General features: G+C 61.9%; 211 protein-coding genes, 1 tRNA gene and 1 pseudogene (1 of these 213 only partly in view). 95 read left to right on the forward strand and 118 right to left on the reverse strand.

The annotated features are described in order from the left end of the window. The coding region (locus tag AC1D13_RS16645) for a beta strand repeat-containing protein (protein ID WP_477689946.1) at positions 1 to 3,684 on the reverse strand (3,684 nt) is incomplete at its 3' end. A gap of 304 nt (positions 3,685 to 3,988) precedes the next feature. Next, entirely contained in the window at positions 3,989 to 4,915 is a 927-nt protein-coding gene (locus AC1D13_RS16650; protein WP_477689947.1) for an SDR family oxidoreductase, read from the reverse strand. Positions 4,916 to 4,976: 61 nt separating this feature from the next. On the opposite strand from AC1D13_RS16650, the gene AC1D13_RS16655 reads away from it, so the two are divergent. Both AC1D13_RS16655 and AC1D13_RS16660 read left to right on the forward strand, forming a co-directional pair. Beyond that, positions 4,977 to 6,029, forward strand: coding sequence for a CDP-6-deoxy-delta-3,4-glucoseen reductase (locus AC1D13_RS16655; RefSeq protein WP_477666181.1), 1,053 nt, complete (start codon positions 4,977 to 4,979; stop codon positions 6,027 to 6,029). A gap of 163 nt (positions 6,030 to 6,192) precedes the next feature. After that, positions 6,193 to 7,194 (forward strand): Bug family tripartite tricarboxylate transporter substrate binding protein, encoded by a 1,002-nt coding sequence (locus tag AC1D13_RS16660; RefSeq protein WP_457279482.1) that lies wholly within the window; start codon positions 6,193 to 6,195, stop codon positions 7,192 to 7,194. Between the two features lie 336 nt (positions 7,195 to 7,530). Here the strand turns inward: AC1D13_RS16660 and AC1D13_RS16665 are convergent, their stop codons facing one another. The 6 genes from AC1D13_RS16665 to AC1D13_RS16690 form a co-directional block, all read right to left on the reverse strand. Further along, positions 7,531 to 7,920, reverse strand: coding sequence for a DUF2845 domain-containing protein (locus tag AC1D13_RS16665; RefSeq protein WP_457279483.1), 390 nt, complete (start codon positions 7,918 to 7,920; stop codon positions 7,531 to 7,533). Between the two features lie 160 nt (positions 7,921 to 8,080). Beyond that, entirely contained in the window at positions 8,081 to 8,797 is a 717-nt protein-coding gene (locus AC1D13_RS16670; protein WP_457279484.1) for an ABC transporter ATP-binding protein, read from the reverse strand. Between the two features lie 14 nt (positions 8,798 to 8,811). After that, complete coding sequence (locus tag AC1D13_RS16675; protein ID WP_457279485.1) at positions 8,812 to 9,579, reverse strand: ABC transporter ATP-binding protein; 768 nt, start codon at positions 9,577 to 9,579, stop codon at positions 8,812 to 8,814. Positions 9,580 to 9,590: 11 nt separating this feature from the next. After that, entirely contained in the window at positions 9,591 to 10,709 is a 1,119-nt protein-coding gene (locus tag AC1D13_RS16680) for an ABC transporter permease subunit (protein WP_457279486.1), read from the reverse strand. 34 nt (positions 10,710 to 10,743) lie between these two features. Next, positions 10,744 to 11,673: a branched-chain amino acid ABC transporter permease gene (locus AC1D13_RS16685; RefSeq protein WP_457279487.1), complete on the reverse strand. Its 930-nt coding sequence runs from the start codon at positions 11,671 to 11,673 to the stop codon at positions 10,744 to 10,746. A 263-nt stretch (positions 11,674 to 11,936) separates the two neighbouring features. After that, complete coding sequence (locus AC1D13_RS16690; protein ID WP_457279488.1) at positions 11,937 to 13,229, reverse strand: replication-associated recombination protein A; 1,293 nt, start codon at positions 13,227 to 13,229, stop codon at positions 11,937 to 11,939. Between the two features lie 146 nt (positions 13,230 to 13,375). Here AC1D13_RS16690 and AC1D13_RS16695 point away from each other — a divergent pair, with 146 nt between their 5' ends. Then, complete coding sequence (locus AC1D13_RS16695) at positions 13,376 to 13,948, forward strand: class I SAM-dependent methyltransferase (RefSeq protein WP_457279489.1); 573 nt, start codon at positions 13,376 to 13,378, stop codon at positions 13,946 to 13,948. A 54-nt stretch (positions 13,949 to 14,002) separates the two neighbouring features. Here AC1D13_RS16695 and lolA read toward each other — a convergent pair whose 3' ends face one another. From lolA to AC1D13_RS16710, 3 genes are all read right to left on the reverse strand, one after another. Then, positions 14,003 to 14,647: an outer membrane lipoprotein periplasmic chaperone LolA gene (gene lolA, locus AC1D13_RS16700; protein WP_477689948.1), complete on the reverse strand. Its 645-nt coding sequence runs from the start codon at positions 14,645 to 14,647 to the stop codon at positions 14,003 to 14,005. 5 nt (positions 14,648 to 14,652) lie between these two features. Beyond that, on the reverse strand, positions 14,653 to 17,007 hold the full coding sequence (locus tag AC1D13_RS16705) for a DNA translocase FtsK (protein ID WP_477689949.1): 2,355 nt from the start codon (positions 17,005 to 17,007) through the stop codon (positions 14,653 to 14,655). 248 nt (positions 17,008 to 17,255) lie between these two features. After that, positions 17,256 to 17,933, reverse strand: coding sequence for a Crp/Fnr family transcriptional regulator (locus tag AC1D13_RS16710; RefSeq protein ID WP_431097946.1), 678 nt, complete (start codon positions 17,931 to 17,933; stop codon positions 17,256 to 17,258). A 176-nt stretch (positions 17,934 to 18,109) separates the two neighbouring features. On the opposite strand from AC1D13_RS16710, the gene trxB reads away from it, so the two are divergent. The 3 genes from trxB to rpmG all read left to right on the forward strand — a co-directional run bounded on the left by trxB (position 18,110) and on the right by rpmG (position 19,669). Then, a complete protein-coding gene (trxB, locus tag AC1D13_RS16715) occupies positions 18,110 to 19,054 on the forward strand; it encodes a thioredoxin-disulfide reductase (protein ID WP_457279492.1) in 945 nt (314 codons plus the stop codon). Positions 19,055 to 19,256: 202 nt separating this feature from the next. Then, positions 19,257 to 19,490 (forward strand): 50S ribosomal protein L28, encoded by a 234-nt coding sequence (rpmB, locus tag AC1D13_RS16720; RefSeq protein WP_293403299.1) that lies wholly within the window; start codon positions 19,257 to 19,259, stop codon positions 19,488 to 19,490. An 11-nt stretch (positions 19,491 to 19,501) separates the two neighbouring features. Continuing rightward, the gene (gene rpmG / locus AC1D13_RS16725; protein ID WP_007863188.1) at positions 19,502 to 19,669 is read left to right on the forward strand and encodes a 50S ribosomal protein L33; all 168 of its coding nucleotides are present in this window, start codon (positions 19,502 to 19,504) and stop codon (positions 19,667 to 19,669) included. A 296-nt stretch (positions 19,670 to 19,965) separates the two neighbouring features. On the opposite strand, the gene AC1D13_RS16730 is transcribed toward rpmG, so the two are convergent. The 4 genes from AC1D13_RS16730 to AC1D13_RS16745 form a co-directional block, all read right to left on the reverse strand. After that, positions 19,966 to 20,364, reverse strand: a complete 399-nt coding sequence (locus AC1D13_RS16730; protein ID WP_457279493.1) for a diacylglycerol kinase family protein — start codon at positions 20,362 to 20,364, stop codon at positions 19,966 to 19,968. Between the two features lie 127 nt (positions 20,365 to 20,491). Next, entirely contained in the window at positions 20,492 to 22,417 is a 1,926-nt protein-coding gene (locus tag AC1D13_RS16735) for a linalool dehydratase/isomerase domain-containing protein (RefSeq protein WP_477689950.1), read from the reverse strand. A 585-nt stretch (positions 22,418 to 23,002) separates the two neighbouring features. Continuing rightward, the gene (locus AC1D13_RS16740; protein WP_457279495.1) at positions 23,003 to 24,202 is read right to left on the reverse strand and encodes a DesA family fatty acid desaturase; all 1,200 of its coding nucleotides are present in this window, start codon (positions 24,200 to 24,202) and stop codon (positions 23,003 to 23,005) included. Between the two features lie 199 nt (positions 24,203 to 24,401). After that, positions 24,402 to 25,658: an RsmB/NOP family class I SAM-dependent RNA methyltransferase gene (locus tag AC1D13_RS16745; RefSeq protein WP_477666176.1), complete on the reverse strand. Its 1,257-nt coding sequence runs from the start codon at positions 25,656 to 25,658 to the stop codon at positions 24,402 to 24,404. Positions 25,659 to 25,712: 54 nt separating this feature from the next. On the opposite strand from AC1D13_RS16745, the gene AC1D13_RS16750 reads away from it, so the two are divergent. After that, on the forward strand, positions 25,713 to 25,961 hold the full coding sequence (locus tag AC1D13_RS16750) for a DUF1653 domain-containing protein (protein ID WP_457279497.1): 249 nt from the start codon (positions 25,713 to 25,715) through the stop codon (positions 25,959 to 25,961). A gap of 147 nt (positions 25,962 to 26,108) precedes the next feature. Next, positions 26,109 to 27,734, forward strand: a complete 1,626-nt coding sequence (locus AC1D13_RS16755) for a peptide chain release factor 3 (protein WP_457279498.1) — start codon at positions 26,109 to 26,111, stop codon at positions 27,732 to 27,734. A gap of 85 nt (positions 27,735 to 27,819) precedes the next feature. On the opposite strand, the gene AC1D13_RS16760 is transcribed toward AC1D13_RS16755, so the two are convergent. Beyond that, a complete protein-coding gene (locus tag AC1D13_RS16760; protein WP_477689951.1) occupies positions 27,820 to 29,211 on the reverse strand; it encodes an esterase-like activity of phytase family protein in 1,392 nt (463 codons plus the stop codon). A gap of 146 nt (positions 29,212 to 29,357) precedes the next feature. Between AC1D13_RS16760 and AC1D13_RS16765 the strand changes: the two genes are divergently transcribed. Next, positions 29,358 to 31,205 carry a 7TM diverse intracellular signaling domain-containing protein gene (locus AC1D13_RS16765; protein ID WP_477666174.1) on the forward strand — a complete coding sequence of 616 codons (1,848 nt, stop codon included), beginning with the start codon at positions 29,358 to 29,360 and terminating at the stop codon, positions 31,203 to 31,205. Here AC1D13_RS16765 and AC1D13_RS16770 read toward each other — a convergent pair. After that, entirely contained in the window at positions 31,188 to 31,697 is a 510-nt protein-coding gene (locus AC1D13_RS16770; RefSeq protein ID WP_457279501.1) for an Lrp/AsnC family transcriptional regulator, read from the reverse strand. The genes AC1D13_RS16765 and AC1D13_RS16770 overlap by 18 nt on opposite strands. A 106-nt stretch (positions 31,698 to 31,803) precedes the next feature. On the opposite strand from AC1D13_RS16770, the gene mdeB reads away from it, so the two are divergent. Next, entirely contained in the window at positions 31,804 to 34,512 is a 2,709-nt protein-coding gene (gene mdeB / locus AC1D13_RS16775) for an alpha-ketoglutarate dehydrogenase (protein WP_477689952.1), read from the forward strand. 61 nt (positions 34,513 to 34,573) lie between these two features. Here the strand turns inward: mdeB and AC1D13_RS16780 are convergent, their stop codons facing one another. Continuing rightward, a complete protein-coding gene (locus AC1D13_RS16780) occupies positions 34,574 to 35,128 on the reverse strand; it encodes a fasciclin domain-containing protein (RefSeq protein ID WP_477689953.1) in 555 nt (184 codons plus the stop codon). A gap of 193 nt (positions 35,129 to 35,321) precedes the next feature. Continuing rightward, positions 35,322 to 35,918, reverse strand: a complete 597-nt coding sequence (purN, locus tag AC1D13_RS16785) for a phosphoribosylglycinamide formyltransferase (RefSeq protein ID WP_457279504.1) — start codon at positions 35,916 to 35,918, stop codon at positions 35,322 to 35,324. Positions 35,919 to 36,076: 158 nt separating this feature from the next. Between purN and AC1D13_RS16790 the strand changes: the two genes are divergently transcribed. Next, entirely contained in the window at positions 36,077 to 37,258 is a 1,182-nt protein-coding gene (locus AC1D13_RS16790; RefSeq protein WP_457279505.1) for an acyl-CoA dehydrogenase family protein, read from the forward strand. 22 nt (positions 37,259 to 37,280) lie between these two features. Continuing rightward, positions 37,281 to 38,396 carry an acyl-CoA dehydrogenase family protein gene (locus AC1D13_RS16795; RefSeq protein ID WP_477666173.1) on the forward strand — a complete coding sequence of 372 codons (1,116 nt, stop codon included), beginning with the start codon at positions 37,281 to 37,283 and terminating at the stop codon, positions 38,394 to 38,396. A 122-nt stretch (positions 38,397 to 38,518) separates the two neighbouring features. Here AC1D13_RS16795 and AC1D13_RS16800 read toward each other — a convergent pair whose 3' ends face one another. Then, positions 38,519 to 39,076 carry an HNH endonuclease gene (locus tag AC1D13_RS16800; protein ID WP_092128654.1) on the reverse strand — a complete coding sequence of 186 codons (558 nt, stop codon included), beginning with the start codon at positions 39,074 to 39,076 and terminating at the stop codon, positions 38,519 to 38,521. 161 nt (positions 39,077 to 39,237) lie between these two features. Here AC1D13_RS16800 and AC1D13_RS16805 point away from each other — a divergent pair, with 161 nt between their 5' ends. From AC1D13_RS16805 to AC1D13_RS16820, 4 genes are all read left to right on the forward strand, one after another. Further along, complete coding sequence (locus AC1D13_RS16805) at positions 39,238 to 40,272, forward strand: bifunctional riboflavin kinase/FAD synthetase (protein ID WP_477666172.1); 1,035 nt, start codon at positions 39,238 to 39,240, stop codon at positions 40,270 to 40,272. 117 nt (positions 40,273 to 40,389) lie between these two features. Continuing rightward, positions 40,390 to 43,209: an isoleucine--tRNA ligase gene (gene ileS, locus AC1D13_RS16810; RefSeq protein ID WP_477689954.1), complete on the forward strand. Its 2,820-nt coding sequence runs from the start codon at positions 40,390 to 40,392 to the stop codon at positions 43,207 to 43,209. Continuing rightward, positions 43,209 to 43,709: a signal peptidase II gene (lspA, locus tag AC1D13_RS16815; protein ID WP_477685899.1), complete on the forward strand. Its 501-nt coding sequence runs from the start codon at positions 43,209 to 43,211 to the stop codon at positions 43,707 to 43,709. The genes ileS and lspA overlap by 1 nt, the downstream gene beginning before the upstream one ends. Before the next feature lie 56 nt (positions 43,710 to 43,765). Next, positions 43,766 to 45,424: a Na/Pi cotransporter family protein gene (locus AC1D13_RS16820; RefSeq protein ID WP_457279510.1), complete on the forward strand. Its 1,659-nt coding sequence runs from the start codon at positions 43,766 to 43,768 to the stop codon at positions 45,422 to 45,424. Here AC1D13_RS16820 and AC1D13_RS16825 read toward each other — a convergent pair. From AC1D13_RS16825 to AC1D13_RS16840, 4 genes are all read right to left on the reverse strand, one after another. Further along, positions 45,421 to 46,242 carry an NUDIX hydrolase gene (locus tag AC1D13_RS16825; protein ID WP_477689955.1) on the reverse strand — a complete coding sequence of 274 codons (822 nt, stop codon included), beginning with the start codon at positions 46,240 to 46,242 and terminating at the stop codon, positions 45,421 to 45,423. The two genes, AC1D13_RS16820 and AC1D13_RS16825, sit on opposite strands and share 4 nt — an antisense overlap. 239 nt (positions 46,243 to 46,481) lie before the next feature. Then, positions 46,482 to 47,849, reverse strand: a complete 1,368-nt coding sequence (locus tag AC1D13_RS16830; RefSeq protein ID WP_477689956.1) for a DUF1501 domain-containing protein — start codon at positions 47,847 to 47,849, stop codon at positions 46,482 to 46,484. 122 nt (positions 47,850 to 47,971) lie between these two features. After that, complete coding sequence (locus AC1D13_RS16835; protein ID WP_477666167.1) at positions 47,972 to 49,405, reverse strand: DUF1800 domain-containing protein; 1,434 nt, start codon at positions 49,403 to 49,405, stop codon at positions 47,972 to 47,974. 113 nt (positions 49,406 to 49,518) lie between these two features. Then, positions 49,519 to 50,514, reverse strand: coding sequence for a quinone oxidoreductase family protein (locus tag AC1D13_RS16840; protein WP_477689957.1), 996 nt, complete (start codon positions 50,512 to 50,514; stop codon positions 49,519 to 49,521). 140 nt (positions 50,515 to 50,654) lie between these two features. Here AC1D13_RS16840 and AC1D13_RS16845 point away from each other — a divergent pair, with 140 nt between their 5' ends. From AC1D13_RS16845 to AC1D13_RS16855, 3 genes are all read left to right on the forward strand, one after another. After that, complete coding sequence (locus AC1D13_RS16845; protein WP_457279515.1) at positions 50,655 to 51,554, forward strand: DMT family transporter; 900 nt, start codon at positions 50,655 to 50,657, stop codon at positions 51,552 to 51,554. Between the two features lie 337 nt (positions 51,555 to 51,891). Continuing rightward, complete coding sequence (locus AC1D13_RS16850; protein WP_457279516.1) at positions 51,892 to 52,128, forward strand: hypothetical protein; 237 nt, start codon at positions 51,892 to 51,894, stop codon at positions 52,126 to 52,128. 13 nt (positions 52,129 to 52,141) lie between these two features. Next, positions 52,142 to 54,133: an AAA family ATPase gene (locus tag AC1D13_RS16855; RefSeq protein ID WP_477689958.1), complete on the forward strand. Its 1,992-nt coding sequence runs from the start codon at positions 52,142 to 52,144 to the stop codon at positions 54,131 to 54,133. Between the two features lie 38 nt (positions 54,134 to 54,171). On the opposite strand, the gene AC1D13_RS16860 is transcribed toward AC1D13_RS16855, so the two are convergent. Next, the gene (locus AC1D13_RS16860; protein ID WP_477666164.1) at positions 54,172 to 54,546 is read right to left on the reverse strand and encodes a hypothetical protein; all 375 of its coding nucleotides are present in this window, start codon (positions 54,544 to 54,546) and stop codon (positions 54,172 to 54,174) included. Positions 54,547 to 54,562: 16 nt separating this feature from the next. After that, a complete protein-coding gene (locus AC1D13_RS16865; RefSeq protein WP_477689959.1) occupies positions 54,563 to 55,357 on the reverse strand; it encodes an SDR family oxidoreductase in 795 nt (264 codons plus the stop codon). A gap of 70 nt (positions 55,358 to 55,427) precedes the next feature. Between AC1D13_RS16865 and AC1D13_RS16870 the strand changes: the two genes are divergently transcribed. Both AC1D13_RS16870 and AC1D13_RS16875 read left to right on the forward strand, forming a co-directional pair. Beyond that, a complete protein-coding gene (locus AC1D13_RS16870; protein ID WP_457279521.1) occupies positions 55,428 to 55,997 on the forward strand; it encodes an SH3 domain-containing protein in 570 nt (189 codons plus the stop codon). Between the two features lie 22 nt (positions 55,998 to 56,019). Next, positions 56,020 to 57,075, forward strand: a complete 1,056-nt coding sequence (locus AC1D13_RS16875; protein ID WP_477689960.1) for a M48 family metalloprotease — start codon at positions 56,020 to 56,022, stop codon at positions 57,073 to 57,075. 228 nt (positions 57,076 to 57,303) lie between these two features. Here AC1D13_RS16875 and AC1D13_RS16880 read toward each other — a convergent pair whose 3' ends face one another. From AC1D13_RS16880 to AC1D13_RS16920, 9 genes are all read right to left on the reverse strand, one after another. Further along, on the reverse strand, positions 57,304 to 58,173 hold the full coding sequence (locus tag AC1D13_RS16880) for a DMT family transporter (RefSeq protein ID WP_477666388.1): 870 nt from the start codon (positions 58,171 to 58,173) through the stop codon (positions 57,304 to 57,306). A 78-nt stretch (positions 58,174 to 58,251) separates the two neighbouring features. Then, positions 58,252 to 59,862, reverse strand: coding sequence for a gamma-glutamyltransferase family protein (locus AC1D13_RS16885; RefSeq protein ID WP_457279523.1), 1,611 nt, complete (start codon positions 59,860 to 59,862; stop codon positions 58,252 to 58,254). A 123-nt stretch (positions 59,863 to 59,985) separates the two neighbouring features. Further along, complete coding sequence (locus AC1D13_RS16890) at positions 59,986 to 60,954, reverse strand: Bug family tripartite tricarboxylate transporter substrate binding protein (RefSeq protein ID WP_457279524.1); 969 nt, start codon at positions 60,952 to 60,954, stop codon at positions 59,986 to 59,988. Between the two features lie 97 nt (positions 60,955 to 61,051). Next, positions 61,052 to 62,566 carry a tripartite tricarboxylate transporter permease gene (locus tag AC1D13_RS16895; RefSeq protein ID WP_457279525.1) on the reverse strand — a complete coding sequence of 505 codons (1,515 nt, stop codon included), beginning with the start codon at positions 62,564 to 62,566 and terminating at the stop codon, positions 61,052 to 61,054. Between the two features lie 12 nt (positions 62,567 to 62,578). Further along, positions 62,579 to 63,064, reverse strand: coding sequence for a tripartite tricarboxylate transporter TctB family protein (locus AC1D13_RS16900; RefSeq protein ID WP_457279526.1), 486 nt, complete (start codon positions 63,062 to 63,064; stop codon positions 62,579 to 62,581). Positions 63,065 to 63,215: 151 nt separating this feature from the next. Next, on the reverse strand, positions 63,216 to 65,018 hold the full coding sequence (gene tfpB / locus AC1D13_RS16905) for a type IV pilus assembly ATPase TfpB (RefSeq protein ID WP_457279527.1): 1,803 nt from the start codon (positions 65,016 to 65,018) through the stop codon (positions 63,216 to 63,218). 54 nt (positions 65,019 to 65,072) lie between these two features. Continuing rightward, entirely contained in the window at positions 65,073 to 65,840 is a 768-nt protein-coding gene (locus AC1D13_RS16910) for a class I SAM-dependent methyltransferase (RefSeq protein WP_457279528.1), read from the reverse strand. Continuing rightward, positions 65,840 to 66,445 (reverse strand): DNA-deoxyinosine glycosylase, encoded by a 606-nt coding sequence (locus AC1D13_RS16915; protein WP_457279529.1) that lies wholly within the window; start codon positions 66,443 to 66,445, stop codon positions 65,840 to 65,842. The genes AC1D13_RS16910 and AC1D13_RS16915 overlap by 1 nt, the downstream gene beginning before the upstream one ends. Continuing rightward, positions 66,442 to 67,287 carry a TatD family hydrolase gene (locus AC1D13_RS16920; protein WP_457279530.1) on the reverse strand — a complete coding sequence of 282 codons (846 nt, stop codon included), beginning with the start codon at positions 67,285 to 67,287 and terminating at the stop codon, positions 66,442 to 66,444. The genes AC1D13_RS16915 and AC1D13_RS16920 overlap by 4 nt, the downstream gene beginning before the upstream one ends. A 231-nt stretch (positions 67,288 to 67,518) precedes the next feature. On the opposite strand from AC1D13_RS16920, the gene AC1D13_RS16925 reads away from it, so the two are divergent. The 8 genes from AC1D13_RS16925 to AC1D13_RS16960 all read left to right on the forward strand — a co-directional run bounded on the left by AC1D13_RS16925 (position 67,519) and on the right by AC1D13_RS16960 (position 76,046). Next, a complete protein-coding gene (locus AC1D13_RS16925) occupies positions 67,519 to 68,595 on the forward strand; it encodes an extracellular solute-binding protein (protein WP_457279531.1) in 1,077 nt (358 codons plus the stop codon). Positions 68,596 to 68,616: 21 nt separating this feature from the next. Continuing rightward, complete coding sequence (locus AC1D13_RS16930) at positions 68,617 to 69,720, forward strand: ABC transporter ATP-binding protein (RefSeq protein ID WP_457279532.1); 1,104 nt, start codon at positions 68,617 to 68,619, stop codon at positions 69,718 to 69,720. A gap of 30 nt (positions 69,721 to 69,750) precedes the next feature. Beyond that, positions 69,751 to 70,638 carry an ABC transporter permease gene (locus AC1D13_RS16935; protein ID WP_457306408.1) on the forward strand — a complete coding sequence of 296 codons (888 nt, stop codon included), beginning with the start codon at positions 69,751 to 69,753 and terminating at the stop codon, positions 70,636 to 70,638. A 118-nt stretch (positions 70,639 to 70,756) separates the two neighbouring features. After that, positions 70,757 to 71,617: an ABC transporter permease gene (locus AC1D13_RS16940; protein ID WP_477689961.1), complete on the forward strand. Its 861-nt coding sequence runs from the start codon at positions 70,757 to 70,759 to the stop codon at positions 71,615 to 71,617. Between the two features lie 209 nt (positions 71,618 to 71,826). Beyond that, complete coding sequence (locus tag AC1D13_RS16945; protein ID WP_477666156.1) at positions 71,827 to 72,771, forward strand: S1C family serine protease; 945 nt, start codon at positions 71,827 to 71,829, stop codon at positions 72,769 to 72,771. A 21-nt stretch (positions 72,772 to 72,792) separates the two neighbouring features. Continuing rightward, positions 72,793 to 73,815, forward strand: coding sequence for an AAA family ATPase (locus AC1D13_RS16950; protein ID WP_457279536.1), 1,023 nt, complete (start codon positions 72,793 to 72,795; stop codon positions 73,813 to 73,815). A 131-nt stretch (positions 73,816 to 73,946) separates the two neighbouring features. Next, a complete protein-coding gene (locus tag AC1D13_RS16955) occupies positions 73,947 to 74,927 on the forward strand; it encodes a DUF58 domain-containing protein (protein WP_477689962.1) in 981 nt (326 codons plus the stop codon). Between the two features lie 21 nt (positions 74,928 to 74,948). Further along, positions 74,949 to 76,046 carry a VWA domain-containing protein gene (locus AC1D13_RS16960; RefSeq protein ID WP_477666154.1) on the forward strand — a complete coding sequence of 366 codons (1,098 nt, stop codon included), beginning with the start codon at positions 74,949 to 74,951 and terminating at the stop codon, positions 76,044 to 76,046. Positions 76,047 to 76,091: 45 nt separating this feature from the next. Here the strand turns inward: AC1D13_RS16960 and AC1D13_RS16965 are convergent, their stop codons facing one another. The 6 genes from AC1D13_RS16965 to AC1D13_RS16990 all read right to left on the reverse strand — a co-directional run bounded on the left by AC1D13_RS16965 (position 76,092) and on the right by AC1D13_RS16990 (position 79,135). Continuing rightward, on the reverse strand, positions 76,092 to 76,448 hold the full coding sequence (locus AC1D13_RS16965) for a nuclear transport factor 2 family protein (RefSeq protein WP_477689963.1): 357 nt from the start codon (positions 76,446 to 76,448) through the stop codon (positions 76,092 to 76,094). A 41-nt stretch (positions 76,449 to 76,489) separates the two neighbouring features. After that, positions 76,490 to 77,341 carry an alpha/beta fold hydrolase gene (locus AC1D13_RS16970; protein WP_477689964.1) on the reverse strand — a complete coding sequence of 284 codons (852 nt, stop codon included), beginning with the start codon at positions 77,339 to 77,341 and terminating at the stop codon, positions 76,490 to 76,492. Positions 77,342 to 77,424: 83 nt separating this feature from the next. Continuing rightward, positions 77,425 to 77,640 (reverse strand): glycine zipper 2TM domain-containing protein, encoded by a 216-nt coding sequence (locus AC1D13_RS16975; RefSeq protein ID WP_477666151.1) that lies wholly within the window; start codon positions 77,638 to 77,640, stop codon positions 77,425 to 77,427. 310 nt (positions 77,641 to 77,950) lie between these two features. Continuing rightward, a complete protein-coding gene (locus tag AC1D13_RS16980; RefSeq protein WP_477666150.1) occupies positions 77,951 to 78,442 on the reverse strand; it encodes a VOC family protein in 492 nt (163 codons plus the stop codon). Positions 78,443 to 78,556: 114 nt separating this feature from the next. Then, positions 78,557 to 78,781, reverse strand: coding sequence for a DUF2188 domain-containing protein (locus AC1D13_RS16985; RefSeq protein WP_477648033.1), 225 nt, complete (start codon positions 78,779 to 78,781; stop codon positions 78,557 to 78,559). 60 nt (positions 78,782 to 78,841) lie between these two features. Continuing rightward, entirely contained in the window at positions 78,842 to 79,135 is a 294-nt protein-coding gene (locus AC1D13_RS16990) for a hypothetical protein (protein ID WP_477689965.1), read from the reverse strand. A gap of 318 nt (positions 79,136 to 79,453) precedes the next feature. Between AC1D13_RS16990 and AC1D13_RS16995 the strand changes: the two genes are divergently transcribed. From AC1D13_RS16995 to AC1D13_RS17020, 6 genes are all read left to right on the forward strand, one after another. Beyond that, the gene (locus tag AC1D13_RS16995; RefSeq protein ID WP_477689966.1) at positions 79,454 to 79,801 is read left to right on the forward strand and encodes a hypothetical protein; all 348 of its coding nucleotides are present in this window, start codon (positions 79,454 to 79,456) and stop codon (positions 79,799 to 79,801) included. Between the two features lie 78 nt (positions 79,802 to 79,879). After that, positions 79,880 to 80,407, forward strand: coding sequence for a hypothetical protein (locus AC1D13_RS17000; RefSeq protein ID WP_477689967.1), 528 nt, complete (start codon positions 79,880 to 79,882; stop codon positions 80,405 to 80,407). A gap of 67 nt (positions 80,408 to 80,474) precedes the next feature. Beyond that, entirely contained in the window at positions 80,475 to 80,864 is a 390-nt protein-coding gene (locus AC1D13_RS17005) for a hypothetical protein (RefSeq protein ID WP_477689968.1), read from the forward strand. Between the two features lie 130 nt (positions 80,865 to 80,994). Continuing rightward, positions 80,995 to 81,462 carry a DUF3592 domain-containing protein gene (locus tag AC1D13_RS17010; protein ID WP_477689969.1) on the forward strand — a complete coding sequence of 156 codons (468 nt, stop codon included), beginning with the start codon at positions 80,995 to 80,997 and terminating at the stop codon, positions 81,460 to 81,462. Between the two features lie 144 nt (positions 81,463 to 81,606). Further along, positions 81,607 to 82,059, forward strand: coding sequence for a hypothetical protein (locus AC1D13_RS17015; protein ID WP_477689970.1), 453 nt, complete (start codon positions 81,607 to 81,609; stop codon positions 82,057 to 82,059). A 2-nt stretch (positions 82,060 to 82,061) separates the two neighbouring features. Then, the gene (locus tag AC1D13_RS17020; RefSeq protein WP_477689971.1) at positions 82,062 to 82,460 is read left to right on the forward strand and encodes a hypothetical protein; all 399 of its coding nucleotides are present in this window, start codon (positions 82,062 to 82,064) and stop codon (positions 82,458 to 82,460) included. Between the two features lie 61 nt (positions 82,461 to 82,521). Here the strand turns inward: AC1D13_RS17020 and AC1D13_RS17025 are convergent, their stop codons facing one another. From AC1D13_RS17025 to AC1D13_RS17040, 4 genes are read right to left on the reverse strand one after another with little or no spacing between them, the layout of a single operon-like run. After that, a complete protein-coding gene (locus AC1D13_RS17025; RefSeq protein WP_477689972.1) occupies positions 82,522 to 83,745 on the reverse strand; it encodes a hypothetical protein in 1,224 nt (407 codons plus the stop codon). A 14-nt stretch (positions 83,746 to 83,759) separates the two neighbouring features. Further along, positions 83,760 to 84,527, reverse strand: coding sequence for a hypothetical protein (locus AC1D13_RS17030; protein WP_477689973.1), 768 nt, complete (start codon positions 84,525 to 84,527; stop codon positions 83,760 to 83,762). Positions 84,528 to 84,573: 46 nt separating this feature from the next. Next, positions 84,574 to 85,161, reverse strand: a complete 588-nt coding sequence (locus tag AC1D13_RS17035) for a hypothetical protein (RefSeq protein WP_477689974.1) — start codon at positions 85,159 to 85,161, stop codon at positions 84,574 to 84,576. A gap of 45 nt (positions 85,162 to 85,206) precedes the next feature. Further along, complete coding sequence (locus AC1D13_RS17040; RefSeq protein ID WP_477689975.1) at positions 85,207 to 85,482, reverse strand: DnaJ domain-containing protein; 276 nt, start codon at positions 85,480 to 85,482, stop codon at positions 85,207 to 85,209. A gap of 398 nt (positions 85,483 to 85,880) precedes the next feature. Between AC1D13_RS17040 and AC1D13_RS17045 the strand changes: the two genes are divergently transcribed. After that, positions 85,881 to 88,391, forward strand: a complete 2,511-nt coding sequence (locus tag AC1D13_RS17045) for a hypothetical protein (protein WP_477689976.1) — start codon at positions 85,881 to 85,883, stop codon at positions 88,389 to 88,391. Positions 88,392 to 88,499: 108 nt separating this feature from the next. Here the strand turns inward: AC1D13_RS17045 and lolD are convergent, their stop codons facing one another. Next, positions 88,500 to 89,306, reverse strand: coding sequence for a lipoprotein-releasing ABC transporter ATP-binding protein LolD (gene lolD / locus AC1D13_RS17050; RefSeq protein ID WP_477689977.1), 807 nt, complete (start codon positions 89,304 to 89,306; stop codon positions 88,500 to 88,502). Further along, on the reverse strand, positions 89,299 to 90,552 hold the full coding sequence (locus AC1D13_RS17055) for a lipoprotein-releasing ABC transporter permease subunit (protein ID WP_477689978.1): 1,254 nt from the start codon (positions 90,550 to 90,552) through the stop codon (positions 89,299 to 89,301). The genes lolD and AC1D13_RS17055 overlap by 8 nt, the downstream gene beginning before the upstream one ends. A 128-nt stretch (positions 90,553 to 90,680) precedes the next feature. On the opposite strand from AC1D13_RS17055, the gene AC1D13_RS17060 reads away from it, so the two are divergent. From AC1D13_RS17060 to AC1D13_RS17070, 3 genes are all read left to right on the forward strand, one after another. Next, positions 90,681 to 91,697, forward strand: a complete 1,017-nt coding sequence (locus AC1D13_RS17060; protein ID WP_477666136.1) for a hypothetical protein — start codon at positions 90,681 to 90,683, stop codon at positions 91,695 to 91,697. A gap of 18 nt (positions 91,698 to 91,715) precedes the next feature. After that, a complete protein-coding gene (gene recJ, locus AC1D13_RS17065) occupies positions 91,716 to 93,521 on the forward strand; it encodes a single-stranded-DNA-specific exonuclease RecJ (protein WP_477666135.1) in 1,806 nt (601 codons plus the stop codon). Between the two features lie 446 nt (positions 93,522 to 93,967). Continuing rightward, entirely contained in the window at positions 93,968 to 94,711 is a 744-nt protein-coding gene (locus tag AC1D13_RS17070) for a DUF2325 domain-containing protein (RefSeq protein ID WP_477689979.1), read from the forward strand. A 54-nt stretch (positions 94,712 to 94,765) separates the two neighbouring features. On the opposite strand, the gene AC1D13_RS17075 is transcribed toward AC1D13_RS17070, so the two are convergent. After that, entirely contained in the window at positions 94,766 to 95,434 is a 669-nt protein-coding gene (locus AC1D13_RS17075) for a glutathione S-transferase (protein ID WP_477666133.1), read from the reverse strand. A gap of 51 nt (positions 95,435 to 95,485) precedes the next feature. After that, on the reverse strand, positions 95,486 to 95,710 hold the full coding sequence (locus AC1D13_RS17080; RefSeq protein WP_477689980.1) for a hypothetical protein: 225 nt from the start codon (positions 95,708 to 95,710) through the stop codon (positions 95,486 to 95,488). On the opposite strand from AC1D13_RS17080, the gene AC1D13_RS17085 reads away from it, so the two are divergent. The 12 genes from AC1D13_RS17085 to AC1D13_RS17140 all read left to right on the forward strand — a co-directional run bounded on the left by AC1D13_RS17085 (position 95,709) and on the right by AC1D13_RS17140 (position 107,476). Then, complete coding sequence (locus tag AC1D13_RS17085) at positions 95,709 to 96,764, forward strand: ABC transporter ATP-binding protein (RefSeq protein WP_477689981.1); 1,056 nt, start codon at positions 95,709 to 95,711, stop codon at positions 96,762 to 96,764. The genes AC1D13_RS17080 and AC1D13_RS17085 overlap by 2 nt on opposite strands. Before the next feature lie 77 nt (positions 96,765 to 96,841). Next, on the forward strand, positions 96,842 to 98,137 hold the full coding sequence (locus tag AC1D13_RS17090; RefSeq protein WP_477685950.1) for an ABC transporter substrate-binding protein: 1,296 nt from the start codon (positions 96,842 to 96,844) through the stop codon (positions 98,135 to 98,137). A 156-nt stretch (positions 98,138 to 98,293) separates the two neighbouring features. Beyond that, the gene (locus AC1D13_RS17095) at positions 98,294 to 99,208 is read left to right on the forward strand and encodes an ABC transporter permease (RefSeq protein WP_477689982.1); all 915 of its coding nucleotides are present in this window, start codon (positions 98,294 to 98,296) and stop codon (positions 99,206 to 99,208) included. A 101-nt stretch (positions 99,209 to 99,309) separates the two neighbouring features. Beyond that, positions 99,310 to 100,191: an ABC transporter permease gene (locus AC1D13_RS17100; RefSeq protein WP_477689983.1), complete on the forward strand. Its 882-nt coding sequence runs from the start codon at positions 99,310 to 99,312 to the stop codon at positions 100,189 to 100,191. Next, positions 100,188 to 100,901 (forward strand): GntR family transcriptional regulator, encoded by a 714-nt coding sequence (locus tag AC1D13_RS17105; protein ID WP_457279557.1) that lies wholly within the window; start codon positions 100,188 to 100,190, stop codon positions 100,899 to 100,901. Before AC1D13_RS17100 ends, AC1D13_RS17105 begins: the two co-directional genes overlap by 4 nt. Before the next feature lie 270 nt (positions 100,902 to 101,171). Then, the gene (locus AC1D13_RS17110; protein ID WP_457279558.1) at positions 101,172 to 101,924 is read left to right on the forward strand and encodes an aspartate/glutamate racemase family protein; all 753 of its coding nucleotides are present in this window, start codon (positions 101,172 to 101,174) and stop codon (positions 101,922 to 101,924) included. Positions 101,925 to 102,191: 267 nt separating this feature from the next. After that, positions 102,192 to 103,052 carry a 3',5'-nucleoside bisphosphate phosphatase gene (locus AC1D13_RS17115; protein WP_457279559.1) on the forward strand — a complete coding sequence of 287 codons (861 nt, stop codon included), beginning with the start codon at positions 102,192 to 102,194 and terminating at the stop codon, positions 103,050 to 103,052. Continuing rightward, the gene (locus AC1D13_RS17120) at positions 103,052 to 103,957 is read left to right on the forward strand and encodes a DMT family transporter (protein ID WP_457279560.1); all 906 of its coding nucleotides are present in this window, start codon (positions 103,052 to 103,054) and stop codon (positions 103,955 to 103,957) included. The genes AC1D13_RS17115 and AC1D13_RS17120 overlap by 1 nt, the downstream gene beginning before the upstream one ends. A gap of 24 nt (positions 103,958 to 103,981) precedes the next feature. Beyond that, complete coding sequence (locus tag AC1D13_RS17125; RefSeq protein ID WP_457279561.1) at positions 103,982 to 104,617, forward strand: L-threonylcarbamoyladenylate synthase; 636 nt, start codon at positions 103,982 to 103,984, stop codon at positions 104,615 to 104,617. A gap of 46 nt (positions 104,618 to 104,663) precedes the next feature. Beyond that, entirely contained in the window at positions 104,664 to 105,344 is a 681-nt protein-coding gene (locus AC1D13_RS17130; protein WP_457279562.1) for a site-2 protease family protein, read from the forward strand. A 25-nt stretch (positions 105,345 to 105,369) separates the two neighbouring features. After that, on the forward strand, positions 105,370 to 106,680 hold the full coding sequence (locus AC1D13_RS17135; RefSeq protein WP_477666127.1) for a tryptophan--tRNA ligase: 1,311 nt from the start codon (positions 105,370 to 105,372) through the stop codon (positions 106,678 to 106,680). Positions 106,681 to 106,891: 211 nt separating this feature from the next. Then, positions 106,892 to 107,476, forward strand: coding sequence for a response regulator transcription factor (locus AC1D13_RS17140; protein ID WP_457279564.1), 585 nt, complete (start codon positions 106,892 to 106,894; stop codon positions 107,474 to 107,476). A 25-nt stretch (positions 107,477 to 107,501) separates the two neighbouring features. Here the strand turns inward: AC1D13_RS17140 and AC1D13_RS17145 are convergent, their stop codons facing one another. Both AC1D13_RS17145 and AC1D13_RS17150 read right to left on the reverse strand, forming a co-directional pair. Beyond that, a complete protein-coding gene (locus AC1D13_RS17145) occupies positions 107,502 to 108,872 on the reverse strand; it encodes a sensor histidine kinase (protein WP_457279565.1) in 1,371 nt (456 codons plus the stop codon). A gap of 82 nt (positions 108,873 to 108,954) precedes the next feature. Further along, positions 108,955 to 109,824: an XRE family transcriptional regulator gene (locus AC1D13_RS17150; RefSeq protein ID WP_477689984.1), complete on the reverse strand. Its 870-nt coding sequence runs from the start codon at positions 109,822 to 109,824 to the stop codon at positions 108,955 to 108,957. Between the two features lie 143 nt (positions 109,825 to 109,967). On the opposite strand from AC1D13_RS17150, the gene AC1D13_RS17155 reads away from it, so the two are divergent. The 3 genes from AC1D13_RS17155 (at position 109,968) to AC1D13_RS17165 (ending at position 111,604) form a co-directional block, all read left to right on the forward strand. Next, complete coding sequence (locus tag AC1D13_RS17155; protein ID WP_457279567.1) at positions 109,968 to 110,336, forward strand: helix-turn-helix domain-containing protein; 369 nt, start codon at positions 109,968 to 109,970, stop codon at positions 110,334 to 110,336. Between the two features lie 169 nt (positions 110,337 to 110,505). Next, the gene (locus AC1D13_RS17160; RefSeq protein ID WP_477689985.1) at positions 110,506 to 111,009 is read left to right on the forward strand and encodes a hypothetical protein; all 504 of its coding nucleotides are present in this window, start codon (positions 110,506 to 110,508) and stop codon (positions 111,007 to 111,009) included. A gap of 400 nt (positions 111,010 to 111,409) precedes the next feature. Further along, complete coding sequence (locus tag AC1D13_RS17165; protein ID WP_457279569.1) at positions 111,410 to 111,604, forward strand: DUF3606 domain-containing protein; 195 nt, start codon at positions 111,410 to 111,412, stop codon at positions 111,602 to 111,604. A gap of 461 nt (positions 111,605 to 112,065) precedes the next feature. On the opposite strand, the gene AC1D13_RS17170 is transcribed toward AC1D13_RS17165, so the two are convergent. The 7 genes and pseudogenes from AC1D13_RS17170 to AC1D13_RS17200 all read right to left on the reverse strand — a co-directional run bounded on the left by AC1D13_RS17170 (position 112,066) and on the right by AC1D13_RS17200 (position 117,226). Beyond that, positions 112,066 to 112,473 (reverse strand): BLUF domain-containing protein, encoded by a 408-nt coding sequence (locus tag AC1D13_RS17170; protein WP_477666125.1) that lies wholly within the window; start codon positions 112,471 to 112,473, stop codon positions 112,066 to 112,068. Positions 112,474 to 112,712: 239 nt separating this feature from the next. Continuing rightward, positions 112,713 to 112,970, reverse strand: a pseudogene (locus AC1D13_RS17175) (IS21 family transposase); the annotation flags it as partial. A 297-nt stretch (positions 112,971 to 113,267) separates the two neighbouring features. Next, positions 113,268 to 113,355 (reverse strand) — tRNA-Ser (locus AC1D13_RS17180). 35 nt (positions 113,356 to 113,390) lie between these two features. Further along, the gene (gene serS / locus AC1D13_RS17185) at positions 113,391 to 114,731 is read right to left on the reverse strand and encodes a serine--tRNA ligase (RefSeq protein WP_477689986.1); all 1,341 of its coding nucleotides are present in this window, start codon (positions 114,729 to 114,731) and stop codon (positions 113,391 to 113,393) included. 47 nt (positions 114,732 to 114,778) lie between these two features. After that, positions 114,779 to 115,720 carry a threonine/serine dehydratase gene (locus tag AC1D13_RS17190; RefSeq protein WP_477689987.1) on the reverse strand — a complete coding sequence of 314 codons (942 nt, stop codon included), beginning with the start codon at positions 115,718 to 115,720 and terminating at the stop codon, positions 114,779 to 114,781. Between the two features lie 22 nt (positions 115,721 to 115,742). Beyond that, the gene (gene ispH / locus AC1D13_RS17195; protein ID WP_477666122.1) at positions 115,743 to 116,741 is read right to left on the reverse strand and encodes a 4-hydroxy-3-methylbut-2-enyl diphosphate reductase; all 999 of its coding nucleotides are present in this window, start codon (positions 116,739 to 116,741) and stop codon (positions 115,743 to 115,745) included. Continuing rightward, positions 116,738 to 117,226, reverse strand: a complete 489-nt coding sequence (locus AC1D13_RS17200; protein WP_477689988.1) for an FKBP-type peptidyl-prolyl cis-trans isomerase — start codon at positions 117,224 to 117,226, stop codon at positions 116,738 to 116,740. Before AC1D13_RS17200 ends, ispH begins: the two co-directional genes overlap by 4 nt. Positions 117,227 to 117,469: 243 nt before the next feature. Between AC1D13_RS17200 and AC1D13_RS17205 the strand changes: the two genes are divergently transcribed. From AC1D13_RS17205 to AC1D13_RS17215, 3 genes are read left to right on the forward strand one after another with little or no spacing between them, the layout of a single operon-like run. Beyond that, the gene (locus AC1D13_RS17205; protein WP_457279575.1) at positions 117,470 to 118,774 is read left to right on the forward strand and encodes a Zn-dependent hydrolase; all 1,305 of its coding nucleotides are present in this window, start codon (positions 117,470 to 117,472) and stop codon (positions 118,772 to 118,774) included. After that, the gene (locus AC1D13_RS17210) at positions 118,771 to 119,268 is read left to right on the forward strand and encodes an ureidoglycolate lyase (RefSeq protein ID WP_457279576.1); all 498 of its coding nucleotides are present in this window, start codon (positions 118,771 to 118,773) and stop codon (positions 119,266 to 119,268) included. The genes AC1D13_RS17205 and AC1D13_RS17210 overlap by 4 nt, the downstream gene beginning before the upstream one ends. 57 nt (positions 119,269 to 119,325) lie before the next feature. Beyond that, positions 119,326 to 119,811, forward strand: a complete 486-nt coding sequence (locus AC1D13_RS17215) for a metallophosphoesterase family protein (protein ID WP_457279577.1) — start codon at positions 119,326 to 119,328, stop codon at positions 119,809 to 119,811. A gap of 94 nt (positions 119,812 to 119,905) precedes the next feature. On the opposite strand, the gene AC1D13_RS17220 is transcribed toward AC1D13_RS17215, so the two are convergent. From AC1D13_RS17220 to AC1D13_RS17245, 6 genes are all read right to left on the reverse strand, one after another. Continuing rightward, positions 119,906 to 121,084, reverse strand: coding sequence for an amidase (locus tag AC1D13_RS17220; RefSeq protein ID WP_477689989.1), 1,179 nt, complete (start codon positions 121,082 to 121,084; stop codon positions 119,906 to 119,908). A gap of 16 nt (positions 121,085 to 121,100) precedes the next feature. Next, positions 121,101 to 122,090 carry an ABC transporter ATP-binding protein gene (locus AC1D13_RS17225; RefSeq protein ID WP_477666386.1) on the reverse strand — a complete coding sequence of 330 codons (990 nt, stop codon included), beginning with the start codon at positions 122,088 to 122,090 and terminating at the stop codon, positions 121,101 to 121,103. Between the two features lie 58 nt (positions 122,091 to 122,148). Continuing rightward, positions 122,149 to 123,186: an ABC transporter ATP-binding protein gene (locus AC1D13_RS17230; protein WP_477689990.1), complete on the reverse strand. Its 1,038-nt coding sequence runs from the start codon at positions 123,184 to 123,186 to the stop codon at positions 122,149 to 122,151. A 4-nt stretch (positions 123,187 to 123,190) separates the two neighbouring features. Continuing rightward, positions 123,191 to 124,111, reverse strand: coding sequence for an ABC transporter permease (locus tag AC1D13_RS17235; RefSeq protein WP_457279580.1), 921 nt, complete (start codon positions 124,109 to 124,111; stop codon positions 123,191 to 123,193). Positions 124,112 to 124,113: 2 nt separating this feature from the next. Further along, positions 124,114 to 125,067, reverse strand: coding sequence for an ABC transporter permease (locus tag AC1D13_RS17240; protein WP_457279581.1), 954 nt, complete (start codon positions 125,065 to 125,067; stop codon positions 124,114 to 124,116). Between the two features lie 119 nt (positions 125,068 to 125,186). After that, positions 125,187 to 126,809 (reverse strand): ABC transporter substrate-binding protein, encoded by a 1,623-nt coding sequence (locus AC1D13_RS17245; protein WP_457279808.1) that lies wholly within the window; start codon positions 126,807 to 126,809, stop codon positions 125,187 to 125,189. A gap of 323 nt (positions 126,810 to 127,132) precedes the next feature. Between AC1D13_RS17245 and radC the strand changes: the two genes are divergently transcribed. After that, the gene (gene radC, locus AC1D13_RS17250; RefSeq protein WP_477666118.1) at positions 127,133 to 127,807 is read left to right on the forward strand and encodes a RadC family protein; all 675 of its coding nucleotides are present in this window, start codon (positions 127,133 to 127,135) and stop codon (positions 127,805 to 127,807) included. A gap of 15 nt (positions 127,808 to 127,822) precedes the next feature. Here the strand turns inward: radC and AC1D13_RS17255 are convergent, their stop codons facing one another. Then, positions 127,823 to 131,350 (reverse strand): tetratricopeptide repeat protein, encoded by a 3,528-nt coding sequence (locus tag AC1D13_RS17255; protein WP_477689991.1) that lies wholly within the window; start codon positions 131,348 to 131,350, stop codon positions 127,823 to 127,825. Between the two features lie 177 nt (positions 131,351 to 131,527). Between AC1D13_RS17255 and AC1D13_RS17260 the strand changes: the two genes are divergently transcribed. Next, positions 131,528 to 132,184, forward strand: a complete 657-nt coding sequence (locus AC1D13_RS17260; protein ID WP_457279584.1) for a Smr/MutS family protein — start codon at positions 131,528 to 131,530, stop codon at positions 132,182 to 132,184. 429 nt (positions 132,185 to 132,613) lie between these two features. Here AC1D13_RS17260 and AC1D13_RS17265 read toward each other — a convergent pair whose 3' ends face one another. From AC1D13_RS17265 to AC1D13_RS17280, 4 genes are all read right to left on the reverse strand, one after another. Continuing rightward, positions 132,614 to 133,708 (reverse strand): patatin-like phospholipase family protein, encoded by a 1,095-nt coding sequence (locus AC1D13_RS17265; RefSeq protein WP_457279585.1) that lies wholly within the window; start codon positions 133,706 to 133,708, stop codon positions 132,614 to 132,616. 195 nt (positions 133,709 to 133,903) lie between these two features. After that, positions 133,904 to 134,572, reverse strand: a complete 669-nt coding sequence (locus tag AC1D13_RS17270; protein ID WP_477689992.1) for an NAD(P)-dependent oxidoreductase — start codon at positions 134,570 to 134,572, stop codon at positions 133,904 to 133,906. 10 nt (positions 134,573 to 134,582) lie between these two features. Continuing rightward, positions 134,583 to 135,056 (reverse strand): AtaL-like protein, encoded by a 474-nt coding sequence (locus tag AC1D13_RS17275; RefSeq protein WP_457279587.1) that lies wholly within the window; start codon positions 135,054 to 135,056, stop codon positions 134,583 to 134,585. Between the two features lie 40 nt (positions 135,057 to 135,096). Further along, entirely contained in the window at positions 135,097 to 135,972 is an 876-nt protein-coding gene (locus AC1D13_RS17280) for an SDR family oxidoreductase (protein ID WP_457279588.1), read from the reverse strand. A 101-nt stretch (positions 135,973 to 136,073) separates the two neighbouring features. Between AC1D13_RS17280 and AC1D13_RS17285 the strand changes: the two genes are divergently transcribed. After that, positions 136,074 to 136,973 (forward strand): LysR family transcriptional regulator, encoded by a 900-nt coding sequence (locus AC1D13_RS17285; protein WP_477689993.1) that lies wholly within the window; start codon positions 136,074 to 136,076, stop codon positions 136,971 to 136,973. 202 nt (positions 136,974 to 137,175) lie between these two features. Then, positions 137,176 to 137,514 carry a hypothetical protein gene (locus AC1D13_RS17290; protein ID WP_477689994.1) on the forward strand — a complete coding sequence of 113 codons (339 nt, stop codon included), beginning with the start codon at positions 137,176 to 137,178 and terminating at the stop codon, positions 137,512 to 137,514. A 99-nt stretch (positions 137,515 to 137,613) separates the two neighbouring features. On the opposite strand, the gene AC1D13_RS17295 is transcribed toward AC1D13_RS17290, so the two are convergent. From AC1D13_RS17295 to apbC, 21 genes are all read right to left on the reverse strand, one after another. Beyond that, positions 137,614 to 138,045: a group II truncated hemoglobin gene (locus AC1D13_RS17295; RefSeq protein ID WP_477666112.1), complete on the reverse strand. Its 432-nt coding sequence runs from the start codon at positions 138,043 to 138,045 to the stop codon at positions 137,614 to 137,616. Positions 138,046 to 138,775: 730 nt separating this feature from the next. Further along, entirely contained in the window at positions 138,776 to 141,337 is a 2,562-nt protein-coding gene (locus AC1D13_RS17300; RefSeq protein ID WP_477689995.1) for an ABC transporter permease, read from the reverse strand. 69 nt (positions 141,338 to 141,406) lie between these two features. After that, positions 141,407 to 142,993, reverse strand: coding sequence for a C13 family peptidase (locus tag AC1D13_RS17305; RefSeq protein ID WP_477689996.1), 1,587 nt, complete (start codon positions 142,991 to 142,993; stop codon positions 141,407 to 141,409). 23 nt (positions 142,994 to 143,016) lie between these two features. Then, positions 143,017 to 144,039 (reverse strand): formate dehydrogenase accessory sulfurtransferase FdhD, encoded by a 1,023-nt coding sequence (locus tag AC1D13_RS17310; RefSeq protein WP_477689997.1) that lies wholly within the window; start codon positions 144,037 to 144,039, stop codon positions 143,017 to 143,019. A 76-nt stretch (positions 144,040 to 144,115) separates the two neighbouring features. Further along, positions 144,116 to 144,502: a hypothetical protein gene (locus tag AC1D13_RS17315; protein ID WP_457279595.1), complete on the reverse strand. Its 387-nt coding sequence runs from the start codon at positions 144,500 to 144,502 to the stop codon at positions 144,116 to 144,118. A gap of 28 nt (positions 144,503 to 144,530) precedes the next feature. Beyond that, positions 144,531 to 145,709, reverse strand: coding sequence for a formate dehydrogenase subunit gamma (locus tag AC1D13_RS17320; protein WP_457279596.1), 1,179 nt, complete (start codon positions 145,707 to 145,709; stop codon positions 144,531 to 144,533). 14 nt (positions 145,710 to 145,723) lie between these two features. Continuing rightward, positions 145,724 to 145,957 carry a hypothetical protein gene (locus AC1D13_RS17325; RefSeq protein WP_457279597.1) on the reverse strand — a complete coding sequence of 78 codons (234 nt, stop codon included), beginning with the start codon at positions 145,955 to 145,957 and terminating at the stop codon, positions 145,724 to 145,726. Further along, a complete protein-coding gene (gene fdh3B / locus AC1D13_RS17330) occupies positions 145,954 to 146,574 on the reverse strand; it encodes a formate dehydrogenase FDH3 subunit beta (protein ID WP_457279598.1) in 621 nt (206 codons plus the stop codon). The genes AC1D13_RS17325 and fdh3B overlap by 4 nt, the downstream gene beginning before the upstream one ends. A gap of 148 nt (positions 146,575 to 146,722) precedes the next feature. Next, positions 146,723 to 149,692, reverse strand: coding sequence for a formate dehydrogenase subunit alpha (locus tag AC1D13_RS17335; RefSeq protein ID WP_457279599.1), 2,970 nt, complete (start codon positions 149,690 to 149,692; stop codon positions 146,723 to 146,725). A gap of 61 nt (positions 149,693 to 149,753) precedes the next feature. After that, entirely contained in the window at positions 149,754 to 149,960 is a 207-nt protein-coding gene (locus tag AC1D13_RS17340) for a formate dehydrogenase (RefSeq protein ID WP_477689998.1), read from the reverse strand. Positions 149,961 to 150,164: 204 nt separating this feature from the next. Then, a complete protein-coding gene (locus AC1D13_RS17345; protein WP_457279809.1) occupies positions 150,165 to 150,782 on the reverse strand; it encodes a TorD/DmsD family molecular chaperone in 618 nt (205 codons plus the stop codon). Positions 150,783 to 150,811: 29 nt separating this feature from the next. Next, positions 150,812 to 152,947 (reverse strand): 4Fe-4S dicluster domain-containing protein, encoded by a 2,136-nt coding sequence (locus AC1D13_RS17350; protein WP_457279601.1) that lies wholly within the window; start codon positions 152,945 to 152,947, stop codon positions 150,812 to 150,814. After that, the gene (locus AC1D13_RS17355; RefSeq protein ID WP_457279602.1) at positions 152,877 to 153,617 is read right to left on the reverse strand and encodes a DUF3306 domain-containing protein; all 741 of its coding nucleotides are present in this window, start codon (positions 153,615 to 153,617) and stop codon (positions 152,877 to 152,879) included. The genes AC1D13_RS17350 and AC1D13_RS17355 overlap by 71 nt, the downstream gene beginning before the upstream one ends. Continuing rightward, positions 153,610 to 154,197: a DUF3305 domain-containing protein gene (locus AC1D13_RS17360; protein ID WP_477689999.1), complete on the reverse strand. Its 588-nt coding sequence runs from the start codon at positions 154,195 to 154,197 to the stop codon at positions 153,610 to 153,612. Before AC1D13_RS17360 ends, AC1D13_RS17355 begins: the two co-directional genes overlap by 8 nt. 60 nt (positions 154,198 to 154,257) lie before the next feature. Further along, positions 154,258 to 154,482 carry a formate dehydrogenase subunit delta gene (locus AC1D13_RS17365; protein ID WP_477648462.1) on the reverse strand — a complete coding sequence of 75 codons (225 nt, stop codon included), beginning with the start codon at positions 154,480 to 154,482 and terminating at the stop codon, positions 154,258 to 154,260. Continuing rightward, complete coding sequence (fdhD, locus tag AC1D13_RS17370; RefSeq protein WP_477666107.1) at positions 154,479 to 155,294, reverse strand: formate dehydrogenase accessory sulfurtransferase FdhD; 816 nt, start codon at positions 155,292 to 155,294, stop codon at positions 154,479 to 154,481. The genes AC1D13_RS17365 and fdhD overlap by 4 nt, the downstream gene beginning before the upstream one ends. Beyond that, positions 155,281 to 158,190, reverse strand: coding sequence for a formate dehydrogenase subunit alpha (gene fdhF / locus AC1D13_RS17375; RefSeq protein WP_477666106.1), 2,910 nt, complete (start codon positions 158,188 to 158,190; stop codon positions 155,281 to 155,283). Before fdhF ends, fdhD begins: the two co-directional genes overlap by 14 nt. Positions 158,191 to 158,236: 46 nt before the next feature. Then, positions 158,237 to 159,799 carry a formate dehydrogenase beta subunit gene (locus AC1D13_RS17380; RefSeq protein ID WP_477666105.1) on the reverse strand — a complete coding sequence of 521 codons (1,563 nt, stop codon included), beginning with the start codon at positions 159,797 to 159,799 and terminating at the stop codon, positions 158,237 to 158,239. Next, the gene (locus AC1D13_RS17385; protein ID WP_477666104.1) at positions 159,796 to 160,266 is read right to left on the reverse strand and encodes a formate dehydrogenase subunit gamma; all 471 of its coding nucleotides are present in this window, start codon (positions 160,264 to 160,266) and stop codon (positions 159,796 to 159,798) included. Before AC1D13_RS17385 ends, AC1D13_RS17380 begins: the two co-directional genes overlap by 4 nt. Before the next feature lie 112 nt (positions 160,267 to 160,378). Then, positions 160,379 to 161,338, reverse strand: a complete 960-nt coding sequence (locus tag AC1D13_RS17390) for a LysR substrate-binding domain-containing protein (RefSeq protein WP_477666103.1) — start codon at positions 161,336 to 161,338, stop codon at positions 160,379 to 160,381. Between the two features lie 33 nt (positions 161,339 to 161,371). Further along, positions 161,372 to 162,463: an iron-sulfur cluster carrier protein ApbC gene (gene apbC, locus AC1D13_RS17395; protein WP_477666102.1), complete on the reverse strand. Its 1,092-nt coding sequence runs from the start codon at positions 162,461 to 162,463 to the stop codon at positions 161,372 to 161,374. Between the two features lie 197 nt (positions 162,464 to 162,660). Here apbC and metG point away from each other — a divergent pair, with 197 nt between their 5' ends. Beyond that, positions 162,661 to 164,754 carry a methionine--tRNA ligase gene (metG, locus tag AC1D13_RS17400; protein ID WP_477690000.1) on the forward strand — a complete coding sequence of 698 codons (2,094 nt, stop codon included), beginning with the start codon at positions 162,661 to 162,663 and terminating at the stop codon, positions 164,752 to 164,754. Positions 164,755 to 164,781: 27 nt separating this feature from the next. Here metG and AC1D13_RS17405 read toward each other — a convergent pair whose 3' ends face one another. After that, the gene (locus AC1D13_RS17405) at positions 164,782 to 166,548 is read right to left on the reverse strand and encodes a sensor domain-containing diguanylate cyclase (protein WP_477690001.1); all 1,767 of its coding nucleotides are present in this window, start codon (positions 166,546 to 166,548) and stop codon (positions 164,782 to 164,784) included. 289 nt (positions 166,549 to 166,837) lie between these two features. On the opposite strand from AC1D13_RS17405, the gene AC1D13_RS17410 reads away from it, so the two are divergent. Further along, positions 166,838 to 168,508 carry a SulP family inorganic anion transporter gene (locus AC1D13_RS17410; protein WP_457279810.1) on the forward strand — a complete coding sequence of 557 codons (1,671 nt, stop codon included), beginning with the start codon at positions 166,838 to 166,840 and terminating at the stop codon, positions 168,506 to 168,508. Positions 168,509 to 168,575: 67 nt separating this feature from the next. On the opposite strand, the gene bamE is transcribed toward AC1D13_RS17410, so the two are convergent. Beyond that, positions 168,576 to 169,097, reverse strand: a complete 522-nt coding sequence (bamE, locus tag AC1D13_RS17415) for an outer membrane protein assembly factor BamE domain-containing protein (protein WP_477690002.1) — start codon at positions 169,095 to 169,097, stop codon at positions 168,576 to 168,578. A 141-nt stretch (positions 169,098 to 169,238) separates the two neighbouring features. Here bamE and AC1D13_RS17420 point away from each other — a divergent pair, with 141 nt between their 5' ends. The 4 genes from AC1D13_RS17420 (at position 169,239) to AC1D13_RS17435 (ending at position 172,629) form a co-directional block, all read left to right on the forward strand. Beyond that, positions 169,239 to 169,466, forward strand: a complete 228-nt coding sequence (locus tag AC1D13_RS17420; RefSeq protein ID WP_477690003.1) for a DUF3460 family protein — start codon at positions 169,239 to 169,241, stop codon at positions 169,464 to 169,466. Positions 169,467 to 169,560: 94 nt separating this feature from the next. Then, positions 169,561 to 170,442: a segregation and condensation protein A gene (locus tag AC1D13_RS17425; RefSeq protein ID WP_457279615.1), complete on the forward strand. Its 882-nt coding sequence runs from the start codon at positions 169,561 to 169,563 to the stop codon at positions 170,440 to 170,442. A gap of 163 nt (positions 170,443 to 170,605) precedes the next feature. Beyond that, complete coding sequence (gene nadB, locus AC1D13_RS17430; protein WP_477690004.1) at positions 170,606 to 172,216, forward strand: L-aspartate oxidase; 1,611 nt, start codon at positions 170,606 to 170,608, stop codon at positions 172,214 to 172,216. A gap of 53 nt (positions 172,217 to 172,269) precedes the next feature. After that, complete coding sequence (locus AC1D13_RS17435) at positions 172,270 to 172,629, forward strand: 5-carboxymethyl-2-hydroxymuconate Delta-isomerase (protein ID WP_457279617.1); 360 nt, start codon at positions 172,270 to 172,272, stop codon at positions 172,627 to 172,629. A gap of 7 nt (positions 172,630 to 172,636) precedes the next feature. Here the strand turns inward: AC1D13_RS17435 and pabB are convergent, their stop codons facing one another. The 3 genes from pabB to nadC form a co-directional block, all read right to left on the reverse strand. Next, positions 172,637 to 174,397 (reverse strand): aminodeoxychorismate synthase component I, encoded by a 1,761-nt coding sequence (gene pabB, locus AC1D13_RS17440; protein WP_477690005.1) that lies wholly within the window; start codon positions 174,395 to 174,397, stop codon positions 172,637 to 172,639. 75 nt (positions 174,398 to 174,472) lie between these two features. Then, positions 174,473 to 175,588, reverse strand: coding sequence for a quinolinate synthase NadA (nadA, locus tag AC1D13_RS17445; protein WP_457279619.1), 1,116 nt, complete (start codon positions 175,586 to 175,588; stop codon positions 174,473 to 174,475). After that, a complete protein-coding gene (nadC, locus tag AC1D13_RS17450) occupies positions 175,585 to 176,463 on the reverse strand; it encodes a carboxylating nicotinate-nucleotide diphosphorylase (RefSeq protein WP_457279620.1) in 879 nt (292 codons plus the stop codon). The genes nadA and nadC overlap by 4 nt, the downstream gene beginning before the upstream one ends. Positions 176,464 to 176,622: 159 nt before the next feature. On the opposite strand from nadC, the gene panD reads away from it, so the two are divergent. From panD to AC1D13_RS17500, 10 genes are all read left to right on the forward strand, one after another. Then, positions 176,623 to 177,003 carry an aspartate 1-decarboxylase gene (panD, locus tag AC1D13_RS17455; protein WP_431095265.1) on the forward strand — a complete coding sequence of 127 codons (381 nt, stop codon included), beginning with the start codon at positions 176,623 to 176,625 and terminating at the stop codon, positions 177,001 to 177,003. An 80-nt stretch (positions 177,004 to 177,083) separates the two neighbouring features. Then, positions 177,084 to 178,418 (forward strand): adenosylmethionine--8-amino-7-oxononanoate transaminase, encoded by a 1,335-nt coding sequence (locus AC1D13_RS17460; RefSeq protein WP_477690006.1) that lies wholly within the window; start codon positions 177,084 to 177,086, stop codon positions 178,416 to 178,418. Then, positions 178,411 to 179,103, forward strand: coding sequence for a dethiobiotin synthase (gene bioD / locus AC1D13_RS17465; protein WP_477690007.1), 693 nt, complete (start codon positions 178,411 to 178,413; stop codon positions 179,101 to 179,103). Before AC1D13_RS17460 ends, bioD begins: the two co-directional genes overlap by 8 nt. Then, complete coding sequence (bioF, locus tag AC1D13_RS17470) at positions 179,100 to 180,308, forward strand: 8-amino-7-oxononanoate synthase (protein ID WP_477690008.1); 1,209 nt, start codon at positions 179,100 to 179,102, stop codon at positions 180,306 to 180,308. The genes bioD and bioF overlap by 4 nt, the downstream gene beginning before the upstream one ends. A gap of 63 nt (positions 180,309 to 180,371) precedes the next feature. Beyond that, positions 180,372 to 181,394 (forward strand): biotin synthase BioB, encoded by a 1,023-nt coding sequence (gene bioB, locus AC1D13_RS17475; protein WP_477666092.1) that lies wholly within the window; start codon positions 180,372 to 180,374, stop codon positions 181,392 to 181,394. 88 nt (positions 181,395 to 181,482) lie between these two features. Next, entirely contained in the window at positions 181,483 to 182,385 is a 903-nt protein-coding gene (gene panB, locus AC1D13_RS17480; RefSeq protein WP_457279625.1) for a 3-methyl-2-oxobutanoate hydroxymethyltransferase, read from the forward strand. Positions 182,386 to 182,411: 26 nt separating this feature from the next. Continuing rightward, positions 182,412 to 183,260, forward strand: a complete 849-nt coding sequence (gene panC / locus AC1D13_RS17485; protein ID WP_457279626.1) for a pantoate--beta-alanine ligase — start codon at positions 182,412 to 182,414, stop codon at positions 183,258 to 183,260. A gap of 97 nt (positions 183,261 to 183,357) precedes the next feature. Then, on the forward strand, positions 183,358 to 183,807 hold the full coding sequence (locus AC1D13_RS17490) for a GNAT family N-acetyltransferase (RefSeq protein ID WP_477690009.1): 450 nt from the start codon (positions 183,358 to 183,360) through the stop codon (positions 183,805 to 183,807). Beyond that, the gene (locus AC1D13_RS17495; RefSeq protein WP_477690010.1) at positions 183,804 to 184,268 is read left to right on the forward strand and encodes an N-acetyltransferase family protein; all 465 of its coding nucleotides are present in this window, start codon (positions 183,804 to 183,806) and stop codon (positions 184,266 to 184,268) included. Before AC1D13_RS17490 ends, AC1D13_RS17495 begins: the two co-directional genes overlap by 4 nt. A 79-nt stretch (positions 184,269 to 184,347) precedes the next feature. Beyond that, positions 184,348 to 184,677: a cupin domain-containing protein gene (locus AC1D13_RS17500; protein ID WP_457279628.1), complete on the forward strand. Its 330-nt coding sequence runs from the start codon at positions 184,348 to 184,350 to the stop codon at positions 184,675 to 184,677. Positions 184,678 to 184,794: 117 nt separating this feature from the next. Here AC1D13_RS17500 and AC1D13_RS17505 read toward each other — a convergent pair whose 3' ends face one another. The 4 genes from AC1D13_RS17505 to AC1D13_RS17520 all read right to left on the reverse strand — a co-directional run bounded on the left by AC1D13_RS17505 (position 184,795) and on the right by AC1D13_RS17520 (position 187,339). Next, positions 184,795 to 185,811 (reverse strand): NAD(P)H-dependent glycerol-3-phosphate dehydrogenase, encoded by a 1,017-nt coding sequence (locus AC1D13_RS17505; protein WP_457279629.1) that lies wholly within the window; start codon positions 185,809 to 185,811, stop codon positions 184,795 to 184,797. Positions 185,812 to 185,857: 46 nt separating this feature from the next. Next, positions 185,858 to 186,322 carry a protein-export chaperone SecB gene (gene secB, locus AC1D13_RS17510; RefSeq protein WP_457279630.1) on the reverse strand — a complete coding sequence of 155 codons (465 nt, stop codon included), beginning with the start codon at positions 186,320 to 186,322 and terminating at the stop codon, positions 185,858 to 185,860. 192 nt (positions 186,323 to 186,514) lie between these two features. Beyond that, the gene (gene grxC / locus AC1D13_RS17515) at positions 186,515 to 186,778 is read right to left on the reverse strand and encodes a glutaredoxin 3 (protein ID WP_457279631.1); all 264 of its coding nucleotides are present in this window, start codon (positions 186,776 to 186,778) and stop codon (positions 186,515 to 186,517) included. A gap of 150 nt (positions 186,779 to 186,928) precedes the next feature. Then, positions 186,929 to 187,339, reverse strand: a complete 411-nt coding sequence (locus AC1D13_RS17520) for a rhodanese-like domain-containing protein (RefSeq protein WP_477690011.1) — start codon at positions 187,337 to 187,339, stop codon at positions 186,929 to 186,931. A 123-nt stretch (positions 187,340 to 187,462) separates the two neighbouring features. Between AC1D13_RS17520 and gpmA the strand changes: the two genes are divergently transcribed. The 3 genes from gpmA to AC1D13_RS17535 all read left to right on the forward strand — a co-directional run bounded on the left by gpmA (position 187,463) and on the right by AC1D13_RS17535 (position 190,697). Beyond that, positions 187,463 to 188,206, forward strand: a complete 744-nt coding sequence (gene gpmA / locus AC1D13_RS17525; protein ID WP_477690012.1) for a 2,3-diphosphoglycerate-dependent phosphoglycerate mutase — start codon at positions 187,463 to 187,465, stop codon at positions 188,204 to 188,206. Positions 188,207 to 188,403: 197 nt separating this feature from the next. Further along, positions 188,404 to 189,843, forward strand: a complete 1,440-nt coding sequence (locus AC1D13_RS17530; RefSeq protein WP_457279634.1) for a S41 family peptidase — start codon at positions 188,404 to 188,406, stop codon at positions 189,841 to 189,843. A gap of 89 nt (positions 189,844 to 189,932) precedes the next feature. Continuing rightward, entirely contained in the window at positions 189,933 to 190,697 is a 765-nt protein-coding gene (locus AC1D13_RS17535) for a HesA/MoeB/ThiF family protein (protein WP_477690013.1), read from the forward strand. Positions 190,698 to 190,728: 31 nt separating this feature from the next. Here AC1D13_RS17535 and AC1D13_RS17540 read toward each other — a convergent pair whose 3' ends face one another. Next, positions 190,729 to 192,744 (reverse strand): AsmA family protein, encoded by a 2,016-nt coding sequence (locus tag AC1D13_RS17540; RefSeq protein ID WP_477690014.1) that lies wholly within the window; start codon positions 192,742 to 192,744, stop codon positions 190,729 to 190,731. Between the two features lie 344 nt (positions 192,745 to 193,088). On the opposite strand from AC1D13_RS17540, the gene AC1D13_RS17545 reads away from it, so the two are divergent. Further along, complete coding sequence (locus AC1D13_RS17545; protein WP_457279637.1) at positions 193,089 to 193,469, forward strand: response regulator; 381 nt, start codon at positions 193,089 to 193,091, stop codon at positions 193,467 to 193,469. 2 nt (positions 193,470 to 193,471) lie between these two features. On the opposite strand, the gene AC1D13_RS17550 is transcribed toward AC1D13_RS17545, so the two are convergent. Next, on the reverse strand, positions 193,472 to 194,104 hold the full coding sequence (locus AC1D13_RS17550; RefSeq protein ID WP_007867910.1) for a response regulator: 633 nt from the start codon (positions 194,102 to 194,104) through the stop codon (positions 193,472 to 193,474). A 130-nt stretch (positions 194,105 to 194,234) separates the two neighbouring features. Between AC1D13_RS17550 and AC1D13_RS17555 the strand changes: the two genes are divergently transcribed. From AC1D13_RS17555 to AC1D13_RS17585, 7 genes are all read left to right on the forward strand, one after another. Further along, positions 194,235 to 195,575, forward strand: coding sequence for a sensor histidine kinase (locus AC1D13_RS17555; RefSeq protein ID WP_457279638.1), 1,341 nt, complete (start codon positions 194,235 to 194,237; stop codon positions 195,573 to 195,575). Between the two features lie 261 nt (positions 195,576 to 195,836). Further along, on the forward strand, positions 195,837 to 196,001 hold the full coding sequence (locus tag AC1D13_RS17560; protein ID WP_457279639.1) for a DUF1328 domain-containing protein: 165 nt from the start codon (positions 195,837 to 195,839) through the stop codon (positions 195,999 to 196,001). Between the two features lie 99 nt (positions 196,002 to 196,100). After that, on the forward strand, positions 196,101 to 196,484 hold the full coding sequence (locus AC1D13_RS17565; RefSeq protein WP_457279640.1) for a glycine zipper domain-containing protein: 384 nt from the start codon (positions 196,101 to 196,103) through the stop codon (positions 196,482 to 196,484). 61 nt (positions 196,485 to 196,545) lie between these two features. Beyond that, on the forward strand, positions 196,546 to 196,911 hold the full coding sequence (locus tag AC1D13_RS17570; protein WP_477648497.1) for a hypothetical protein: 366 nt from the start codon (positions 196,546 to 196,548) through the stop codon (positions 196,909 to 196,911). Positions 196,912 to 196,915: 4 nt separating this feature from the next. Beyond that, on the forward strand, positions 196,916 to 197,368 hold the full coding sequence (locus tag AC1D13_RS17575) for a hypothetical protein (RefSeq protein WP_457279642.1): 453 nt from the start codon (positions 196,916 to 196,918) through the stop codon (positions 197,366 to 197,368). Next, the gene (locus AC1D13_RS17580) at positions 197,365 to 197,916 is read left to right on the forward strand and encodes a ferritin-like domain-containing protein (protein WP_477690015.1); all 552 of its coding nucleotides are present in this window, start codon (positions 197,365 to 197,367) and stop codon (positions 197,914 to 197,916) included. Before AC1D13_RS17575 ends, AC1D13_RS17580 begins: the two co-directional genes overlap by 4 nt. A 92-nt stretch (positions 197,917 to 198,008) precedes the next feature. Then, a complete protein-coding gene (locus AC1D13_RS17585; protein WP_457279644.1) occupies positions 198,009 to 198,323 on the forward strand; it encodes a BON domain-containing protein in 315 nt (104 codons plus the stop codon). A 158-nt stretch (positions 198,324 to 198,481) separates the two neighbouring features. On the opposite strand, the gene AC1D13_RS17590 is transcribed toward AC1D13_RS17585, so the two are convergent. The 16 genes from AC1D13_RS17590 to AC1D13_RS17665 all read right to left on the reverse strand — a co-directional run bounded on the left by AC1D13_RS17590 (position 198,482) and on the right by AC1D13_RS17665 (position 215,997). Beyond that, a complete protein-coding gene (locus AC1D13_RS17590; protein WP_477690016.1) occupies positions 198,482 to 199,009 on the reverse strand; it encodes a thermonuclease family protein in 528 nt (175 codons plus the stop codon). A gap of 242 nt (positions 199,010 to 199,251) precedes the next feature. Next, entirely contained in the window at positions 199,252 to 200,070 is an 819-nt protein-coding gene (locus tag AC1D13_RS17595; RefSeq protein ID WP_457279646.1) for a DUF429 domain-containing protein, read from the reverse strand. Between the two features lie 19 nt (positions 200,071 to 200,089). Further along, positions 200,090 to 200,971, reverse strand: a complete 882-nt coding sequence (locus AC1D13_RS17600) for an EamA family transporter (RefSeq protein WP_477690017.1) — start codon at positions 200,969 to 200,971, stop codon at positions 200,090 to 200,092. 26 nt (positions 200,972 to 200,997) lie between these two features. Beyond that, positions 200,998 to 201,420 carry a BLUF domain-containing protein gene (locus tag AC1D13_RS17605; RefSeq protein ID WP_348045618.1) on the reverse strand — a complete coding sequence of 141 codons (423 nt, stop codon included), beginning with the start codon at positions 201,418 to 201,420 and terminating at the stop codon, positions 200,998 to 201,000. A gap of 2 nt (positions 201,421 to 201,422) precedes the next feature. Beyond that, positions 201,423 to 202,145 (reverse strand): GTP cyclohydrolase I, encoded by a 723-nt coding sequence (gene folE / locus AC1D13_RS17610; protein ID WP_457279649.1) that lies wholly within the window; start codon positions 202,143 to 202,145, stop codon positions 201,423 to 201,425. Between the two features lie 140 nt (positions 202,146 to 202,285). Further along, positions 202,286 to 203,512, reverse strand: coding sequence for a cardiolipin synthase ClsB (clsB, locus tag AC1D13_RS17615; protein WP_477666079.1), 1,227 nt, complete (start codon positions 203,510 to 203,512; stop codon positions 202,286 to 202,288). A 132-nt stretch (positions 203,513 to 203,644) separates the two neighbouring features. Next, entirely contained in the window at positions 203,645 to 204,091 is a 447-nt protein-coding gene (nudB, locus tag AC1D13_RS17620; RefSeq protein WP_477690018.1) for a dihydroneopterin triphosphate diphosphatase, read from the reverse strand. A 132-nt stretch (positions 204,092 to 204,223) separates the two neighbouring features. Then, complete coding sequence (gene aspS / locus AC1D13_RS17625; RefSeq protein WP_457279652.1) at positions 204,224 to 206,029, reverse strand: aspartate--tRNA ligase; 1,806 nt, start codon at positions 206,027 to 206,029, stop codon at positions 204,224 to 204,226. 52 nt (positions 206,030 to 206,081) lie between these two features. Further along, entirely contained in the window at positions 206,082 to 206,711 is a 630-nt protein-coding gene (locus AC1D13_RS17630) for a DUF502 domain-containing protein (RefSeq protein ID WP_457279653.1), read from the reverse strand. Then, positions 206,711 to 207,085 (reverse strand): FmdB family zinc ribbon protein, encoded by a 375-nt coding sequence (locus AC1D13_RS17635; RefSeq protein WP_457279654.1) that lies wholly within the window; start codon positions 207,083 to 207,085, stop codon positions 206,711 to 206,713. The genes AC1D13_RS17630 and AC1D13_RS17635 overlap by 1 nt, the downstream gene beginning before the upstream one ends. Before the next feature lie 125 nt (positions 207,086 to 207,210). Continuing rightward, positions 207,211 to 208,764, reverse strand: a complete 1,554-nt coding sequence (gene ubiB, locus AC1D13_RS17640; RefSeq protein ID WP_457279655.1) for a ubiquinone biosynthesis regulatory protein kinase UbiB — start codon at positions 208,762 to 208,764, stop codon at positions 207,211 to 207,213. After that, on the reverse strand, positions 208,761 to 209,396 hold the full coding sequence (locus AC1D13_RS17645; RefSeq protein ID WP_477666076.1) for a hypothetical protein: 636 nt from the start codon (positions 209,394 to 209,396) through the stop codon (positions 208,761 to 208,763). Before AC1D13_RS17645 ends, ubiB begins: the two co-directional genes overlap by 4 nt. Positions 209,397 to 209,631: 235 nt before the next feature. Further along, positions 209,632 to 210,621, reverse strand: a complete 990-nt coding sequence (locus AC1D13_RS17650; RefSeq protein ID WP_477690019.1) for a Tim44 domain-containing protein — start codon at positions 210,619 to 210,621, stop codon at positions 209,632 to 209,634. Between the two features lie 39 nt (positions 210,622 to 210,660). Further along, positions 210,661 to 211,392, reverse strand: coding sequence for a bifunctional demethylmenaquinone methyltransferase/2-methoxy-6-polyprenyl-1,4-benzoquinol methylase UbiE (gene ubiE, locus AC1D13_RS17655; protein ID WP_477666074.1), 732 nt, complete (start codon positions 211,390 to 211,392; stop codon positions 210,661 to 210,663). Positions 211,393 to 211,549: 157 nt separating this feature from the next. Further along, a complete protein-coding gene (locus AC1D13_RS17660; RefSeq protein ID WP_477666073.1) occupies positions 211,550 to 211,963 on the reverse strand; it encodes a gamma-butyrobetaine hydroxylase family protein in 414 nt (137 codons plus the stop codon). A 101-nt stretch (positions 211,964 to 212,064) separates the two neighbouring features. Continuing rightward, positions 212,065 to 215,997, reverse strand: coding sequence for a DUF3683 domain-containing protein (locus tag AC1D13_RS17665; protein ID WP_457279660.1), 3,933 nt, complete (start codon positions 215,995 to 215,997; stop codon positions 212,065 to 212,067). Between the two features lie 220 nt (positions 215,998 to 216,217). On the opposite strand from AC1D13_RS17665, the gene ugpB reads away from it, so the two are divergent. The 5 genes from ugpB (at position 216,218) to ugpQ (ending at position 221,471) form a co-directional block, all read left to right on the forward strand. Then, the gene (gene ugpB, locus AC1D13_RS17670) at positions 216,218 to 217,531 is read left to right on the forward strand and encodes a sn-glycerol-3-phosphate ABC transporter substrate-binding protein UgpB (protein ID WP_457279661.1); all 1,314 of its coding nucleotides are present in this window, start codon (positions 216,218 to 216,220) and stop codon (positions 217,529 to 217,531) included. A 131-nt stretch (positions 217,532 to 217,662) separates the two neighbouring features. After that, on the forward strand, positions 217,663 to 218,544 hold the full coding sequence (ugpA, locus tag AC1D13_RS17675) for a sn-glycerol-3-phosphate ABC transporter permease UgpA (RefSeq protein WP_457279662.1): 882 nt from the start codon (positions 217,663 to 217,665) through the stop codon (positions 218,542 to 218,544). 207 nt (positions 218,545 to 218,751) lie between these two features. Further along, the gene (gene ugpE / locus AC1D13_RS17680; protein ID WP_457279663.1) at positions 218,752 to 219,603 is read left to right on the forward strand and encodes a sn-glycerol-3-phosphate ABC transporter permease UgpE; all 852 of its coding nucleotides are present in this window, start codon (positions 218,752 to 218,754) and stop codon (positions 219,601 to 219,603) included. 50 nt (positions 219,604 to 219,653) lie between these two features. Next, a complete protein-coding gene (locus tag AC1D13_RS17685) occupies positions 219,654 to 220,673 on the forward strand; it encodes a sn-glycerol-3-phosphate import ATP-binding protein UgpC (protein WP_457279664.1) in 1,020 nt (339 codons plus the stop codon). A gap of 42 nt (positions 220,674 to 220,715) precedes the next feature. Beyond that, positions 220,716 to 221,471: a glycerophosphodiester phosphodiesterase gene (gene ugpQ / locus AC1D13_RS17690; RefSeq protein WP_457279665.1), complete on the forward strand. Its 756-nt coding sequence runs from the start codon at positions 220,716 to 220,718 to the stop codon at positions 221,469 to 221,471. A 150-nt stretch (positions 221,472 to 221,621) separates the two neighbouring features. On the opposite strand, the gene AC1D13_RS17695 is transcribed toward ugpQ, so the two are convergent. Beyond that, positions 221,622 to 221,912, reverse strand: a complete 291-nt coding sequence (locus tag AC1D13_RS17695; RefSeq protein WP_477690020.1) for a hypothetical protein — start codon at positions 221,910 to 221,912, stop codon at positions 221,622 to 221,624. Between the two features lie 137 nt (positions 221,913 to 222,049). On the opposite strand from AC1D13_RS17695, the gene hemA reads away from it, so the two are divergent. Then, positions 222,050 to 223,339, forward strand: a complete 1,290-nt coding sequence (gene hemA, locus AC1D13_RS17700) for a glutamyl-tRNA reductase (protein WP_457279667.1) — start codon at positions 222,050 to 222,052, stop codon at positions 223,337 to 223,339. Positions 223,340 to 223,446: 107 nt separating this feature from the next. Beyond that, positions 223,447 to 224,523: the 5' portion of a peptide chain release factor 1 gene (prfA, locus tag AC1D13_RS17705; protein ID WP_477666071.1), read on the forward strand. 45 nt of this gene lie beyond the right edge of the window; the window shows 1,077 of its 1,122 coding nt (coding positions 1–1,077); the start codon lies at positions 223,447 to 223,449; its stop codon lies off the right edge, out of view.

Below are 224,523 nucleotides of genomic sequence, written 5' to 3' on the forward strand. Positions count from 1 at the left end.
GGTACCGCCCACGGTCACGGTATCGCCACCCAAAGCCGTCACCGCTGCTGTTCCGCTCAGCGTGGCCGTAGTGGTGGTGTCGTAGACCTTGTTGTTTGCGCTCACACCGCTGACAGTCAAGCTGGCCGGCGTGATGTTCGCGGTCAATCCCGTGGGTTGCACCACGGTGTAATTGCCGGCGTCGGCACCGCCCAGCGTGTAGCCGGTGACGGTTACGGCCTTGCCATTGCCTACGTTTTTGTTGGCGAAATTGCCGCTGCCGGTGCCGCCCAACGTCACGGTATCGCCGCCCAAGGCTGTGACAGCCGCTGTTCCGTTGAGCGTCGCGGTGGTCGTTGTGTCGTAGACCTTGTTGTTTGCTCCCACACCCGTGACAGCCAGGCTGGCCGGCGTGATATTGGCCGTGAAACCTGTGGGTTGCACCACGGTGTAGTTGCCGGCGTCGGCGCCGCCCAGCGTGTAGCCGGTCACGGTAACCACCTTGCCGTTGCCCACGTTCTTGTCGGCAAACCGGCCGATGCCCGTGCCGGCCACGTTCACCGTATCACCGGCGAAAGCTGCAACGCTGGCCGTGCCGTTGATGGTGGCGGCGTCGCTGGCGTTGTACACCTTGTTCTGGATCGTCACACCGCCAACGGCAAGGCTGGCCGGCGTGATGTTCGCGGTCAGGCCCGTGGGCTGCACGATGACATAGTTGCCGGCATCTGCGCCGCCCAGCGTGTAGCCGGTGACCGTCACGGCTTTGCCGTTGCCCACGTTCTTGTCGGCGAAAGCACCGCTGCCGGCGCCGGCGATGCTCACCGTGTCGCCGGCGATGGCTGTTACGCTGGCCGTGCCGTTGAGGGTGGCGGTGGTGCCGGCGTCATACACCTTGTTGTTTGCGCTCACGCCGGTGACAGCCAAACTGGCGGGATTGACTGTCAGCGTGCCATTGGCGTAACTGATGTCGTAGCCCTGCTGGTTGGAATACAGGCCGGACGCTGTCACCGTATAGCTTCCGGCATTGACCGCGCCCTGGGCGGTCCCGCCGAAACCGATGCTGCCCGACAAGCTGCCGCAGGCCACGTTGGAGCAACTGACGCTGGTTCCACCATTCCAGGACAGCCTGTCATAGGTCTTGCTGGTGTTGGCGACGGTGACCGTGGTGGCCTTCATGAGTGCCTTGAGCAGGGGACGGCTATTTCCCTCATAAATACGCCAGACGCTGGTGAAATCCCAGTTCGGGTTGACGTTGCCGTTGGCAGCCGTGGCCGAGCTGAAATTGGCCTGCTGCTGCATCTGGGCCGTGGTCATGCCCATGCCGCCGCCCGAGCTTGTGGCCCGCCCGGTTGTGACGGTGTCCCAGAAACTGTTGTTGATCGCCGTTCCGGCGTCCCACAAGCCGACCAGCCCACCCAGATTGCTGGTGCCGCTCACGGCCCCCGTCGCGTAGCTGCTATTGATCGTGCCGCCAGCATCAAATTTATAGCCCACCAGGCCGCCGACATTCGTGGTGCCGGACACCGTGCCACTCGCATAACTATTGCTGATCACAACATTGGCGGTGCCATTGCTGTCCCAATACCCCACGAGCCCGCCGACATCCTGGCCGGTGCTGGTGACGTTGCCGCTGGCGTAGCTATTGCTGACGCTTCCGCCGTTGAGCATGTCGCCCACCAGCCCGCCAACCCGCGAACTCGATGCGCCGACAGAGCCGGTGGCATAGCTGTCGCTGATAAGGCCCTGGTTCCAGCCAACCAGCCCGCCAACAATGAACGAGCCGATCACCGCGCCGCTGGCGTGGCTGTTGCGGATTACGCCCTGGCTGGTCCCCACCAGCCCACCAGCCTCGGATCCGGAGCCGGTCACTGAGGTGCTGGCGTAGCTGTTAGTGATATTGCCATTGCTCCACCCGGCCAACGCGCCGACTTTGGTTTGGCCCGTGACGCTACCGCCGGCCAAGCCCAAATTGTTGATTCGCCCCGAAGCGCCTACATAGCCGAGCAGACCGACGTAGGTGGCGGTGGGCCGGTTGATAGTGAGGCCGGAAATGGTGTGGCCCAAACCGTCCAGGATGCCACTGAATTGCGCCAGGTTGTTGCCCAGCGGTTCGAATCCACTGCCGCCGTTCCAAGCGCTGGTTGGCGAGGCGTCGATGTCAGCGCCCAGTGCGTAGCGACCGTTGAGATTGCCGCTCATGCCCTGTAAATCTGTGCCGCTGGTGCTGGTTGCGGTACCCAGGTCAGTGATCACCGTATAGGCGACGGGGGTACCGTTGCTGCCTTGCTTGGTGCTGAAATTGTTGCCTGCCGGCAAATTGATCTTCGCGCCGTTGTTGACGTTGTAGGAGTTGGTGATGCCATTGGTATTGCCCTGGCCGTATTCCAGCGCCAGCTTGCCCGTACCGGAGGCATTGAGGTTGGCGTTGATGTTGATGTTGTTCTGCGCGTTGAGCGTCAGCTGGTTGATGCTCCAGCTCACCACGTCGTTGACGTTGACGTCGCCCGCTGTGCCCGTGTTCCCGCTGCTGCTCTGGATGACGACGTTGCCTGAACCCAGGTTGGCACTCAGGGCCGCACCCGTGATGTTCCCGCCCGCAGCGGCGATGGTGAAATCCACCGGGTCGATCAGCCAGGTGCCGCTGTTGCCGGCGGGGGCCGCCGTGGTGATCCGGGCGCCGTCGGCAATGTTCACCTGCGCGCCCGAGGTTTCCACAAAGCCGCCGTTGCCGCCGTTGGGCGCCGAAGCGTCCAGCGTGCCCGCAATGTTGGCGGTGCCGGCGGCCATGCCGCCCAGCAGGATGATGGTGCCGCTGCGGTTTTCCACGGTGCGCGCCTGGATCACCCCGGTGTTGTTGACTGCGCTGGCCAGCAGGGAATCCTTGGCACCGGCGCTCATCAGCGCCTGCCCGCCGTCAGCCAGAATCAACCCGCCGTTCTCGGCCAGGCTGTTAAGAACGCTCTGGTCCACCTCGATCTTGAGCAGCTGGTTGCCCTGGAAGGTCAAAGTAGCCGCGCTGCCTGCCGCCAGCGCCACGCTGCCCTGCGGGGCGCTGATGGTGCCCTGGTTGCGCACGGTATTGCCGACCAGTGCAACGTAGCCGCCCGTGGCAGCATTGATGCGGCCCTGGTTGACCACACTGCCTGCGCCTGCGCCGCTGAAGCTGCGCTTTCCGCTGCTCAGGTCCACATCCTTGACATCCAGCGTGGACGCCACCAGCCCGCCCACATTGACCTGAGCGCCGGCGCCAAACAGGATGCCGTTGGGATTGATCAGGAAAACCTGCCCGTTGGCATTGAGCTGGCCCAGGATCTGGCTGCCGTGGGTGTCCAGGATGCGGTTGACCGCAATCGCGCTGGCCGAAGGCTGCACGAAATTCACGCTTTCCTGCGCGCCTACGTTAAAGCTCTTCCAGGTCAGCGAAGCGTTCTGGCTGGATTGATTGATGGTGGTGGCGGAGCCGCTCTGCGAGATGCTGGCTGCGCCCGAAGTAACCTGGCCGTCTACCGGTCCGGCCTGCGCTGTCGCTGCTCCCAGCAGCAAAACGGCCGTTACGGGCTTGCGCAGGGTCCATCTGCCTGCGGCGCTGCCGGCCATCCGTCCCAGTGCATCAAAAAACGGCGGCGCCGCGGTGGGTGCGCGCCGGCCGATATTTGTTACAAATTGCGCGGCCGTACGCGCATTTTTCGAACTTTTTTTGTGCATTTTTCACATCCCGGGAGTCCCCTTGCGTCAGCCGGTTGCAAGAAAGAGGCACTCGATGTGATGGTATTCACAAAGGAAACCCGGCACATCGGGCTAAAAAAAGTTCTTTTTGCAGTTAATAGAAACGTGCTCCAGACCGACCACGTTGGTTTCAATTTGTTACCGCTTTGGTTGTAACATTCGACCGCAGCGCCGTTGCCAAAAAAAGACACCCGAAATGAGAAAACGGGCCTCCATGGCGGCAACCCGGTCATTTCAGGCGGTCAACGGCATTTATTGCGCTGCGCCGCGCGGCTGGCGTGCCTTACCGATCGCGCAGGCCGACGGCTACTGTCGGGTAGTGCAAACGAAGCCGCAGCTCCTGCTTCAGGCGGGTGTTGTCCAGCCGGCGCGACTCGCTCATGAAGCTCAGCAGCATCAGCGGCAACTCTTCCTGTGCCGTGCCTCGTGCCAGGCGCGGCGGCCGCGGCAGGCCGTAGAGGTCCGCCGCCAGGTCAAAGTAGTCGCCCATCTTCAGCTGCGTGTCGTCACTGGCGTTGCTGGCGCGCTGGGGCTTGCCGCGCCACAGCGCCGCCAGGCAGGCACGGGCCAGGTCGTCGGCGTGGATATGGTTGGTGTAGACGTCGTCTTCGGCACGCAGTACAGGCGTGCCCTTGAGCAACCTGCCACGCGGCGTACCGCCTTCGCGGTCGGGCGCATAGATGCCCGGGATGCGCAGCAGGTGCACACGGGTGCCGGTGGCCCGGCCAAAAAGCCGCAGATGCGCCTCGGCATGTACACGCCGCTGGGCACGCGGTGTGTGGGGGCTCAATGGCCGCGTTTCGCGCACCCATTCGCCGCCGCAGTCGCCATACACCCCGCTGGTAGAGCCATACACCAGCGACTGCGGCAGGCTGCGCAGGCGCAGCGCGCGCAGCAGCGCCAGCGTACGTGGGTCGGTACGCCAATCGGGCTGGTCGCCGGGTGGCGGCGCCAGGTGCACCACCCGCGTAGCCACCCCCGCCAGGCGCCGCAGGGAGGCAGCGTCGTCCAGGTTGCCCTGTAGCGGCGTGATGCGCTGTGCGCGCAAAGCCGGCAAGCGCTCCGGCGATGAGGTCAGGGCCATGAGCCGGACATTGCGTGGCAGCAGGCGGGCCACGCGTTGGCCCACATCGCCGCAACCGACGATCAAAACCCGCTCGCGGCGGAAACGAAAAGGCAGCGCGCCTAGGGGGTTCAGGTTTGAGGGCAAAATTGGGGGTTGCTGGAAAAAGCCAGCCAGGTCGAGAACAGATACCGCAAGGATACCGAATATGAGCTTTAACGTGACTGTGCAACCCAGTGGCCGGACATTCATCGCCGAGGCGGATGAACCGCTGCTGGCGGCCGCCATTCGCCAGGGCATCGGCCTGCCCTACGGCTGCAAGGACGGCGCCTGCGGCTCCTGCAAGTCCAAAAAACTGGAAGGCAGCGTCCTTCACGGCGCGCACCAGGTCAAAGCCATGTCACCCGAGGAAGAGGCGAACGGCTTCATCCTGACCTGCAGCGCCAGGGCGACGAGCGACGTCGTGCTCGAATCACGCCACGTCACGGATGAAAGCGCTTTCCCGGTCAAGAAAATGCCGGTGCGCATCAACAGCCTGGCCAAGGCCTCGCACGACGTGATGGTGGTGCGCCTGCAATTGCCGGCCAGCGATGTTTTCAAGTACCACGCCGGCCAGTATGTGGAGTTTTTGCTGCGCGACGGCGACCGCCGCGCGTATTCAATGGGTAATGCCCCGCACACCCAGGCCGACAACCCGGGCGTCGAGCTGCACATCCGCCACATGCCGGGCGGCAAGTTCACCGAGCACGTGTTCGGCCCCATGAAAGAAAAGGAAATCCTGCGCATCGAGGGTCCTTTCGGCAGCTTTTACCTGCGCGAAGACAGCGACAAACCCATGGTGCTGCTGGCCTCGGGCACGGGCTTTGCGCCCATCAAGGCGCTGATCGAGCATCTGCAACACAAGGGCATCACGCGCCCGGCCGTGCTGTACTGGGGTGGCCGCCGCCCGGCCGATTTGTACATGGACGAGTGGGTCAAGGCCAGGACCGCGGAAATGCCGAATTTGCGCTACGTGCCGGTGATTTCCAATGCCCTGCCCGAGGACAACTGGACCGGCCGGACCGGCTTTGTCCACCAGGCCGTGCTGGATGATTTTTCCGACCTTTCCGGTCATCAGGTGTATGCCTGCGGCGCGCCCATCGTCGTGGATTCGGCCCAGGCCGCCTACACGGCTGCGGGCCTGCCGGACGACGAGTTTTATGCCGACTCCTTTGTGACCGAAAAAGAAAAAGCCCAGGCTACCGTACCCGCCGAAACCTGAACGGCGCACGCACCCGACAAACAAGAAGAATAAAAGAAGAAGAAAAAGAAACGCCCCGGCTGATTCGTCAGCCGGGGCTTTTTTGTGGGAATGCACCCCGGCTCATGAAAAGCCGGATTCGCTGCAAGCCGGCGAGACCCGATTATTTGCAACAATACGAAGCATGAACATTCGACCCGTTTCCCTCCTCACTTCCCTGCCCGGCAAATGCCTGGGTGCCCTTTTCATTGCCGGCATGGCACTGTCAGCCCCTCTGGCGCACGCCCAGCCCAAGGTCATGCGCATCATCGTGCCGTATGCACCCGGTGGCCCGATCGACGTGACGGCCCGCCTGATGGCCGAACGCGTCAAGGACACGCTGGGCCCGGTCATCATTGAGAACAAACCCGGCGGCGGCGGCAACATCGGTGTCGACGCCATCGCCAAGGCGCAACCCGACGGCATGACGATCGGCATTTCCGCCGTTGCCACCCACGCTATCAACCCCTGGCTTTACAGCAGGATGCCGTACAACGCGGCGACCGACTTCGCGCCCATCACACAGCTGGTGCGCGTGCCCAATGTGCTGGTGATCAACGCCGATTCTGCTCGGCGCCTGAACATCAACTCGCTGGGCGACCTGATCAAGTACGCCAAGGCCAACCCGGCCAAGCTCAATTACGCCAGCGGCGGCAACGGCAGCGCCGGGCACCTTGCCGGCGAAATGTTCAAGGCACAGGCCGGCATCTTCGCGCTGCACATCCCCTACAACGGCGGCAACCCGGCGCAACTGGCGCTGCTGAGCGGCCAGGTGGACTACAACTTTGACAACCTGGCCACGGCATCCGCCAACATCAAGGCCGGCAAGCTCAAGGCGCTGGCGGTCACTACAGCCAAACGCAGCGCCATGCTGCCCGATGTGCCTGCCGTGGCCGAGACGCTCAAGGGTTTTGAGATCGACACCTGGTGGGGACTGGTGGCGCCCGCAGGCACACCGAAAGACGTGATCACCAAACTCAACCAGGCATTCGTCGCCGCGCTGAATTCACCCGAAGCCAAAACCCGCTTTGCCACACTGATGGCCGAACCTGTGGGCAACACACCCGAGCAGTTCGGCGCCTTCATGAAAAGCGAAATGGCGAAGTATGAAAAAGTGGTGAAGGCCTCAGGCGCCAAAGTGGATTGAAATAGGTCCACCCCCTTCCAGGCTCACTGCGTGTAGCCTGTTCCCCCCTCAGGGGGCGGCGCCTGGGGCCGGCGAAGCCGAAAAATTGGCACACCCCTATCGGGCTCACTGCGTGTAGCCCTTTTCCCCTTGCAGGGGACGGTGCCTGCGGCCCGGCAAAGCCGGTTCCGCGGCACCCACTGGTGAATACCTCCGCCGATAGTGCCCAAAGAATTCTTAAACCCAGCACGAGCCCCGGAACCGGCTTTGCCGGGCCGTAGGGCGGGCGGCCCCCTCGGGGGGCAGGGAGCTACACGCAGTGAGCGACCGTGGGGGCTCCATCACCACCGTGGGGGCTCACCTGGTCACGCGATCCCCATAGCGAATGCTCTTCAGGGAACCGCCCTCAAACAGCAGCATGGTCATGAACTGCCCGTAACCTGGGTTGTAAGTCCACTCTTCGACCTGCTGGCAGGTGTTGACCGTTACGTTGGTGGTGGTGCTGGTGGTGGAACCTGCGGTATTTGGTGTCACAACGGTCGCGCTGGACACGGTGTCAGGCGTGGCTTTGCAGAAAGTGTCCTTCATGACAGGTTCGCCGCATTTTTGCAGGATCGTGCCTTTGGAATTGCCGATCTGCGCCAGGTCGCCCTTGCAGCGCAGTGACTGGGCCGAAGCGCCGGTGAAAAAGGACGAGGCCAGGAAGGCGAACATCACGACAGCAGTGCGGACAACATACTGGTTCATTTTGGCTTCCCCAAGGTTCAACAAGAGTGCGCGTGGTGCGCACTCTTCGAACTTTATGCGCAAATATTTGGCGCCGCAAGGCATTTATGCCCTGCGCCGGTTGGTCAGATTTGCGGGATAACGTGCGTCCCGCGGCGCCTGCCGGCGCGCGGGCGCTCACTTATTCGCCGAGGTAAGCGGCCCTGACGCGCGGATCGTTCAGCAGCGCTTTCGCGTCGCCGTTCATGGTGACGTTGCCCGACTCCATGACGTAGCCACGGTTGGCAATGCCAAGTGCGCGGCTGGCGTTCTGCTCGACCAGCAGCACCGTCACGCCGCGGGCTGAAACGTCCTTGACCACTTCGAAGATCTTGTCGACCATGATGGGCGAAAGGCCCATGGAGGGCTCGTCCAGCAGCAGCACCTTGGGGCGGCTCATCAATGCGCGGCCCATGGCCAGCATCTGCTGTTCACCGCCCGACATGGTGCCGGCCAGCTGGTCCTTGCGTTCACGCAGACGGGGAAACAGCACAAACATCTTTTCCATGTCTTCGGCGATGCCCGCCTTGTCGCTACGGATGTAGGCGCCCATCTGCAGGTTTTCGGTGATGGTCATGCGGGTGAAGACGCCGCGGCCTTCCGGCACCATGGCCAGGCCCTCTTTCACCAGGTCCCAGGCGCCGCGGCCCTTGATACTCTTGCCCAGGTATTCAATGTCGCCGCCCAGCATCGGCAGCGTGCCGGTGATGGCTTTCATGGTGGTGGTCTTGCCGGCCCCGTTGGAGCCAATCAGGGTGACCAGTTCGCCGTCGTTGACTTCGAAGTCAACGCCCTTGACCGCCTGGATGCCGCCGTAAGCGACCTTCAGGCCGGTCACTTTAAGGAGTGTGTTTGCCATGTTCTTGCTTTCCTTCAATGACCTGTGCCCAGATAGGCGGTGATCACTTTTTCGTCTTTTTGTACGTCCGCGGGCGCGCCTTCGGCAATCTGCTTGCCGTAATCGAGCACGGTGACGCGGTCGCACAGGCCCATGACCAGCTTCACGTCGTGTTCGATCAGCAGGATGGTGCGGTTGTCCTTGCGGATGCGGTCGATCAGCTCGCGCAGCTGCACTTTTTCGGTCGCGTTCATGCCGGCGGCCGGCTCGTCGAGCGCGATCAGCTGCGGGTCGGTGGCCAGGGCCCGGGCAATTTCCAGGCGGCGCTGGTCACCGTAGCTCAGGGTGCGGGCCTTGAAGTCGGCGTATTTGCCGATGCCGACATAGTCGAGCAACTCCTGCGAGCGCTTGGCAATGGCGGCTTCTTCGTGCTTGAAACCAGGAGTGCGCAGCACGGCGCCGATCAGGCCCGAATTGGTACGGATATGACGGCCGACCATGACGTTTTCGAGGGCGGTCATGTCGGCAAACAGGCGGATGTTCTGGAAGGTCCGGGCAATGCCGGCCTTGGCCACTTCGTGCACCGCCGTCGGCTTGTAGGGCTTGCCGGCGAGCTCGAAGGTGCCGCTGTCGGGTGTGTAAAGGCCCGTCAACACATTGAAGAAGGTGGTTTTACCGGCGCCGTTGGGGCCGATCAGGCCATACACCTGGCCACGCTCGATATGGATGCCGACATCGGAAAGAGCCTGCAAACCGCCGAAGCGCTTGGAGACACCCGAGACTTTAAGAATGGTTTCGCTCATGTCCATTCTCCTTAGGGGTTGATTGACTGGATAGGGTCCGGGCCGACGGGCTTGTTCAGCGACTTGCCGTGCTCGGAAGCGGGCCACAGGCCGCGCGGACGCATCAGCATGACGCTGATCATGGCCAGCGCGATCAGCAGCTGGCGCAGGATGGCGGAGTCAAGCCGGCCGTCGGTCATGGCTTGCAGTGGGCCGGCCACATGGCGCAGCACTTCTGGCAGCGCGGCCAGCAGCAAGGCACCCAGAATGACGCCGGGCAAATGGCCGATGCCGCCCAGCACCACCATGGCGACGATCATGACCGACTCCATCAGGCTGAAGGATTCGGGAGACACAAAACCCTGGAAGGCGGCAAACATGGAACCCGACACGCCGCCGAAAGTGGCGCCCATGCCGAAGGCCAGCAGCTTCAGGTTGCGAGTGTTGATGCCCATGGCCTTGGCGGCGATTTCGTCTTCACGGATCGCCATCCAGGCGCGGCCGATGCGGGAATTTTCCAGGCGGTGGCAAACCACAACCGAGACGATCACCAGCACCAGGAAGAGGTAGTAATACATCGACACCGAGTTGACCTCGAAGCCGAAAAACTCATGCGGCTTGCCCAGATCGAACCCGAAGAACTTCATCGAGTCGATCTGGTTGATGCCCTTGGGACCGTTGGTGAGGTTGATGGGGCGGTCCAGGTTGTTCAGGAACACGCGGATGATTTCACCGAAACCCAGCGTGACGATGGCGAGGTAATCGCCGCGCAGCTTGAGGGTCGGGGCGCCCAGCACCACGCCGAAGAATCCGGCGAGGGCCGCTGCGGCCGGGATGATCGCCCAGATCGGCAAATGCAGCCCGTTCGGAAACTGCGCCGCAATCCAGGGAAAGGCGTCGGCCAGGTGCGGCGAGCCGAGCAGCGCGAACAGGTAGGCGCCGACCGCGAAGAACGCGACATACCCCAGGTCCAGCAGGCCGGCGTAGCCGACCACGATGTTCAGGCCCAGGGCCAGCAGCACATACAGCAGCGCCATGTCGACAATGCGCACCCAGGCGTTGCCGCCCTGCTGCAGGATCAGGGGCAGCACCAGCAGTGCCGCCGCGACGATCAGGAAGGTAATGAGTTTTTTCGATTTGACAGAATTCATGATTGTTCTCCTTGTGTACCGGATGGACGCGGCGTCACGCCCGGTCCGCTACACGCTCACCCAGCAAGCCTGAAGGCCGTAGCGTGAGCACAAAAATCAGCACGATGAAAGCAAAAATGTCGGAGTACTGGCTGCCCAGCACGCCGCCCGTCAGCGGGCCGATGTAGCCGGCGCCGATGGATTCGATCAGGCCCAGCAAAATGCCGCCAAGCACCGCGCCGCCCAGGTTGCCGATGCCGCCGAACACAGCCGCCGTGAAGGCCTTCAGGCCGGGCAGGAAGCCCATGGTGTGCTGCACCGTGCCGTAGTTGGAGGCGTACATGACGCCAGCCAGCGCGGCGAGGATGGCGCCGATGATGAAGGTGGCCGAGATGACGGTGTCGGGGCGCACGCCCATGAGCGCCGCGACGCGGGGGTTTTCAGCGGTGGCACGCATGGCGCGGCCCAGCTTGGTGTAATGCACCAGCCACATCAGTACGGAAAGGGAGACAACGGTTGCGCCCAGGATGAAGAGCTGGGTCACGGTGATGACAGCACCGCCGACCTGGAAGGGCTCGGAAGGCAACAGCGTGGGATAGGGCTTGTAGTTGGGCTTCCAGATGATCATGGCCAGGGTCTGCAGCAATAGCGACATGCCGATGGCGGTGATCAGCGGGGCCAGTTTGGGGGAGTTTCGCAAGGGCCGGTAGGCGATTTTCTCAATCGCGAAATTGAGGGCGCCGCACACCACAAAGGCGATCAACAGCGAAATCAGCAAAATAATCCAGCCCGGCGTGCCCGGCATGGAATCCTGCATCAGACCAATGATGGTCCAGCTGGTCAAAGCCCCCACCATCAGCACTTCGCCGTGTGCGAAGTTAATCAGGTTAATGATGCCGTACACCATGGTGTAGCCCAAGGCGATCAAGGCATACATGCTGCCCAGCACCAGACCATTGATGATCTGCTGTAGCAATATTTCCATAACTCACTCTCCGTCCGTTTGATGAAATCGCCAACTCCGCCTGGCGGCCACCATCCACCGGGATCGCCGGTGACTGGCTTGAGTTAACAAAAAGCCCGCCTATCAAAGCCGGATGGCTGGTGAAGTTGGCGAGCTAATCCGCAAATTGTAGCCAAGCGTCTCTAGCGAGAATCGAGCCAGCGGTGCGGTTTTCGCGGGGTTTACCCTTGAGAAAGTGAAATTTTCGGGTCGAATTCACCTTTATCAGCGGCTTTTGTTTTTTATCAGTTTTTCTTATTGTTCTTAATTTTCAACTCATTTAACTTATCCGCTATGCGTATCTCCAGTCCTCTGTTGACGGGGCGATAGAAACCTGGAGGTGACATGCCTTCCGGAAAATAATTCTCACCCGCGGCAAAGCCGTCTTCCTCATCGTGGGCGTAACGGTAGTTTTTGCCGTAATCGAGCTGTTTCATGAGCTTTGTTGGTGCATTGCGCAAATGCAGGGGCACCGGGCGGGTGCCGTCCTTGCTGATGAAAGCCTTGGCTTCGTTGAAGGCCTTGTAGACCGCATTGGACTTGGGCGCGACCGCCAGATAGATGACGCACTGGGCCAGCGCCAGCTCGCCCTCAGGGGAGCCGAGGCGTTCGTAGACTTCCGCAGCATCCAGCGCCATGCGCAAGGCACGCGGGTCGGCCAGCCCGATGTCTTCGCTGGCCATGCGCACCAGCCGGCGCGCCATGTAGCGCGGTTCGGCGCCGCCGTCGAGCATGCGCATGAACCAGTAGAGCGCGGCATCGGGGTCGGAACCGCGCACCGACTTGTGCAGCGCCGAGATGGTGTCGTAGAACTGTTCGCCGCCCTTGTCGTAGCGCCGCATCCGCTCGCCCAGTACCTTGAGCAGCCAGACGTCGCCGACGTCGGTCACTTTTTCGGCCTTGGCCGCCACGCTGAGGGACTCGAGCGTGTTCAAGAGGCGGCGGGCGTCGCCGTCGGCATAGGCAACCAGCCTGTCAACGGCTTCATTTGCTATTGTTTCGATAGCTGGTAGCGCATGCTCAGCAAGCACCTTGGCCACTATTTGCTTGAGATCTGCCTCCTCCAGCGGCTGCAACACATACACCACGGCGCGTGAAAGCAAGGCCGAATTCACCTCGAACGAAGGGTTTTCGGTGGTGGCACCGATGAAGGTGAAAAGGCCGCTTTCCACATGCGGCAAAAAAGCGTCCTGCTGGCTTTTGTTGAAGCGGTGCACCTCATCGACGAACACAATCGTGCGCTTGCCGCCCTGCCCCTGCCAGACAGACGCCTGCTCGACTGCCTCCCGGATGTCCTTGACGCCGCCCAGCACGGCGGAGATGGTGATGAAGTGAGCATCAAAACTGCTCGCCATGAGCCGCGCGATGGTGGTCTTGCCGACGCCGGGCGGTCCCCAGAGGATGCAGCTGTGCGGCTGGCCTGATTCAAATGCGATGCGCAGCGGCATGCTTTCGCCCAGCAGATGCTGCTGGCCGATGACCTCGCCCAGCGACTGGGGGCGCAAGCGTTCTGCTAGAGGTTGGCTCTTCGTTGGCATAAGGGATACATGTGCGGCATCTAGTTAGCGCAAGGGGTTCTTTAGTGTCTGGTCAGCGCTGCCTGGGGGCCGCAAACAGCTTGCGGTTGCGCACACCGATAATCACTACTGGCTCATCAATTCATCAAAAACTGCGGTAAATCCTTATGAAACTCAATATTGGTTGCGGTCACAACAAGTTTGCCGGATATGTCAACGTGGACGCATTTCAGGAATGCAACCCGGATGTAGTTTTTAACGTAGAAGTCACTCCGTGGATGTGGGACGACAGTTCAGTCGATGCCGTCATTTTTAATCATTCTCTTGAGCACATGGGCCAGCAATCCAGTGTTTTTCTGGGCATCATGAAAGAACTCTATCGCGTATGCAAAAACAGTGCTGTCATTGAAGTTAACGTACCCCATCCCAGGCACGACAATTTCATCAGCGATCCTACGCACGTGCGAATCATCACCCCCGCCCTGTTTGCACTGTTCGATAAAAAAAACAATGACGAGTGGAAATTGAAGGGCTTCCCCAACTCACCCTTTGCCCATTATCTGGGGGTAGATTTTGTGACCACTGATGTGGAAGTAGTGATCGCCGATCCTTATAGCCAGATGTTTTCGGACGGGAAGCTTTCAGGCGAAGAGCTGGAAATCATGGCGCGCGAAAAAAACAACATCCTCTCGGAATACAGAATCAAACTGTCAGTGAGAAAGCCAGAAAACCGGGTTTGATGACCACCATGAATCCGGGAATTGAAACCGGCATGGGAAAACCACCGCAGGCGGTTACTGGCGAATCAGGTCCGCCCCAGCCGGCGTCTTGAACTGGAAGCTCGCAGGGCCAAGTGCAGGGTTAATCTCGAACTGACTGAAGGTCATCACTGACTTCTGGCCGAAGCTGTCAAGGATTTCCAGCATGGCGAGTTCGCTGCCCTTCCCGGTCGGTTTAAAACCGATGCTAATGCTCTGCAACTGGCCGTCTTTGGTTTTGGGCTTGGCCTGTATCCACTGCAAACCATCTCTGTCAGGCAAGGAAGCCAGGTTGAAATCGGCTTGCAGGCCCTTGAGGTCAGCAGCAGCGGCGATCACGGCGGCCGGGGTTCCGTTGAGTACCTGGGCGAGCTTGCGCGAGGTGACCTGGTTCAGGTCTGCGTCATAGAGCCACAGGGTCTGGCCGTCGGCCACGATGGTTTGCTCAAAAGGTTTTTTATAGACAAAGCGGAAACGGTTGGGCCGCGAAAACTCAAACGTGCCGTTCGACGTCTTGCTGCGTGCAGCCTGGCCGTCCTTGCCGGGCGCAGTCACCACTTGGGTGAACTCGGCGCGGCCGCTGCTGACGGTCTTCACGAAAGTTTCGAGGCTTTCCAGGCCGTCGGCCCATACGGAATGGGCGCAAGCAGCTATCAAAATAGTAGCAAAATATTTCTTCATGATCGTCACTCCGCCCGTGAGGGCACCAGGATTTCGCGCTGGCCGCTGCCGCTCATGGCGCTGACCAGCCCGGCTTTTTCCATGTCTTCGACCAGCCGCGCCGCGCGGTTGTAGCCGATCTTGAGATGACGCTGCACCAGTGAAATGCTGGCTTTGCGGTTTTTCAGCACGACTTCCACGGCCTGGTCGTACATCGGGTCTTTTTCACCTCCGCCGTTGCCGCCATTACCGCCATCACCCAGCAGGTCGCCGTCCTCGCCATCGACCGTGCCGCCTTCCAGAACGCCATCGATGTAATTGGGTTCGCCCTGCAGCTTGAGGTAGGCCACCACGCGGTGTACTTCATCATCGCTCACAAACGCACCATGCACCCGAATTGGAAAGCCTGTACCACTCGGCATGTAAAGCATGTCACCCATTCCTAACAATGCCTCAGCGCCCATCTGGTCAAGGATGGTCCGGCTGTCGATCTTGCTGCTGACCTGGAAAGACAGGCGGGTCGGGATATTGGCCTTGATCAGGCCGGTAATCACATCCACACTTGGCCTCTGGGTAGCCAGCACCAGGTGGATGCCGGCGGCCCGGGCTTTTTGCGCCAGGCGGGCAATCAGTTCCTCAATCTTCTTGCCGACCACCATCATCAGGTCGGCCAGCTCGTCGATCACCACCACGATGTAGGGCAGGCGCTCCAGCGGCTCGGGTTGCTCGGGCGTGAGGCTGAAGGGGTTGTAGATGAATTCGCCCTTGGCCTTGGCCTCGTCGAGCTTGGCGTTGTAACCGGCCAGGTTGCGCACGCCCAGCTTGCTCATGAGCTTGTAGCGCTTTTCCATTTCGGCCACACACCAGTTCAGGCCGTGGGCGGCCTGGCGCATGTCGGTGACCACCGGCGCCAGTAAATGCGGAATGCCTTCATAGACACTCATCTCCAGCATCTTGGGGTCGATCAGCAGCAGCCGCACGTCACGTGCATCGGCCTTGTAGAGCAAGCTCAGGATCATGGCGTTGATGCCGACCGACTTGCCCGAGCCGGTGGTACCGGCCACCAGGCAATGCGGCATCTTGGCAAGATCAGCCACCACCGCAGCGCCGCTGATGTCCTTGCCCAGACCGATCGTGAGCATGGACTTGGCTTCGTTGTAGACCTGCGATCCCAGAATTTCACTGAGCTTGATGGACTGGCGCTTGGCGTTGGGCAGCTCCAGCGCCATGTAGTTTTTGCCGGGAATGGTTTCGATCACGCGAATGGAAACGAGGCTGAGGGCGCGCGCCAGATCCTTGGCCAGGTTGACAACCTGCGAACCCTTCACGCCCGTGGCGGGTTCGATCTCATAACGTGTGATGACGGGGCCGGGAGCGGCGGCCACGACACGCACCTCGACGCCGAAATCTTTCAGCTTTTTCTCGATCAGGCGCGAGGTCATTTCCAGCGTCTCGGGCGCCACGGTTTCCTGGCGCGTCAGCGCACCGTCCAGCAGATCAACCTGCGGGAGCTTGGAGTCGGGCATTTCACTGAAGAGCGGCTTTTGCCGTTCTTTTGCCACGCGCTCGCTTTTGGGAATGTCCACAAGCACGGGCTCGATCAGGACCGGCACCGGGTGGTGCTCTTCAATCTCGATGCGCTCGTCTATCAAGGTCTCTTCGCGCTCGCGCGCAGCCAGCTTGCCGAAGGCGAGGTCTTCGGCGATTTCGCGCTTTTCGCGCCGGGAATCAATCAGGTTGTCAATCCAGGCGCCGACACGCAGGGCCACATGCGCCCAGGAAAAGCCGAACACGGCGGACACGGCAATCACGCCGAGCGCAATGAAAACCAGGCCCGAACCAGCAAAGCCCAGCCATTTCTCACCCTGCGTTCCAGCCAGGTAACCCAGCACGCCGCCAGCGTGGCCGGGCAACCTGAACTCAAAACGATACAGCCGGGACCATTCCAGCGCCGCGCTGGCCAGTAAAAGCAGGAGCAGGCTCAGCCAGAACCGGATCCGGCCGGCGGAGTGGGATGAATCGGCAGCAAGGGGTTCGCCGCGAAGCCAGCGCGCCAATGAAGACAGCCAGACCTGTGCGCCTGCCGCCAATGCCCACCAGACGGAAAAGCCCAGCAGGAAATAGCTCGCATCTGCCAGCCATGCGCCCAGGCGGCCACCCCAATTGCGGGCCGCAGCTTGGGCGCCGCCCAGGACGTCCGCGGTACCGGATGTTGACCAGGCAGCGTCTTGCGATGAATAGCTGAGCAATGCCGCGAGCCAGAAAATCAGGCCGAGCAGACCCAGAATCAGGCTGACTTCATGGGCAAAGCGTTTGATGCCGCTGGGCGCGCCCGCGGCTGGGGAATTTCTGGAGTTCAGGGTGTCGAGTGAGTAAGTCATGGCCCGGCTAGTACTGCGAGCCGGAAGTAGCGAGACAAAATGAAAGGGATGGATTCGTGCCCAGAGCAAGGCGCGAGCCGCAGCGAAGGCTATTTGCCTTCGCAAGGCTTGCAACGCCGCCATGGGTACGAAGACGCGCTTTCATGTTTCGATATTTCCGGGTTGCAGTACCAAGCTTACCGCAGTTGGCTAAGGGCTTTGAGGGGCGCCAGAGACGCCAAACCGTACGGCAGGGGTCTGCCAGGGCCCTATCCCAGCGTATGAAGACGCTCTTTCACCAAAAGCGAGCCATCGTCGCGGGTTTCGATGAATCCGCGCTCTTCAAGATCCTTCATCACCCGGCTGACCATTTCGCGCGAAGCGCCGACCATCTTGGCCAGATCCTGCCTTGAAACCTTGTCGCGGATCACGGCATTTCCGCTGCCGTCTTCATTGGCGAATTCGAGCAACGCCCTGGCCACACGGCCATACACATCCATCAGGGCCAGCGATTCGATCTGGCGGTCTGCATGGCGCAGTCGCTGGACCAGCCCCTTCAGCACGGCATAGGCCATGGAGCTGTTTTCCGGAAGGCAACGCGCAAACTCCAGGCGGCCCAGGATCAGGGCATCGGTCTGGATCTCGGCGCGCACCGTGGCGGAGTGAGGTTCGTTGTCGATCAGGCTCATTTCACCCACATAGTCGCCGGGGTGCATGGTGGCCAGAATGACCTCGCGGCCACGGGAATCCGTGGTGATGACGCGTGCGCGGCCGGTCAGGATGATGGAAAGGGCGTTGGATTTTTTGCCCTGTTCCACGATAGGCTCGCCGCGCTTGAACCGGCGCTTGACCACGGTATCGGCGACCGATGCAGCCTGGCTGGCAGTCAACACGGAAAAAAGAGGGACCCGGCGAATCAATTCCAGGTTAGACACCATCGTCGTCATAGCAGATATCTCCCAACCTCACATCCGACGGCTAGTCGCGTGAGTTCTTACAATGGCACGCAATCTCATAAGAAATCAAATGCCTGAAAAGTACCAGCAGCTGTTTTTACTTGACGCTGCACTTATGCGGCATGACTCTACATGAGTTCTTACACTTTCCCAATCAGTTTTTCATCATGAAACATTCCAGAGTCCTCATCCTCGGTTCAGGGCCTGCGGGTTACACCGCAGCCGTCTACGCAGCGCGCGCCAATCTCAACCCGGTATTGATCACCGGCATTGCGCAAGGCGGCCAGCTCATGACCACCACCGAGGTCGACAACTGGCCCGCCGACGTGCATGGCGTGCAGGGGCCCGACCTGATGCAGCGCTTCCTGGAGCACGCCGAGCGCTTCAAGACCGAGATTATTTTTGACCACATCAACAAGGTCGACTTCAGCAAACGCCCCTTTACCCTGACGGGCGACAGTGGGACTTACACCTGCGACTCGCTGATCATCGCCACCGGTGCCTCCGCCAAATACCTGGGCCTGGAGTCGGAGACGGCATTCATGGGCCGCGGCGTTTCCGGCTGCGCCACCTGTGACGGCTTCTTCTACCGCGGGGAAGAGGTCTGCGTGGTGGGTGGCGGCAACACCGCCGTCGAAGAGGCACTGTATTTATCCAACATCGCCAGCAAAGTCACGCTGGTACACCGCCGCGACAAATTCAAGGCCGAAGCCATCCTGATCGACAAACTGCACGAAAAAGTGGCCGCGGGCAAGATCGAGCTCAAACTGCACCACACGCTGGAGCAGGTGCTCGGTGACGCTTCAGGGGTGACCGGCGTCCGCCTGAAGAGCACAAACAGCGATGCCTCGCAGGACATCACCCTCAAAGGCTGTTTTATCGCGATCGGCCACCAGCCGAACACAGACATCTTTGCAGGGCAGCTGGAAATGAAAGACGGCTACATCATCACCAAAACCGGCCTGCAGGGCTTTGCCACCATGACCAGCGTTCCGGGCGTCTTCGCTGCCGGCGATGTGCAGGACCATATTTACCGCCAGGCAATTACCAGCGCCGGAACAGGCTGCATGGCGGCGCTGGATGCCCAGCGCTTCCTGGAACAAGGCTCCTGAAAACCAGAGGAAGCGCTGACTTCCTCTTTTTGTCTCTTTTTTCCAGCTCTTTTGCCGCCCTGCCGAGGCTCTCAATCGGCAGAATTGGACCAAATCAGTTTTCAGGCTATAATCTATGGCTTAGCTGAGCATTTGCAGGTCTGTCTCGTGCAGATTTACCCTTTGCCAGCATCCGATTTCTAATTTTTTACGGAGAGTGCTCATGGCACGCGTCTGTCAGGTAACGGGCAAAGGCCCGATGGTGGGAAACAATGTTTCTCACGCAAACAACAAAACCAAGCGCCGGTTCATGCCTAATCTGCAGTACCGCCGCTTCTGGGTCGAAAGCGAAAACCGCTGGGTGCGCCTGCGCATCACCAGCGCCGGTCTGCGCTTGATCGACAAAAAAGGCATCGATGCAGTCCTGGTGGACCTTCGTGCCCGCGGTGAAGTCTAAGGAGAAGCATCATGGCTAAAGGCGCACGCGAAAAAATCAAGCTGGAATCGACTGCCGGCACGGGTCATTTCTACACGACCACCAAAAACAAGAAAACCACGCCCGACAAGATGCTGATCATGAAATTTGATCCCAAGGCACGCAAGCACGTGGAATACAAAGAAATCAAGCTGAAATAAATAGTTACGAGTCCGTGCCTAGTTAAAAACTACCCGCTCGGTCGGCACATCCAGATAAAGGACACCTCGGTGTCCTTTATTTTTTGGGATTTAGAAAACAAAACTCCCACCAATTAAGCAGGTTGCTACGCGGCTTGTTTGAATCCTGTCGAAATCTGGTCCACATAAGCCTAGCTGTGGTTTAAGTCTTACCACCAAGGCGGCACATCACGCACAGCGCCACAACGCAATCATCTGGCAAGCCAAATCCGCAACCAACTCAGGCTAACTCCAAGAGCAGAGTCATCGACGGAACTTTATAGACTATTTTCCAAATAGGGCCAGAAGGTTATGACGCCGGTTGCCGCTGCTGCGCAAGCCGCAATTAACACGCCGCCGGCGGCAAGATCCTTTGCGCATTTGACTGCCAATGAATATTGTGGCGACACAACATCGCAGAGCGACTCCACTGCAGTGTTCATGGCCTCTGCCATCCAAACCATGGTCATCGCACCAATCAGCCAGCGCCAATCGCCGGCGTCCACTCGGCACCAACCGGCCAGCCCCGTCACTAGTATTGTGGCGATGAGATGCAGCCATGCGTTGTGCTGTGTTTTAAGCATCAAGGCAATCCCCTCGAAGGCATAACCAAAGCTCTTGAGGCGTGCGACCAGAGTGAATCGTTGCGCCGCGCGGGCATGAGGGACTTCTTTCATTTCCCATCCTTCCTGTTTACCAAGCGCCAAGCCTGGGCAACACATGAACGTCGAACGGTGCACACCTGCATAACCTGCAACCCATACAAGCAGCCCCATACCGTGGCCATCAAAATACAGCAACCCATCACAGCGCGCCGGCCGGCTCTAGCGTCACACAGGTGCGCCCAGCAAGCGGAATCTGCAAGCACACATTTCCCATGCCATCAGCCAGAACCTGCGTCAGGCATGCGCCTGTGACCCGATAAGGTGCCAACGGACGCAAGCCCGACACGCCCAAGCTCTTAATGCCATCACCGGCTCCGCCGTACAGCACCGCTTGCAAAGAGCTGCTTACAGCATCGGAGTGCGCAGCTGCAACCAGCACATCGGGATAGGACAGGGGTTCCAATCTGGGACCTTTTGATGGAAGCGGGTTACTGATCAGGTTTCGAAAGCTGTCGCGCCCTCCCGAGTGCGCCATCAGCTCGACACCATGCGCCCATACCGAGGCCTTATTCCTGTGGGCGACCCCGTGACTGAGAGTAGTTGGACACTCGTACTCCAGGGCATCCATGCAGTTTTGATACACACACTCATCGCCCAACTCTGCCGCCGCCAAGGCCGTCGCTGCGTAAGCACTCCCTCTTGAGAAACCATAGTTTCCCGTATCGATGGGCCAGAATTCACTGCGTCGAAGTCGCTCATGACTATCGAACATCTGACGTCTCAACAACAGCCATTGGCGACGCGCCAGGTCAGGTTCCAGCGCATTCAAAAAGTAGCAGGGCATCGCCAGGGGCATTGCGCCACCAATGGCGGGCAAGGCCAATCCCGTGTACGTAGAACGGCATGGCACGTAGCGACCCATGCCATCCAGAAACTCCGCGTCCAGATGCCGGCGAAACTCTGGCGCGTGACCGGCCCATTTCATCTGACCGTACTGCGCATCGTGGGCACGCAATGCCGCGGCTCCCATTGTGTTGCACAGGGGATAGACCCAGTTGGGCTCGCAGGCCATCAAATAGAAGGGTGAACGTTCGTATTCTTTTTCCAAACTGGACAGCAAGGACTCAAAACTGTGTTCGTAGCGTTTTCCGTTCGGATGCACCAGCGTAAAGGCACCTTTTTTCGAAAACTCCTGACTTCCTGTGCTTGCCTGGAACAAGGCCATCTGCAGCGCCACGAAGCCCGTGTACATGATGTTTTCACGGGCAGCAGGGTCGGAGTTCCACCGCAAGTTTCCCCATAGATTTTCCAGCGACCAGTAGGCCCATGCGCGATGCTGTGTCTGCTTGTTCAGCAACCTGCTTTGCGCGTCGCTCATGTACCCGCCTAACGCAGGCGTGAAGCGTGCCTGCGTCAAGGCAATGCCATAAGCCAGAAAGTTGACTTGATACCGAAGCGCCGCCGTCTGAAATTGATCGCGTTGCTCGAATCCCGAAAATTCATCGAAAGGTTGCAGAGCCCGATCGAGTGCGAACCTCAGACGACGCAGATGCGCCAAAGACATTTCCGGTTTTTGCCTTGATGATTGGGCTGTGAAGATCACGTCCAATCGAGCCATTTGTCGAACTAGGTAATCGTTATCGATGCGCCTTTGCCGGCCTGAGAACATAAACCAGGCCAGCATCAACAGGCAGCCCGCCGCAGCAGACAGCGCGAGCACGCAGTACACATTAAGAACCACACCTGGCTGAATTGCACCATGGCTCATGCTCGCGGCCCAAAACGCCGAACCGAGCCAAACAAGCGGAGGCAGCAACACATTGCCCGTGCCAAACCAGACCAACAGCGCAAACGCCAAGGCACCAACCGAGCACAGCCAGGCGGCTATATGACCTATGCCACGGCCTGTGCAGATATCGGCGTGCGCCAGAAATCCGCCGCCCGGCACCATCAACCCCAAGCCGAAAATCTGCAAGCCATCCTGATGCCCGAAAAGCAGCAAAGTCGAGCCGCCCGCAACGAGCAGCAGATACAGTTTTAAAAGTCGGACAGTCTTTCTTGTCGTTACCGGACCGAAAATTCGTGTGTATGGCGGAAGAGCAGCGACGCTACGGATTGAACTCACAGACCGACCTTTCTTCGAAATGAAAACACCAGGTTGATGCACTCGGCTTTCGATAGGTGCAGTCTGATACGCGCCTGTGAGGTCTTGATGAACTGTATGAAGTAGGTGTGAAGTCGACCGCCAGACGATCAATTACGCTGCATCGACCCAATAGCCCGTTTTGAGTTGCGGGTGTGTGAATCTGCATCAAGGGTGCGCCGCTGTTTCCGCGATTCTTGCCTCGAGTATTGGCAAACAGCCGGTTTCCTGGAGGAAGAACCTCAAGCACTACGACCTGCCGTTGGCAGCGTTTGGCTCGTCAGTGGGCGCGACCACCAGCTGTCGAATGTGGGGACAGCGCTTTCACCTCGAGAGTGTGTCAGGTTCAGCGCAATTCACGTGAGAAGGCTCTTCTGTGTGCAGAAGATGACGAATCTCGAACGCCCTGATCAGTGCGCTGGTAGCGACCCTACCATTACCAAATCTTGGGGCGCTCGATCATGGAACTCGTACCTTGCGCCGAACAATAAAAAACCGCTCCTGGATTTCTCCGGAAGCGGCCTTGAAGTTTCGACCGGGTGACCAGGTCGGATATGTAGCGTCAGGTCAGGTGCGGGCAGCCCGCAGCTTCATCGAGAATTCGCGCAAGGCGGCGATACCGCTTTCCTCAGCACGGTGGCACCAGGCCTGCAGGTCCGCAGCCAGCTGCTCACGGGAAGCGGAAGTGGTCAGCCACATCTGGCGCAGTTCTTCCCGCATGGTGACCATCTTGTCCAGCACGGGGTGTTCGGCGCGGGCCTGCGCCAGCTGGGGTTTGGCGGCGGCCGGCACCTTGTCGTCATCGCGGTGCAGCCAGCGATTGGCTGCGCGCAACACGGACACGTCGGCTTTCTTGGCCTTCAGCACTTCGAGTTCGGCCCTGCCGGCGCGGCGCAGTTCGCGCGCGAAACCCGCCATGACTTCGTAGCGATGGGCGATCAGGGCTTCCAGGGTTTTTTCATCTGCCACAGGCTGGATGGAACCCAGCTGGAGCTTGGGCGGGACCTTCTTGACGGAGGCCAGGCCTACTTTTTCCATGGCACGGATATACACCCAGCCGATGTCGAATTCGTAGGGCTTGACCGAGAACTTGGCCGATGTCGGGTAGGTGTGATGGTTGTTGTGCAGCTCTTCGCCGCCAATCATGATGCCCCAGGGCGAAATGTTGGTGCTGGCATCAGGCGCCTCAAAATTGCGATAGCCCCAATAGTGGCCAATGCCGTTGATGATGCCGGCTGCGGTCACGGGGATCCAGGCCATTTGCACGGCCCAGACAGCCAGGCCTGCAGCACCGAAGAGCGCCAGGTCGATGATCATCATCAGGCCCACGCCCTGCCAGCTATAGCGGGTGTAGACGTTGCGCTCAATCCAGTCATTGGGCGTGCCGTGGCCGAACTTGGCCATGGTTTCCTTGTTTTTGCTTTCGGCGCGGTACAACTCGGCGCCTTCCCAGAAAACCTTCTTGATGCCGTAAGCCTGCGGGCTGTGCGGATCTTCAGATGTTTCGCACTTGGCGTGGTGCTTGCGGTGAATGGACACCCACTCCTTGGTGACCTGGCCCGTACCCAGCCAGAGCCAGAGGCGGAAAAAATGCGAAGGAATCGCGTGCAGGTCCATGGCGCGGTGCGCCTGGTGACGGTGCAAGTAGATGGTGACGCTGGCAATGGTGATATGGGTGGTCACCAGCGTGTACAACACGATTTGCCACCAGCTGGCGGCAAGCAACCCATTGGCAAGCCAGTCGAGGGCCGCATCAAACAAGATCATAAAAATCCTTTAAACAATCCGAAGCAGTCGCCCATCCAGATGTGTCTCCAGGCGCTGCAAAAAATAACCACTTATTGTAAGGCGATCCCCCACAAATACCAAGTCACTTTCGGCACAGGATCCAAGGTCAAAACAGTGCGAAAAATCACGAATGAATATGTAACTTCGGCCTATCTGTCGTCTTTTGTCGCCAAAAATATCACGACTTTTGCCATACTGCTGCGAAAAACCCGTCCGTCTGATGCAGGTAAGGCCAGAGCCGAAGGTAGGGTCCGCGGCAGAGCTTTTCCGCGTGTTCCACCCCCAGATGAGTCAACAAGGGCCCTGTTTCAAGGACGTTGAACTCTTTATTCGCCTCACTGAAGGCTTCAGCGATGGCTTCGTTTTCTTCACGCAAAACGCTGCAGGTCGCGTAAACCAGGCGTCCGCCGGGCTTTAGAAGCCGCGCAGCGCTCTGCAAAATGGCAGCTTGCTTGGCCCTGAGCTCTTCAATCGCCTTGGGCGTCTGCCGCCATTTGAGGTCAGGATTGCGCCGCAGGGTGCCCAAGCCCGAGCACGGGGCGTCCACCAGGACCCGGTCTATCTTGCCAGCCAGACGCTTGATCCGGTCGTCACGCTCATGGGCAATGGCCACCGGATGAACATTGGAAAGGCCGCTGCGCGCCAGCCGCGGCTTGAGCGCATCCAGCCGGTGCCCCGACGTATCAAACGCATAAAGGCGCCCGGTATTGCGCATGGAAGCCCCCAGGGCCAAGGTCTTGCCACCTGCCCCGGCACAGAAGTCGACCACCATCTCACCGCGCTTGGCATCGACCAGCAGGGCCAGCAGCTGCGAGCCTTCATCCTGCACTTCAATGGCGCCACGCGTAAAGGCATCCAGTTTGCCCAGCTGGGGCTTGCCGTCGGCAATGCGCAGGCCCCAGGGCGAATACGGTGTTGCTACGGTTTTGATAGCTGCTTTCGCAAGCTCCTTCTGGACTTCAGCCCGTTTGTCCTTGAGCGTGTTGACGCGCAAATCAAGTCCGGCCGGTGCGTTCAGGCTCTCGACCAGCGGCCAGAAATCGTCGCCCAGCTGCTCTTTCAACGGATCAACCAGCCACTGCGGGAGGTTGTGGCGATGCAGCTCCATCAGGTCCGATGGTTTGACCTGGTCGCAACGCGCCAGCCAGTCTTTTTCCTGGTCGGTCAGCGCACCCATAAGAAAGTCGCGGTCCGCTGCGAAACCAAGAATCGCAAGACGCCGCTCCGGCGCGCCGCTGCCATGCTGGGCCAGATAGGTATAAAGATTTTTCTTGCGCAGAACACCGTAAATCGTTTCCGCCACGGTGGCGCGTTCACGCGGGCCGAGGCGATAGTCGCGGAAATAGCGCGACACCACCATGTCGGCGGGATGATCAAATTTGAGGACCTGCTTGAGAAGCTCGGAACAACTGTCGAGTAAGGCTTTAGGATGCATAGCCTCCATTGTCCCACCGAGCCACCGCGCAATATTTTTAAACCCTGATCCCTCATGCCAGAAGCCACCGCACACGCATTGCCTCCCCTGATAGAAACCCCGCCCGGTCTGTACCGCCACTACAAAGGCATGCTGTATGAGGTAGTCGGCACCGTGCGTCACAGCGAAAGCCTGGAGCCCATGACTCTGTACCGCGCGCTCTACGGCGAAAAAGGGCTATGGGTGCGGCCTGCTGGCATGTTTAATGAAGAGGTCGTGATCGACGGGGTGAAACAACCGCGATTTGCCCGGCAACCTGGTTAAGCACCGCATCCCCAATAAAAGAAACGGCGACCGCCGCGCCGGGCCGCCCCAAGCAAGGCCAGCCCCTGTCTCATAGGAAAGGGGCAGCGAACGCCGAAGGCACGTAGCGGCGGAGCGTGGGGGCCATCTCACCGATAATCATGGGTTATGTCCGAAACCCAAGCTTCCACTGAAATCGAAAAACAGGTCAAGCGCCGCCGCACGTTTGCCATCATCTCCCACCCCGACGCGGGTAAAACCACGCTGACCGAAAAGCTGTTGCTGTTCTCGGGTGCAATCCAGATCGCCGGCAGCGTCAAGGCCCGCAAGGCTGCGCGCCACGCCACCTCCGACTGGATGGAGATCGAAAAGCAGCGCGGCATCTCGGTCGCGAGCTCGGTCATGCAGATGGAATACCGCGACTGCGTCATCAACCTGCTCGACACACCGGGCCACCAGGACTTCTCCGAAGACACCTACCGTGTGTTGACCGCCGTGGACGCCGCGCTGATGGTGATCGACGCGGCCAACGGCGTTGAGCCGCAAACCCGCCGCCTGCTGCAGGTCTGCCGCGCGCGCAACACGCCCATCCTGACCTTCGTCAACAAGATGGACCGGGAGGTGCAGGATCCGATGAGCGTGATGGACGAGATCGAGCGCGAACTCGGCATGACGGTCATTCCCTTCACCTGGCCGGTCGGCATGGGCAAACTTTTCCATGGTGTCTACGACAGGCGCGAAGACCGCATGCGCGTCTTCAGCCCCGGCGAAGAAAAAGCCGGCGGCGACGATGAAATCCTGGCTGGCCTGGACAACGCCGAAGCCGCCAAGCGTTTTGGCGCCGAATACGCACAGGCACAAGGCGAAATCGAGCTGGTGGCCGGTGCCACGCCTGAATTCAACCGCGCCGAATTCCTTGCCGGCAAACAGACGCCCATGTTCTTCGGCTCGGCCATCAACAACTTCGGGGTGCAGGAAGTGCTGGACGCGCTGGTCGACCTGGCACCCGCACCCGCCGAACGGGAAGCCATCCAGCGCGTGGTGCACCCCGAAGAGAAAAAATTCTCCGGCGTGGTCTTCAAGATCCAGGCCAACATGGACCCGGCCCACCGCGACCGCATCGCGTTTTTGCGCGTGGCCAGCGGCGAATTCACCCGCGGCATGCGCCTGAAGGTGGTGCGCAGCGGCAAGGAGCTGCGCCCCAACACCGTGGTGAGCTTCATGAGCCAGCGCCGCGAGCTGCTCGACACCGCCTTCGCCGGCGACATCATCGGTATTCCCAACCATGGCGTGCTGCAGCTGGGCGACACGCTGACCGAAGGCGAAGCGCTGCAGTTCACCGGCCTGCCCTTCTTTGCGCCTGAAATGTTCCGCGCCGTCGAGGTGGCCGACCCGCTGCGCAGCAAGCAGCTGCGTGCCGGCCTCACGCAGCTGGGTGAAGAAGGCGCGATCCAGGTGTTCCGCCCGATTGCCGGCTCATTGCTGCTGCTGGGCGCTGTCGGCCAGCTGCAGTTTGAAGTGGTGGCTCACCGCCTCGAACATGAATACGGCGTCAAGGCCCGCATCATGGGCAGCAACTTCAACCTGGCCCGCTGGGTGACGTCCGAGGACCCGAACGAGCTCAAGAAATTCATGGACGCCAACGCCCACCGCGTGGCGCTGGATGCGGTCGATGCGCCCACCCTGCTGGTGGACCACAGCGCCACCCTGCGTGCCGTGGAGCAGCAGTGGCCCAAGATCAAGTTCCATGCACTGCGCGAGCACGCCGGGCTGGTTTTCCAGTCAAAAATGTAAGAACTTTTGGCCTGCAGGCCAATCAAGACTTGCGCAAGCAGCTATAAAATTCATAGCAACCGAGCGCGCATCCTGAAGCCCCGGCCTATTGGGCCTTGAGGAAGTCGCCCACTTCCAGCAAGATCAGTTCGTTGTCGTCCGCCTTGTTGGGTTCGCGGCTGCTGGAAAACGGCAGGTTGTTGTCGTTGCCCACCACGATGTGTGTGGCGTCCACCACGTCCACGTTTTCAATGGTGAAGAACGGGAAGGTCAGCACGCCGTTGTTCAGGGGCTTGCGCGCCAGCTTCGCCGGGTCGGCAATGGCCATCAAATCGATGTAGCCGATCTTGCGCAACGCACCGCCGGCATTGGCGTCGCTCAGCTCCACCTTGTAGACACGCTTGAACTTCGCAATGTCGTGGAAGCAGTCGATGCGTTTCTGACCTTCCGGGCAAGCCTTGTCGGCCGTGCCTTCGCCGTTGTCGCGCTCAATGATCAACCCGGTCGTGCCATCGATCATGTTGAAGTCGCCGATCGCGTGGCTGTTGCTCTCCAGCATGTATTTCCAGTGGCGGCCCGTCCAGGATTCGCTCTTCACGTCAAACTCCAGCACGCGCAGGTAGTCCTTGCCGCCCACGTTTTCATTGCCTTTGATGGCGGCGTCATACAGCGCGCCCTCGAGCAGCGCATACAGCTTGCTGCCGTCTTTCGAAGCTGCCATGCCTTCAAAACCCTTGGAGCGGCGAACCTGGAAATCCACCGCGCCGCCCGGCACGCCGGGAGTTGTCACGGCCGGATGGTCGGGCGAACGCACGGCCTTGCCGTCGACCAGCGTGTCAAACACCGCCAGCACTTTGCCCTTCATGTCGGCCTTGATCAGGAAAGGGCCGAACTCGTCGCCAATCCACAAGGCGCCACCGGCGAACTGGAAGCTTTCGGTGTCAAAGTCGCTGCCCGTGAGGTAGCGCTGCTTCGTGCCTTCATGGACGATGCGAAACGGCACTTTTCTATCGGGATCGTGCAGGAAAATCGTTTCCAGCCGCTTCAAGGCGCCGCCCTTGAAATCGACCTTGTAGCGGTTCAGGTACAGCATGGCATCCGGCGAATTGGCTTTGGAGCCAAAGCCGTTGTCGGTCAGGATCCAGAAGCTGCCATCGGGCATTTTCTTGATGCCGGAGTGGCCTTGCAGCGGCTGGCCCTTGAAAGGCACACTCACACCCGTAGGCCTGCCGGCAGACAGGCCTTCCACCGTGCCCAGCGCTTCCGTGCGCTTGCCATTGGTGAACTTGCCGCTGACCTGCAGGTCCTGCGGCGCATCTTTGGGCGCGGCAATAAATGATTGGGCAGGTACCACCACATGGCCGGCCAGTGTGGCCGGAAAGGCGGTCTGGGCTTGCAGCGGCGCAGCCAGCGCAACGGCTGCCAGCGCAGGAAAGATGGCTTTGAAGACAGATTTGAATGCGGGGCGCCGGTTGGCGGCAAAACGGGAAGAAGGCATGGGCAATCCACTGTTGATGAAAAGCGGATGGTGGCCAACGCATGTGACGCGCTGATTACACACAGCGCCCCCGCGTCCGCATCGGGTGTTTGCACGGCAGGGCTACGGCCTTCCGGGCAGGCCGTTTTTTGCAATAAGCTATACAGATGTATCGAACGGCAAGCCTGCGTGGTTTTTTCCTGATGTTGCTCTGCGCATTCTTCGGCGCAGCCCATGCACAGGTCTTTGACCGCCTGTACGAAGACAGTCCCACAATCACACTGGCCCAGCCGCTGCAATGGGTCGCGGTGCCCAAGGATTCCATCGAGTCACCTGATGCCTTGACGGCTGGCGATGCCGCAACCGGGCCGTGGAACTTTCAGCCCTATACAGACGACTCCATCCTTCCCACCTCGAACACGCAAGACGTCTGGGCCAGTTTTTCACTGCCGGCCACCGAAGCCCTGCAGACCTGGTACATCCGGATGCCGGGCCAGGCGATCTTCAAGGCGAGCCTTTTTTCGCGCAACCCGCAAGGCGGCTGGCTGGTCCAGTCCGCGGGCGAAGCGATTGCTCCGGCCGCATGGGCCTTGCGTACACGCGTGCCGAGTTTTGAACTGCAAACGCGCGGCGACGGCATGCAGACCTACTACCTGCGCTTTGAGCACCGCAGGGCCATCACGGCGCGGCCCATGCTGCTGTCGCCCATTGAGTACATCGACGGCGCGTCCCGGGTTGGCGTGGTGATCGGATTGATGTGGGGAATGTTCAGCCTGCTGGCCTTTCTGTGCCTGGCCGCGTTCGTCATGGCGCATAACAAGGTATTTTTGTGGTTCGGCGCCGTCGTGGTCACGCTCATGTTCACGCAGCTGGTGCTGATCGGCTATGGCGGCTGGCGCATCTGGCCGCACAGCGCACACCTGAACCAGGTCATGGGCTGGGTGCTGTCCTCGGTGAGCATGGCCGCCGGTGCATGGTTTTGCACCCAGGCCAGTTATGCCAAGAGCGGCTACCCGCGCATACACCGCCTGCTGCTTATCGTGGCGGCGGGCAGCCTGTTCATGGCCTGCCTGATGGCTGCCAGCCAGAACCTCGTGCCGCGAGATCTTCGCAACCTGTGGCTGGCGTTTTCCACCCTGGCCATCATGGGAAGCCTCTTGTGGATGTCGTTGCGGGGACAGACCTGGAACCTTCTCATCCTGCTGGGCGCCGCGCCCATCGGGCTGGCCGCGCTGGCCCGGCTTTCCTACAACGCGGGCTGGGTCTGGAATGTTGAAGCGGCACAGGCAGCCGGTGTCCTGTCGGCAATGATCGGCCTGCTCTGGGTTTTCCTCGTGCTGGCATGGCGCAGCCGGGCCGCACTGTTTGCCAACCACCGCAGCGCCGCGCTGGCGACATACGACCCGGCCAGCGGGCTGATGTTGCCGCGGATCATCGACGACAGGCTGCCGCCCATGCTGCTGCGCGCCCGGCGGCAGAAGTCGGCATTCGGCGTATTGATGTTGCGCTGGCTCGACCAGGCCCCGAGCCATGACGCGGCAAGCGACCAGAAGCGCGGTGCCGCACTTTCCCGCATCGGCGAAATCCTGCGCGGGGCAGCACGCGACGTGGACACCGTGGTTCGCCATGGCGAAAACGACTTCATGATGCTGATCGAAGGCCCGGTCAATCGCACCACCCTGTCCGAAGTTTCAACCAAGATCCTGGCCGACTGCATACGCGCATCGGAAAAGCTGGGCGAGGCCAATGCCTTTAACCTGCACGTCGCCCTCTGGCATGACACGCCCACCGCCCAGACAAGCGCTCAGGAAGTCGTTGAAAGGCTCAAATCCCGCCTGCACCAGATGGCCTCCGGAACAAAGCGCTATGTGCAGTTTGTCGACTCACCGAGCGATACAGTAAGTGCCGCGGGAGAAGACGTGAGCCGTCGGGAAGACCTGCTGGCCAAGATCAACGAAATTGAAATTTCACACCCGGCCCTGGCCAGCGAACAGGCTTCAGCCCCGGGCCGCTGACACCCTGGTGGCAGATTCAGGCGCCCTGGCCACAGGCAAGGGCAGCGCCGTCTTGTACCTGACCTGCTTGAGCGCAAAGCTCGAGCGTATCTTCTCGATGCCCGGAATCGGTGACAGTTGCTCCAGGATGAACTTCTCCAGCGCACCGATATCGGCCACAGCCACACGAATCAGGTAGTCGCTGTCGCCCGACATCAAATAGCACTCCATCACGTCGTCGTGCTCGGCGATGCGCCGTTCAAAGTCGGCCAGCGACTCCTTGCTTTGCGTGCGCAGACTGATGGAGATGAACACATTCAGACCCAAACCCAGCGCCGCCGCGTTGGCAATGGCCACATAGCGGTCGATCACGCCGCCGGCCTCCAGCGCCTTGACGCGGGCCAGGCACGGCGAAGGGCTCAGGTGCACGCGGCGCGCCAGCTCCACGTTGGTCAGCGAGCCATCCCGCTGCAACTCATCCAGAATCTTCAAATCAAGGTTATCGAGCTGCATCATCTTCAAAATTGATTATTTGCAGCATTTTATGCTTTTAAATGGCCTCTTACCCCGATATTGAAGCAACACCTTCCGGATGAATCTGCGTAAAGTGATTGGTGCCATGAACGATTCCACACCCCACCATTTACTGATGCAGGCCGCTTCTTACACCGATCCGTCCGCTGACCCTGACCCGCAGGAAACCGCCGAATGGCGCGAGGCGTTTGAAGCCCTTGCCCTTACGCAGGGCCCGGCCCGCGCACGCGAAATGCTGCACGAGCTGAGCCGCGTCGCGCGCAAGCAGCGCATCGGCTGGCAGCCCGAACTGGCCACGCCTTACGTCAACACCATTGGCGTAGACGAGCAGCCCGTGTTCCCCGGCGACCTGGCGATGGAAGAGCGCCTGGCCTCGCTGATGCGCTGGAATGCGCTGGCGATGGTCGTGCGCGCCAACCAGGCCGAGACCGGCGGCTCGGCCGAACTCGGCGGCCACATCGCCAGCTACGCCAGCGCAGCCGACCTGTTTGAAACCGGCTTCAACCATTTCTTTCGCGCACGCGAAGGCATCGGCCAAATTGACGGTGTTAACCAGCACCGCGGCGACCTGGTGTTCTTCCAGCCGCACAGCGCACCGGGCGTTTATGCGCGCGCTTACCTTGAAGGCCGCCTGGATGAGAAAGACCTGGGCTTTTACCGCCAGGAGTTGACCGCCCCCAGCCAGGGCGCGCAAGGCCTGTGCAGCTACCCGCACCCTTATTTGATGCCGGACTTCTGGCAGTTCCCCACGGGCTCCATGGGCATAGGCCCCATCAGCTCGATCTACCACGCGCGCTTCATGCGTTACCTCACGCACCGCCGTCTGCTCGATTGCACGGGCCGCAAAGTCTGGGGCGTGTTCGGCGACGGCGAGATGGACGAGCCCGAATCCATGAGCGCGCTGACCCTGGCCGCGCGCGAAGGGCTGGACAACATGGTCTGGGTCGTCAACTGCAACCTGCAACGGCTCGACGGCCCAGTGCGCGGCAACGGCCGCATCATCGACGAGCTCGAAAAGCTCTTTGCCGGCGCCGGGTGGAACGTCATCAAGCTGGTCTGGGGCAGCGACTGGGACGGCCTCTTTGCGCGCGACCTGACGGACGCATTGGCCAAAACTTTTGCGCAGACGGTGGACGGCCAGATGCAGACCTTTGCCGCCAAAGACGGGCGCTTTAACCGCGACAACTTCTTCGGCCAGAACGCCGAACTCGCGCGGCTGGCCCAAGGCATGACAGACGAGCAGATCGACCGCCTCAAACGCGGCGGCCACGACTTGGTGAAGATTCACGCCGCTTACGCCGCGGCGGCCAGCCATCAGGGGCAGCCCACGGTGATCCTGGCGCACACCAAAAAAGGCTACGGCATGGGAAGCGCCGGCCAGGGCAAGATGACCACGCATTCGCAGAAAAAATTCGACGGCGAAGAGCTGATCGAATTTCGCAACCGCTTCAATTTGCCACTGTCTGACGAGCAAGCCAAAAACCTGGCCTTCTACAAGCCCGCGGCAGACAGTGCCGAGATGCAATACATGCACGCCAAACGCGCAGCACTGGGTGGCTATTTGCCGCGGCGTGAAACGGCGGCCGACATCGTGAACATCCCGCCCCTGCCCTCTTACGCGCAGTTCGCGCTGGCCGCCGACGGCAAGGAAATGAGCACCACCATGGCCTTTGTGCGCATGCTGGGCGGCTTGCTGAAAGACGCGGCGCTGGGCCCGAAGATCGTGCCCATCGTGGCCGACGAGGCGCGCACCTTCGGCATGGCCAACCTGTTCAAGCAGGTGGGCATTTACTCCAGCGTGGGCCAGCGCTATGCGCCGGAAGACATCGGCTCGGTGCTGAGTTACCGCGAGGCGCTCGACGGCCAGATCCTGGAAGAAGGCATCAGCGAAGCCGGTGCCATGGCCAGCTGGACGGCCGCAGCCACCAGCTACAGCGTGCACGGCCTGGCGATGCTGCCCTTCTACATTTATTACTCGATGTTCGGCTTTCAGCGTGTGGGCGACCAGATCTGGGCCGCCGCCGACCAGCGCGCCCGCGGCTTCCTGCTGGGCGCAACTTCGGGCCGCACCACGCTGGGCGGCGAAGGCCTGCAGCACCAGGACGGTACCAGCCACCTGATCGCCGCGACCATTCCCAACTGCAAGGCCTATGACCCGGCTTTCGCGGGCGAGCTGGCCGTGATCCTGGACCACGGCATGCAGGAGATGATGGTCGAACAAAAAGACGTCTTCTACTACGTCACGCTGATGAACGAGAACTATGCACAGCCTGATCTGCAAGCCGGCTGCGAGGCGGACATCATTCGCGGATGCTATCAATTCAATAGCTGGTCGCGCGCATCCTTATTGCCCCACAGCCCTGAAACATCTTCAAAAAAGGCTCAAAAAGTCGTTTTATTGGGCTCGGGAGCGATCCTGACCGAGGTGATCAAGGCTGCGCAGCAGCTGGCCACGCAGGGTATTGAGGCCACGGTCTTCAGCGTGACCAGTTGGAGTGAGCTGGCGCGTGATGGTGCAGCTTGCCAGCAAGAGGCGATCAATGACGGCGCTGTGACTGCGCCCTTCATCGCACAGCAGTTACAAAGCAGCACCGGCCCCATCGTGGCCGCCACCGACTATGTGCGCGCTGTACCGGAAAGCATTCGCGCCTTTGTGCCCGAAGGCAGGCGCTACCTGACCCTGGGCACCGACGGCTTTGGCCGCAGCGACACACGCGCCGCGCTGCGTGAATTTTTCAGCGTCGACGCGCAAAGCATCGTCAAAGCAGCGCTGCACATGCTGAACCAGAAGTAGGCCGACGCGCGAAAACCCGCGCGCAGCAAGCCGCGCGCGGGCTCGGGAAAGAAACGCCGGCTTACTTGGGCAGCAGCACCTTGTCGACCACGTGGATCACGCCGTTGGACTGGTACACGTCGGCGATGGTCACGGTGGCCCAGCCGCCTTTTTCGTCGGTCACCGTGACCTTGCCGCCAGCCGACTTGGCCACCAGCGTGCCGCCGGCCACCGTCTTGATCGAGGCCATGCCCTTGCCGTCGGCAATCATCTTGCTGATGGCTGCAGCATCCCACTTGCCGGGCACGACGTGGTAGGTCAGGATGCCGGTGAGCATTCCCTTGTTCTCGGGCTTGAGCAGGGTGTCGACTGTACCGGCGGGCAACGCGGCGAAAGCCGCGTTGGTGGGCGCAAACACGGTGAACGGACCCGGGCCTTTGAGCGTATCGACCAGGCCCGCAGCCTTGACGGCGGCGACCAGCGTGGTGTGGTCTTTGGAATTGACTGCGTTGTCGATGATGTCCTTGCTGGCCAGCATGGGCGCACCGCCCACCATGACCTGGGCGAAGGAGGGAACCGCCGCGAACGACAGTGCCAGGGCCACGCCGATGGAAGCGAGTTGGTGTTTTGTCTGCATGTGGAATCCTTTGGAAGGTGTTGAATCACGAAATTGAACCTCAGCCGGAATCACGAGGATTCAAGCGGCTGTGATGAATACGGAGCGAGTGCTCCGGTGGATTCAAAACAGATGAGGGATCAACACCTTGCAGGGCGCATCACTGACAACAATGGGTAAGCAGCGACCGCTGGCAGCGGCCGCAGATCACAGTTCAGGCGGCGCGTTCGAAGAAGGCACGCACCGCCTTCGGATAGATCAGGTGCTCCTGCGTGAGCACGCGCGCGGCCAGCGCCTCGGCCGTATCTCCCGGCAAGACCGGCACCACGGCTTGCGCCAGTGTCTCGCCATGGTCGAGCTCGGCGGTCACCTGGTGCACCGTGGCGCCTGCCACCGTGCAGCCGGCATCGATGGCGCGCTGATGCGTGTGCAGACCGGGAAAAGCCGGCAGCAGCGAAGGATGAATGTTGATGAGCCGCCCGGCATAGTGCGCAACAAATCCCGGCGTGAGGATGCGCATGAAGCCGGCCAGCACGACCAGTGCCGGCGCATGCCTGTCGATTTGCGCCATCAGCTCGGCATCAAACGCCTCGCGTGACGCATACGCGGTATGCGGGACCACGGCCGTGGCAATGCCCATGCCCCTGGCCAACTCCAGGCCGCCGGCGCTTGCCTTGTTGCTGATGACTGCGGCCACCTGCACACCCCACCGGCTGCGCCAGGCTTCTTTTTCAGCGGTGCGGGCGATAACCGCCATGTTGGAGCCGCCGCCCGAAATCAGGATAACGATGTTTTTCTGCGCAGTTGCCATAGCCCTCTAGTTTAGAACGCGGCAGATAGCAGTTCACAGGAGCCCGCCGCCCGCAACGGCACGAATGTCCCAACTGAGAMATAAAATTGCGAACGACCGTGCTAAAAATAGAAAATCGACCGTAGACATACCTGCCAACCGGCCTGGAGACATTCACCATGGATTTAGCTTTCACTCCTGAAGAACAGGCCTTTCGCGAAGAGATACGCGCCTGGGTTCACACCAACCTGCCCAAGGACATCTCGCACAAGGTACACAACGCCCTGCGCCTGAGCCGTGACGACATGCAGCGCTGGGCCAAAATCCTCGGCAAGAAAGGCTGGCTGGGCCACGGCTGGCCCAAGGAATTCGGCGGCCCGGGCTGGAACGCCGTGCAAAAGCACTTGTTTGAAGAAGAGTGCGCACTGGCCGGCGCGCCGCGCGTGGTGCCCTTCGGACCGGTGATGGTGGCGCCCGTCATCATGGCATTTGGCAGCCCCGAGCAGCAAAAACGTTTCCTGCCCGGCATCGCCAGCGGCGAAGTGTGGTGGAGCCAGGGCTACAGCGAGCCGGGCTCCGGCTCGGATCTCGCATCCGTCAAATGCCGGGCCGAGCGCCAGGGCGACAAATACATCGTCAATGGCCAGAAGACCTGGACCACATTGGGCCAGTACGGCGAATGGATCTTCTGCCTGGTGCGCACCAGCACTGAAGGCAAGCCACAAACCGGCATTTCGTTTTTGCTGATCGACATGAAGTCGCCCGGCGTGACAGTGCGCCCCATCGTGCTGCTGGACGGCGAGGCCGAGGTCAATGAAGTCTGGTTCGACAACGTCGAGGTGCCGGCCAACAACCTGATCGGTGAAGAAAACAAGGGCTGGACTTACGCCAAGCACCTGCTCAGCCACGAACGCACCAACATCGCCGACGTCAACCGCGCCAAACGCGAGCTGGAACGCCTCAAACGCATCGCCAAGGCCGAAGGCGTCTACGACGACCTCCGCTTTCGCGACGAGATCGCCAAACTAGAGGTCGACGTGGTGGCGCTGGAAATGCTGGTGCTGCGTGTGCTGTCGGCCGAAAAGTCGGGCAAGAACTCGCTGGACATCGCCGGCCTGCTGAAAATCCGCGGCAGCGAAATTCAGCAGCGCTACAGCGAGCTGATGATGCTGGCCGCCGGCCCCTTCAGCCTGCCCTTCATCGAAGAAGCCATGGAAGCCGGCTGGCAGGGCGACTTCCCCGGCGGCCTGCCGGGCGACGCGCCGCTGGCGTCCACTTACTTCAACATGCGCAAAACCACGATTTACGGCGGCTCCAACGAAGTGCAACGCAATATCGTCTCGCAAGTCGTTCTCGGCTAAATCTGATTCAAAGGAACACATCATGGATTTCGATTTCACAGACGACCAGGAACAGCTGCGCGACGCCGTGCGCAAATGGGTCGACAAGGGCTACGACTTTGAGCGCCGCCGCGGCATCGCCAAGGCGGGCGGTTTCTCGCGCGAGGCCTATGGACAGATCGCCGAGCTGGGCCTGACCGGTCTCTACATACCCGAAGACGACGGCGGCCTGGGCATGGGCCCCGTCGAGGGCATGGTGGTGATGGAAGAGCTCGGGCGCGGTATTGTGCTGGAGCCTCTGGCCCAGACATTGATTGCCGGCGGCGTGCTGTCGAACTACGCCCCCGAAGCTGTCAAGGCGGCATGGCTGCCGAAAATCGCCGCAGGTGAAAGCCTGGTGGTACTGGCCTACCAGGAACGCGCCGCGCGCTACGACTTCAAAAAATGCGAGGCAAATGCGGCTGCAGCCGGCGATGGATGGGCGCTAACAGCTATCAAAAGCATAGTGCCGGCCGGTGACAAGGCCGATGCCTTTATCGTCCCTGCCATGGCCAATGGCAAGCTGGCGCTGTTCCTCGTTGAGCGTGCGGCAGCCGGCGTGACAGCCACAGGCTACGGTACGCAGGACGGCGGCCGCGCTGCCGAAGTGACACTGAAAAACGCCCCCGCCACTTTGATCACCCTGGACGGCCTCACGGCCTTGGCCCACGGCATCGACATCGGCATTGCCGCCACCTGCGCCGAAGCCGTGGGCGTGATGGACAAAACATTGGCCATCACCGTCGAATACATGAACACCCGCAAGCAGTTCGGCGTGGCCATCAGCAGCTTCCAGGCGCTGCGCCACCGCGTGGCCGACATGAAGATGCAGCTGGAGCTGGCGCGCTCGATGAGTTACTACGCATCCCTCAAGCTCAACGCCCCGGCCGACGAGCGCACACGGGCGTTGGCGCGCGCCAAGTACCAATTGGGCGTGTCGATGCGCTTTGTGGGCCAGCAGGCGGTGCAGTTGCATGGCGGCATCGGCGTGACGGACGAATACATCGTGAGCCACTACTTCAAGAAGCTCACGCAGCTGGAGATGACTTTTGGCGATACGCTGCATCAACTCGGCGAAGTGTCGAGCCGCATGCAGGAGACGGCTGGCGTATTTGCCTAAAAGTAGCGCTCCCCCCCGAAGCGGCCTGCGGCCGCCTCCCCCTCAAGGGGGCGCCACTGGCGGCCCGGCGAAGCCGGTTCCGCGGTGACACTGGACCTCGCACGTGACCGCGTCAGGACGCGTCAGGCGTGCAAGCGTGAGGTCTTGGGAATATGCGCCATCAAAAACTCCATCTGGTCCGCCAGGATGCGGCGGTTGCGCAGGATGAAGTCTTCCCAGAGGCTGGGCACATAAGGCGTGTAAAGCAGCGGCATGTGGGCCTGCTCGGGCGTGCGGCTGCTTTTGCGGTGGTTGCAGGCGCGGCAGGCGGTCACCACGTTCATCCAGGTGTCTATGCCTTTTTGGGCAAACGGAATGATGTGCTCGCGCGTCAGGTCTTCTTCATGGAAATGCCCGCCGCAGTAGGCGCACACATTGCGGTCACGGGCGAAAAGCTTGCCGTTGGTCAGGCCCGGCTTCAGGTCAAACGGGTTGATGTTGGGCACGCCCTTGGTGCCGATGATGCTGTTGACGGTGATGATGGACTGCTCACCCGTGATGGCGTTGTGGCCGCCATGGAAGGTGACGACCCGCGCGCCCATCTCCCAGCGCACCTCGTCGGCCGCGTAATGCAACACGGCTTGTTCAAGGCTGATCCAGGATTGCGGCAATCCCTGGGCTGAGAGCTTCAAGACCTTCAAAACGAACCTCCATCATGGTGGATGACGCATGGAAACACGGCGTTCGGCTGACTGTGTATCAATATACAGTGAAATCATGACAAACAGGTTCAAATCCCCCATAAACCACTTTGAAGCCCCGTTGAGACGGCCTCCAGCGCTATAAAAACGATAATTGCCCCATGAAAATTTTCCGCGGCTACCACCATCCCCAGCTGGCGGCGCAATGCGCCCTGACCATCGGCAATTTCGATGGTGTGCACCGCGGCCACCAGGCCATGCTGGCGCTGCTGAAAAATGAGGCACAGCACCGCGGGGTCCCCAGCTGCGTCATGAGCTTCGAGCCGCATCCACGCGACTACTTTGCCGGTGTGGCCCGTAAGCCCGAGCTCGCCCCCGCGCGTATTGCCACCCTGCGCGACAAGCTCACTGAACTGGCCCGCTGCGGGATCGACCAATGCGTTGTGCTGCCCTTCAACGCAGCACTCGCATCCCAGCCGGCCGAATCGTTTATTGAAGATGTGTTGCTCAAGGGCCTAGGCGTGAAGTACGTACTGGTGGGCGACGACTTCCGCTTTGGCGCCAAACGGGTGGGCGACTACGCCATGCTGGACGCCGCCGGCGACCGCCTGGGTTTTGACGTCGCCCGCATGAACAGCTATGAAGTCAGCAACACCCGGGTGTCCAGTTCTGCGGTGCGCGAGGCGCTGGCGCAGGGCCAGATGACCCGCGTGGCCAGCCTGCTGGGCCGACCTTACAGTATTTCGGGCCATGTGGTGCATGGCCGAAAACTGGGTCGCGACCTCGGTTTTCGCACGCTCAATCTCCGGTTTTCCCACTGGAAACCGGCAGCCAGCGGGATTTTTGCGGTGCAGGTGTTTGGCCTGGCCGACCAGCCCATTCCCGGCGTAGCCAACCTGGGGATCCGGCCCTCGCTGGACCCGGCCGACATCAACGGCGGGCGCGTGCTCCTGGAGACGCATTGCCTCGAATGGCCGGCCAGCCTGGGCCCCGAGGGGGCATACGGTAAAATCATCCGTGTGGAACTGCTTCATAAACTGCACGACGAACTGAAGTACGACAGCCTGGACAGCCTGAAAACAGGCATCGCCAAAGACTGTGACGAAGCGCGGGCGTTTTTTGCCCAGCCGCCCAAGTCGTTTCCAGCCTCCATGCACACGGAAACCAGCCGCCAGACCACGCGCGACCGAATTTAGACGATCTCGTCGCCTCTGGCCTCGCCTTTCATTTTTTGGCGACCGGCTTCTCCCCACCGTATTTCCGGCGGCCCGCTTTTTCAGGCCGCCCCAACAACAGCATCCCAGAAGCATCCCATGTCCGAAACCAAAACCGATTACCGCAGCACCCTGAACCTGCCTGACACACCTTTCCCGATGCGCGGCGACCTGCCCAAGCGCGAAGCCGGCTGGGTCAAGGAATGGGACGAAAAAGGCATCTACAAGAAGCTGCGCGACGTGCGCGCCGGCAAGCCCAGGTTCGTGTTGCACGACGGCCCGCCCTATGCCAACGGCAAGATCCACATCGGCCACGCCGTCAACAAGGTCCTGAAAGACATGATCGTCAAGGCGCGCCAGCTCAAGGGCCTGGACGCCATCTACGTGCCGGGCTGGGACTGCCACGGCCTGCCGATCGAGAACGCGATTGAAAAACTGCACGGCCGCAACCTGCCGCGCGACGAGGTGCAGGCCAGGAGCCGCGCCTTCGCCACCGAACAGATCGCCGGCCAGATGGCCGACTTCAAGCGCCTGGGTGTGCTCGGCGAATGGGACAACCCCTACCGCACGATGGATTTTGCCAACGAGGCCAATGAAATCCGCGCGCTCAAACGCATCATGGAGCGCGGCTTTGTCTACCGTGGCCTCAAGCCCGTGTACTGGTGCTTTGACTGCGGCTCGTCGCTGGCCGAGTTTGAAATCGAGTACGCCGACAAGAAATCGCAGACGCTGGATGTCGGCTTCAAATGCGCTGAGCCGGAGAAGCTCGCCGCCGCATTCGGCCTCAAAGGTCTGGACAAGGACGCCTTCGCCGTAATCTGGACGACCACCGCCTGGACCATCCCGGCGAACCAGGCACTCAACCTGAACCCCGAGCTCGAATACGCACTGGTCGACACCGAGCGCGGCATCCTGCTGCTGGCTTCAGTGCTGGTCGAGAAATGCCTTGAGCGCTACCAGCTCACTGGCACCGTACTGGCCACCACGCTGGGCAAAACCCTGGCGCTGCTGAAATTCCAGCATCCCTTTTATGACGTCGATGCAGGCTACCGGCGCTTCAGCCCGGTCTTCCTGGCCGACTACGCCACCGCCGACGACGGCACCGGTATCGTGCACTCCTCGCCCGCCTATGGGGTAGAAGACTTTAACTCTTGCGTGGCCAACGGCATTGCCTATGACGACATCCTCAACCCGGTGCAGGGCAACGGCCGCTATGTCGACGAACTGCCGATGTTCGGCGGGCTCAATATCTGGAAGGCCGCACCGCTGGTCATCGACAAGCTGCGTGAGCACGAACGCCTCTTTGCCACGCAGGACATCCTGCACAGCTACCCGCACTGCTGGCGCCACAAGACGCCGGTGATCTACCGCGCAGCGGCCCAGTGGTTTGTGCGCATGGACGAGGGCGAAGGCGTTTTCACGAAAGACAAAGCGCCGCAAACGCTGCGCAAACTGGCCCTGGCCGCCATCGAAGAAACCAGCTTCTACCCGGAAAACGGCAAAGTCCGCCTGCGCGACATGATCGCCGGCCGGCCCGACTGGTGCATCAGCCGCCAGCGCAACTGGGGCGTGCCCCTGCCCTTCTTCATCCACACCGCCACCGGCGAGCTGCACCCGCGCACCATGGAAATCATGGACCAGGCGGCCAGCATGGTGGAAACCGGCGGCATCGAAGCCTGGAGCAAGGCCACGGCCGAGTCCATCATCGGCCAGGATGCCCCCGACTACATCAAGAGCACAGACATCCTCGACGTCTGGTTTGACTCGGGCACCACGCACGACCACGTGCTGCGCCACAGCCATGCCGCGCAATCGACCTGGCCGGCCGACCTGTACCTGGAAGGCCACGACCAGCACCGCGGCTGGTTCCACTCGTCGCTGCTCACCGCCTGCGCGATGTACGACCATGCACCTTACAAAGGCCTGCTCACGCACGGCTTCACCGTCGACGGCAAAGGCCGCAAGATGAGCAAGAGCGAAGGCAACGTCGTGGTGCCGCAGGAAGTGAGCGACAAGCTGGGCGCCGAGATCATCCGCCTCTGGTGCGCCTCGACCGACTATTCGGGAGACCTGGGCATCGACGACAAGATCCTGGCCCGCGTGGTAGACGCTTACCGCCGTATCCGCAACACGCTGCGCTTTTTGATGGCCAACGTGAGCGACTTCGACCCGGCCAAGGACGCCGTGCCGTTTGAGCAGATGCTGGAAATCGACCGCTATGCACTCAGCCGTGCATCGCAGCTGCAGGCCGACATCCTGGCGCACTACGAGGTGTATGAATTTCACCCGGTGGTTTCCAAGCTGCAGATCTATTGCAGCGAAGACCTGGGCTCCTTCTACCTCGACATCCTGAAAGACCGGCTCTACACCACCGGCCCCAAATCGCTGGCCCGCCGCAGCGCGCAGACCGCGCTCTGGCAGATCACGCATGCCATGCTGCGCTGGATGGCGCCATTTCTCAGCTTCACGGCGGAAGAAGCATGGAAGGTGTTCGGCTCGTCTGAGTCCATCTTCATGGAAACCTATGCGGAGTTTCCTGCGCCCGACGCGGAGCTGCTGGCTAAATGGTCGCGTATCCGCGAAATCCGCGACACGGTCAACAAGGACATCGAAGCCCTGCGCACCGACGGCAAGGTAGGCTCTTCGCTGCAGGCCAATGTCGCGCTGGAAGTGGCCGCCGAAGACCATGCACTGCTGGCCTCGCTCGGTGAAGACCTCAAATTTGTCTTCATCACATCCGCTATTGATTTAATAGCTGCTAGCGCAGTATCAACGCGGGTTTCAGCCAGTTCTGACATCAAATGCGAGCGCTGCTGGCACTACCGGAGTGACGTGGGACACGACCCCGCCCACCCGACCATTTGCGGCCGCTGCACCAGCAACCTGTATGGCGCCGGTGAAGACAGGAAGTTCGCCTGATGGCCAAGATGACCTTCATCAAATCAGAGGGCAGCATGCTCCCCTGGCTGGGCCTGGCACTGCTGATCCTGATCGCTGACCAGTTCACCAAGGTATTGATCCTGGGCTACTACCGCCTGGGCGACTCCACCTATGTGACGAGCTTCTTCAACGTCGTGCGCGTGCACAACACCGGTGCGGCGTTTTCCTTCCTGGCCGAAGCCTCTGGCTGGCAGCGCTGGTTCTTCACCGCCATCGGGGTTGCCGCGGCGCTCTTTATTGTGTGGATGCTGCGCTCGCATGCCGGGCAAAAGCTGTTTTCCTTCGCGCTGGCCTGCGTCCTGGGCGGTGCGGTCGGCAACGTCGTTGACCGCACCCTGCATGGCTATGTGGTGGATTTCCTGCAGTTCCACTGGCACGGCTGGTATTTTCCATCGTTCAATATCGCCGATGCCGCCATCACCGTTGGCGCGGTTTGCCTCATCCTGGATGAGCTGCTCCGGGTTCGGCGTACCCGATAAACCGGAGTCGGACCGCTTGCAGCCATCCGGTTCAAGGGTATAGTGGTTCCGACCTTATGAAGCATTTGTTGAATCTTTTGGCAGCCATTGCGCTGCTCGTGTGGGGCACCCATCTCGTTCGTACCGGCATCCTGCGGGTGTTCGGTGCCAATCTGCGCCACGTGCTCGCAGTCAGCATCAGCAACCGGCTGGCTGCGGCCGTCTCGGGCATCGGGGTGACAGCCCTGGTGCAGTCCAGCACCGCCACCTCCCTTATCGTTTCGTCATTTGTCGGGCAGGGCCTGGTCACCCTGCCGCTGGCGCTGGCCGTCATGCTGGGCGCGGACATCGGCACCAGCCTGATGGCCGTGGTGTTCTCTTTTGACCTGTCCTGGCTGTCGCCGCTCTTTATCTTTGTCGGCGTCGTGCTGTTCATCTCGCGGCAAGACACCAATGTCGGCCGCTTCGGCCGGGTGCTGATCGGCCTGGGCCTCATGCTGCTGGCCTTGCGGCTGGTCACGGCCTCCACTGAAGTTCTGACCCAGGCACCGGCCGTGAAAGCCCTGCTGGGCTCCCTCAGCAGCGACCTGCTGCTCGAAATCACAGCGGGCGCCTTCCTGGCCGTGGTGTCGTACTCCAGCCTGGCGATTGTGCTGCTCACGGCCACGCTGGCCGCCTCGGCCGTCATCCCCATTGACGTGGCGCTGGGCCTGGTCTTGGGCGCCAACCTCGGCAGCGGGCTGCTGGCGGTGCTCACCACACTGCGCTCGGCCGTTGAAGTGCGGCAGGTTCCGCTGGGCAACCTGTTCTTCAAGCTGCTGGGCATCATCGTCGCAGCGCCCTTCATCGGCCTGTGGCTGCGCCACGTGCGCCCCTACCTTGGCGAAGCCGCCACCGTGGTGGTGCTGTTCCATCTCACCTTCAACATGGTGGTGGGTGCCATATTCATTGGCTGGACGCAGGTGATCGCGCGCTGGGTGGAAAAGCTGCTGCCCAAGCCCGACAAAAACAAGGCCGGCGGCCGCCCCCATCATCTCGACCCTTCCGCACTGGCCACGCCGTCGCTGGCCATCTCCTGCGCGGCCCGTGAAGCGCTGCACCAGGCCGACGTGGTGGAAACCATGCTGCTGGGCGTGCTGGCGGTCATCCAGAAGAACGACCTCAAGCTGGCCGAAGACCTGCGCAAGATGGACGATGCCGTCGACGAGCTGTATTCGTCGATCAAGTACTACCTCACCAAGATTTCACGCGAAGCGCTGGCCGAGGAAGAAAGCCGCCGCTGGACCGACATCATCAGCTTCACCATCAACATGGAGCAGATCGGCGACATCATCGAGCGTGTGCTGATCGACATCGAAGACAAGAAGATCAAGCCGGGCCGCAACTTCTCGGACGCCGGCATGGCTGAAATCGTCGAACTGCACGAGCGCCTGGTGGCCAACCTGCGCCTGGGCATGAGCGTGTTCCTCAATGGCACGGTGCGCGACGCGCAAAAGCTGCTGGAAGAAAAAGCCCGTTTCCGCGACCTGGAGCGGGCATATGCCACGACCCACCTGGGTCGGCTATCAGCCAATACGGTGCAGAGCCTGGAAACCAGCTCGCTGCACATTGACCTCATCAGCGAACTCAAGCGCATCAACTCGCACATCTGCTCGATCGCCTACCCGATCCTGGATTCGGCCGGCGCACTGGCCCCCAACCGCTTGCGCCAGCCGGCACTGACCGACCAGGCCTAAGTAAGGCCCATGGCGTCTGAAAGAATCAGCGTCGCTTCGGCCGTGAATTCGCCGCGCTGCATGGCCTCGAGCAAGTCCCCGGCCTCCATCAAGCGAAACTGCTCGACCTCGCCGTCCTGGTTGTCGGGCACCATGCCCTCGGGTACGGTGCAGACATACCAGTCGATGTCCTCCACCACATAACCCGCGCCGTTGCCGTCGGTGGCCGGCCGCCGCGCCGCCAGGCGCCCGCCGTAGCGCATAGCCTGCAGCGCGGCCGTGTGCAGGCCGGCCTCTTCCCAGGTCTCGCGCACGAGCGCGGTTTCCACCGTATCGGCCGCCGACACCATGCCGCCCATCAGCGTGTCCCACAGGCCCGGATCATTCGATTTGTTGAAAGCACGCTGCTGCACCCAGAAGCGCCCGTCAGGTGACTGCCCCACCAGGTGCACCGCCAGCGTGGTGATGCCCAGCGGCCGCACAGCCGCGCGCTCCACCGTGCCCTTGCGGTGGCCGAACTGGTCGGGCACCGCGAGCTGCTCGTCGCGCCAGGCACCGGCGAGGCCCGCTTCATGCAGCGCCACCGCGATTTTGTTCAGACTGGTCGTGACGTCACCCATCACGCGCCAGCCCAAAGTTGAGGGGCGCTCTTCCTTGAGCAGCGGATGGTCGCCGTCGGTCATGGTGTGGAGGGCCAGCTTGTGGAAGAAGCCGGGTTCTACCGAGCCGATTACCGATTCACCGGCCCACAGCGGCACACGTGGGCGCAGCGGTGGCTGGATCGCTCCGGCGCGCAGGGCTTGCAGCCATTGGGCATCAAAAGCAGGCGGCATCATCATGCGTCCTTGGGGCCCGTGCTGGCAGGCCATTGATATGCGAAAAGACCGGGGCAGCGGGCCATCCCGGATTCTGCTGCGCAGTTTACTTCGCCCACACCAACCGGACAGTGCAAACCCGCCGGCCAGGCGGGAAGCATCAGCTCCGGAAATTTATTTGCTATTAATTTAATAGCTGCTCGCGCTTACGCCTATTGGATAAAACGGCCAAAACCCTTGAATTCGGGCGCAAACCTGCGAAGCTAGGCTTTGACGAACAAACCGTCCAGTCGCTTGTCCCACCTGGCCCCTGGCAACACATCAGCCAGCTGCGTATCGCCAAATGCAAAAGTCCCCCGCAGCACCTGCGCCAGCACCGCGCGGTAATCATGGTGCGCCGGCAAGTCGCGTCCTTCGTTGAGTTGGGCCAGGCCCGTCCATTGGCCATGCCAGCGTCCGCCGGCGACACGGTTGCCCATCAGCCACATGGCATTGCCAAAGCCGTGGTCGGTGCCGCGTGTGCCGTTTTCGGCGCTGGTGCGGCCGAATTCGCTCATCACCACGACAACATCGCCGGGTTCGGAAAAATCCTGGCGCAACTGCGCGATGCCGCGCGCCAGGTTGCCGAGGTTGTTGGCCAGCTGGCCGGTGGCAGCGCCCTGGTTGGCATGGGTGTCCCAACCGCCGGCCGACAAAAAGCCGATGCGCAACTTTCGGTCGTTGCGCATCAGCGTGCCCAGGTGCTGCGCATCGAGTTGCAGGCCCACAGGGTCGGCCGCGCCGTTGCTGGCCGCCTGCATTTGCGCATTCAGGGCCTGCGGATTGCCGGGCGTGCCGTCGCGGTCCAGGCGCTTGTCTGCCATGCGTTTACTGTCTTCCGCCATTTTTTCGGCCCTGGCGTTTTTCTGCTCCGTGAGCTCCTGCGCACTCTGCATGCGGCTACCCGCACCCTGGCGGAAGGCTTCGCTGATCTTGTCGTCACCGGCATACAGGTCCATCAGCGCCTGGCGGGTTCTGTCGTTGGCCAGCACGCCGGTGCGCTCGGCCGACTGGCCGCGAGGGATCAACCTGACGGCCGCCTGCCCGCCCAGAATGGCCGGATTGGCCTCGCCCACGCCGAGAGCGGTGGCGCCCGGTGCAGCGGCTTTGCCCAGGCCCGCTGTGGTGTTGAGCCACCCGGGCGCACTGCTGGTCTTGCCGCCCTGCGCGATCTCCATCTGGTACTGTGCATCGAAATGCGAACGGTTGGGCGCAGGCAGGCCGGCCGCGGGCACAAAGCCCAGAACGCCTTGCTGCCACAGCGGCAGCAGTGGAGCCAGCGCGGGATGCAGGGCAAAAGTCCTGTCGAGCTTCAAGGCGGTTTGCGTCGTGCCGTCGGGCGCCGCAATCGCGATGTTGGGGCGCAAAGCGTAGTAGTCCTTGTCTGCGTAGGGCACAAAGGCCGACAGACCGTCATACGCGCCGCGCAGGAAGACGACGATAAGGCGCCCGCCGTCCAGGCCTGATCGGCTTGCGGGCAAGGCTTGCGCCCACACGCCGGGCGCTGCCAGCGACAAGGCGGACAACGCGCCCAGGCCCACCAGCCGGCGGCGTTGCAGCAGATTCGCCGATGAAGAAAAATTGGAATTCATAGGAGTCCTTGTTGCGGCATATTCCATGTCCAGATCAAGCGTGAACGCGAAGGCCCGCTGCAGACAGTGCTACAGCACGGCAAGGCGGGCCGACAAAGTGCACGTTTGATTTGGACATGGAATTATTTGCGCATGAAGTCAGGGCTGGCCAGCATCAGGCCGGTGCGCATCTGCGCGGGTTCCTGCGCAATGCGCTCGCGCGTCGCAATGCTGAAAAAGGCGTTGAGGTAAGACGGCTCAGCTGTGCGCTGGGCCAGGCCCATGGCGTAATCGGCGCGGCGCGTCAAAGCCTCAGGCGCAAGCCAGGTACCGGCATCGGTTTTGTAGCCGTCGGGCGTTTGCCAGCCATGCATGGGCTGGCCGGCCTGCGCCAGGAAGCCCAGGGTTTGCACGATATCGCGGCGCTCCTTGACACCCCCGGCCGCAGTGAGCGCCGAACAGGCAAAGTCCAGCGGGGTTTTAAACAACTGGTTGTCTTGCGCCCAGAATTCCGGTGATTCGATCAGGGTGCGCATCACCGCGCGGATGTCTCCCTGGGTAGCCGTGAAGGCAGTCGCCAACCGGTTGACCAGCGCGGGCGAGGGTTTGTCGGCCACAAAAAAACTGGCCAGCCGGATGGACACACGCCGTGCCGTCTCGGGCCGGCGTGCCAGGAAGCGAATGGCTTCCTCGCCTTCCGCAACGCCCTCACTGCCGAACGTACGGCCCAGCAGCACCTTGCCCTCCTTGTCGTGCAGGCGCTCGGCAAAACGAAAACCCTCGCCGTCCTTGAGGTTCACCGTCCAGCCGGTGAGGATGCGGGCCAGTTCGTGCACGTCTTTTTGCGTGTAGCCGCTGTTCACGCCCAGGGTGTGCAACTCCATCAACTCACGCGCGTAGTTTTCATTGAGGCCGCGGCTGTTGCTCTGCGCCTGGTCCAGGTAGAACAGCATGGCCGGATGCCTGGCGCTGGCCAGCAGCAAGTCTTCAAAACGGCCCAGGGCGTTGGCGCGAATCACATTGATCTCGTAGTGGCCGACAAAGGGGCGCACCGGTCCCTTGCCGACGAACACATTGAGGTGGTTGAACCAGAACTCGGTCATGCGGGCCAGCAGCGGATTTTCCAGCGCCGGATCGCTGCAGGACATCAGCCGCCAGGCGGCCGCGCCCTGAGCCATCTCGCGGCTGAATTTTTCCCCGCCTGTATCGGCCGCGGCGGCCATGCCGGGCTTGGGCGTTTCGCGCGCAGCCCGGCGCATCTCGCGCTCGGCCTGGAAGCTGCGCGCGATGTCATTGAGCGGTGCGTTGATGCCGGCGATTTCGGCAGGAAGGGTGGGAGGGCGCAGGCTTGCGGCATAGGCCGCATCCAGTTGCTGCAGCGCCCAGGCGCGCGGCGAGGCCGCGGCGGCCTGCGTCGAGGCCGGCGTGGGTGCATACCCCAGGCGCGAAGCGGCGCGCCATGTGGCGGCAAGCTTGGCCGGCGGCGGCACGGCATCGGCCTGCGCCTGCGCCGCCGGGGCGGCGAGGCAAGCCAGGAAGGCCGCGAGCATGCCGGCCTGGGTGATCGCTGTGGGCATCGTGTTCTCCTGGGGTCTGTTAGCAGGCCCTCGCCCCTTGTAACGCATCCGCCACGCCTTGCGTTGAATGCCGCCCGTGGCTTTACACAGGTTTACCGCCCCAGGGCCGGTGGTTACAGCGTCAGGATGGTGCAGCCCGTGGTCTTGCGGGCTTCAAGCGCACGGTGCGCCTCGGCCACGTCGGCCAGGGCAAAACGCTGGTCTATGGGAATATGGACTTTGCCGCTGATGACCATGGCGAACAATTCATCCGCCATTTCCTGTGTGGTCTCACGCGTCGCAATGTGGGTAAAGAGCGTCGGCCGTGATACGTAGAGCGAGCCCTTGGCTGCCAGCAGGCCGATGTCCAGCGGCGGCGTCTTGCCCGAGGCATTGCCAAAATTGGCCAGCAGGCCGAAGGGGCGCAGGCAGTCCAGTGACTGGAGGAAGGTGTCCTTGCCGACCGAGTCGTACACCGCCTTCACGCCCTTGCCACCGGTGATCTCCTTGACGCGGGCCACGAAGTCTTCTTTGGCGTAATTGATGGCAAAGGCCGCGCCCTGCGACAGCGCCAACGCGCATTTTTCGTCAGAGCCGGCGGTGCCTATGAGTTGCAGGCCCATGGCCCTGGCCCACTGGCAAGCGATCAAACCCACGCCGCCGGCGGCCGCGTGAAACAGCACATGGTCGCCGGCGTGCAAGCCGCCCTGTGGCTGCGTGCGCCGCAGCAGGTACTGCGTGGTCAGCCCCTTGAGCATCATGGCCGCGCCGGTTTCAAACGAGATCGCATCGGGCAGCTTGCACACGCACTTGGCCGGCATCACGCGCACTTCACAGTAGCTGCCGGGCGGCTGGCTGGCATAGGCCGCGCGGTCACCCGCTTTCAGGTGAGCCACGCCCTCACCAACAGCCTCGACGATGCCGGAAGCTTCCATGCCCAGCTGAAGCGGCATGGCAAGCGGATAGACACCGCTGCGTTGGTACACGTCGATGTAGTTCAAGCCAACGGCCTTGTGACGGATGCGTATTTCGCCCGGGCCGGGGTCGCCTACCGTCACGTCTACCAGTGTGAGTTCTTCAGGTCCGCCGTGCTGGTTGATGCGTACGGCTTTGGAGGTGATGGAGGCCATGGATTTCCTTGCAAAGGTTGCAGATGGAGAAAGAAAAGGGGTGGCCGTCATAGTGCCATGAATCGAAATGGGCCGCAGGCGCCGAGGGTTGAACCCCGCGCGGCGAGAGGAAAACGGTCGTGCTTGATAAAGTCCCCGTCATGACCCAACGCCTCACGCCCGCCACCGCCACGCTGCTGGTGGTCCCTCCCTTGCTCTGGGCCGGTAACGCCGTCGTCGGCCGCCTCGTCACCGGCCTTGTGCCGCCCATGACGCTCAACTTCCTGCGCTGGGCCCTGGCCTTCGTGATCCTGTTGCCGCTGGCCTGGCGCCTGCTCAAACCGGGCAGCAGCCTGTGGCCTCACTGGAAACGTTTCGCGGTGCTGGGCCTGCTGGGTGTGGGTTGCTACAACGCCTTGCAGTATCTGGCACTGAAAACCTCCACACCGCTCAACGTGACGCTGGTGGCGTCAAGCGTGCCGATCTGGATGCTGGTCGTGGGGGCGCTGTTTTTTGGCCAGACTGTGTCGAAGCGACAGACCACAGGTGCCGTGCTGTCGATTGCCGGCGTGCTGGTGGTGCTGTCGCGTGGCCAACGGGAATTGCTCATGCAGGTGCAGCTGGTGCCCGGCGACCTGTACGTGCTGCTGGCCACGCTGGCCTGGGCGTTTTACAGCTGGCTGCTGTCGCAACCCAAAGAGCCGGCGGAAATCCGCCGCGACTGGGCGGCCTTCCTGCTCGCGCAAATCGTGTTCGGACTGGCCTGGTCGGGTGCGTTTGCCGCCGGCGAATGGGCGTTGACCGACGCGCACATCCAATGGGGCTGGCCGCTGGCCGCAGCCCTGCTGTACGTGGCCGTGGGACCCGCGGTGATTGCCTATCGTTGCTGGGGCATGGGCGTGCAGCGTGTCGGGCCGGCGATTGCGGGCTTCTTTTCCAACCTCACGCCGCTGTTCGCTGCATTGCTGTCGGCGGCCTTTCTCGGTGAGTTGCCGCACCTCTACCACGCGCTGGCTTTTATGCTGATCGTGGGCGGCATCGTGGTGTCGTCGCGGCGCTGAAGCGCGCAGCAATTAGCGCAGCAGCGGTTTGATTTTCACAACACATTGTGAGAAATCGCTGCATAAAACTTGCCAAGCCCGCGTGGGCTCTTCAGAATCCGTTCCTTGCTTTAAGCCACTGTGCAACGAATAACCTTGCGCAGTAAACACCTTGAAGCCCTCAAGACCATGACTTTGTTCACTCACACCTGACGCACCCTCCACTGCCCCCGGCTGGATGTGGTGTCAACCATACCCAGCCCTGCGGGCAGTCGGTGCTGTGCCTTCACGTGTGAAGCGCGCTCCGCAAACCCCAGGCTGATTTTTCGCCGGGGTTTTGCTTTTTCGGAGCGTGCACATGAGTGCCAAAACTTTTTCCCGTGACTTTGCCGCAGGCAAGGTCAAGCATTTGCGGCGCATGAAGCAGCCGCTGGCCTTGACCTTGCCGTCACCCACACCGCGCAATCCCGTGGTGCGGGCCCTCGTCCAGCGTGCCATCACGTCGGGTGCGGGCAAACATATTCGCAGCAACGGCGCCCATCGCCGGGCTGAAACCGTGGCTTTGCAAAAAGCCCTCAAAAATTTGACTGACTGACATGAAGAACGATATGACAACCGAGACGGTGGCCGCAGCCCGCGTGCCGCCCGAGCTCATGCGCGAACGCAGTGCCCACCTGGCCCTCGTCGCCACCGAGCTGAAGACCGAGCTGTTCGGTATTGACGACATCATCGACCGGGTGATCGAGTCGATCCGCGCCTGGTATGTGCTGCCGCACATCATTCGCCGCCCGGTGATCGTGTGCCTGTGGGGCCTGACCGGCACCGGCAAAACCCAGCTCACGCGCCGCCTGGCGCAGAAGCTGGGTTTCTACGACCGCTTTGTCGAAGTGCAGATGGACGGCTTCAGCAACGGCAGCAGCTGGCGTAGCGCCGACTCCATCAGCGGCATGCTGGCGGAGTCCGCCGTTGCCGAGAGCGAGCCAGGCATTCTGGTGCTGGATGAATTCCAGCGCTTTCGCACCATCAACGAAAAGGGCGATGAGGTCGCCGTCAAACGCTACCAGGACGTGTGGCAGCTGCTGTCCGACGGGCGCCTGCCGCCGTCGCTGTCTTTTCTGCAGGAGCTGGAATCGTCTCTGGCTTTCTCGCTGTATGACCACGAACGCGAGGAACAGGCTGATGAAAAGCCTGCCAAGGACGGCGTCCAGGCCAAAAAGCTGAAGTTCGCCCTCTCGCCCTACCAGGCTCAGGAATTCAAGCAAAGCCTCAAGCTCAAGGAACCACTACAGGAGGTGATGACCTGGACACCCCAGCAACTGCAGGAGCGAATGCTGGCGTTCAGGGCATCGACCGACTCGTGGGAAACGGATTACAGCCGCTTGCTCATCATCGTTTCGGGCAACCTCGACGAAATGTATGAGGGAACCGCCAAACGCGTGGAAGACTGCGACACCGATGCCGACATCTTTCATGCACTGACGAAAAAACTGTCGGTCATTGACGTCAAGAAGGCCCTGGGAGAGCGCTTCAAGCCCGAGCAGATCGCCCGGCTGGGGAACAACCATGTGATCTACCCCTCGCTGAGCCAGGCCACGTATGAGCGGCTGATCCGCAGCACCTGTGCCAGATACGTTGGTGAAATGCAGGCGAGTGCAGGACTGTCTTTTGATCTGCATGAATCGGTGTACCAGGGAATTTATGCCAATGCGGTCTTCCCGGCCCAGGGCACACGCCCGCTGTTCTCGTCGATTCACGCCATCCTGAGTGCGCCGCTGGTGAATGCCGTGCTGTGGGCGTTTGAGCATGATGTGCCGGCGGACACCACGCTGCACGTGAGGCTGGACGCCGCCACGCAATCCCTGCACGTCAGTCATGGCGAGTGCGGGGGCGGGAGCATCGCCTACCCCGTGCCGCTGGACCTCAACCAGCTCAAGCAGCGCGCCAGCCCCGACTTTCGGGCCTTGCTGGCCGTGCACGAAGCAGGCCACGGCCTGGCCTACGGCCGCCTGTTCGGCCATGCGCCGCAGGAAGTCAAGATCAACGTGGCGTCTTTCGAGGGCGGCTACAACAGCTATGTGCGCATGAAGGCCGAATCACGTCAAAGCTGCCTGGACCGCCTCTGCGTGGGTCTGGCCGGCCGCGCCGCCGAAGCGCTGGTGTTTGGCGAAGACGCCTGCACCACGGGCAGCGAGAGCGACTTCAAGAACGCCACCGCCCTGGCCGCGCGCTTTGTGCGCCACTTCGGTTTCGGCAACCGGCTGAGCCACACCGACGTGACCCACGACATGGACGACAACCTCAACACCGATGTTGAGCCGACCAACGCCGAGATCGAGGCCCTGCTCGCGCAGGCGTACGCGCGCGCACAGGAGATTCTCAGAACCGATTCGGCCTTGCTACTGAGCATCGTGGACGAACTGCTGGCGCACGGCCAGGTGAGCAAGGAGAAGATGGCCGGCCTGCTGGGAGTGGGCATCGCGACGGAAGAGAGAATGCTCATGCCTTATGCCGAGCAGCTCCAGCTGTTCAGCCTGCAACACGGGCTGATGCAGCGGGTTAGCGCTACTGCAGTGGAGGCTGTCGAACCTGCGCTTGAATGATTGCCTGAACGTTAACGCTAACTTGAGCGCTGGGGCATTCAATCCAGGTCCAGGCCGAAGTTCCGCCTGAAGGCATCGCAAAACTCCACAGTCCCACTGAGGGACAGGGTGAGCGTATGCCGCGGCTTGCCGGGCAGGCCGGCTTCCACCTCCAACCGTCGCGAAACCTCGTCATAGTGCAAGGCCTCGGGCGCCGTCAGCTCCTGCATGCCGTGCAGGTCGTAATCCCAGTCAAAACCCTCCTCGAGCGGGCCGCGCCGCCCGGGGAATTCCGCGTGGGCCCATGCCAATACCTGGACGGCTTCAGCATGGACGGCCAGCACCTGGTCCGGCCATGTGGAGGCCATGGCTTCCAGCGTGCCCGTGCCGTCGCTGCTCTCGGCGTAATCGAATTGGAGGTAGTCCAGGCTCAAGGGAAGCGCCTGGTGCTCAATAAGTGCCCGGATAAGCCCCGCCGTCAGCCAGCACGTTTTGCCCCGTCATGTAGGCGGCATGCGTGCTGCACAGGAAGGCGCAGATGGCGCCGAATTCTTCGGGCGTGCCGAAGCGCTGGGCCGGGATGTTCTTGCGGCGCGCATCCATGATGGCTTCCAGGGGCTGGCCGGTTTTTTGCGCAGCGCCGCTCATGGTGCCGCGCAGGCGGTCGGTGTCGAAAGCGCCCGGCAGCAGGTTGTTGATGGTCACGCCTTGCGCCGCGAGTTTGGTGCGTGCCACGCCGGCCACAAAGCCGGTCAGGCCGCTGCGCGCGCCGTTGGACAGACCCAGGATGTCGATAGGCGACTTGACTGAGCTGGAGGTGATGTTGACGATGCGCCCGAAACTGCGCGCCGCCATGCCGTCGACCGTGGCCTTTATGAGCTCGATGGGAGTCAGCATATTGGCGTCCACCGCCTTGAGCCAGGCGTCACGGTCCCAGTCGCGGAAGTCACCGGGCGGCGGGCCGCCGGCATTGGTCACCACGATGTCGAAGTCCTTGCGCAGCGCGAACACCGCGGCGCGGCCTTCGGGTGTGGTGATGTCGGCGGCGACATACTGGACGCTGGCGCCTGCGGGTTTGCCCTTATCCGTCTTCAGTTTTTCAGCCGCGGCCTTCAGCGTTTCCTCGCCGCGCGCCACGATCAGCACATGCACGCCTTCGCGCACCAGCGCCTCGGCGCAACCCAGACCCAAACCCTTGCTGGCGCCGCAGACCAGCGCCCATTTGCCTGCAATACCCAAATCCATAATAATTCCTCATTACAACCACGGGGGAGAGCGGCTCATGATACTGAGTAAATACAAAATGCAGGCGGGAATGGTTATCGCTCCCCTGCTCACATCGCTGCTGGTTTTCAGTGCGGCGACACAGGCCCAGCCGCAAGGCGAGGCCGTACTGATCAAGCGCGCAGCCCAACTGCGCGAAGGTCCGGGCGAATCGGCCCGCAGCCTGGCCCCGCTGCCGGTTCAAACCTCGGTGACCCGGCTGGGCGAGCGCAACGGCGCGTGGATCAAGGTCCGCATGGCCGACGGCACCAGCGGCTGGGTGCACATGTTTGACATCACGGCCCCCAGCTCGCAGGCCGGTGCCGGCACCGGTGCACTGCGCAGCCTGTCGAGCTTTTTCAACAAGGGCAGCGCACAGGCGCCGGGCGGCGCAGTGGCCACATCCACCGTCGGCATTCGCGGCCTGGGTGCGGAAGACCTTGCCAATGCCGTTCCCAACCTGGCGGCCGTGGCGCAAGCCGACGCCAACCGTGCGAACGCTGCGCAAGCCAGGCAGTTCGCGGGCGGTGCCTCGCTGAACGTCCGGCAGGTCGATCCCCTGCCCACACCCACACCGCCGGCTGCCGCACCCAGCACCAGAACCGAACAATACGGCGGCTAAAAACAAGACAAGAGGCACCGCAATGAATCTTCACACCCTCCAAACACTGGCAACGCCCGCACGCCATGCGGTTTTTGCATTGACCCTGCTGGCCGGCTTGCTCCCTCTGGGCGCTCATGCCCAGGATGCGGGCAAGGCGCTAGGCGGCCTGTTCCAGTCACTGATACGCCCGAACCAGCCGGCGCAGCCCGCCCCCGCGCAACCCAACTCTGCGGCCGGCCTGGCCGGGGCGTTGCTGGGCGCCAGCCTTACACCGGGCGGACAGCAGGCAGCCCAGGGTGGTGACCTGTTCCAGCTGTTGTCACAGTCGCTGGATCAGATTGACGAACCACGTGAAATCCAGATCGGCCAGCAACTGGCCGCCGTGCTACTGGGCAGCAAACCGCTCTACCCTGACGTGGCTGCGCAGCGCTATATCAACCAGCTGGGCCGCTGGATCAGCCTGCAGTCATCGCGGCCCGACCTGCCCTGGACCTTCGCCATCCTCGACGACCCCGGGTTCAACGCATTTGCCACGCCAGGCGGTTATGTCTTCGTCACCAAGGGCCTGATGGACCGCGTGGCGGACGAAAGCGAATTGGCCGGCATCCTGGCCCATGAAATCACCCATGTCACAGCCAAGCACCACTTGATCGCCCTGAACAAGGCGGCACGCGCCGGCCTTCTGACGCAGGTGATCAGCTCTCAGCTGAAGAACGACCTGGGCGGCCTGGTGTCGTCGCAGTTGCTGGCGCTGGGCAAGAACATGTACACCAAGGGCCTGGACCAGCAGGACGAGTTTGACGCCGACCGTACCGGCGTGGCTCTCGCCGCGCGCGCTGGGTTCGATCCCTACGGCCTGGTGGCGGTGCTGCAGCAACTGCGCAGCGCTGCGCCGGATGACGCATTGTTTGCGCTGTCCCTGAGCACGCATCCGCCCGCCCAGACGCGACTGAACCAGCTTGAGCAGGCCATGGGTACCCGGCTGGACGCGTATGCAGGACAGCCATCCGTCACGGTGGCGCAGCGCATCAGCGGTGCGAACCGCAGGCCTACAGCGCAAGCGCCTGCGTCGACGCGTACACCCGCAAAGAAGTAGCAGCGCCCCTGACACCACGCGCTATCAAATTAATAGCCGCTTGCGCACGTAGTACCTGGGCTAGAGGCCGATCTGATGCCTAAGCAGCTTCGGTGCGCGCGGGAATCCTTAACCCAGCATAAGCCGCGGGACTGGCTTTGCCAGACCGCAGGCGGGCGGCCCCTTCTGTAATGAAAGGGGCAGGGAGAAAGGCCGTAGGCCACACGAAGTGAGCGACCGTGAGGGCCACTATCTGCCTCTCGTGAAAACGAAGATCCCTGCAATCACCAGCACCGTCCCCGCCGCCACCCAGACCGTGAACGGCTCACCCAGAATCAGCACACCCATCAGGATGGTGGACATCGGGCCCACCATGCCGGTCTGCGCGGCCATGCCGGCGCCGATGCGTTCGATGGCCATCATCACCATCAGCACCGGTACCGCTGTGCACAAGGTGGCATTGAGCAGCGACAGCCAGATGACCTCGGGCGCGACGGCGGCGGCGCTCAGGGGCCGCAGCAACACAAACTGCAACAGGCACAACAGGCAGGCCACGGTGGTAGCCAGCCCCACCAGGCGCAATGAGCCGAGCCGCCTGACCATCTCACCGCTGTAAACCAGATAAAGCGCGTAGCTCACCGCGCTCAGGAACACCAGCAGCGCACCCCAGGCAGCGTCCGCGCCCTGCAGCGTGATCTCGTGGCCGAACACCAGCACCACGCCGCAGTAGCTGATGGCCATGCCGATGATTTGCAGCGCGCCAACTCGGCGCTTGTACAACACCAGGCCCAGCAGCAACACCAGCGTGGGATTGAGATAGAGGATGAGTCGTTCCAGTGACGCACTGATGAACGCCAGGCCGGCGAAGTCCAGGAAACTGGCGAGGTAGTAACCCGTGAAGCCCAGCCACAGCACGCCCAGCCAGTCCTTGCGCGTCAGCGGCGCCTTGCCCCGGCTGGCCCACCACGCCATCACCGCAAAGATGGGCAAGGCAAACAGCATGCGGTACATGATCAGCGTGACGGCGTCGACGCCGTAGCGATAGGCCAGCTTGACAATGATGGCCTTGCCGCTGAACGCGATGGCACCGAAAGTGGCCAGCAGCAAACCAGGCGCTATGCTTTTAGTAGCTGCTTGCGCTCGTCCTGCTTGGGCTGTCGGCCTGTTTTTATCAGATTTATCGCTCAAGGTCGTTTCTTAAAAGCCCACGGCCTGGCCGTCGCGGCGTGGATCGCTGGCCGCCACATAGCCTTCGACCTTGGGGTTGCCGGCACGCCAGATGAACTGGCCGGCGCCAAAGTCCTGGTAGGAGTCGTTGATGACTTCCATGCGGTGGCCGCGGTCGGCAAGGCCCTGCACGGTACTCGGGTCCATCGTGGCCTCCACATTGATCTCAAGGCCGGCGTTGTAGCGCCAGCGCGGCGCATCGCAAGCCACCTGTGGGCTCTGGCCGTAGTCCAGCATGCGCACCAGTGTCTGCATGTGGCCCTGCGGCTGCATGTTCGCGCCCATCACGCCATAGCTCATCACGGGTTTGCCATCCTTGCTGAGGAAGGCCGGAATAATGGTGTGGAAAGGCCGCTTGCCCGGTGCGACCTGGTTGGCGCCCGGCAGCAGGCTGAAGGCGTGGCCGCGGTTTTGCAGGCTGATGCCGAACTCGGGCTCGACGCAGCCTGAACCAAAACCCATGTAGTTGCTCTGGATGAAGCTCACCATCATGCCGTCTTCATCGGCTGCCGTCAGGTAGATCGTTCCGCCCTTGACGGGATTTCCCGCGCCAAAGTCCTGTGCCTTTTTCATGTCAATGAGTTTGGCACGGGACGCCAGATACGCGTCATCGAGCATTTGCTCGGCCGTCACCTCCATTGACGAAGGCTCGGCCACGTACCGGTAAATATCGGCAAACGCCAGCTTCATGGCTTCGATCTGCAGATGCTGGGAATCCACGCCATCCACCGGGAGCCCGGCTACATCGAACTTATCAAGGATGCCCAGCGCAATCAGCGCCGCAATGCCCTGCCCGTTGGGCGGAATTTCGTGCAGGGTATAGCCCCGGTACTCCTTGCCGATGGGCTTGACCCATTCCGGCTGGTAGCTTTCAAAATCTTTGGCGGTGATGCTGCCGCCGTTTTGTGCGGAGAATTTTTCGATGGCCTGGGCAATGGCGCCGCCGTAATACGCCGTGCCCTTGGTTTGCGCAATAGCACGCAACGCTTTGGCTGCGGCCTTGAACTGGAACAGTTCACCGACATTCGGCGCCCGGCCCCAGGGAAGGAAAGATTGGGCAAAGCCCGGCAGCGATTTCAACTCCCCCGTAGCGGCCGCCCACTTCTGCTGCACCACGGGCGGCAACAAATAGCCGCGCTCGGCGATTTCAATTGCAGGCTCCATCAGGTCGGCGAAGGGAAGCTTGCCGAAACGCTCGCTCAAGGCCACCCAGCCGGCCACCGCACCCGGTACGCTCACGGAATCCATACCGCGTTTGGGCGGCGTCTGCGCATCGCTGCCGTATTTGCGCTTGAAGTAATCCGGCGTCCAGCTTTGCGGCGCGCGGCCCGATGCATTCAGTCCATGCAGTTCCTTGCCGTCCCAGAGGATGCAAAAAGCATCGCTGCCCAGGCCGTTGCTGACAGGTTCGACAATGGTCATGGCGGCGGCAGCAGCGATCGCGGCATCTACCGCATTGCCGCCCTTGAGCATCATGCGCAAACCGGCCTGCGCGCCCAACGGGTGCGAAGTCGAAACAACGTTGCGGGCAAACAGCGGCAGGCGGGTGGAGGTGTAGGGGTTGCTGTAGTTGAAATTCATGGGTCACCTGTGGAAGGCAAGGCAAGGAAGAATGGATGCCGGCGGTCATGGTGTGCAACCGCAGGCGGGAAGTCAAACTGACCGGCATCGTCACGACCAGGCGGCGCGATGCGGTGAAAGGCATCAATCGGCGCTGATTTTCCGCTCGACAATGATTTTCTTCCACCTGGCCGTGTCCGTCTTCACCATGGCCGCAAAGGCCTGCGGGGTGCCACCCGCGGGTTCGGCGCCCAGTCTGGCAAAGCGGTCTTTCACATCGGAATCGGCCAGGGCTGCGTTCACCGCCTGGTTGACCTTGCCTGCCAGGTCTGGCGCCATGCCTTTGGGGCCGTAAACCCCGAACCAGGTGACCGACTCAAAGCCCGGCAGGGTTTCCGCCACCGCCGGCAGATCGGGAGCGAGCGCCGTGCGTTTGAGGCTGGTGACCGCAAGGGCCCGCAGCTTTCCATCTTTCACATGCGGCATGCCGGTGACAAAGGAGTCGAACAGCACGTCGATCTTGCCGCTGATCAGGTCCGGCATGGCCAGTGCCGTACCGCGGTAAGGGATGTGCAGGATGAAGGTCCCCGATTGCGCCTTGAAGTATTCGCTCATCAAGTGGATGATGGTGCCGTTGCCGCTGGACGCGTAGTTCAAACGCCCGGGGTTCTTGCGTGCATGATCGATAAATTCGCCCATGGTCTTTGCCGGCGACGTGTTAGGCACCAGCACCACATTAGGGGAACTTGCCACATAGGCAATCGGCGTGAAGTCTGTTTCCGCGTTGTAGGGAATCCGGGGGTTGACGGCCGGCCCGATGCTGTGGGTGCTTGAAGTCGCCAGCAGCAGCGTGTAGCCGTCAGCAGGCGATTTGGACGCAGCATCGGCGCCTATCGTGCCGCCGGCGCCCGGCCGGTTTTCGACCACAACCGTCTGGCCGATTTTCTCGCCCAGCTTTTGCGACAGGGCCCGTGCCAGGATGTCCGTCGCGCCGCCTGCCGGAAACGGCACGATCATGCGAATGGGTTTGGACGGATAGTTCTGGGCCATGGCGGGGCCCACGAGAGTCACGGCGGAAGCCGCAGCCAGGGAAATAATATGTCTACGTTTCATCTGGCCATTGTGCAACGATTTTGAGCGCCGACTATGTCGCAAACAGGCAAAACAAAAGGCACCCGAAGGTGCCTTTTTTGTATGTGCTTCCCGTTGATCAGTCAGCTTCAACGAAAGCTTCTTCCCGTTTGTTTTTGATGCTTGGCAGCAGCACGATGGCCAGCAGCAGCACGGCGGCTCCCAGCAGTCCGGCCGACAGTGGACGCGTCACAAACACGCTCCAGTCGCCACGTGAAAGCAGCAGGGCCCGGCGCAGGTTCTCTTCCATCATGGGGCCCAGGATGAAGCCCAGCAGCAAGGGAGCGGGTTCGCAGCCGAGCTTGACGAACATGTAGCCGATCACACCGAAGATGCCCACCATCCAGATGTCGAAGGTGTTGTTGTTGGTGGAATACACGCCAATCGCGCAGAAAAGCACGATGGCCGGGAACAGGTAGCGGTAAGGCACAGTCAGCAGCTTGATCCACATCCCGATCAGCGGCAGATTCAGGATCACGAGCATCGCGTTGCCGATCCACATCGAAGCGATCAGGCCCCAGAACAGTTCAGGGTTGCTGGTCATGACCTGCGGGCCGGGCTGAATGTTGTGAATCGTCATGGCGCCCACCATCAAGGCCATTACGGCGTTGGGCGGAATGCCCAGCGTCAGCAGCGGAATGAAGGAGGTCTGCGCGCCGGCATTGTTGGCCGACTCAGGTGCTGCGACGCCGCGGATGTTGCCCTGACCGAAAGGCACTTCACCAGGCCGCATCTTGATTTTCTTCTCAAGGGCGTAACCCGCAAATGCGGCAAGCAAGGCGCCACCGCCGGGGAGAATCCCCAGTGCCGAACCCAGGAAAGTACCCCGCAGCACGGCAGGCGCCATGTTCTTGAAGTCTTCTTTGGTGGGGAAGAGTCCCGAGACCTTGGCGGTGAAAACCTCACGCTCATGCTCCGGCTGCGCCAGATTGCTGATGATCTCGCCGTAGCCGAATACACCCATGGCGATGGTCACGAAACCAATGCCGTCAGTCAGTTCGGGAATGTCAAAGCTGAAGCGGGCAACACCGGAATTCACGTCGGTTCCGACCAGACCCAGCAGCAGGCCCAGCACGATCATGGCAATCGCCTTGAGCAGCGAGCCGGAAGCCAGCACCACGGCGCCGATCAGACCCAGCACCATCAGTGCGAAGTATTCGGCGGGGCCGAACTTGAAGGCCAGTTCGGTCAGCGGCGGTGCAAACGCGGCCAGGATCAAAGTGCCTACGCAACCGGCAAAGAAAGATCCCAGGCCTGCCGCGGCAAGCGCGGGCCCGGCCCGGCCTTTTCTCGCCATCTGGTACCCGTCAATACAGGTCACCACTGAAGACGACTCCCCCGGCAGATTCACCAGAATGGCGGTGGTGGAGCCGCCGTACTGGGCGCCGTAATAAATACCGGCCAGCATGATCAACGCCGACACGGGAGGCAGCGCGTAGGTGGCCGGCAGCAGCATGGCAATCGTAGCCACAGGGCCGATACCCGGCAGAACACCAATCAAGGTACCCAAAATACAGCCGATCAGGCAGTACAACAAATTGATCGGCGTGAATGCCACGCCAAAACCTATCGACAAATGATTTAGCAATTCCATTTTTTATTCTCCTTAGCCGATAAAGAATGGCCAGACCGGGAACTGCAACTTGAGCAGGACGACGAAAGCCAGGTAACTGCCGATGGCCAGCACCGTCGCAAGAATGAAGGTGTTTTTGACCTTCCAGCCCTCTTCGGCCATGCTGGAAATGAAGGTCAGCGCATAAATCGCCACGATCATGCCCATGGCGGGAATCTTGATGCTCGGCAAACCGGCCAGCAAAATGCCAAATACCAGATTGGCCAGAATGATGAAAATGAGGGGCTTCCAGGCCCACTTGCCGATCTTGTCGCCGCCTACGGTTTCCACCACCAGCGCCTTGAAGGTAATAGCACCTCCCAGAACAGCCATCAAAATACCCAGCATGAGAGGGAAGTAACCCGGACCCATACGGGCACCTTCACCCACGTTGTAGGTGGTTGCCCCCCATGCGAACGCCACACCGACCCCCATGAACATGAGGCCGGAGAAAAAGTCTTTCTGACTCTTGATATTCACGGCTGTCTCCTCAATACATATAAAAGAAAGAATCGGTGGATTGTGCATTCAATCACCCGGCCCCCGCCATGTGGCTTTCACTTACCTTTCGTAATCTTTTGGCTTACCTCTTGCTTACAACGGGCCGGCCGCTGTAAAAGGCTGCAAGGACTCAGTCCAAAGACGGGGTGGAGGCCAAAATTTCCTCGATGGTTGTCAGACCCTCTGCCACTTTCAGCGCGCCGGCCAACCGAAGCGGGCGCATACCTTCGCTGACCGCCTGGCGGCGCAGCGCATCGATATTGGGTTCTTTCGAGACCTTTTCCTTGAAGCCTTCCGTGACGGTCAGCAGCTCATAAAGCCCCATGCGCCCACGGAACCCGGTCATCCGGCAATCCACACAGCCCACCGGCTTGTACGGCCGGTAGCCGCCGCTGATTTGCCAGGGTTTGACCAGGTCGGCGAGCGTTTCGCGTGAGGCGGCCTCGTCAGGCTGGCGGCAATTGCTGCACAAGGTGCGTACCAGCCGCTGGGCCAGCACACCCAGCAAGGTGGCGTTGATCAGGTAAGAAGGAACCCCGAGTTCCATCAGGCGGGACACCGCCGACGGGGCGTCATTGGTATGCAGTGTGCTGAAAACCAGGTGGCCAGTCAGCGCGGCTTGCACGGCCATCTCGGCCGTCTGCAGGTCGCGGATTTCGCCCACCATGATGATGTCCGGATCCTGCCGCATCAGCGCGCGCAGCCCTTCGGGAAAGTCGAAATCCAGATGCGGCTGGACTTGTGTCTGGTTAAAGGAGGCCTCGATCATTTCGATCGGGTCCTCAATCGTGCTGACGTTGACTTCTTCAGTCGCAAGCCGCTTGAGCGTGGAATAAAGCGTGGTGGTCTTGCCGGAGCCGGTAGGCCCGGTGACCAGGACAATGCCATAGGGCCGCTTGACCAGTTGCTCCCATCGTTCGGCGTCGTGCTGCGAAAAACCCAGTGCATCCAGGTCCTTGACCGTGGTGTCCGGGTCAAAAATCCGCATCACCATTTTTTCGCCGAAGGCTGTGGGCAAAGTGGACAGGCGCATCTCAACTTCGTCGCCGCGCGGGTTGCGGGTCTTGATGCGGCCATCCTGTGGTCGGCGCTTTTCCACCACATCCATGCGGCCCAGCAGCTTGATGCGGGCGGTCATGGCGTTGTGCACGCCCATGGGCAGTTGATAGACCGGATGCAGCACGCCGTCGATGCGAAAGCGGATCACGCCCTGCTCGCGCCGCGGCTCCAGGTGGATGTCGCTGGCGCGCTGGTCAAAGGCGTACTGCCAGAGCCAATCCACCACCTGCACCACGCCCTGGTCGTTGGCGTCCAGCTGCTTGTTGCTTTTGTTCAGCTCAACCAGTTGTTCAAAGCTCGCCGACGTCGCCCCACCGCCGGCCTTGATCGCCGCCTTGACGGATTTGGCCAGTGCAAAAAATTCGGCGGTGAACTTGGTGATTTCGAGGGGGCTGGCAACCACAAGGCGTACGCTGCGCTTGGCCTGACGTTCGACCTCCTGCACCCAATCAGTCACGAAAGGCTCCGAAGTGGCAATCACCACCTCGCTGGGGGTCACCTGCACCGGCAGTACCTTGTGCCGCTCGGCATACATGGCCGACATGGTGTCCGCCACCTTGCCCACGTCCACCTTGAGCGGGTCAATCCGCAGGTAGGCAAGGCCGGCCCGTCCGGCCAGCCATTGCGTGATCGTTTCCATGTCCAGGGGTTTGCCGTCGGCCAGGCGTGTCATGCCGACACTGGCAAGCCGGGTTAACGGCGGCTGCGCGCTTTGCACCTGGGAGCAGCGTGCAATCGTGCGCTGGGCTTCGGCGGCGCTGATGACGCCGTCTTCGCTGAGCCACTCAACCAGCATGCGCCAGCCCAGCGGCCCGGCAGGAGGCTTTTTCACGTGCAGGTCTTTGGGGTGTTTGGGGTGCGTCACGGCGCTCATGGGTCGCACTGTACCCCATCCACCTGGGTCTTTACCATCCGCGCGGCATCATCATCACGCCGCCGGCGCAAAGAGCCGCAGCCATTTTTTGGCAGGCAGCTTCCAGCACGACTCGATGACACCGGCCTGCTGCAGCAGGTCGGCCCGCTCGGGACGCGTCGGGTCGCGTTGGGCCAGCACCACAGTGTTGCCTTCGCGCGTCGGCCGAAACGCCCAGACCGCCTCGGGCCCGAACGCTTCCGCAATTTTTGTCAGCGACTGCACGTAACTTGAATCACGGCCAAAAAGATTCACCGTCATCACGCCGTCTTCCGCCAGAAGCCCGCGGCAGTCTTCATAAAAATCCGCGCTGTCCAGCACCGGCGCCGCCGCTTCATGGTCATACAGGTCGACATGCAGGAAGTCCACCATTCCCTGGTGCACAGGGTTTTTGATTTCCAGCGCCGCATCGGCTTCAATGACATGCAGCCTCAGGTCGTCCCGCGGCAGCTTGAACCAGAGCCGGCAGGCCGTGATCACCTGCGGATTGATTTCAATCGCCGTGGTTTTCATGCGCAGCTTTTTATAGCAAAACTTGGTCAGCGCGGCAGAACCCAAGCCCAGCTGCATCGCGTGCTTTTTAGACACAGCCGCCGCGTCGGTGAACAGCAGCCCCGCCATCATGCGCTGCACGTACTCCAGTTCGATGTCATACGGTGCATCGCGCAGCATGGAGCCCTGCACCCATTCGGTGCCCAGATGCAAAAAGCGCACCTCACCGTAGTCGGAGAAATTGACTTCGGGTAGTTCGGCCGTCGTTTTCACTGTTTCTTTTTTTGACATCAAACCAGTCCATGCTTTTCAAATACTTCACGCCAGGCAGCGAGTTTGCGCTCAAAACTCCAGGAAGCATTCGCCGGGCTGGTGGAAGGCAGCTTGTAGAACTGGACCCCCACGCTCGGCACTGACGTGTCCTCGCTGCCCCCCGAGGGGGTGCTCGCGCCTTGGGGCTGCCCGGCGGCGCTCAGGGCAGCCTTCACAACCAATGAATGCTTGAAGCTTTCACCACCGTTATGCGCAATGGCTTCCAGCCTGGGACACAGGCCCTTGAGACCCGCCAGGTCGTTCACCACCGCATTGCGGATATTGCTGTCCAGGCTGCCCTCGCGTTCACAGGCAGCGTACACGTCCCACAGGCCAAGCCCTTTTGACAAAAGCCATTCGCTACGAATTTGATAGCTGCTCGCGCCCGTTCCCATTGGACCATCGGGCCAAATGGCTTGCAAAATCTTCCAGAAATGGTTTTGCGGGTGGCCGTAATACTGCTGCGCAGCCAGTGAGGCGGCGCCCGGAAAGCTCCCCAGTACCAGCAGCCGAGTGCCGGGAGAAACCAGCGGCGCCAGACCTGCCAGCACAGGTTTAGCGGTGTCCTCGGTGCCCTTTTTCACGCCAGAAGGGCTCTCAGTTTCGGCAGCGCCCGCAATGCGTTGGCGGTCGTTGCGGCCGCCAGCGACTCCAGCGGAATTCCCCGCAAATCCGCCACCTGCTTCGCAATGCGCGGCAACTCGCCCGGCTCATTGCGGCCCTGGGCCTGGCCCGCTTCGCGCTCCGCCGCGGTTTTGTAGATCCAGTGGGGCGGAATGTCAGGCGAATCCGTTTCCATCACCAGCGCCTCCAGGGGCAGTTCTGCCGCCAGGCGCCTGAGTTGCAAGGCAGGCTCAAACGTGACGGCGCCGCCAAAGCCCAGCTTCAGGCCCAGCTTGATGAATTCCGCCGCCTGTTGCTCGCTGCCGTTGAACGCATGGCCGATGCCGTGCCACCCGCTCTCGGGCGCCAGGTCGCGCAGGTGCTTGAGCAACTTGTCAGCCGATCGCCGCACGTGCAGGATGACCGGCAGGCCGTGCTTGCGCGCCAGCTTGAGTTGCTCGCGGTAGAAGTGCTCCTGGCGTTCACGCATCGGGCTTTGCGTCAGGGCAGGCACAAAATAATCAAGGCCAATTTCACCCACCGCGACCAATCGCGGATCAGACCGCCTCAACGCAAGCTCGTTATCCAGCGCCTGCAGGTCGGCGTCTTGCGCCTGGGGCACACACAGCGGATGAATGCCCAGCGCATAGCTGTCGGAAAAACGGTGTGCCAGCACACGGACTGCCTCGAAATTGAACACGCCCACCGCCGGCAGCACGCAGTGTGCAACGCCTGCAGCGGCTGCCCGCGCACGAACTTCAGCGACATCGACGGACAGTTCACCGGCGTCAAGATGGCAGTGTGTATCTACCCAGAAAGTCATTCAGTCAATGCGGCAGGGCACCCGGGATATGAAAAGAAGAGGTACAAAAAAAGGAACGGCCTGGCGCAGGCCTTGCTTGCGGAAGATGTTGACACAGAAATGAAATCGGGACACGCTATGCTTTTTTTGAGGAAATGCACGCGCAATTCGTTACCGTTTTTTTTGCCCCCCGATCTCTTTTCGTCAACCTCTGTCAACCACCGTCGACTGATAACCCAAGGAAAAGCCAACATGAAATTATCCCGTCTGATGAGCCACATTCTCGGAGCCGGCCTCGTTGTTTCAAGTATGGCCAGCCCCGCCTGGGCACAAGACCAGAAGTTGCGGCTGATTACCTGGGCCGACTATGTGCCGGCCGATGTCGTGGCGCAGTTCAAGAAGGAGACCGGGATCGACGTTGAGCTCACGCTGTCCAATAACGAAGAAATGATTTCCAAGCTGCGCGCCACCGGCGGCGCCGGCTTTGACCTGGCCCAGCCCTCGCAGGACCGCATCACCGGCCCGCAGCAGGAGTTCGGCATTTACAAGCCCATGGACCTCAGCAAGATCAAATCCGATCTGTTCATCCCGTCCATGCTGGAAGCCACCAAGAAAAACACCACGCTGGACGGCAAGGTTTATGGCCTGCCGCACATCTGGGGCACCGACGGCCTCGTCGTCAATACCAAGCTGGCCAAGATGACCGACTACCCCGACCTGTGCAAGGCAGATGTCAAGGGCAAAACCGCCGTGCGCCTGAAGCGCCCCACGCTGCTGGCCTTCGCCTTTGCTTCCGGCAAAGACCCGTTTGCGCTCTACAAGGACCCGAAAGCCTACGGCGCGCTGATGGACGAAGTCGGCAAGACCATGATTGCCTGCAAGAGCAACATCAAGTTCTACTGGGACAACAAGGATCAGCTGCTCAACGGCATGCGCGCCGGTGAAGTGGTGGGCGCCATGATGTGGGACACCGGCGGCTGGAAGCTCAATGCCGAAAAACCTGAAATCCAATACATCGCACCGAAGTCGGGCGCACTCGGCTGGATCGACACCTTCGCCATCCCGGCCAAAGGCCGCAACGATGCCGCCGCCTACGCCTGGATCAACTTCAACATGCGCCCCGAGATTGCCGCAAAAGTGGCAGGCTCTGCCGGCAACTTCACCGCCTCCAAGGGAGCCGACCAGCTGGCCGATCCCAAGCTGAAAGCCCAGTTCGCCGCCAGCTTCCCTGAAGCCGCGTTGAAAAACGTGAAGTGGTATCCCGCAGTGCCTGCCGGCATCGAGGACATCGAAGGCCGCGTATTAGACCGCGTGAAAGCAGCCCAATAACCGGCAACCGGCCTATCACCGGTGCACGCAGACCTTCAAGCCGAACACGTCGGTAAAACCTACGCCGGCCAGCCCGCGGTCAAGGACTTGTCCTTTACCGTGGAGCGCGGCAGCTTCTTTTCCATTCTCGGCCCGTCGGGCTGCGGAAAGACGACGCTGCTGCGCATGATCGCCGGCTTTCTGTCGCCCGATGCGGGCCAGATCCACATCGGCGGCAAACCCATGAACGGCGTGCCACCCAACCAGCGGCCCGTCAACATGGTGTTCCAGCACCTGGCGCTGTTCCCCATGATGTCGGTCGGCGAAAACGTCGGCTACGGCCTGGCGCGGCGCGGCTTGTCGCGCGCCGACATTGCCAGCAAGGTCGGCGCCATGCTTGAACGCGTGAGCCTGCCCGGCATGCAGGACAAGCGCGTCGATCAACTGTCAGGCGGGCAGCGGCAGCGCGTGGCGATTGCGCGCAGCCTGGTGCTCGAACCCACACTGCTGCTGCTCGACGAACCGCTGGGCGCGCTGGATTTAAAGCTGCGCGAGCACATGAAAGTCGAGCTCAAGCAGCTGCAGGCGGCCTTCGGCACCACCTTTGTTTACATCACGCACGACCAGTCCGAGGCATTGGTGCTGTCCGACCATGTCGCAGTCATGAATGCCGGCAGTTTTGAGCAGGTGGGTACACCGCAAGAGCTGTACTACCAGCCGCAAACGCCTTTCGTCGCGGGCTTTGTGGGCGCCAACAACAAGCTGCAGGGCAGTGCCGCCGCCGGCACGGAAGCCGGCAACGTGGTGGCGCTGACGACAGGCCAGGGCCTTGCCATGCGGGCCCGCGCTGTCGGCAAAATCCTGACCGACCAGTCCGTGCAGGCGTTTGTACGGCCCGAGGCGATCAGTCTGGCCCGCGACGCCGCGGAGCTGCCCGCTGACCACACAGCCTACGCGGGCCAGGTTGAGAGCCTGCTCTTCGACGGCGCCAATTCGGCCGTATTGCTGCGCGAAACCACCAGCCGTACGGAATTTCGTATCGCGCTACCGCAGACCGGGCGCTTTGCCGACTTGCGTGTCGGTGAAACGGTGGCCTTCAGCTTCGACCCCGCGCAAGCCACCTGTTTTGGGACAACCGGCGCCTAGCGCCTGCAGATCATGCAAGCCGCAGCCGCCATGCCCGCAGCAAATGCCGGACCCGCATCGGCGCAGGCCAAACTTATCCTGCTGTTGTTGCTGGCGCCGGCGCTGATCTGGCTGGTGGGCCTGATCGTTCTGCCGCACATCGACCTGGCCATCCTGTCGCTGCGCGAACGCATCGCACCGCGGCAATACGCGCCCAGCATCGCGCAGTACCGCACCTTTATCGACGAACCGCTATATTGGCACACCTTTGTGCGCACCGCCGTCATGTCCATCCTGGCCACGCTGATCACCTTGCTGCTGGCGTTTCCCATCGCCTGGACGATTGCCAAGCTGGTGCGCGGCCGCGCCAAGTCGCTGCTGCTGGTGATGTGCCTGATCCCCTTCTGGGTCAGCGAAACCGTGCGCACCCTGGGCTGGATGATTCTGCTGCGCGAATCGGGCGTGCTGCCCGCCGTGCTGGTGCAGCTGGGCCTCACTGATGCACCTGTAGAGCTGCTCTACCGCGACGCCACAATTCTGGTTGGCCTGGTGTACACGTCCATGCTGTTCATGGTGGTGCCGCTGATCAGTGCGCTTGAAAGTCTGGATGACACGCTGATAGAAGCCGCCTATGACCTGGGCGGCAACGGCCCTTCCATCCTGCGGCAAATCGTCATTCCGCATGCCGCGCCCGGCATCCTCGCCGGTTGCATCGTGGTCTTCATGCTGACCTTGGGCAACTACCTCACACCCACGCTGTTGGGAGGCAAGAACTCGCTCTGGTTTACCGAGCAGATCTACACCCAGTTCATCACGCGCTTTAATTGGGAGCAAGGCGCGGCGTTTGGATTTTTGCTGCTGGGTTTGTCCACTGCCATCGTCTGGCTAGGGCTCAAGTTGACCGGCCAAAAATTTGGTGAAGTAATGAGGAAAACATGACGCCCCCCCGTTGGACCTCACTGCGTGTAGCTCCCTCCCCCCTAGCAGGGGGCGACCGCTGCGGCCCGGCAAAGCCGGTTCCGCGCCGTCACTGGCGAAGACTTGGGGAGAGTGTTAGATGATCGCCTCCCTGCCCCGGCCCGCCTGGCTGCGCACAGGCACGGTGGTGTATGGGCTGGCGTTTTTCGCCTTCCTGTTCCTGCCGCTGGTGGTGGTCGCAGTGTTTGCCTTCAATGACGCGCCCTACCCGGCGCCCCCCTGGCACGGCTTCACGCTCGACTGGTTTTTTGGCAGCAAGGCCGGGCGCACAGGCCTTTTTGCCGATCGCCCCATGCTCGCCAGCCTCTGGACCAGTGTGGTGGTGGCCGGCTGGGTCACGCTGCTGGCGGTGCTGGTGGGCACGACCAACGCCTTTTTGATTGAACGCAGCCGCTTTCCGGGCAAGCAGGCGCTGTCGATGCTGATGCTGGCGCCGCTGGTCATTCCCGGCGTCATCCTGGGTATTTCCATCCTGGCGTTTGCCAGCCGCCTGGCCCAGTTTGCCGATGACTGGTGGGGGCTGGAGCTGGATTTCCTGCGGCCGGGGCTTCCGCTGGTGGTGCTCGGCCAGTTTTCCTACATCGTGTCCATCGCCACGCTCATCATTTCGGCCCGCCTGAAACGTTTTGACATCACCCTGGAAGAAGCCGCCTACAACCTGGGCGCCTCCCGCGCCGCGGTCTTCGCCACCATCACCCTGCCTTACCTGAAACCCGCGCTCATCGGCGCTGCAGCGATCTCGTTTTTGATGTCCTTCGAGAACTTCAACACCACGCTGATGCTGGTCGGCTCGGACGCACCGCTGACCGTCATGATGTACGGACGCATGCGCGAGGGCGCCACGCCGGTGCTCAATGCCGTCAGCCTGTTCCTGATGTTGGCCTCGGCGGCCCTGGCGCTGACCCTGCTGCGCAAGCCCGCCGACAGCCCCGGCGCCTGAAGCAGTCCAAGCCGCCCCAAAATCGGGCTCGAATCGAGCCCAGACTGCGCAGTAACAAGCACTTTACAAAGCCCCCTACGCCTATACCCAAATCACGTGCACGGATGCACAAATCGTGATACGGTGCAACTGTAAATACGGGGCCTGAAGCAGGTTTTCACGCCCGGTGGTATCAGCCCGGTTTTGACATTGACCTCACAGGTGAACGGATGCGCAGGCCAGCCCTTTACAGCAGTTCAAACCGTCCGGCGCAGGGCGCGGGTGATGCCCAGGCGCAGCCGCCCGAGCAGGCTTCCGGCCCAGACGGCGCCATTCCAGCCCCCGCACCTTCCCGTTTTCCCCGGGCCTCCCGCCTGGCCAAACGGCTTGCCCAAAACCAGCTTTACCTGCTCTGGTCGGTCGTCGGCCTGCTGGCCCTGCTGCTGGCCATCAGCTTTGCCTCCCCGCTGCGGCCTGCGGCCCGCAAGCTGACGCAGGAAGACATCAACGCGGCCGTCCTCAAAACGCTGGAGACCACAGTCCTGCCCTCCCCCGGAACCCGCGCTTACGACACCATCATCCCCTCTGTCGTGCGCATCGTGGGGCTGGGTAAAGACAAGGACGGCAAGGAAGACGGCGAGCGCAGCGTGGGCACCGGCGTGGTCATCGTCGACAAGGGCATCATCCTGACCAACCTGCACGTGGTGCAGGGCGCCACCACCATCAAGGTCACGTTCGCGGACGGCCTCGAATCCACCGCCAGCATCACCGGCGTACAGCCCGAGAACGACCTGGCCGTGCTGCAGGCCCACAAGATTCCCGACGACATGATTGCCGCCACCATGCGCTCCACCGCCGACCTGGCGCCGGGCGACCGTGTCATGGCTGTGGGTTATCCCTTCGGCATCGGGCCCTCGGCCTCAGAGGGCATCATCTCGGGGCTCAAGCGCAACTTCCGCTCGCCCGAAGGCAAGCAGATGATGAGCAACCTGATCCAGTTCGACGCCGCCGCCAATCCCGGCAACTCGGGCGGCCCGCTGGTCACCATGGACGGCGAAGTGGTCGGCATCGTGACCGCCATCTTCAACCCCAACCAGCAGCGCACGTTTGTCGGCATCGGTTTTGCGGTGCCGATTGAAAACGCAGCCTCGGCCGCCGGCATGCCCCCCTTCTGAAGACTTTAAGGACATCGACGCATGGAACAGCACACGCCCGAACATTCCGCCGCCGGCCATGACGCCACCGCGCAGCTGATGGAGCAGATCCTCTATGAAGTCAAACGTGTGGTGGTGGGGCAAGACCGCTTCCTCGAGCGCGTCATGGTCGCCATCCTGGCGCAGGGGCATTTGCTGGTGGAAGGCGTTCCCGGCCTGGCCAAGACGCTGACCATCAAGACGCTGGCCAACACCGTGCAGGGCAATTTCAAGCGCATCCAGTTCACCCCCGACCTGGTGCCGGCTGACCTGGTGGGCACGCGCATCTACAACCAGAAAACCGGCGAGTTCACCACCTCGCTCGGGCCGGTGTTTACCAACCTGCTGCTGGCCGACGAAATCAACCGCGCGCCCGCCAAGGTGCAAAGCGCGCTGCTGGAAGTGATGCAGGAACGCCAGGTCACGATTGCCGGCATCACCCACAAAGTGCCCGAGCCCTTCCTCGTCATGGCCACGCAAAACCCGATTGAAACCGAAGGCACTTATCCGCTGCCCGAAGCGCAGGTCGACCGCTTCATGATGAAGGTACTGGTGGACTACCCGACCGACGAAGAAGAATTCGTCATCGTCCAACGCGTGACCGGCCCAGCCGTTGCCGTCAGCGCCGTGGCCACCACCGAACAGCTGGCCGCGCTGCAGGCCGAATGCCGCCGCATTTACGTTGACCCGTCCCTTGTGCAGTACGCCGTGCGGCTGGTGTCGGCCACACGCAACCCGACCAGGCACGGCCTGAAAGACTTGCAGCGCTTCATCACCTTCGGCGCCAGCCCGCGCGCCACCATCAACCTGACCGAAGGCGCCCGCGCGCTGGCCATGCTGCGCGGACGCAGCTACGCCCTGCCCGAAGACATGACAGACCTCGTACCCGACGTGCTGCGCCACAGGCTGGTGCTGTCCTACGAAGCGCTGTCTGAAGGTCTGTCGGCCGACGGCCTAGTCGCGAAGATCATGGCCAAAATCCCGCCCCCAGCAAAACCCTTAGAGCATGAAAAACTCGCAGCCTAAAAATATGAGCCCCCACGGTCGCTCACTGCGTGTAGCTCCCTGCCCCCCGAGGGGGCCGCTGCGCCTGCGGCCCGGCAAAGCCGGTTCCGCGGCCCCGGCTTGCATGAAACCTCGTCAAGCCTGTCACTGACATGAAAACCTTGCCGCCCGAACCCAAGGCGAAACCCGCTTCAGCAGCGAGCGCAGAACAACTGCTGCGCCGGCTGGAGTGGACCGTGCTGCGTCGGCTTGACGGCCTGCTGCAGGGTGACTACCGCACCTTGCTGCGCGGCACCGGCATGGACCTGGCCGACCTGCGTGAGTACCAGCACCACGACGACGTGCGCCACATCGACTGGAACGTCACCGCCCGGCTGGAGCAACCCCATGTGCGCGTGTTTACCGAAGACCGCGAAATGAGCGCCTGGTTCCTGCTGGACCTGAGCCCTTCGATGGACTTTGGCTCCAGCGAGCTGCGAAAGCGCAATGTGTCCGCTGAATTTGTCGCCGTGCTGGCCCGCATGCTGACACGCCACGGCAACCGCGTGGGCGCCATGCTCTATGGCTCCGGTGTTGATGCCGTGATCCCCGCACGCGGCGGCCGCCACCACGTGCTGCATTTGCTGCACACCTTGCAGGCCCGTCCCGAAACCACACTTCTCGGCCCCACACGCCTGCACGAGCTGCTCGAGTCCGCGGCCAGCTTCATACGCCGGCGCTCCACCGTGTTTGTGGTGTCCGACTTCATCAGCGAACCCGGCTGGGAAAAGCCGCTGGGCCAACTCGCCCGCCGGCATGAAGTGGTCGCCGTGCGCCTGCTCGACCCGCTGGAGCTGGACCTGCCCGACCTGGGCCTCATTCCCATCCGCGACGTCGAAACCGGCGAGCAACTGCTGGTCGACACCCACGACGCGGGTTTCCGCAAACGCTTTGCACGCATCGCGGCCCAGCGCGAAGCCGAGCTGCGCCAGTCGCTGGCGCGTGCCGGCGTGGACACGCTGGAGCTTTCCACCGACGACAACCTGGTTGACGCCATCCTGCGGTTTACCGAGCTCCGCAAACGGCGCAGCCGTACATCAGGCGCCAACGCAGCAGGCGGCAAGCTGCCGGCTCACCTGAAACACGCCGCCTGAAGAAGCCGCCAAGGAACATCCATGAACTTCAGCTGGTTGACCTCATTCATGTCAAAACTTCCCCTGCCGACTTTCCTCTGGCCGGAGTTTTTATGGCTGCTGCTGGCCATTCCCCTGCTGGTGGCCGTGTATGTGTGGCTGCTGCGCCGCAAGAAAAAAATCGCGCTGCGCTACGCCAGCCTTTCCATCGTGCGCGAAGCCATGGGCCGCGGCCAGAGCTTTCGCCGGCATGTTCCGCCCCTGCTGTTTTTGCTGTCCATCGCCGCCATGCTGGTGGCGGCATCGCGCCCCTTTGCCGTGATCAGCCTGCCTTCACAACGTGAAACCATCATCCTCGCCATGGACGTCTCAGGCAGCATGCGCGCCACCGACGTCCAGCCCAACCGCCTGGTGGCCGCACAAAACGCCGCCAAGGCTTTTCTGGCCGATTTGCCGCGCAATGTACGCGTCGGCATCGTCGCCTTTGCCGGCACCGCCGCCGTCGTGCAGCAGCCCACCCTCAGCCGCGAAGACCTGACGGCAGCGATTGACAAATTCCAGTTGCAGCGCGGCACCGCCATCGGCAATGGCATCGTCGTGTCGCTGGCCGAGCTGTTCCCCGACGCAGGCATCGACATCGCCTCCATGCAGTACGGAAGGGAAAAGCCCCGCGGCACATCGCTTGACCAGGCCCTGAACCCCGACAAGAACGCCAAAAAAGAATTCACCCCAGTCGCCCCCGGCTCCTACACCTCGGCCGCCATCATCCTGCTGACCGACGGCCAGCGCACCACCGGCGTAGATTCCATCGACGCCGCCAAGCTCGCAGCAGACCGTGGCGTTCGCATCTACACCGTCGGTGTGGGTACGGTGGATGGGGAAACGATTGGTTTTGAAGGCTGGTCCATGCGCGTCAAGCTCGACGAGGAAACCCTCAAAGGCATTGCCCGGGCAACACAAGCCGAGTACTTTTACGCAGGTACGGCGGCCGACCTGAAGAAGGTGTATGAAACCCTCAGTTCACGTCTGGCGATTGAGAAAAAAGAAACCGAGGTCTCGGGATTGCTGGCGCTTCTTGCCGCCGTGCTGGCGCTGGTGTCGGCCAGCTTGTCGCTGCTGTGGTTTAACCGGATTCTTTGAGAGAAAGCCCGCGCAAGCAGCGATTACGACGCAAAAGTGATCAGATCAGGTCGCCCCAGCCTTGACGACAAAGGCCCGCAGCCCGGCCATCTTGCCATCCCGAAAGCGCCAGACATCACAGTAGGCATGGCGGACCGCCTTCCCCTCTTCGTCCTTCAAGGTGATCTCCCCAAGCGCCGCGACAAAGTCGTGCTCCGCGATCATGTGATGGACTTCAAACTTCGGTGGCTCCTGGTACGCGGTCATCATCCATTGGCGAACGGCCTCTTTCCCTTTGATCGTCCTGTCGCCGACAAAAATCCATTCCGAATCTTCCGTGCAGAACTTCAGGAATCCTTCAACGTCGCCTTCGGCGATAGCCGCGTTGGCCTTCTTCAGAATCTCTCTGTTCCTCTCTGACATCAAAAAATCCCTTCTTTGAGACTTGCCGCAGTTCTACCCGTTCAATGCTTCTGGCATTCCTTCGCGAACGAAGTCAGTGCCTGCGTGAAGGCTTCAGGGACCTCCAGCGGCGCGAATTCGCCGCTGCCGCGCAGCACCTCGCCTTTGATGCGCCTGGCGCCAGCGGTCTTCAAGGCGGGTAGGTAGTCGTCCGGTGAACGTCCGTCGGCGTCGCCGCGGAGGTAGAGCATCGGTGTTTCGATGTTCTTGTGCCTGCTGTTGTGCTGGGCATCGGCCTGCAGGGTGCGGTACCAGTCGAAGCCGGCCTTGAGCGCCTCGGGACGCTCATAGGCGCGCGCAAACGCGGCGCGATGTGCTTCAGTCACGGCCTCCTTGTTGCCCGCCAGGAAGTCCGTGAAAAAATCAAAGTAGGTACGCTGGTGGCCTGAAACCAGGAGCTCCGGCAGCTCCGGCAGCGCTTGAAATGCAAAGTGCCAGATGCGAGGATCCGACAGCACCTTTTCCCAGGGATCTATGCCGGGGATGACGGTATTCATGACCACAGCCCCCGCGATGCGGTGCCCGTGGTCGCGTGCGGCTGCATAGGCGATCATCCCGCCGACATCAAAGCCAGCCACCACCATTGAGCGCGCGCCGGCGCGTTCTGCTGCACTGACGACGATATCTGCCAGGATGGTTTTTTCGGCGGAAGGCGGCGCACCGCGCGAATCGCCAATCGCCGGCAAGTCAAAGACCAGGACAAAATGTTCGGTGGCAAGCGCATCGACCACCGGTGCATAGACTTCCTTGCAGTGAGGCCAGCCGTGCAGTAGCATAATCGCGGGCTTGGCGGAATCACCCGCCGCCAGCAGGCCCAGGCTCAGGCCTTCATGCTCTACGGTGTCGACGCGCATACGGCAATGTACGAATGCACGCGCATGGAGCGCCAACAAGGACACTCACGCGCGTGCGAGTCGTTCTGTGAACGAGGACCGGTTTACCTCTTCGGTTTGCTGACCTCGTGCCCGATCACACCGCCGACTGCGGCGCCGCCTACGGTCCCCAAGGCGCTGCCACCCGTAAGAGCCGCGCCGGCCACACCGCCTACACCGGCGCCGATGGCGGTGTTTTTCTCCTGAGTCGTCATGCCACTACAGCCCGCCAGACCGGCAAGCACTACCGCACAAAGCGCAGTTTGTTTGATTCCAATCATTTCAGTCTCCTTGAGAACGTTAATGAAAGTGAAGAGCAAATGCCGCTTGATCACGCCGCCAGACCCTCTTCACGTGAATGAATCGCACACGGTTACCGGCTGCACGCCGGGGTGGCTTTTCATTGCTGGTGTCTTCATGCTAGGAGGCTGCGGGTTCTGCGGTGTAGGACGAACTCCCGATATCGGTACGTACTACGCCCGGTACCTCCGGAGGAAATTTCGCATGCAAATCCCGCCCGGACCACTTCTCAAACCTGAACAGGAGCGCACACGCAGCGGGACGCAAACGCGCGTCATCCCATCAAGCGTCTCAGCCCCGTCGTGCCGCCTCTATCGCGGCGACGTCAATCTTTTTCATGGTCATCATCGCGTCGAACACGCGCTTGGCCACTTTGGGGTCGGGGTCGGCTATCCCATCAGTGAGCGCGCGCGGGGTGATCTGCCATGACAGGCCCCACTTGTCCTTGCACCAGCCGCATTCGCTTTCCTGCCCCCCATTGCTGACGATCGCGTTCCACAAGCGGTCGGTTTCAGCCTGGTCATCGGTGGCAATCTGAAAAGAGAATGACTCGTTATGCTTGAAGAGCGGGCCACCGTTCAGCCCGATGCAGGGAATGCCGGCGACGGTGAACTCGACCGTGAGCACGTCCCCCTGCTTGCCGTCGGGGTAGTCGCCCGGTGCATAAAAGAGTTTGCCCACAGTGCTGTCGGGGAAGGTCTTGGCATAGAAGTTTGCGGCCTCAACGGCGCCACCGTCGTACCACAGGCAGATCGTGTTCTTGCTGGTCTTTTTGCTGGCCATGTCGTGTCTCCTGAAAGGTTGGGCACCCGGCGCCCGCCAGAGTGCAAAGGACTCCCATCGTATTCAATTTCGGAAGCCGGGGCCAAGGGTCCCGGCGCCGGTTCCTGGCTGTTCCTAGCCTTTCGACCTGGAAGGGTCAGCAGAGCCTGGATAGGTCCGCTCTTCTTCGAACGTTCCGTCGGCGCGGTGGATTTTGACCGAAGCGGTTTTGCCCACCATGAACTCTCGCGTTGCCTCCAGAATCTCCGCCTTCGTGGGCTTGCTGATGGCCGCGCGGTCGGCGCCCTGCCGGGTCAGGTCCCAGTGGCCGTTGTGCGTCTTGATGTGATAGTTGTCCATACGGTCTCCAAAAAAAGCCATCGTATTGGCGGGGTTCGAAACTCCGCTGTAGGACGGCGCCTATGGATTGCCGGCATCAAGTCGACTTTCAGCAGGTTGGTGCTGAAAAAATTCCGGGGTCGTGGCCAGCGTAGGCATGGGCTCGTCCTGGGGCCCGTTGCGGTTTGCCGGTATCGGCATCGCAACGTTCTTGAACTGTTCGTACGCCGCCTCTTGCGGATCGCGATGGCCCTGCGCATGCTGGGCCTCCATCGCCCAGATTGCCGCCTCGAGCACATCGACCGTGCCTCCGGCCAGGCCCATGATGGTTTCCGTAAAACTTCTGCGCCATTCCTTGCGCTCTTTGGTTGACATGTTGATTCCCCTTCGAGACAGATGAGTGGCATTTGCCACGGGCTCGACGGGGGCTGTCGCACAGCCGACAAGCGGTTGAGGCTATTGCACCCTGACTTCAGCGGCTGCTTTGTAAGGGTATCGAACTGGCAGCTGTAAGACGCGAGCCAGTTGCTGCGGGGCGCGAAGGCGTTGGAAGCATTTGATGACCACGGCTTTCGGGCGGGTTACGGGCCGCGATGGTCAACCACAACGAAATCGGCTGAACTCGCCCATATTGATGAGGCAACTGCAAGGTTGCAGCCCTAGAATCGATCTATACATACAAGGGGGAGTACCGTGTATCGATTTGCTTTTCACCTAGCGTTCTTCACGTTTGCGGCCGCCAACGCCGCTCATGCCCAGAAGTGGCCAGAAGATGTCACTCTGACCCAAATTGTGGACTACCAAGCTAAGCAGGAATCGGATTGTGTTGCTAAAGGGCGGGCTGAGGGCAGCCGGCCAATTGCGGCCGTGACGTCCTATTGCAGCTGCGTATTTGCCTCTTTGAGGGCATCGATGACGTTGCTGGATTGGCGGACTGCTTACGAGTTCTCCTTAGTGGATAAGCGTGCCGAATGGGGTGTATTCGAAAAGCGTGCACAGCCTGTTATCGAATCATGTGCGCGAAAAAATCTCGCCCAATGACTTCCCGCTCTGCCGCCCCCGCGCCGAAGCCCCTCTTCGCCCGCTAACCCTGACTAAAAACGACTATTGGGAGATGATGTGTTTTCTAAAATCAGATGTGCCATTCTTTTAACCAGCTTCTGCCTAGCGAGCTGCGCTCCACCGACGTTATACGTAGCCAACAATCCGGTGGTCAACGAGCGCATGAAGAGCGCCAGGATCGTGTTTAGCAGACCTGCCGAAGTGGCAATAACTTATAAAGTTTATTCAAATCAAACTAAAGAGGCGGCTTTGAAGAACGCCATGAATCAAATTGAGCGAATAACAAAGGCGGTTGAGAACCATGTTCCTCCTCAACTTGCAAGCGCCTTGCAGAAAAAAGGCGTCGTCGCGGGATCGGATGTAATTATTTCTTTGAGGCCAACAGCCGGTTGGGGCGAGACGAATACCACCCCGCGCATCCTATTAGAAGTCAGCATTCAAACTAGCGACCGAACAAAACAACCCTGGATTGCGCGAATTTCGGACGGTAGTTTTGGCGAGTCCAAGACTGCAGAGCAAACTGCCCAAATATTTACCGACCGCATTGTTTTGGAGCTGGCCAAAGCCGACTTTGTATCGGAGTAATCTGGCAAGAGTACAGCCGAGCCGGTTACGTGCACTCGTTCATATTGAGGAGGCGGAGAATTTCTTCATGCGCTACACAGTCATCTTGTCAACATTGCTTCTTTGCTCCGCTTGCAGCGAGACATCGTCTCCACCTGCCGCTGTCATCCCACCCGCAGTGCCCGCCACCGCACCCGCCGCTGCCACTGCACTCGTATTGCCCGGCGCCGAAGAGGCTACGCAAGCATTCCTTCTGATGATGGAAATGCAGGAGTACAAAACTGCCGAACTCAAGCTCGGCACCTGCATCCCGGCTGTTGATGCCAAGCATCAAGGTCAAATCGCCTGCTCGGTGTTATTGAAAATCGGGGCTGGAAGTTCTGAAACCCAGGCAGATTTTTACCGCCGCGGTAATAAGTGGGTGGCCCAGCCGAGCAGCTCGCAAGATTCGCTGCCATTTCCGGATCCCAAGCTTTGAAAGCCATGTCTGACAGGTCGCTCAATGTCGGCAAGTCTGTTTTGGATGCCACATTCTTGGTGCATGATCGATCCAGCCATTTTTTCGCTGTACTTTAGTTATATTCAGTGCCACGTTATCCGGTTTAAGTATGAAATTTATTGCACTTCTTTTGGTGATCTTTTCGGGTGTGTTCTATCTATTCGGCTCGGAAGAAAAAAAGCGGGTTGAGACGATGACCTCAGTTGCCAATTCTCCGGGCTTTGCCCCTGCCAAGATGGATGGCATGACCAAGACATCCGGAAAGCGCAGAGACTCATACCGGGTTCACTTTAAATACGTCGTCGACGGCGTGGCATATCGCACAAGTACATCATCGACAGATGAAAACGGTGCCCTGCAGTACGCCGCCCAGGCCAATGTAGAAGTGGCTTACGATACGCGCAAGCCGTCGGTTGCCACGCTGCGGCGCTACTACGACCTGCGGGACAAGCGGGATAGTGTTGGACGCGCCTTGTTCCTGTCTGCCGTTCTTTCGCTGGGTATCGCCTTGCCCATCGCCCTCGGCTTTGCCTGGCCACTTGGGTGGCTGCGCCGCAAGAAAAAGAATGCTGTCTGACTCATCCATGCGCCAGCCTCTAGAAGTCATTTGCAATTTCAACGGAAAAATGAACGATAAAACATTCAATGCCGAACACTGGGTGGATTCACCCGCAGAAAAATTGTGCGGTGCACATTTCCCCATACTGCCGGAGACAACACGTTGAAACATGGATCTCGACTTCTCGGCGCAGGCCTCATCGCATCTGTGGCCTGGGCTGTAATAGTTTTTGTGCTCACGTTACATACCTATCTAAAAGCGCCTACCTTTCAGGACGCACTCTCAAGGCCATGTCCGTTGCTGTTGAACCAGCTCCTTCCCTCGATTGAGCCGGACCTTCAGGCTTTTCATCCTTCGTTGCAACTGCCGATCGTTGTTTGGTGGGATCGCAAGGCTCAAGAGCCTATCTCCATGTTTTATCCGGGCGAACAGGCAACGTCGTGCGTCTCTCTGGAGCAGCGTGCCAGATTGCAACTGGAACGCCAACGCTCCGGGGCGACGCAGCCCACGCTCCAAATCATGAACCTCAGGCTCGCTGCGCTCGCTCTTACGCCTCTGGCTTTTTTTGCACTCCTGTCCTTGCTGGGCAAACGTCGGCCACCAAATAAAAGATAGATATGAAATGCTCTAAACGGAACTTTTTGCACATCAGCTTCGCGACGTTCGTTGGCACCGGGTTTGCCACCGCGTCCTCAAGCACTGAAGCGGCCGCATCAGGCGATTTATTGGGGCGCTGGGAGGTTGAAAACTCTACCGAGAATCACGAGTTGCAGGGCGTCAAGTCGCTGCTGATTAATGCCGATGGCAGCCTGGTCAAGTACTACAAGTCGTCTGACTTCCAGAAGCGGTGGAGCATCTCGAAAGGAAACCTGGTGCTTGCAGATGTGCAGGGCGTTACCCCGGGCCCACCTGAAGAGTTTGTCGCAACCTTCGCTGACTCCAACAAGCAACAGCTGCGCTTGAAAGTCGTGAATTCACGCCACGCCAAGGAGATCAGGCTGGTCAAAGTCCGCTAAGCCTCGCGGCACGAAGGAAACATATAAAACCCGCGTTCCCATCATCGCAGGCACAAACCGCCTATTGCACGTGGCATTCCCGCCGCAGCAGGGCCAGCGCGTCGTGTAGCGCATGGACGGCATCGCTTTGCAGCGCGGCCTGCGCCTCTTCTACAAAGTCATCCCACAAGCTGGCGTAGGCGTCCTGGTGCTGCACCGGCGCGTGGTCCACGATGTACTGGTGGGCCAGCTCGGGCTTGAAACCGGATTTGCGGATCTTGCGCAGCAGGGTTGCGGCGCTTTTCCCGGTCAGCAGGGTCTTGGGTGCGGAACCGGCGGCTACGCATAGAAACAGGGTCAACAGTGAACCATCGTCCGCATTGCCACCGGTCACCTTGCTCCACACGGCGGATGCCTGACGGTCATGGTGATCGACCTCGTTCAGCCCGTCTTCCACCCAGAAGTACCGGCCCATGAAGGCCGGGCTGCGGTCAAACAGCTGGCGCGTCGGCAAGGCCGGATCGAGTATTTTGGGCGCGTCGGCCATCACGGACTGCCGCACCGCCTCGACCACATCCCGAAGGTGGGCAGACAGCTTTTTCGGGACGGCGAGCGGTAGCGCAGCCGCAACCACAGGCGGAACGGCCCCGTGCTTTTTGCGCAAGGCGGCAATCATCTTCTCGAACGCGACCCAGTCGGGCATCTCGGTGCGGCCCGTCGCCAGAACCAGCAAGGCGGTGCGAATCACCGCTTCGGCATCCGCACCCGCATCATCGAGTTCGGCCGCGTCCATGCCCAGCTCGCCGGCAAGCCAGACGGCAGCATCCACCACCTGCGCCACCTGGCTGCGCCGGGCAAGTTCGGCCTGGTAGTCGGCCAGGTTGCGCAGCGACCATTTGGCCAGCAGCGGAATGTGCTCGTCGGTGAAGCCGCTGCGTTCATTCATGCCGAAGTGGCTGTTTTGCGGCATGGCGATCAGGGCTTTGAGCATGTCCGAGCCGCCCTTGGAACGTGACAGCAGCGAGAAATCGCGCAGCGATTCAGCCGCCTGCTGCAGGTCACCCTGGCAGGAGTTTTCGAGGTACAGACTGATCAGGTTCACCATGCGATCGCGGGCTTTTTCAAGGTCCGGGCGCAGGAACTCATTGCCGAAATAACGCGCGATCTGCACCATGCCTTTGGGGCCTTCGACCCGCATGGCTTCGATTTTTTCGGCACCGATGATGCCGTGCTGCACGCCGTACTGCAGCGCCTTTTCAAAAAAGGCGCGCGTATCGTAGAGCGAGATGGCGGAAGGCGAAGACATGGGCGTTTGCAAGTTCAGATCGCTGATTCCTCGTCGGACTCGCGCGCCGTCGGTGTGGCCTTGCCGCGATCGGTGTCGCCGGTCTCGACCTTGCCGTCGTCCTGCGCATCGTCCTCGTTCTCGTCTTCCTCATCGCCTTCGGAAGTTATCGCCTTGTGGGCACTGCCCTTGGCGCGCAGCACCATCAGCATTTCAATAAACAGGTCCGGCAGTTCATAACGCAGCAGCCAGGCGAGCTGCATCCAGTCCTGGTCGGCGATTTCATCCAGCTGGACACGCGGCCTTTCGTAGGCCGAGGCCAGCAGCGCGGACTGGGACAGCATCTTGCCGTACTCGTCGGCCAGCTCAAAGCTGCCGCTGCGCGCAAAGGCCTCGACACGGCTCCACTGGTCTGAAAAATAATCGGCGAGGGCTTCGCTGCCGCCGTCCAGATCGCCGATCGCGGTGAGAAATTCCAGCGGGTCCGCGTCCTCCCGGAAGATCACCGCATTGACCATGCCGCGCAGGTGCGTGCGGGTCAGGTCCTTGTAGAGCTTTTCAATCACCACGGCGCGGGCAAACTGCGCGGGCGTGACCAGCAGGCTGACCACCGACTCGCGAGAGTTGTCGTATTCGCGAATGACGGCCAGGACGTCCTTGGGCGGCAACTGCTCCAGCACCACCATCAGCGCTGCATCACCTTCGGCGTCGGCCAGCCCGACCAGCGCGGCCTCGGCGCCGACGATGTCGCCGGCCGCAATCAGGCTTTGGGTTTTTTCAATCAGGGCGAGATGGTTCGTCATCAGGGTTTTACCTTCCAGGTCATGCTTGCTTGGTGGCTTGCTTGCATCAGTCTTTGGCGTCAAAGCCCTGCTGGACCAGCCAGTCGGAACCTGCCTCGTGGCGTGCCCGGGCATCGGCGCTTTGCTCACGATCGTCATCGCCCTCAAACATTACCGGGGCGCCGTCACCATTCTCATCACTGTCTTCGTCGTCATCGCCGTCACCATCTGCTTCGGCGTTCACCATCGACGCGGCCACCGGCAGACCGGCCATGTATTCCAGCCCCGCGGTCAGCGTCAAAAATTTATCTCCGCCGGGCGCCTGCAGGACGATGTGCGCCAGGTCCTGGGCCCAGGGGGCCAGCACAAAGCCACCTGCCAGGCTGTTCCAGGCCGGAAAGCCATCGGCGTCGTGGCTATCGTGGCCGAGCAGGTGTTCCATCACGGCCTTTTCCGTGAAATCAAAACCCTGGTGAAACACCACCGCCACCATCTCGGGGCTGGTGTCCATCATCTGGACCAGAAAGGCCATCTCCGCGCGTTTGCCAGCCAGGCGCTGGTGCAGCACGTCACGCCCCTCAGAGTCGAATCGCAGGTCATCCATCTCGGACTGGTAGGCCGAGCGCAGGTCGAGGAAATAGGGGGAGACGCTCATGCTGCCGGGTTTTTCATGGGGTGTTCTTCTTTGGGTCAGCAAGGGTCACAGTAGCGGGTTGAAATAGTCGGCCCAGATGGCACGCGCCGTGTCTATCGGGCTGTCGAGCAGGTTGCGGCGGCGGTTGTCGTCATAAGCCTGGCGCTTGTCCGCATCCGACAGCACCTCATAGGCCTGCTGCACCGCCCTGAAACGTTCGGGCGCCTCGGGGTTGGCATTTTTGTCCGGGTGCCAGAAAGAGGCTTTCTGGCGAAAGGCTTTTTTGACATCGGCCAGCGTTGCGGCGCTGTCCAGCCCAAGGGCGGTGTAGAGATCAGTCATGCGAAGGTGGCTGTGTCCTGGACCGCAGGCAGGGAGCTGCACGGCATGTTGAAGGGCTCACGTACTGAGGGGGATTCGCCTGCGCACGCGGCGGAGGGAGCAAGGATTATGCCTGTCTGGGGCCATGCAGGGCTAGCGAGCGGTAATGGCCTTATTTAGCACTTGCGACCGCAGGCCGGGCCGCAGGGGTCCGAGATGGCGGCGGTGGTGCGCGAAAAGACCTTCGGGCCGGCGTCACCCATCGTCAACTTCGGCAACGTCTTCGCAACTCCAGAAGGCAGGATGTTCGGGAACCCCTTTAATTGGGGTATGACAGACCTAGCATGAGTTGCTAGAAGATCAAAAATCCACTACCACGAGCCACTCAGTTATACACTCCGCTGAATTGAGGAGTAGAGATGAGCCAACCGCTTGCCCCAAATTCGGGAAAAGATGAAATTGCTTCGATGCAGATCGTCATCGATGAATCTAAGAGTCGAAGCCATAACGAGGCAAACACTCGACACAAGATTATCGATTTCGTTCTTCACGATTTTCTGCATTGGCCCAGAAATCGTGTCTTTCACGAGGAGTACGTACATCCCGGGTTCGCAGATTTCATCCTAAAAAAAGGAAATGGCGACGCATTGATGGTGATCGAGGCAAAAAAAGAAGGCGTCTTCTTTGAGATCCCAGTTGCCTATAGCAACGACGAGACTTCAGGCTTCATATCAATCAAAAAACTCATCTCCGATGAAAACATCAAGAACGCCGTAACGCAGGTAAGACAGTATTGCTATGAGTTGGGTTGTGAATATGCTTGCATCACAAATGGTCACGAATGGATATTCTTCAAGACATTCGAGAAAGGGACTAAGTGGGACAGTCTTCAAGCATTTGTAGTGCGGCGCCTCGACTTTTTTGTTGCCGAATACACCAAGGCCGTGAACAATTTTTCGTTCATAGCCGTGACCGAACATTCGTCGCTGCCGGTACTCCTCACAAGTGCTCACCCTAAGGACCGTAGCATCTTCTTCCCAAAAGAGAAAATCGCATCCTACGCTCACCCAATAACTGCGAATCGTTTAGCAACCGGGTTGAGGCCAATAGTAAAAAAGTACTTTGGCGTTATTGGCGATGACGATAGAGACTTTATGGACAAATGCTACGTCTCTCAACGAGAGTATCACGGCACCTTTGAGGGGATGCGTACTCTCATACAGGACTCGTTAACACCATACTTTGAAGGCTACGGAGTTCAGCAACTAGAAGACACGGGAAAAGGTGGTCGTCTCGGTGGACGTATCGCAAAAAATCTAAAGCACAGGAGACAAGGAGAGGTTCTAGTACTGTTCGGCGGTAAGGGTTCGGGGAAGTCGACTTTTATCAAAAGGCTCTTGCACCACAATCCGCCAAAATGGTTGCTAGATCACGCAGTCATTTCTGTTATAGATCTGCTGAAAACCCCAGAGAATGAGGAAGTTATTAGGAAGACCATTTGGGACAGCCTCGTCTTAACTTTGGATCGAGATCAAATCCTTAAATCTGATCGCCAGGAGTTAATTGACAAACTCTTTAGTGATCGATTTGAAACGGCCAAACGGCAAGATCTGTCTGGTCTCGACTCTGCCTCAGAGCAATACAACCTTCACCTTAACAAGTTAATTTCTGAATGGAAGTCAGATAAGTTGTATTGCGCGAAGCGGCTCATGGAATATTGGGGTCATCATGACCGAGGAGTAATTGTTGCAGTAGACAACACTGACCAATACTCTTCAGCGATTCAGGATTTTTGCTTCACCTCAGCGCAAGAAATATCCAGGGAGCTCAACTGCATTGTGCTAATTTCAATGCGAGAAGAGCGGTTTTACGATTCCAAAATCCATGGGGTATTGGACGCTTTTCAAAAATCCGGTTTTCACATAAGTTCGCCCAAGCCAGCGGAGGTGTTCAAGAAACGCTTGGACTATGCGGTGAAGTTGCTAAACAACGAGGGCGCAGACAACCCTGAGATAAGTTCAATGGCCGGCTCCAAGATCGACTGCATCAAGTACTTGAATATTTTGAGTCGCGAGTTTTCTAACGATGTCTCTCCATTAAATAATTTTCTAACCGCATGTGCACACGGCGACATAAGGCTATCTCTGGATCTTTTTAGTAGCTTTCTACTTTCCGGGTACACAAATGTGGAAGAAATGATTGGCACGGGACACTGGACATTTAAGATCCATCAGGTCATCAAACCGGTGATGGTGCCAACACGTTATTTTTATGATGAGAATCTAAGTGATATACCAAATATTTATCAACTTCGCTCGCCTCGACACGGGTCTCATTTCACTAGTCTGAGGATTCTCAGGAAAATTTCGAAGGGTGTGGATATCTCTGCTCCTTCATATTTCTCTGTTGCAGAGTTACGCAGTTATTTTGCGGACACCTTCAACATGATTGAAGATTTCGAACGAAATCTCGACGTCTTGCTAAAGCATGGTTTTATTGAGGCAAACAATCGCTTAGATTTCTATTCACCCTCAGTTGATTTAGTAAAGATCACCAACTACGGGTTGTATATCTTCAATGATCTTGCGTTCTACTTCACATACCTCGATCTCATATGTACAGACTGCGGCATCTTCGATCAGCAGACCAGTAACTATCTCGCTGATGCTGCTAAAAGGGAGTACGCCTTGTTCAGTAGAGGAGAGAGAATTGAACGGATAAAGGTCCGACTAGAGCGAGTCGAGAATTTTATTAGCTACCTCGGCAAAGAGGAAAGTAATGAAAGAGAAAGCTACTCTCTCGGAATGCCTGAAAGCGAAATGTTCACCGCTAGGGCAAAACTTGACTTTGCGCGAGAACGATCCGCCGTCCTCAAGAGCGCGAAGAAGCAGCCTCACGCACGCGGGAACGGGGGGACAACTTATAAGTGACGCCCCGTCGAGCAGCATATGGCGCACTTGCACCACGGACCAACCTAACCCGCGCGTAAGGTACTGGTATCCACCCTTAAATACACGCAGACCTGTCGACTCAGTCTCTCAACTCCACTCCGACAACCGCCCCGACACCAACCTGAACCGTCGCCCGCATCGCGAGGCCAGCGTCTCATCATGCGTGACCAGCACAAAGGCCGTACCGAAGTCGCGCGCAAGTTGCAGCATCAGTTCAAACACACCGTCTGCCGTGCTTCGATCCAGATTACCCGTCGGTTCATCAGCCAGCACACAAGCAGGCTGTGTGACCAGCGCGCGGGCGATTGCTACGCGCTGACGTTCACCGCCTGAGAGTTCTGCGGGGCGGTGATGAATGCGGTCTTTCAGCCCCACAGCCGCCAGCATCTTGGTCGCGATTCGCGCACATTCCGCAGGCGATTCACGCCGGATCCACAGCGGCATGGCAACGTTGTCGAGCGCGCTGAATTCGGGCAACAAATGGTGGAACTGATAGACAAAACCCAGGTGCTTGTTGCGCAGGTCGCCTTGCTGTTGGGGGGACAGGGCTGACAGCGTTTTGCCTTTGAGTTCGACCTGTCCGCTGGTGGGTCCGTCCAGCCCGCCCATCAAATGCAGCAATGTGCTTTTGCCGGAGCCCGAAGCGCCGACGATGGCCAGCGTTTCGCCGGCATGCACCTGCAGGTCTACGCCGTGCAGCACGGTCAAATCGATCAGGCCTTCGTGGAAGCGCTTGGTGAGGCCCTTGGCCGTGAGGACGATCTCCCCATTCAAGCCGGGGCCGCGGGACTGGCTTTGCCCGACCGCAGGTGCAGTGGCCCCTTCTCCGCGTGAAAGGGGCGGCGAAACGCCGGAGGCTGACGAAGTCGGGAGCGTGGGGGTCATATTATTCATAACGGAGGGCCTCCGCCGGGTTCACGCGGCTGGCGCGCCAGCTGGGGTAGATGGTGGCCAGGAAGGACAACACTAAAGAGATGACGACGATCGGCATGATGTCGGCGTATTGCGGTTCACTGGGCATGCGGCTGATGAGGTAAATGTCTTTGGGCAAAAAGCTGGCATTGAGCGCGCGCTCAATCGCCGGCACGATGACGTCGATGTTGAAGGCTATGCCCAGGCCCAGCAGCAGGCCCGAGAGCGTGCCGATGACGCCGACCAGTGCGCCCTGCACCATGAAAATTTTCATGATGCTTTTGGGGCTGGCGCCCAGCGTGCGCAAGATGGCGATGTCAGCGCGCTTGTCGGTCACCGTCATGACCAGGGTGCTGACGAGGTTGAAGGCCGCCACCGCAACGATGAGTGTGAGGATGATGAACATCATGCGTTTTTCAAGCTGCACGGCGGCAAACCAGGTTTTGTTCTGGCGGGTCCAGTCGCGAATCAACAAATCACCGCTCAGGCTTCTTGACAGCTCAAACGCCACTTCACGCGCCTGATGCAGGTCTTTGAGCTTGACGCGGATGCCGGTGGGCCCTTCGAGGCGAAAGATTCGCGCGGCGTCGTCCTGGTGCATCATGACCAGGGCCGAGTCGTATTCAAAATGGCCGGAGTCAAAGGTGCCGACCACCGTCATTTGCTTTAAGCGCGGCACCACGCCCGCCGGGGTGACCTGGCCGCTGGGCGCAATCAGGGTGACGCTGTCGCCCTCACGCACACCCATGGCGCGGGCCAGCTCGCCGCCCAGCACCACGCCGAAGCTACCGGGCACCAGCTTGGCCAGCGTGGGGCCAGACGTTACGGCGAGGTCGGTGACCTGGCCTTCGAGTGACGGGTCTATGCCGCGCACGACGGTGCCCTTCATGTCTTCGCCGCGTGCCAGCAGGGCCTGCGCGGCGATGAAGGTGGCGGCGCCGGTGACTTGCGGGTTGGCCTTGATTTCAGCCAGCGTTTTTTGCGGGTTCAGCAAGGCAGCGCCGTTGGGGGCGAACACCTCGATGTGCGAGATGACGCCCAGCATGCGGTCGCGCACTTCTTTCTGGAAGCCGTTCATCACGCTGAGCACGATGATGAGCGCGGCCACACCGAGCGCAATGCCCAGCATGGACACGCCTGAAATAAAAGAAATAAAGCCGTTGCGCCGGGTGGCACGGCCGGCGCGGGTGTAGCGCCAGCCCACTATCAGCTCATAAGGAATTTGCATACTTAACCTGGTAGTCGTTGCGGGCCACGGGTGGCCAACTCGAACGGATTCTTATAGGGTGCGATTTAAGCGCCCAAATTGAGCGCCCAAATTTGAACGCCAATTGTGGCATCCCGGACAATAGCCCCATGTCAGCCAATTCCCCCACTCCTTTTGCAGGGCCGCAGCTGCTGCTTCCCTTTGCGGCCTGCAGTGCAGAGGCCTGGCTGCCCACCATGAAGGCGCTGCCGGCGCAAAGCACGCACAACCAGAGCCAATTGCTCAAAGGCATGAAGTCAGTACACACTGATACGGCAGATGCACACACGCTCTCGCCACCGCACGAGCGAGCCCTGGGCCAGGCGCTGGGCCTTGCCACTGCGGACACGCCCGACGGGCTGATCCCGTGGGCGGCGCAAGATGCGGCGCAACACCTGCAGGCAGGCACCGGCAAGGCCTGGGCCTGGGTGACGCCCTGCCACTGGGCCATGGGCCGCGAACACGCCACGCTGACGGACCCGGCCGCGCTGGGCCTGGATGAAACCGAGTCCCGCGCGCTGCTGGCGGCCATGCAGCCTTACTTTGATGGCGACGGCATCACGCTGCACTATGTGCCTGCCCTGGGGCCGTCGCGCTGGCTGGCCGAAGGCGAGCTGTTTCGGAACCTGCCCACGGCCTCACTGGATCGCGTGCTGGGCCGCAATGTGGACCCGTGGCTGCCCAAGCAGAGCAAGGACGATGCCCAAGGCACAGCCCGCAAGATGAAATTGCTGCAGAACGAAATGCAGATGCTGCTGTACACCCACGCGCTGAACGATGAACGCGCCGAGCGCCGCCAGCTACCGGTCAATTCTTTCTGGCTGAGCGGCAGCGGCGCCCTGCCCGCCGGGTATGCACCCACCAGCCAAACTCCGGCCGTGCCGCGCAGCCTGGCGCAAGCGGTGTTTACCGACGACTGGCAAGCCTATGCCCAGGCCTGGGCCGCACTGGATGCAGGCGAGATTGCGCAACTGCTGGCCCGCCAGCGCGCGGGCGAGGCCGTGCGGCTGACGCTGTGCGGCGAGCGCGGCTGGCAAACTTTTGAGACGCACCAGGCCGGCCTCATGGCCAAAATTTCAAGCCTTTTGATGCCGCAGCCCTTATGGTACGTGCGCGACCAGCTATAAAAAAGATAGTAAACACACATGAAAATACAGGTGCGCGATGTGCCCCCGCGCAGCGTCTGGGCGCTGCAGCAAGCCGGCATTCACCCGCTGCTGGCGCAGCTCTATGCCGCGCGCGGCGTGAGCGCGGCCGACGAGCTGGACGACGGCCTGGCCCGGCTGCTGCCGCCCGCTTCACTGCACGGCGCCGCTGAGGCGGCGCGCCTGCTGGCCGACGCGATGGCGGCCGGCAAAAAGATCTGTGTGGTGGCCGACTACGACTGTGACGGCGCCACCGCCTGCGCCGTGGCGCTGCGTGGCCTCAAGCTGCTGGGTGCGCAGCATGTCAGCTACCTGGTGCCCGACCGCGTGACCGACGGCTACGGCCTCACGCCTCCGATTGCCGAGCGCGTGAAAGCCGCTGGCGCTGACGTGCTGGTGACGGTAGACAACGGCATCGCCAGCATCGACGGCGTAGCGCGCGCCCGCGCCCTGGGCATGCAGGTGCTGGTGACAGACCACCACCTGCCTGCGCTGAAAGACGGCGAAGTGGTGCTGCCCGAGGCCGACGTGATCGTCAACCCAAACCAGCCTGGCTGCACGTTTGAAAGCAAGTCGATTGCCGGCGTGGGCGTGATGTTTTATGTGCTGCTGGCGCTACGTGCCGAATTGCGCACGCGCGGTGTGTTTGACGCGGGTCCCGCCGCCGGGCCGCCCCTAGGCGGGACAGCCCCCTCGGGGGGCAGCGCAGCACACGCAGTGGCAAGCGTGGGGGCCAATCCCCAGCCGAAGCTTGATACGCTGCTGCCGCTCGTTGCGCTGGGCACCGTCGCCGACGTGGTGAAGCTGGACGCCAACAACCGCCGGCTGGTAGCGCAGGGCCTCAAGCGCATACGCACGGGCCATTTGCCCGCAGGCCTTGCCAGTTTGTTCAAGGCAGCGGGCCGGCAGGCGCCCGTGGCCACCACGTTTGACTTTGCCTTTGCGCTGGGTCCGCGCATCAATGCGGCGGGCCGGCTCAGCGACATGACGCTGGGCATTGAATGCCTGCTGACCGACGACGCGGCGCGCGGCGATGAGCTGGCGCAAATGCTGGACGGCATCAACCGCGAGCGCCGCGACATTGAAGCCGGCATGCGCGAGCAGGCGCAACTGGCGGCCGACGCGATGATTGACGAGGATGAGGAACCGCCGCCGGCGATTGCCATCTTCGACCCGGAGTTCCATGAAGGCGTGGTCGGCATCGTCGCCTCACGCGTCAAAGACAAGCTGCACCGCCCGACGTTCGTGTTTGCCGCCAGCCAGGCCGACGGCAAGGAGCACGAGCTCAAAGGCTCGGGCCGCTCGATTCCGGGGTTTCACCTGCGCGACGCGCTGGACCTGGTGGCCAAGCGCCACCCCGGCGTGCTGCTGCGCTTTGGCGGCCACGCCATGGCAGCCGGCTGCACCATTGCCGAAGAGCACTTTGAGGTGTTCGAAAGTGCGCTGCAGCAGGTGGCGCACGAATGGCTGGACGCCGCCACGCTGACGCGCCGCATGGACACCGACGGCCCGCTGCCGGCCGAATACCGCCGCACCGACGTGGTCGACACGCTGCACAAGGAGGTCTGGGGCCAGGGTTTTGCAGCGCCGACCTTCAGCGAAGTGGTGGAAGTCGTGTCGCAGCGGCTGGTGGGTGAAAAACACCTGGCGCTCAAGCTCAAGCACCAGGGCCAGCCGGTCGACGGCATCTGGTTCGGCCACACCGAATCACTCCCCGCGCGGGTCAAGCTGGCCTTCAGGCTGGATGCGGATGAGTGGCAGGGCGTGAAGCGGGTACGGTTCCTGGTGGAAGGCGCGGAGCTTTAGGCGGAGCGCTGCGCTCGCTTGGCAGCCGATGCACCTTCTGCCGCCCAGACCTCCAGGCCTCCACGCTGTAGCGCTTGTCCGACGGCTGCAGGGTGGAGCCACCTACAGCTGGCCGCCGACGCGGCGGGAATGATGACGCGAAGGTGCCCAACCCGGTGCGCCGCCTACCACCCCCTGAGGCATCCATGAACACCATCATTTATATCGTCGGCCTTGTTGTCATCATCGGCGCCGTCCTGTCTTACTTCGGTTTTCGCTGAAATTTCAAGAAATCGGGGCTCTGGCCAACAGGAACGTGCGCGAGCAGCTCCTGAATTCATAGCAAATCGGGCTTCAATCTTTACTCCAAATGAGAGCAATTCTCATTTAAGATGGGTTTCCCCTCTTCCTTCGGCTGCGGATCGCCGGTTGTGGAGTGGGGCACCTTCATCTTCTGGAGACCCGACATGCAAGGACCCCGTACCTCTCTGCCCGGCCTTGACCGTGAACACCGCGCTCTGCTCGCCCAGTGCGGCGAGATCCAGAAGCGCTGCAGCACCGTGATTGCCGCACAGGCTGCGGAAATCGCGCGCCTGCAATCCCAGGCGGTGCGCCTGCGCGCGGCGGCGATGGTGCGGGAGACGGCGCTGGCCTGGGAGCGTGAAGACCGCCAGGCCGTGGAGGCGGCCATCCCCGGCCTGCCCAAACGGCTGACGCTGGCGCGCCGGGTGGAGTGGCTGATGGGCCGTGTCCATGATTTGCAGGGTTTGGTGCGGGAACGCCTGGGCCGGCAAAAGAACACGGCGGCCCCGGCCACGCTGGCGGCGGCTTTATCAGCTTCGCAAGCCACAGCCGCCCTGCATGAAAAGTCGGTGCTGTGCGTGGGCGAGCAAGGCGCCGGCACCACCGCAGCCCGGCGTGTTGTTGAAATGGCTGGCGGGCACTTTTTGCACCATGCGGGTGACGACCTGCAGGACGCAGCCGCACTGGAGGCCAGCCTGGTCGCCGCCGACCTGGTGATCTGCCAGACCGGCTGCGTGAGCCACGACGCCTACTGGCGCGTGCAGGACCACTGCCGGCGCACCGGCAAGCAGTGTGTGCTGGTGGGCCAGCCGCAGGCTATGCAGTTTGTGCGCAGCCGGCAGGCGCCTGGCCTGCCAATCACTCCAGAAACCCAGAATATCAAGTCAAAAACGGCTCCAGCCTTTTAAGAGCTTGCGCGAGCAGCTATTGATTTAATAGCACCTCAGCAAGTTCTGCCGATGTCACTGCAACGCAAACTCACCGCCACGCGCAATCGCACGCTGGTAGGCGGGCCTGGCGTGGATGCGTGCCAGGAAATCCATCAGCCTGGGCCGGCTCTCGTTAAGCCCGCCGCGCGCGGCAGCCGCCTCCAGCGGAAAGCTCATCTGGATGTCTGCGCCGCTGAACTCGGCGCCGGAAAACCAGTCGCTTTGGCCCAACGACATTTCCAGGTAATCCAGGTGCTGCCGCAGTTGCGGCTCGATAAACGTCTTCTTGACTTTGCCGGCAATGGCGCGGGCTATCGGCTTGGCGAAGAACGGCATGGGAGAGTTTTCCACCTTGTCGAACACCAGCTTGAGGAGCAGCGGCGGCATGGCCGAGCCTTCGGCGTAATGCAGCCAGTAGGTGTAGCGCAGGTGCGCAGGCGTGCCGGCCTCGGGCGCCAGGCGGCCGGCGCCGTAGCGCGCCACCAGGTATTCAATGATGGCACCCGACTCGGCCAGCGTGAACTCACCATCGGTGATCACCGGCGATTTTCCCAGCGGGTGCACCGCGCGCAGTGAAGGCGGCGCCAGCATGGTTTTGGGGTCGCGCTGGTAGCGCTGGATTTCATAGGGCAGGCCCATCTCTTCCATCAGCCAGAGGATGCGTTGCGAGCGGGAATTGTTGAGGTGATGCAGGGTGATCAAGTGCGGCTCCATAAGACGGAAGCGCTGATGGTAGGCCATGGATTGCTGGCTTCAAGCTCCGGCGGCGACAGGAAGAAAACCTGAAAAGGGCAGGTGGCACCCCAGGGTGGGCACACCCAAACCTGACAGCGGAAGTTTCAGGAACTTCTGGTTACAGCATGCACCAGCATGGCAGGCAGGCACGGCTTCCTCGGCACCAGAAGCATGCATTTTGTACACAATCTTGAGATAAATCGCGTACAAAGCTGGCACAAGCCTTGCACAGAAGCTTGGCATGAACGCTCTTGCCAGCCCGCCTCCCGCCGCCATTGAAGCCATTGCGCTGACCAAACGGTATGCGCAGCAAGACAAGCCGGCGGTTGACGGCATCAACCTGCGCATTGCCAGCGGCAGCTACTGCTGCCTGCTCGGGCCTTCGGGCTGCGGCAAAAGCACGACGCTGCGCATGATGGCGGGCCACGAATCCGTTACCAGCGGCGACATCCTGCTGGAAAACCGCAACATCACCGACCTGCCCGCCGCCGGCCGCGGCACGGCCATGATGTTCCAGAGCTTCGCGCTGTTTCCGCACCTTTCAGCGCTCGACAACGTGGCCTTCAGTTTGAAGATGAAAGGCGTGGACAAGGCGGCCCGCCGCCAGCAGGCCAAAGATTTGCTGGAACGCGTGGCGATGGGCCACCTGGCCGAGCGCAAGCCGGCCGAGCTTTCCGGCGGGCAGCAACAGCGCGTGGCGCTGGCGCGCGCGTTGATCACGCAGCCGCGTGTGCTGCTGCTCGATGAGCCGCTGTCGGCGCTGGACCCTTTTCTGCGCATCCAGATGCGCGCCGAGCTGCGGCGCTGGCAAAAAGAGCTGGGGCTCACCTTTATCCACGTCACGCACTCGCAGGAAGAAGCCATGGCATTGGCCGACACCATGGTGGTGATGAACCACGGCTTGATCGAGCAAGTCGGTTCACCGCACGAAATCTACAACCGCCCCGCGAGTGAATTTGTGGCGCGCTTCATGGGCGGGCACAACGTGCTGGACACCCCCGCCGGCAAGATCGGCGTGCGCACCGACCACATGCAGATCACCCCGGCCGGCCAGGCCGCACCCGACGCAGCGCACAACCGGCGTGCCGTGGTGACCGATGTCGAATACCAGGGGCCCTATGTATTGCTGGGCCTGCAAAACCCGGGCGTATCGCCGACGGCCCACAGCACGGCCGAGTTGTCGGTGATGGTGCCCGAGGCAACGTTTGCGGCCCAGCCTTATGCGCCGGGCGACAGCGTGCAGCTGTCATGGGCGCCCGAGGCGGCGCACACGCTGCAGGCAGCCGTTCCTGCCTGACGCGTACAGAGGTACAGATTTTTTCCACCCGTCCCTTCGCAAGAAGATTTCCACCCAAGCCACCAGGAGTTTTCACCATGTCCGACGCTCTTCCTGATCAAAAAGACACCGCCACCGACACCACCGTGGGCGGCGTGCCGCGCCGCGCTTTGCTCAAGGGCACAGCCGGCATTCTGGCCACAGGCCTGTTCCCGGCCGTGCACGCGCAGGAAAAAATCGTGCTGCGCTACCTGGGCACCGCGGTCAACCAGGACAAGGCGATTGCCGAGAAGTTCAAGGCCGACACCGGCATCACGATTCAGTACGTGGCCGTGACCACCGACGACGTGACCAAGCGCGCCGTGACCGCGCCCAACAGCTTTGACCTGATCGACACCGAGTACTTCTCGCTGAAGAAAATCGTGCCCACCGGCAACCTGAAGGGCATAGACACCAAGCGCATCAAGAATGCCGACAAGATCACCTCGCTCTTCACCACCGGCACTGTGGCAGGCAAGGCCGTGGGTGACCAGGGCACCGCACCCAAGAAGGTAATTTACCTGGAAGGCGAAAAAAGCAAGGTCTTCGCCAAGAGCCCGACGCAGTTCATGTCGCTCATTCCCACGGTGTACAACGCCGACACGCTGGGGATTCGCCCCGATTTGATCAAGCGCCCCATCAGCTCCTGGGCCGAGCTGCTGAACCCCGAGTTCAAGGGCAAGGCGGCCATTTTGAACATTCCTTCGATCGGCATCATGGACGCCGCCATGGTGGTGGAAGCCAAGGGCATCTACAAGTACCCGGACAAGGGCAACATGACCAAGAAGGAGATCGACCTGACGATCGCCACCCTGATCGAAGCCAAGAAGGCCGGGCAGTTCCGCGCGCTGTGGAAAGACTTCAATGAGTCCGTCAACCTGATGGCCTCGGGCGAAGTAGTGATCCAGTCGATGTGGAGCCCCGCCGTGACGGCCGTGCGCACCAAGGGCATCGCCTGCAACTTCCAGCCGCTCAAAGAAGGCTACCGCGCTTGGGCCGCCGGCTTCGGCCTGCCCGCCACGCTGTCGGGCAAGAAGCTGGACGGTGCCTATGAGTTCATCAACTGGTTCCTCGACGGCTGGGCCGGCGCGTATCTGAACCGCCAGGGCTATTACAGCGCCGTGCTGGAAACCGCCAAGGCCAAGATGGAAGCCTACGAGTGGGCCTACTGGATGGAAGGCAAGCCGGCCTCGCAGGACATCAAGAGCCCGAATGGCGATGTACTGGCCAAAACCGGCGCGGTGCGCGACGGCGGCAGTTATGAAGCGCGCATGGGCGGCATCGCCTGCTGGAATGCGGTCATGGACGAGAACAATTACATGGTGCAGAAGTGGAATGAGTTCGTAGCGGCCTAAAAATTGGCACACCCCTGTTGACGCTCACTTCGTGTAGCGTCCTCTCCCCTTGCAGGGGACGACACTTGCGGCCCGGCAAAGCCGGTTCCGCGGTGTCCTGGAACAGGCTTCGCTTCGCTTGCCCTTGGTAGCTCATTTTTTTACTTTTGGATATTTATGGGTGCTCCTGCTGTTGCTGCGCATTCCGCTCCGGTCAAGGCGCCGGGGCGCGGCCTTGCGGCCTGGTGGCAGGCTACGCCGTTGACGGCGGTGTTTGTGGTGTTCTTTCTGGTTCCGCTGGCGCTGGTGTTGATGGTGAGCTTTTGGGACTTCAATGAGTATGAGTTGCTGCCGGGCTTTACGCTGAAGAATTACTTCGCCATCTTTGAAGGTTGCGGCAACACCTCGGAGCTGTGCGTCACTTTCAAAACCTATTTGTCGACCTTCAAGTTCAGTTTCCTGGTCTGGTTGATCACGCTGGTGACGGGGTTTTCGGTGTCGTACTTTCTGGCTTTTTATGTGCGCTCGCAAAGCGTGCAGACGCTGCTGTTCGTGCTGTGCACGATCCCGTTCTGGACGTCCAATGTGATCCGTATGATCTCGTGGGTGCCGCTGCTGGGCCGCAATGGCCTGGTGAACCAGAGCCTGACGGGCCTGGGCATCGTGAACCAGCCTGTCGAGTGGTTGCTGTTTTCGGATTTTTCGGTGGTGCTGGCGTTTGTGCACCTCTACACCATGTTCATGATCGTGCCGATCTTCAATTCGATGATGCGCATAGACCGCAGCCTGATCGAAGCGGCCAACGACAGCGGCGCCTCGGCCTGGCAAACGCTGTGGAACGTCATCGTGCCGCTGTCGCGCACGGGCATCATCATCGGCTCGATTTTTGTCATCACCATCGTGATGGGCGACTTCGTGACCATCGGCGTCATGGGCGGCCAGCAGATCGCCTCCATCGGCAAGATCATCCAGGTGCAGACTTCTTACCTGCAGTTTCCGCTGGCGGCGGCCAATGCGGTGATCCTGCTGGCTATTGTGCTGATGATCATCTGGGCGTTGACCCGCCTCGTCGACATCAGAAAGGAACTATGACCCCCACGCTTGTCACTTCGTGTACTGCGCTGCCCCCCGAGGGGGCTGGCCTTGCTTGGGGCGGCCCGGCGCTGCGGCCCCTTCTGCGAAAGTTCTAAGCTATGTCCGAAAAACGCACCGCCGGCTTCTGGTTCCTGGCCGCATTCTTTGCGCTGTTTGTGCTGTTCCTGTATGGCCCGATGTTTGTCATCGTGGTGCTGAGTTTTCAGGGGCCTGAAGGGGGACTGACGTTTCCGCTGCGCGGTGTGTCGCTGCACTGGTTTTACAAACTGGCCGAAGGGCTTGGCGTGGTGGACATTGGCGCGGCGCTCAAGCGCTCGCTGGGCCTGGGCCTGGCCGTGATGGCTTTCACGGTGGTGCTGTCGGTGCTGGCCGGCCTGGCGTTTCGCAAGAAGCTCGCGGGCGGCAACACGCTGTTTTTTGTGGTGGTGGCCAGCCTGATCATGCCGTCCATCATCGTGTCGCTGGGCATTGGCCTGGAGTTTCGCCTGCTCGACACCGGCGTCAAGAAAGCGCTGGAGGCTTTCGGCATGGCCGAGGCGCTGGAAGGCTACGGCACGTCGCTGGGCTTGTTCACCTCGGCGCTGGGCGCGCACCTGACCTGGACGCTGCCCTTTGGCCTCTTGATCATGTTTGCGATTTTCAACCGCTTCAACCCGGCTTATGAAGAAGCCGCGCGCGACCTGGGCGCCACGCCGTGGCAGGGTTTCCGGCATGTGGTGCTGCCGCTGATCGCACCGTCGGTGGTGGGCATCGGCATGTTTGGTTTTACCCTGAGCTGGGACGAAATCGCCCGCACCTCGCAGGCCATCGGCGACGTGAACACCCTGCCGCTGGAGCTGCAGGGGCTGACCACCACCGTCACCACGCCGTCCATTTATGCTCTGGGTACCGTCACCACTGTGGTGTCGTTGCTGGTCATGGCGCTGGCCCTGGGCCTGGCCTGGTGGCTGGGCCGCCGGCAAAAGAAAGGCACCCGATGAGCGAGGCAACGCCCGTAACCCAGGCAACCCCCCTGACCGACAGCGAAATGTATGAGCGCGTGATCTCGGCCATCCTGGACCACCGCCTGCCGCCGGGCACCAAGCTGGTCGAAGACAAGCTGGCCGGTGCCTTCGGCGTGTCGCGCACGCGCATACGCCCGGTGCTGGTGCGCCTGGCCAATGAACAGGTCGTTACCCTCATCCCCAACCGCGGCGCCACCGTGGCCCAACCCACCGAGCAGGAGGCGCGCGAAGTCTTCGAGGTGCGCCGGCTGATTGAACCCACGCTGGTGGAGCTCTTCATTGCCAAGGCGAGCGAGGCCGACATGCAACAGCTCAAACGCTGCATCGACGACGAGGAAGCCGCGCGCCTGGCCGGCGACATGCACCGCGCGATCCGCCTGTCGGGCGACTTTCACCTGCAGATCGCCGAACGCGCGGGCCACCAGACGCTGGGCCGCATCCTGCGCGAGCTCACCTCGCGCACGTCGCTGATTTTGATGACCTACAGCACATCCCACAAGGACAGCCGCGACGAAGCCGCCGCCTGCGGCTGCCGCGAGCACCGCAAGCTGCTGGACGCGATTCGCCTGCGCGACGTCCAGGAAGCCGCGCGCCACATGCGCGAACACCTGACGCGGCTGGAGTCGCAGCTGCAGTTCACGCCGCCGGCGGATGATGCGCCCGACCTGTCCACGCTGTTTAGTTGATGGCCCCCACGCTTTTCACTTCGAGCCTGCGGCGCGCTGCCCCTTTCCTCTCGTATTGGGGCCGCCCGCTTGCGGCCCGGCAAAGCCGGTTCAGCGGGGACTACCAGCAGGGGCCGCGGGACTGGCTTCGCCAGACCGCAGGCGCCGCCCCCTTGAGGGGGGAACAAGCTACACGAAGTGAGCTTGGACAGGGGTGTACCTATTTCACCGCCCCCTTGAGGGGGGAACAGGCTACACGCAGTGAGCCTGGACAGGGGTGAATTCTTAACCATGCGTAAGCTATTGGTCATTAATCCAAACACGTCGACTTCGGTCAGCGCCTTGCTGCAGACCCACGTACAAGCCGCCGCCGGGCTGCACGTGCAGGTGCGCACCGTCACCGCGCGCTTCGGCGCGCCCTATATCTCGGATGAAGCCAGTTACGCCGTCGCCTCTCACGCCACGCTGGACGCCTGGGCCGCTGCGCTGGCCGGCACAGGTGAAACGGGTGGCGCACCTGAAACGCCTGATGCGGTGCTGATCGGCTGCTTTGGCGACCCAGGCCTGCTGGCGTTGCGCGAAAGCAGCCCGGTGCCGGTCACCGGCCTGGCCGAGGCGGCGTTTATCGAGGCGGCGCGCCACGGACGCTTTGCCATCGTCACCGGGGGCGAGCGCTGGGGGCCGATGCTGCAGCGGCTGGCCCAGGCGCTGGGCCATGCGCCTTCGCTGGCCGGCATCCACACCGTTGCCCCGACCGGTGCACAGCTTGCGGCCGACCCTGCCGCCGCGCGCACCCTGCTCGCCCAGGCCTGCCGCGACGCGGTGCGCCAGCTGGGCGCGCAGGCCGTCATTCTGGGTGGTGCAGGCCTGGCAGGCATGGCCGCGACCCTGCAACCCGGGGTGAGCGTGCCGCTGATCGACAGCGTGCTGGCCGGCGCCCACTGGGCCCTGCGCAGCCATGCACCGCCACCGCAGCGCAGCCAGCCGGGCTTCGACGTGCCGTGGGAGAAACTCTCGCCGGAGCTCACTGCTTTGGGGCTTTAAGGCTGTAGCCCAACAGGAACGGGCGCAAGCAGCTATATATTTCATAGCAGCCGGTCATTTCAAGCGTAGTGGCGCATATCAGGCGAGGCAGGGAACGCTATTAAATTTATAGCTGATCGCGCTTGCCTATATTGGTCTGGCGGCCTGAAACATCTCAAAACCGCCTTCAGTGCAAGGGCATCGCGCGCACGCGCAAAGCGAGCCTTCTGGGGTCAGGGAGATTGCACCCGGCCTGCACCAATACCCCGCAAAGCCTAAAATGGCTCAGTGACTCCCAAAAACATCCTGAATGCCGACCTGCACTGCCACTCTGTGGTGTCAGACGGCACGCTGACACCGGAGGCACTGGCTGAACGGGCCAAGGCCAACGGGGTCGAACTCTGGGCCCTGACAGACCACGACGAAATAGGCGGCCAGCACCGTGCCGCCGCCGCTGCCAAAGCGCAGGGCATGCACTACCTCACGGGCACCGAGGTGTCCGTGACCTTCGCGGGGCAAACGGTCCACATTGTTGGCCTGGGCTTCGACGCCAACGACCCTGCGATGCAACAAGGCCTGCGCAATACGCGCGGCGGCCGTGAACAGCGAGCCATGGAGATGTCGGACTCGCTGGCCAAGGTCGGCATCATGGGTGCTTACGAAGGTGCATTGAAGTTTGTCGGCAACCCCGAGCTCATTTCACGCACACACTTTGCCCGCTTCCTGGTGGAATCCGGCGTGTGCCGCGAAACACCTGAGGTCTTTCGCAAATACCTGACCGAAGGCAAGCCCGGCTATGTGCCCCACCGCTGGGCCAACCTGCGCGACGCCGTCACCTGGATCACCGAGGCCAAGGGCATTGCCGTGATTGCGCACCCGGGCCGCTACAAGTTCACCCCCAACGAGGAATACGCCTTGTTCACCGAGTTCAAGTCCCATGGCGGGCGTGGCGTGGAGGTTGTCACCGGCAGCCACACGCCGCAGGAATACCTCAAATACGCCGAAACGGCGAAAGAGTTCGGCCTGGCCGCTTCGCGCGGCAGCGACTTCCACAGCCCCGACGAAAGCCACACCGACCTGGGTACCCTGCCATTCCTGCCTGGCGAACTGACACCGGTGTGGGAGCTGCTGGTGGACCGCATCCAGTGATGGCCGGCCCCGCGAGAAAAACCTCTCCTGCCCTGACCGGCATTGCGCTTCTGGTAGCCGCCATGGCCTGCTTCGCCGCGCTGGACACCACCACCAAACGGATATCGCTGAGCGTGCCCATCCTGATGGCGCTGTGGTTTCGCTATGCGTTCCAGGCCGTGGCCACGACCGTGGTGATGCTTCCTGCGCGCGGGCGAACGCTGTTTCGAACGGCGCATCCCAGGTTCCAGCTTTTACGCGGCGTACTGCTGCTGACCAGCAGCGGGTTGGCGTTTTTCAGCCTCAAATACATGCCCGTGGGCGAGTTCACGGCCATCATCATGATCACGCCGCTGGTCATCACCCTGCTGGCATCGCTACAGCTGGGTGAGCGCGTACCGGCGTTGCGCTGGGGGCTGGTCCTGGGAGGCTTTGCCGGTGCGCTGATCATCATCCGGCCGGGAAGCTCCGGCTTTGACTGGACGCTGCTGCTACCGCTGAGCCTGGTGGTGTCCAATGCCTGGTTCCAGATTTTGACCAGCCGCCTGGCCCGTACCGAAGACCCGGCGACCATGCACTTCTACACCGGCTGGGTGGGCACGCTCATCGCCTCGCTGGCCCTTCCCTTTGTCTGGACTTCGCTGGATTCCTGGGTGCTTTGGGCCTGCCTGTGCCTGATGGGTTTCCTCGGAGCCGTCGGGCACTTCATGATGATTCTTGCCTATGCGCGCACCACTGCATCAACCCTGACGCCGTTCCTTTACGCCCAAATCGGTTTTGCCATGCTGGGCGGATGGCTGATCTTTTCCCATGTTCCGGATCAGTGGTCGCTGCTCGGCATTGCCATGATTACCGTGTGCGGAGCCACTGGCGCCTGGCTTGCGGTACGCGAGAGCCGCATCATCATTGAACCCACCGAATCCTGAACCCCAAGCCGGCGGCAAACCTGTATGGCACAGTTTTTTGAAGTTCACCCCGAAAACCCGCACACCCGCCTGCTCAAGCAGGCGGTGGCGCTGCTTGAACGCGGCGGCATTGTGGCCGTGCCAACCGACTCCAGCTATGCGCTGGTATGCCACCTTGACGACAAGACCGCGGCCGACAGCCTGCGCCGCATTCGCGGCGTCGACGATAAGCACCACCTCACCCTGCTCTGCCGCGACCTGAGCGAGCTGGCGAACTACGCGCGGGTGGACAACAAACAATTCCGGCTGCTCAAGGCCGCCACGCCAGGGCCCTACACCTTCATCCTCGAAGCCAGCAAGGAAGTGCCGCGCCGCGTGAGCCACCCGTCGCGCAAGACCATAGGGCTGCGCGTGCCCGAACACAAGGTGCTGCAGGCACTGCTGGAGCTGCATGGCGCGCCGCTGCTGGCCACCACGCTGATCCCCCGGGACGGCACCGTGCCGTTGAACGACGCGCACGAAATCCGCGAGCTGCTGGAGCATGAGCTGGCTGCCGTGATCGATGCAGGCGCCTGCCACCAGGAGCCGACCACGGTGATCGACCTGACGGCCATGGGCGACGGCGGCGAGCCTGTCGTGGTGCGGCAGGGCCGGGGCGAGCTGGCGGCATTGGGCCTTTAAGCCTTCCGCGCGGCAGAGCCGCCAGGGCGTCTGAGACAATCGCGGCATGGATATCGCCAACCTGATTCAAACCATTGCGGTCTACGCCTTGCCGGTGCTGTTCGCAATTACGCTGCATGAGGCAGCTCACGGCTATGTCGCGCGCTATTTCGGCGACAACACGGCCTGGATGCTGGGCCGTATCACGCTCAATCCGGTAAAGCACATCGATCCGGTGGGGACCATCCTCATGCCGGCCTTGATGTACCTGACGACGTTTGCCATCCCCGGCGGCCCGTTTATCCTGGGTTACGCGAAACCGGTTCCGGTGCAATTCGGCAATCTGCGCAATCCGAAGCGAAACATGATCTGGGTGGCACTGGCCGGCCCCGGCATTAATTTTGTACAAGCCATTTTCTGGGGCGTCCTGTTTCTGACCCTGCGCAACATCAACGGCAACTCAGAAGACTTCTTTTCACAGATGGCCACGGCGGGGATACAGGTCAACCTGGCACTTGCGGTGCTGAACCTGTTCCCGCTGCCGCCCCTGGATGGCGGGCGCGTTGCCGTCGGCATACTGCCGTGGAAGTATGGGCAGTACCTTGCACGCATCGAACCCTTTGGCTTTTTTATCGTTCTGGGCCTCATTGTCCTGAAGGTATTTGGCCCTCTCTGGATGCAGCCCATGATGGCGCTGTCTTTTTCCCTCCTCAATCTGGTCCTTACGCCTTTAAAGTTGATCTTCTGATGAGGTCAACTCCGGCAACACTCTCATGACAAGCAACGCCACTACCCGTTTCCTCACCGGCATCACCACCACCGGTACGCCCCACCTGGGCAACTATGTCGGCTCGATCCGGCCGTCGGTCCAGGCCAGCTTTCGCGACGATGTCCGCAGCTTTTACTTCCTGGCCGACTACCACGCACTGATCAAATGCGATGAACCCGCGCGCATCCAGCAGTCCACACTCGAGATCGCGGCGAGCTGGCTGGCCGCCGGGCTGGACCCGGAGCGCGTGACGTTCTATCGCCAGTCCGATATCCCGGAAATCCCTGAGCTCACCTGGCTGCTGACCTGCGTCACGGGCAAGGGCGTGCTCAACCGTGCCCATGCCTACAAGGCCTCTGTCGACAAGAACGAGGCGGCCGGCAACGACCCTGACGCTGACGTCACCGCCGGCCTCTTCATGTACCCGGTGCTGATGGGCGCGGACATCCTGCTGTTCAAGACGCACAAGGTGCCGGTGGGGCGCGACCAGATCCAGCACATCGAAATGGCGCGCGACATGGCGCAGCGCTACAACCACCTGTACGGTGAGCACCTGGTGCTGCCCGAAGCGGTGGTGGAGGAATCAGTCGCGCTGCTGCCCGGGCTGGATGGACGCAAGATGAGCAAGAGCTATGACAACACGATTCCGCTTTTCACCCCACGCGAGCAGATGCGCAAGCTGATCGCCGGCATCCTCACCGATTCACGCGCACCGGGCGAACCCAAGGAAGTCGAGGGCTCGGCGCTGTTCCAGATTTACCAGGCCTTTGCGAGCGCGGACGAAACCCAGGCCCTGCGCAAGGCCTATGCCGAAGGCATTGCCTGGGGCGATGCCAAACAGCTGCTGTTCGAGCGCATTGACCGTGAAGTAGTGCCCATGCGCGAGCGATACCACGACCTCATCAGCGACCCGGCAAAGATCGAGGCGACCTTGCAGGCGGGTGCGCAGAAGGCGCGCGCGGAGGCCACGCCTTTCATGGGCGAGTTGCGTCGCGCCGTTGGTTTGCGCAACCTCGCGATAAAGCCGGCTGGCACGTCGAAAGGGAAGTCAGTCAAAAGTGTTGCTCCGGCCTTCAAGCAATACCGTGAGAAGGACGGCCAGTTCTATTTCAAGCTGCAGGACGCTGATGCCAAGGTGCTTTTGCAGAGCCAAGGCTTTGAATCTCCCCGTGAAGCCGCGCTGATAATTTCCACCCTGCAGAACGAAGGGGCCGGTGCGCTTGCTGCACTGCAAGATAAGCTTCAAATCTTGCCCGGTATCGAGGCAGCCGAGGTGGAAACAGCGCTACGTTTCTTTGCACCTGTAACTCCCTGAGTTGCGGTATTAAGCAATTTGGGCCAGGGGCTTTGATCATGCGCGGCGGCCTTCGACAGAATCACATTGGTACGAAAGACTTATTCATTGTTGTTTTAGGGTATTACCACCCTGAAAAAATACCGCAATTTCAAGTTTATTAGTGCCCCAAAGTTGACATTCACCAGTTATGCTCGATAGCTGACAGGAACGATACTTCAGACGTGAACTAATGAGTATTTTTGTAATAGATGACCATCCGCTGATGCGCGAAGCGGTTGTCATGTTGATTCGCCGCCTTAGCAGCAAAGCCACTGTGACCGAGCTGGACCGGCTCGCCGCGGTAATGCCTGCCGTGCAGCAACACGGTGTCCCCGAACTCATCTGCCTCGACTTGAGGTTGCCTGACACCAATGGTGTTTCGGGCGTGCGTGAGCTCAAACACCAATTCCCCAATGTGCCGCTGGTAGTGCTGTCGGCCGCGCCGGCCCAGGACTACGAGGACTTGTCCATCGAGGCAGGTGCCGATGCCTACATCCAGAAGTCTGCGGGGGCCACCGAGATATCGAACGTCCTGCGCGTCTTCCTGAGTGAAGAACTCGACCCGGAGCCATCCACCCCAACGGAAAAACTGTCCAAGCGGCAAAAGCAGTTGCTGGTCATGCTCGACAAGGGCATGAGCAACCGCGACATCGCCGAAGAGCTGCAGATCAGCGAGCACACGGTGAAAGTGCATTTGTGGCGGCTGTTCCGGCGCCTGAATGTCAAGAGCCGCTCGCAGGCCAGCCACCTGGCGCGCACCCAGGGCTTGCTCTAGCAAGACCGGGTAACACTGGGCCGGGTCACTGGCCCGGCGTGCGCAACTCCACCCAGAAGACGCTGCCACGCCCGCTCCTGGAGGCAAGCCTCACAGGATGCCCCAGCGCCTCACTCAGGCGCGAAACGATGGCCAGGCCCAACCCAAAACCTTCTTCGGTACCCTGCAGGGGAATCCGGTAGAACTCCTGAAAGATCGCCTTCTGGTGCTCTTTCGCGATGCCCACACCGGTGTCCCATATCTCGATGCATGGCACCCCGCGCCGCCGGCGCACAGCCAGCAGCACACCGCCTCGATGCGTGTTGCGCAGTGCGTTCGACAACAGGTTGCCGACCAGCCGCTGAAGCAGCACGGGGTCGGACCTTACCTGCCCCGCCGCAGGGCGAATCCTGAGGCGCAGGTTTCGCTCCCGCGCGAAGGGCGCGTATTGCGCCTCCAGATCCTGCACCAGCCCCGCCAGGTCTACGGCCTGCAGGTTGACCCGCAGTGGGCTGGACTCCAGCCCCGCCAGGTCGAAGAGGGAGTTGAACAGGTCGTTGACCGCCTTGGTGGACCGGACGATCTTGGGTGCTATCTGCGCTACGAATTCTGGCTCGGCAGCCAGCCAGCCGGCGTACAGGTCCAGGGCATGCACCGGCTGGCGCAGGTCATGCGCGGCGCTGGCGATAAAACGGTTCTTGATCTCGATGGCCTCAAGGGCGGCACGGCTTTTTTCAGTCAACGATCTGATCAGTTCGGAGTTGTCGTACTGCAGTTCGAGGTTGGCACGCTGCACCTGGTGAAAGCGCTGGCCCGACACGCGAATGACCACCCAGTAAATCACGATCAGCACCACCATACCCCAGGTATTGAACGTGGAAGAAATTCCTCTTTCCAGCATCAGCTGGTAGAAAAATACCGTCAGGGTGGAAATGCCCAGGCCGTTCACATAGCCTTTGAAGCAGGGGAGCCAGGAGGAAAAGGTGCCCACCGCAAACCCGGCCATTCCGACCAGGACGATCATGCCGAGGAACTGGTCATACACGGGCGCTTTGAGGAAGTACACAAACATCGACGCCCCCCAGACCATGGCACTCATGGGCCACGTCCACGTGTAGCGCGCCATGAATGCGCGCAACGCAGGGCCGCTGACGCCCAGCAGCGAACGCTGGTAAATGCCGATGACGCGGTACCGCACCAGGGTCACCAGCGTCGCCGCCGTTGCCCAGATGCCCAGACTGAGCAGGTCTACATGGCGGTAAAGAATCACCACCATGGACACGATCAGGACCAGTGCGGAATGCAGGGCCGGGCGGGCATACCGCATGAAGATATGGATCAACCGCATTTCCACCCAATCCTCGCGCGAGATATCTGGCGCGCCCTGGATAGGCCGGATCGCTGTGGGGTGGTCCATGGAATGCGAGTTTACGTCGCATCCGGGGCCGCAATGCCATCCGCGGCGCACGCCTGTTGCGTTGCGGTCTAGGGACTTACGCTCAGTTAAAAGTCACGCCGGCCCAACGCACGCGGCCAAGCACGGAAAAATCCCGGTCTGTACTTTCGTAGCCCTGGATGTCAAACGGTTCATACGCCGGGTTGTAGCTGCTGACGCGCAATATCTTCCCGGGCAGGCGCTGCAGTTTTTTGACCAGCAAGGCGCCGTCAAGCCGTACCATGTGCACGCCCTCTGTCAGGGCATCGCGATCCCGCAAGTCAGTCAGCACTGCGTCCCTGGAATGCAGCCACGGCTCCATGGAGGCGCCCGCCACCGTGGACATGACAATGTCGTTATGGTCAATGCCCAGGTCATACCGGATGAACTGCACATCAAAGGGACGCATCGCCACGACCGACCCAAGGTCGTTGAATACGTCCCGGCCCGGCGAAGCGCGGAGGTCAAACAGGGGCGCATAGACAAACGTGCCGGTCTCGACCGCGCGCACGTCGCGCGCCACTGCCGCAGCAGCCCGGATTTCGTCTGGAGCTTCCCGGCCCAGTAGCTGCCCGGGCGTCAACCGGTATTCCCTGGCGAGTACTTCCAGCTCGAACGCATCCGGCAGGCTGTCGCCACGCTCTATGTTCCAGATGGTGTTGCGGTGAACCCCGACCGTGGCCGCAACCTCATTGATTTCCCTTGTGCCCCGGGCCATGCGGCAGCGCTGGCCAAACTGGCGCATGAAAACCGACCTGGCTTCGGTTCGCACAGACCTGGCACTCGCCTTGTCGACGGCTGCTGCGGCCTCATGCAGGTACCACGCAACGGGCTCTTCTGCCTTGACCGGCGCTGCGGCGGTAAAGGAATAGTGCTGGAGCTTGCCAGATGAGCCAGACCCCCCCACCCCTGACGCTGCTTCTTTTGTGTTCATGAACACTATTTTGTTCCCCCAAGCACAAAATGAGCAAACATAACACTCATTTAATTGGTAAAAAATACAATAAAAGTAGCACAAATTGAAACAGGCAGAAAAAAATGTTTGACTTGGCTTGTTTTGTGCTCAGAATATTAGATATGAGCACAATTAAATCGACACCCGCACAGGAAGATATGCACCCCGCCGATGTCATTGCTGCCCTCCGCAAACGCGGTACCAGTCTTCGAAAAATTGCCATGGAAAACGGTTACAGCCACATACAACGCGTGCTGACCAGCCCCTGGCTGGCGGCCGAGCAGCTCGTGGCACGCGCCCTCGACAAAAGGCCCGAGGATCTCTGGCCGTCGCGTTACCTCAATCCCGCCAGCCGGGCGCTGGCCTTTCAGCAGACGCGCAAGATCACGGTCACCATGCCGCACCAGCGCAATCAGGCTCAGCGCAAACTGGCACATGAGCTGACCGCCAACAACGCTCTCACGGATGGACCTCCGTACTCCCAACCGTAAACATCATCAGAGCGCCTGAGCGAGATCGCGACCAATCATGGGCGACCTTATCACCCACGATGTACGTGCCCTGTGGTTGCGGTTGCGCGCCACCGGTGGCTGGTGGACGCTGGCCTCGCTTCATCCTCACTGGAAACCCACGTATGAACCCAACGATGTCCAGCAAGCCATGGACATGCTGGAAGCGGGCGGCTTTGTGGAAAGCCGCCACCAGACCAGCCGGCTGAGCTACAGCGTCACCCCGGATTGCCAAACTCTGCCCGGCCTTGAGCCTGACCAGGAACCTGCCACCCTCGCGGTGACCAAATGGTCCGATTGGCCCATCCGCCGATGGGTTGACTGGCAGGCAGCCAGAAATGAATTCATCGAAAGACGAATGGCCGGTGCCGCGCTACGGCGGCCACCTCATCCACACCGACACGACATCCAGTCAACCCGATCACAAAGGAATCACATGCTGCTATCCAGCACCGGAATCAAGTTACGCGTTCATCTACGTACCCACGACGGTGAAAACGTCTTTGTAGAACTGGAAAACGAAGACATCGAGAAAGCGGCAATGGCCAAAGCCAGCGTGACCGAAGCCGAAGTTCATCCCATCAGGATGATGTGCGTTGAATTTGTGCAGGCGATGACCAGCCCATTAAACAGCGGTGACCGCCTGAAAGCGTAACCGTAGCCTGGAAGGCCTTCCGTCCTTCGCCGGTGCTGCCCTGAGGGGGCCACCGACGCCGTTGCGGCAGCCGCTCCTCCTGGGCGCAGCGGCAGTGACAGTCACCAGCACTGCGCATCCGTGCCGCCAACGTGAGCAGCAGCAAATCCATAAACCCACAGCAGCATGAGCGCATGGAACGGTTTCATGGCGCCGGCCTTGTCACATATAGTGACATGTGTTCCTGCAAACATCTCCTCTAATTGAAGGATGTGATGTTCATCGAAATATAGGAAAGTGCACAGGTAAAGCGTGGTCGGTGCAATATGGCGTGATTTTTTGCACCAATTACTTACTACAGGTCCGCACTGCTACGCTTCAGTGGGCCTCCATGAAATGTCCCATTTGAAGAGGGTACGTCATGTCACAAAAATTTCCTGACGCAGACAGCACGACCAACCGCATCAGCCTGACTAATCCGCGCGTCGTGGAGTCGTGGTGCTCCGAGTTGAAATGCACAGAGTATGAATTGCGCGTGGCGGTCTATGCGGTAGGCAGCGAACCCGACGAGATCCGCAGTTATTTTCATCGCAGCAAGGACACCTGCCAGCAATGATTGCGAGCTGAGGTTTAGCCGTCAGTATCGGGAGCCATCCCAGGCTTCTGCCGGCTGGTCATGTATCCCGGCCTCCATTCTGCGAAACGCGAGGCGATTCTCAACATCCTCGCACCACCGCTGAAATGCCTCGGGAGTCGGCGCAGGTCCAACTCCCTTTTGAAAGGCCGCCATCTTTTGCATAAACGCCATATAACGCCGCGTGCGCTCGAGCTCTTCATGCTGCTCAACTCTCACAGCGGCGCGTAGCGTTTCCATAATTCTGGAGTTAGCCATACGCCCTCTTGGGCAGTTAAGAAAACACGGATCGGGCGTGAACTTTCCTGGAAACATCAATAGGGCAGCAAGCTGGAAATTGTTAAGAATTTTTAATGTCCATGGGGGTAGCGCTTGCGTTAGAAGTTAGAAGCGCGGCCCGGCAGAGTCGGGTTTTCTTCACGGCCTGTTCCTCTCCGCGCAAATCAGGGAACCGCCTGCATTCTCGAAAAGAACACATGCATGAGGTCCGTAAACGCGTCCGCCGGTATGGCGTCTGTTCGGTGCGCATCCAGTTCGGCAATGTGCTCGAGCTCCATGGGAAGCGCTTCAAGCGCCGCCATGGAAATGCCTTTGAAAATGCGTTCCCTTGTCGTCGTGATATAGACGATTCGGCAATTGTGGTGCCGCTTGTCGGTAGCGATGCTCACATACTTCTGAAGCACCGCTTGCTCCGGGCCTTCAATTATTTGTGCAAACACGCCTCCGCCATAAACAAGAAGGCCCGTGATGCCAAGAGGCGGGTTATTTTTCCCCGCGCTCTTCAAAACGCCATTGATCGCATCCTCGTTGATGCCATCTGCGGCATCACTGATGTAGAGCAGTCTGATCATGAGGCCGTGTCCTTGAGTTGAACTTTCAGCAGGCTGGAAGCATGCGTTCCATCGCATGAGGAGCCAGAGCGCTTCAGCATACGACGAAGCCAGACGCAAAGCAAAGTTAGCCACTCATGGAATTCATCAAAACGGTGATGTTCGGGTGTTGACCGCAAAACAAATGCGCGCAATCAATGCAGAATCAACAGTAAAGGCACGACGATGGATACTCGCACTCCGGAATGAAAAGTGGATGTGTGGATCTGCCGCAAAGTGCGCCGGTGTTTCCGCGATTTTGTTGCCTCGACTCCCAGCCAGGTGGCCAGCTTCTCGGCGTAGTGATAGCGCTTGCTGGCGCTGGCCCGCCTTGGGTACTTGGGCTCGCTCTCTTCCGACCGCAGGTGCTTCTTTATTGTGTTGCGAGCCAGGCCTGTACGCCTTGAGATCTCGCGAATGGACATCTGATCTCKCAATGCCCAACGCCTGATGACATTCAATGTCGCCACGTCTATCACTCCTAATTTCTCCTGCTTTTAAAACAAGCAGGGTAGTGCCTACGTGGGTCAGTTTTGGATGGAAATTACTGCGCTAAATGGGTCAGATTTCGATGGAATTCAACAGGTAGACATACGAACTAGCGCATGCGCGTAAACGATCGTAGTTAAAGAGCATGCCTTGGGGCGAGTCTAGCTGGACCATAATTATTCGCGCGGCTACTTTCCCTTACATGGGGTGAAAACATGGGGTGAAACGCAAGCCTCAGAAACGAAAAAACCCTTAAAAATCAAAGATCTTTAAGGGCCTTGCGTATCTGGCGGAGAGGGTGGGATTCGAACCCACGGTACCTTGCGGTACGCCTGATTTCGAGTCAGGTACATTCGGCCACTCTGCCACCTCTCCAGTGTGGAAAACGGATTCTAACAGCTGTAGCCGGCCTACTTTGCGGCTGGAGCCAGCACCTTGATGCCGCCCATGTACGGTTGCAGCACTTCCGGCACGGTGACTGAGCCATCAGCGAGCTGGTAGTTCTCCAGCACGGCAACCAGGGTGCGGCCTACGGCCAGGCCGGAGCCATTGAGGGTGTGCACAAACTCGTTCTTGCCTTGCGCGTTCTTGAAGCGGGCCTGCAGGCGGCGGGCCTGGAAGGCTTCGCAGTTGGAGACCGAGCTGATTTCGCGGTAGGTGTTTTGTGCGGGGAGCCACACTTCCAGGTCATAGGTCTTGGCGGCGCCAAAGCCCATGTCGCCGGTGCACAGCAGCATGACGCGATACGGCAGGCCGAGCTTTTGCAAAATGGCTTCGGCGTGGCCCGTCATGGCTTCAAGCGCTTCGTAGCTTTTGTCGGGGTGGGTGATCTGCACCATTTCGACCTTGTCGAACTGGTGTTGGCGGATCATGCCGCGGGTGTCGCGGCCGTAGCTTCCGGCTTCGGACCTGAAGCACGGCGTGTGCGCGGTGTACTGAAGCGGCAAGTCAGCCTCGGCGACGATTTCATCGCGCACGAAGTTGGTCAGCGGCACCTCCGACGTGGGGATCAGGTACAGCGCGGTGCTTTCGGCTTCGGCTGCGCCCTCTTGCCCGCCTTTCTTGGCGGCAAACAGGTCTTCTTCAAACTTGGGCAACTGGCCGGTGCCGCGCAGCGAATCGCCGTTGACGATGTAGGGCGTGTAGCACTCGGTGTAACCATGCTCGGCGGTTTGCACGTCGAGCATGAACTGCGCAAGCGCGCGATGCAGGCGCGCCAGCGGGCCTTTCATCACGGTAAAACGCGAACCGGTCAGCTTGGTGCCGAGTTCAAAGTCCAGCCCCAGGGGCTGACCCACATCGACATGGTCTTTCACTTCAAAAGCGAAAGCCGGCGGCTCGCCGCCCGGGCCTTCGATCGGGGCCCATTTGCGTACTTCGACATTGCCGGCTTCGCCCGCGCCTTGCGGCACGCTTTCATGCGGCAGGTTGGGCACAGCCAGCAGCAGAGTTTGCATGTCGGTCTGGATCTGGTCCAGCCGCGCGGCGGACGATTCGAGCTCGGCCCTGGAAGCACTCACCTGCGCCATGATGGCGCTGGCGTCTTCACCCTTGGACTTGAGCTGGCCGATCTGCTTGGACAGCGTGTTGCGCTGGTTCTGCAACTCTTCGGTGCGAATCTGCAGGGCCTTGCGTTCGGCCTCCAGCGCCTGGAAGGCTTCCACGTTCAGGAAGGCTTGCGGGGTTTTACGGGTCTCCAGCCGGGCGATGGCCGACGGCAGGTCTTTGCGAAGCAGGTTGATATCTAGCATGGGGCCATTGTATTTTGTAGGGCTGCGGTGGACAGGGCCCGTTCAGCTCAGTTCAGGCTGGACGGATCCAGGTTGGCGCCGCAGATGATGAGGCAGACTTTTTCGTCGGCACGCGGGCGGTAGCGGCCGCTTTGCAGCGCGGCCAGCGGCAGGGCCGCCGCGGGCTCGACGGCCAGCTTCAGTTCTTTCCAGAGCCACAGCTGCGCGGCGCGTATCGATTCGTCGGTCAGCAGCAGCGCATCACGCACATGGGCCTGCGTGGCATCCCAGGCCAGGCTGCCGATGCGTTTGGCGCCCAGTGAGTCGGCGGCGATGCCGCCAACGGCCACGTCCACCGGCTCACCAGCCTCACGGGCTTTGTACAAAGTGGGCGCCAGCTCCGGCTCCAGCGCCACCACACGGCTGCGCTGCTCAAACCAGCTGGCCACACCGCCAATCAGGCCGCCGCCACCCACGCTGACGAGCACGGAGTCGGGCACACCGCCCTGCTGCTCGATCTCTGCGGCCATCGTGCCAGCGCCGGCAAGTACTTCGGGCTGGTCATAGGCATGTGTCAGCAGCGCGCCGGTTTCCTGCTGGCGCGCCAGGCAGGCTTTCAGCGCGTCGGCGTACGCCGCTCCCGTCACCACCACCTCGGCACCCAGCGCGGCCAGCTTGGCGCGCTTGGCGGGGGTCGACACCTCAGGCACAAAGACTTCGCAGCGCACGCCCAACTCGCGGGCCGCGGCGGCTGTGGCAATGCCCGCGTTGCCGCCGGAAGCCACGATCACGCCGCTGGCCGGAATGGGATTGGACAGCAGGCGGTTGAGCATGCCGCGCGCCTTGAAGCTGCCGCCGGTTTGCAGGTGTTCGAGCTTGAGCCAGACCTCAGCGCATTCCACGCCCAGCGCCTTGCCAGGCAGCTTCCACAGCGGTGTTTTATGAATAAAGTGGCTGTAACCCGCTTCGAACTTGCGCAAGCAGCTCTCAATTTGATAGCGATTGGTCATATGGAAAAAAGAAGAAATCAGGTCAGAGCTGATGCAGCTGGCTGTCATTGACTTCCAGCATCTGGCCCTGCGCATCGAGCTTCAGGCCCTTGGGCAGCGGGAACTTGATGGTCTCCTCAATGCCTTCCATCTTGCGCACCGACACGGCGCCCAGCGCCTTGATGCGGTCTATCACCTGCTTGACGAGAATTTCGGGCGCCGAAGCACCTGCCGTGAGGCCGACCCGGCCCTTGCCCTCAAACCACGACTCCTTCAGCTCGCTGGCGTCGTCCACCATATAGGCCTCGGTGCCCAGCTTGGCGGCCAGCTCGCGCAGGCGGTTGCTGTTGGAGCTGGTCGGGCTGCCGACCACGATGAGGATGTCCACCTGCGGGCTCAGCACCTTGACGGCGTCCTGCCGGTTCTGCGTGGCGTAGCAGATGTCCTGGTGTTTGGGTTCGCGCACTTGCGGAAAGCGCGCCTTTACCGCCGCACTGATCTCGGCCGCGTCGTCCACGCTCAGCGTGGTCTGCGTGACGACTGCCAGGCGTTCGGTCTGGGCAGGGCTGATGCGCCACACGTCGGCCACGTCTTCCACCAGGTGGATGCCGCTGTCGAGCTGACCCATGGTGCCTTCGACCTCGGGGTGGCCCTTGTGGCCGATCATGATGAACTCGTAGCCCTCTTTGTGCAGCTTGGCCACTTCCACATGTACCTTGGTCACCAGCGGGCAGGTGGCGTCAAAAATCTGGAAGCCGCGGCGCTCGGCCTCTTTCTGGATGGCCTGGCTCACGCCGTGCGCGCTGAACACCAGCGTGGCGCCCGGGGGCACGTCGTCGAGCTCTTCAATAAAGATCGCGCCTTTTTCCTTGAGGTCGTTGACGACATAGGTGTTGTGCACGATCTCGTGGCGCACGTATATCGGCCTGCCGAATTTCGTTAATGCCCGCTCGACGATTTCGATGGCACGGTCGACGCCGGCGCAGAAACCCCTCGGTTCCGCGAGAAGGATTTCCTGGGGAAGCAATCTGGATTCAGTCATAACACCCCAATCACTTGCACTTCAAACACCACCGGCTGGCCTGCCAGCGGATGGTTGAAGTCGAACTGCACCGCGTCGCCGCCCTCTTTGACCTGCTGCACAGCGCCAGCGTACTGGCCCATGCCATCCGGCGTGGGAAACTGCACCACATCGCCCACTTTGTACTTCTCATCCGGGTCGCCCAGTTCGTTGAGCAGCTTGCGCGCCACCCACTGCACCAGCTCCGGGTTGCGGTCGCCAAACGCAACGCCTGCGGGCAACTCAAACGTTGTGCGCGTGCCTTCGGGCAGGCCAATCAGCCGCTGCTCAATGGCCGGAGAGAGCTCGCCCGTACCCAGGCTCAGGGTGGCGGGCTTGCCGTCAAAGGTGTTGATGATGTCCGCGCCCGGTTTGCCGTCCACGGAGGGCCCGGCCATGCGGTAGTGCAGGGTCAGGAACGAGCCTTGCTGGACAAGGGTTGCTTCGGGGGATTCCACGGTGGACATAGGGCTTTCGGGGCCAGGCGGGCAGCCGGCAACGGTTTGTAAAGGGAGGATCAGCCCCCTATTGTAGAAAGCCGGGAGTGACCAGGCCGATCATCGGTTTTTTCGGGGTTTTCGAGTGGCTTCTTCGGAGTTTTTCGGAGTGTTTTGGAAGCTTGTTCCCCCCGTTTCCACAGCAGGCAGGCAGCCGGCCGCTTGCGCCGGCGCATCGTGGATGACTGGCATGCTTTCTGCTGACTCACTTCCATGGACACTGCCATCACATCCCCACACACGCCAGCCCCGCCGGCCGGCCCGGATCACGACCTGCGGATTGACCCGCAGCGCCTCTGGGCCTCACTCATGGATCTCGCTGCCGTGGGGGCGACAGAAAAAGGCGGTGTATGCCGGCTGGCCCTGACCGAGCTTGACCGCCAGGGGCGCGCGCTCTTCGTGCGCTGGGCAACCGAAGCAGGCTGCACGCTGCGCGTGGATGCCATCGGCAACCTGTTCGCGCGCCGCGAGGGGCAGGACCCTTCGCTTCCTGCCGTTGCCACCGGCAGCCATATCGACACCCAGCCTACCGGCGGCAAGTTCGACGGGAACTACGGTGTACTGGCCGGGCTGGAAGTACTGCGCACGCTCAACGACGCGGGCATACGCACCGTCGCGCCGCTGGAAGTCTGCGTCTGGACCAACGAGGAAGGCTCGCGTTTCGTGCCGGTGATGATGGGCTCGGGTGTCTACGCCGGCGCTTTCACCCTGCAGTCAGCGCTTGAGGCCGCCGACCGCGACGGTATCCGCGTCGGCGAGGCACTCCAGGCCATCGGGTTTGACGGCACGGCGCCCGCTGCGGTGAACGACGGTGCACCGCGCTTCGGCGCCTATTTTGAGGCCCACATCGAACAGGGACCGGTGCTCGAAGATGCCGACATTCCGCTGGGTGTGGTCACCGGTGCGCTTGGCCAGCGCTGGTATGACGTGGTGGTCACCGGCCAGGAAGCGCATGCCGGCCCCACCCCGATGACATTGCGGCGCGATGCCCTGCAGGGCGCCACCGGCCTCATGCAGGCCGTGCGCAGCATCGCATTGGACGAACAGCCTGACGGCCGCGGCACCGTGGGCTATGTGCAGGTGCATCCCAATTCGCGCAATGTGATCCCGGGCCGCGTGACCTTCACTGTGGACTTCCGCCACGGCAACGACGAAGGCCTGAGCCGCATGGACGGGCGCTTGCGCCATGCCTGCGCCGCACTCAGCCAGTCAGGCGGCCTCACGGTCGGGATTGAGCAGACCGTGTACTACCCGCCGGCACGCTTCGCCGAGCCGCTGGTGGCTGCCGTGCGCGAAGGCGCGAAGCGCATGGGCCTGGCCCACCTGGACATCGTGAGCGGTGCCGGCCACGACGCCGTGTACGTCGCCCGCACCGCGCCGGCCGCCATGATTTTTGTCCCCTGCAAAGACGGCATCTCGCACAACGAGATCGAAGACGCCAAGCCGGAACACCTGGCAGCCGGCGCCAACGTGCTGCTGCACGCGATGCTCGACCAGGCGGGTGTGGCCGCAGCATGAAGGTACTCGCGCCGCAGCCGCTGACGCCAGACGCATTTGCGCCCTACGGCACCGTGGTGCAGGTGCCGGCCGGCGCCGAAGGCCACGCCATTAACGGCGGGACATCCGAGCGCTTCGACCTGATCGGCGACCTGCAGCTTGATGCAGACGGAGGGCGGCCGATGCTGGCGATATTTCGCGCACAGGCGCGGCGCTTTCCCCATGCAGTCGATGAAATGGAGTGCCATGCGCTGGGCAGCCAGACTTTTGTGCCACTGGGCGAGCGCCGCTTTGTCATCGTGGTGGCGCCGGCCGGCGCGCCGCCTTCTGGCGATACGCTGGCCGCCTTCATCACCGACGGCTGCCAGGGCGTGGCGCTTGCGCCCGGCACCTGGCACCACGCCTTGCTGGCGGTAGACGCAGGCGATTTTGTGGTGCTTGAGCGCGCCGCGGCAGCCGTCGACTGTGGCACCTGCCGGCTGCAACAACCCGTGACGGTTGCAGCGCTTGCATGAACCGCTTGAACTGCATAAGCTGCATGAACTACGCAACTGCCTGAAGGAACCCGGCCTGTGGTTCGCATTGGATTGATCTCCGACACCCATGGCCTCCTGAGGCCGGAAGCCCTCGCGTTCCTGCGCGGATGCGATCACATCATCCATGCCGGGGATATCTGCGAGCCGGGCGTCCTCGAAGCGCTGGCAACGCTGGCGCCGGTGACGGCGGTGCGCGGCAACAATGACCGGGGCGCCTGGGCCGACGCCCTGCCCGTCTCGACATGGCTGAACATCGGCGAAGTCACGATCCATGTGATCCACGATCTTGCAGAGCTGGACATCGACCCGGCCGCAGCGGGTGTGCAGGTGGTCGTGTCGGGCCATTCGCACCAGCCCCTGATCGAGGAGCGCGAAGGCGTGTTGTTCGTGAACCCCGGCAGTGCCGGTCCGCGCCGCTTCAGGCTCCCGATCACCCTTGCCGAACTCCAGATCGACGGCCCTGCCATCAACCCGCGCATAGAAAAGATTCAGGCAGAGATTCAGGCCGTCGAGACAGACTGAAGGCGCCCTTTAGCTATCAAATCAATAGCTGGTCGCGCATGTTCTACATGGTCTGGGGGCTGATTCTTCTTAAGAAAATCAAAAATATTCGGCATCAAGCCGCAATGCGCTGCGCCAGTGCCACCAGCGCCCGGTCCGAGCCCGCCGGCCCGAGCAGCGACAGGCCCAGTGGGGCGCCCTCACGCTGGGCCAGAGGCATCGACAGCTGCGGGAAACCGCTCAAGCCGGCGATGCACAGCAGCTGGATGGCGCGGTTGCGGTAGTCCTCCAGCCCGGCCTCGCCTTCGCTGCGCAACGGCGCAATGTCGGGCATGGTCGGCATCAGCAATACGCCGTCGCTGCCAAGCAGCGCGGCCAGGTGGCTGCGAAAGGCCGCGCGAAAAGCACGGCCCGCGCTGACCTGCGCATCCGTCACATCACGCGACCAGGCAAAGCGCTCGGCCACGCCCGGCCCCAGCGGCGGCGCGTAGCGCTCAATCAGCGGCCCGTCGGTCAGCCAGGCCTCGTGCGCCTGTACGTACCGGAAATTCCAGTACATCGCATCGAAGGACTCCAGCGCCACGGTGGTGCCCTGCGCAGTGCCGAGCACGCCCTGCACCCGTTCGACGGCGCCCTGCAACGCAACGGCCGCCGCCGGCACGGCCAGCGACCACACATCTTCAGGATGCAGCAGCCGCACGCGACCTGGCAGCGCGGCGGCATCGGGGCCAAGCAACACGTCGGCCACCCGTGCGAAGGTGTGAATATCCCGCGCGAACCAGCCGCAGGTGTCCAGGCTGGGCGCCAGGTCCAACGCGCCCTCCAGGCTGATGCGGCCATGCGTTGGGCGCAGCCCATACAGCCCGCAGTGATTGGCCGGCGCCCGCACGGAGCCGCCGGTGTCCGTGCCCAGCGCGAAATCGCACAGGCCCGAAGACACAGCCGAGGCCGAGCCTGATGAACTGCCGCCGGTGATGCGGTCTTTGGCGGCGCCGTTGATGGGGGCGCCGAAGTGCGCGTTATTGCCGTTCATCGAAAAGGCCAGCTCATCCGTGACCGTCTTGCCGGAAAACCGCGCGCCTGCATCGAGCAGCCGCTGCACGGTGGGCGCGGTACGCGTCTTGATGCCGGACATCGCCAGCACAAAAGGGCTGCCGCCACCTGTGGGATAGCCCGCCACATCGAACAGGTCCTTCACGCCGAAGCTGAGATCCGAGAGCGGGCCGGTGGCAGCGCGCGGCACCGGAGCGTCGGGATAGGGAACGAAGGCGTGGGCGGGGTCGTGCAGGGGCATAACGTGAAGGCGGTGATCAGGCAACCAGGGTGGGCGCAATGGCCGCGGCGGCATCGGTATGAATGCAGCGTGCACGGTGGTTCGGCGCCAGCTCGACCACCGGCGGCTGCGCGGCGCGGCAGGCCTCAGTGGCCAGTGCGCAGCGCTCGGCAAAGGCACAGCCGGGCGGCAGCGCAGACAGGTCGGGCGGCGCGCCGCCTATGGTTTCCAGCCGGGTGCCGCGTGCCAGCGCGCCGTGCGCCCGGCTCTTGAGCAGCGCGATCGTGTAGGGATGGCGCGGTGAGCGGATCAGCTCGCGCGCCGTGCCTTCTTCGACAATGCGGCCCGCGTACATCACGGCGATGCGGTCGGCCACCTCGACGGCCGCGCCGATATCGTGCGTCACGAAGATCACCGACAGGCCCAGGTCACGCTGCAATTCGCGCAGCAGCAGCAAGATCTGGATCTGCACGGTCGCGTCGAGCGCGGTGGTCGGTTCGTCGGCCAGCAGGAGCTGCGGCTTGCAGGCCAGCGCCAGCGCGATCATCGCGCGCTGGCGCATGCCGCCCGACATCTCGTGCGGATAGGCCGCAAGGCGCCGCTCGGGGCTGGGGATGCGCACGCGCTCGAATAGCGCCAGCGCGCGCTGGTGCGCTTCAGCCTTGCCCACACGCTCATGCCGGCGTATCGACTCCATGATCTGGGCCCCCACCGAATAGACCGGGTCCAGCGCCAGCAGCGGCTCCTGGAAGATCATCGAGGCGACCTTGCCGCGGAAGTCGTCGAGCTCGCCGGTTGACATGGCGAGCACATCACGCCCGGCCACCTGCACCTGGCCGCCCATGCGGGTGCGGCGCTCGGGGTGCAGGCGCAGCAGGGTGCGCATGGTCACGCTCTTGCCAGAACCGGATTCGCCGATCAGCGCAACCACCTCGCCGCGCTGCACCTCCAGGCTCACGCCGCTCACGGCCTGCACGGGCTTGCGCCCGCCGCTGAATGTCACGCTGAGGTCCTTCAGGCGAACCATCGGCTGGCAAGAGGAAGGAAACGAGGAAGAGGAAGAAGAGGCGTTCGCAGTCATGGGGTCACGCCGCCCTGGCCAGCGGTGCAGCATCCGGGTGTCCGCTGCCGGGTTCGTGGATCAGGCAACTCACGGCGTGCTGTGCGCCGGTGGCGATGCGCGCCGGCACCACCTGGCTGCACACCGGCGCGGCCAGTGCACAGCGCGGGTGAAAGCGGCAGCCCGAGGGCGGGTTGATCGGGTTCGGCGGGTCACCGGCCAGCGCCGCTTCTTCGGTACGGTGGTCCGGGTCCATTGAGGGCATCGACGACAGCAGCGCGCGTGTGTAGGGATGGGCCGGCGCGTCGTACAGCGCATCGGCCGGGCCGATTTCGGCAACCTGGCCAAGGTACATCACCATCACGCGGTCGCTCACGTAGCGCACCACATTGAGATCGTGGCTGATAAAGACATAGGTCAGGCCGAACTCGGCCTTCAGGTCGAGCAGCAGGTTGATGACCTGCGCCTCGACCGATTTGTCGAGCGCCGACACCGCTTCATCAAGAATCACCATGCGCGGCTGCAGCGCCAGCGCACGCGCAATATTGACGCGCTGGCGCTGTCCGCCCGACAACTCGTGCGGGTAGCGCTCGGCAAAACGCTGCGGCTCCAGGCCCACGCGCGCCAGCAGGTCGCGTGCGCGCGCAATCGCCTCGCGCCTGGGCACGTTGTGCACCTGCGGGCCGAAGGCAATCGAGTCTTCGATCGTGAGCCGCGGGTTAAGCGAAGCGTAGCTGTCCTGGAAGACCATCTGCACCTGGCGCCTGAACTCCTTGAGCGGCAGGTCGCGGCCGCCGACGGTGCGCCCGTCGAAGACAACCTCGCCGCCGGTAGGCGCGATCAGCTGCATCAGCAACCGCGCCGTGGTCGACTTGCCGCAGCCTGACTCGCCGACAACCCCCAGCGTCTCACCTTTGAACACTTCGAAATCGACACCGTCGACGGCGCGCACCACACCGCCACCACGGCCCAGCGGATCCTTCTTGAGCGGGAAGTGCTTGACCAGCCCGGAAATCGTGAGCAAGGGCTGCGCGGGGCCTCCGACGTCGTTCATTACGTCCATGGTTTCAGCCCTTGTTGTCCATGGCGGAGCGCAGACCATCGGACAGGATGTTGAATGAGATGGAGGTGATGAAGATCATCGCCCCGGGCAATGCCGCGACCCAGGGCTGCACATAGATCGCGGTGCGCAGCGTGTTGAGCATCAGGCCCCACTCCGGCTCCGGTGGTTTCACGCCGAGCCCAAGGAAAGACAGGCCCGAGGCGAGGATCATGGAGACCGCGATCAGGCTGGTGGCGTAAACAAAAATCGGCCCCAGCACATTGCCCAGAACATGCACCCGCACAATGGTGAAGGGGCCGGCACCCGAGGCCCTGGCCGCCTCCACATAGTCGCGGTTACGCACCTGCGTGGTCACGCTTTCGGCCACCCGCGCAATCTGCGGAATAAACACGATGGTCAGCGAAATCAGGGAGTTGACGATGCCCGCACCCAGCACGCCGGACAGTGCAATGGCCAGCAACACTGACGGAAAGGCATAAAACACATCGATGGTGCGCATGATGGCGGTGTTGATGAATCCGCCTGCGTAGCCGGCCAGGATGCCGATCGTCGAGCCGACGGCAAAGGCACAGACCACGGGCGTGATGCCGATGAAAAGCGAGAGCCGTGCGCCCACGATCAGGCGCGACAGCATGTCGCGGCCGAGTTCGTCACTGCCCAGCGGCAGGCCTTCGGTGCCGATCGGCTTGAGCCGCTTGAGCATTGACGAGGCGTAGGGATCTGCCGGCGCGAGCCATGGGCCGAACACCGCCAGGCTGATCAGCAGCAGCACCACAAAAGCAGCGGCCATTGCGACCGGGTCGCGCGTGAAGCGCAGCATGGCCGAGGTCCAGTAGCCGCGAGAACGCTGCATGGGCAGCGGCTTCACATCGACGGCAGCAGTGGAGGCGCTGGATGCGCTGGAAGTGGCGGTCACGGTGCTCATGGTCATGCCCTGGCGATGCGGGGGTCCAGCAACGTTTGCAGCACATCGACCAGCAGGTTCAGCACCACGAAGAACAGCGCCAGCACCAGAATCGTCCCTTGCAGGAGCGGCAGGTCACGCTGGAAGATGGCGGAGTTCAGAAGAAAGCCGGTGCCCGGCCAGGAAAACACGGTCTCGATCAGGATGGAGCCGCCCAGCAGGTAACCCAGTTGCAGGCCCATCACGGCCAGCGCCGTGGGGGCGGCGTTTTTCACCATGTGGCGGAACACGCCGAAGTGCGTGAGGCCCTTGGCGCGCAGGCCGACGATGAATTCCTGGTCAAGAATGTCGGCCACCAGCGCACGCACCGTGCGCGCGATGATGCCCATCGGGATCACCGACATCGTGATCGCCGGCAGGACCAGGAACTGGATGTGCTCCCAGTCCCAGGCCCAGTCGCTCGATCCACCCGGGCCGGCGCCTGTGGCCGGCAACAGCATCAGCTGCGAGCTGAAGACGATCACCATCACCATGCCCAGCCAGTAGTGCGGCACACTCACGCCCAGCACCGACAGCATCGAGGCCAGCCGGTCGACCCAGGAGTTGCGGAAGTAGCCGGCCACAAAACCGAACAGGCAGCCCAGCACAAAGCCGATGAAAGTGGCCACCACCGCCAGGCGCAGCGTATTGCCGACCGCGGTCATGACCTCGCCGGCAACCGCACGGTTGCTCGCGATCGACACGCCCAGGTCGCCGTGCATGGCGCGCCATACCCACATCGCGAACTGCTCGGGCAGCGAGCGGTTAAAGCCATAGAGCTCGCGCAGTTGCGCCTGCAGGTCGGCCGATGCGTCCGGCGGCAGGATGGACACCAGCGGATCGCCAGGCGCGAGATGCACCAGAAGAAAACACACGAGTGCCACGCCGACCATGATCGGCAAGGCGTAGATAACACGACGCAGGAAGTAGGCAAGCATGGGCTGGCGTTGAAAGCTGGCTCCAATAAGGAACGAGAGAACGGAAAAGCGAAAAAAAAAGGAAGCGAGAGCGATAAAAGAAGCCCTTCCTCAGCGGAGAAAGGGCTTTTCCACCGTGATCAGTCCATCGTCATGGTGGCAATGTCGATGAACCAGCTCTTGGGCTGCACCACGTTCTTGATCCTGGCCGACAGCGCACGCGGACCGACGTCGTGCGCAATCCAGACAAAGGGGGCGTCGTCCACGATGTGGGCGTGCAGCTTGGCCAGCGCGGCGTCGCGCGACTTCTCGTCGAAGCTGGTACGCGCATCGGCCACCAGCTTGTCGATATCGGCGTTGCCGTAGTAGCCCCAGTTGTTGGACACCGGCGGGAAGGCCTTGGTGCTCACGAAACGCACCATGGCAAAGAACGGGTCCATCGCCGCGAAACTGATGTTGACCGCATTGGCGCCATTGGCCGACGGGTCTTTCGCGCCCTTGCGCCAGTTGGTGAACAGCGTGTTCCACTCGATCACGTCGAACTGCACGTCAAAAAAGCATTGCTTGAGCGACTGCTGCGCAAACTCGTTCATCGGCAGCGGCTGCATCTGGCCCGAGCCTGAGGCGGAAATCTGCACCTTGACCTTGAGCGGCTTGGCGGCCGAAAAACCCGCCTGCGTCATCAGCGCCTGGGCAGCCTTCACGTCGTACTTGATGTCGAACTTGGGGTTGCCCCACCATGGGTGTCCGGGCGCCACCGTGCCCTTGGGTTCGGCCATCATGCCGCCCAGCAGTTGCTTGATGCCCCCGCGATCCACGCAAAGGTTGGCCGCCTGGCGCACGCGCTTGTCGAGCCAGGGCGAGCCTTCGGCGAATGACAGCTGCCACGGCCACACGTGCGGCTGGGCGTTGGAATAGATCTTGAAGCCGCGCTGCGTGATCTGCGCCATCGCATCAGGTGCGGGAGCCTCGATCCAGTCGACCTGCCCGCCCAGCAGCGCCGCGGTGCGCGCATTGGCTTCGGGCATGGGCAGCATCACGACCTTGTCGATCCTGGGCACGCGTTTGGCGTCCCAGTAGGCCTTGTTGGCGGCCAGCTCAAGGCGCTCACGCGCCACGAAGCGCGTGACCTTGAAGGGGCCAGAGCCGGCCGGATCGGCGGCGAAAGCCGTCCAGGCCGCCTTGGCGCGGTCAGCGGGTACGGTGACGCCGGCCGGCACGGCCGCGAGCTTGGCGGACCAATGCGCCGGCGAGGCCATGAACAGATTCGTGAGGTTGATCGGCAGGAAGGAGTCGGCCTCGCTCGTGGTGAGTTCGACCGTCATGTCGTCGATCTTGCGGGCGGTGCGCAGGGTCGGCATGCGCGACGCGGTCACACCGACCTGGCTGGGGTCGAACTGCGGGGCGTCCTTATCGAGCACCTTCTGCACGTTCCAGATCACGGCATCGGCATTAAAGGCTGAACCGTCGTGGAACTTGACGCCGGGGCGCAGCTTGAAGACCCACTTGGTCTTGTCCTTGGCATCCACGGCCCAGGAAGTGGCAAGCGCGGGAATCAGCACGCTCGGCGCGTCGGCCTTCGAGAGATCCCATTGGGTCAGCGAGTCGTAAATCGGGATGCCGGTAAAACGGTTGCCTTCAAAGCCCTGGTCGGGCTGGCCCAGGGTGCGCGGAATGTCGGCCGCCGTCATGGCGATGCGCAGTACTTTTTCCTGTGCATGCAGGCCGGTGGCAGCCAGCGAGGCGGCGGCAAGCAGGGCCATGGACACCGGCGCGCGCAGCCAGACCAGAGACAGACGGGACCCGATAACTTTCATGGAGCACTCCTGTAAATAAGGATATGCCCGCAAGGAATATGCCAATGGTTTCAGCGCCGATGCTTGCAAGGTGAGCTCCGCCGCAGTGCATGCGTCACTGCCTTGGTGCATCGCTTCAAAATCTCGCGAACCGTCTCGCGTGGCATGGCATTCGTGAGGGGACGGCAACTGTTTGTAAACTGTTCCCGTCCAGAGCAAGGGAACCCGTCCGGGTCCGCACTGCTTTTGGTGGTTCTTTCCCCTCACCCCTTTCACCGGCTTTTTCTTCCATGCTTCTCAAAGACCTCCCAGAGGACGCCCGCCCCCGCGAAAAACTGCTGGCCCGCGGCCCCGGCGCGCTCAGCGATGCCGAGCTGCTGGCCCTGCTGCTGCGCACCGGCCTGCCCGGCAAGAATGCGCTGCAGATGGGGCAGGAGCTGGTCGACACCTTTGGCGGCGTGGCCGGGCTGCTGCACACCGGCCCCGAAGCGCTCAAAAGCATCAAGGGTCTGGGCCCGGCCAAACGCGCCGAACTGGTCGCGGTGCTGGAACTTTCCCGGCGGGCGCTTGCCGAAAAGCTCCGTGAAAAAACGCTCTTTGACACGCCGCAGGCCGTGCGCGACTATTTGCAGCTGCAGCTGGGCAGCCGGCCGCACGAGATTTTTGCGGTGCTGTTCCTCGACAGCCAGCACCGGCTGATCGTTCTCGAAGAGCTGTTTCGCGGAACGCTGACACAAACGTCCGTCTACCCGCGCGAGGTAGTGGTGCGCGCCCTGGCGCTCAACGCCGCCAGTGTGGTGCTGGCCCACAACCACCCCAGCGGCACCGCCAGACCCTCACGCGCCGACGAGGCCCTGACGCAGACGCTGAAGTCCGCGCTCGCGCTGGTTGATGTGCGCGTGCTGGACCATTTTGTGGTGACGAGCTCCCAGGCGGTGTCGATGGCCGAGCTGGGCTTGCTGTAGAAGTCGGAACGCTTTCTAGATTGCCTCTTTTTTTACAATTTCCGGATTGATGGAGAGAAAGGGGTTGGACTTCCCGAATGCCTTCACAGCGGCATCGATTTCGGGTTGCCCGAACGCGGACAGGCCCTCCGATTTGGGGTCGAGATAAAACAGCATCGCCAAGGCCCGCCTGCGCTCGGCAGGGTTCCTCGTCAACCTGGCTTCCAGTGCATAAGCCCAGGATTGCCAGGGTTCGAACTTCTGGCTCTTCTGGGCCCACTCCAGCGTCAAGGCCCTGATCTTGCTGCTGCCGGTCATTTCCGCCACCAGTTCGGAAATCTCTCCAAAGGTGTACTGCGTCAGCAAGGCCCTTTTCTCAGTGTGCGGCCGCAGTTGCCGCGCGCGTTGAAGGAATTGCAGTGCTTCTTCGTTTTTGCCGGATGCTGCGGCAAGAATCGCCATGGTCAGCTGGTAGTCAAAGTCTTGCCTGGAGGCCTTGGTGCCGCTTACCATCTTCTCAATAATTGAGGTGTCTCCCGCCTTGACAGCCGCATAAGCGTAGTAAGGAAAATAGCAGGTCAACGTTGAATTGACCTGGTAATCGGTCAGGTCGTAAAACGTTGCCGACTCGGAGAAGATTGCCTTCGCACCGGCAAAGTCCTTGAGTTTGATGGCCCGGTAAGCTTCCACAAAATACGCATGCATGGATTTCACATGCTGTTTCACAGGAGCTTTCTGCGCGACCGGATGTCCTTCCCAAATCGGATTGGGGTGTCCGGGCACTTTCCATCGCTGCAGATCCAGTGCGTCTACCGCCTGAGACAAGCTGCTGGAAGGCGTGCGGTCCGTGGTTGCAAAACGCACAAGGTGAACGGTTGCGGCGATCGTACCCTCCACTGTGCCCCCGAATTTCCCCTGTTGCGCCCAACTCACGACCTCCGCTTCAGGCAGACCGGAGATGTGATGCCCGACCAGCGCGGACTCCCAAATGTGAGGAGCGCGGCTTTGTTTCGCCAGCACTTCAAAACCGGCCCAGGCCTCCCTGGAATGGCCGCTTGCGTGAAGAAGCCCCAGATAGTCCCGGTGGGCATACGACTCCTGGTAACGCTGGGCACGCCGCAAGGTGCTGGCCATCGCACCCTGCAGATCGCCGGCAAGAAGCTTCAGACGCGTATCGCTCGTGATTTCGCCGGACGATCCCGATCCCTGAGAGACGGCGATTTGATAGAACGGCCTGGCAAGGTCGAAATAACCCGCCCAGTAAAAATACGACCCTGCCTCGAAAGCAAGGTTTGCGGTCGCAACCCGGCCGTCTTCGGACCCTTTCTTGAAGCCCTCGTAAGAATGAAACATCTTGGCGGCAGCTTTGACGTCACCCGCTGCGAACAGCATCCATGCCACATCGCTATAGGAAGTCCACCGCGTGGGTGCCAGCTTGAGGTTGTCGCGATAGTAAGCCTGCGCTTTCGCGGTGTCCCCCTGCCTCCTGGCCTCGGCGCCGAGGATGCTATTGAGTTGCGGGGAGCCGACGAAACGCCCGTTGATTGACGCTAAAAGATCGGTGTCCCGCCCCTGGTCGGGGAAAAAATGACGGTACGTCCCGTGCAGCTCCGTGAAGGTTCCGATTTCCCAAGTGGCACTCTTCAAAGCGGCAATTTCGTTTTCAATACTTATCTCCAATTTACCGCCGTCTGCCCAGGTCCAGTAATAAGGACGGAATGGCACATCGGCATAGTAAAGATTGTTATAAGGTCCGTAGTACTGACCGCCGTCAGCATTGAAATGATTCAAGGCCCGTAATGCGGTGAGCGACTGGCCTTGCTCCCAGTAGGCTGCATCGAACGCGTTTTGGTGCGCGGCCTTGACCAACTGCTCTCTTTCGGCTCCAGTGGACTTTCCGGCGAGCTTCGCCTCCGCTCTTGAGCGCTCATACGCGTAGGACGGGTAACCCTTGTAGATTGCGTCAATGCTGTTCGCAAAGATCAGGGCCTTGTTCGGAATGCCCTGGACGTTGGACAGGAAATTGATGCGGTTCATCAGGTTGTCATGGCCAATACTCTCGAGCAAGTCCAGATAGTCAAACGGGCCCGGCTTGCCGGGTGCGGGCCCGCAGCACAAACTGGCCGCATTGGCCTCGATGAACTTGCGGCCGTGATGAAACACCGACAGATCCACCATGGTCTGAACCTTGTCGGGGTCAGCAAGTGGCAATGCCGCGCGTGCCATGTCCGCCATTGCATACCCCTTGACCGGCAACTCATAGTCAAGAAGCATTTTCAGGGAAGCATTCTCGTTCTGAACCCACGGTTCTGTTTCTACAAAAACCCGCGTCACGATGAACGGCCATATCGTTCCGGGCAGCTTCAACGCTGCCACTTCGGCGCCTGCCTTTTTGGTTGTCATCGTGCCGTAGGCGGTAGCGATCCTGTTCTCATCGATCTTTTGCAGCAAGCGTTTTAAGGGATTCTTTTCAAGCGCCGCCATTGCACGCACGTCCAGGATATTTCCGTTCAGGGCGGCAAGCAATTCTTTTTCCTCGACGGTCTGCACATCGCCCAGTGCCTTGATGGCAGCCATGCGCAGACCCAGTGCCATGTAGGTCCTCGCCCTGAGCGCCCGGTAGTCGGGTGATTGCGGCGACAGGCCCAAAAGCGCCAGATGCGCCTTTTCAGCAAATATCTCTTTCGTTCTTTCGTTGGTTGTGGGCGCCAGTGCGCTGTACACCAGGAAAGCGTATGCATCCTGCGCCGGGTTGCCAGACGGTGCCACCAAGCCGAACGGAGATGCCGGCAGCGCTTCCAGTTCCAGGCTGCTGACTGTCTTTTCATAAAGAGGCGAGGAAGGGTTGGCGCCTGCCGCCTTGAGGATTTCCGGCAACACGGATTCGTAGGCCTCGACGGCCGGAATTTCATCCCCAAAAGGGATATTTTCAAATTTTTTGGTTTCCACCGGAGCAGCCCAAACAGCGCCATTGCGCGCAGTGCCCGTGTAGTCCTGGGTCCGGATGGCGATCGCCATTTTTCCTTTCCGGTCGTGCCCGGCGTAACCCCAGACAATGCGCTTTGCCCCCACGGCATCGGCAAGCTTGTAGATTTCCTCCTGCTTGAGGTGGCGCTGCCCCTCACCAAGTGCTTTTGCCACCAGATAGGGGTCGGGAATTTTCACTTTCTGCGATTGGGCGACGCCCGCAGCGAGTTCCGCAGTCATGATGGACCGGCTTGCCCTGTCGACACCCCAGCCCCAAACCTGGAACGGTACAACCAGCACATCAAACTTTCCGCCAGACAACACCTGACCGTAGAAAAGCTTTTCCTTGCCCTGCCAATCGGAAGCCTGCGGTGAATAGCGCGGCGGCAGGAAGCGGGCCATTGCAGTATCTTCAAAAGACCGTTCCATCGCGATCTTGTTCTGGATGTCCGCTCGAGCCTTTGCCGCAGAGGCCTCCCGTTTCGCCCTCTCCTCCTCCGCGGCGGCCTCGGTGCGAAATGCCTGAACCTTACTGACAGCCAATACACCACTGCAGAGCAACAGAACTCCGCAAAGCACGGCGGTAGACCGTTTCATTTTTCTCTCCCTCAATTCAAAATCCGGATCTGGCAGAACGTGCGTCGATGACCTGATACCGCTCAGCAAGTTAGCGGAACATCGTAACGTAGCCATCGCCAGATCCGCCGCTGAATGACCCGACGCGTGGTTTATCTACATCGGTGAGTACTGAAGCACTACGATAAAGTAAGCATCATGAAAGCGCCCGCACTCAAAAGCCTGCAGGACCTCAAGGCCGTCAAGCGGGACATCGAAGCCCGCGCGAAGCTTGAGAAAGAACAGGAAGCCGCGCGCGTGGCAGCAGCCGCCAGGGCCAAAGCCGAGAAAGAACTCTTCTCGCGCGCGGTCGGCCCCGTCAAGGCCCTGCCGGCCAAACACCTGCCGGGCCACAAGGCGGCGTTGCCGGTGGCGCAGGCAGCGCCCATCCCGGTGCAGCAGCAACGCGATGAACTTGCGGTGATGCGAGAAGCGATCTCGGACGAGTTCGACGTGGAAACACTGCTGGACACGGATGAAGCGCTGAGCTTTCGGCGGCCCGGCATGGGGCCTGACGTGGTGCGCAAGCTGCGCCGCGGCGGCTGGAGCATCCAGGGCCAGCTTGACCTGCATGGCCTGCGCCGCGAGGATGCGCGTGAAGCGCTGGCTCACTTCATCAAGGACGCACACAAGGTCGGCTGGCGCTGTGTGCGCGTGGTGCACGGCAAGGGCCTGGGGTCTCCCGGCAAGACGCCGGTGCTCAAAGGCAAGGTGCAAAGCTGGCTGATCCAGAAGCAGGAGGTGCTGGCATTTGTGCAGGCGCGGCCGGCCGAAGGCGGCGCCGGGGCGCTGGTGGTGTTGCTTGAAGCTGGCTAGGCACACCCCTGTCGGCGCTCACTGCGTGTAGCGCCATCTCCCCTTGAAAGACTGAGTACACCCCTATCGACACTCACTACGTGTAGTGCCTTTTCCCCTTGCAGGGGACGGCGCCTGCGGTCCGGCAAAGCCGGTCCCGCGGCACCTGCTGGACAGATTCCGCAGGCAGCCCAAGCGCTATCAATTCAATAGCTGCTCGCGCATGATGTGATTGGGTGGGAGGCGTATTTGATGTCTGAAATCCACCCCAAAAGGCCTCGAGGGGCTGCTTTTTTTACTTGGCGGACACCAAAAACCCGGTTTGACGCCGCGAAAAGGCACTTTTTACAAACAAAAAGTGTCTGTAGCCGAATCAGGATCTGCGCGAGCAGCTATATTTTTGATAGCAAGTCAGATACTCGAACCAGTCCCGGTTCAGCCGCCAGCCGTTCAAAGCCCGAACCCCGCTCGTCCAGCCGCGGCGCATTCATAACCGTGCCTGAACACAAGCTCATACATCGGCAGCGGCACTTTCTTCAGTGAGGTGGGGTAGGCAGCGGCCGCCCTGACGCTGTTTGCGTCCAGCCATTCGCCGGCCGGGCAGTCGGCGCCGGCGCGTTCGGCGACCTCCCGGGCGGTAGCGCCTATGCGCAGGTAGGCGGCGCGACCCGGCTCGCGCGCGGCGTAGGCCATGAGCCCCCTGGCGCGCAGCGCGCGGACCTGGTCGGACATGATGTCGGCCACGTGCTTGAGACGAAAGATGCTGAGGGGGCCCATCGCAAAACCCACCGGCAAGGGCGCGCCTGCGTCGGACGCGATGATCACGCCGTCGATTTTGGGCTTGGGGCCAAAGCCGGCGTCAAAGAACGGCTCCAGCCCGAGGTTGTCGTACACACCGCCGTCGTAGAGGTGGATACGGGCAAAGCGGTCTTCGGCAGGCCGGGCATCGTCGCCGGAGGCGAACATCGGCAGCTTCCAGTCAAAGCTGTCGGTCGGCAGGACATAAGGGCCGATCAAGCCCGGAAAAGCCGCCGACACGGCCATCGCGTCACGCAGCGGCAATTTCTTCAGGCGCGTGGAGCCCAGCATCCAGTCGCGCAGCGCGTCGCCTTCGATGCTGGCGCGTTTGCCGGTTTCAGCGGTGGTAGCGTTCACCACCCAGGTCGGCGAAGCAGGAATATCTTCCATCAATGCGTTGATGCCCCATGTGCTGCCGATGGCCGATGCCAGCACGTTGGCACGCGACAGCGCAAAGCGCCAGTTGCGCGGGTGCAGCATGGCGCGCATGGCGGCGTTCTGCAGGTCTGTGGTGGTCAGCAGTGTTTTCACGCGCGGCAGCAGCACCTCCAGGCATTCATTGCTGCCGGGCCAGCGCATCGCGTTGAGCTGCAGCAAGAGGCCCACCAGCAGGCTGCCGCCCGAAACAGTAGATACCTTGCTGACCCGCTCCAGCGCCTGGTGTTCCGCCAGGAAGCTCAGCACGCCGCAGTGAAACACCATGGCGCGCGTGCCGCCGCCCGAAAGGGCCAGGTAGACCGGCTTCATGCCGCAGCCTTGCAGCGCACATATAGAGGAAGCGGGCGATGCGCAGTGATCGCTGTGGAGAAGCCGTGTTGCATGTTATTTGCCGTGGATGGGTAGCAGGCCCCGATTCTCCTATGCCTGCCGCCTCAAGTCCTGCGGCGAGTCCAAGTCGGCCCGCTGGTGCCAGCTTTTGCCGACCTTGACCGGGAGCGGCAGTCACCAAGATATCAGAGGGGACCGGTGCAGCCAGTCATTCGCCTGCACCTGGTCCAGGACGAAGTCCGCGACGTCCTGTCTCGCAATGGTTCCTCCGTGAAAACCGGACAAGTCTGTCAGGGTACGGATCTTGCGCCGCGCTGGCTTGTCGTTCAGCACGGAAGGGCGCACCAGAACCCAGTCCAGCCCGCTGGCGCGGACGGCAGCCTCCTGCCGATTCTTGTCGGCGTAGACCTTGCGCAACAGAACGGGATGGATCAGCCGGTCGAACAGGAACCCGCCATGGCCGGCGCTGTCGCCCGCGCCCATGCCAGTGATGCACACAAGGCGCGAGACCTGCTCCGCTTTCATGGCGCTCACGAGCGCCCGCGTGGCCGAGGAGAGAACGGTCACCTCGCGCAGCGGGCTGACCGGTGTGCCCAGGGCGCTCACGACGGCATCGCGACCTCGCAGGGCCTCACGCAGCGCACTTTCGTCAAGGGCATTTCCGATGATGATCTCGGCGCCCTTGAGACCGCTCGCCTTCTGCGGGGAGCGCACGAGCGCGCGAACGTCGAATCCCCGTGCAAGCGCCTCCCTGACGATCAGCCGGCCCGTGCCGCCGGTGGCGCCAAGAACCAGAATCTTCGGGCGAGCAAGCGAGATGCCGGCAGTGTTCAGTGTGTTCATGGTCCGGCCTTTAAAGTTCGCCCTGCGCGAGCAGTTCACGGGTGCGCTTGAGCGTCGAGACGAGCGCGCTTTTGTAGCCTTGCTCGCCGTCCATCCAGGCTTGCTCGGCCTGCTCTTCGGGGCCGCCCGGCGTCTTGCCGCGCAGGCCGAGATAACCGTAGAAGCGCAGTTGGAGCTCTCCGGATTCGTCTTCGAACAACTCGTTGACGACCGCGCCTTCGCGCGGGCCGGTGGCCTGGAAGAAGGTCACCTTGCTTTCGGGCTCGAAGGCAATGATCTCGCGCAGGTCGGCTCCGGCGATGGTGGCTTCGCGGACGATGTGCGTCGCGCTTTCCTCGACGACTTCGCAGCGCGTGCAAAGATCTGGCGGCAGGAAGCGGCGCGCGTCCCGCGCCTTGAGAACCAGGCCGGCCCATGCCTGGGCACGCGTGAGCTTCACTTCGCCTTGCGGATTGACGGGCACTGTAGCGGTTGAATAAATCATGGTGGTATTCCTTTGGTGTGGCTTGCTATACCGCCGGCTCTTATGCCGATGCGGATGCGGCGATTTCGGTAGCGAACTCGCGGTAGGACCGCAGCGGGCGCCCGAGGAGCGTCGTCAGGCGCTTGACGTCACCCGATTCGGGAACCATCCCCACCGTGAGGAAACGCTCGCTCATGAGGCGCATGTCGTACGCCATCCAGGGCGGCATGAAATTCAGCAGGTTCTTCTCAAAGCCGGCGGTGTCGTCTCCGCCATAGGTGATCGGGCGGTCCAGCACAGTTGACCAGATGGCGGCGACATCATCGCCTGTCAGCGTGTCGGGGCCGACGAGGTTGATGCGCTCCAGCGGAAGCGGTTTCGACGCCTGCTCGCGGCGCAGCAGCTCGATCGCCGCGATCTCGCCGATGTCCCGCGCGTCGATCATGGCCAGGCCCTTGCTGCCGATGGGCATGGGATAGACGCCGTAACCGGTGACCACGTCCTTGATGGTGAGGTCGTTGTTCATGAAGTAGGCGGGGCGCAGGATGGTGGCGGCGAAACCCATCTCTTCGAGCATCCGCTCGACACCGAATTTGCCCGCGAAATGCGGAACGTTCAGGTAGCGGTCGCTGTGGATCACGGAGAGATAGACGACGCGCTCGACGCCGGCTTCACGCGCCAGATTGAGCGTGAGCAGGGCCTGGGTGAACTCGTCGGGGACCACGGCGTTGAGCAGGAACAGGGTGGACACGCCTGTGAACGCGCTCCGCAGTGCCGCCACGTCGAGCAGGTCGCCTGGAACGACTTCGACGCCGGCCGGGAAGTTCGCCTTTGCCGGATCGCGGACCAGTGCGCGCACTTTGGCGCCACGCTGGACGAGCTGCTGGATAACCTGGCGGCCGACGTTGCCAGTTGCGCCAGTAATGAGGATGGTCATGAAATTACTCCGTTGTGTGTTGAAGGAGCCTCAATCTTGATTGATCCACTCAGTATCCGATAGCCGTTATATTTAGACACTTCGTCTCATTGGTGGAACATATGGACTTACTTGCCCTTGCAGACTTCAACCTCGTGGCCCGGTATGGGGGCTTTGGGCGGGCCGCCCGCGAATCCGGGCGGCCCAAGGCGACCCTGTCACGGCGGGTGGCCGACCTGGAGAGCGGCCTCAACCTGCGTCTCTTTGAGCGGGGAGCGCGGACCCTCAAGCTCACCGAGGAGGGACGCTCGCTGTACGAAAGGACCTCTGTTTTGCTGGCCGAACTCGACGAGACGGTCGCCACGATCACCTCCGGCGGTGAGACGCCGCGAGGCACATTGAGGGTGAGTGCGCCACTTCTCTTCTCGCAAGCCGCCATGGGCAAGCTCGCCGCCCGGTTCGCGCTGAAGCATCGCGAGGTCCGGCTCGAGGTCATCCCTGAAGATCGCCCGGTCGATATGGTGGAAGAGGGCTACGACCTGGTGATCCGCGTCAACCCCGACCCGGACGAAAACCTGGTGGGGCGGATTTTCTTGCGGGACCGCCTGGTTGTGGTGGCCAGCCCTGACCTGAACCGCCCATCAGGCAAGGCGCCTGTTCCCGTCGTGATGCGGGCAGGCGGGGCAGGAAACCCGAATGAACCCTGGGAAATGACGGGGCCAGACGGTGAACAACGGTTTGCGGTGGACCCCGTCCTGCGCCTGTCATCGCTGTTCATGGTCCGCGACGCAGTCCGGGCAAATGTCGGGGCGGCGCGTATTCCCCTTTCGCTGATCTCCCACGATCTCGCAGCCGGAACCCTGGTCCATTGGGGCGACGTGAAAGGGCCTGAGATTGCCCTCTGGGCGCTCTATCCATCACGCCGCCTGCTGAGCGCCCGCGTATCCGCCTTCCTGGACTGCCTGAAGGAAGCCTTTCCCAACGGATCACCGGAGGAGTTGGCGGACTACATCGGGAGATGAGGCCTGCACAAACGCCCGACTCTCGAGCCTGGCGATCCGGAGTGAGCCACCATGGATGTGAACGAATGCTCATTTCCGTTGGCCTCAGGCCACTGGCGCGTGGAATATGGCGCCGCCCCCTCCTTTAGTTGCCAGGGCCATCCGCGCAATGCGTCACATGCCGTTAGAGTCGCCCTACTAAAAACAAAGAGGAGTTGTCTGGATGAACGCGCTGCACAGGAAAAAACTTGGCATTGAAGATGGCAATCGGATCGTCCAGAGGGACATCAAGGTGGAAGCCAGTGAAACCCACGTGACGTCGGTGTACTGGTATGACGAAATTGACGGACAGGGAGATTTTGTGCGCGGCCATGTGCTCAGGGAAACCAACTTCATCCAGAAAGACAGGCAACCCGAACCCGCCAAGGCAGCAGAAGCCCCGCGCAATCGCGGTGAGGGTCATCCGGATGATTTGTCGGCCAATTCGCTACGGGCGCACATTCGTGAGCGCATGTGGCTTCACAACGTGCTGCCTCACGGCCGGCGCCGGTACGCCCTCTAGCGGGGATCAATACCGGCTGCAGCCCTTTGCAGCCGGGCGCAGGCAGCTATATTTTTCATAGCATTCGTGGACCCGGCATTGCGCCGGGGCGCTGCATCATCACTCGCCCCTGTTGCGCATCCAGTCGGCCGTCTGGAAAAACGACGCATTGAGCCGCGTGCGCAGCGCTTCATCAACACCGGTTTCACGCATGGCCTGGTCCATGCACGCCAGCCACTGGTCACGCTCGGCAATGCCGATCGAGCCGCCGCCGGTTTGCTGCGGCATGTGGCGCATGCGCAGGCGCGGGTGGCCGAAGCGGTCGGTGTAGTACTGCGGCCCGCCCAGCCAGCCGCATAAAAACCAGAAGAGGCGCTGGCGGGCGTTGTCCAGGGTGCTGCCGTGCGCGGCGCGCAGGGCTGTGTAGCCGGGCTCCAGGTCCATCAGGTCGTAGAAGCGCTCGACCAATGCCTTGACGCGCTCTTCGCCGCCTATCCAGGCGTAGGGAGTTTCGAAGGGAGGGTTTCCTGGGGGCTTTTCTTCTATCTGCATCTTTGGATTATCGAATGTTGGGGTTTGGGGTTGGTTGAGAGGGGTCATTGGCCGGTTCTCGCTCCGGCTATGCGTCTTCTTCTGAGAGCTGCTGGCCGGGGGTAGCCCGGCGGCTACTCACTTTTCTTTTGCTTCGCCAAAAGAAAAGTAAGCAAAAGAAAAGGCGACCCTGCTGTCTGCGTCCCTGCGCTTCGCTTCGGGCAACCTGCGGTGCTCGGTTCAGGCGGGGTCTCGCTCGAACTCGCCTTCGGCTCAGACAATCGCGATCCCTGATCCGCCTGAACCTGTGCTCCTCGGCGCATACAGAAGGGCTAATCGGGAGCGGGGACTGAAAACAAATACCAACTCCAATACCAACAAGGACACGCCATGGCGTGTCCTTGTTTCTTCAGGTGTTCGGGTTCTGGTATTCGGTTGTTGGCTGTTCAGTATTCCTCTCCCACCCCCTTGTGGATGCGCCGAGGAGCGGAGGCCCAGACGGATCAGGGCAAAAACTTGTTTGAGCCGAAGGCGAGTTGTTTTTGACCCCGGCTGGACCGAGCACCGCAGGTTGCCCGTAGCGAAGCGCAGGGACGCAGGAACCAGGGTCGCCTTTTCTTTGGTGACTTTCTTTTGGCGAAGCAAAAGAAAGTTACTTGCATGCCGGGCAACCCCCGGCCAGCCACCCTTAGCAAAGACCACGCCCATAAAAACCAACCCAGCCTCAGCAAAGAGGGAATTGGAAGAGCCGTTATTGAGCCTTCCGCAAAGTCTCCACCACTGGCGTATTCAAAACCGACCTCAACCCCCACCACCCCGCCGCCAGCGCCAGCAAAGCCCCCGCCAGGCTGCCCACCAAAGGTACCGTCCACGAACCAGTCCAGCTGAAGTCAAACACAAACCTCGCCAAACCCCAGCCCACGGCCAACGCAACGATGGAAGCCAGAAAGCCAGCCAGCAAACCAACGCCCGCCAATTCAGCCCGCTGCACCTGCCGCAGCAGCGAAGCACGCGCACCCACGGCCCGCATGATGGCGAACTCGCGGGCGCGCTCTTCGCGCGTGGCGGTGATGGCGGCGAAGAGCACGACCAGGCCCGCGGCCAGCGTGAAGCCGAACAAAAATTCCACCGCACGTATCACCTGGTCAAGCACGCGCTGCACCTGCGCCAGCGTGCTGCTCATGTCGACATTGGTGATGTTGGGAAACGCCCTGACCAGCGTGTTGTCAAAACTCTGGGGCTGCGGCTGACCGGGTGCCACAGCGAGCGCCTCGGGTGCACGAAACGCGCTGATGAAGGACACAGGGACATCGGCAGGCAATTGCGCCACCGGGTACATCACAAAGAAATTGACGCGCATGGAACCCCAGTCGACCTTGCGCAGGCTGGTGATCTTCGCCTCGCTGAGCTGGCCGCCGATATCAAAGCGCAATGAATCGCCGAGCTTGAGGCCCAGTGTTTTGGCCAGGCCGTCTTCCACGCTCACGGCGTCTTTTTCACCGCCTGTCCAGCGCCCGCCGGTGACCTGGTTGTGACCGGGCATGTCGGCGCTGTTGGAAAGATTGAATTCGCGGTCCACCAGTCGTTTGGCGCGGTCGTCTTCAAAGTCGTCGGGCGTAACGGCCTTGCCGTTGACCGCCACCAGGCGGCCGCGGATCATGGGGTACCAATCGAACTTTTTTACGCCGCCGTCGCGCAGTGCTTTCTGGAAAGCCTCGCCCTGCTCCGGCTGCACGTTGATGACAAAACGGTTAGGCGCATCGGGCGGCGTCGCCTTGCGCCAGCTGCTGATGAGGTCGGTGCGCAGCAGCACGAGCAGCATCAGGGCCAGCAAGCCGACCGCAAGGGCGCTGGTCTGCACCACGGCATACATGGGCCGGGCAGACAGCTGCCGCGTGGCCAGCACCAGCCAGCGCGGGGCGGTGACTTCGTTGACGCTGGCGCGCAGCAGCTTGACGGCGGCAAAACTGGCCGCGGCGAACACCAGCACAGCGCCGGCAAAGCCGCCAACCGCAATCAGGCCCAGTTTCAAATCACTGCTGGCAGCGACCAGCAGGGCCGCAAAGCCGGCCACACCCACGCCCAGCACCGCCATTGACGCGGGTTTGAGGTTGCCGACGTCGCGGCGAATGACGCGCAGCGGCGGCACCTGCGCCAGCTGCAGCACCGGCGGCAGGCCAAAGGCCAGCAGCAGCGTCAGGCCCATGCCCATGCCGAACACGACGGGCCACCAGGTGGCCGCCGGCAACGCGGTTTCAACCAGCCCGGCCAGCAGCAGCACAAAGGCGTAATGCACGGCGAAACCCAGCGCCACGCCAAGCGCGCTGGCCAGCATACCGGCGACGACAAACTCAAAGGTGTAGGCCAGCGCAATGGTGCGCTGGGGCTGGCCCAGCACGCGCAGCATGGCGCAGTCGTCCAGATGCTTGGTGGCGAAACCGCGCGCGACGATGGCCACGGCCACCGCGCTCAGCAAGGCCGCCAGCAAGGCCACCAGGTTGAGGAATTTTTCGGCGCGGTCCAGCGTCTGCCGCATCTCGGGGCTGCCCGATTCGAGCGACTCCAGCCGCACGCCGCGAATGCCGGACTCAGCACCGGGTTTCTTGATCTCGTCGGCGGCCCACTTCACATAGGCCTTGACGGCCTTGTCGTCGCCGGCCACAGCAAAGCGGTAGTTGGTGCGGCTGGCGGGCTGGATCAGGTTGGTGGCGGCCACGTCGACCTGGTTGATCATCACGCGGGGAGAAAAGCTGATGAACCCGGCGCCGCGGTCGGGCTCCTGCACGATGACGCGGGTGACCTTGAAGCTGGCGTCGCCCATCAACAGGGCCTGGCCGAGCTTGAGGCCCAGCGCGTCGAGCAGCGAAGCGTCGGCCCAGGCCGTGCCGGGGGCCGGCACCTCCCGCGTGTCTTCGCCGGGGCCGTCCAGGCTGTCGGCGATTTTCATGCTGCCGCGCAGCGGATAACCTTCCGGCACCCCCTTGAAAGCCACCAGCTTGCTGGCGCCGCCATCAGCGTCGGTGGCGCGGCCCATGGTGGGAAAGGTGACGGTGGAGATGGCCTTCAGGCCCAGCGCCTGCGCCTTGGCAATGAAGGCTTCCGGTGTGATGCCGTCGCTGCGGATCACGGCGTCGCCGCCCAGCAGCTGACGGGCATCGCGTTGCAGGCCGCCCTTGAGGCGATCGGCAAAAAAACCGACCGCGGTGAGCGCAGCAACCGCCAGGGTCACCGCGACGATCAGGAGGCGCAGCTCGCCGGCGCGCAGATCACGCAACAGGGTTTTCCAGCCGAGCTTGAGGAAAAGGGTGTTCATGCGCAGACCATAACGCAAAGTCCGCATCCCGGCATCATGGCCGGGATTTGCCAGGGATTTAGCGGAGGGTTATGGAGACGTTTTGAAGCCGGGTCCCGCCACCACCGGGGCTGGAGCTGGGGCCGAAACCGGAGCGCCCGGCAAGGCATCCAGCCGCGGCTCCAGCGCGCGCAGCACGGGCCCGATGCCAGTTCCCGCCCTGATCTGCGGGTTGGAAAAGCCGTCATCCTTGCCGGCGTCGATTTCGCGCTGCCTGATCACCGGAACGGCACGGGAAAAAGCCTGCTCAAAAGAATGTGTCTTGCGCAACTGCTCGTCAAACATGGCGCGGCCGAAGAAGGTGAGTTCGGACAGGCGCCCACAACCGTAAGAGGTATGGGTGGCGTCGGCCGCCGTCATGACCAGGGTGGTGTCGCTGGCCAGCGCCTCGATCCAGCCGCCGGAATAGCAGGCCGATATCGCGATGACGCGGTGGCGGATACCGGCATTGTCGAGCGCCTCGCGCAGCTCGCCGGGACTGAGCGGGGGTACCTGCAGCGGCCAGTGGGAGGCGGCCAGCTTGAAGTCGCTGGCGCCGTGCGAAGTCATGTAGACCACCAGCACGTCGTTGTCGCGATCCATGCGCTGGGCCAGTGCGTCGATGGCGCGCTGCAAGTTCAGCGTGGTGGCCCAGGGATGGGTTTTCACGGTGCTGGCATGGTTGACCAGGTGCATCACGCGGCCTTCGGCATCGAAGCGATCGGCAAGCACACGGCTGACCATGCTGCTTTCCCGCAGGAACACATCTTCCGCGGCATAAGGAGCAAACACCAGGCCGTAGACGTCGGTGATACCGCGGCGCTGCGGCTCGATGGCGGCCATCGTCTTTTCCATCAGCGCCTGCTGCTCTTCAAAAACCTGCTGGCTCAGCTGCAGGCGGGGCCGGCTGTCTTCGGTGGCCTGGCTCGCGTAGTCCACCCCCCAGGTACGCGCCTCGAATTGCCAGGCGGACACGCCTGTGGTTGCCAGCAGGACCAGCGCAAATACGGCAGTCCGCCAGGTCCATCCGGCGAAACGCACGAAGAGGAAAAGGCTCACGCCAAGCGCCCAGGCTGTCACCGCCGCATACAACGCCCAGTAAAACCAGGGAGCGGAAAACACCGCCGCCTTGATCCAGCCGTGCGCAATCGCAGCAACCACGCCCTGGGCGAGCAGCACATTGGGCAGCCCCGCTGCCAGCCACAGCGCGAAAAAGGCCGCCACACCGCGAGGCGGTTGGCCACCGGGAGGTTGGTCGCCGGGAACGGGCTCGTCCGCTTCAGGGGCAGGCACAACTGCCGAAGCAGAAAAAGCCCACCACGCCAGGCCAACGCCCAACCCGATCGTCCACCATGTCGACAACCAGGCCTGCAGGTTAAACACCGCGGGGCCTGCAATTTCCAGCCGCATCAACGCAACTTCCATGGTTGCGGCCAGAATCACAATGCCCATCACCTGCAATGGCGTCGGTGTTTTCCCCGCCACGCGGACAGGCAGGAAAAACGCAGCACGAACTCCCTCCTGTATCCAGCGCAATGTGCTCAGCCGGCCAGAGGTATTGGGACGGCCGCAGTCCACCGGGCTCAGCAAGGGTTCCGGGATGCCAGGCGAGGTGTGTTGGACGTGGGCGTCGTGCATGGAGGCATCATGCCACGGCAGATTCAGGACTCAGCGCCCGCCATGCGAGGGCGGGGGCCAGCCAGTTCGGACTGCAGCTTGAGCCGCTGTGGGTTGGCATAGCAGACAAAGCGCTTGTTGGTGGCGCGGCCAATCGCACACAGGCCGACGGATTGCGCGACCTGGTGCCCCATCTGCGTGATGCCGCTGCGCGAGACCACGATGGGCACCCCCATCTGCGCGGACTTGATCACCATTTCGCTGGTGAGGCGGCCGGTGGTGTAGAAGACCAGTCCGTCCCAGCCGAGATCGGTCGACGAAGCACCGACCGCGGGCTCACCCTCTTCACCAGCCGGGGCCGCGGAACTGGCTTTGCCAGGCCGCAGGCGCAACGCCCCCTCGGGGGGCAGCGAGGACACGTCAGTGCCGAGCGTGGGGGCCACATTCTGCATGGACATCCAGCCAGCGATGGTGTCTATGGCGTTGTGGCGGCCCACGTCTTCCACGAAGAGCAGCATTTCAGGGTCGCCCGCCGTCATCGCAAACAATGCACACGCATGCACCGAGCCGGCGGATTTGTACGTGGTTTCCTTGAGCCGTATGGTGTTGACGAGGGAATACAACTGGGCCTGGGTGATGTGCGCATCTGCGGGCAGCACGATGCCGTCGACTTCGTCCATCAGGCCGCCAAACACACTGCCCTGCCCGCAACCCGTGGTGACCACACGGCGCGAGGTTTTCTCTTCAATGTCTTCAATGCCGTGGTGCGTCTTGACGGCGGCCGCGCCCACGTCCCAGTCGACGGTGATCGATTCGATATCGGCCACATCCTTGACCAGCCGCTGGTTGCGCAGGTAGCCGAGCACCAGCAGCTCAGGGTGAGCGCCCAGGGTCATGAGCGTCACAAGCTCGCGTTTGTCGACATACACGGTGAGGGCGCGCTCGGCGGGGATGGCGACCTTGTGCGTCTCGCCATATTCATTGACGGCATCAACCTCGCAGGTCAGGGGCGCCTGGGCGTTGGTCAGCCGGGGCAGGCGTGAGGGAAGAGATGTCGAGGCGGGCATGAGGGAAGACTACAACAAAAAAGCCGGCCCCTTGCGGAGTCGGCCTTTCGGGAAGTGGAATGAGCCTGGAAGTGGATCAGGACTTCTTGGCGGGGTTTCCAACCGCATCGGGCTGCTTGGTACTGGGCGGGCTGGTAGCGTTGCCTGCGGGTGAATGCGCGCCGGCCGCTTCGATCGGCTTTGCTGCAGGCGGGGTGTAGGCGAAGGGGCCGGGGTCCGCGCAAGCAGGTGCAGGCGTCGGCGGTTTTGTCTCTTTGCCGGTGGCCTTGGCCGTTTTGTAATAGCTGGCGGCGACCTTGTCTTGCGATTTGCACAGCTGGTAGGCCTCCAGCTTGCCGGTCCAGGCGGTCTTGGCGGCCGCTTCTGCGGCCTTGGCCTTGGCTTCGTCGCTCAGGGCGGGCAGTTTGGCCAGCGACGCGGCCGATGCGGCGGCCAGCAAGCTCATGATCAGAATTTTTTTCATGGGATTCCTCACTACAACTCTTCGGGGCTTATGCCTGCGCCGTCTGGCCGGGCGGGTCAACAGGCTTGCTGCGTTGGGCCGGAATGTTCCCGGCTTTGACATCGTCATACCAGTATTCGTGGTGCTCACGGGCCCAGGTCTCATCGACGTAACCTGTACGCATGGCCTTGTAGGCGCCCTGCATGCCGATGGTGCCGAGGTAGATATGGCCGAGGAACAAACACATCATGAGCACGGTGGCCACGGCGTGCACCATGTGTGCGACCTGCATCGTCGAGCGCTCATAGATCAGGCCGGGCAGCAGCTTGTCGAGCACAAAGCCCGACGACACCACCACGATGCCCAGGAAGAACACGCCGCCCCAGAAGATGAGTTTTTCGCCGGCGTTGAAACGGTTCGAAGGCGGTTCTTCGCCGCCCGTGATCAGGCCACCGCCTTTGGCCAGCCAGTGCAGATCGCCCTTTTGCGGCCAGTTGTCGCGCAGGAAGGTCAGGAACACGATCACCAGCGACACCGCGAACAGCGGGCCGGCAAAGTTGTGCATGGTCTTGAGGGTCCAGGTCAGCCAGCCGAAGAGCGCGCCACCAATGACGGGCAGCAGGAAGAATTTGCCGAATGCCATGACCAGGCCTGAGATGGCCAGGATGCAGAACGCAATCGCGTTGGACCAATGCGCGGCACGCTCAAACGGCGTGAAGCGCTCGATCTTGCGGCCGGTGTCGACGCCGTGGGTTTTGATCGAACCCTTGCTGAAGTAAAAAATCGCGATGGCCAACAGCACGATCAGGAACAGCGAGCCCCCATAGGGAATGATCCAGTTGTTGCGCACCTGTCGCCAGGCTTCGCCGGCGTTGGTCAGGCGTGAGCCGGGGTACTGCACAAAGGGCTGAATCAGGTTGCCGGCTTCGGGCGCTTCGCTCTTGGGCAGGCTGCTGTAGCCGGTGACGCCCTCGCCCACCTGGCGCCACATGGGCGCGTTGTTGCCCGGCTGCACTTTGGCGCGTTCACCATTGGTCTGCTTGGCGTAGTTGGGGTCGGCGCTGGCTTCGGGCTTGACCTCAAAGATGTTCTGGCCCTGGATGCCGCCGGTGGCAGCGGGAGCGGTGGCAGGCGCGGCGGTGGCCGGCGGAGCCGCAGGCGCTTGCGCACAGGCAAGTCCCGCCAGGCTGGCCGCTATGAAAAATATAGCTGGTCGCGCACAAAACATAAGGCCTCCGGTCACTATTTCGAGTTACCTGTCTTGGTGTACTCGTTCTGGCTGTTTTGTGCGCGGGCCTTGAGGCCTTGCTCCCAGCTGGTCTTGTCGCCGGCCTTCCAGCCTGGCGCCGCAAACTGGGTTTGCACGCCCTGGTAGGCGGCGCCGTCGCTTTTCACACCGCTGCCCAGGGTCTGCGGTTTTTCGCCGCAGGCCGACAAAGCCGACAAGGAGAGGGTCAAGACAAGAAGGCGCATCATGATTTGGCTCCTGCGGGCGGCTGGCCTGCCTGTTTGGATCCGTAGGCCGTGCCCCAGCCCCAGACTTCGGCGCCCTTGCCGCGTTGCACCACACGGTTGCGGAAGATGTCGGCGACCACATCGCCGTCGCCGGCGAGCAGGGCCTTGGTCGAGCACATTTCGGCGCAGGCCGGCAGCTTGCCTTCGGCCAGGCGGTTGCGGCCGTACTTTTCAAACTCGGCCTGGCTGCCGTTGACTTCAGGACCGCCGGCGCAGAAGGTGCATTTGTCCATCTTGCCGCGCACGCCAAACGTGCCGGCAGCCGGGAACTGCGGCGCGCCGAAGGGGCAAGCGTATGAGCAATAGCCGCAGCCAATGCAGACGTCCTTGTCATGCAACACCACGCCTTCTTCGGTGCGGTAAAAACAGTTGACGGGGCAGACAGCCATGCAGGGTGCGTCGCTGCAGTGCATGCAGGCCACCGAGATGGATTTTTCACCAGGGACACCGTCGTTGAGCGTGACCACGCGGCGGCGGTTCACACCCCACGGGACTTCATTTTCGTTTTTGCAGGCGGTGACGCAGCCGTTGCATTCGATGCAGCGCTCCGCATCACAAACAAATTTCATGCGTGCCATGACGTCTCCAGAGAAAACCGGTTGATCGGAAGCTTGCGCGGGGCTCTGCCCAAGCAGGGGCCGCGGAACCGGCTTTGCCGGGCCGCAGGCGCAGCGGCCCCCTCGGGGGGCAGCGCATTACACGAAGTGAAAAGCGTGGGGGTCATGTTTATGCCCTTTCGACGTTGCAGACCGTCGTTTTTGTTTCTTGCATCATCGTGACGCTGTCGTAGCCGTAAGTTGTTGCCGTGTTGATCGCCTCGCCGCGCACAACCGGTGCCGCGCCATTCGGGTAGTACGCCAGCATGTCGGCGCCTTGCCAGCGGCCCGAGAAGTGGAAAGGCATGAACACCGTGTCGGGCCCGACACGTTCGGTGACCAGGGCCTGTACGTTCAGGCGTGCGCCGGTGGGTGTGCTGACCCAGGCGCGTTCGCCATTGCGTATGCCTTTTTCGGCGGCGACCTTGGGGTTGATCTCGATGAACATCTCTTGCTGCAGCTCGGCCAGCCAGGGGTTGGAGCGGGTTTCTTCGCCGCCGCCTTCGTATTCCACCAGCCGGCCCGAGGTCATGATCAGCGGGAATTTCTCATGCACCTTGTCGGCGATGTTCTTTTGCTGGATGGTTTTGTACAGCGTGGGCAGGCGCCAGAAGGCTTTCTTGTCGTCGTGCGTCGGGTACTTGGCCATGAGGTCGGCCCGGTTGCCGTAAAGCGGCTCGCGGTGCTGCGGAATGGCGTCGGGGAAGTTCCAGACCACGGCGCGCGCCTTGGCATTGCCGAAAGGATGGCAGCCATGGTTCTTCATGACGACGCGGATCAGGCCTCCTGAGGAGTCGGTCTTCCAGTTCTTGCCTTCGGCGGCGGTTTTCTCGGCGTCGGTCAGCTCGTCCCACCAGCCGAGTTTTTTCACGAGCAGGTGATCGAACTCGGGGTAGCCGGTCTGGATGTCGGCGCCCTTGGAACAAGAGCCGTCTTCAGCCAGCAGGTTTTTGCCTTCGCGTTCCACGCCGAAGTTGGCGCGGAAGTTACCGCCGCCTTCCATCACGTGCTTGGAGGTGTCATACAGGTTGGGCGAGCCCGGGTGTTTCATCTCGGGCGTGCCGTAGCAGGGCCATGGCAGGCCGAAGTAATCACCCGTGGTGTCGTAGCCGGTTGCCTTGTCGACGCCGCCTTTGGACTTGAGGGTCTTGACGTCGAACAGGTGCATGTTGCGCATGTGCGCCTTGAGGCGCTCAGGGCTCTGGCCGGTGTAGCCGATGGTCCAGCAGGTCTTGTTGATCTCGCGCAGGATGTCTTCGGGCACGGGCTCGTCCATGCCCTTGACCTTTTGCATCTTGTAGTTCTTGGAGAGCTCTTTGGCAAAGCCGAGCTTTTCGGCGAACTGGTGCATGATCATGTGGTCGGTGCGGCTCTCCCAGAGCGGCTCGATCACTTTTTCGCGCCACTGGATGGAACGGTTGGAAGCCGTCACCGAGCCGCTGGTTTCAAACTGCGTGGCGGCCGGCAGCAGGTACACCGCGCGGTTGGGGTTGAGGTCTTCAGCCTTGCCGGGCATGGCCGCCATGGCGGCGGTGGCCGATGGATACGGGTCCACCACCACCAGCAGGTCCAGCTTGTCCATCGCGCGTTTCATTTCCAGGCCGCGCGTCTGTGAGTTGGGCGCGTGGCCCCAAAAGAAGACGCCGCGCAGGTTGGAGTCCTGGTCGATGAATTCGTTTTTCTCCATCACGCCGTCGATCCAGCGCGAGACCGTGATGCCGGGCTTGCCCATCATGGCGGCAGAGGCATAACGGCCCTTTATCCAGTCGAACTCGACGCCCCAGATTTTTGCGAAGTGCTTCCAGGAGCCCTCGGCCAGGCCGTAGTAACCGGGCAGCGAATCGGGGTTGGGGCCGACGTCGGTGGCGCCCTGCACGTTGTCGTGGCCGCGGAAAATGTTGGTGCCGCCGCCGGAAACACCGACATTGCCCAGCGCCAGCTGCAGGATGCACGAAGCACGAACCATGGCGTTGCCGATGGTGTGCTGGGTCTGGCCCATGCACCAGACAATGGTGGACGGCCGGTTCTTGGCCATCATCTCGGCAGCCATGTAGACACGCGCCTCGGGCACGCCACAGGCTTCTTCCACCTTGTCCGGCGTCCATTTGGCCAGCACATCTTCCTTGACCTTGTCCATGCCGTAGACACGGTCGTTGATGTACTTCTTGTCTTCCCAGCCGTTCTTGAAGATGTGATACAGCATGCCGAACAGGAAGGGGATGTCGGAGCCGGAGCGGATGCGGATGTATTCGTCGGCCTTGGCGGCGGTGCGGGTAAAGCGCGGATCGACCACGATCATCTTGCAGCCGGTTTCCTTGGCATGCAGCATGTGCAGCAGGCTGACGGGATGGGCCTCGGCCGCATTGGAGCCGATGTACAGGGCGACCTTGCTGTTTTGCATGTCGTTGTACGAATTGGTCATGGCGCCGTAGCCCCAGGTGTTGGCAACGCCGGCCACCGTGGTGGAGTGGCAGATGCGGGCCTGGTGGTCACAGTTGTTGCTGCCCCACAGGCTCATCCACTTGCGCAGCAGGTAGGCCTGCTCGTTGTTGTGTTTGGACGACCCCACCACATACACCGAGTCAGGGCCGCTGGCCTTGCGCAGCTCCAGCATGCGGTCGGTGATTTCCTTGAGGGCGACGTCCCAACTGATGCGCTCGTATTTGCCGTTCACCAGCTTCATCGGGTAGCGCAGGCGGTATTCGCCATGGCCGTGCTCGCGCAGGGCAGCACCCTTGGCGCAATGGGCGCCCAGGTTGATGGGAGAGTCGAACACCGGCTCCTGGCGGACCCAGACGCCGTTCTCAACCACCGCGTCTACAGCACAACCCACCGAGCAGTGGGTGCAAACGGTGCGCTTGACTTCGATCTTTCCCGTGCCGTCGCCGGCGCCCGGTGTGGCGGCCTTGGCTTTTTTGACCAGGGTTAATTGCGTAGCGGCCAGGCCGACGCCGACACCCAGGCCGGAGCGGCGCAGGAAGGCGCGGCGGTCCATGGTGGGCAGCGCATTGGACAGGCCCCGCGACAGGCTTTGCACAAAGCGCGCGGAACCCGCGCGATGCACGGGATGGACATCAGAAGATTTTTTCGTGAGCAGCATGAAGCTCTCCGTAGAAGGTGAAATCGGGGGCCGGTCGGGCTGAACTGGAAGCCAGGGCTACCTAGATGCGGGTGGTCTTGTAGTAGCGCTTGACGTGTTCCGAGAGGCTGTAGCCGCCGCCTTTTTCAGGGGCCGGCTTGGGCTCTGGAAGCTCGGCTTGAAGCGCAGGTGCGCCGGGCAAAGTGACGATGGCCGCGGCTGCCGCGCCCGTGGCGGCTGCGCCGAAAAAGAATCCCCTGCGTGAGGGTTTTGGCTGGCTGTCCTGCATGGTGATCTCCAGGGGAAGGCTTGCTGGCTATGTAACCGTTTGCATAGTACTGTAAGGCAGAGCGCTGCGCACCACAATGGTTAGCGCCGCTCAACGTCCAAGTCTAGGGAAAACGATAAGCGATCTTATTGTCAGACTCGGCGGCTATGGCCGGTTGGCCATTCAAAAGCTGTCTCATTTTGAGAAAAAAATTCATGCCCCCCGTCAGGCCAGCATGTCGAAGCCCTGCGCCTCAACACCGATGAAGGTCTGGGTAAAGGCCGCGAGAGCGGCATAAAAACGCGCCTTGGGATGCGCCGTGATGGCATCGCACATCAGCGGCACCCAGGGCTGGACATGGCGCGCGAAAAATTCGCGCTGCCGCGTGAGATTGGCGACCTCCACGTCGTCACCGGCAATCAGGTAGCGCATGACTTCGCACAGGTAGGCCACGTGGTCTTCGGTTTCGGGCATGGCCTCGTCACGCGCCAGGCCCAACGCGGCGATGTCGGTGCGCAAGGCCGCCAAAGGCTTCTCATTGAGGAAACCGCTGAGGTAGTGCGAACCAAAGAGGTACACCTCAGGCTTGCCAACGCCGCCGAACAGGGCATCATGCTCCCGCGTGACATCTGCAAGGCTCTGCGTGCGGGCGGCGGCCACGAGTTCGCTCCACGAACTTTCAAGCAACCCACCGGCGGCGGGCGCCTCCGTTACTGCAATGCGAAGGTTTTCATGCAGCTCCGCGGAGGGCGCGGCGTAGTAAAGGGCGGCCAGCACGCCATAGACTTCGGCTCGCGCGGTTTCTTCGTCCAGGGTGGAGGCGGTGAGTTGGGCTTGCGTCATGGTGGCGTCTGGAGTCGGGAAGCTGTTGCTCACCGGATGTCCGTGATTTTCAGTTCGTTATCGGCGGAATAGATGTCGATGACGCGGCAGTCACTGCACATCTTGAGCCGGTCGGCGGCCGCACCCTGGAACATCGCGTGCCCCGCAAGCTTGCCCAGCATGGACTCGATGGCCTTGAGCGTGCCGAAGGGTTTGCTGCAGCGTATGCACTGGTAGGGCTGGCTCTCGTTGAGCACACGCGCCTCTTTGCGTAGCGGTGTGAGCAACAGGCGCGGCTGCAGCGTGATGGCATCCTCGGGACAAGTGGTGGCGCACAGGCCGCACTGTACGCAGTTTTTTTCGATGAACTTGAGCTGCGGGCGGTCGGGATTGTCTTGCAGTGCGCTGGCGGGGCACGCGCTCACACAGCTCAGGCACAGCGTGCAGGTGTCTGCGTTGACGGTCAGGCTGCCGAAGGGCGAGCCCTTGGCGGGCAGCGTAATCGCTTCGGGCAGGGCGGCGGGCGCCTGGCTCATGAGGTGGTCCAGCGCCATGTCCAGTGTGCTGCGTTTTTCTTGCGCCACCGCAAAGCGCGCCACAGCGGCGGGCACTGCAGGGCGGCCGCGCGCCAGCGTTTGCAGGCTGGCGTCCAGCCCGGCAATGGCATCAGCGCCCTCCCCGGCTTGCACCAAATGAAGGTGCACGCCGGCATAGCCCAGGCCATTGAGCAGGGTTTGCGCCACGTGCATTTGCTCGGCCAGGCCTTCAAGATAGGCGGGAGCTTCTTCACGCGTTACCAGCACCGCCACTTGCGACGCACCGAATGCGATGGCGCTGAGCCACAAGTCCAGGCCCACGCTGGCCGTGTGCCATAGCGCCTGCGGGATCACATTGGCCGGCACACCCCGCACGGTTTTTTGCAGCCGCGCAGCGCGGCCCAGAGCCTCGACCGCCTGCTGGCCGCTGTCCTGGCTGTGAAACAGCAGCACCGGTTGCGTGCCGCCGGCTTTGGCGTACGCCGACAACAGGGTCTTGATGCGAACGCCCTGCTCGCTGGCACGCGGGTAGGCGTAGGTGAGCGCGCCTGTCGGGCACACCGTGGTGCACGCGCCGCAACCCACACACAGGTTGGGGTTGACGACGATCTGCTGCCGGCTTTTTTCGCTGCTGACGGCGCCGGCCGAGCAGATGTCGATGCAGGCGTTGCAACCCACGGTTTCGTTGCGGCTGTGGGCACAGAGTTTTTGTTTATAGGCAAAAAATTTGGGCTTTTCAAACTCGCCCACCATGTCGCGCAGCTTGACCACGGTGGCCAGCAAGCCGGGTGAGGCGAGGCCGGCGGAGGCATTCAGGGCGAAGTAGCCTTGCGGTGGCGCATGCAGCGCGACCAGCGGTTTGGCGCCGAGGTCGAGCACCAGGTCAAATGCTTCCGTGAGTGTTTGCGGCGAGCGGTTGAAGTCAATGGCACCGGCCACCTTGCATACGGCCACACAATCACGGTGGGATGTGCATTTGGCCGCGTCAACCTGGTAGCTCAGGTCGATGGCGCCTTCGGGGCACACGGCGACGCAGGCATTGCATCGTGTGCAAAGGTCCAGGTCGATAGCGTTGGTCTTGTCCCAGCTCGCCTCAAACGCACCCAGCCAGCCTTTGAGCGCGAGCCGCTCACCGCTGATCACAGGATATTTGCGTTCTTGCGAGGGAAACCCGGTCTGCGCCTGGGACGAAACGCCCTGGGCGAAGATGGTCACGTCCAGCGTGTCAGCCACAAGGGCCGCCACCTGCTCGGCCTGGTCGATCGCACCCACGATGAGCAGGCGCCCGGCACTTTTGTAGGTGACGGTGGACACCGGCTCTGCGTCTGGTAAATGGGCCGCGGCCAGCAGAGCCGCGATTTTTGGCGTGGCGCTGACAGCGTCTTTGCTCCAGCCGCCGGTCTCGCGGATATTGACGAACTTCACCACCGAGGTGACGCCCTGGGTCTGCTCACCCACTTCGGCAAAGAGCCGCTTCTCCTGGGTGCAGGCTACGACAACATCGTCGCCGGACTGCGCGGCCTTCTGGAAGGCGCCCACCTCGCGGCGGCACAGCGCCGAATGCAGCGTCAGGGTCTCGTTAAGTGCCGTGCCCAGCGCCTGTGGCTGGAGCGGCATGGTCTGGTTGCAATCGCAAATCAGTGTGGGCATGGTCTTCTTGGCTGGCACCGGCCGGGTCGGGCTGGGATTGGCTGGTTGATAAAGCGCCTGGCGTTTGCGATGGGGCTATGTCTGGATTTTCATAGGACTGTGCCACGGTTTCGCCCGTGGGGTTATTGGCGCTTTCCCGTGGCAGGTTGACGGGGTCGTCTTGCGGGCCGGCAGCCTTCGCTTGGTCTTCGCCTGCCGCGTCCTCCGCGCTGCTTTTGTTTTTCTCTTTCTCTTTGTCCTCGTCGTCATCAAAGAGATTGAGAAACTTCGCACTCGTCATCTGCCGCAGCATGGCCTCGGGGATGGGGTCGGACTTGGAATAGTCGTCGATGTAGATGTCCAGGCCGTCCATCACATTGAAATGCGGGTCGGCAAAGAGTTGCTTCATGGCCGCGTTACGCACGTCGGGCGTCACATCGCCGGCCATAAAGGGCTTGAAGTCGGAATCTTTGGTGAGCAGCCTGGCGTCGGCCAGCGTGAGCGCTTGCTTTTCCGGCGGATTTTCCGGTGATTTTTGCGCCGGTTCCCGGGGCGTCTGGACTTGCAGGGCGGGCGCGTTGGCATCCGTTGCCGGTGCGGCCACAACCGGCTCATCCAGTGGTTTGCCCAGCACAGCGTCGGCCTTGCGGCGGGACCATCGCCCCAAAAAGCCCTTCGGTTCGTCAGCCATGCTGGCCTCCGCCGGTTTTCTTTTCCGTGCTGACCCGCGCCGGATTGCCGAAGCGGTCCGTCAGCGGCTTAAAGCTTTGCGGGCGCTGCCGGCGCTTGGCTTCTATGACGTAGTGCTGATCTACAAACTGCTGCAGCCACTGCACGACCCGCGGCGGCGCGGGCACCTGCTCGACTGTTTCCTGCGCATCCAGCCAGCGCCCGGCATCGTGGTAACTCAGGGTGACGATTTGCGGAACTGCAATGGGTTCTTCGGCCAACAGGGCTTCTTCTTCCATGCGCCAGACCACCCAGAAGCAGGGCTGCGCGGTGGTGACGTTGAGGTAGTAGCCTTCACCGTCGTCGGTGAACAGCTCGACCTTGAAGCCGGGGTGCAACCAGCGCTCTTCGCGCTGGTCTTTGAGCAGCAGGCGCGGCGCGGCGCCAAAACCGTCTTCGTGCGGCACGATTTCATCCAGCGACCAGCGCCAGGGCTGCCAGCGGTTGTCGATGCGCTCGCGGCGCATGACAACGGCCACCGCGGTGCACGGCCGGTGCAGCGTGGCGTCTGTTTCAGGGGACTGCAGCAGGAAATCCGACATGCCCGCAGTGTACGGCGGGCAAAGCGGACCGTTCGCAATAACCCTATCCCCAATAAACCTCTAGACCAGCAAGGACCGGTGTTCCAGGGCGGCACGACGCACCACGTCGCTGATCCCGTCGCCGCCGTTACCTTCTATCAACTCCAGCAGTGCCTTGCGCATGCGGGGGTCCCAGAATTTCTTGAGGTGCATGGCCAGTTCCTGCAGGGCTTCCGTGCGGTCAGGCATGGTTTCAAAGAAGGCGCCGATCTGGTTGACCATGCGAATCAGGTTGTCGTTGTTCACAGGAGGTACTCCAGGTTGACACGCTCTTTGTGGCTGTACACGGAAAGATCTTCCCCGCGCACAAAGCCCAGAAGCGCCACGCCGGCGGTTTGCGCCACATCAATCGCCAGGCCGGTCACCCCCGACACAGCCGCCAGCAGTGTCACGCCGGCCATGGCAGTTTTGTGCACCATCTCGTAGCTGGCGCGGCTGGTGACGACGATAAAACCTTCATTGACCTTGACACGGCCGCGCTGCAAGGCGCCTGTCAGTTTGTCCAGCGCGTTGTGCCTGCCGACGTCTTCACGCAGCACCACGATGCCGCCGCCCGCATTGCACCAGGCGGCCGCATGGGTGGCACCGGTGGCGCTGAGCAGTAACTGCTGCTCGCGCAAGTTGATCAGGGCACGGGTGATGGCGCCCGCTTCAAACTCCGCGCCGCCGTGCAGGCGCGGCGGCAGGCGCACCGCATGCGCCAGGCTTTCGGTGCCGCACAGGCCGCAGCCCGTACGGCCGGTCATGCTGCGGCGGCGGTCTTTCAGGCGGGCAAAGCACGATGCCGCGATGCTCAGGTGCAGCGTCTCCCCTTGCTCACTGCTGGTCTGTTCAATGTCGTGAATCTGCGTGTAGTCGTCCACGATGCCTTCGGTGACGGAAAAGCCGAAGGCAAAGTCTTCGAGGTCGGAGGGGCTGGCCAGCATCACGGCGTGCGAGATGCCGTTGTACTCCAGCGCCACAGGCACCTCTTCGGCTACCCAGTCCGACCGGTCAAACGGGCGATGTGCCCGCACCCCCGTCACAGGGGCTTCACGGCAACCTTCAACCACCTGCATGAGCTGCCTCCGCTGCACCGGCAAGCGGACCGCCCGCCGGTTGTGACGCCGCATCCAGCAACTGCAGTTGCTGCTTGTTGAAGCGCGAGTAGGATTTTTGCCATTCCGACGGCTGCGCCACCGGCATAACCTGCACCGCAGTGACCTTGTATTCCGGGCAGTTGGTGGCCCAGTCGGAGCTGTCGGTGGTGATGACGTTGGCGCCCGATTCGGGGAAGTGGAAGGTGGTGTAGACCACGCCCGGCTGCATGCGTTCGGTGACCACCGCGCGCAGCACGGTCTGGCCGGCGCGGCTTTCAATGCCCACCCAGTCGTCAGGCTTGATGCCCCGGTCTTCCGCGTCGTGCGGATGGATCTCCAGCCGATCTTCGCTGTGCCACTGGTTGTTGTCGGTGCGGCGCGTCTGGGCGCCCACGTTGTACTGCGACAAGATGCGGCCGGTGGTGAGCAGCAGCGGGAATTTGCGCGTGACCTTTTCATCCGTGGCGACGTACTGCGTGATGATGAAGCGGCCTTTGCCGCGCACAAACTTGTCCTTATGCATGAACTCGGTGCCGAGCTCTGCCGTGTCTTCGTTGCAAGGCCACTGCACGCTGCCGTGCTTTTCGATCTTGGCAAAGGTCACGCCGCGGAAAGTCGGCGTCAGCGCCGCGATCTCGGCCATGATGTCGCGCGGATGCACGTACTTCATCGGATAGCCCAGCGCATTGGAGAGCTTGACGGTGACTTCCCAGTCGGCCAGGCCTGCCTTGGGTGGCATGACCTTGCGCACGCGCGAGATGCGCCGCTCGGCATTGGTGAAAGTGCCGTCTTTTTCCAGGAAAGAAGAGCCCGGCAGGAACACGTGGGCGTACTTGGCGGTTTCGTTCAGGAAGATGTCCTGCACGACGATGCACTCCATCGACGTAAGCGCCTTGGCCACGTGCTGTGTGTCGGGGTCGGACTGCACGATGTCTTCGCCCTGGCAATACAGGCCCAGGAAGCTGCCGGCCACGGCCGCATCAAACATGTTCGGGATGCGCAGGCCGGGCTCTTCATTGAGCGTCACGCCCCAGGCCGTTTCGAATTCGGCGCGCACCGTGCTGTCGGACACGTGGCGGTAGCCCGGCAGTTCATGCGGGAAGGAACCCATGTCACAGGCGCCCTGCACATTGTTCTGGCCGCGCAGCGGGTTCACACCCACACCTTCGCGGCCCACATTGCCGGTGGCCATGGCCAGGTTGGCAATGCCCATGACCATGGTCGATCCCTGTGCGTGCTCCGTCACGCCCAGGCCGTAGTAAATGGCAGCATTGCCGCCTGTGGCGTAGAGGCGGGCGGCTGCGCGAACGTCTGCCGCGGGCACGCCGGTGACGGCTTCCATGGCTTCAGGAGAATTGTCGGGGCGGGCCACAAACTCGCGCCATTCGCGGAATGACTTTTCGTCGCAGCGCTCGGCAATATAGTCGTCGGCCAGCAGGCCTTCCGTCACCACCACATGGGCCAGCGACGAGATCATGGCCACGTTGGTGCCGGGTCGCAACTGCAGGTGAAACTCAGCCTCCACGTGCGGGGAACGCACGATGTCGATCTGGCGCGGATCCACCACGATCAGCCGTGCGCCTTCTCGCAGGCGCTTTTTCATGCGCGAGGCAAACACCGGGTGGCCATCGGTCGGGTTAGCGCCGATGATCAGGATCACGTCGGCCTTTTCAACCGACTTGAAGGTCTGTGTGCCGGCGGAGGTGCCGTAGGTCTGGCTCAGTCCGTAACCGGTGGGCGAATGGCAGACGCGGGCGCAGGTGTCGACGTTGTTGTTGCCGAAAGCGGCGCGCACCAGCTTTTGCACCAGGTAGGTTTCTTCATTGGTGCAGCGCGACGAGGTGATGCCGCCAATCGAATCCTTGCCATGTTTGGCCTGGATGCGGCGGAACTCGCTGGCGGCGTAGTTGATGGCTTCGTCCCAGCTCACTTCCTGCCACGGGTCGCTGATGTTCTTGCGGATCATCGGCTTGGTGATGCGGTCCTTGTGGGTGGCGTAGCCCCAGGCAAAGCGGCCCTTCACGCAGGCGTGACCTTCGTTGGCCTTGCCGTCTTTCCACGGCACCATGCGCACCACTTCATTGCCCTTCATCTCGGCCTTGAAGGCGCAGCCCACGCCGCAGTAGGCGCAGGTGGTGATCTTGTTGTGCTCGGGCTGGCCCAGCATGATCACGGTTTTTTCCTGCAGTGTGGCAGTGGGGCAGGCCTCGACGCAGGCGCCGCAGCTCACGCATTCGGATTCCATGAAGGGCTGGTCTTGTCCCGGCGACACGCGCGACTCAAAGCCGCGGCCGCTGATGGTCAGTGCAAACGTACCCTGGGTTTCTTCGCAGGCGCGCACGCAGCGGTTGCACACAATGCATTTGGAAGCGTCGTAGCTGAAATAAGGGTTGGAGTTGTCGATTGCCGGTTTGCTCTCGTTGCGGAAGTGGTTGGCGCCTTCCATGCCGTAACGCACTTCGCGCAACCCGGTCACGCCGGCCATGTCCTGCAGCTCACAGTTGCCGTTGGCCGAACAGGTCAGGCAGTCCAGCGGGTGGTCGGAGATATACAGCTCCATCACGCCCTTGCGCAGCTCCTGCAGGCGGGGCGACTGCGTGCGCACTTTCATGCCGGCTTCTGCCGGTGTGGTGCAAGAGGCCGGAAAACCCTTGCGCCCGTCAATTTCCACCATGCACAGGCGGCAGGAGCCAAACGGCTCCAGGCTGTCGGTGGCGCAGAGCTTGGGCACCTGGATGCCTGCGTCGACCGCCGCTCGCATGAGCGAGGTGCCCGCGGGAACCGTGACGCTTTCGCCGTCGATCTCGAGCGTGACTTCCTGCATGGACTCGCGTTTGGGGGTGCCGTAGTCGGTTTCTTTGAGGTGTTCGAGCATGAAAGTCTCCTGTCCGTCTTGTGGGGGTGCTGCCGTTTCTGTCGATTCAGGCTGCTTTGCGGTCCGGCACAGTCATGCCAAAGTCCTGCGGGTAATGGTCCAGTGCCGAAAGCACCGGGAAAGGCGTCATGCCGCCCATGGCGCACAGCGAGCCGTGAACCATGGTGTCGCACAGGTCGCGCAGCAGCTTGATCTGCTGCGGGCGCTGCTCCCCTGGGCCGTTGGCGATGCGGTCAATCACTTCCACGCCGCGTGTGGAGCCAATGCGGCACGGCGTGCATTTGCCGCAGGACTCAATCGCGCAAAACTCCATGGCGTAGCGCGCCAGGCTGGCCATGTCGGCCGTGTCGTCATGCACCACGATGCCGCCGTGGCCCACCACCGCGCCCACGGCCGCATAGGCCTCATAGTCGAGCGGCGTGTCCCACTGCGATTCAGGCACATAGGCGCCCAGCGGGCCGCCGACCTGCACCGCCTTGATAGGCCGGCCCGAGGCCGAACCGCCGCCGTAGTCGTACATCAGCTCGCGCAAAGTCACGCCGAAGGCTTTTTCGACCAGGCCGCCAAACCTGATGTTGCCGGCCAGCTGGATGGGCAAGGTGCCCCTGGAGCGGCCTACGCCGTAGTCTTTGTAAAAGGTTGCGCCGCGCGACAGGATGATGGGCACGGAGGCAAAGGTGATGACGTTGTTGATCACGCTCGGCTTGCCGAACAGGCCCTGGATGGCGGGAATCGGTGGCTTGGCGCGCACGATGCCGCGTTTGCCTTCGATGCTTTCCAGCATGGCGGTCTCTTCGCCGCAGACGTACGCGCCAGCCGCCTTGCGTACATGCAGGTGAAAGCTGTGGCCCGAGCCGAGGATGTTGGCGCCCAAAAAACCAGCCGCTTCAGCCACCGTGATGGCCTCGCGCATGGTCGCCACCGCGTGCGAGTATTCGGAACGGATGTAGACATAGCCCTGCGTGGCGCCGGTGGCAATCGCGGCAATCGTCATCCCTTCGATCAACATGAAGGGGTCACCCTCCATGGTCATGCGGTCGGAGTAAGTGCCCGAGTCGCCCTCGTCCGCATTGCAGACCACATACTTTTGCGTGGCTTTGAGGCCCGCCACGGTTTTCCATTTGATGCCCGCGGGAAACGCCGCGCCGCCGCGCCCGCGCAGGCCGGCGTCGAGCACCTGCTGCACGATCTCTGTGGCGGGAATCTCCAGCGCACGGCGCAAGCCGGCATAGCCTTCATGCGTTTCGTAGTCTGCCAGCGACAGCGGGTCCGTTATGCCCATGCGGGCAAAGGTCAGGCGCTCCTGCCTTTTCAGATACGGAATCTCTTCGGTGAGGCCCAGTTGCAACACGTGGACACCGCCCACCTGAAAACCGGCATCAAAAAGGCCGGCCACGTCTTCAACTTCCACCGGCCCGTAGGCGATGCGGCCTGCGCCGGTCTGCACTTCGACCATGGGCTCCAGCCAGAACAGGCCACGGGAGCCATTGCGCACCAGCTCAATGCCGATACCACGCTTTGAAGCCTCGGCGGTGATGGCTGCTGCGACCTCGTCAGCGCCCGCCGCCAGCGCAGCGGAGTCACGGGGCACGTAAATCTTGATGCTCATGCGGCGCTCCCGGCTTGCGCCACCAGGCGGTCGAATTTTTCGATCCCGACGCGGGCATGGACCTTGTCGTCCAGCGTCATCGCGGGGGACTGTGCGCACAGGCCCAGGCAGTACACCGGCTCGACCGTGAACGCGCCGTCTTTGGTGGGGCCGTGGCCGTCGCTGCCCAGGTGAGAGCAGGCATGTGACCACAGGGCGTCGGAGCCCATGGCCTTGCAGCTCTCGGCGCGGCAGATCTGCACCACATGCCGGCCTGGCGGCTCGGAGCGGAAGTAGTGGTAATACGTCACCACGCCATGCACTTCCGCCCTGGAAAGGTTCAGGGCTTCGGCGATGGGCGGTACAGCCTCGGACGGGATATAACCCAGCGCGTCCTGAATGCCGTGCAGGATCGGCATCAAGGCGCCGGGCATGTGCCTGGTCGACGCAATGACGCGTTCGACGGCCTGGCTTGCAACTTCATTCATCGTGTGGACCCCTATCTCTGTCTATGCACAAAGTATGTGCAAGCGATAGGGTCACGTCCAATTGAATCGGGACACTGCCCCATTCACGGATTGAATGTATGCAAACCTTTGCCTAGGTTGACTTGGCTCCCATACTCGCTGGGTGAGCGCTGTAGTCGGCCGCATGGCGCAACCAGGCGGGCTCGGCAGCCAGCGCCATGGCGGCTTGCAGCGTGCGGGAGGGCCGGTCGCTGGCTTGCATCATGAAGCCGACTGGTGTTTCCACATCCGGTGTCAGCGGCAAGGCCTCGAGTTCGCGGTAACCCTGCACCGCGCACACCAGCGCGCCTGCCAGCACGCTGCAGACCTCACCGACGACGACGGTCAGGGCCAGCGTCAGCATGGAGTTGGTTTCCATCACAGGCTTGACCGTGACGCCGGCGGCGGCAAAAGCGCTATCCACCCGCGTGCGGCTGTGCATATCGGGTGTCAACAGGCACAGCGGCAGCTTGGCGGCGTCGGCCCAGGTCATGGGTGGGCCAAAACGCAACACATCGGGGCTGGGCCTGGCTGCGCGGCGCACCAGGAAATAACGCTCGGTGTATTGCGGCAAGGTGGTCAGCCGTGTGTTGCGCGCGCTCAGGCGCTCGGTGTAGCCCAGCGCCATGTCCAGCGACAGGTTTTCGAGCCGGGTTTCGATGTCATGCGAATTCAGCGACAGCACCACGGGCGTAATACCTGGGTGCCGGGCGTGCAGCATGGCGGCAAAACGCGCGGCGATGGAGACCGCCGTGGGAACGACGCCAATCGTCAAATGCCCGCGCGGGCTGTCTACGGAACTGTCGAGTTGCTGCTTGAGGATTTCGCGCTCATGCAGCATGCGCCGGGCGCTGGCGAGGACGCGTTCACCTTCTTCGGTGAAACCGACGAATGCACGCCCGCGGACCACGATGGCGGCGCCGAACTCGTCTTCCAGCGCGCGCAAGGCGTTGGACAAGGCGGGCTGGGTGATGTTGCAGGCCTGCGCCGCGCGGCCGAAGTGCTTGTGCTCGTCAAGCGCGGCCAGGTAACGCAGGGAGGCCAGCAGGTTCATGGCGTGACAACCTCAGGTGGTTTTCAGGTGTCTTCAGGTATTTTTGGAGATCGTGATGGTCGGAAACTTGGCAGAGAAATCTTTGGCTTTCGCGGCCACGGTGACGGCCATCTTGCGCGCCACGGCCTTGTAGATGCCGGCGACTTCGCCGTCGGGATCGGCCACCACGGTGGGACGGCCGTTGTCGGCCTGCAGGCGGATCTGGATGTCCAGCGGCAAGGCGCCCAGGTAGTCCATCTTGTAGTCGGCCGCCATTTTTTTGCCGCCGCCTTCGCCGAAAATGTGCTCGGCATGGCCGCAGCTACTGCAGATGTGCACCGCCATGTTTTCGACGATGCCCAGAATGGGTACGCCGACTTTCTCAAACATCTTGATGCCCTTCTTGGCGTCCAGCAGCGCAATGTCTTGCGGCGTGGTGACGATGACGGCACCTGTCATGGGCACCCGCTGCGACAGCGTGAGCTGGATATCACCGGTGCCGGGCGGCATATCGACGATGAGGTAGTCCAGGTCTTTCCAGTTGGTCTGGCGCAGCAGCTGCTCCAGCGCCTGGGTGGCCATGGGGCCGCGCCAGATCATGGCTTCGTCCTGCGCAACCAGAAAACCGATGGACATGACCTGGATGCCGTAGTTCTCCATGGGCTCCATGTTCTTGCCGTCCACGCTTTCGGGCCGGCCTTCGATGCCCATCATCATGGGCTGGCTGGGGCCGTAGATGTCGGCGTCGAGCAGGCCGACGCTGGCGCCTTCAGCCGCCAGCGCCAGGGCCAGATTGACAGCGGTGGTGCTTTTGCCAACACCGCCCTTGCCGGAGGCCACGGCGATGATGTTCTTGACGTTGGGCAACAGCTGCACGCCGCGCTGCACGCTGTGGCTGGCGATCTTGAACGTGACATTGACGGAGACATTGCCCACCCCTGGCACGGCCTTGACGGCGGCGATCAGGCTTTTGCGCAGGCCGGCGATCTGGCTTTTGGCCGGGTAGCCAAGTTCAACATCAAACGACACGTCGTCGCCGCTGAGCTGCAGGTTTTTCAGGGCCTTGGTGGTGACGAAATCTTTGCCGGTGTTGGGGTCCAGCACGGTTTGCACGGCGTTCAAGACGGCCTGTTGGTCCAGGGACATGGGGAAATACTCCGTTGAATCTCGTTAAATCTGACTGGGCAGACCGGGCGCTTTGAGGGCGGCAAGCCGGCGGGGGTGTTGGCCTGAAGTCTAACGCCGTGACCCGGGCCCTGGGGTCATGGGGGCTTGCCGGGGCAACCCCAAGGCCGGGCGACTTAAAATCGCGGGTTACCTCTCCCTAGCCAAAAAGCACCCCTATGTCCCAGCGCCGCCTGTTTGTCACCACCGCCCTGCCCTATGCCAATGGCAATTTCCATATCGGCCACATCATGGAATACATCCAGGCCGACATCTGGGTGCGGTTTCAGCGCATGCAGGGCCATGCGGTGAACTTTGTGGGCGCGGACGACGCCCACGGCGCGCCCATCATGATCGCGGCTGAAAAAGCCGGCAAAACGCCGCAGCAGTTTGTGGCCGACATCGCCGCGGGCCGCAAACCCTACCTGGACGGTTTTCACATCAGCTTTGACAACTGGCACTCCACCGACGGGCCGGAAAACCACCAGCTGGCGCAGCAGATCTACCTGGACCTCAAAAAGGCCGGACTGATTGAGACCAAAACGATCGAGCAGTTCTTTGACCCTGAAAAGAACATGTTCCTGCCGGACCGCTACATCAAGGGCACCTGCCCCAAGTGCGGCACCAAAGACCAGTACGGCGACAACTGCGAAAACTGCGGCGCGGTGTATGCGCCCACGGATTTGATCAACCCGTATTCAGCGTTGTCGGGCGCGACGCCCGTCCTCAAAAGCTCCGATCACTTTTTCTTCAAGCTGTCCGACCAGCGCTGTGTGGACTTTCTGGAAAAGTGGACGCAAGACGGCAAGCTCCAGCCCGAAGTGGCCAACAAGGTCAAAGAATGGTTCAGCGTTCGCACCAACCCCGACGGCACCCAAAGCGAAGGCCTGGGCGACTGGGACATCAGCCGTGACGCGCCCTACTTCGGCATTGAAATCCCGGATGCGCCGGGCAAGTATTTTTATGTCTGGCTGGACGCGCCGGTCGGCTACCTCGCCTCTTTGAAAAACCTGCTGGAAAAACGCGGCGAAAACTACGACGCCTACATGGCGACGCCGGGGCTGGAGCAGTACCACTTCATCGGCAAGGACATCGTCACCTTCCACACGCTGTTCTGGCCGGCCATGCTGCATTTCAGCGGCCGCAAGACGCCCGACAACGTGTTTGTGCACGGTTTCCTCACGGTAAACAACGGCGAGAAGATGAGCAAAAGCCGCGGTACCGGCCTGGACCCGCTCAAGTACCTGAGCCTGGGCATGAACCCCGAATGGCTGCGCTATTACCTGGCCGCCAAGCTCAATGCGAAGAACGAAGACATCGACTTCAATGCCGATGATTTCATGGCACGCGTCAACAGCGACCTGGTGGGCAAGTACATCAACATCGCCAGCCGCGCCGCGGGCTTTGTCGCCAAGCGCTTTGTGGGCAAGCTGGGCGAGGTGTCGGCCGATGGCGCAGCGCTGCTGGGCGCGCTGCGCGCCGCAAAGGAAACGATCGAGCCGCTGTATGAAAGCCGTGAATTTGCCAAGGCCCTGCGCGAAACCATGCTGCTGACGGACCGCGTGAACGCGTATGTGGACCAGAACAAACCGTGGGAGCTGGCCAAGCAGCAGGGTATGGACTCGCGTCTGCAGGATGTCTGCACGGTATGCATCGAGGCCTTCCGCCTACTCACGATATACCTGAAACCAGTGTTGCCTGCGCTGGCGGCGCAGGTCGAGGAATTCCTGAAAGTCAAGCCGTTGACGTTTGCGGATGCCGTCTCCAGCCTCGGTAACGGCCACCTGATCGGCGACTACAAGCACCTCATGCAGCGCGTCGACATCAAGCAACTTGAAGCACTGTTTGAGCCTCCTGCCCAGGCAGAACCAGCGCAAGCAGCTACTGATTTGATAGCAGAAGAAACTGTGCCAGGCGGCGAGGCGATTGCGCCCGTGATCACCATTGACGACTTCGCCAAGGTCGATTTGCGCATTGCAAAGATCGTCAACTGCGAACCCGTGGAAGGCTCGACCAAGCTGCTGCGCCTGACGCTGGACGCCGGCGAAGGCCGCATGCGCAACGTGTTCAGCGGTATCGCTTCAGCCTACAAGCCCGAAGACCTGGTCGGCAAACTCACGGTGCTGGTCGCCAACCTGGCGCCGCGCAAGATGAAGTTCGGCATCAGCGAAGGCATGGTGCTGGCCGCCAGCCACGCCGACGAAAAAGCCCAACCCGGTATCTATGTGCTGGAACCCTTGCCGGGCGCAACACCGGGCATGCGCATTCACTGAGTTTGCGGCGCAACGCCGCCTCCTGCGTCAGGCCGGTGCCGAATTCCTGGCATCCGCCGCCCCGGCCGCAAAGCGCAGCCCAGTCCCCGAACGGCTGGAAAGCTCGCCAAGCACGAGGCCCAGCGAGTGCAGCAATTGCGTTGCATCGCCTTCCCTGAAGGGCGCTTCGGCCACCGCCACCTTGAACTGCAGCACGGTATTGGGCGGCAGGCTGGGACTGTCGGCCAGTCCGCGGGCGATCAGCCGCTGGCCGATATCGGTAAGCGCCCCGCGCGTCAGGTGCCCCTGCAGGATCAGCACAAAGTCTCCGTCGCGGTGCCGGGCAACCGTATCGCCTTCCTGGGCAACACTTGTGACACAGGCGCCGGCCTGGACCACCGCGCTTTGCGCCGCCTCCATGCCGTAGTCCTGCCGGATATCCACGGCGTTGCCCAGCCGGATGCGCACCACCGCGCCCGCACCAGGGTCGCGCTGCTGGCGAATCAGCAGCGCGTCCAGCCGCTGCAACAGCACGCGGTGGTTGCCCAGGCCGGTCAACGGGTCCACGCGTGTCAGCGCACCGACGCGCGCCTGGTTGTCGCGCTTTTCCCGGCTGCGCAGGTACAGGGCCATCAGCAGGAAAAGGATTTCCAGGGCGGCACCGATTTGCGCACCGAACTGCGTGGCCGTGCCCAGGGGCATCATGCCCTGCGTGCGCAGGATGGGGAAGATGGAGCCCACGGTGAGGCACACCATCGCGGCCATGATCCAGATACCCACGGCCGGCCGGCGCCAGGTGTACCAGGCGGAAACAAAAAGGTAAACGGCGATGCTTCCGACGTAGTAAGGCGTGGCCAGGTTGAAAGACGACTTGTTCCCCAGAGCCAGGAAGGCCAGCACGATCACAAAGCCCAGAATGGTCATGGCCAGCAGCCCGCGGGAAAGCCAGGGCACATCGCGGTCAACCACCATCTGGCGCAGCACAAGATGCAGCAATGCGGCAGTGGCCAGCGACAGCCCCACGGGCGCGCAGTCGTTCCACCAGGCATTGCGGGGCCAGAAAAACTCTCCCGCCAGGCCGGTCAGCGACAACTGGCCAAGCGCCACGACCAGCACATAACCGGCGTACAACAGGTGGATGGAATCGCGCCACGAGACCGCGTGGAAAGCGCTCATCAGCGCCATCAGCAGCACCAGGCCGATGTAAACCCCCAGCAGGAGGTGCCATTGCTTGGACTGTTCGTGAAAACTGCCTGGGTCGGACAGGACCCAGTGCATGCTGATCGGATAGTTGTGGGTGACCCGAAGGTAAGTGGGCCGCATCTCACCGGGGCGCAGCAGCATCTCGAACGCCGGTGTCAGGTGGCGCACCGGCCACTCGGCTACGGGGATGGAATCACCTGAGCGCCTGATTTGCCATTGCCCCGCAGCGAGGGGGTCTTGCGAGGGGCGGTACAGCGAGACACTGTCCATGTTGGGGTGCGGTGTCGTGAGCATGACCCGGGTGGGCTGGCTCACCGCAGGCAGCGTCAACCGGTACCACAAGGCACGCCCGTCGCCGGTCGGCATGATCTGTTCCGGCCTGGCCGGCTCGCCTTCACCGGCTTCAAAACGGCTGTGAACCTGCTCAAACGTCAGCGAACCGGTACTGTCGACCAGTACCAGCCCCTGGCCGACCACGTCGTAGCCCGCGGACGGCACGCTTTGTGCAACAACAGCCGCGACGGGGGAAGGCGGGACGGCCGTTTCCTGTGCAACAGCCGCAGCGTGGGCCAACAGCAAGGCCGCCAGGCAGGCAGAAAGGCGCGGCGGCATTGCAGACAAAAAACTTAAAAGGCCAAACAATCACTTCCCCAAAAAACCATACGCAGATGATCAAAACAGGACGACACTGATGATTCGGCCCTGAAATCACACGAAAAGTAACTATTTCTACCTAACAAAACCTTCTAATGTACCGAATGTTGAGGCTTCGAACAATGGAAAAAAGTCATACGGGACGCGCAATCTCCGCATTCTCGCCTGCGCTGTTATCTGCGCTGTCGTCCGGGCCATCATCCGCACCACCGGTCACACAACTCCCACGCCCCACGCCCGCCGCATGATGCATTTACCGGCCTATCTCGCCCCGTTCCGCCCTCGCCTGTTTTCAGCGCTTGCCGGCTACAACCGCGAACGGTTTTTCAAGGATGCCGGGGCCGGCGTCACGGTGGGTATTGTGGCTTTGCCGCTGGCCATGGCTTTTGCCATCGCCTCCGGCCTCAAGCCCGAGGCAGGCATCTGGACGGCGATCATCGCAGGCGCATTGATCTCTGCGCTGGGCGGCTCGGCGGTGCAGATAGGCGGCCCTGCCGGGGCCTTCATCGTCATCGTCTACGGCATTCTGGAACGCTACGGCCTGGCCAACCTGCTGATCTCCACCGCCTGCGCCGGCGTGCTGCTCTTTCTGCTGGGTTTTTTCAGAATGGGCACACTGGTGCGCTACGTGCCGGTGAGCATCGTGGTGGGTTTTACCAACGGCATCGCAGTGCTGATCGTACTGTCGCAGGTCAGGGACCTGCTGGGGCTGGTCGTTCCCAAGATGCCGGCCGATTTCTTCTCGCAGCTGCGTGTGATCGGCGAACACCTGGACAGCTTCAACCCTTACGCGCTGGGGCTGGGGCTGGCCTGCCTGCTCGGCCTCTTTGTGTGGCCCAAGCTGTTTGCCGCGCACACGCGAAGCGCCGGCGGTTTCACCACGCGCCTGATCAGGCTGATGCAGGCCGTCGAAGGCGTGCAGCTCAAGCGGGCCACGCGCATGGCATCGCGCATGCCGGGGCCGATTGTGGCGCTGGTGACGCTTACCGCGTTTGCCTACCTGCTGAGCCTGCCCGTGGAAACCATCGGCAGCCGCTTCGGCGGCATCCCGCGTGCGCTGCCTTCATTTGCCCTGCCCGATTTCTCCTGGGAAACCGTGCGGCTGTTGGTGGCACCCACCATCACCATTGCACTGCTGGGTGCGGTGGAGTCGCTGCTCTGCGCGCGCGTATCCGACCAGATTTCCGGCCTGCCGCGCCATGACCCCAACCAGGAACTGATGGCCCAGGGCGTGGCCAACTTTGTGGTGCCGTTCTTTGGCGGCATGCCCGCCACCGGCACCATTGCCCGCACGGTGACCAATGTGCGCTCGGGCGCCACCTCTCCCGTCTCGGGCGTGGTGCATGCCCTCACGCTGGTGGTCGTCGTGCTGGTAGCCGCCCCGCTGGCCGTGCATGTGCCGCTGGCGGTGCTGGCCGGCATTCTGCTGTATGTGGCCTGGAACATGGGGGAATGGCGCGAATTCGCCCACCTGCGCCAGGCCAGCAGCCATTACCGGCTCATCATGCTGGGAACGTTTTTGCTGACCGTGGTTTTTGACCTGACGGTCGCCCTGCAGGTCGGCCTGATCCTGGCCTGCGTGCTGTTTGTGCGGCGCATGAGCACCCTGTTCCAGGTGGTGGAGGTCTCACGCAGCGCCGATGGCGCCAGTTTCCAGCTGTATGGCTCGCTGTTCTTTGGCGCAGTCGCCAAGCTCGACCCCATCCTGAACGTGGTGGAAAGCGCGCCCAAAGGCCTGGTGGTGCGGCTGGACGTGCAATCGCTGCAGTCGCTGGACACCTCCGGGCTCGATGTGCTGGAGCAGCTGCACAAGGCCATCGTGCTGCGCGGCGGCCGGCTGGTCATGGCAGGGCTCAATGCCCAGCCGCGGGCCGTGATGCAGCGCTCGGGCTTCCTGGAGAAAATTGAAACGCTATAAAAACAGGAGCTGCTTGCGCCTGTCCCTATTGGGCTGCAGCTCATTTTTCTTTATAAACCCAGGCACATCAGCGATTGCCGCCTGAAGCGCTCGCGCTTTCATCGTCCACCGAGCCCGTGCTGACCACTTTCAGGTCCCCGTCAAACACCACGGTAAAAATGCGTGCCGCCGACGGTGGCTCCACATAACGCCAGTCGTAGTGGGTTTCCTGCTTCAGCGCGTAAGGCGTGACCTTCATCGGCTTGCCCAGCATTTTTCGCACCTGTTCCATGCGCATGCCGGGCTGCACCCTGGCAAAATTTTGCGGTGTCAGCACCTGCCGCAGCGCACTCATCCTGCCGTCCGCACCTATCGTGATCATGTAGTTGACCTTGCCTTCCGGCTGGCGGTTGTATTCGAAGGTGCGGGCGCCGGGCGCCGCCGCAGCGCCGGGCTGCGGCGTTTCGGCCATGTCGGCCGCTTCCCACACCTTCTCGGGCTCGCCAAAGCGGGCACGTACATCGGCCTCCGTGGCCACACCTTCTTCCAGTTCGGCAATGCGCTGCGCGTCACATGCCACCAGGCCAAGCACAAATGAGAGCAGACCCATACAGATGACCGTCCTGACGGAAAAAAGTGCTGAAAAGCCCGTTCGGGCCGGTGCAAAGGAGGGTGGGGAAGGTGGTAACAATGGGCGCAAGGCAGACCCCGGTAAAATCAGCCAACTATACGATTCAGGCAGTTTAGACCCATGTCCCTCCTCAACTTCTTCCGCCGCTCCGACTACATCTCCGACACCACGCAGTTCATCGACCAGCTGAAGGCCAACAAGCCCACCCTGGAAGCCGAGCAACGCGCCGGGCGCGCGCTGTTGTGGGACAAGAACCTGAACCGCACCGAACAGGCGGAATACGGTGAGGCCAAGGTTCCCCAGCAGCCTTACGTGTACGGCACGAGCAGCCACCCGAACGGAAAATAAGAGCCAAATAGGCCTCCAGCCCTTGCAGGACTTGCGCAATCAGCTATCTTTTTCATAGCAAATCTTTAGCGCACTCACCGCTTCGGCCTCTTTCATGTCCCAAACCCCTTTTTCACCATCCCCCCAGGAGCTGCCGCCGGCCGCCGGGCAGGAGCTGTCCGCAGCCCTGAGCCCGGACATGCCCGCCGTGATCGACCAGGTGGCGCTGGCCCGCCTGTACGGCGAGCCGCTGTTTGCCATGCCGCACGACCTGTACATCCCGCCGGATGCGCTACAGGTCTTCCTGGAGGCGTTTGAGGGACCGCTGGACTTGCTGCTGTACCTGATCCGCAAGCAGAACTTCAACATCCTCGACATCCCGATGGCGGCGGTCACGCGCCAGTACCTCACCTACGTCGACGAAATCCGCTCCACCAACCTGGAACTGGCGGCCGAATACCTGCTGATGGCGGCCATGCTGATTGAAATCAAGTCGCGCATGCTGCTGCCGCCCAAGAAGGTGGCGGAAGGCCAGGAGCCCGAAGATCCGCGCGCCGAACTCGTTCGCCGCCTGCTCGAGTACGAGCAGATCAAGCTGGCCGCCCACAAACTCAACGAAGTGCCGCAATTCGGCCGCGATTTCCTGCGCGCGCAGGTGTATGTCGAGCAATCGCTGCAGCCGCGCTTTCCGGATGTGCACATCGTGGACCTGCAGGACGCCTGGCGCGACATTGTCAAACGCGCCCGCCTGGTACAGCACCACGTCATCAGCCGCGAAGAGCTCTCGGTGCGCGAGCACATGAGCATCGTGCTGCGCAAGCTGCAGGGCCGCAAGTTCCTCGAGTTCGAAGACCTGTTCGACGCCACGCGCGGCATGCCGGTGCTGGTGGTGACCTTCATCGCGCTGCTAGAGCTCTCCAAGGAAGGCCTGCTGGAAGTCACGCAGGCCGAGGCTTTCGCGCCCATCTATGTGCGGCTGGCTTACACGCCCGCCTAAATATTGCCCCCACGCTTTTCACTTCGTGTAATGCGCTGCCCCCCCGAGGGGGCCGCTGCGCCTGCGGTCTGGCGAAGCCAGTCCCGCGGCCCCTGCTTGCATAAGAGCATTCTGCGCATCGTGAACAAACCTGGTTTCCATCTCAACGGTGAGTGACTTATCAATGACCTCCGACAGCCTGGGTTCACACAACTTCGACGTCCTCATCATCGGCAGCGGCCTGGCGGGCCTGTCTGCCGCGCTGCTGCTGGCACCTGGCCGGCGTGTGGCGGTGGTGACCAAACGTGCGCTTGGCGACGGAGCCAGCGGCTGGGCGCAGGGCGGCATGGCTGCCGTGCTGGCCGAGGGCGACTCGCTGGAGCAGCATGTGAGCGACACGCTGGTCGCAGGTGCGGGCCTCTGCGACCTGCCCGCCACGCGCGCCGTCGTCGAAGGTGCGCCCGAAGCCATTGCCTGGTTGCGTGCACTGGGCGTGGCTTTTTCCGAAGACGCCGGCCATCCCGGCGAACTGCACCTGACGCGCGAGGGCGGCCACAGCCAGCGCCGCATCGTACACGCGGCCGACGCCACCGGCGCCGCCGTGCAGCGCACGCTGATGGAGCAGGTCCGCCAGACGCCCGGCATCACGCTCTATGAGCACCACATGCTGATCGACGTCATCACCGACCGGCATCTCAAACAACCTGGTAATCGCTGCTATGGTGCCTATGTGCTCGACACCGCCAGCGGCGAGGTGCTGACCTTCAGCGCCGGCCACACGATCCTGGCCACCGGCGGCGCGGGCAAGGTGTATCTCTATTCCACCAATCCCGACACCGCTACCGGCGACGGCATTGCCGCCGCCTGGCGGGCCGGCTGCCGCGTGGGCAACATGGAGTTCATCCAGTTCCACCCGACCTGCCTCTACCACCCGGACGCGAAATCGTTTTTGATCACGGAAGCCGTGCGCGGCGAAGGCGGCAAGCTGCTGCTGCCGCCCTCGGCCGGCGGCGGGCGCTTCATGCCGGCGCACGACGCGCGGGCCGAACTCGCGCCGCGCGACGTGGTGGCCCGCGCCATCGACTTTGAGATGAAAAAGCACGGCCTCGACTGTGTCTACCTGGACATCTCGCACCAGAGCCCGGCTTTTCTGCAGGAGCACTTCCCCAACATCCTCAAGCGCTGCCTCGAGCTCGGTATCGACATCACACGCCAGCCCATCCCGGTGGTGCCGGCCGCGCACTACACCTGCGGTGGCGTAGTGACCGACCTGGCCGGACGCACCGATGTGGCGGGCCTTTATGCCGTTGGCGAAACCGCCTGCACCGGCCTGCACGGCGCCAACCGCCTGGCGAGCAACTCGCTGGTGGAATGCGTGGTGCTCGCACGCGCCACGGCCCACGCCATCGAATCCCTGGCACCAGCCGAAGTCCCCGCCTTGCCCGCCTGGGACGAAAGCCAGGTCACCGATGCAGATGAAGCCGTGGTGATCTCGCACAACTGGGACGAGCTGCGCCGCTTCATGTGGAACTATGTGGGCATTGTGCGCACCACCAAGCGGCTTGAACGCGCGGCGCACCGCATCGCCTTGCTCAACGCGGAAATCCAGGAGTTCTATGCCAACTTCCGTGTCACACGCGACTTGCTGGAGCTGCGCAACCTGGTGCAGGTGGCGGATCTGATCGTGCGCTCGGCGCACGGCCGGCACGAAAGCCGCGGCCTGCATTTCAGCCGCGACTTCCCTGGTACCGCTGAACAGGCTGTTCCTACCGTGCTGGTACCGCCCGGAAGTTAATCTTTCCCGAATCCCCTTTATCCGTTTCTTGCCACTTTTTATTCAGAACCCACATGCCTCACCTGATCGTTGAATACTCCAGCAACCTGGCCGGCTTTCCCAAAGCCGAAGTGCTCCAGGCGCTGAACCAGGCCGTCGCCGCCAGCCCTGAAATACAGGATGAATCCGACCTGAAGACCCGGCTGGTCGCGCTGGACGATTTTGAAATCGGCACGGCACCGGCCTCACGCGCTTTTGTGCATGCCCAGCTGCGATTGCTGTCGGGCCGCACGCCGGAAGCCAAGAAGGACCTGGGCGCGCGCATCGCTGACGTGCTGCGCCGCCTGACCCCGCGGCCAGCGGGCGTGATGGTGCAGCTGAGCGTGGAGATGGTGGACATGGACCGCGCGTCCTACGTCAAGGAAAAACTCTAAGCAGTTTTTAGTCGGTTCGGACAAGGCTCGCGTCTATCCAGCCCCTCAGGCTGTTCACAAACGCCCAGCCCTCAACCGTTGACAATGCGTCCACCCGCACGACGCGTTCGGTCAACCGGCCCGCCTGCAACGCCAGCGCGCGGCCCACACCCGGCAGCAGCCCGCAGGCCAGCGGCGGCGTGACCCAGCGGCCATCCACCCGCATCGCGATGTTGCCGCGTGTGCATTCGGTGATTTCACCCTCGGCATTCCACAGCACACTGTCAAACACGTCAGGTGCTGCGGGCGTGAAAGCGTCGTAATGCGCGCGTCGCGTCGTTTTGAAACGCACAAATTCGCCGTGCGCCGCATCCAGCGGCCTGTCGGCCAGCTGCAGGCGCACCTGGGGCGGTGACGACTCCATGGCAAAAGCCTGGGCGGTGAGTTTTCCGCTGGCGCTGAGCAGCAGGCGCACGCGCCAGAGGCCCTGCGGGTGCGCCTGCGCCAATGCCTGCAGGCACGCATGGGCCTGCACGGCATCCCATCGGTGGCCAAAGTGGGCGGCAGAAACCGCCATGCGCGCCAGGTGGTCGTCCCTATGGCGCAACTGGCCCGCTTCCAGCGCCAGGGTTTCCAGAATCTCGAAGGGCATGCTGGCGCGCGCCAGAAAGGCCTGCTTGTGGCGCCACTCCTGCCATTCCCCTTCGGCCACAGAACCCGAGGTGATGCCACTTCCGATGCCACAACGGGCCTGGGCGCCGCGCAGGCTGACAGTGCGGATCGCCACGTTGAAAGTCGCCGCGCCGCCGGGTTGCACCACACCGACGGCCCCGCAGTACACACCGCGTGGCCCGGCTTCCAGCTCACGAATCGCTTGCATGGCCCGTACCTTGGGCGCACCGGTGATGGACCCGCAGGGGAACAGCGCGGAAAACACATCGGACAGGCTACAGCCGGGCCGCGTGCGCGCCTCGACGTCCGACGTCATCTGCCAGACTGCGGGCAGCGCCTCGGTGTGAAACAGACGCGGTACGTGCACGCTGAAGGGCTCGGCGATGCGCGACAGATCATTGCGCAGCAGGTCCACGATCATCACGTTCTCGGCACGCTCCTTGACTGACGTGCGCAGCGTTTCGGCCTGCGCCGCATCACTCTCGGGTGTCGTGCCGCGCGGCGCTGTGCCTTTCATCGGCCGTGTCAGGAGGTGGCCGTCGCGCCAGTCAAAAAACAGCTCGGGCGACACCGACAGAAACTGCTCGCCGCCGGTGTCCAGGAAAGCCGCATAACCCCCGGGCTGCGCACGCTGCAGGGCGCCAAACAGGGCGTGGGCCGGTGCGGCTTCCTGGCCCGGCAGCAACCTGCCGGTCATCTGGGCCGTGAAGTTAACCTGGTAGTACGCGCCGTTGGCAATCGCCCGTTGCAACGAGCCGAGCGCCTCGTCAAAAGCCGGGCGATCCAGCCCCGGCTGCCACTGCACCTGCACATCGGCACCTGGTACGGTTCGCGGCCAGGGCAAGGCTTCATCATGCACCGCAAACCAGGCCAGCGGCCCATCCGCATCGTGCACAGCCAGCGCGGCATCAAAAGCCGGGGCGGCTTCATAGCGCAGGTAACCCACACACCAGGCCCCCTGCGCGGCGGCGGCCTGCACGGCATCCAGCACCGGCCGTACCTCATCGAGCGTGCGTGCCACCAGCACCGTGCGCGGCGTAGCGAAAGCACGGCGCAGGCGCGGCGCGGCGCTGTCATGCGGATCCGAGAAGTCAATACAGGCCGTTATAGGGCTCATATCGGCCTCCAGCCCATACAGTACATGCGCGAGCAGCTATCAAAACAGGAGCATCTACCGTACCCGGATCCGGCCTCAAGCCGCACCGATATGCGGCACCAACCCTGCGGTGGGCTGGCCGTTTTTCAGCGCGGCGGTAAACGCCAGCATGCGGTCTATCGGCAGCCGGGCACGCAGGCCCAGAGCAGGATCTATCTTCACTTCATGCGCACCGGTTTCCAGCACATGGGCCAAACCGGCCAAGCCATTCATGGCCATCCATGGGCAGTGCGCGCAGCTTTTGCAGGTGGCGCTGTCGCCGGCGGTGGGCGCTTCAATAAACACTTTACCGGGGTTGAGCGTGCGCAGCTTGTGCAGCATGCCGTTGTCGGTCGCCACAATGAATTCGCGCGCGTCCATCTCGCGCGCCGCCTTCAAAATTCCCGAAGTGGAGCCCACGGCATCGGCCAGCGCCACCACGTCCGCAGGTGACTCGGGGTGCACCAGCACTTTGGCGCCAGGGTGCTCTTTTTTCAGGGCCTGCAGTTCAAAGGCCTTGAATTCGTCGTGCACGATGCAGGCGCCATTCCAGAACACCATGTCGGCACCGGTCTCGCGCTGGATGTAGCTGCCCAGGTGCCGGTCGGGCGCCCAGAGGATTTTCTGGCCCTGGTCTTTCAGCGCACGCACGATGTCGAGCGCGCAGCTGGATGTCACCACCCAGTCGGCGCGCGCCTTCACGGCGGCGCTGGTGTTGGCATACACCACCACCGCGCGGTCCGGGTGGGCGTCGCAAAACGCGCTGAATTCATCCACCGGGCAGCCCAAATCAAGCGAACAGGTCGCATCAGGGTCGGGCATCAGCACGCGTTTTTCAGGTGAAAGAATCTTCGCCGTCTCACCCATAAAGCGCACACCCGACACCACCAGCGTCTGTGCCGCATGGTCGCGGCCAAAACGCGCCATCTCCAGCGAGTCCGACACCAGGCCGCCGGTCTCTTCGGCCAGGTCCTGCAGGTCGGGATGCACGTAGTAGTGCGACACCATGACGGCGTTGCGGGCCTTGAGCAGTTCGCGGATGCGGGCCTTCAGCACGGTGCGCTCGGCCTGCGTGGGCTCGGCCGGCACACGGGCCCAAGCCTGGTGCGTGCTGCAAGCCGCGCCCTCGGGCTGCTCGTAGTCCACACGGATGACGGGCAAAACCACGCTCATGCCGCCACCGTGCTCTCGGCGTCGAAGCGCATGGAAAAATCAATCGCCCGCACGTCTTTGGTCAGGGTGCCGATGGAAATCCGGTCCACGCCGGTTTCGGCCAGGGTGCGCAGGCCCTCCAGGGTGACCCCGCCCGAAATTTCAAGGATGGCTCGCCCATTGTTGATGCGTACAGCCTCTTTGAGGTCGGGCAGGCTCATGTTGTCGAGCAGCACCATGCGCGCACCGGCGTTCAGCGCCTGGGCCAGCTCGTCCAGGTTCTCGACTTCGATTTCCACAAAATCAGCCTGCGCGGCGACGTCCGCAGCGCGTGCCAGCACCTGCGCGATTCCCCCTGCGGCCGCGATGTGGTTTTCCTTGATGAGCACGGCGTCATACAAACCCACCCGGTGGTTGGTTCCGCCGCCCGCGGCGACCGCGTATTTTTGCGCCAGCCGCAGGCCGGGAAGGGTCTTGCGTGTGTCCACAATAGCAGCCCGCGTACCTTTCACGATGTCAACATAAACGGCCGTTTTACTCGCAACGGCGCTTAACAGCTGTAAAAAATTGAGGGCCGTGCGTTCAGCCGACAGCAGGGCACGGGCAAGCCCGCGCACTTCAAACACTACCTGGCCGGCTTCGCAACGCTCGCCATCCAGCACATGCCAGACCAGTTGGGCATCCGGATCCAGCTGCCGCATCGTGGCCTCGACCCAGGCGCTGCCACACACCACAGCGCTTTCACGCGCCACCACCTGCGCCCGTGCCTGGCGGGCCGGGTCAATCAGTGCGGCGGTCAGGTCGCCGCTGCCAATGTCCTCGGCCAGCGCGCGTGCCGCATCCGCCCGGGCCAGGGCGCCCAGCGCTTCAGTCGTGAAATCAAATGACTTTTTCATAAGTAATCTAAGAAAGAAACCGCGCAGTACCCTGCACTAAACTATTGAGTAGACCTCAAAACTGCCGCGAATGTTACAGCGCCCCTGCCGCTGCCCGCCGCCGGCCCCCTTCGCCCACCCCGGCGTTTTCCTTTTGCCTGGGTACACCCTACACACATCATGTTCAGAACCCTGCTCAAGTCCAAGATTCACCGCGCTGCGGTAACCCACTGCGAACTCAACTACGAAGGCTCCTGCGCCATCGACGAAGACCTGCTGGATGCCGCCAACCTGGCAGAGAACGAGCAGGTGCACATCTGGAACATCAACAACGGCGAACGCTTCATCACCTACGCCATTCGTGCCGAACGCGGCAGCCGCATCATTTCGGTCAACGGTTCCGCCGCGCGGCGCGCCGCCGTGGGCGACCTTGTCATCATCGCGGCGTTTGCGCAGGTGCATGAAGAGCATGTCGCGGGCTTCAGCCCCAAGCTGGTGTTCGTCAATCCGGACAACCGCATCAAGGAAGAGCGCTCGACCATTCCGGTGCAGAAGCCCTGACCCGCGCCCGACTCGTGCTTTAGCTCCGGCTTGCAGCGCACGCCTGAGCTTTCGCCCTCCACTCCTCACCACGGGCCTCCATGGACAACCTCTCAATGATCCAGCGCAGCCTGCGCCATGTGTGGCACCCCTGCACGCAGATGAAGCTGCACGAGGCGCACCCCCCGGTACCCATCGCCAGGGCCGAAGGGGTCTGGCTGTACGACTTTGAAGGCCGGCGTTACCTGGACGGCATCAGCTCGTGGTGGGTCAACCTGTTCGGCCACGGCCATCCGCACATCAAGGCGGCGCTGCGCGACCAGCTGGATCGGCTTGACCACGTCATGCTGGCCGGTTTCACGCACCAGCCGGTGGTGGAGCTGTCTGAGCGGCTGGGCGCATTGACCGGGCTGGGCCATGCTTTTTACGGCAGCGACGGCGCCAGCGCCACAGAGATCGCGCTGAAGATGAGCGCGCATTACTGGCGCAACACCGGAAAGCCTGAAAAGTGCCGCTTCATCGGGCTCGCAGGCGGTTACCACGGCGAGACCGTGGGCGCACTGGCCGTGACGGACATTGCCATTTTTCGTGAAGCCTATGCGCCGCTGGTGCGGCTGGCAGCCACCGTGCCCAGCCCCGACGCACGCGGCGCGCAGCCCAGTGAAAGCGCTGCAGACGTAGCACGTCACGCAGCCGCAGACCTGCAAAGCTGGCTGGAGCAGCATCATGCGCAAACCGCCGCGCTCATCCTGGAGCCCATGGTGCAGTGCGCGGCCGGCATGGCCATGCACGATGCCGCCTACCTGCGCGAAGCGCGCGCACTGTGCGACCGCTATGAGGTGCATTTGATTGCCGATGAAATCGCCACCGGCTTTGGCCGCACCGGCACCATGTTCGCGCACCAGCAGGCGGGCATACGGCCTGACTTCATCTGTCTCTCGAAAGGCCTCACGGGCGGCACGCTGCCGCTGTCGGCGGTGCTGACGACCGACGCGGTATACGAGGCGTTTTATGACGACGACGTGGCGCGCGGCTTTTTGCATTCGCATTCCTACACCGGCAATCCGCTGGCCTGCCGCGCCGCGCTGGCCACGCTGGAGCTGTTCGAGCAAACCGATGTGCTGGCAGACAACGCAGTCCTGGCCAACACCCTGGACCGGGCCTTCGCGCCGCTGACTCAGCACTCTGCTGTACGGAACGCACGCAGGCTGGGCATGATCTGGGCTTGGGACATCGAGCCCACGACGGTGCCCCACTTCGCACGCCGCTACACGCAGCACGCCATGGCCCACGGCGTGCTGCTGCGCCCAATCGGCCACACGGTCTACGCCATGCCTCCCTATGTGATGGACGAAGAGGCGATTGGCCACCTGGCGCGCGGCGCGCTGGCCGCGCTTGACGCCACCCTGGCCGAAGAAATTACTGCACATGGCTGAAGCGGCGCACAAGACGGTTTCGCTGTTTGTCACCGGCACCGACACCGGCGTGGGCAAAACGCTGGTCAGCGCTGCACTGTTGCATGCGCTGGCCCACCGGCACCTGCGTGTGGTGGGCATGAAGCCGGTGGCGGCAGGCACGGTGCCGATTGACGGTGTAGATGCCAACGAAGACGTGCTCGCCCTGCGCGCAGCTTCCAGTTGCCGCGTACCACCCGAACTCGACAACCCGGTGCTGCTGCCCGACCCGGTGTCACCACACATCGCAGCCGCCCGCGCCGGTGCGCGCATTGACATTGCCCACCTGGTAGCCTGCCACCGCCAGCTCGCGCTGCAGGCCGATGCCGTGGTGGTGGAAGGCGCGGGCGGCTTTCATGTGCCGCTCTCGCCCACGGAGACCGGCGCCGATCTGGCCCAGGCGCTGGGCCTGCCCGTGGTGCTGGTGGTGGGCCTGCGGCTGGGCTGCCTGAACCACGCCCTGCTCACCGCCGAAGCCATCCGCGCGCGCGGTCTCACACTGGCCGGCTGGGTGGCCAACCACGTTGACCCAAACATGCTGGCGCAGGGGGACAACATCGCCTTTCTACAAAAGCAGTTGCAGGCGCCATTGCTGGCCACCGTTCCCTGGCAACCCAACATTGACGCACGCAAGGTCACCATCAACCTCCCCACTGAATGGCAATGAACATCACCTCCTCCTGGCTCGACGAATTTCCGGCACGCGTGGCCGAACTGGACCGCACGCACCTGCGCCGCCAGCGCCGCGTGGTCATGCCTGAAAGCGGCGCACGTCTCTCGATTGACGGGCACAGCATGCTGGCCTTTTGCAGCAATGACTACCTCGGCCTGGCCACACACCCAGCCTTGGTGCAGGCGGCCTGCACCGGCGCACAAGCCTACGGTGTCGGGTCGGGTGCATCGCCACTGGTCAGCGGCCACAGCGCCGCCAACGAGGCGCTGGAACGCGAACTCGCGGCCTTCGTGGGCCTGCCGCGCGCGTTGTATTTTTACGCGGGCTACGCCACCAACATCGGCATCGTACCGGCGCTGGTGGGTGCCGGCGACGCGATCTTTTCGGATGCACTGAATCACGCCTGCCTGATTGACGGCGCAAGGCTGTCGCGCGCAAAAATCCACCGCTACGCACACACCGACCTGGACGCGCTGGCGCGAGAGCTCGCGCAAAGCGACGCGCCGCGCAAGCTGGTGATCAGCGACGCGGTGTTCAGCATGGACGGCGACAGCGCCGACATTCCCGCCCTGCTGGCGCTGTGCGAGCGCCATGACGCCCTGCTGCTGCTGGACGATGCACATGGCTTCGGCGTGCTGGGCCCGCAAGGGCGCGGCAGCCTGGCCGCCGCGGGGTTGTATGGCGCCAAGGCCTCGCGCCGCGTGCTCTACATGGCCACGCTGGGCAAGGCGGCAGGCGTGGCGGGCGCGTTTGTGGCGGGCGACGAGGCCCTGGTTGAATGGCTGCTGCAAAAAACCCGCAGTTATATTTTTGCCACGGCCGCACCGGCGCTGCTGGCCAGCGCGCTGCGCGCCAGCCTTGCACTGATTGAACAGGATGACTGGCGCCGCACGCATTTGCAGCAACTCATTGCGCGGTTGCGCAGCGGCTTGCTGGCGGGCCTGAAAGGCAGCCACTGGCAACTGCCACCCTCGCAGACCGCCATCCAGCCGCTGCTGATCGGACGCAACGACGAAGCCCTGGCCGTGATGGAAGGCCTGCGCACACGCGGCATCTGGGTGCCGGCGATTCGCCCGCCCACCGTGCCCGATGGCACGGCGCGCCTTCGCATTGCGCTGTCGGCCGCGCACACCGAAGCCGATATCGACCTGCTGGTCGAAGCCCTGACGGCCCTGGCAAAGCATCCGCTGTCAGGCTGAAGCAGGCTTCAGAAAAACGCATCAGATAGACTCAAAAACCATTCCCCGAAAGGAAAGAGAACCATGTCCCACGTTGCAGAACAAACCATCACGCTCCACCGCCCGCGCCCTCAGCCATCGCCAGCTGAAAAGGCCGGCACCGAACGCTGGAGCGTAGACGCCATCGAAGCGCTGTTCAATCTGCCTTTTCCGGAACTGATGCACCGCGCCCAAACGGTGCACCGCGAAAACTTCGACCCCACGCACATCGAGTTCGCCACGCTGCTGTCCGTCAAGACCGGCGGCTGCGCCGAAGACTGCGGCTACTGCCCGCAGGCCGCGCGCTACGACACCGGCGTGGAAGCCAGCAAGCTGATGGAGCCGGCCGAAGTGCTGGCCGCCGCCCAGCGTGCGCAGGCCGCGGGTGCCACACGTTTTTGCATGGGCGCCGCGTGGCGCTCGCCCAAAGACCGCGACATTGAAAAAGTCGCCGAGCTGGTGCGCACCGTGAAAGCGCTGGGCCTGGAGACCTGCGCCACGCTGGGCATGCTGGAAGACGGCCACGCGCAAACGCTGCAAAGCGCGGGCCTGGACTACTACAACCACAATCTCGACAGCGCGCCTGATTTTTACGGCGACATCATCACCACGCGCGACTACCAGGACCGCCTGGACACGCTGGCGCGCGTGCGCAGCGCCGGCGTCAAGGTCTGCTGCGGCGGCATCGTCGGCATGGGTGAGACGCGCCGCCAGCGCGCCGGCCTCGTGGCCGAGCTCGCCAACCTCACGCCCTACCCCGAGTCAGTGCCCATCAACAACCTGGTGAAAATTGAAGGCACGCCGCTGGCCAACCAGGCCGATCTGGACCCGTTTGAATTCGTGCGCACGATTGCCGTGGCCCGCATCACCATGCCGACGGCACGCGTGCGCCTGTCGGCGGGCCGCCAGCAAATGGGCGACGGCGTGCAGGCGCTGTGTTTCCTGGCCGGTGCCAATTCGATTTTTTACGGCGACAAGCTGCTGACCACCGGCAACCCCGACACCGAGGCCGATGTGAAGCTGCTCGAGCGCCTGGGCATGAGCCGGTCCGCGCCTGAAGCGCGCTAAGACGCACGGCTTGTCTGGACTCTCTAAATCGAACACAAAAAAGCACGCTGAAGCTGGTTAGACTCTCGCTAAATTCCGGACCTGCCCCATGACGACACCTCCCAATACTTCCGTCACGCCCTACGGCACGCTGCCGCCTTCGTCTACGCCTGCCACGCCGCCTGCGCGCAAGCCGGTCAGCCTGCCGCGTCTGCGTGAAATGCAGGCGCATGGCGAAAAGATCACCATGCTGACCGCCTACGACGCCACCTTTGCCGCCGTGGCCGACGCTGCCGGCGTGGAATGCATCCTGGTGGGCGACTCGCTGGGCATGGTCTGCCAGGGCCTGACCAGCACCGTCGGCGTGACGCTGGAGACCATGCGCCACCACACCGAATGCGTGGCCAACGGCCTGCGCCGTTCGCAGGCCACGGCCTGGCTGATCGGCGATTTGCCGTTTGGCAGTTACCACGAGTCCAAAGAGCAGGCGCTGCGCAGTGCCGCGGTGCTGATGCAGGCCGGTGCCCACATGGTCAAACTTGAAGGCGGCGGCTGGACGGCCGAGACGACGCGCTTCCTGGTCGAGCGCGGCATCCCGGTCTGCGCCCACTTGGGGCTGACACCGCAAACCGTGCACGCGCTGGGCGGCTACCGCGTGCAGGGCAAGGGCGACGAAGCCGCTGCCACGATGACGCGCCACGCGCGCGAGCTGCAGGACGCAGGCGCCGCCATGATGGTGCTGGAGATGGTGCCTGCGGCCCTGTCGGCCACGCTCACACAAGAACTCACCCATTGCGCCACCATCGGCATTGGTGCGGGCAACGGCACTGCCGGCCAGGTGCTGGTGCTGCACGACATGCTGGGCATGAACCTGGGCAAGATGCCGAAGTTTGTGCGCAACTTCATGGAAGGCCCGGACAACAAGACCGCCAGTGTGCGCGGCGCCATGGAAGCCTATGTGCGCGCCGTCAAAGACGGCAGCTTTCCGGTGAATGCCACCCATGCCTGGTAGCCCCACCGCCCCTTTCAGGAGACAAGATGCAGATCGTCCACACCATCCCGGAGCTGCGCGAGGCCCTCAGCCCGTTTAAACGCCCTTCCTTCGTGCCCACCATGGGCAACCTGCACGACGGCCACATCGCCCTCGTCAGGCAGGCCAAGCCGCTGGGCGACGTGAGCGTCTCCAGCATCTTCGTGAACCGCCTGCAGTTCGCGCCGCATGAAGACTTCGACAGCTACCCGCGCACGCTGGACGCCGATGCCGAGCGCCTGAAAGAGGCCGGCTGCAACGTGCTGTTTGCCCCGCTGGAAAAGCACCTTTACCCCGAGCCGCAAAGCTACAAGGTGCATCCGGCCACCGACTTGAGCGACATCCTTGAAGGCCACTTCAGGCCCGGTTTTTTTATCGGTGTGAGCACCGTGGTGCTCAAGCTGTTTTCCTGCGTGTTTGCCGGTATGCCCACGGGCGTGGCGGCTTTCGGCAAGAAGGATTACCAGCAGGTGATGGTGGTGCGCCGCATGGTGCAGCAGTTCGCGTTGCCGATCGAGATCCTGGCCGGTGAAACCCAGCGCGCCGAAGACGGCCTGGCGCTGTCGTCACGCAACGGCTACCTGAACGCCACCCAGCGCGCCGAAGCGGTGGAGCTGTCCAAAGCGATACGCGCATTGGGCGAAGCCGCCCGCGCCAGCGGCACGCCCGACCTGCCAGCCCTGGAAGCGCAGGCCATGCAGGCGCTGGCCCGCCGCGGCTGGAAGCCCGACTACCTGACCGTGCGCCGCCGCGCCGACCTGCTGGCGCCGCAGGGCCCGCTGGCCGATGTGCCGCTGGTGGTGCTGGGCGCGGCCAAGCTGGGCAGCACCCGACTGATTGACAACCTGGAAATCTAGCGGTCCCAGTGTAGGAGCAGAAACTGAATTTGCTCCTTTTTTGATAGCTGCAAGCCAAGATACCGCCTTGGCTAGAGGCCAATTTGATCATCAACCCATGCAAATCACCCCTGTAGACCCGCAATCGGCAGCAGCGCTGATCGCACAGTCAGACGCCTACCATGCGGCGCTCTACCCCGCCGAAAGCAACTACCTCGAAAGCCTCTCGGCGCTCAGCCAGCCCAACGTGCTGTTTGTGGGCGCCCACATCGAAGGCGAACTGGTCGCTTGCGGCGCCGTCAAAACGCTGAACAACGGGCGCTACGGCGAGATCAAACGCCTATTTGTGCTGGAAGCGCATCGCGGCAAAGGCCTTTCCAAAGCCATCATGCAAACGCTGGAGGCGCACCTTCAGGCCACCGGCGTGCGCCTGGCCCGGCTGGAGACGGGCATTCACCAGCCCGAGGCGCTGGGGCTGTATGCGCGACTGGGTTATGTGCTGCGTGAGCCGTTTGGCGCGTATGCGCACGATCCCTTGAGCGTCTTCATGGAGAAACCGCTGGTATGAGTCCTGTCACCATCCGCCTCTCTGCCCTGCCCGACCTGCCGGCCGTGGCCGCGCTGTTTGACGCCTACCGCCAGTTTTACGAACAGCCCGCTGATGCCGCGCTGGCGCTGGACTTCATCGGCAACCGGATGCGAAACCGCGAATCGGTCATCCTGGTGGCCGAGCCGGAAGGCGCGCCCGGTGCCGGCCCGCTCGCCGGCTTCTGTCAGCTGTATCCCGGCTTCTGCTCGGTGATCGCCCAGCCCATCTACACGCTGTATGACCTGTATGTAGCGCCCGCTTCACGCAAGAGCGGCGCCGGCCGCGCGCTGATGCAGGCCGCCCACGTGCACGCAAAACAGCACGGCTTTGCGCGGCTGGACCTCACCACCGCCAGGACCAACCACACCGCGCAGGCGCTGTATGAGTCCCTGGGTTGGGTTCGCGACGACATCTTCCTGGCGTACAACAAGGTGGTTTAGGGCCTGCCCGGGCGGGCCTTGGGGTATAACGCTTTCAGTTGGTTCAGGCATATGCCGCCACCTTTGCAGGAGCTTCACCATGGCCATTCCCCACGCCGCCTCCGGGCAACTCATCGACGTCCAGCCGCTGGCAGGCAAGCTCCTGGAGGCCCGGACCGTCGCGCTGTTCAAAAGCGATGAGCTGGAAGTCATGCGCCTCATCGTGCCGGCAGGCAAGCTGGTGCCCTCGCACCGGGTCAAGGGCGAAATCACCGTGCAATGCCTGGAGGGTGAAGTGGCCTTCACGGCGGAGGGGCAAACCCAGCGCATGAAGGCAGGCCAGCTGCTGTGGCTGGCGGGCGGCGTGGAACACGGCCTGACCGCGGTGCAGGATGCATCGCTGCTGGTGACGCTGCATTTGCGAAAGTAGGGGCGGCCCCTGCTTCGCGGATTAATGATGTTTCAGGGCTTTAGCCCAATAGGGGTAAGCGCAAGCAGCTATTAATTCAATAGCAAAAACGGGAACCCGGAAAAATCAACCGCGCAGTCAGGCCAGTTCGGCAGTCGGATCGCGGCCCATCAGCGCCGCCACAGCCTCAGCCGGCCTGAGCTTGCCGTCCAGCAAGGCCACCACGCTTTGTGCAATCGGCATCTCGATGCCCAAACCGGCCGCGCGCTGCACCACGGTGCGGGCGCAATACACGCCCTCGGCCACATGCCCCAGCGAATCCACGGCCTGTGCCAGCGTCTTGCCCTCGGCCAGCAACAGGCCCACCTTGCGGTTGCGGCTCAGGTCGCCGGTGGCCGTCAATACCAGATCGCCCAGGCCCGACAGGCCGGTGAAGGTTTCGGCCCGGGCGCCCAGCGCCACACCCAGCCGTGTCATTTCGGCCAGGCCGCGGGTGATCAGCGCAGCGCGGGCGTTCAGCCCCAGCTGCAACCCGTCGCAAAGCCCCGTGGCGATCGCCAGCACGTTCTTGACGGCGCCGCCCACCTCCACCCCCACGACATCGTCATTGGCGTAAACGCGCAGGGTGGCGCTGTGAAAGGCGGCTACCAGCGCTTCGCGTACTTCAGGATGTTCACTGGCGGCCACCAGCGCGGTCGGCTGGCCGCGGGCGACTTCGAGGGCGAAGCTGGGCCCGCTGAGCACACCCGCTCTTAAATTGATAGCAGCTTGCGCCCGTATTTCATGGACCATCAGGCCAAATGATGCTGAAGACGGGGCTGAGGCAAGAGGCGCCTCAAAACCTTTGCTCAGCCAGGCCACGGGAACGCTGGCGTGCTGCAGGGACTGCAGCATGCCGCGCGCCGCTGAGACGGGCGTTGCCAGGATGAGGAGGTGCTGCCCTTGAATCGCCTCTGCCAGAGGTACATCGCCGCCTTGCAGCCGCAGGCTGGCAGGCAGGGGAACGCCAGGCAGGTAGCGGGCATTGGTGCGGCTGGCCTGCAAGTCTTTGGCCTGCGCAGCATCGCGCGCCCACAGGGTGACATCGTGCCGGGCCGCGCTGCTCACGGCCACAGCCGTACCCCAGGCGCCGGCACCTATGACCAGAATTTTCATGCGTGGATGGGCGAGAAGACAGACACCGGGCAGCCCCGGCAGCCCATCAAACGATGATCTGGGGAGCGGCCGATTCGGCAGCGGCCTGGGCCTGCTGCTGTTCGTACATGGCCTGGAAGTTGATTTCAGCCATGTGCACAGGCGGGAAGCCGCCGCGCTGGATCACGTCAGCGACATTGCCGCGCAAGTAGGGGTAGACGATTTGCGGGCAGGCAATGCCCAGGATGGCGCCCATCTGGTCTTCGGGCACATTGCGGATTTCAAAGATGCCGGCCTGCTTGGCTTCCACCAGAAACACGGTTTTGTCGCCGATTTTCGTCTGCACGGTGGCCGTCACGGAAACCTCAAAAAGGCCGTCTGCCACGGGGGTGGCGCCCACGCCCAGCTGAATGTCAACCGCAGGCTGCTCCGGGCTCAGCAGGATTTCGGGCGAATTGGGCTGCTCCAGCGACACGTCCTTGAGGTAAACGCGCTGGATCTGGAATACGGGGTCAAGATTGGCTTCAGCCATGGTGCTCTTTCGGGTACGGGGGAAAGTTGGGGTTCAGATGCGCGGCAAGCCGGCGACCAGCGAATGATTATATGGACCCGTGGATGTGGCCCCCACGGTCGCTCACTTCGTGTAGCTCCCTACCCCCCGAGGGGGCCGCCCGCCCTCCGGCCCGGCAAAGCCGGTTCCGGGGCTCATGCTGGCGAAGAGAGATCAGGCGGCGGGATTCAATAGAGGCATCAGGCCGCCGCGGCTGTCGAGGGCCATCAGGTCGTCGCAGCCGCCTACGTGGGTGTCGCCGATAAAAATCTGCGGCACGGTGCGCCGGCCGGTGATGTCCATCATTTTCTGGCGTTCACCGGGCACCATGTCCACACGAATTTCGTCAAGCTCGGTGACGCCGCGCTGCTTCAATATCTGCTTGGCCTGGATGCAATAAGGGCAGGTACCCGTGGTGTAAATTTTGACGGTTTGCATGGTTCCTCCGGAGGAGCTGGTCTACGCGCAGCGCAGGAAAAATGGATAGCCAGGGTGAAAGCCGGGCCAACGCCCGGTCGCCATGGCGTTGCAGCTTTCATGCCTGCCAAAAACCGGATCAGGAAACTGCTCAGAACTGAACTGATCTGATCAGGCCTTCTCAAGTGGCAGGTTAGCCTCTTTCCACGCTTTGAGCCCACCGCCCAGTGATTGGGCCTGCTCGTAGCCGAGCTTTTTGGCGACGGCGACGGCGCGGCCGGCGCGGGCACCCGTGGCGCACACCAAAATCAGCGGCAAAGCCTTGTTTTTGACGGTAGCGGGGAGTTTTCCTTCCAGCTCGCTGAAAGGCACGTTTTTGGCGCCCGTGACATGGCCGGCAGCGAATTCTTCGGCCTCGCTGACGTCCACCACCACCGCTCTTTCGCGGTTGATCAGCTGTACGGCGCCGCTGGCCGTGAGCGCGCCGGCGTTCATGCCGCTGGCAATCATGGGCCAAACCAGCATGCCGCCCGAGGCGACCGCTATCGAAATCAGCATCCAGTTATCGATCAGAAATTTCACGTTGTACCCTTTGTGTGTCTTGGAGCGCTTTTTCAGCGAACCCATGATTTTAGAATAGAGGGAGAAAACGCCCTGCCGGCCGTCCTCCTTATTCCCCTTTTTCCACTCCCCATCCTTCCCATCATGTACAAACTCGTGCTTATCCGCCACGGCGAATCGACCTGGAACCTTGAAAACCGCTTCACCGGCTGGGCCGACGTTGACCTCACCGAAACCGGCATCGAACAGGCCAAAAACGCCGGCAAACTGCTCAAAAGCGAAGGTTATGACTTTGACGTGGCCTATACCAGCGTGCTCAAGCGCGCGACCCGCACGCTCTGGCACACGCTGGACGAAATGGACCGCACCTGGCTGCCCGTGGTGCACAGCTGGCGTCTCAACGAGCGGCATTACGGCGATCTGCAGGGGCTGAACAAAGCCGAAACAGCGAAAAAGTTCGGCGACGAGCAGGTGCTGATCTGGCGCCGCAGCTATGACACGCCGCCCCCGGCGCTTGATGCCTCCGACGAGCGCAGCGAACGGAACGACCCGCGCTACGCGAAGCTGCAGCCCGGCCAGGTGCCGCTGACCGAATGCCTCAAGGACACGGTGGACCGCGTCCTGCCGTTCTGGAATGAGTCCATGGCGCCGGCCATCAAGGCAGGCAAACGCATTGTGGTGGCCGCCCATGGCAATTCCATCCGCGCCCTCGTGAAGTATCTGGACAACATCTCCGACAGCGACATCGTGGGACTCAACATTCCCAACGGCATCCCGCTGGTCTATGAGCTGGACGCCGAACTGCGGCCCTTGCGCCATTACTACCTGGGCGACAGTGAGGCCGCGGCCAAGGCGGCAGCGGCCGTGGGTGCGCAAGGCAAGGTTTGAGGGGCAATTCAATGGCTCCCGGCACTCCCGCGGGAGCCATTCTTGTAAAAGTCCTGTAAAAACTGGCTGTTTTGGCTCTTTTGCGGCGCCAGGCCGCACGAATGGCGGAACTGTGGCGGCCAGCCTTTCTCCAAGGTGTATATTGCTTCACATAGGGGGAGCAGGGGCTCTTCAACAGGTTTACGAAGGTATTTTCTATGGGTCAGAAGCTCAAGATAGCAGGCTGGATTTCAATTGGTGCCGTGGCCGGAGCCCTCACCACCGTGCAGCTGCAAGCCGTGGCCCGTGCCGGTCTGGCACCCCTTCCCCTGGAAGAACTGCAGCAGCTCGCAGCCGTCTTTGGCATGGTCAAGACCGACTATGTCGAACCGGTGGACGAGAAAAAACTCATCACCGACGCCATTTCCGGCATGGTGGCCAGTCTTGATCCTCACTCGGTTTACTTCGACAAGAAGTCGTTCAAGGAATTCCGGGAAGGCACCACAGGCCGTTTTGTCGGTGTCGGCATCGAAATCAGCCAGGAAGACGGCCTTGTCAAGGTGGTGTCTCCCATCGAAGGCTCCCCTGCGGACCGTGCCGGCCTCAAGCCGAACGACCTGATCACACGTATCGATGACACGGCAGTCAAGGGCCTGAGCCTCAACGACGCTGTCAAGAAAATGCGCGGCGAACCCAAGACCAAGGTGCTGCTGACCATCTTCCGCAAGGACGAAAACCGCACCTTCCCGGTCACCATCACGCGCGAAGAAATCCGCACCCAGTCGGTTCGCAGCAAAGTGGTGGAGCCCGGCTACGCGTGGATTCGCCTGAGCCAGTTCCAGGAACGCACGGTCGACGACTTCGTGACCAAGCTTGAGCAGATTTACAAGCAGGAGCCCAACCTCAAAGGCCTGGTGCTGGATCTGCGCAATGACCCGGGCGGCCTGCTGGATGCGGCAGTCGCCGTCTCGTCGGCTTTCCTGCCTGAAAACGTCACCGTGGTGTCCACCAACGGCCAACTGGCCGAAAGCAAATTCACCTACAAGGCTGCGCCCGAGTTTTACCAGCGCCGCAACGGGGCCGACCCGCTCAAGCGCCTGCCGGCTGCCCTCAAGAACGTGCCGCTGGTGGTGCTGGTCAATGAAGGCTCGGCCTCTGCCAGCGAAATCGTCGCGGGTGCCTTGCAGGACCACAAGCGTGCCACCATCATGGGCAACCAGACTTTCGGCAAGGGATCGGTGCAAACCGTCCGCCCCCTGGGGCCGGATACGGGCCTGAAGCTCACCACCGCGCGTTACTTCACGCCCAGCGGGAAATCCATCCAGGCGCGCGGCATCGTGCCCGACGTCATGGTCGATGAAACCGCTGAAGGCAGTCCTTTTGCCGCATTGCGCACCCGTGAAGCCGACCTTGAGAAACACCTCAACAGCGGCCAGGGCGCTGAAGTGAAAGACGCCGGCCGCGAGAAGGCTCGCGAAGAGGCCCTGAAGCGCCTTGAAGAAGAAGCCAAAAAGACACCTGAGCAACGTCGCCCGCCTGAACTGGGCAGCGACAAGGACTTCCAGCTGGCTCAGGCGATCAACAAGCTCAAGGGACGTCCCGTGCTGGTCAGCAAGACCGCCGTGGTCGAACCGAAAAACGAGAAAAAAGACAACTAGGCCGGGATGGGGAGCGGAGCCGGCTTGCGCCGGATCCCGCCCTGCCCCTTCCGGGCCAGCCCGTCCTGCAGCCTGAACGGTTTCCCCTCATGAACGACGAACAGCTGCTTCGTTACTCGCGGCACATCCTGCTCGACGAGATCGGCATCGAAGGCCAGGAAAAAATTCTCCAGTCGCATGTGCTCATCGTCGGTGCGGGCGGGCTGGGCTCGCCCGTCGCGCTTTATCTGGGCAGCGCCGGTGTCGGCCGCATCACCATCGCTGACCATGACCGGGTGGATGCCACCAACCTGCAACGGCAAATCGCCCACAACCTGTCTCGCATCGGGACGTTCAAGGCAGAATCCGTTGCCCAGTCCATCGCGGCCATCAACCCTGACGTCGTGGTCACCCCGGTTACCCGGCGCGCAGAAGGCGCGCTGCTCGATCAGCTGGTCCATGACGCCGATGTTGTGCTGGACTGCACGGACAACTTCTCCACGCGCCATGCCATCAACCGCGCTTGCGTCAAATACCGCAAGCCATTGGTATCGGGTGCAGCCATCCGTTTTGACGGCCAGATCGCCGTCTACGATTCGCGGCGCGAGGATTCGCCGTGCTATGCCTGCGTGTTTCCCGAATCAGACCAGCTGGAGGAAGCCCTTTGCGCGACGATGGGCGTTTTCGCGCCGATGGTCGGCATCATAGGCAGCACGCAGGCGGCCGAAGCCCTGAAGCTGATCTGCGGCATCGGCGGGTCGTTAACCGGACGGCTGTTGATGCTGGACGGCAAACACATGGAATGGAGCGAGATGAAAATGGCGCCCCATGCGGCATGCGCAGTCTGCGGCGGCGGGACCAAAAAAATTCCCTGAAAGAATCCGGCCGAAAGGCCGCGGGGAAACCTTATCTGGTGGCCGATGCCGGCATCCGCGAACCGGCAGCAGACGCTGCGGCCTTTGCAAGAATCGCTGCACAGTTTTCGTCCTGGCCCGGTCCGGTTTCAATGGTAGCGGCCAATGCCAGCAAGGGATTGATCACACCCAGTCCGATAGCAACGGCTGCACGTCCCGCGAGGGCTCCCTTGTCAGGGCCAGCCGATGGAGAGGCGAAGGTACCGCCAATCTTCAGGGGAGACCGCAAGCTCAGTATGCTGCGGTCTTTGGGCGCCGGATCCAGGACAAGGTCCAGCGTCTCATCGGCAAGGCTGATCTTTCCGCGGCCGTTGATGACCGTGTCCGTCGTATCCAGAACAATGGTTTTGGTAGTCATCACGCCTTTGTTCACTTCAAAAGCCGCAGCAGCGCAGCGCAACTGCACATTGCGGTCACCACGAACCAGGAACTTGATCACCTCTCCGCCGTCCAGGCCCATGAACTCAAGCAGGATATTGCTGATCTCACCCTTGCCCATCAACACGGCGACGTCGCCGGATGCGGTTCCCAGCATTTGTGCCAGTGAATTTCCACGCCCTTTCAGGTCCAGCTGGCCGCTGACCTTGCCCAGACTGCTCTTGGTCGTTTCAACGGCAGGAAAGAGCTGGTTGAGCTGCACGGCCCGCAGGTCCAGCCGCGTCGTGAAAACCGCGGGCACAGGGTTGGAGTCGATGCGGATACTCCCTGCCACCGTACCGCCGGCAATGCCCAGCGAGATCGGTTCGAGTTGCAAAACACCGGCTTTAAGCTGAACATGAACGCTGCCCTTGTCGAGCGGCAGTACTTTCACATGCCGTATATCAGCCGCCGAATAAATCACGTCGGCGTTCATCGCCTGCAGCCGCGTCACATCAAGCGCTGCGACAGGCAGAACCTTGCGTGCAGCGGGCACCGTTTTTCTGCCCGGCGCCGCCGCCACCGAATCGCTGTCAGTCCTGGCGACGGGTGTGTCGGCACTGGCAGGCGTGGCCTTCCCTGATGGGGCCAGACCGATCACGGGCGCGAGGTCGGCAAAATCAAGCAGCCTTGACTGGACCTTGCCGGTCAGAAGCGGCACGGCGGCGGACTGGTCAAAACTGAGCGCCCCATTGATATCCGAACTTCCCAGAACGCCCTGCATTTGGGTGGCGGCCCACACTTTGCCATGCCTGGCCAGTTTGCCCCGGACTTTGTAGGGCGGTGTTGAAGGCAGCACAACGCCCACGAGCTTGTAGAGTTCTTCCAGGTTGCGTCCCTGCAGGTCGAAGGTCGCGTCGATGCCGGCCAGCTCCGCGAGATTGGAGACCGAGCCTTTGGCCTTGAGGCTGGTCTTGCCGGCTACGGCGTTCACTTCTACCTGAAACGGCGCTTCGAGGTCTTTACTCAGCTGGAGTACGCCGCTGGTGCGGCCAGTCGCATTGAAGGACTCGTTTTTCCATTTGCCGGTGGCCTTGTAGCTCAGGGGCAACTGCTCATTTGCTTCTTGTGCCAGTGAGAACTGAACATGGATATTGGCGCCTTGCGCTGCAGCCTGGTAGTCAACCGTGCCGCGGTCGATGACCAGCGCGTCGATCCGTGGAACGGATCCTTCGTCCGACGTATCCCGTGACAAGGCCCAGGTCCGGCGGCCATCGGGCTCTATTTGAAGCCCAATCTGCGGCTCGGTCAGCACAATCCGGGGCAACTCTACCCGGCCAAAGAGAAGCGGCAACAACCGGATATCAAATTCTGCGGCAGTTGCCGTCACCAGATAGGGTTTGCTGGCCCATTCGGGGTTCGCGATTTCCACCCCATCGGCCTTGACCGTAGCAGTGCGTCCGAGCTGCACCGACAGGTGCCGGGTAATTTCAAATCGCCTTCCGAGTTGCTCGGATACATGACGATTGATCGGGCCACGAAGCATGTCCCAGGGGAAAAACACCGCAACCAGCACCAGACCCGCCGCCAATACGGCAATGCCGATGAGTGTTCTACGCAGAAGAGGCGATGAGGACAAGACGTTGTTCATGTGCTGGGGAGGAATCGTTCAAACCATTGCAAGGGCAGTCTGTAATGGCCAACAATGCGCGGCTGCCCACAATGTCCATCACCCTTACAAGCGCGTTGAACTACAGTGAATCCAATGTGCGTCAGCTCACCCCACAGGGCAGTCGGCAAGCGCCATAAGACGCTGTGGGCATGTGCCTACAGTTTTTTCGAGCGAGTCGTAGGAAACCTCCTACAGGCACTGCCCTTGGTCACTGGCAGAATGGGCCACAATAAAAAGATACATTAGGAAACAAGGACACCGCGTTCTTGAGCCTTTTGTAATATTTCCGAGAAGCACGTAGCCTTCCCACCTGGACCCGAGCAGTGAGACTGAAAACGTACATCGTAGAAGACAATCCCACCATTCGAGAGAATCTGATCGGGACGCTTGAGGAATTGGCAGGCATTGACGCGGTAGGCACCGCCGAAACTGAAAACGAAGGCAAGGCCTGGCTGGTCGAGAACAGCGGCGATTGGGATTTGGCGATTGTTGACCTGTTTCTGAAACAGGGAAGCGGTTTGGGTGTGCTGGCTGCCTGCCGCGATCGCCCCTCCACGCAAAAAGTCGTGGTCCTCAGCAATTACGCCACTGCAGACATCCGCCAGAGATGTGCCCAGCTCGGTGTTGATGCCGTTTTTGACAAGTCCAACGAAATCGATGCCCTGGTGGACTATTGCATCCAGCAGAGCACCATTTCAGATTGAACTCAATCAATCAGCTTGTTCTTGAGCGCGTAGTAGGTCAGGTCGCTGTTGGAGGACAGGCTCATTTTTTCCATGACACGCGTCCTGTAGGTACTCACGGTTTTCACGCTCAGCGAAAGCGCCTTGGCAATGTCGCCAGCGGTTTCACCCTTGGCCAGCTTGAGAAAAACCTGGAACTCCCGCTCGGACAATTGTTCGTGAGAGGCCACGTCGTTGGGCCGGTTCAGCTGCTGCGCAAGGAGCTCTGCCACCGCCGGGGTTATGTAGCGTTTTCCAAGAGAAATCACGCGGATCGCATCCACAATCTCGGATGGATCGCATTCCTTGTTCAGGTAGCCGCTGGCGCCCTGGCGAATCAGGTTGACCGCATAGTGCTCTTCAGGATAGCCGCTCAGAATGAGGATGCCGACATCAGGCGCTTTGGCGCGAATCATGGCCAGCGCATCGATGCCGCTTTGCCCAGGCATGGACAAGTCCATGACCAGAATATCCAGCTCAACGTTACGCACCAGATCAATTGCCTCGCGGCCACTGCCGGCTTCTCCCACGACACGCAGGTCCACCTGGTCGGAAAAAAACTGTTTGAGTCCAGAACGCACAATGGCATGGTCGTCCACAATTCCAATTTTGATCATGTCGCTGTCTTTCTATAAGGTCTGCGCAAGCGGGCAACGCAATGAAAAAGATGGCCTGCAGGACATCCGCATTGATTTTCAGTGTTCATTATTGACGAAATTCTCACCGAATGACTGAACGGAGTTTGCCGTGAAACGATTTGCGATCCCAAAAATGGCCATCAGCCTGCCCCTGGCGGTGCTGGCTGCCGCCATTCTTATCTTCATAAACGAGGCAAGCTTCCAGAAATCCACGGAGGCGGCGGCCAGTATTGAGGAGGCCCAGCAAACCCGCGGCGCCATCAACCGGTTGATGCAGCACATGCTGGACGCGGAAACCGGGCAGCGTGGCTACCTGCTGACCGGCGACGTTCGATATCTCGAGCCCTACAACTCCGCCCTGGCCGATATCGACCAGAACCTGGATGCCTTGCGCCGGCTGTTCACCCCTTACCAGGATCAACTTGCAGAGTTCGGCGTCATGTCCAGGCATGTTTCGCGCAAGCTGGCCGAAATGGACCTGAGCGTGCGCATGCGCAAGGAAGGCAACGAGGACGCCTGGAAATTTGTCCTGACCACGGACGTCGGGAAGGAGCATATGGAGGCGATTCGCGCGCAGTCCGCGAAACTGGCCTCCAACAGCGTCAGCAAAATGGAACAGGGGCAGGTTCAGATCAAAAAGGCGCTGGAGCTCTCCCGCATCGGCATTGCGGCAATGGCTTTGGCGGGCCTGCTGGCTTTTTACATGTACCTCCTTCAGACCAAGGCGCTGCTTGCTTCCGGCCGGCGCGAGCAGGAATCCCTGCAACGCGAGCGCGACTTCCTCGAAATACAGGTACGTGAAAGAACCGCCAACCTGGCCGAGCTGGCTACCCATCTGCAAAATGTGCGCGAGGACGAACGGGGCCACCTGGCGCGCGAACTGCATGACGAACTGGGCGCACTTTTGACCGCCGCGAAACTGGATGTGGCCCGATTGAAATCCCGCCTGGCAGGCAATCTGCCGGAAGCGGCTGAGCGGCTCACGCACCTGACCAACACGCTTAACAGCGGCATTGCGCTGAAACGCCGCATTGTGGAAGACCTGCGGCCGTCCTCACTGTCGCACCTCGGCCTGGTCGCCTCTCTCGAGATCCTCGCACGCGAGTTTGAAGAACGCTCCGGACTCTCCATCACCACCGATCTGGAGCCTGTGGAACTCGGCGGCTCAGCGCAGCTGACCATCTACCGGCTGGTGCAGGAGTCACTGACAAACATCGGCAAATACGCAGAAGCCAGGCAAGCCGAGATCAGCCTTCACAACTTCGACAGCTACATCACGGTAGAAGTCAAAGACAACGGTAAAGGCTTCAAGCTTGAGAGCGTGGGCCCGGGAAGCCATGGCCTTGCCGGCATGCGCCATCGCGTCGAAGCCGCAGGCGGACGGCTGACGGTGTCCAGCACCGAAGGCGATGGCACGCGCATTTCAGCAGTGCTGCCCAAAACACTGTGACCGGTCTCTGAACGCGGCGCGGGGCAGGTCACCTGCTGCTGCGCCCTGCCCGCCAAAGTGCTCAACATCTCTCAGCTTTTCGAGGCATGCACTGCGCTGCCAGCGTAACAAAATGTCGGCCACCTCCTACAGGGCATGGCCGCTCGAACTGACAGGGGCACACGCTGACAGCCGATGAAGAAAACTGAAGGCACTCATTAACCTTGCTGAAGGCGTTTCAAAAGAAGCACCACCCCCTTTTAGCCAAGCAAGGAGCCCGAGATGCTGCACTACTCCGTCGTTTTCCTGATCATCGCGCTGATCGCTGCCGTGTTCGGTTTTGGTGGCATCGCCGCAGGTGCCGTCGAGATCGCCAAGATCCTCTTTTTCATCTTCGCCGTCATGGCCATCGTGAGCTTTGTCATCAGCTTGCTCCGAAAGAATTGATCCAGCCATTCCGAGAGTGCCGAACGCTTTTTATGAGCGAGCGGCGCGCGCTCTCCTTGCATCTCCGTCGTCATTCACTCAACTCACCAAGGACCTGACATGAACACCCAAACCGCCACCAAGACCGCCCGCCAAAGCTCGGATGAGTTGCTGCAGAACGCAGAAAAAGCAGTTGACTCCACCCGCAGCTATGCCAACGAGGCATTCGACAAGGCAGAAACCAAAGTGCGCGAACTGCGCGGCAGTGTGGATCCCGTCGTGGACATGTTGGCATCCAAGGCCCAGCACCTTGCCCGTCAGAGCCTCGATATCGCCTCTGAAGCCAAGCATCGCGCGCAGCAGTCGCTGTCCAATGCCGCAGGTGCAACCACCCGTTATGTTGCCGAGCAACCCCTGCGTTCGGTGCTGATTGCCGCCGCCGTCGGTGCCGGCATTGCGCTGCTGGTGTCGTCTGCACGCCATCGCAACCAAAACCGTTACTGATCGCCAGGCTCGCGCCCGCCCCTTTCCCGGTACGACCACAGCACGCAGATTCGCCCCACCAATGCTTCACCCCCTGTTCTCCACCATCGTGCAGCGGCCTGACCTCGTCATGGACCATGTCTCTGCTTACGCGGCGCTCTTTCATGAAGAGGCTTCCGATGCGGGTGCCGAGCTGGTTGCACGGGCTGTGGCGTGGGTGATTGCGGTACTGGCGGCCGCGGTATTTTTGGGACTCGCAGGAACGGCCGTCATGCTGGGGGCGCTTCAAAACCAGTTTCACTGGGCACTGGTGGTGGTTCCGGGCATTGCACTGGCCATCGCCATCGGGGCCGCATTGCGCGCGAGAAAACCTTTCGCGAATGAACGCTTTCCCGAGTTGAAAGCCCAGATTGACAGCGACGCGCGCGCATTGCGCATGGCCGCCTGAACCGATGTCCACCCTCACCGCCCCAACGCCGCAGGAAAGGCTGGCCAGCAGCCGCAAGGCCATTGTCCGGCACATGAGCCGGGAAAAGCTGGACCATGAAGAAAACCCGGGCAATGCAGAGACCGGCCCGGAGAATGATCCGGCGCACTTTCTCGACCGCGGAACCTGGGGCGTTCTCAAACATGCCTTGGGGAGCTGGTGGCGACATCACCCCGTGAGCGTGGCAGTTGACATTGCCCGGCCGATGATTGACAGGTACGCCGAAGAAAAGCCGTTGCAGCTATTGGGTATTGCAGCCGCAGCAGGCGCTGCAGCGGTCGTACTGAGGCCCTGGCGCCTGGTATCACTTGGCGGCTTGCTGCTGGCCGCCCTCAAGACGTCCGAACTCCCGGGCACCTTGCTGTCCATGCTGTCTGGCGCGCCGCACAAGCCTGAAAAAACACCCTACACACGATGAACACCTCCACGCTTTCCCGCACCGCCCCCGACGAGCTGGTGCTCGATGAAACAGGGCTGAACGCAGCCCGGAACAGCCTCAACGACGGCGCAATCACGCCGGCCTACGGGCCGCACCGCGACGCGATCGTCAAGCTGCTGAATGACGCACTGGCAACAGAACTGGTTTGCGTATTGCGTTACAAGCGGCACTACTTCATGGCCAGCGGTGTGTCGTCGCCGCCCATTGCCGACGAGTTCCTGGTCCACGCCAATGAAGAATCCGGACATGCGGACCGCATTGCCCGGCGCATTGTGCAGCTGGGCGGCGAGCCGGACTTTTCGCCGGCCACGCTGCTGCAGCGCAGCCATGCGGATTACGACGAATCCGGTGACCTCAAAACCATGGTGCGAGTCAACCTGATCGCCGAACGCATCGCGGTTGAAACCTATCGCCAGATGATTGCGCTGATCGGTGACAAGGACCCCACGACACGTCGCCTGCTCGAAGATGTTCTTGCCGATGAGGAAGAGCATGCCGACGAGCTCAAGGACTGGCTGGAGAAATAACGATTACCGCAGGTCGGCCGGCGTGGTGCCGCCAGTCGACAGGCCTTTTTAACCATGCACCAGACGATTAAACCAACTTAGAGGAAAACAATATGAAATACGCTCGCGCAATTGCATTCGCCGCACTGGCAGGCATCACCATCATCGGCAGCGGCTGCGCCGTTGGGCGTGGACAGGAGACTGCTGGCGCCTATGTTGATGACGCTGCCATCACCACGTCCGTCAAGGCCAAGTTCATCGAGGACAAAACCGTTGCAGCGTCCTCCATCAAGGTGGAAACGCTCAATGGCACGGTTCAGCTGTCCGGCTTTGCCAAGTCCAGCGCTGAAAAAGCCCAGGCCGAAAACATTGCCCGCAATGTGAAGAACGTCAAGGGTGTGCGCAACGACATCGTCGTTCGTCCTTGAGCGTAAGCGGCTGAACAGGCCGGGCCACCGCTCAGGTGGCTAAAAAAAGCAGGCTACAGATAATCTGTGCCTGCTTTTTTCGTTGTGACCGGGCGGCGATGCGGCCACCGCAGCGCCTGGATCCTGCAGTTTTTGCAGACCCCCAGGCCCGGGTCTTTTCAGTGGCAACTTCCATGCTGCTTGCGGAACAGCGCCGGATACACAGGCGGCGCGCCTTTTGTCGATGCAAACAGTCCCAGCTTTGCGGCCTGGGCACGTTTTTCCGCCCGGGCATAGGGACCTGCATTGCCGCGGCTGCGGTAGGACCAGGCCATACCGTTTGCGACCATCCATTTGCCGGCATCTTCCCCGCTGAACACCACCCTGGCCAGGAGGCGGCCGTAGTCGTCGTGGTATTGGCCATGCACCGCCACACGCTTGCCCAGAAGCCGGCGCATCAGCGCATCGCGCGCGAGGGCTCCGCCCGGCTGGCAGATTTCCGGCGCGTCAATACCCTGAATGCGAATGCTGACCGGTTTACCCCCTGCCGCCGGGCGCACCCGGACGGTGTCGCCATCAACCACATAGGTGACGATTCCGGACCAGGCCGCGACGGGAGGCGAGGCCGTGCGCGCCGACACGCCCCCATGCATGAGCGCCACAAGAAAGAACACGCCCACAGCCTTGACTACGGAAATTTTCGTCACATTAGTTTGCTACCAAATTGATAGCTGCTTGCGCCCTCCAGTATTGACCTGGAGGCAGAAATCTTGATGAACATTGAAGATCCGGCTGCTTCGTTTCCGTGCTGTCGTCGCCAGCGCGCATTAAAGCCATCAAGGCCGGGATGTGCGCAGAGACCGGAGGAGCATGAGTTTTCAGAGAACAAAAGAGAAGCGGGGAAGCCCTGAATATACTGTACGAATAAACAGCCTCGTTCCCGCCCTGATCACGCTGTAACGATCCATCCTTCCAACGTGTCCATTTCCACCGGCAAGCCGTAGCGGGGAGCGCCCTGCTGCGCCGCCCAGGCCGCCTGCATCAGGCACAGCACGGCGTCCAGGCTGTCGCCGCTGGCGTCGTCGGCGAGCAGGTCGCGTTGCGCGTGGCTGACCTTGAGGCGCAGCCCCAGACGCGTTTGGCCGTTCTCCAGCGCGGTGATCAGGTCTTTGCGTGCGATCAGCCGCTCGGGCGTCTGCCTGGCTTTGTCGTCGCTTTTGTAAGAACGGCTGCCCAGCACCTCGCGCGCGAGCAGGCCCGGGTAAGCTTCGAGCGCCACACGTTGGGTGTCGCCGTCATGCAGGCCGGGCAGGTGCACGCCCGCCGCGAGCAAGCGCGGCACACCGGCGTGCAGCATGTAGGCCACGGGTGGGTTGACCCATTTCATCGAGGGGCTGGAGCCGGCCGGGCCGTCGGCGGCACGATGGGCAAACTTGCCGCCCACTGGCCGCGCGTTGCAGAAGGCGGCAAAGGTGCTCCGGATGTCTTCGCGGCTCAGGGCCGCATAGTGGCGCATGCAGGCTTCCCACTGCAGCGGCCAGCCCAGATGCGCCACCAGTTCACGCGGCAGGCCAAACGGAAAATCAAACGCACCCAGCCAGGGCTGGGGCTGTTGCAGCCAGCGCCCAAACGCCGCCAGGGACTCCAGTCGCTCTATTTTTGATAGCACGCAGCGCCCATGAGACATGGAACCAAAGGCTAAAACAATGGGTTTTTTCTTGGTCGGGCTGCTGGAGAAATCGCAGCCAAGCAGCAAGGGCACTGTCATCGCGGCCTCAATCACGGTCTCAACCCAGCGCCAGCGCCATCACACCCGCCGCAATGCAGGCGGCGCCGATCAGGCGTAAGGCACGGTCGCCCTCGCCCAGCAGGTGGCCGCCTATCAGCGCGGCAAACAACATGGACACCTCGCGCGCAGGCGCCACATGCGACAGCGGCGCGGTCTGCATGGCGTACAGCACCAGCACATAAGACACGGGGCTGACGACGCCGACAAACACCGCGTACTTCCATTGCTGCTTCCACAACACCCTGGCCGCAGCGGGGTCGCGCAGCAAAGCGGGCGCCAGCACCAGCATGCGCAGCAGGCAGCCCATGTAATCCACCAGGATCGGCGACATCAGCAGGATCTTGACCGCATAGCCATCGACGACGGTGTAGCTGGCGATAAAGGCGCCGCTCAACAAGCCATAGACCATGCCCTTGCGCACCCGCTGGCGCTGCGCCGGGTCGTGCGAGGCGCGCCACAAGCCCGGCCCGCCGGCGACCAGAAACACGCCGCCCACGACACCCGCGATACCGGCCAGACCCAGCGCGGAAATCTGCTCGCCCAGCAGCAAGATGGCGGCCAGCGACGACAGCAGCGGCCCCGAGCCCCGCGCCAGCGGATAGACCACGGTGAGGTCCGCCTTGCGGTAGCCGCGCAACAGGACAATGTAATAGATGGTGTGCAGCAAGGCACTGGCACACAGCAGCAGCCATTGCGCCCAACCCCAGCGCGGCAGCTCGGCAATACCGAACCAGATGCCCAGCGGCGCCCACGCCACCAGCAGCACCAGACCGGTAAAAGCGGCAAAGCGGGCATCACCGCCGGCCTTCTTGGCGGCGATGTTCCAGCTGGCGTGAATCAGTCCGGCGAGGAGTACGAGGGCCAGGGCGCCTGGAGACACGCGTCAGGCCTGGCGGTACGCAGGCCTCAAACCCGGCCGCAGATGGAGGCGGTGGCCATCAGGTCTTCGAGCAGCGCGAACGACACCTTGCCGGAGACCGAATACGGGTCGAGTTCGGCTTTTTCGGAGTATTTGAGCAGGATGGAATGGTTGAGCTTGGACAGGTTGACCTGGCCCATGGTCCAGCCGCCAAAACGGCGCTCGGAGATTTCCTCGAAGTGCAGGAGGATCACGTCCTTGTGGCGGGCATCTTGCTGGATGTGGCCGAACAGTTCGCTGACCGCCATGCGGCCGCCTTCGATGGCCTGCAAAAAGATGCCGCCGCCGTAGCAGAGAATGCCGGTGATGCCGGACGAGGGGTTGTGCTGGCGCGATTGCGAGAGGATGCCTTCGATGGCTTCGGGGCTCGTATCGACCGCGCGGCTTGCATAAAGTAAACGGACGAGCATGGTTAGCCTTTCTGCGGGATCAAAGCGAGGAATTCACGGCGCAAGGTCGAGTCTTTCAGGAACACACCGCGCATCACCGAGTTGATCATCTTGCTGTCCATGTCTTTCACGCCGCGCCAGGCCATGCAGTAGTGGCTCGCCTCCATCACGATGGCCAGGCCGTCGGGCTGGGTTTTTTCCATGATGAGGTCGGCCAGCTGGACCACCGCCTCTTCCTGGATCTGCGGGCGGCCCATAACCCATTCGGCCAGGCGCGCGTATTTGGAGAGGCCGATCACATTGGTGTGCTCATTGGGCAGCACGCCGATCCAGATCTTGCCGATCACCGGGCAGAAATGGTGGGAGCAGGCGCTGCGCACGGTGATGGGGCCGACGATCATCAGCTCGTTGAGGTGCTCGGCGTTGGGAAACTCGGTGATGGTGGGCGCATGCACGTAGCGGCCCTTGAACACCTCGTTGAGGTACATCTTGGCCACGCGGCGCGCAGTGTTGTTGGTGTTGTGGTCGCCGTCAGTGTCGATCACCAGGCTGTCGAGCACGCCCTGCATCTTGCCGGTCACTTCGTCCAGCAGCTTTTCGAGTTCGCCCGGTTCAATGAACTTGGCGATGTTGTCGTTGGCGTGAAAGCGCTTGCGGGCCTGGGCCAGGCGTTCGCGGATCTTGACGGAGACGGGCGTGCCCTCGTCGGTCGCGTCCTGGGGGGGCGTATCGGATTTCATAAGCATGCCAGATATTACCAGCCTGCCCCTAAACCGTATTGTCCGGAATTTGATAAGGTTTTTGGCCTCCAGCCCTTTCCTCGTGAGCGCAAGCAGCTATCAAATTCATAGCTAACGGCATGACGGCCGGGCTGGCACAAGACGCATCAATAACGCTGGCCTGCCACCAGCAGCGCCAGCCGCACCAGGGCATAGGCTATCCAGCCTCGCAGCCGCTGGCCAAAGGGGCGATGGCTGTGGTCGGCCGGCTCCATGCGCCGCCCCTGTTTCGCCATGGCCTCGCGCACAATACCCGCCAGGCTTTCGGCAAAGGCCTTGTCCTCGACCACCACATTGGCCTCGCGGGCCAGCAGCAGGCTCAGGGGATCCAGGTTGGACGAACCCACGGTGGCCCAATGCCCGTCCACCACGGCCACCTTGGCATGCAGGAAACCGGCCTCGTATTCATGGATTTCCACGCCGGCTTCCAGCAGGGCACCGTAGACGGGCCGGGCCGCATGGTATTGCATGAAGTACTCGTAGCGCCCCTGCAGCAGCAAGGTGACACGCACGCCGCGTTTGGCCGCCCCGATGAGGGCGCGCCGCAGCTTGCCGCCCGGCAGAAAATAGGCGTTGGCAATGATGATCTCCCGGTGCGCCTTGCCGATGGCCCTGCGGTAGGCGCGCTCGATGCTGCTGCGATTACGCAGGTTGTCGCGCAGGATCAGCGCTGCCTTGGGGCCGGCAACGCCAGACCCGTTACCCGCCGCGAGCGATGTGGTGCCGGTACGCCCGCCATAGCCCGCTGCCCTGAAGTTCTCCCATGCGGCGGCCATGTGACGCTGCCGCGCACTGTAGCCAGCCTGCACACGCCACCACAGCAGCGCCATGGCATCAGCGGCCTCCTCTGCCAGCGGCCCGGTGGCAGCCACCGCGAAATCGACGCGCGGAGTCTGGAGCTCCCCGTGGTTGGGATCGTAGAAATCATCGAGCACATTGATGCCGCCGCAAAACACCGTGTGCTGGTCGACCACGCAGAGCTTGCGGTGCAGCCGGCGCCAGCGCTCCGGCAGGAGCAGACCCAGGCGGCTCAGGCCCGTCCCCAGGGGCGAGTACACGCACCAGTCGACTTTCGACGCCGCGAATTTTTCGCGCCACTCGGCCGGAAGGGGGCCGGTACCTATGCCGTCGACCAGCACCTGCACCGTTACGCCGCGCCGGGCCGCGCGAACCAGTGCTTCGGCGACATCCGCACCAGCACCGTTGAAATCAAAAATATAGGTTTCCAGCTGGATCCAGGTCTGCGCCGCGTCCAGGGCCTTGACGAGTGCGGGGAAAAAATCCCGGCCGCCCTGCAACAACTGCAACGCACCGGACTTGTGGAGTGGAAACATGGCCAGCGGCTTTTTCCCTGGAAGTGTGGAGAGTTGGCGGGAAGGTCCATTCCATTTGAACCGACTGGCCGATGTTTGCCAATCCAGTGAAACGCCAAACTCACAAAGTGTTGCGCCTGCGCGCTGCGCGGCTCAAGCCATGAATTTCGGCAGGAGGAGCACCGCTTCCGCATTCGAAGGGGAAAAACACAGGTCGGCAGCGGCGTAGTGCGGCAGCCATTGCGAGGCAGTGTGCTCCCTGGGGCTGAGCCTTACATCGCAGGCCTGGGGCAAGCACAGGCTGAAGACATGTTCGGTGTTGTGGGTGATGCCGGGCGCATACCTGGCGCGCCAGACTGGATAAATCTCGTAGACGTTGGACAGGCCCCAGTCGCGAAACTGGCCGGGCGCGGCTGCGATGCCGGTCTCTTCCAGCACCTCGCGCACCGCGGTCTGCAGCAAGGGCTCGCCCGCCATATCTTTGGCGCCTGTGATGCTCTGCCAGAAGCCCGGGTTGTCGGCGCGCTCGATCAGCAGCACGTCCAGCTGCGGTGTGTGAATGACGACCAGCACGGATTCGGGGATCTTGAAGGCTTTCAAGGTATCCCCTCGTCACTCAGATGCGTGCGCTTGCTTGTGAGCGACAGGCTTTTCCGCCGGGCCGCCCCAAGGAAAAGAGCGCCCCCTCGGGGGGCAGGAAGCTACGCGCAGCGAGCGACCGTGGGGGCCACATTAAACTGGCTGTGGGTTGCGCAGGCGAATATGCAGTTCGCGCAGTTGTTTCTCGTCGACGGGGCTGGGCGCGTGCGTGAGCAGATCCTGCGCGCGCTGGGTTTTGGGAAATGCGATCACGTCGCGGATCGAGTCGGCGCCCGTCATCATGGTGACGATGCGATCCAGGCCGAAGGCCAGGCCGCCGTGGGGCGGTGCGCCGTACTGCAATGCGTCCAGCAGGAAGCCGAACTTCTGCTGCGCTTCCTCCGGGCCGATCTTCAGGGCATTGAACACCTTGCTCTGCACGTCCGCCTGGTGGATACGGACCGAACCGCCGCCCAACTCCCAGCCATTGAGCACCATGTCATACGCTTTGGCAATACAGCGGCCCGGGTCGGTATCCATCCAGTCTTCGTGTCCGTCCTTGGGTGCGGTGAACGGGTGGTGCACCGCGCTCCAGCGCTGGCCTTCCTCGTCAAATTCGAACATCGGAAAATCAACCACCCACAGCGGCTTCCAGCCTTTGGTGAAGAGGCCGGTTTTCTTGCCGAACTCACTGTGACCGACTTTGAGGCGCAACGCGCCAATGCTGTCGTTGACGACTTTGGCCTTGTCGGCGCCGAAGAAAAGGATGTCGCCATTCTGGGCCCCGGTGCGCTTGAGAATTTCCGCAATCGCCGCGTCATGGATGTTCTTGACGATGGGGCTTTGCAGGCCGTCACGGCCCTTGGTGATGTCATTGACCTTGATCCAGGCCAGGCCCTTGGCACCGTAGATCTTGACGAACTCGGTGTAGCCGTCGATCTCGCCGCGGCTCATTTCGGACCCGCCGGGAACGCGCAGGGCAACCACACGGCCGCCGGCAGTGGTGGCAGGCGTGCTGAAAACCTTGAAGTCCACCGTCGCCATGACTTCGGTGAGTTCCGTGAACTCCAGGTTCACGCGCAAATCAGGTTTGTCGGAACCGAAGCGGTGCATGGCTTCGCTGTAGGCCATCACCGGGAATTCGCCCAAGTCGGTGTTGAGCACGGTCTTGAAAATGTTGCTGATCATGCCCTGAAACAGGTCACGGATGTCCTGCTCGCCCATGAAGGACGTCTCGATATCGATCTGCGTGAATTCGGGCTGGCGGTCGGCACGCAGGTCTTCGTCACGGAAGCACTTGGTGATCTGGTAGTAGCGGTCAAAGCCCGCCACCATGAGCAGCTGCTTGAACAGCTGCGGGCTTTGCGGCAGCGCGAAGAACATGCCTTCGTTGACACGGCTGGGCACCAGGTAATCGCGCGCGCCTTCAGGCGTGCTCTTGGTCAGCATCGGGGTTTCGATGTCGATGAAGCCGTTGGCATCAAGGAACTTGCGCGTTTCCATGGCCACGCGGTAGCGCAGCATCAGGTTGTTCTGCATGTAGGGGCGGCGCAAATCCAGCACACGGTGCGTGAGGCGCGTCGTCTCCGACAGGTTGTCGTCGTCAAGCTGGAACGGCGGCGTCACGCTCGGGTTCAGCACGATCAGTTCGTGGCACAGCACCTCGACCTTGCCGCTTTTGAGGTTGTCGTTGGTCGTGCCTTCAGGGCGGGCCCGCACCACGCCTTTGACCTGCACGCAGAATTCGTTGCGCACGCCTTCAGCAGTTTTAAACATGTCGGCGCGGTCCGGGTCGCAGACCACCTGGACATAGCCTTCGCGGTCGCGCAGGTCGATGAAAATCACCCCGCCATGGTCGCGGCGGCGATTGACCCAGCCGCACAGGCTCACGGTTTGGCCCAGCAAGGCCTCGGTCACCAGACCGCAATAGTTCGAACGCATTTGGGAAACGATAGCCATAAAAAATCTCGGACTTTCAGCGCCTCGCGCGCAATGTTGCAATTTTCGCGGTTTACAGGGGAGGAGTCAGCGGCCGCGGTACAGGTTTGGAGGGCACCACGACGCCCATGGAAATCACGTAGGTCAAAGCCTCATCGACGCTCATCTGGAGCTCAATGCAGTCGCTTCTTTTCAGCATCACAAAATAGCCACCGGTGGGATTGGGCGTGGTGGGTACATAAACACTCAGGTAATCGCCCTGCAGGTGATTGACCACATCGCCGCCGGGCAGTCCCGTCAGAAAGCCGATGGTCCAGACACCTTCACGCGGCCACTGAACCAGCAAGGCCTTGCGAAAGGCATTGCCGTTTTCCGAAAACACCGTATCGGAGACCTGCTTTACGCTGGAATAGATGGATCGGACGATGGGAATGCGGCTCAGGAACGAGTTGCCCCAGCGGACCAGTTTCTTGCCGAAGAAATTGCTGGCAACCGCGCCCATCAGCAGCACGATCAGCAGCGTCAGCAACACGCCGAAACCGGGGATATGGAAACCCAGCAGCTTGTCGGGATGCCAGGCGCCGGGAAGAATCAGCAGCGTCTGGTCCAGCGTGCCGACGATCCAGTCGAGCACCCACAGCGTGATGGCCAGGGGCACCAGCACCAACAGTCCGGCCAGAAGCCATCGGCGGATCGAAGCCATCACGAGGAAGTCTTGGAAGAGGAGTCGCTGGCCGAAGTCTTGGCGGGCGCGGCCGGCGCGGGAGCGGGGGCTGCTGCGGTGCTTGCCGGCGCGGCTGCACCGGAATCGGCCGGCTTGCTGTCCGAACCGTTGCCGCTGGCAGTGCCGGCTTCGCCGCCGTCGGTCTTGGGTGCTGGCACACCCGTGCTGTTGCCGCCGCGGAAGTCCGTCACGTACCAGCCCGAGCCCTTGAGCTGGAAACCCGCCGCCGTGACCTGCTTTTTGAACGCGGGTTCGCCGCATTGCGGACACACCGAGAGGGGCGCATCGGAGATTTTTTGCAGAACGTCCTTGGCATGCCCACAGGACTCGCATTTATAGGCGTAGATTGGCATAGTGCTTAAGGCTTTGAGGGGCTGTCCCCGGGGTATTCCCGGGAATATCCCGGGGAATTTGCCTGGAAAGGCTCCCAGATGCAAAGCCCTCAATTATAGGCCGTTGAGACCTTCCCCGGCCGGCCCTAAAACACCCGTACCCGCAGGACAACCTGCATGGCAATCAGCCCCAACACAAAGCCCAAACCGCCATAAATCAGGCTTTGCAGCAGCTTGTTGGTACGCTTTTGCTCATACAGCAGTTCCTCAAGCTCTCGTCGGTTGATTCCGGGGGGCGATTTCAGGTACTGGGACAGCAGGCGCGGCAAACCGGGGAGCAGCTTGGCATAAGCAGGCGCCTCCGCCTTGAGCTGCGCCAGCAATTTTTCCGGACCCACCTGTTCGAGCATCCATTTTTCGAGAAAGGGCTTGGCGGTGCTCCAAAGGTCCAGGTCAGGATCCAGCTCGCGGCCCAGGCCCTCGATGTTCAACAGGGTCTTTTGCAGCAGCACCAGCTGGGGCTGGATTTCGACATGGAAACGGCGCGAAGTCTGAAACAGCCGCATCAGCACCAGGCCCAGCGAAATTTCCCTGAGCGGCCGGTCGAAGTAGGGTTCGCAGCACGCGCGGATGGCGGCTTCCAGCTCGTCCACCCGAGTCTCGGGCGGAACCCAGCCGGATTCCAGGTGCAACTCGGCCACCCGTTTGTAGTCGCGCTGGAAAAACGCGCTGAAATTCTGTGCGAGGTATTCCTTGTCGACCTCGGTCAGGGTGCCCACGATGCCGAAATCCAGCGAGATGTAGCGACCGAATGTTTCCGGCGCCAGGCTGACCTGGATATTGCCGGGGTGCATGTCGGCATGGAAGAAGCCGTCGCGGAACACCTGGGTGAAAAAAATGGTGACGCCGTCGCGCGCCAGTTTTTTCATGTCGACACCGGCATCGCGCAGGCGCTGGGCCTGGCTGATCGGAACGCCTTTCATGCGCTCCATCACCATGACGTCGGGCATGCAGAAGTCCCAGACCATTTCAGGGATCATCACCAGGTCGAGGTTTTGCATGTTGCGGCGCAGCTGGGCCGCATTGGCCGCCTCACGCAGCAGGTCCAGCTCGTCGTGCAGGTATTTATCGAACTCGGCCACCACCTCGCGGGGCTTGAGGCGTTTACCATCAGCAGACGCGCCTTCCACCCAGCCGGCCATCATGTGCATCAGCGCCAGGTCTTTCTCAATGGCAGGCAGCATGTTGGGCCGCAGCACCTTGACGGCCACTTCGCGGCCATTTGGCAAGGTGGCGAAATGCACCTGGGCAATCGAGGCGCTGGCTACGGGAATTTGTTCGAAGCTGGCAAAGATGCGGTCCAGCGGCCGGCCAAAGGCTTTTTCGATGATGGCGACGGCGACGGCGGACTCAAAAGGCGGCACCCGGTCCTGCAGGCGCGCAAGCTCGTCGGCGATGTCGGGCGGAAGCAGGTCGCGCCGGGTAGACATGACCTGGCCGAACTTGACAAAGATGGGGCCCAGGCTTTCAAGCGCTTCGCGCAGGCGCTCGCCACGCGGCGCCTTCAGGTTGCGGCCCAGCGAGACGATGCGGGTCAGCAAACGGATCCAGGGACGTTCGAAACTGGAGAGCACCAGCTCATCCAGGCCAAACCGGAGCACGGTCCAGACAATAAAAACACCTCTGAAGAGGCGACTCATGCAGCAGGTGCTTTCACTGGCTCGGCATCGCCGCCTGCCGCAGAAGGACCCGCCTTGGGCGCCGTTTCAGAAGGTTGGGCGCCGGAGGTTGCTGCCGCGGACGAAGGAGGAACCGACGCAAGAGGTGTACTTGCCAAAAATTGCTTGAGCCCGGCAAAGATTCGCCGCCCAGCATCGGCCACTGCATGCGCAGGAGCATCACCGATCAGCCGGGAAAGGTCCTCTTCGGCATCCCAGCGCAGGTTTTCAGCCAGCCAGCCCAGTTCGGCGGCCAGCTGCACATCCCCCTCAATTTTCACCGGCGGCGGCTTGCCGGCCAGCACAGACTGCATCACGGTCAGCGGCGATTCAGTAGCCACAGCCAGCAACAGGTCCGGCTTGGCAGCGGGCTGGGCCCGGTCCACCAGGCCCGCGGGTGTCACCACCAGGTCAATCGCAAACAGGCCCCAGCGCAGATGCACCACGCGCCCCTTTTGCCGCAGCAGACGGTCCTGCGCCTGCTTTTCCTGCATCAGGACATGGTTCAGGAAGAGCACCAGCCGTTGCTGCCCCTCATCCACCACCCAGGCGGGCGGCTGAAAGCGGGTGGCAATGGATTCCAGAAAAGAAAATGGGGACGTCGTGGTATTCATACGTTCCCGATTTTGACAGCAATGTGGCCCCCACGGTCGCTCACTTCGTGTAGCTCCCTGCCCCCCGAGGGGGCCGCCCGCCTGCGGTCCGGTGAAGTCAACCCCGCGGCTCATGCTGGCTTGAAGAATTCGTTGGGCGCGACCAGCGGGGGCCGAGGGTCCGGCTTCGCCGGCCCAAGGCGCCGCCCCCTTGAGGGGGGAACGGACTACACGAAGTGAGTCCGGACGGGGGTGCTTACTGAAGCGCCTGCACGCCGGCGACCAGCCAGCCGCTGCCGCCGCTGCGTGGCTTGGTCATGTTCCAGACTTCGCGGAAGGGGCTGGCGCCTGCGGAGGCGTCTTCGCGGATCATGCCGGAAAACTCCACGCTGGCCATGTAGACATCGCTCAGTTCCTCGATGCCCAGCAATTGCGCATCCAGCATCACGACCTCGGTCTTGTTGACCACACCGCCGGTGTGTGACTCGCGGTCGGCGAGCTGGGTCTTGATCTGCTCGAGCATGTCGTCCGTCATCATGGCGCGCAGGTTCTGGATGTCGGAGCGATCCCAGGCATCCTGCAGCGTGACGAAGTTGGCCTTGCTGGCCTTGAGGAAGCCTTCGGCGTCAAAACCGGCCGGAACGCCCCAGGACTGCGCACCCAGCAAGGCCGAGCCGATCATGGAACCGCCTGCGGGCGCTGCCGCATCGTATTTGTTGGCATCAAAAGCCATGCTGCTGCGTTCCCAGGGGCGCGCGGATGCATCGTTGCCGACGTTCTCAGGGCTGTAGTTCTTGGGGGTGGTGGCGTTGCCCGCACCCTGGAAGGCAAAAGGCGCCTGCCCGGCCGCAGAGCCTTGCGCACCAGCCGCTCCGCCCTTGAATTTGCGCATGATGAAGCCGATCACCAGCATGACCACCAGCGCCAGCAAGGCAAACATGATGATCTGGCCGAAGGCGCCGCCCAGGCCCAGCGATGAAGCCAGCCAGGCCAGGCCCAGACCTGCGGCCAGGCCGCCCAGCATGGCGCCCCAGGGTTTTTTGGGCGCAACAGGCGCCGGCGTTGCCGCAGGGGCCGCCGGTTTGGCGGCATTGGCGCCACCAGGCGCCGCCTCACGCTTGGTCACGTTGGACGACTGCTTGCCAAATGACGAACCACCGCCCAGTCGTTTGGCGTCAGCAGGCGCTCCCCCCAAAGTCAGGGTTAACGCAAGCGCTGCGGAAAAAATTGCCGACCAGATTTTCATATCGTCTCCTTGATCACGGTTTTGAGGCCGTTTGACTTTTCAACACTTGATTCCAACATGCAATGCCACAACTCCGCCTGTCATGTTGTGATAGTCCACATGGCCGAAACCACTTTTATGCATAAGGGCTTTCAGTTCGTCCTGGCCGGGGTGCATGCGAATTGATTCGGCGAGGTACTGGTAGCTTGAATCGTCATTGGCCACCAGCTTGCCCAACCGCGGCAACACCTTGAAGGAATACCAGTCGTAAATCTTTTCCAGCGGCTTGGCGACTTTGGAGAACTCCAGCACCAGCAGCTTGCCACCGGGCTTGAGCACGCGGTTCATCTCGCGCAGCGCATCTTCCTTGTGCGTCATGTTGCGCAGCCCGAAGGCGACCGTCACCACGTCGAAGCTCGCATCGGGAAACGGCAGATGTTCGGCGTCGCACACCAGGGTGGGCAAGCTGACACCAGCATCCAGCAGGCGGTTCCGGCCTTCGCGGAGCATCGCCTCGTTGATATCGGTATGCACCACACGGCCCGTGCTGCCCACCTTGGGGGCAAAGGCCAGCGCCAGGTCGCCCGTGCCGCCGGCGATGTCCAGCACCTGGTAGCCCTCTTTAACGTTGGCCACCAGCACCGTGTAGGCCTTCCACGCCCGATGCAGCCCCATCGACATCAGGTCGTTCATCACGTCGTACTTGGGCGCCACGGAGTCAAACACCCCGCGCACGCGGCGTGCCTTGTCTTGCTCGTCAACGGATTCAAAACCGAAATGGGTACTGCTCATACCATCAATGCTAGAGGGCAAAGGTGTAATTGCTCTCGACAACCCTGAGCTGACATGGGGCATTGCGGCTTATTGCCCGCTTTTATGCTGGAAAAACAACAGTGGCGCGAAATGCCCATTCGCCGCCGCGTCGCGGCCGCGCACCGCTCGCGCGGAATCAGTGGCTTGCACAGCCGTGGCCGCCGGGCGCGGCCATGGGTGCATCGCGCTCAACTCCGGCCGCCTGCAGGCGCCTCTGGTACTCGTCCCATAACTGGGCCTGGTCGGCGCCCAGTTTGTAGAGATAGTCCCACGAGAAGATTCCGCTCTCATGGCCATCGGAAAACACGGGCTTGACCGCGTAATTGCCAATAGGCTCAAGCTCAACCACATTCACTTCGCGCTTGCCAGTTTGCAAAATTTCCTGGCCAGGGCCATGGCCCTGCACCTCTGCCGAGGGCGAATAGACGCGCATGAGTTCAAACGGAATCCTGAACTCGGCGCCGTCGGAGAACGCGATTTCAAGAATGCGCGACTGGCTGTGAACCGTCAATGCGGTGGGCGTGGGTGAACCGGGTTGAAGGCCTGCCATGGGAAATCGCTTTCTGAAAAGAAAAGGCCGGACGCATCAGGCCTTCGTGAGGATTCGGCATTCTGGCAATAAGCCCGTTGACATCAAAGCCAGAAATTGCCCTAGACCAGCACCCGTTCGATGCCACCGTGGTTGGCCGCCTCCACATACGTGGGCAGCCACTCCTTGCCCAGGATCTGATTGGCCATTTCCACGACGATGTAATCCGCCTCGAGCAGGCCGTTTTGCAGATCGTTGCCGTAGCGCGAGAGCCCTTGCAGGCAACTCGGGCAGCTGGTGAGTATCTTGACGTTTCCCGCCTCGGCAACGGCACCCGCCTCGCGAAGCTGGGCTTCGCCCTTGCGCAGCTCTTCTTCCTTGCGAAAACGGATCTGCGTGGAAATGTCCGGCCGGGTAACGCCCAGCGTGCCCGACTCACCGCAGCAGCGGTCATTCTTGAGCACGTTGTCACCCAGCAGCGCCTTGACGGTCTTCATTGGCTCCTGCAGCTTCATCGGGCTGTGGCAGGGGTCGTGATAGAGGTAGCCAGCGCCGGGCTGGTCGGTGCGCAGGGTGATGCCTTTTTCAAGCAGGTATTCGTGGATGTCGATGATGCGGCAGCCCGGGAATATCTTGTCGAATTCGTAACCCTGCAGCTGGTCATAGCAGGTGCCGCAGCTCACCACCACCGTCTTGATGTCCAGGTAGTTCAGCGTGTTGGCGACGCGGTGGAACAGCACCCGGTTGTCGGTGATGATTTTCTCGGCTTTGTCGAACTGGCCGCTGCCGCGCTGCGGATAACCGCAGCAGAGGTAACCCGGCGGCAGCACAGTTTGCACCCCCGCATGCCAGAGCATGGCCTGCGTCGCCAGGCCCACCTGGCTGAAGAGGCGCTCGGAGCCGCAGCCGGGGAAATAAAACACCGCCTCGGTTTCCGACGTGGTGCTCTTGGGGTTGCGAATGATCGGGACGTAGTCCTTGTCTTCGATGTCCAGCAGCGCACGTGCTGTCTTCTTGGGCAGGCCGCCCGGCATCTTCTTGTTGATGAAGTGGATCACCTGCTCTTTCACAGGCGCCTTGCCGACCGTGGCCGGCGGCAGCGCCGTCTGCTTGCGTGCCAGCCGGCGCATCAGGTCGTTGGCCAGGCGCTGGGCCTTGAAGCCCACGTCCACCATGGCGCTGCGCATGAACTTGATGGTCTGCGGGCTGGTGGCGTTCAGGAAGATCATGGCGGCAGCGTTGCCGGGCCGGAAAGACTTCTGCCCCATCTTGCGCAGCAGGTTGCGCATGTTCATGGAGACTTCGCCGAAATCGATGTCCACCGGGCAAGGCGTCAGGCACTTGTGGCACACGGTGCAGTGGTCGGCCACGTCTTCGAATTCTTCCCAGTGCTTGATGCTCACGCCGCGCCGGGTCTGCTCTTCATAAAGGAAAGCCTCCACCAGCAGCGAGGTGGCCAGAATTTTGTTGCGTGGGCTGTACAGCAGGTTAGCGCGCGGCACATGGGTGGCGCACACCGGTTTGCACTTGCCGCAACGCAAGCAATCCTTCACGCTGTCGGCAATGGCGCCGATGTCCGACTGCTGCATGATCAGCGACTCATGCCCCATCAAGCCGAAGCTGGGGGTATAGGCATTGGTCAAGTCGGCATGCAAGATCGGCTTAGCATCATTTTTGGACTGAAGACCGCTCCCCTCTTGCGCGAGCAGCTCCTGATTTCGTAGCAGCTTGCCTTTGTTGAAGCGCCCTTCCGGATCGACTTTTTGCTTGTATTCGGTAAAGGGCCGCAGCTCTTCGTCGGTCAGGAACTCCAGCTTGGTGATGCCAATGCCGTGTTCCCCGGAGATAACGCCGTCCAGCGAACGAGCCAGCACCATGATGCGCGCCACCGCCACATGCGCGGTCTGCAGCATCTCGTAGTCGTCGCTGTTGACGGGCAGGTTGGTGTGCACGTTACCGTCGCCGGCGTGCATGTGCAGCGCCGCCCAGACACGGCCCTTGAGCACACGCTTGTGGATGGCATTGCACTCCTCCAGGATGGGCAAAAACGCGCCGCCCGAGAAAATCGCCTGAAGCTGGGCCCGGATATCGGTTTTCCAGCTGGCGCGCAGCGAATGGTCTTGCAACTGCGGGAACAAGGTCGCTACACCCGCCAGCCAGCCGGACCATAGCGCTCGTACCTCAGCTATCAGCGCCAGCGCCTGGCCCACACGGTCTTCCAGCAGTTCTGCCGAAGGAATATCGTTGGCATCGTCCGATTTGCCCAAAGGCAGGTTGCCCTTGAGGAAAAAAGCCTCCAGCTCGTCGCACAGCCGTATCTTGTTGGCCAGGCTGAGCTCGATATTGATCTGCTCGATGCCGTCGGTATATTCGGCCATGCGGGGCAGCGGAATCACCACGTCTTCATTGATCTTGAAGGCATTGGTGTGCTTGGAGATCGCGGCGGTACGCTTGCGGTCCAGCCAGAATTTCTTGCGGGCGTCGGGGCTGATGGCGATAAAACCTTCGCCGTGGCGCGAGTTGGCAATGCGCACGACTTCCGAGGTGGCACGCGCCACCACATCGGCGTCGTCGCCGGCAATGTCGCCAAAGAGCACCATCTTCGGCAGGCCGCCGTGCTTTTTCGATTTGGTCGCATAGCCGACCGCCTTCAGGTAGCGGTCGTCCAGGTGTTCCAGCCCCGCCAGGATGGCGCCGCCGCGCTTTTGCTCGGCGAACATGAAATCCTTGATCTCGACGATGCTGGGCACCGCGTCCTTGGCATTGCCGAAAAATTCGAGGCAAACCGTGCGGGTATGTGCCGGCATGCGGTGCACGATCCAGCGCGCGCTGGTGATGAGACCGTCGCAGCCTTCTTTCTGGATACCCGGCAAGCCGCTCAGGAATTTGTCGGTGACATCTTTGCCCAGGCCTTCCTTGCGGAAAGTCTTGCCGGGAATATCCAGCCGCTCGGTGCGGATAGGCGTTTTGCCGTCGGCTTCGAAATACTGAAGATCGAAGCTGGCCATCTCGGCGTCGTGGATCTTGCCGAGGTTATGGCCCACGCGCGTGACTTCCAGCCACTCGGCCTGGGGCGTGACCATCCGCCAGGAAGCGAGGTTGTCCAGTGCGGTGCCCCACAGCACGGCCTTTTTGCCGCCTGCATTCATCGCGATGTTGCCGCCTATGCAGGAGGCTTCGGCAGAGGTCGGGTCGACCGCGAAGACGAAGCCGCCGCGCTCGGCCGCGTCGGCCACACGCTGGGTGACCACGCCGGCTTCAGTCCACACGGTAGCCACTGGCTTGTCAACGCCGGGCAACGAAACCATTTCGACCTCGGTCATGGCTTCGAGTTTTTCGGTATTGATGACAGCCGACTTCCAGGTCAACGGAATCGCCCCGCCGGTGTAGCCGGTGCCGCCACCACGCGGCACGATTGTCAGGCCAAGCTCGATACAGGCCTTGACCAGGCCGGCCATTTCGACTTCAGTGTCGGGCGTGAGCACCACAAAGGGGTATTCGACACGCCAGTCAGTCGCATCGGTGACATGTGACACCCGCGAGAGGCCGTCGAACTTGATGTTGTCTTTGAGCGTCAGCTTGCGCAGCTTGCGTTCCGTCAGGCGGCGAAGGTCGTACATCTCGCTGAAGGAGGTGTAGAAGCGGGCGACGGCGCCGCGAGCGGCGTCGAGCAGTTCGCCCACAATGGCGTCGCGCTGTTGATCTGCATCCGGGGTGCGGCGTTTTTCGACCTCAGTCAGCCGGTGCTGCAAGGCGTCGACCAGCAGCTTGCGCCGCTTGGGGTTGTCCAGCAGGTCGTCCTGCAAATAGGGGTTGCGCTGCACGACCCAGACATCGCCCAGCACTTCATACAGCATGCGCGCGGAGCGGCCGGTGCGGCGCTCGTCGCGCAGGCGGTTCAGCAAGTCCCAGGCACGCTCGCCGAGCAGGCGGATGACCACCTCCCGATCGGAAAACGAGGTGTAGTTATAGGGAATCTCGCGAATGCGGGCTTCGCCAGCCTTTGCGTCATCGGCAAAGACGTTCAATTCTTGGAGGGTAGTAGGGGCGTTCATCGTGAAAAGCCAGCGGCTTCGGACCCGTGTCCAGCGCTGTTGCCCTATATTACCGCAGCGCAACATTTACCCGTGGCGCCATGGAAGTCGTATGTGTCCTTATGGAAATCCCGCTTGTCGGGAAGCCCGCAAATCGATTAAATCGCTTGTCACAAACAGTTTTTACACTGTCCCGTTTAACGTGGCGCGCCCCGATGCGCGTCCAATCCCAGGAGTTTTAATGAAAAACCGTCTCTCAGCATTCGCCTTCGCGGCCCTCGGCCTGTGCGCGCCGCTGGCCAGCCAGGCCCAGACCGAGATCCAGTGGTGGCATTCAATGACGGCCGTCAACGGCGAATGGGTCAATGACCTGGCCAAGCAATTCAATGAGAGCCAGAAGGAATACAAGGTAGTGCCCACGTTCAAGGGCACGTACGATGAGTCCATGACGGCGTCCATCGCGGCCTTCCGCGCCGGCAATGCACCACATATCCTTCAGGTCTTTGAAGTGGGCACCGCCACGATGCAGGCCAGCAAGGGAGCCATCGTCCCGGTCGGCAAGATCATGCAGGACGCGGGCGAGAAGTTCGACCCGAAAGCCTATATCCCCGCTGTTGCCGGCTACTACACCGCGCCGAACGGCCAGATGTTGAGCTTCCCGTTCAACAGCTCCACCACCATCTTCTATTTCAACAAGGACGCGTTCAAGGCTGCGGGCCTGCCGACCGACAAGGCCCCCGTGACCTGGCCTGAGGTCGTCAACGCCGCCGCCAAACTGAAGGCATCCGGTCACAAATGCCCCTTCACGACCGCCTGGCAGAACTGGACACAGGTGGAAAGTTTCTCGGCCTGGCACAACGTCGAGTTCGCCACCAAAGCCAACGGCCTGCAAGGCATGGATGCGCGCCTGAAGGTGGATTCACCGCTGCACGTGCGCCACATCGAGAATCTGGCCAACATGGCCAAACAGGGGCTCTTTATCTACAAGGGCCGCGGCAACGTACCGGAAGCCAGCTTCGTGTCGGGCGAGTGCGCCATGATCAACACCTCGTCGGGCTTTTACGGCAATGTGGCGAAAAACGCCAAGTTCGCTTACGGCCTGGCCCCGCTGCCCTATTACCAGGACGTTCCCGGCGCGCCACAGAACACCGTGATCGGCGGCGCCAGCCTCTGGGTCATGTCGGGCAAGAAGCCCGCTGAATACAAGGGCGTGGCCAAATTCTTCAGTTTCATCTCGACGCCTGAAGTGCAGTCCGCCAGCCACAAGCGCACCGGTTACCTGCCTGTGACGATGGCTTCGTACGACCTGACCGAAAAGTCCGGCTTCTACAAACAGAACCCGGGCACCGACGTCGCGGTGACGCAAATGATCCGCAAGGTCACGGACAAGAGCCGCGGCATCCGTCTGGGCAACTATGTGCAGATTCGCGCGATCGAGGACGAAGAACTCGAGCAGGTCTGGAACGGCAAGAAGACGGCCAAAGAAGCGTTGGGCTCCATCGTCAAGCGCGGCAATGAGCAGCTTGAGCGTTTCCAGAAGGCCAACAAGGGCTGATCGCCCAAGAGACAGAGCAGGCCCGCACGGCGGGCTAAACTCGGCCCGCTGCGCCCTCTCCCCCTCATCGGGGAAGGCCAGGCGGGTTTTTATGTTTTAGCACTCACAAGTTTTTGCCCACTGAAGGCCCTATGGAAAAACGCGTTGTCTTTCGATCCAGCTGGCTGCCCTGGCTGCTGCTGCTGCCGCAAATGGCGGTCATCTTGGTGTTTTTCTTCTGGCCAGCGGCGCAGGCGCTTCTGCAGTCGCTGCAACAGCAAGACCCTTTCGGCACCTCCATCGAATTCGTCGGCCTGGCCAATTTTCGGCAATTGCTGGACGACCCGAGCTATGTGGAGTCGTTCAAGACGACCGCGTTTTTCTCGGTGATGGTGGCTGGCATCGGCATCAGCCTGTCACTGTTGCTGGCGGTGTTTGCCGACCGCATCGTGCGCGGCGGCATGTTCTACAAAACCATGCTCGTGTTGCCCTACGCGGTTGCCCCGGCTGTGGCGGCCGTGCTGTGGGTGTTCATGTTTTCTCCCTCGCTGGGCGTGGTCGCCTACGCGCTGGGCAAGATAGGCATCAACTGGAATCATCTGCTCGACTCCGGCCATGCCATGACGCTGATCGTGATGGCCTCGGTGTGGAAGCAGATTTCCTATAACTTCCTGTTTTTTCTGGCGGGCCTGCAGTCGATTCCCAAGTCACTGATCGAAGCCGCCGCCATTGACGGTGCGAAACCCTGGCGCCGCTTCTGGACCATCCAGTTCCCGTTGCTGTCGCCCACGACCTTCTTCCTGCTGGTCATCAACGTGGTCTATGCCTTCTTCGACACGTTTGCCATCGTCGACGCCGCCACACAGGGCGGGCCGGGCAAGGACACGGCCATCCTGGTCTACAAGGTGTATTACGACGGCTTCAAGGCCATGGACCTGGGCGGCTCGGCTGCGCAGTCGGTGGTATTGATGGTGATCGTGGTGGCGCTGACCGTAATTCAATTCCGCTACGTCGAGAAAAAGGTTCAGTACTGATGACGCCCCCACGCTTTTCATTTCATGTAATGCGCGAGGCCTTGCAGGCCGCGGCTCGCGAGACGCTTCGCCTCTGTCGCCCGTCCAAGCCTGCGCAGGCAGGCTTGGAGCTGCGGGCTCCAGCCCCTCGGGGGCGCTTTTTTCCTTGGGGCGGCCCGGCGGAAAAACATGTCTATCCCTCACACATACAGTCCAAGGTGAACGCCAATGGTTGAAAAACGCGGAACCCACGGCATCCTCGCCCACGTCATCGTGATCCTGGGCGTCTTTATCGTCGCCTTCCCCCTCTACCTGGCTTTCGTGGCCTCGACCCACACGGCGCAGGAAATCGTGCAGGCGCCCATGCCGCTGCTGCCGGGCACCAACATGATCGACAGCTACAAGGCGGCGCTGTTCGGGCGCGAATCCGCCGTCGGCTCCAATGCACCGGTGGCGCACATGATGTGGGTCAGCTTCGTCACGGCGATGGTGATCGCGATCGGCAAGATCACGATCTCGCTGCTGTCGGCATTCGCCATCGTGTACTTCCGCTTCCCCTTCAAGAAGACCTGCTTCTGGGCCATTTTTGTGACGCTGATGCTGCCGGTGGAAGTGCGCATTCTGCCCACCTACAAGGTGCTGTCGGATCTGAACATGCTCAACACCTATGCGGGCCTGACGGTACCGCTGATTGCCTCGGCCACGGCGACTTTCTTGTTCCGCCAGTTCTTCCTGACGGTGCCTGACGAGCTCACCGAAGCCTCACGCATGGATGGCGCCAGCCCCATGCGCTTTTTCTTCGACGTGCTGCTGCCGCTGTCGAAGACTTCGATCGCCGCGCTTTTTGTCATCCAGTTCATCTACGGCTGGAACCAGTACCTCTGGCCGCTGCTGGCCACGACGAGTGAAGACATGTACCCGGTCGTCGTGGGCATCAAACGCATGATCGCCGGCGGTGACGGCCAGAACGAATGGAACGTGGTCATGGCCACTGCAATTTTGGCGATGCTGCCGCCCGCCCTCGTGGTGGTGCTGATGCAGAAATGGTTCGTCAAGGGCCTGGTCGACACCGAAAAATAGAGCCAGCCCAAACCAGCCAAGAACAACCAAGACACAACGGAAATACAGACATGGCATCCCTTTCATTCAATAACGTCATCAAGCGCTACGGTTCCGGCAAGGACGCACTGCAAGTGCTGCACGGCGTGAACGCCGAGATCAACGACCACGAGTTCATCGTCATCGTCGGGCCCTCGGGTTGCGGCAAGTCCACCCTGCTGCGCATGGTGGCCGGGCTGGAGGAAGTCAGCGACGGGCAGATCTCCATTGGCGGCAAGGTCGTCAACGAGCTGGAACCTTCCGAGCGTGACATCGCGATGGTGTTCCAGAACTACGCGCTCTACCCGCACATGAGCGTATTCGACAACATGGCTTACGGCCTGAAGATCGCCAAGGTGCCCAAGGATGAGATCAAGACGCGCGTCGACAAGGCCGCCAAAATCCTGGAGCTGGGCCACCTGCTGGACCGCAAGCCCCGCGCGCTCTCGGGCGGACAGCGCCAGCGCGTGGCCATGGGCCGCGCCATCGTGCGCCAGCCGCAGGTGTTTTTGTTTGACGAGCCGCTATCCAACCTGGACGCCAAACTGCGCGTGCAGACGCGTCTTGAAATTCAGAAGCTGCACCGCGAACTCGGCATCACATCCCTCTTCGTCACGCATGATCAGGTCGAAGCCATGACGCTGGCCCAGCGCATGATGGTGATGAACGCCGGCCGCATGGAACAGTTCGGTACGCCCGAAGAGGTTTACAACCGGCCCGCCACCACCTTTGTGGCCAGCTTCATGGGCTCGCCTCCCATGAATTTGCTCAAGCAGGCCCCGAATGCCGACTTCGGCGGCAAGCCCGGCGCCATTCTGGGCATACGCCCCGAGCACCTGACGGTGGGTCCCACCGGCTGGGCAGTGCAGGTCGACACGATCGAAATGCTGGGCGCCGAGCGCCTGTTGTACTGCCGCATGGGCAGCGAAGCCATCATCGTGCGCACCGACGAAAGCCTGTCAACGGCACCCGAGATCGGTGCGACCATCCACGTTACGCCGCGCGCAGATCGCCTGCACTGGTTTGACTCGGAAACGGGCAAACGGATCTAATTTCCGGCTTTCGTCTCGTCTCCACAGGTCCTGAGCACACCCATGACAAACCCCGTATCAGCTGCCAACTGGCCCTACCCGCGCTGGGTAGCGCATCGCGGCGCCGGCAAGCTGGCGCCGGAAAACACCTTGGCCTCCTTCATGTTGGGCGCCAGCCATGGCTACCGCATGTTTGAGTGCGACGTGAAACTGAGCGCCGACGGCGTTCCCTTTTTGCTGCACGACGCCACGCTGGAGCGCACCAGCAACGGCAAAGGTGTGGCTGGCGAGTTAAGTTGGGAGGCGCTGGCCAAGCTTGACGCCGGCGGCTGGCATTCCCCGGCGTTTGCCGCGGAGGGCCTCGCCAGCTTTGAGCGCATCGCCCGCTTTTGCCTGGACAAGGGCTACTTCCTCAATATCGAGATCAAGCCCACACCGGGCATCGAGAGTCACACCGGCACCGTGGTGGCCAACGAAGCGGCCCGGCTGTGGCAGGGCCAAGCCATTCCCCCACTGCTGACGTCCTTCCAGCCGCTGTCGCTGGAGGCGGCTCGAAATGCCCAGCCCCAGTTGCCACGCGGCCTGCTGCTCGACCAACTCCCCGCCAACTGGCTGGAAACAGCGGCTCAGCTGGGCTGCGTGGCCATCGTCTGCAACCACAAACTCTGGAACGCCGATACGGTGGCCCAGGCCAAAAAAGCCGGCTTCAAGTTGCTGAGCTATACGGTGAATGACGAAGCGAACGTGCAGCGGCTGCTGGCCCTGGGCACCGACGGCATCATCACCGACGCAGTGAACGTCTTCAAGCCCGATTTGTAGTCGCTATTCGAAGGGACTTTAGAAATTCAATTACCGGGTGCAGGGCAAGGCGCACGGAGCGCAGGACACCGGAATGCACTTGGGTGCATGAGGATTCCGAGCACCGCGCAACGCAGCCATGCGCCCGGCAATTGGATTTATAGAACCCCTTCAGGCCCGCCAGGCGCCCAGCAAAACCCACTGGCAGACGGCCGCGCCGACCACCATGGCGGCATACGTCAGCATCTTCCCGTCATGGCCGAAGAACACAAGCCCGGCCACCAGCACCACCACGTTTGCTACAAAAACAATAGCTGCTTGCGCATACCAGGTCTGGGCTAAAGGCATTTTTGATCTAAATAATCCACCCATAAGCCGAGTTGCCAGCACCAGCAGCAGGGCCACCGCGGCGGCCGGCAGGACAAGATTGAGCAGGTGGTTCGCCAGCAGGTAAAAGGTCATGCGCGTAGGGATAGTTAAAAACTCGCCTGGCTTCAGAGCAAATCCAAAACAAGCTTCAAAACGGCCAAAAAAAGGACTATCAGGGCGATTGTCCGGCCTTTGTACCGTCCTGACCGCTTCAATTTTATAATCGGAGGATGTCAGTCTGGGCCCTTGGGCTAAACCACAACACCGCACCGCTCGATTTGCGCGGCCGGTTCGCCTACGCCCTGGACCAGGTCGAGCCCACTTTGCGCGGTTTGCGCGAGTCGCTGGCCCGCCAGCCCGAGGCCACGCTGCTCTCTACCTGCAATCGCACTGAGATTTACTGCGCTGGCGAAAAGAACGACCTGGACCACACGCTGGACTGGCTGGCGCACAGTGGCGGCGTCTCGCCCGCCTTGCTGCGCTCACATGCCTATACCCTGCACGACGATGCAGCGGCCCGTCATGCTTTTCGCGTGGCCAGCGGGCTCGATTCCATGGTGCTGGGCGAGCCCCAGATTTTGGGCCAGATGAAGGACGCCGTGCGCGCCGCCGAAGACGCGGGCGCCATGGGCACCACCTTGCACCAGCTGTTCCAGCGCTCCTTTGCCGTGGCCAAGGAAGTGCGCAGCAGCACCGAAATCGGCGCGCACAGCATCAGCATGGCGGCGGCCAGCGTGCGGCTGGCCGGCCAGCTGTTTGAAGACCTCGGCGACATCAAGGTGCTGTTTGTCGGCGCCGGCGAGATGATTGACCTCGCGGCTACCCACTTCGCCGCCAAAAACCCCAAAGCCATGGCCATCGCCAACCGCACGCTGGAGCGCGGCGAGAAGCTGGCCGGCCGCTTCGGCGCCGAAGTGATGCGCCTGGCCGATTTGCCCAGCCGCCTGCATGAGTTCGACGCCGTGATCAGCTGCACCGCCAGTACGCTCCCCATCATCGGCCTGGGCGCGGTCGAGCGCGCCGTCAAGCTGCGCAAACATCGCCCGATGTTCATGGTCGACCTGGCCGTGCCGCGCGACATCGAACCCGAAGTCAAGGCCCTGCCCGACATCTACCTCTACACGGTGGACGACCTGGCCCACGTGGTGCAGACCGGCAAGGACAGCCGCAAGGCCGCCGTGGCGCAAGCCGAGGTCATCATCGACGCGGGCGTGCAGAACTTCATGCACTGGCTGGGCCAGCGCCGCAGCGTGCCGCTGATCCAGCAGCTCAATGCGCAGACCGACGAGTGGCGCGCTGCCGAAATCGTGCGGGCCAAAAAGCTGCTGGCCCGGGGCGAGCCCATCGACACGGTGCTGGACGCGCTGACCCGCGGCCTCACCCAGAAAATGCTGCACGGCGCGCTGGCCGAGCTGCATGCGGGCGACGCCAACAGCCGCGAAGCCACGGCACAGACCGTATCCAGGCTGTTTTTGCGCGGCCAGCTGCCCAAAATCCAGTCCGACGACAAAGAGCGTTAGCGGCCGCCAAGGCACTGACTTCCTGTGCCGGCCACAGCCGGTTGCTCCGCTGACGGAGCGTCGTTGTTGACGGCCTTCCGGCCCCCTTTTTCCAGTCCTCCATTCCCATGAAACCTTTTCTTCGCCAAACCCTGGACCGCCAGCTGCTGCGGCTGCACGAGCTGGACGCGCTGCTGTCTGCCAGCGACGTGGTCAGCGACCTGGACCGCTTCCGTTCGCTGACCCGGGAGCACGCCGAAGCCAGCGTGATCGCCGACCAGTACTTGCGGCTCACCAGTCGCGAGGCCGACCTCGGCAGTGCTGAAGGCATGCTGACTGAAGCCAAAGATGACCCGGAAATGGCTGCGATGGCGGAGGAAGAAATCGCCGCCGCCAAAGCCGATATCGCGAAGATCGACGAGGCCCTGCAGCTGATGTTGATTCCGAAGGACCCGGACGACGCGCGCGCGGCTTTCATCGAAATCCGTGCCGGCACCGGCGGTGATGAATCAGCGCTGTTCGCCGGTGACCTGTTCCGGATGTACACCCGCTTTGCCGAACGCAACCGCTGGCAGGTGGAAATCATCAGTGAATCCTCCAGCGAACTGGGCGGCTACAAGGAGGTCGTGCTGCGCATTGACGGCGCCACGGACGCCCTGGGCGTCGGTGTGTACGGCAAGCTGCGATTTGAGTCAGGCGGCCACCGCGTACAGCGCGTGCCCGCCACCGAAACGCAAGGTCGCATCCACACCAGCGCCTGCACGGTGGCCGTGATGCCGGAGCCGGACGAAGCCGTAGCCATCCAGATCAACCCGGCCGACCTGCGTATTGACACGTACCGCGCCAGTGGTGCCGGCGGCCAGCACATCAACAAGACGGATTCGGCCGTGCGCATCACGCACATTCCGACCGGCATCGTGGCGGAATGCCAGGAAGGCCGGAGCCAGCACAGCAACAAGGCCCAGGCGCTCAAGGTACTCACCGCACGCATCCACGAAAAAGACCGCTCCGAGCGCGCCGCCAAAGATGCCGCCCTGCGCAAGGGGCTGGTGGGCACAGGCGACCGCAGCGACCGCATCCGCACCTACAACTTCCCGCAGGGGCGGTTGACCGACCACCGCATCAACCTGACGCTGTACAAGCTTCTGGCCATCATGGAAGGCGACCTGGGCGATGTGGTCACGGCCCTGCAGGTGGCGCGCGGC

Source organism: Polaromonas sp. P1_E12 (assembly GCF_056405975.1).

Excerpts from the sequence above, each read along its gene's own strand:
- AC1D13_RS17550 (WP_007867910.1), bottom strand. The coding sequence starts at position 194,104 with ATGATCAAAATTGGAATTGTGGACGACCATGCCATTGTGCGTTCTGGA.
- AC1D13_RS17200 (WP_477689988.1), bottom strand. The coding sequence starts at position 117,226 with ATGTCCACCGTGGAATCCCCCGAAGCAACCCTTGTCCAGCAAGGCTCG.
- AC1D13_RS17530 (WP_457279634.1), top strand. The coding sequence starts at position 188,404 with ATGGGTCAGAAGCTCAAGATAGCAGGCTGGATTTCAATTGGTGCCGTG.
- AC1D13_RS17605 (WP_348045618.1), bottom strand. The coding sequence starts at position 201,420 with ATGCTCGTCCGTTTACTTTATGCAAGCCGCGCGGTCGATACGAGCCCC.
- AC1D13_RS17270 (WP_477689992.1), bottom strand. The coding sequence starts at position 134,572 with ATGAACACACTGAACACTGCCGGCATCTCGCTTGCTCGCCCGAAGATT.
- panB (WP_457279625.1), top strand. The coding sequence starts at position 181,483 with ATGACGACACCTCCCAATACTTCCGTCACGCCCTACGGCACGCTGCCG.
- AC1D13_RS17660 (WP_477666073.1), bottom strand. The coding sequence starts at position 211,963 with ATGGCAGGCCTTCAACCCGGTTCACCCACGCCCACCGCATTGACGGTT.
- AC1D13_RS17165 (WP_457279569.1), top strand. The coding sequence starts at position 111,410 with ATGTCACAAAAATTTCCTGACGCAGACAGCACGACCAACCGCATCAGC.
- mdeB (WP_477689952.1), top strand. The coding sequence starts at position 31,804 with ATGAACGATTCCACACCCCACCATTTACTGATGCAGGCCGCTTCTTAC.
- AC1D13_RS17460 (WP_477690006.1), top strand. The coding sequence starts at position 177,084 with ATGGACAACCTCTCAATGATCCAGCGCAGCCTGCGCCATGTGTGGCAC.
- AC1D13_RS17005 (WP_477689968.1), top strand. The coding sequence starts at position 80,475 with ATGCGCTACACAGTCATCTTGTCAACATTGCTTCTTTGCTCCGCTTGC.
- AC1D13_RS17505 (WP_457279629.1), bottom strand. The coding sequence starts at position 185,811 with ATGAAAATTCTGGTCATAGGTGCCGGCGCCTGGGGTACGGCTGTGGCC.
- AC1D13_RS17540 (WP_477690014.1), bottom strand. The coding sequence starts at position 192,744 with ATGAACAACGTCTTGTCCTCATCGCCTCTTCTGCGTAGAACACTCATC.
- AC1D13_RS16940 (WP_477689961.1), top strand. The coding sequence starts at position 70,757 with ATGATCGCCTCCCTGCCCCGGCCCGCCTGGCTGCGCACAGGCACGGTG.
- AC1D13_RS17595 (WP_457279646.1), bottom strand. The coding sequence starts at position 200,070 with ATGACAGTGCCCTTGCTGCTTGGCTGCGATTTCTCCAGCAGCCCGACC.
- AC1D13_RS17580 (WP_477690015.1), top strand. The coding sequence starts at position 197,365 with ATGAACACCTCCACGCTTTCCCGCACCGCCCCCGACGAGCTGGTGCTC.
- AC1D13_RS16950 (WP_457279536.1), top strand. The coding sequence starts at position 72,793 with ATGGAACAGCACACGCCCGAACATTCCGCCGCCGGCCATGACGCCACC.
- lolD (WP_477689977.1), bottom strand. The coding sequence starts at position 89,306 with ATGAATAATATGACCCCCACGCTCCCGACTTCGTCAGCCTCCGGCGTT.
- AC1D13_RS16825 (WP_477689955.1), bottom strand. The coding sequence starts at position 46,242 with ATGATGATGCCGCCTGCTTTTGATGCCCAATGGCTGCAAGCCCTGCGC.
- AC1D13_RS16855 (WP_477689958.1), top strand. The coding sequence starts at position 52,142 with ATGACAACCGAGACGGTGGCCGCAGCCCGCGTGCCGCCCGAGCTCATG.
- AC1D13_RS17010 (WP_477689969.1), top strand. The coding sequence starts at position 80,995 with ATGAAATTTATTGCACTTCTTTTGGTGATCTTTTCGGGTGTGTTCTAT.
- AC1D13_RS17315 (WP_457279595.1), bottom strand. The coding sequence starts at position 144,502 with ATGAAAAAAATTCTGATCATGAGCTTGCTGGCCGCCGCATCGGCCGCG.
- tfpB (WP_457279527.1), bottom strand. The coding sequence starts at position 65,018 with ATGAGCGCCGTGACGCACCCCAAACACCCCAAAGACCTGCACGTGAAA.
- ugpB (WP_457279661.1), top strand. The coding sequence starts at position 216,218 with ATGAAAAACCGTCTCTCAGCATTCGCCTTCGCGGCCCTCGGCCTGTGC.
- recJ (WP_477666135.1), top strand. The coding sequence starts at position 91,716 with ATGAAAATACAGGTGCGCGATGTGCCCCCGCGCAGCGTCTGGGCGCTG.
- AC1D13_RS16765 (WP_477666174.1), top strand. The coding sequence starts at position 29,358 with ATGTATCGAACGGCAAGCCTGCGTGGTTTTTTCCTGATGTTGCTCTGC.
- AC1D13_RS16820 (WP_457279510.1), top strand. The coding sequence starts at position 43,766 with ATGAAGCATTTGTTGAATCTTTTGGCAGCCATTGCGCTGCTCGTGTGG.
- secB (WP_457279630.1), bottom strand. The coding sequence starts at position 186,322 with ATGGCTGAAGCCAATCTTGACCCCGTATTCCAGATCCAGCGCGTTTAC.
- AC1D13_RS16960 (WP_477666154.1), top strand. The coding sequence starts at position 74,949 with ATGAACTTCAGCTGGTTGACCTCATTCATGTCAAAACTTCCCCTGCCG.
- AC1D13_RS16795 (WP_477666173.1), top strand. The coding sequence starts at position 37,281 with ATGGATTTCGATTTCACAGACGACCAGGAACAGCTGCGCGACGCCGTG.
- AC1D13_RS16750 (WP_457279497.1), top strand. The coding sequence starts at position 25,713 with ATGCCAGAAGCCACCGCACACGCATTGCCTCCCCTGATAGAAACCCCG.
- AC1D13_RS16830 (WP_477689956.1), bottom strand. The coding sequence starts at position 47,849 with ATGAATTCCAATTTTTCTTCATCGGCGAATCTGCTGCAACGCCGCCGG.
- fdhD (WP_477666107.1), bottom strand. The coding sequence starts at position 155,294 with ATGCAGGTGGTTGAAGGTTGCCGTGAAGCCCCTGTGACGGGGGTGCGG.
- AC1D13_RS17570 (WP_477648497.1), top strand. The coding sequence starts at position 196,546 with ATGCTTCACCCCCTGTTCTCCACCATCGTGCAGCGGCCTGACCTCGTC.
- AC1D13_RS17390 (WP_477666103.1), bottom strand. The coding sequence starts at position 161,338 with ATGAACCTGCTGGCCTCCCTGCGTTACCTGGCCGCGCTTGACGAGCAC.
- AC1D13_RS16870 (WP_457279521.1), top strand. The coding sequence starts at position 55,428 with ATGGTTATCGCTCCCCTGCTCACATCGCTGCTGGTTTTCAGTGCGGCG.
- AC1D13_RS17335 (WP_457279599.1), bottom strand. The coding sequence starts at position 149,692 with ATGCTGCTCACGAAAAAATCTTCTGATGTCCATCCCGTGCATCGCGCG.
- nadA (WP_457279619.1), bottom strand. The coding sequence starts at position 175,588 with ATGAGCGTGGTTTTGCCCGTCATCCGTGTGGACTACGAGCAGCCCGAG.
- apbC (WP_477666102.1), bottom strand. The coding sequence starts at position 162,463 with ATGTCCCTGGACCAACAGGCCGTCTTGAACGCCGTGCAAACCGTGCTG.
- AC1D13_RS17350 (WP_457279601.1), bottom strand. The coding sequence starts at position 152,947 with ATGCCCACACTGATTTGCGATTGCAACCAGACCATGCCGCTCCAGCCA.
- AC1D13_RS16975 (WP_477666151.1), bottom strand. The coding sequence starts at position 77,640 with ATGATTGGAATCAAACAAACTGCGCTTTGTGCGGTAGTGCTTGCCGGT.
- AC1D13_RS16980 (WP_477666150.1), bottom strand. The coding sequence starts at position 78,442 with ATGGCCAGCAAAAAGACCAGCAAGAACACGATCTGCCTGTGGTACGAC.
- AC1D13_RS17300 (WP_477689995.1), bottom strand. The coding sequence starts at position 141,337 with ATGAACACCCTTTTCCTCAAGCTCGGCTGGAAAACCCTGTTGCGTGAT.
- AC1D13_RS17490 (WP_477690009.1), top strand. The coding sequence starts at position 183,358 with ATGCAAATCACCCCTGTAGACCCGCAATCGGCAGCAGCGCTGATCGCA.
- AC1D13_RS17055 (WP_477689978.1), bottom strand. The coding sequence starts at position 90,552 with ATGCAAATTCCTTATGAGCTGATAGTGGGCTGGCGCTACACCCGCGCC.
- AC1D13_RS17265 (WP_457279585.1), bottom strand. The coding sequence starts at position 133,708 with ATGAAGCCGGTCTACCTGGCCCTTTCGGGCGGCGGCACGCGCGCCATG.
- ugpQ (WP_457279665.1), top strand. The coding sequence starts at position 220,716 with ATGACAAACCCCGTATCAGCTGCCAACTGGCCCTACCCGCGCTGGGTA.
- aspS (WP_457279652.1), bottom strand. The coding sequence starts at position 206,029 with ATGGCTATCGTTTCCCAAATGCGTTCGAACTATTGCGGTCTGGTGACC.
- AC1D13_RS16965 (WP_477689963.1), bottom strand. The coding sequence starts at position 76,448 with ATGTCAGAGAGGAACAGAGAGATTCTGAAGAAGGCCAACGCGGCTATC.
- AC1D13_RS17130 (WP_457279562.1), top strand. The coding sequence starts at position 104,664 with ATGGATATCGCCAACCTGATTCAAACCATTGCGGTCTACGCCTTGCCG.
- bioF (WP_477690008.1), top strand. The coding sequence starts at position 179,100 with ATGAACATCACCTCCTCCTGGCTCGACGAATTTCCGGCACGCGTGGCC.
- AC1D13_RS17435 (WP_457279617.1), top strand. The coding sequence starts at position 172,270 with ATGCCTCACCTGATCGTTGAATACTCCAGCAACCTGGCCGGCTTTCCC.
- folE (WP_457279649.1), bottom strand. The coding sequence starts at position 202,145 with ATGCTTATGAAATCCGATACGCCCCCCCAGGACGCGACCGACGAGGGC.
- ileS (WP_477689954.1), top strand. The coding sequence starts at position 40,390 with ATGTCCGAAACCAAAACCGATTACCGCAGCACCCTGAACCTGCCTGAC.
- AC1D13_RS17070 (WP_477689979.1), top strand. The coding sequence starts at position 93,968 with ATGCAAGGACCCCGTACCTCTCTGCCCGGCCTTGACCGTGAACACCGC.
- AC1D13_RS17295 (WP_477666112.1), bottom strand. The coding sequence starts at position 138,045 with ATGCAGATAGAAGAAAAGCCCCCAGGAAACCCTCCCTTCGAAACTCCC.
- panD (WP_431095265.1), top strand. The coding sequence starts at position 176,623 with ATGTTCAGAACCCTGCTCAAGTCCAAGATTCACCGCGCTGCGGTAACC.
- AC1D13_RS17420 (WP_477690003.1), top strand. The coding sequence starts at position 169,239 with ATGTCCCTCCTCAACTTCTTCCGCCGCTCCGACTACATCTCCGACACC.
- AC1D13_RS16685 (WP_457279487.1), bottom strand. The coding sequence starts at position 11,673 with ATGGAAATATTGCTACAGCAGATCATCAATGGTCTGGTGCTGGGCAGC.
- purN (WP_457279504.1), bottom strand. The coding sequence starts at position 35,918 with ATGGCAACTGCGCAGAAAAACATCGTTATCCTGATTTCGGGCGGCGGC.
- AC1D13_RS16745 (WP_477666176.1), bottom strand. The coding sequence starts at position 25,658 with ATGCATCCTAAAGCCTTACTCGACAGTTGTTCCGAGCTTCTCAAGCAG.
- AC1D13_RS17105 (WP_457279557.1), top strand. The coding sequence starts at position 100,188 with ATGAGCGAGGCAACGCCCGTAACCCAGGCAACCCCCCTGACCGACAGC.
- AC1D13_RS16770 (WP_457279501.1), bottom strand. The coding sequence starts at position 31,697 with ATGCAGCTCGATAACCTTGATTTGAAGATTCTGGATGAGTTGCAGCGG.
- AC1D13_RS17560 (WP_457279639.1), top strand. The coding sequence starts at position 195,837 with ATGCTGCACTACTCCGTCGTTTTCCTGATCATCGCGCTGATCGCTGCC.
- AC1D13_RS17290 (WP_477689994.1), top strand. The coding sequence starts at position 137,176 with ATGAACGCGCTGCACAGGAAAAAACTTGGCATTGAAGATGGCAATCGG.
- AC1D13_RS17630 (WP_457279653.1), bottom strand. The coding sequence starts at position 206,711 with ATGGCTTCGATCCGCCGATGGCTTCTGGCCGGACTGTTGGTGCTGGTG.
- AC1D13_RS17275 (WP_457279587.1), bottom strand. The coding sequence starts at position 135,056 with ATGATTTATTCAACCGCTACAGTGCCCGTCAATCCGCAAGGCGAAGTG.
- AC1D13_RS17500 (WP_457279628.1), top strand. The coding sequence starts at position 184,348 with ATGGCCATTCCCCACGCCGCCTCCGGGCAACTCATCGACGTCCAGCCG.
- AC1D13_RS17645 (WP_477666076.1), bottom strand. The coding sequence starts at position 209,396 with ATGAATACCACGACGTCCCCATTTTCTTTTCTGGAATCCATTGCCACC.
- AC1D13_RS17320 (WP_457279596.1), bottom strand. The coding sequence starts at position 145,709 with ATGTTTTGTGCGCGACCAGCTATATTTTTCATAGCGGCCAGCCTGGCG.
- AC1D13_RS17205 (WP_457279575.1), top strand. The coding sequence starts at position 117,470 with ATGGACACTGCCATCACATCCCCACACACGCCAGCCCCGCCGGCCGGC.
- AC1D13_RS17575 (WP_457279642.1), top strand. The coding sequence starts at position 196,916 with ATGTCCACCCTCACCGCCCCAACGCCGCAGGAAAGGCTGGCCAGCAGC.
- AC1D13_RS16660 (WP_457279482.1), top strand. The coding sequence starts at position 6,193 with ATGAACATTCGACCCGTTTCCCTCCTCACTTCCCTGCCCGGCAAATGC.
- AC1D13_RS16850 (WP_457279516.1), top strand. The coding sequence starts at position 51,892 with ATGAGTGCCAAAACTTTTTCCCGTGACTTTGCCGCAGGCAAGGTCAAG.
- AC1D13_RS17535 (WP_477690013.1), top strand. The coding sequence starts at position 189,933 with ATGAACGACGAACAGCTGCTTCGTTACTCGCGGCACATCCTGCTCGAC.
- AC1D13_RS16895 (WP_457279525.1), bottom strand. The coding sequence starts at position 62,566 with ATGGAATTGCTAAATCATTTGTCGATAGGTTTTGGCGTGGCATTCACG.
- AC1D13_RS16910 (WP_457279528.1), bottom strand. The coding sequence starts at position 65,840 with ATGTCAAAAAAAGAAACAGTGAAAACGACGGCCGAACTACCCGAAGTC.
- AC1D13_RS17240 (WP_457279581.1), bottom strand. The coding sequence starts at position 125,067 with ATGCTTGCCTACTTCCTGCGTCGTGTTATCTACGCCTTGCCGATCATG.
- AC1D13_RS17650 (WP_477690019.1), bottom strand. The coding sequence starts at position 210,621 with ATGAAAATCTGGTCGGCAATTTTTTCCGCAGCGCTTGCGTTAACCCTG.
- AC1D13_RS17380 (WP_477666105.1), bottom strand. The coding sequence starts at position 159,799 with ATGAGCATCAAGATTTACGTGCCCCGTGACTCCGCTGCGCTGGCGGCG.
- gpmA (WP_477690012.1), top strand. The coding sequence starts at position 187,463 with ATGTACAAACTCGTGCTTATCCGCCACGGCGAATCGACCTGGAACCTT.
- AC1D13_RS16835 (WP_477666167.1), bottom strand. The coding sequence starts at position 49,405 with ATGCCCACAGCGATCACCCAGGCCGGCATGCTCGCGGCCTTCCTGGCT.
- AC1D13_RS16945 (WP_477666156.1), top strand. The coding sequence starts at position 71,827 with ATGCGCAGGCCAGCCCTTTACAGCAGTTCAAACCGTCCGGCGCAGGGC.
- AC1D13_RS16755 (WP_457279498.1), top strand. The coding sequence starts at position 26,109 with ATGTCCGAAACCCAAGCTTCCACTGAAATCGAAAAACAGGTCAAGCGC.
- AC1D13_RS17635 (WP_457279654.1), bottom strand. The coding sequence starts at position 207,085 with ATGCCAATCTACGCCTATAAATGCGAGTCCTGTGGGCATGCCAAGGAC.
- AC1D13_RS17385 (WP_477666104.1), bottom strand. The coding sequence starts at position 160,266 with ATGAATGAAGTTGCAAGCCAGGCCGTCGAACGCGTCATTGCGTCGACC.
- bamE (WP_477690002.1), bottom strand. The coding sequence starts at position 169,097 with ATGGGTCTGCTCTCATTTGTGCTTGGCCTGGTGGCATGTGACGCGCAG.
- AC1D13_RS16840 (WP_477689957.1), bottom strand. The coding sequence starts at position 50,514 with ATGGCCTCCATCACCTCCAAAGCCGTACGCATCAACCAGCACGGCGGA.
- AC1D13_RS17260 (WP_457279584.1), top strand. The coding sequence starts at position 131,528 with ATGAAAGCGCCCGCACTCAAAAGCCTGCAGGACCTCAAGGCCGTCAAG.
- AC1D13_RS16805 (WP_477666172.1), top strand. The coding sequence starts at position 39,238 with ATGAAAATTTTCCGCGGCTACCACCATCCCCAGCTGGCGGCGCAATGC.
- trxB (WP_457279492.1), top strand. The coding sequence starts at position 18,110 with ATGAAACATTCCAGAGTCCTCATCCTCGGTTCAGGGCCTGCGGGTTAC.
- AC1D13_RS17685 (WP_457279664.1), top strand. The coding sequence starts at position 219,654 with ATGGCATCCCTTTCATTCAATAACGTCATCAAGCGCTACGGTTCCGGC.
- AC1D13_RS17230 (WP_477689990.1), bottom strand. The coding sequence starts at position 123,186 with ATGGACGTAATGAACGACGTCGGAGGCCCCGCGCAGCCCTTGCTCACG.
- AC1D13_RS17120 (WP_457279560.1), top strand. The coding sequence starts at position 103,052 with ATGGCCGGCCCCGCGAGAAAAACCTCTCCTGCCCTGACCGGCATTGCG.
- AC1D13_RS17210 (WP_457279576.1), top strand. The coding sequence starts at position 118,771 with ATGAAGGTACTCGCGCCGCAGCCGCTGACGCCAGACGCATTTGCGCCC.
- AC1D13_RS16920 (WP_457279530.1), bottom strand. The coding sequence starts at position 67,287 with ATGACTTTCTGGGTAGATACACACTGCCATCTTGACGCCGGTGAACTG.
- clsB (WP_477666079.1), bottom strand. The coding sequence starts at position 203,512 with ATGTTTCCACTCCACAAGTCCGGTGCGTTGCAGTTGTTGCAGGGCGGC.
- AC1D13_RS17495 (WP_477690010.1), top strand. The coding sequence starts at position 183,804 with ATGAGTCCTGTCACCATCCGCCTCTCTGCCCTGCCCGACCTGCCGGCC.
- AC1D13_RS17030 (WP_477689973.1), bottom strand. The coding sequence starts at position 84,527 with ATGACGAACCATCTCGCCCTGATTGAAAAAACCCAAAGCCTGATTGCG.
- AC1D13_RS16990 (WP_477689965.1), bottom strand. The coding sequence starts at position 79,135 with ATGTCAACCAAAGAGCGCAAGGAATGGCGCAGAAGTTTTACGGAAACC.
- AC1D13_RS17080 (WP_477689980.1), bottom strand. The coding sequence starts at position 95,710 with ATGCCAAGCTTCTGTGCAAGGCTTGTGCCAGCTTTGTACGCGATTTAT.
- metG (WP_477690000.1), top strand. The coding sequence starts at position 162,661 with ATGTCCCAGCGCCGCCTGTTTGTCACCACCGCCCTGCCCTATGCCAAT.
- AC1D13_RS16865 (WP_477689959.1), bottom strand. The coding sequence starts at position 55,357 with ATGGATTTGGGTATTGCAGGCAAATGGGCGCTGGTCTGCGGCGCCAGC.
- AC1D13_RS17110 (WP_457279558.1), top strand. The coding sequence starts at position 101,172 with ATGCGTAAGCTATTGGTCATTAATCCAAACACGTCGACTTCGGTCAGC.
- bioB (WP_477666092.1), top strand. The coding sequence starts at position 180,372 with ATGTCCCACGTTGCAGAACAAACCATCACGCTCCACCGCCCGCGCCCT.
- AC1D13_RS17235 (WP_457279580.1), bottom strand. The coding sequence starts at position 124,111 with ATGAGCACCGTGACCGCCACTTCCAGCGCATCCAGCGCCTCCACTGCT.
- AC1D13_RS17150 (WP_477689984.1), bottom strand. The coding sequence starts at position 109,824 with ATGAACACAAAAGAAGCAGCGTCAGGGGTGGGGGGGTCTGGCTCATCT.
- AC1D13_RS17340 (WP_477689998.1), bottom strand. The coding sequence starts at position 149,960 with ATGCAGGACAGCCAGCCAAAACCCTCACGCAGGGGATTCTTTTTCGGC.
- ubiB (WP_457279655.1), bottom strand. The coding sequence starts at position 208,764 with ATGAGTCGCCTCTTCAGAGGTGTTTTTATTGTCTGGACCGTGCTCCGG.
- nadB (WP_477690004.1), top strand. The coding sequence starts at position 170,606 with ATGACCTCCGACAGCCTGGGTTCACACAACTTCGACGTCCTCATCATC.
- AC1D13_RS16760 (WP_477689951.1), bottom strand. The coding sequence starts at position 29,211 with ATGCCTTCTTCCCGTTTTGCCGCCAACCGGCGCCCCGCATTCAAATCT.
- AC1D13_RS17225 (WP_477666386.1), bottom strand. The coding sequence starts at position 122,090 with ATGGTTCGCCTGAAGGACCTCAGCGTGACATTCAGCGGCGGGCGCAAG.
- fdh3B (WP_457279598.1), bottom strand. The coding sequence starts at position 146,574 with ATGGCACGCATGAAATTTGTTTGTGATGCGGAGCGCTGCATCGAATGC.
- AC1D13_RS17345 (WP_457279809.1), bottom strand. The coding sequence starts at position 150,782 with ATGACGCAAGCCCAACTCACCGCCTCCACCCTGGACGAAGAAACCGCG.
- lspA (WP_477685899.1), top strand. The coding sequence starts at position 43,209 with ATGGCCAAGATGACCTTCATCAAATCAGAGGGCAGCATGCTCCCCTGG.
- AC1D13_RS17695 (WP_477690020.1), bottom strand. The coding sequence starts at position 221,912 with ATGACCTTTTACCTGCTGGCGAACCACCTGCTCAATCTTGTCCTGCCG.
- AC1D13_RS16675 (WP_457279485.1), bottom strand. The coding sequence starts at position 9,579 with ATGAGCGAAACCATTCTTAAAGTCTCGGGTGTCTCCAAGCGCTTCGGC.
- AC1D13_RS16845 (WP_457279515.1), top strand. The coding sequence starts at position 50,655 with ATGACCCAACGCCTCACGCCCGCCACCGCCACGCTGCTGGTGGTCCCT.
- AC1D13_RS16680 (WP_457279486.1), bottom strand. The coding sequence starts at position 10,709 with ATGAATTCTGTCAAATCGAAAAAACTCATTACCTTCCTGATCGTCGCG.
- AC1D13_RS17245 (WP_457279808.1), bottom strand. The coding sequence starts at position 126,809 with ATGGCCCTGCTTGCCGCCGCCTCGCTGGCTGCCACCGGCCTGCATGCA.
- rpmG (WP_007863188.1), top strand. The coding sequence starts at position 19,502 with ATGGCTAAAGGCGCACGCGAAAAAATCAAGCTGGAATCGACTGCCGGC.
- AC1D13_RS17060 (WP_477666136.1), top strand. The coding sequence starts at position 90,681 with ATGTCAGCCAATTCCCCCACTCCTTTTGCAGGGCCGCAGCTGCTGCTT.
- AC1D13_RS17285 (WP_477689993.1), top strand. The coding sequence starts at position 136,074 with ATGGACTTACTTGCCCTTGCAGACTTCAACCTCGTGGCCCGGTATGGG.
- AC1D13_RS16730 (WP_457279493.1), bottom strand. The coding sequence starts at position 20,364 with ATGAAAGAAGTCCCTCATGCCCGCGCGGCGCAACGATTCACTCTGGTC.
- hemA (WP_457279667.1), top strand. The coding sequence starts at position 222,050 with ATGTCAGTCTGGGCCCTTGGGCTAAACCACAACACCGCACCGCTCGAT.
- AC1D13_RS16670 (WP_457279484.1), bottom strand. The coding sequence starts at position 8,797 with ATGGCAAACACACTCCTTAAAGTGACCGGCCTGAAGGTCGCTTACGGC.
- AC1D13_RS17585 (WP_457279644.1), top strand. The coding sequence starts at position 198,009 with ATGAAATACGCTCGCGCAATTGCATTCGCCGCACTGGCAGGCATCACC.
- AC1D13_RS17310 (WP_477689997.1), bottom strand. The coding sequence starts at position 144,039 with ATGCCCGCCTCGACATCTCTTCCCTCACGCCTGCCCCGGCTGACCAAC.
- AC1D13_RS16695 (WP_457279489.1), top strand. The coding sequence starts at position 13,376 with ATGAAACTCAATATTGGTTGCGGTCACAACAAGTTTGCCGGATATGTC.
- ugpE (WP_457279663.1), top strand. The coding sequence starts at position 218,752 with ATGGTTGAAAAACGCGGAACCCACGGCATCCTCGCCCACGTCATCGTG.
- ispH (WP_477666122.1), bottom strand. The coding sequence starts at position 116,741 with ATGACTGAATCCAGATTGCTTCCCCAGGAAATCCTTCTCGCGGAACCG.
- AC1D13_RS17280 (WP_457279588.1), bottom strand. The coding sequence starts at position 135,972 with ATGACCATCCTCATTACTGGCGCAACTGGCAACGTCGGCCGCCAGGTT.
- AC1D13_RS17025 (WP_477689972.1), bottom strand. The coding sequence starts at position 83,745 with ATGTCTTCGCCTTCCGCCATCTCGCTCTACGATACGCGCGCCTTTTTT.
- nadC (WP_457279620.1), bottom strand. The coding sequence starts at position 176,463 with ATGAAAAAGTCATTTGATTTCACGACTGAAGCGCTGGGCGCCCTGGCC.
- bioD (WP_477690007.1), top strand. The coding sequence starts at position 178,411 with ATGGCTGAAGCGGCGCACAAGACGGTTTCGCTGTTTGTCACCGGCACC.
- AC1D13_RS17155 (WP_457279567.1), top strand. The coding sequence starts at position 109,968 with ATGAGCACAATTAAATCGACACCCGCACAGGAAGATATGCACCCCGCC.
- AC1D13_RS17190 (WP_477689987.1), bottom strand. The coding sequence starts at position 115,720 with ATGACCAATCGCTATCAAATTGAGAGCTGCTTGCGCAAGTTCGAAGCG.
- AC1D13_RS17220 (WP_477689989.1), bottom strand. The coding sequence starts at position 121,084 with ATGCCCCTGCACGACCCCGCCCACGCCTTCGTTCCCTATCCCGACGCT.
- AC1D13_RS16935 (WP_457306408.1), top strand. The coding sequence starts at position 69,751 with ATGCCCGCAGCAAATGCCGGACCCGCATCGGCGCAGGCCAAACTTATC.
- AC1D13_RS16970 (WP_477689964.1), bottom strand. The coding sequence starts at position 77,341 with ATGCGCGTCGACACCGTAGAGCATGAAGGCCTGAGCCTGGGCCTGCTG.
- AC1D13_RS17425 (WP_457279615.1), top strand. The coding sequence starts at position 169,561 with ATGTCCCAAACCCCTTTTTCACCATCCCCCCAGGAGCTGCCGCCGGCC.
- AC1D13_RS17140 (WP_457279564.1), top strand. The coding sequence starts at position 106,892 with ATGAGTATTTTTGTAATAGATGACCATCCGCTGATGCGCGAAGCGGTT.
- AC1D13_RS17410 (WP_457279810.1), top strand. The coding sequence starts at position 166,838 with ATGCATTTACCGGCCTATCTCGCCCCGTTCCGCCCTCGCCTGTTTTCA.
- AC1D13_RS17565 (WP_457279640.1), top strand. The coding sequence starts at position 196,101 with ATGAACACCCAAACCGCCACCAAGACCGCCCGCCAAAGCTCGGATGAG.
- AC1D13_RS17355 (WP_457279602.1), bottom strand. The coding sequence starts at position 153,617 with ATGGCTGACGAACCGAAGGGCTTTTTGGGGCGATGGTCCCGCCGCAAG.
- serS (WP_477689986.1), bottom strand. The coding sequence starts at position 114,731 with ATGCTAGATATCAACCTGCTTCGCAAAGACCTGCCGTCGGCCATCGCC.
- AC1D13_RS17360 (WP_477689999.1), bottom strand. The coding sequence starts at position 154,197 with ATGTCGGATTTCCTGCTGCAGTCCCCTGAAACAGACGCCACGCTGCAC.
- AC1D13_RS17325 (WP_457279597.1), bottom strand. The coding sequence starts at position 145,957 with ATGATGCGCCTTCTTGTCTTGACCCTCTCCTTGTCGGCTTTGTCGGCC.
- panC (WP_457279626.1), top strand. The coding sequence starts at position 182,412 with ATGCAGATCGTCCACACCATCCCGGAGCTGCGCGAGGCCCTCAGCCCG.
- AC1D13_RS16710 (WP_431097946.1), bottom strand. The coding sequence starts at position 17,933 with ATGACGACGATGGTGTCTAACCTGGAATTGATTCGCCGGGTCCCTCTT.
- AC1D13_RS17095 (WP_477689982.1), top strand. The coding sequence starts at position 98,294 with ATGGGTGCTCCTGCTGTTGCTGCGCATTCCGCTCCGGTCAAGGCGCCG.
- ugpA (WP_457279662.1), top strand. The coding sequence starts at position 217,663 with ATGGAAAAACGCGTTGTCTTTCGATCCAGCTGGCTGCCCTGGCTGCTG.
- pabB (WP_477690005.1), bottom strand. The coding sequence starts at position 174,397 with ATGAGCCCTATAACGGCCTGTATTGACTTCTCGGATCCGCATGACAGC.
- ubiE (WP_477666074.1), bottom strand. The coding sequence starts at position 211,392 with ATGAGCAGTACCCATTTCGGTTTTGAATCCGTTGACGAGCAAGACAAG.
- AC1D13_RS17125 (WP_457279561.1), top strand. The coding sequence starts at position 103,982 with ATGGCACAGTTTTTTGAAGTTCACCCCGAAAACCCGCACACCCGCCTG.
- AC1D13_RS17170 (WP_477666125.1), bottom strand. The coding sequence starts at position 112,473 with ATGATCAGACTGCTCTACATCAGTGATGCCGCAGATGGCATCAACGAG.
- AC1D13_RS16780 (WP_477689953.1), bottom strand. The coding sequence starts at position 35,128 with ATGCAGACAAAACACCAACTCGCTTCCATCGGCGTGGCCCTGGCACTG.
- AC1D13_RS17665 (WP_457279660.1), bottom strand. The coding sequence starts at position 215,997 with ATGAACGCCCCTACTACCCTCCAAGAATTGAACGTCTTTGCCGATGAC.
- lolA (WP_477689948.1), bottom strand. The coding sequence starts at position 14,647 with ATGAAGAAATATTTTGCTACTATTTTGATAGCTGCTTGCGCCCATTCC.
- AC1D13_RS17035 (WP_477689974.1), bottom strand. The coding sequence starts at position 85,161 with ATGAGCGTCTCCCCCTATTTCCTCGACCTGCGCTCGGCCTACCAGTCC.
- AC1D13_RS17145 (WP_457279565.1), bottom strand. The coding sequence starts at position 108,872 with ATGGACCACCCCACAGCGATCCGGCCTATCCAGGGCGCGCCAGATATC.
- AC1D13_RS17405 (WP_477690001.1), bottom strand. The coding sequence starts at position 166,548 with ATGCCGCCGCGCCTTTCTGCCTGCCTGGCGGCCTTGCTGTTGGCCCAC.
- AC1D13_RS16705 (WP_477689949.1), bottom strand. The coding sequence starts at position 17,007 with ATGACTTACTCACTCGACACCCTGAACTCCAGAAATTCCCCAGCCGCG.
- AC1D13_RS17085 (WP_477689981.1), top strand. The coding sequence starts at position 95,709 with ATGAACGCTCTTGCCAGCCCGCCTCCCGCCGCCATTGAAGCCATTGCG.
- AC1D13_RS16890 (WP_457279524.1), bottom strand. The coding sequence starts at position 60,954 with ATGAAACGTAGACATATTATTTCCCTGGCTGCGGCTTCCGCCGTGACT.
- AC1D13_RS16665 (WP_457279483.1), bottom strand. The coding sequence starts at position 7,920 with ATGAACCAGTATGTTGTCCGCACTGCTGTCGTGATGTTCGCCTTCCTG.
- AC1D13_RS17135 (WP_477666127.1), top strand. The coding sequence starts at position 105,370 with ATGACAAGCAACGCCACTACCCGTTTCCTCACCGGCATCACCACCACC.
- AC1D13_RS17305 (WP_477689996.1), bottom strand. The coding sequence starts at position 142,993 with ATGCACGACGCCCACGTCCAACACACCTCGCCTGGCATCCCGGAACCC.
- AC1D13_RS16955 (WP_477689962.1), top strand. The coding sequence starts at position 73,947 with ATGAAAACCTTGCCGCCCGAACCCAAGGCGAAACCCGCTTCAGCAGCG.
- grxC (WP_457279631.1), bottom strand. The coding sequence starts at position 186,778 with ATGCAAACCGTCAAAATTTACACCACGGGTACCTGCCCTTATTGCATC.
- AC1D13_RS16740 (WP_457279495.1), bottom strand. The coding sequence starts at position 24,202 with ATGATCTTGTTTGATGCGGCCCTCGACTGGCTTGCCAATGGGTTGCTT.
- AC1D13_RS17100 (WP_477689983.1), top strand. The coding sequence starts at position 99,310 with ATGTCCGAAAAACGCACCGCCGGCTTCTGGTTCCTGGCCGCATTCTTT.
- rpmB (WP_293403299.1), top strand. The coding sequence starts at position 19,257 with ATGGCACGCGTCTGTCAGGTAACGGGCAAAGGCCCGATGGTGGGAAAC.
- AC1D13_RS16790 (WP_457279505.1), top strand. The coding sequence starts at position 36,077 with ATGGATTTAGCTTTCACTCCTGAAGAACAGGCCTTTCGCGAAGAGATA.
- AC1D13_RS17090 (WP_477685950.1), top strand. The coding sequence starts at position 96,842 with ATGTCCGACGCTCTTCCTGATCAAAAAGACACCGCCACCGACACCACC.
- AC1D13_RS17045 (WP_477689976.1), top strand. The coding sequence starts at position 85,881 with ATGAGCCAACCGCTTGCCCCAAATTCGGGAAAAGATGAAATTGCTTCG.
- AC1D13_RS16985 (WP_477648033.1), bottom strand. The coding sequence starts at position 78,781 with ATGGACAACTATCACATCAAGACGCACAACGGCCACTGGGACCTGACC.
- AC1D13_RS17255 (WP_477689991.1), bottom strand. The coding sequence starts at position 131,350 with ATGAAACGGTCTACCGCCGTGCTTTGCGGAGTTCTGTTGCTCTGCAGT.
- fdhF (WP_477666106.1), bottom strand. The coding sequence starts at position 158,190 with ATGCTCGAACACCTCAAAGAAACCGACTACGGCACCCCCAAACGCGAG.
- AC1D13_RS16925 (WP_457279531.1), top strand. The coding sequence starts at position 67,519 with ATGAAATTATCCCGTCTGATGAGCCACATTCTCGGAGCCGGCCTCGTT.
- radC (WP_477666118.1), top strand. The coding sequence starts at position 127,133 with ATGCTTCTCAAAGACCTCCCAGAGGACGCCCGCCCCCGCGAAAAACTG.
- AC1D13_RS16875 (WP_477689960.1), top strand. The coding sequence starts at position 56,020 with ATGAATCTTCACACCCTCCAAACACTGGCAACGCCCGCACGCCATGCG.
- AC1D13_RS16655 (WP_477666181.1), top strand. The coding sequence starts at position 4,977 with ATGAGCTTTAACGTGACTGTGCAACCCAGTGGCCGGACATTCATCGCC.
- AC1D13_RS17160 (WP_477689985.1), top strand. The coding sequence starts at position 110,506 with ATGGACATGCTGGAAGCGGGCGGCTTTGTGGAAAGCCGCCACCAGACC.
- AC1D13_RS16690 (WP_457279488.1), bottom strand. The coding sequence starts at position 13,229 with ATGCCAACGAAGAGCCAACCTCTAGCAGAACGCTTGCGCCCCCAGTCG.
- AC1D13_RS17020 (WP_477689971.1), top strand. The coding sequence starts at position 82,062 with ATGAAATGCTCTAAACGGAACTTTTTGCACATCAGCTTCGCGACGTTC.
- AC1D13_RS16885 (WP_457279523.1), bottom strand. The coding sequence starts at position 59,862 with ATGAATTTCAACTACAGCAACCCCTACACCTCCACCCGCCTGCCGCTG.
- AC1D13_RS17040 (WP_477689975.1), bottom strand. The coding sequence starts at position 85,482 with ATGACTGATCTCTACACCGCCCTTGGGCTGGACAGCGCCGCAACGCTG.